At 64.8% G+C, this 230,131-nt stretch carries 213 protein-coding genes, 1 pseudogene and 2 riboswitches (1 of these 216 cut by a window edge); of the genes and pseudogenes, 146 read left to right on the top strand and 68 right to left on the bottom strand.

From position 1 onward, the window contains the following. Positions 1-757: the 5' portion of a GMC family oxidoreductase gene (locus SB764_RS25005; RefSeq protein ID WP_065064951.1), read on the bottom strand. The gene continues 1,019 nt to the left of window position 1, outside the view; 757 of the gene's 1,776 nt are visible here — the first part of the coding sequence; it begins with the start codon at positions 755-757; its stop codon lies beyond the left edge, outside the window. Then, a complete protein-coding gene (locus SB764_RS25000) occupies positions 757-1,497 on the bottom strand; it encodes a gluconate 2-dehydrogenase subunit 3 family protein (RefSeq protein WP_065064952.1) in 741 nt (246 codons plus the stop codon). Before SB764_RS25000 ends, SB764_RS25005 begins: the two co-directional genes overlap by 1 nt. Positions 1,498-2,117: 620 nt before the next feature. Here SB764_RS25000 and SB764_RS24995 point away from each other — a divergent pair. The 10 genes from SB764_RS24995 (at position 2,118) to SB764_RS24950 (ending at position 13,304) form a co-directional block, all read left to right on the top strand. Beyond that, entirely contained in the window at positions 2,118-3,065 is a 948-nt protein-coding gene (locus tag SB764_RS24995) for a dihydrodipicolinate synthase family protein (RefSeq protein WP_065064953.1), read from the top strand. Positions 3,066-3,138: 73 nt separating this feature from the next. Beyond that, positions 3,139-4,719, top strand: coding sequence for an aldehyde dehydrogenase (NADP(+)) (locus SB764_RS24990; protein ID WP_321858135.1), 1,581 nt, complete (start codon positions 3,139-3,141; stop codon positions 4,717-4,719). Between the two features lie 93 nt (positions 4,720-4,812). Then, positions 4,813-5,010: a hypothetical protein gene (locus SB764_RS24985; RefSeq protein ID WP_410865328.1), complete on the top strand. Its 198-nt coding sequence runs from the start codon at positions 4,813-4,815 to the stop codon at positions 5,008-5,010. A 75-nt stretch (positions 5,011-5,085) separates the two neighbouring features. Next, a complete protein-coding gene (locus tag SB764_RS24980) occupies positions 5,086-6,186 on the top strand; it encodes an extracellular solute-binding protein (RefSeq protein ID WP_234775070.1) in 1,101 nt (366 codons plus the stop codon). A 67-nt stretch (positions 6,187-6,253) separates the two neighbouring features. Next, positions 6,254-7,333, top strand: coding sequence for an ABC transporter ATP-binding protein (locus tag SB764_RS24975; protein WP_065064956.1), 1,080 nt, complete (start codon positions 6,254-6,256; stop codon positions 7,331-7,333). Beyond that, on the top strand, positions 7,330-8,211 hold the full coding sequence (locus tag SB764_RS24970) for an ABC transporter permease (RefSeq protein ID WP_065064957.1): 882 nt from the start codon (positions 7,330-7,332) through the stop codon (positions 8,209-8,211). Before SB764_RS24975 ends, SB764_RS24970 begins: the two co-directional genes overlap by 4 nt. Beyond that, positions 8,211-9,137: an ABC transporter permease gene (locus SB764_RS24965; RefSeq protein ID WP_156773898.1), complete on the top strand. Its 927-nt coding sequence runs from the start codon at positions 8,211-8,213 to the stop codon at positions 9,135-9,137. The genes SB764_RS24970 and SB764_RS24965 overlap by 1 nt, the downstream gene beginning before the upstream one ends. A gap of 64 nt (positions 9,138-9,201) precedes the next feature. Then, positions 9,202-10,962 (top strand): L-arabinonate dehydratase, encoded by a 1,761-nt coding sequence (araD, locus tag SB764_RS24960; protein ID WP_074986024.1) that lies wholly within the window; start codon positions 9,202-9,204, stop codon positions 10,960-10,962. 145 nt (positions 10,963-11,107) lie between these two features. Continuing rightward, the gene (locus SB764_RS24955; protein WP_074985872.1) at positions 11,108-12,307 is read left to right on the top strand and encodes a porin; all 1,200 of its coding nucleotides are present in this window, start codon (positions 11,108-11,110) and stop codon (positions 12,305-12,307) included. Between the two features lie 202 nt (positions 12,308-12,509). After that, a complete protein-coding gene (locus tag SB764_RS24950; protein ID WP_110328579.1) occupies positions 12,510-13,304 on the top strand; it encodes a sulfite exporter TauE/SafE family protein in 795 nt (264 codons plus the stop codon). 90 nt (positions 13,305-13,394) lie between these two features. Here the strand turns inward: SB764_RS24950 and SB764_RS24945 are convergent, their stop codons facing one another. Both SB764_RS24945 and SB764_RS24940 read right to left on the bottom strand, forming a co-directional pair. Continuing rightward, the gene (locus SB764_RS24945; protein ID WP_410865324.1) at positions 13,395-14,219 is read right to left on the bottom strand and encodes an NAD-dependent epimerase/dehydratase family protein; all 825 of its coding nucleotides are present in this window, start codon (positions 14,217-14,219) and stop codon (positions 13,395-13,397) included. Positions 14,220-14,287: 68 nt separating this feature from the next. Next, a complete protein-coding gene (locus SB764_RS24940) occupies positions 14,288-15,595 on the bottom strand; it encodes an MFS transporter (RefSeq protein ID WP_373681683.1) in 1,308 nt (435 codons plus the stop codon). A gap of 504 nt (positions 15,596-16,099) precedes the next feature. Between SB764_RS24940 and SB764_RS24935 the strand changes: the two genes are divergently transcribed. From SB764_RS24935 to SB764_RS24925, 3 genes are all read left to right on the top strand, one after another. After that, positions 16,100-16,846: a ribonuclease activity regulator RraA gene (locus SB764_RS24935; RefSeq protein ID WP_410865322.1), complete on the top strand. Its 747-nt coding sequence runs from the start codon at positions 16,100-16,102 to the stop codon at positions 16,844-16,846. A gap of 80 nt (positions 16,847-16,926) precedes the next feature. Continuing rightward, on the top strand, positions 16,927-17,844 hold the full coding sequence (locus SB764_RS24930; protein ID WP_410865320.1) for an aldose epimerase: 918 nt from the start codon (positions 16,927-16,929) through the stop codon (positions 17,842-17,844). A 120-nt stretch (positions 17,845-17,964) separates the two neighbouring features. Then, a complete protein-coding gene (locus tag SB764_RS24925) occupies positions 17,965-18,654 on the top strand; it encodes a FadR/GntR family transcriptional regulator (protein WP_065064965.1) in 690 nt (229 codons plus the stop codon). Positions 18,655-18,795: 141 nt separating this feature from the next. Here SB764_RS24925 and phaP read toward each other — a convergent pair whose 3' ends face one another. Then, the gene (phaP, locus tag SB764_RS24920; RefSeq protein ID WP_065064966.1) at positions 18,796-19,356 is read right to left on the bottom strand and encodes a TIGR01841 family phasin; all 561 of its coding nucleotides are present in this window, start codon (positions 19,354-19,356) and stop codon (positions 18,796-18,798) included. Positions 19,357-19,865: 509 nt separating this feature from the next. Between phaP and SB764_RS24915 the strand changes: the two genes are divergently transcribed. From SB764_RS24915 to SB764_RS24880, 8 genes are all read left to right on the top strand, one after another. Then, positions 19,866-21,350, top strand: a complete 1,485-nt coding sequence (locus SB764_RS24915; RefSeq protein WP_065064967.1) for a catalase — start codon at positions 19,866-19,868, stop codon at positions 21,348-21,350. A 328-nt stretch (positions 21,351-21,678) separates the two neighbouring features. Further along, positions 21,679-22,293 carry a cytochrome b gene (locus SB764_RS24910; RefSeq protein WP_065064968.1) on the top strand — a complete coding sequence of 205 codons (615 nt, stop codon included), beginning with the start codon at positions 21,679-21,681 and terminating at the stop codon, positions 22,291-22,293. A 67-nt stretch (positions 22,294-22,360) separates the two neighbouring features. Then, positions 22,361-23,836, top strand: a complete 1,476-nt coding sequence (locus SB764_RS24905) for a glycosyltransferase family 2 protein (protein ID WP_110328584.1) — start codon at positions 22,361-22,363, stop codon at positions 23,834-23,836. Between the two features lie 354 nt (positions 23,837-24,190). Beyond that, the gene (locus SB764_RS24900; protein WP_065064984.1) at positions 24,191-25,597 is read left to right on the top strand and encodes a circularly permuted type 2 ATP-grasp protein; all 1,407 of its coding nucleotides are present in this window, start codon (positions 24,191-24,193) and stop codon (positions 25,595-25,597) included. A gap of 91 nt (positions 25,598-25,688) precedes the next feature. After that, positions 25,689-26,642, top strand: a complete 954-nt coding sequence (locus SB764_RS24895; RefSeq protein WP_065064970.1) for an alpha-E domain-containing protein — start codon at positions 25,689-25,691, stop codon at positions 26,640-26,642. 74 nt (positions 26,643-26,716) lie between these two features. Continuing rightward, positions 26,717-27,526 carry a transglutaminase domain-containing protein gene (locus tag SB764_RS24890; RefSeq protein WP_074985879.1) on the top strand — a complete coding sequence of 270 codons (810 nt, stop codon included), beginning with the start codon at positions 26,717-26,719 and terminating at the stop codon, positions 27,524-27,526. A 91-nt stretch (positions 27,527-27,617) separates the two neighbouring features. Further along, on the top strand, positions 27,618-28,484 hold the full coding sequence (locus SB764_RS24885; protein ID WP_065064972.1) for a proteasome-type protease: 867 nt from the start codon (positions 27,618-27,620) through the stop codon (positions 28,482-28,484). A gap of 245 nt (positions 28,485-28,729) precedes the next feature. Continuing rightward, positions 28,730-30,439 (top strand): acid phosphatase, encoded by a 1,710-nt coding sequence (locus tag SB764_RS24880; protein ID WP_410865382.1) that lies wholly within the window; start codon positions 28,730-28,732, stop codon positions 30,437-30,439. Positions 30,440-30,943: 504 nt separating this feature from the next. Here the strand turns inward: SB764_RS24880 and SB764_RS24875 are convergent. Then, the gene (locus SB764_RS24875) at positions 30,944-31,234 is read right to left on the bottom strand and encodes a hypothetical protein (protein WP_065065965.1); all 291 of its coding nucleotides are present in this window, start codon (positions 31,232-31,234) and stop codon (positions 30,944-30,946) included. Positions 31,235-31,950: 716 nt separating this feature from the next. On the opposite strand from SB764_RS24875, the gene SB764_RS24870 reads away from it, so the two are divergent. Continuing rightward, positions 31,951-33,318, top strand: coding sequence for an MFS transporter (locus tag SB764_RS24870; protein WP_205995636.1), 1,368 nt, complete (start codon positions 31,951-31,953; stop codon positions 33,316-33,318). 106 nt (positions 33,319-33,424) lie between these two features. On the opposite strand, the gene SB764_RS24865 is transcribed toward SB764_RS24870, so the two are convergent. Then, positions 33,425-34,939 carry an MFS transporter gene (locus SB764_RS24865; protein WP_321905094.1) on the bottom strand — a complete coding sequence of 505 codons (1,515 nt, stop codon included), beginning with the start codon at positions 34,937-34,939 and terminating at the stop codon, positions 33,425-33,427. A gap of 198 nt (positions 34,940-35,137) precedes the next feature. Continuing rightward, entirely contained in the window at positions 35,138-35,617 is a 480-nt protein-coding gene (locus SB764_RS24860) for a hypothetical protein (RefSeq protein WP_065065961.1), read from the bottom strand. A gap of 807 nt (positions 35,618-36,424) precedes the next feature. Here SB764_RS24860 and SB764_RS24855 point away from each other — a divergent pair. The 5 genes from SB764_RS24855 to cyoD all read left to right on the top strand — a co-directional run bounded on the left by SB764_RS24855 (position 36,425) and on the right by cyoD (position 42,222). Further along, positions 36,425-37,996 (top strand): NADH-quinone oxidoreductase subunit M, encoded by a 1,572-nt coding sequence (locus tag SB764_RS24855; RefSeq protein ID WP_110328588.1) that lies wholly within the window; start codon positions 36,425-36,427, stop codon positions 37,994-37,996. A gap of 356 nt (positions 37,997-38,352) precedes the next feature. Beyond that, entirely contained in the window at positions 38,353-39,240 is an 888-nt protein-coding gene (cyoA, locus tag SB764_RS24850) for a ubiquinol oxidase subunit II (RefSeq protein WP_065065976.1), read from the top strand. A gap of 7 nt (positions 39,241-39,247) precedes the next feature. Further along, positions 39,248-41,281, top strand: a complete 2,034-nt coding sequence (cyoB, locus tag SB764_RS24845; protein WP_065065959.1) for a cytochrome o ubiquinol oxidase subunit I — start codon at positions 39,248-39,250, stop codon at positions 41,279-41,281. Continuing rightward, the gene (gene cyoC / locus SB764_RS24840) at positions 41,281-41,892 is read left to right on the top strand and encodes a cytochrome o ubiquinol oxidase subunit III (RefSeq protein WP_074985895.1); all 612 of its coding nucleotides are present in this window, start codon (positions 41,281-41,283) and stop codon (positions 41,890-41,892) included. The genes cyoB and cyoC overlap by 1 nt, the downstream gene beginning before the upstream one ends. Further along, positions 41,893-42,222 (top strand): cytochrome o ubiquinol oxidase subunit IV, encoded by a 330-nt coding sequence (gene cyoD / locus SB764_RS24835; protein WP_065065957.1) that lies wholly within the window; start codon positions 41,893-41,895, stop codon positions 42,220-42,222. A gap of 130 nt (positions 42,223-42,352) precedes the next feature. On the opposite strand, the gene SB764_RS24830 is transcribed toward cyoD, so the two are convergent. Beyond that, complete coding sequence (locus SB764_RS24830) at positions 42,353-43,003, bottom strand: SGNH/GDSL hydrolase family protein (RefSeq protein WP_176081172.1); 651 nt, start codon at positions 43,001-43,003, stop codon at positions 42,353-42,355. Between the two features lie 171 nt (positions 43,004-43,174). Here SB764_RS24830 and SB764_RS24825 point away from each other — a divergent pair, with 171 nt between their 5' ends. The 4 genes from SB764_RS24825 to SB764_RS24810 all read left to right on the top strand — a co-directional run bounded on the left by SB764_RS24825 (position 43,175) and on the right by SB764_RS24810 (position 46,416). Further along, complete coding sequence (locus SB764_RS24825; protein ID WP_065065955.1) at positions 43,175-43,777, top strand: TetR/AcrR family transcriptional regulator; 603 nt, start codon at positions 43,175-43,177, stop codon at positions 43,775-43,777. Positions 43,778-43,995: 218 nt separating this feature from the next. Further along, positions 43,996-44,679: a type 1 glutamine amidotransferase domain-containing protein gene (locus SB764_RS24820; protein ID WP_110328590.1), complete on the top strand. Its 684-nt coding sequence runs from the start codon at positions 43,996-43,998 to the stop codon at positions 44,677-44,679. A gap of 280 nt (positions 44,680-44,959) precedes the next feature. Next, the gene (locus tag SB764_RS24815; RefSeq protein ID WP_065065953.1) at positions 44,960-46,054 is read left to right on the top strand and encodes an NADH:flavin oxidoreductase/NADH oxidase; all 1,095 of its coding nucleotides are present in this window, start codon (positions 44,960-44,962) and stop codon (positions 46,052-46,054) included. 62 nt (positions 46,055-46,116) lie between these two features. Then, entirely contained in the window at positions 46,117-46,416 is a 300-nt protein-coding gene (locus tag SB764_RS24810; RefSeq protein ID WP_065065952.1) for a putative quinol monooxygenase, read from the top strand. Between the two features lie 110 nt (positions 46,417-46,526). Here the strand turns inward: SB764_RS24810 and adhP are convergent, their stop codons facing one another. Further along, positions 46,527-47,555: an alcohol dehydrogenase AdhP gene (gene adhP / locus SB764_RS24805; protein WP_176081175.1), complete on the bottom strand. Its 1,029-nt coding sequence runs from the start codon at positions 47,553-47,555 to the stop codon at positions 46,527-46,529. 339 nt (positions 47,556-47,894) lie between these two features. On the opposite strand from adhP, the gene SB764_RS24800 reads away from it, so the two are divergent. The 5 genes from SB764_RS24800 to SB764_RS24780 all read left to right on the top strand — a co-directional run bounded on the left by SB764_RS24800 (position 47,895) and on the right by SB764_RS24780 (position 57,959). After that, complete coding sequence (locus SB764_RS24800) at positions 47,895-50,282, top strand: tetratricopeptide repeat protein (RefSeq protein ID WP_410865313.1); 2,388 nt, start codon at positions 47,895-47,897, stop codon at positions 50,280-50,282. A 231-nt stretch (positions 50,283-50,513) separates the two neighbouring features. After that, a complete protein-coding gene (gene uvrA / locus SB764_RS24795) occupies positions 50,514-56,513 on the top strand; it encodes an excinuclease ABC subunit UvrA (RefSeq protein WP_410865311.1) in 6,000 nt (1,999 codons plus the stop codon). A 300-nt stretch (positions 56,514-56,813) separates the two neighbouring features. After that, complete coding sequence (locus SB764_RS24790; protein ID WP_065065950.1) at positions 56,814-57,044, top strand: H-NS histone family protein; 231 nt, start codon at positions 56,814-56,816, stop codon at positions 57,042-57,044. 51 nt (positions 57,045-57,095) lie between these two features. Next, positions 57,096-57,338, top strand: a complete 243-nt coding sequence (locus SB764_RS24785) for a hypothetical protein (RefSeq protein WP_410865309.1) — start codon at positions 57,096-57,098, stop codon at positions 57,336-57,338. Between the two features lie 42 nt (positions 57,339-57,380). Continuing rightward, entirely contained in the window at positions 57,381-57,959 is a 579-nt protein-coding gene (locus SB764_RS24780; protein ID WP_110328592.1) for an NnrU family protein, read from the top strand. Positions 57,960-58,169: 210 nt separating this feature from the next. Here SB764_RS24780 and pcaG read toward each other — a convergent pair whose 3' ends face one another. Both pcaG and pcaH read right to left on the bottom strand, forming a co-directional pair. After that, positions 58,170-58,760 carry a protocatechuate 3,4-dioxygenase subunit alpha gene (gene pcaG, locus SB764_RS24775; protein ID WP_110328628.1) on the bottom strand — a complete coding sequence of 197 codons (591 nt, stop codon included), beginning with the start codon at positions 58,758-58,760 and terminating at the stop codon, positions 58,170-58,172. Next, positions 58,760-59,464 carry a protocatechuate 3,4-dioxygenase subunit beta gene (gene pcaH, locus SB764_RS24770; protein WP_065065947.1) on the bottom strand — a complete coding sequence of 235 codons (705 nt, stop codon included), beginning with the start codon at positions 59,462-59,464 and terminating at the stop codon, positions 58,760-58,762. Before pcaH ends, pcaG begins: the two co-directional genes overlap by 1 nt. 141 nt (positions 59,465-59,605) lie before the next feature. Between pcaH and pcaQ the strand changes: the two genes are divergently transcribed. After that, positions 59,606-60,694 carry a pca operon transcription factor PcaQ gene (gene pcaQ / locus SB764_RS24765; protein ID WP_321869635.1) on the top strand — a complete coding sequence of 363 codons (1,089 nt, stop codon included), beginning with the start codon at positions 59,606-59,608 and terminating at the stop codon, positions 60,692-60,694. A gap of 16 nt (positions 60,695-60,710) precedes the next feature. Here pcaQ and SB764_RS24760 read toward each other — a convergent pair whose 3' ends face one another. Continuing rightward, positions 60,711-61,385, bottom strand: a complete 675-nt coding sequence (locus tag SB764_RS24760; RefSeq protein WP_110328594.1) for a helix-turn-helix domain-containing protein — start codon at positions 61,383-61,385, stop codon at positions 60,711-60,713. A gap of 328 nt (positions 61,386-61,713) precedes the next feature. Between SB764_RS24760 and SB764_RS24755 the strand changes: the two genes are divergently transcribed. The 4 genes from SB764_RS24755 (at position 61,714) to SB764_RS24740 (ending at position 64,678) form a co-directional block, all read left to right on the top strand. Beyond that, positions 61,714-61,917, top strand: a complete 204-nt coding sequence (locus SB764_RS24755) for a DUF6900 domain-containing protein (protein WP_065065945.1) — start codon at positions 61,714-61,716, stop codon at positions 61,915-61,917. 238 nt (positions 61,918-62,155) lie between these two features. Further along, a complete protein-coding gene (locus SB764_RS24750) occupies positions 62,156-62,287 on the top strand; it encodes a hypothetical protein (RefSeq protein WP_258365530.1) in 132 nt (43 codons plus the stop codon). A gap of 88 nt (positions 62,288-62,375) precedes the next feature. Beyond that, positions 62,376-62,888: a hypothetical protein gene (locus SB764_RS24745; protein WP_146230051.1), complete on the top strand. Its 513-nt coding sequence runs from the start codon at positions 62,376-62,378 to the stop codon at positions 62,886-62,888. Positions 62,889-63,178: 290 nt separating this feature from the next. Next, complete coding sequence (locus tag SB764_RS24740; RefSeq protein WP_410865306.1) at positions 63,179-64,678, top strand: aldehyde dehydrogenase family protein; 1,500 nt, start codon at positions 63,179-63,181, stop codon at positions 64,676-64,678. Positions 64,679-64,768: 90 nt separating this feature from the next. On the opposite strand, the gene SB764_RS24735 is transcribed toward SB764_RS24740, so the two are convergent. The 3 genes from SB764_RS24735 to SB764_RS24725 all read right to left on the bottom strand — a co-directional run bounded on the left by SB764_RS24735 (position 64,769) and on the right by SB764_RS24725 (position 67,201). Next, entirely contained in the window at positions 64,769-65,275 is a 507-nt protein-coding gene (locus SB764_RS24735) for a metal-dependent hydrolase (RefSeq protein WP_074985913.1), read from the bottom strand. A gap of 112 nt (positions 65,276-65,387) precedes the next feature. Further along, positions 65,388-65,741, bottom strand: coding sequence for a sugar ABC transporter ATPase (locus SB764_RS24730; RefSeq protein ID WP_065065941.1), 354 nt, complete (start codon positions 65,739-65,741; stop codon positions 65,388-65,390). A 293-nt stretch (positions 65,742-66,034) separates the two neighbouring features. Next, positions 66,035-67,201 (bottom strand): porin, encoded by a 1,167-nt coding sequence (locus SB764_RS24725; protein WP_074985915.1) that lies wholly within the window; start codon positions 67,199-67,201, stop codon positions 66,035-66,037. Between the two features lie 716 nt (positions 67,202-67,917). Here SB764_RS24725 and SB764_RS24720 point away from each other — a divergent pair. After that, positions 67,918-68,439, top strand: coding sequence for a hypothetical protein (locus SB764_RS24720; protein ID WP_065065975.1), 522 nt, complete (start codon positions 67,918-67,920; stop codon positions 68,437-68,439). Positions 68,440-68,552: 113 nt separating this feature from the next. On the opposite strand, the gene SB764_RS24715 is transcribed toward SB764_RS24720, so the two are convergent. From SB764_RS24715 to SB764_RS24625, 19 genes are all read right to left on the bottom strand, one after another. Further along, positions 68,553-68,933, bottom strand: coding sequence for a hypothetical protein (locus SB764_RS24715; RefSeq protein WP_410865304.1), 381 nt, complete (start codon positions 68,931-68,933; stop codon positions 68,553-68,555). A gap of 319 nt (positions 68,934-69,252) precedes the next feature. After that, complete coding sequence (locus SB764_RS24710) at positions 69,253-69,507, bottom strand: helix-turn-helix transcriptional regulator (RefSeq protein ID WP_410865302.1); 255 nt, start codon at positions 69,505-69,507, stop codon at positions 69,253-69,255. Between the two features lie 69 nt (positions 69,508-69,576). Continuing rightward, positions 69,577-69,777, bottom strand: coding sequence for a hypothetical protein (locus tag SB764_RS24705; protein ID WP_410865300.1), 201 nt, complete (start codon positions 69,775-69,777; stop codon positions 69,577-69,579). Further along, entirely contained in the window at positions 69,774-69,950 is a 177-nt protein-coding gene (locus SB764_RS24700) for a hypothetical protein (protein ID WP_410865298.1), read from the bottom strand. The genes SB764_RS24705 and SB764_RS24700 overlap by 4 nt, the downstream gene beginning before the upstream one ends. Beyond that, on the bottom strand, positions 69,940-70,287 hold the full coding sequence (locus tag SB764_RS24695) for a hypothetical protein (RefSeq protein ID WP_410865296.1): 348 nt from the start codon (positions 70,285-70,287) through the stop codon (positions 69,940-69,942). Before SB764_RS24695 ends, SB764_RS24700 begins: the two co-directional genes overlap by 11 nt. Then, the gene (locus SB764_RS24690; RefSeq protein WP_410865294.1) at positions 70,284-71,051 is read right to left on the bottom strand and encodes a hypothetical protein; all 768 of its coding nucleotides are present in this window, start codon (positions 71,049-71,051) and stop codon (positions 70,284-70,286) included. Before SB764_RS24690 ends, SB764_RS24695 begins: the two co-directional genes overlap by 4 nt. A 15-nt stretch (positions 71,052-71,066) precedes the next feature. Further along, a complete protein-coding gene (locus SB764_RS24685) occupies positions 71,067-71,576 on the bottom strand; it encodes an SAM-dependent methyltransferase (protein WP_410865292.1) in 510 nt (169 codons plus the stop codon). Beyond that, the gene (locus SB764_RS24680; RefSeq protein ID WP_410865290.1) at positions 71,569-71,967 is read right to left on the bottom strand and encodes a Lar family restriction alleviation protein; all 399 of its coding nucleotides are present in this window, start codon (positions 71,965-71,967) and stop codon (positions 71,569-71,571) included. The genes SB764_RS24685 and SB764_RS24680 overlap by 8 nt, the downstream gene beginning before the upstream one ends. A 20-nt stretch (positions 71,968-71,987) precedes the next feature. Continuing rightward, positions 71,988-72,980, bottom strand: a complete 993-nt coding sequence (locus SB764_RS24675) for a DNA cytosine methyltransferase (RefSeq protein WP_410865288.1) — start codon at positions 72,978-72,980, stop codon at positions 71,988-71,990. A gap of 30 nt (positions 72,981-73,010) precedes the next feature. After that, positions 73,011-73,433, bottom strand: a complete 423-nt coding sequence (locus SB764_RS24670) for a hypothetical protein (protein ID WP_410865286.1) — start codon at positions 73,431-73,433, stop codon at positions 73,011-73,013. Positions 73,434-73,440: 7 nt separating this feature from the next. Further along, on the bottom strand, positions 73,441-74,268 hold the full coding sequence (locus tag SB764_RS24665; RefSeq protein WP_410865284.1) for a DHHA1 domain-containing protein: 828 nt from the start codon (positions 74,266-74,268) through the stop codon (positions 73,441-73,443). 50 nt (positions 74,269-74,318) lie between these two features. Continuing rightward, positions 74,319-74,705: a hypothetical protein gene (locus tag SB764_RS24660; RefSeq protein ID WP_410865282.1), complete on the bottom strand. Its 387-nt coding sequence runs from the start codon at positions 74,703-74,705 to the stop codon at positions 74,319-74,321. Positions 74,706-74,822: 117 nt separating this feature from the next. Beyond that, on the bottom strand, positions 74,823-75,656 hold the full coding sequence (locus SB764_RS24655; RefSeq protein ID WP_410865280.1) for a YfdQ family protein: 834 nt from the start codon (positions 75,654-75,656) through the stop codon (positions 74,823-74,825). A 42-nt stretch (positions 75,657-75,698) separates the two neighbouring features. Next, positions 75,699-76,025, bottom strand: coding sequence for a hypothetical protein (locus tag SB764_RS24650; RefSeq protein WP_110328034.1), 327 nt, complete (start codon positions 76,023-76,025; stop codon positions 75,699-75,701). Between the two features lie 25 nt (positions 76,026-76,050). Continuing rightward, the gene (locus tag SB764_RS24645; RefSeq protein WP_410865278.1) at positions 76,051-76,305 is read right to left on the bottom strand and encodes a hypothetical protein; all 255 of its coding nucleotides are present in this window, start codon (positions 76,303-76,305) and stop codon (positions 76,051-76,053) included. A gap of 36 nt (positions 76,306-76,341) precedes the next feature. Then, positions 76,342-76,473 (bottom strand): hypothetical protein, encoded by a 132-nt coding sequence (locus tag SB764_RS24640; RefSeq protein WP_410865276.1) that lies wholly within the window; start codon positions 76,471-76,473, stop codon positions 76,342-76,344. A gap of 106 nt (positions 76,474-76,579) precedes the next feature. After that, complete coding sequence (locus SB764_RS24635; RefSeq protein ID WP_410865274.1) at positions 76,580-76,852, bottom strand: hypothetical protein; 273 nt, start codon at positions 76,850-76,852, stop codon at positions 76,580-76,582. Positions 76,853-76,974: 122 nt separating this feature from the next. Next, on the bottom strand, positions 76,975-77,286 hold the full coding sequence (locus tag SB764_RS24630; RefSeq protein WP_410865272.1) for a hypothetical protein: 312 nt from the start codon (positions 77,284-77,286) through the stop codon (positions 76,975-76,977). 3 nt (positions 77,287-77,289) lie between these two features. Then, the gene (locus SB764_RS24625) at positions 77,290-77,958 is read right to left on the bottom strand and encodes a helix-turn-helix transcriptional regulator (RefSeq protein WP_410865270.1); all 669 of its coding nucleotides are present in this window, start codon (positions 77,956-77,958) and stop codon (positions 77,290-77,292) included. 93 nt (positions 77,959-78,051) lie between these two features. On the opposite strand from SB764_RS24625, the gene SB764_RS24620 reads away from it, so the two are divergent. From SB764_RS24620 to SB764_RS24445, 36 genes are all read left to right on the top strand, one after another. Next, a complete protein-coding gene (locus SB764_RS24620) occupies positions 78,052-78,258 on the top strand; it encodes a Cro/CI family transcriptional regulator (protein WP_410865268.1) in 207 nt (68 codons plus the stop codon). A 64-nt stretch (positions 78,259-78,322) separates the two neighbouring features. Continuing rightward, on the top strand, positions 78,323-78,838 hold the full coding sequence (locus SB764_RS24615; protein ID WP_410865266.1) for a YmfL family putative regulatory protein: 516 nt from the start codon (positions 78,323-78,325) through the stop codon (positions 78,836-78,838). A 182-nt stretch (positions 78,839-79,020) separates the two neighbouring features. Then, positions 79,021-79,323: a DUF4406 domain-containing protein gene (locus tag SB764_RS24610; RefSeq protein WP_410865264.1), complete on the top strand. Its 303-nt coding sequence runs from the start codon at positions 79,021-79,023 to the stop codon at positions 79,321-79,323. Then, positions 79,320-79,643, top strand: coding sequence for a hypothetical protein (locus SB764_RS24605; RefSeq protein WP_410865262.1), 324 nt, complete (start codon positions 79,320-79,322; stop codon positions 79,641-79,643). The genes SB764_RS24610 and SB764_RS24605 overlap by 4 nt, the downstream gene beginning before the upstream one ends. Next, on the top strand, positions 79,640-80,725 hold the full coding sequence (locus SB764_RS24600; RefSeq protein ID WP_410865260.1) for a helix-turn-helix domain-containing protein: 1,086 nt from the start codon (positions 79,640-79,642) through the stop codon (positions 80,723-80,725). Before SB764_RS24605 ends, SB764_RS24600 begins: the two co-directional genes overlap by 4 nt. A 2-nt stretch (positions 80,726-80,727) precedes the next feature. Further along, entirely contained in the window at positions 80,728-81,402 is a 675-nt protein-coding gene (locus SB764_RS24595; protein ID WP_410865258.1) for an SANT/Myb-like DNA-binding domain-containing protein, read from the top strand. 20 nt (positions 81,403-81,422) lie between these two features. Next, positions 81,423-81,845 (top strand): nuclease domain-containing protein, encoded by a 423-nt coding sequence (locus SB764_RS24590; RefSeq protein WP_410865380.1) that lies wholly within the window; start codon positions 81,423-81,425, stop codon positions 81,843-81,845. After that, entirely contained in the window at positions 81,833-82,180 is a 348-nt protein-coding gene (locus SB764_RS24585) for a hypothetical protein (protein ID WP_410865256.1), read from the top strand. Before SB764_RS24590 ends, SB764_RS24585 begins: the two co-directional genes overlap by 13 nt. Before the next feature lie 41 nt (positions 82,181-82,221). Next, complete coding sequence (locus SB764_RS24580; protein WP_410865254.1) at positions 82,222-82,452, top strand: hypothetical protein; 231 nt, start codon at positions 82,222-82,224, stop codon at positions 82,450-82,452. A 213-nt stretch (positions 82,453-82,665) separates the two neighbouring features. Next, complete coding sequence (locus SB764_RS24575; protein WP_410865252.1) at positions 82,666-83,727, top strand: hypothetical protein; 1,062 nt, start codon at positions 82,666-82,668, stop codon at positions 83,725-83,727. 22 nt (positions 83,728-83,749) lie between these two features. Continuing rightward, positions 83,750-84,145: a hypothetical protein gene (locus SB764_RS24570; protein WP_410865250.1), complete on the top strand. Its 396-nt coding sequence runs from the start codon at positions 83,750-83,752 to the stop codon at positions 84,143-84,145. 18 nt (positions 84,146-84,163) lie between these two features. Then, positions 84,164-84,892 carry a terminase small subunit gene (locus SB764_RS24565; RefSeq protein ID WP_410865248.1) on the top strand — a complete coding sequence of 243 codons (729 nt, stop codon included), beginning with the start codon at positions 84,164-84,166 and terminating at the stop codon, positions 84,890-84,892. Continuing rightward, complete coding sequence (locus SB764_RS24560) at positions 84,889-86,310, top strand: TerL (protein WP_410865246.1); 1,422 nt, start codon at positions 84,889-84,891, stop codon at positions 86,308-86,310. Before SB764_RS24565 ends, SB764_RS24560 begins: the two co-directional genes overlap by 4 nt. A 78-nt stretch (positions 86,311-86,388) precedes the next feature. Beyond that, entirely contained in the window at positions 86,389-86,589 is a 201-nt protein-coding gene (locus SB764_RS24555; protein ID WP_410865244.1) for a hypothetical protein, read from the top strand. After that, complete coding sequence (locus SB764_RS24550; RefSeq protein WP_410865242.1) at positions 86,589-88,223, top strand: portal protein; 1,635 nt, start codon at positions 86,589-86,591, stop codon at positions 88,221-88,223. Before SB764_RS24555 ends, SB764_RS24550 begins: the two co-directional genes overlap by 1 nt. After that, positions 88,220-88,519: a hypothetical protein gene (locus SB764_RS24545; protein ID WP_410865240.1), complete on the top strand. Its 300-nt coding sequence runs from the start codon at positions 88,220-88,222 to the stop codon at positions 88,517-88,519. The genes SB764_RS24550 and SB764_RS24545 overlap by 4 nt, the downstream gene beginning before the upstream one ends. Next, positions 88,512-88,808, top strand: coding sequence for a hypothetical protein (locus tag SB764_RS24540; protein ID WP_410865238.1), 297 nt, complete (start codon positions 88,512-88,514; stop codon positions 88,806-88,808). Before SB764_RS24545 ends, SB764_RS24540 begins: the two co-directional genes overlap by 8 nt. Positions 88,809-88,815: 7 nt before the next feature. Beyond that, positions 88,816-89,541, top strand: coding sequence for a hypothetical protein (locus SB764_RS24535; RefSeq protein WP_410865236.1), 726 nt, complete (start codon positions 88,816-88,818; stop codon positions 89,539-89,541). A 12-nt stretch (positions 89,542-89,553) separates the two neighbouring features. Beyond that, complete coding sequence (locus SB764_RS24530; protein WP_410865234.1) at positions 89,554-90,558, top strand: major capsid protein; 1,005 nt, start codon at positions 89,554-89,556, stop codon at positions 90,556-90,558. Positions 90,559-90,629: 71 nt separating this feature from the next. Continuing rightward, complete coding sequence (locus SB764_RS24525; RefSeq protein WP_410865232.1) at positions 90,630-91,046, top strand: Bbp16 family capsid cement protein; 417 nt, start codon at positions 90,630-90,632, stop codon at positions 91,044-91,046. Between the two features lie 3 nt (positions 91,047-91,049). After that, positions 91,050-91,307 (top strand): hypothetical protein, encoded by a 258-nt coding sequence (locus tag SB764_RS24520; RefSeq protein ID WP_410865230.1) that lies wholly within the window; start codon positions 91,050-91,052, stop codon positions 91,305-91,307. A gap of 11 nt (positions 91,308-91,318) precedes the next feature. Beyond that, positions 91,319-91,936: a hypothetical protein gene (locus tag SB764_RS24515; RefSeq protein ID WP_410865228.1), complete on the top strand. Its 618-nt coding sequence runs from the start codon at positions 91,319-91,321 to the stop codon at positions 91,934-91,936. After that, entirely contained in the window at positions 91,936-94,224 is a 2,289-nt protein-coding gene (locus SB764_RS24510) for a hypothetical protein (protein WP_410865226.1), read from the top strand. Before SB764_RS24515 ends, SB764_RS24510 begins: the two co-directional genes overlap by 1 nt. Then, entirely contained in the window at positions 94,221-94,655 is a 435-nt protein-coding gene (locus SB764_RS24505) for a GNAT family N-acetyltransferase (protein ID WP_410865224.1), read from the top strand. Before SB764_RS24510 ends, SB764_RS24505 begins: the two co-directional genes overlap by 4 nt. A 1-nt stretch (position 94,656) precedes the next feature. Then, positions 94,657-95,400 (top strand): hypothetical protein, encoded by a 744-nt coding sequence (locus SB764_RS24500; protein WP_410865222.1) that lies wholly within the window; start codon positions 94,657-94,659, stop codon positions 95,398-95,400. Position 95,401: 1 nt separating this feature from the next. Then, positions 95,402-97,543 (top strand): hypothetical protein, encoded by a 2,142-nt coding sequence (locus SB764_RS24495; RefSeq protein ID WP_410865220.1) that lies wholly within the window; start codon positions 95,402-95,404, stop codon positions 97,541-97,543. Between the two features lie 7 nt (positions 97,544-97,550). Then, positions 97,551-100,118, top strand: coding sequence for a transglycosylase SLT domain-containing protein (locus SB764_RS24490; protein ID WP_410865218.1), 2,568 nt, complete (start codon positions 97,551-97,553; stop codon positions 100,116-100,118). Between the two features lie 3 nt (positions 100,119-100,121). After that, positions 100,122-102,710, top strand: coding sequence for a hypothetical protein (locus tag SB764_RS24485; protein ID WP_410865216.1), 2,589 nt, complete (start codon positions 100,122-100,124; stop codon positions 102,708-102,710). A 56-nt stretch (positions 102,711-102,766) separates the two neighbouring features. Then, complete coding sequence (locus tag SB764_RS24480; RefSeq protein ID WP_410865214.1) at positions 102,767-105,223, top strand: hypothetical protein; 2,457 nt, start codon at positions 102,767-102,769, stop codon at positions 105,221-105,223. A gap of 42 nt (positions 105,224-105,265) precedes the next feature. Beyond that, a complete protein-coding gene (locus SB764_RS24475; protein ID WP_410865212.1) occupies positions 105,266-105,643 on the top strand; it encodes a hypothetical protein in 378 nt (125 codons plus the stop codon). A gap of 13 nt (positions 105,644-105,656) precedes the next feature. Continuing rightward, on the top strand, positions 105,657-105,944 hold the full coding sequence (locus tag SB764_RS24470) for a hypothetical protein (RefSeq protein ID WP_410865210.1): 288 nt from the start codon (positions 105,657-105,659) through the stop codon (positions 105,942-105,944). Then, positions 105,941-106,447 (top strand): glycoside hydrolase family 104 protein, encoded by a 507-nt coding sequence (locus SB764_RS24465; RefSeq protein ID WP_410865208.1) that lies wholly within the window; start codon positions 105,941-105,943, stop codon positions 106,445-106,447. The genes SB764_RS24470 and SB764_RS24465 overlap by 4 nt, the downstream gene beginning before the upstream one ends. Then, a complete protein-coding gene (locus SB764_RS24460; RefSeq protein ID WP_410865206.1) occupies positions 106,444-106,773 on the top strand; it encodes a hypothetical protein in 330 nt (109 codons plus the stop codon). Before SB764_RS24465 ends, SB764_RS24460 begins: the two co-directional genes overlap by 4 nt. A gap of 20 nt (positions 106,774-106,793) precedes the next feature. Further along, positions 106,794-107,363, top strand: coding sequence for a hypothetical protein (locus SB764_RS24455; protein ID WP_410865204.1), 570 nt, complete (start codon positions 106,794-106,796; stop codon positions 107,361-107,363). Between the two features lie 58 nt (positions 107,364-107,421). Next, entirely contained in the window at positions 107,422-108,411 is a 990-nt protein-coding gene (locus tag SB764_RS24450; RefSeq protein ID WP_410865202.1) for a hypothetical protein, read from the top strand. Positions 108,412-108,449: 38 nt separating this feature from the next. After that, the gene (locus SB764_RS24445) at positions 108,450-110,096 is read left to right on the top strand and encodes a hypothetical protein (RefSeq protein WP_410865200.1); all 1,647 of its coding nucleotides are present in this window, start codon (positions 108,450-108,452) and stop codon (positions 110,094-110,096) included. A gap of 8 nt (positions 110,097-110,104) precedes the next feature. On the opposite strand, the gene SB764_RS24440 is transcribed toward SB764_RS24445, so the two are convergent. The 3 genes from SB764_RS24440 to SB764_RS24430 form a co-directional block, all read right to left on the bottom strand. Beyond that, entirely contained in the window at positions 110,105-110,263 is a 159-nt protein-coding gene (locus SB764_RS24440; RefSeq protein WP_410865198.1) for a hypothetical protein, read from the bottom strand. 117 nt (positions 110,264-110,380) lie between these two features. Next, a complete protein-coding gene (locus tag SB764_RS24435; protein ID WP_410865196.1) occupies positions 110,381-110,767 on the bottom strand; it encodes a hypothetical protein in 387 nt (128 codons plus the stop codon). Beyond that, on the bottom strand, positions 110,764-112,032 hold the full coding sequence (locus SB764_RS24430; RefSeq protein ID WP_410865194.1) for a tyrosine-type recombinase/integrase: 1,269 nt from the start codon (positions 112,030-112,032) through the stop codon (positions 110,764-110,766). Before SB764_RS24430 ends, SB764_RS24435 begins: the two co-directional genes overlap by 4 nt. A 199-nt stretch (positions 112,033-112,231) precedes the next feature. On the opposite strand from SB764_RS24430, the gene SB764_RS24425 reads away from it, so the two are divergent. From SB764_RS24425 to SB764_RS24395, 7 genes are all read left to right on the top strand, one after another. Beyond that, entirely contained in the window at positions 112,232-112,930 is a 699-nt protein-coding gene (locus SB764_RS24425; RefSeq protein WP_065065938.1) for a CDP-alcohol phosphatidyltransferase family protein, read from the top strand. After that, positions 112,927-113,769, top strand: a complete 843-nt coding sequence (locus SB764_RS24420) for a 2OG-Fe(II) oxygenase (RefSeq protein ID WP_074985920.1) — start codon at positions 112,927-112,929, stop codon at positions 113,767-113,769. The genes SB764_RS24425 and SB764_RS24420 overlap by 4 nt, the downstream gene beginning before the upstream one ends. Then, complete coding sequence (locus SB764_RS24415) at positions 113,766-114,776, top strand: flippase-like domain-containing protein (RefSeq protein WP_065065937.1); 1,011 nt, start codon at positions 113,766-113,768, stop codon at positions 114,774-114,776. The genes SB764_RS24420 and SB764_RS24415 overlap by 4 nt, the downstream gene beginning before the upstream one ends. 21 nt (positions 114,777-114,797) lie before the next feature. After that, positions 114,798-115,577, top strand: a complete 780-nt coding sequence (locus SB764_RS24410) for an NTP transferase domain-containing protein (protein ID WP_065065936.1) — start codon at positions 114,798-114,800, stop codon at positions 115,575-115,577. A gap of 207 nt (positions 115,578-115,784) precedes the next feature. Then, entirely contained in the window at positions 115,785-117,188 is a 1,404-nt protein-coding gene (locus SB764_RS24405; RefSeq protein ID WP_065065935.1) for an MFS transporter, read from the top strand. 154 nt (positions 117,189-117,342) lie between these two features. Next, positions 117,343-119,073, top strand: coding sequence for a gamma-glutamyltransferase (gene ggt, locus SB764_RS24400; protein ID WP_074985923.1), 1,731 nt, complete (start codon positions 117,343-117,345; stop codon positions 119,071-119,073). A 421-nt stretch (positions 119,074-119,494) separates the two neighbouring features. Further along, entirely contained in the window at positions 119,495-120,028 is a 534-nt protein-coding gene (locus SB764_RS24395; RefSeq protein ID WP_074985925.1) for a helix-turn-helix transcriptional regulator, read from the top strand. Between the two features lie 65 nt (positions 120,029-120,093). Here SB764_RS24395 and SB764_RS24390 read toward each other — a convergent pair whose 3' ends face one another. The 3 genes from SB764_RS24390 to SB764_RS24380 all read right to left on the bottom strand — a co-directional run bounded on the left by SB764_RS24390 (position 120,094) and on the right by SB764_RS24380 (position 123,126). Beyond that, positions 120,094-120,321, bottom strand: a complete 228-nt coding sequence (locus tag SB764_RS24390; RefSeq protein ID WP_408583137.1) for a hypothetical protein — start codon at positions 120,319-120,321, stop codon at positions 120,094-120,096. Positions 120,322-120,341: 20 nt separating this feature from the next. Further along, positions 120,342-122,075: an FAD-dependent oxidoreductase gene (locus SB764_RS24385; RefSeq protein WP_065065932.1), complete on the bottom strand. Its 1,734-nt coding sequence runs from the start codon at positions 122,073-122,075 to the stop codon at positions 120,342-120,344. Between the two features lie 232 nt (positions 122,076-122,307). After that, a complete protein-coding gene (locus SB764_RS24380; protein ID WP_065065931.1) occupies positions 122,308-123,126 on the bottom strand; it encodes a helix-turn-helix transcriptional regulator in 819 nt (272 codons plus the stop codon). 332 nt (positions 123,127-123,458) lie between these two features. On the opposite strand from SB764_RS24380, the gene SB764_RS24375 reads away from it, so the two are divergent. After that, complete coding sequence (locus tag SB764_RS24375; RefSeq protein WP_065065930.1) at positions 123,459-124,481, top strand: VTT domain-containing protein; 1,023 nt, start codon at positions 123,459-123,461, stop codon at positions 124,479-124,481. Positions 124,482-124,569: 88 nt separating this feature from the next. Here SB764_RS24375 and SB764_RS24370 read toward each other — a convergent pair whose 3' ends face one another. Next, positions 124,570-126,009: a DHA2 family efflux MFS transporter permease subunit gene (locus SB764_RS24370; RefSeq protein WP_074985929.1), complete on the bottom strand. Its 1,440-nt coding sequence runs from the start codon at positions 126,007-126,009 to the stop codon at positions 124,570-124,572. A gap of 232 nt (positions 126,010-126,241) precedes the next feature. On the opposite strand from SB764_RS24370, the gene SB764_RS24365 reads away from it, so the two are divergent. After that, a complete protein-coding gene (locus tag SB764_RS24365) occupies positions 126,242-127,273 on the top strand; it encodes an aldo/keto reductase (protein ID WP_065065928.1) in 1,032 nt (343 codons plus the stop codon). Between the two features lie 70 nt (positions 127,274-127,343). On the opposite strand, the gene SB764_RS24360 is transcribed toward SB764_RS24365, so the two are convergent. The 3 genes from SB764_RS24360 to SB764_RS24350 form a co-directional block, all read right to left on the bottom strand. Then, positions 127,344-127,520: a hypothetical protein gene (locus SB764_RS24360; RefSeq protein ID WP_156773948.1), complete on the bottom strand. Its 177-nt coding sequence runs from the start codon at positions 127,518-127,520 to the stop codon at positions 127,344-127,346. 616 nt (positions 127,521-128,136) lie between these two features. Further along, positions 128,137-128,838: a carbonic anhydrase gene (locus SB764_RS24355; protein ID WP_065065926.1), complete on the bottom strand. Its 702-nt coding sequence runs from the start codon at positions 128,836-128,838 to the stop codon at positions 128,137-128,139. Positions 128,839-129,479: 641 nt separating this feature from the next. Next, a complete protein-coding gene (locus SB764_RS24350; RefSeq protein ID WP_110328601.1) occupies positions 129,480-130,724 on the bottom strand; it encodes an MFS transporter in 1,245 nt (414 codons plus the stop codon). Between the two features lie 124 nt (positions 130,725-130,848). On the opposite strand from SB764_RS24350, the gene SB764_RS24345 reads away from it, so the two are divergent. After that, complete coding sequence (locus tag SB764_RS24345; RefSeq protein WP_065065924.1) at positions 130,849-131,730, top strand: LysR substrate-binding domain-containing protein; 882 nt, start codon at positions 130,849-130,851, stop codon at positions 131,728-131,730. Between the two features lie 651 nt (positions 131,731-132,381). Continuing rightward, positions 132,382-132,765, top strand: a complete 384-nt coding sequence (locus SB764_RS24340; protein WP_065065923.1) for a BON domain-containing protein — start codon at positions 132,382-132,384, stop codon at positions 132,763-132,765. A 133-nt stretch (positions 132,766-132,898) separates the two neighbouring features. Here SB764_RS24340 and SB764_RS24335 read toward each other — a convergent pair whose 3' ends face one another. Beyond that, entirely contained in the window at positions 132,899-133,852 is a 954-nt protein-coding gene (locus SB764_RS24335; RefSeq protein ID WP_065065922.1) for a LysR family transcriptional regulator, read from the bottom strand. Positions 133,853-133,957: 105 nt separating this feature from the next. Here SB764_RS24335 and SB764_RS24330 point away from each other — a divergent pair, with 105 nt between their 5' ends. The 3 genes from SB764_RS24330 to mmsB all read left to right on the top strand — a co-directional run bounded on the left by SB764_RS24330 (position 133,958) and on the right by mmsB (position 137,815). Beyond that, positions 133,958-135,280, top strand: a complete 1,323-nt coding sequence (locus tag SB764_RS24330; protein WP_343666542.1) for an MFS transporter — start codon at positions 133,958-133,960, stop codon at positions 135,278-135,280. A gap of 81 nt (positions 135,281-135,361) precedes the next feature. Further along, a complete protein-coding gene (locus tag SB764_RS24325; protein WP_183039267.1) occupies positions 135,362-136,888 on the top strand; it encodes a CoA-acylating methylmalonate-semialdehyde dehydrogenase in 1,527 nt (508 codons plus the stop codon). A 27-nt stretch (positions 136,889-136,915) separates the two neighbouring features. Next, entirely contained in the window at positions 136,916-137,815 is a 900-nt protein-coding gene (gene mmsB, locus SB764_RS24320; RefSeq protein ID WP_124261240.1) for a 3-hydroxyisobutyrate dehydrogenase, read from the top strand. 69 nt (positions 137,816-137,884) lie between these two features. Here the strand turns inward: mmsB and SB764_RS24315 are convergent, their stop codons facing one another. After that, positions 137,885-138,970: a phytoene/squalene synthase family protein gene (locus SB764_RS24315; RefSeq protein WP_124261241.1), complete on the bottom strand. Its 1,086-nt coding sequence runs from the start codon at positions 138,968-138,970 to the stop codon at positions 137,885-137,887. Positions 138,971-139,511: 541 nt separating this feature from the next. Here SB764_RS24315 and SB764_RS24310 point away from each other — a divergent pair. Both SB764_RS24310 and bamA read left to right on the top strand, forming a co-directional pair. Continuing rightward, positions 139,512-139,910: a hypothetical protein gene (locus SB764_RS24310; RefSeq protein WP_065065970.1), complete on the top strand. Its 399-nt coding sequence runs from the start codon at positions 139,512-139,514 to the stop codon at positions 139,908-139,910. Between the two features lie 179 nt (positions 139,911-140,089). Beyond that, positions 140,090-142,336, top strand: coding sequence for an outer membrane protein assembly factor BamA (gene bamA / locus SB764_RS24305; RefSeq protein WP_231957823.1), 2,247 nt, complete (start codon positions 140,090-140,092; stop codon positions 142,334-142,336). 7 nt (positions 142,337-142,343) lie between these two features. Here bamA and SB764_RS24300 read toward each other — a convergent pair whose 3' ends face one another. Next, entirely contained in the window at positions 142,344-143,294 is a 951-nt protein-coding gene (locus SB764_RS24300; RefSeq protein WP_410865188.1) for a LysR substrate-binding domain-containing protein, read from the bottom strand. Positions 143,295-143,419: 125 nt separating this feature from the next. On the opposite strand from SB764_RS24300, the gene SB764_RS24295 reads away from it, so the two are divergent. The 6 genes from SB764_RS24295 (at position 143,420) to SB764_RS24270 (ending at position 153,001) form a co-directional block, all read left to right on the top strand. Beyond that, a complete protein-coding gene (locus SB764_RS24295) occupies positions 143,420-144,595 on the top strand; it encodes a M20 aminoacylase family protein (protein ID WP_321869648.1) in 1,176 nt (391 codons plus the stop codon). Positions 144,596-144,677: 82 nt separating this feature from the next. After that, positions 144,678-146,003, top strand: a complete 1,326-nt coding sequence (locus SB764_RS24290) for an MFS transporter (protein ID WP_410865186.1) — start codon at positions 144,678-144,680, stop codon at positions 146,001-146,003. Positions 146,004-146,146: 143 nt separating this feature from the next. Further along, positions 146,147-146,488 carry a hypothetical protein gene (locus tag SB764_RS24285; RefSeq protein WP_146230052.1) on the top strand — a complete coding sequence of 114 codons (342 nt, stop codon included), beginning with the start codon at positions 146,147-146,149 and terminating at the stop codon, positions 146,486-146,488. Positions 146,489-146,760: 272 nt separating this feature from the next. Further along, positions 146,761-148,371 carry an efflux RND transporter periplasmic adaptor subunit gene (locus tag SB764_RS24280; RefSeq protein ID WP_176081192.1) on the top strand — a complete coding sequence of 537 codons (1,611 nt, stop codon included), beginning with the start codon at positions 146,761-146,763 and terminating at the stop codon, positions 148,369-148,371. A 3-nt stretch (positions 148,372-148,374) separates the two neighbouring features. Beyond that, positions 148,375-151,536: a multidrug efflux RND transporter permease subunit gene (locus SB764_RS24275; protein WP_321869652.1), complete on the top strand. Its 3,162-nt coding sequence runs from the start codon at positions 148,375-148,377 to the stop codon at positions 151,534-151,536. A 4-nt stretch (positions 151,537-151,540) separates the two neighbouring features. Then, positions 151,541-153,001: an efflux transporter outer membrane subunit gene (locus SB764_RS24270; RefSeq protein ID WP_410865183.1), complete on the top strand. Its 1,461-nt coding sequence runs from the start codon at positions 151,541-151,543 to the stop codon at positions 152,999-153,001. A 46-nt stretch (positions 153,002-153,047) separates the two neighbouring features. Here SB764_RS24270 and SB764_RS24265 read toward each other — a convergent pair whose 3' ends face one another. From SB764_RS24265 to SB764_RS24245, 5 genes are all read right to left on the bottom strand, one after another. Next, a complete protein-coding gene (locus SB764_RS24265; protein WP_110328604.1) occupies positions 153,048-153,374 on the bottom strand; it encodes a hypothetical protein in 327 nt (108 codons plus the stop codon). 44 nt (positions 153,375-153,418) lie between these two features. Continuing rightward, a complete protein-coding gene (locus SB764_RS24260; RefSeq protein WP_065065911.1) occupies positions 153,419-153,784 on the bottom strand; it encodes a hypothetical protein in 366 nt (121 codons plus the stop codon). Positions 153,785-154,108: 324 nt separating this feature from the next. Next, on the bottom strand, positions 154,109-154,639 hold the full coding sequence (locus tag SB764_RS24255; protein ID WP_410865181.1) for an ankyrin repeat domain-containing protein: 531 nt from the start codon (positions 154,637-154,639) through the stop codon (positions 154,109-154,111). Between the two features lie 257 nt (positions 154,640-154,896). Further along, positions 154,897-156,288 (bottom strand): TIGR00366 family protein, encoded by a 1,392-nt coding sequence (locus SB764_RS24250; protein WP_410865179.1) that lies wholly within the window; start codon positions 156,286-156,288, stop codon positions 154,897-154,899. 383 nt (positions 156,289-156,671) lie between these two features. Then, positions 156,672-157,283 (bottom strand): alpha/beta fold hydrolase, encoded by a 612-nt coding sequence (locus SB764_RS24245; RefSeq protein WP_065065908.1) that lies wholly within the window; start codon positions 157,281-157,283, stop codon positions 156,672-156,674. Between the two features lie 229 nt (positions 157,284-157,512). On the opposite strand from SB764_RS24245, the gene hutC reads away from it, so the two are divergent. From hutC to hutG, 6 genes are all read left to right on the top strand, one after another. Then, entirely contained in the window at positions 157,513-158,256 is a 744-nt protein-coding gene (gene hutC, locus SB764_RS24240; RefSeq protein WP_321857566.1) for a histidine utilization repressor, read from the top strand. Between the two features lie 337 nt (positions 158,257-158,593). Continuing rightward, a complete protein-coding gene (gene hutU, locus SB764_RS24235) occupies positions 158,594-160,282 on the top strand; it encodes a urocanate hydratase (RefSeq protein ID WP_074985949.1) in 1,689 nt (562 codons plus the stop codon). After that, positions 160,279-160,947 carry a HutD family protein gene (locus tag SB764_RS24230; RefSeq protein ID WP_410865176.1) on the top strand — a complete coding sequence of 223 codons (669 nt, stop codon included), beginning with the start codon at positions 160,279-160,281 and terminating at the stop codon, positions 160,945-160,947. The genes hutU and SB764_RS24230 overlap by 4 nt, the downstream gene beginning before the upstream one ends. Continuing rightward, positions 160,944-162,167, top strand: a complete 1,224-nt coding sequence (hutI, locus tag SB764_RS24225; protein ID WP_065064988.1) for an imidazolonepropionase — start codon at positions 160,944-160,946, stop codon at positions 162,165-162,167. Before SB764_RS24230 ends, hutI begins: the two co-directional genes overlap by 4 nt. Continuing rightward, on the top strand, positions 162,164-163,579 hold the full coding sequence (locus SB764_RS24220) for a formimidoylglutamate deiminase (protein ID WP_410865174.1): 1,416 nt from the start codon (positions 162,164-162,166) through the stop codon (positions 163,577-163,579). The genes hutI and SB764_RS24220 overlap by 4 nt, the downstream gene beginning before the upstream one ends. Positions 163,580-163,606: 27 nt before the next feature. Next, positions 163,607-164,419 (top strand): N-formylglutamate deformylase, encoded by an 813-nt coding sequence (gene hutG, locus SB764_RS24215; protein ID WP_321866544.1) that lies wholly within the window; start codon positions 163,607-163,609, stop codon positions 164,417-164,419. A gap of 11 nt (positions 164,420-164,430) precedes the next feature. Here the strand turns inward: hutG and SB764_RS24210 are convergent, their stop codons facing one another. The 3 genes from SB764_RS24210 to SB764_RS24200 form a co-directional block, all read right to left on the bottom strand. Continuing rightward, positions 164,431-166,044: a phospholipase D family protein gene (locus SB764_RS24210; RefSeq protein ID WP_082992244.1), complete on the bottom strand. Its 1,614-nt coding sequence runs from the start codon at positions 166,042-166,044 to the stop codon at positions 164,431-164,433. Positions 166,045-166,223: 179 nt separating this feature from the next. Next, on the bottom strand, positions 166,224-166,568 hold the full coding sequence (locus SB764_RS24205) for a hypothetical protein (RefSeq protein WP_176081198.1): 345 nt from the start codon (positions 166,566-166,568) through the stop codon (positions 166,224-166,226). A 257-nt stretch (positions 166,569-166,825) separates the two neighbouring features. Further along, on the bottom strand, positions 166,826-167,686 hold the full coding sequence (locus tag SB764_RS24200; protein ID WP_110328610.1) for a LysR substrate-binding domain-containing protein: 861 nt from the start codon (positions 167,684-167,686) through the stop codon (positions 166,826-166,828). 142 nt (positions 167,687-167,828) lie between these two features. Between SB764_RS24200 and SB764_RS24195 the strand changes: the two genes are divergently transcribed. From SB764_RS24195 to SB764_RS24185, 3 genes are all read left to right on the top strand, one after another. Next, entirely contained in the window at positions 167,829-169,466 is a 1,638-nt protein-coding gene (locus tag SB764_RS24195; RefSeq protein WP_110328611.1) for a gamma-glutamyltransferase family protein, read from the top strand. Positions 169,467-169,600: 134 nt separating this feature from the next. After that, positions 169,601-170,962 (top strand): MFS transporter, encoded by a 1,362-nt coding sequence (locus SB764_RS24190; RefSeq protein ID WP_410865378.1) that lies wholly within the window; start codon positions 169,601-169,603, stop codon positions 170,960-170,962. A 135-nt stretch (positions 170,963-171,097) separates the two neighbouring features. Further along, the gene (locus tag SB764_RS24185) at positions 171,098-171,343 is read left to right on the top strand and encodes a hypothetical protein (RefSeq protein WP_074985964.1); all 246 of its coding nucleotides are present in this window, start codon (positions 171,098-171,100) and stop codon (positions 171,341-171,343) included. A gap of 74 nt (positions 171,344-171,417) precedes the next feature. On the opposite strand, the gene SB764_RS24180 is transcribed toward SB764_RS24185, so the two are convergent. Then, positions 171,418-172,401, bottom strand: coding sequence for a D-2-hydroxyacid dehydrogenase (locus SB764_RS24180; protein WP_124261254.1), 984 nt, complete (start codon positions 172,399-172,401; stop codon positions 171,418-171,420). Between the two features lie 303 nt (positions 172,402-172,704). Between SB764_RS24180 and SB764_RS24175 the strand changes: the two genes are divergently transcribed. The 4 genes from SB764_RS24175 to SB764_RS24160 all read left to right on the top strand — a co-directional run bounded on the left by SB764_RS24175 (position 172,705) and on the right by SB764_RS24160 (position 176,469). Then, positions 172,705-173,895, top strand: a complete 1,191-nt coding sequence (locus tag SB764_RS24175; protein WP_074985967.1) for a CaiB/BaiF CoA transferase family protein — start codon at positions 172,705-172,707, stop codon at positions 173,893-173,895. 15 nt (positions 173,896-173,910) lie between these two features. Beyond that, complete coding sequence (locus SB764_RS24170) at positions 173,911-174,840, top strand: hydroxymethylglutaryl-CoA lyase (RefSeq protein ID WP_410865171.1); 930 nt, start codon at positions 173,911-173,913, stop codon at positions 174,838-174,840. Between the two features lie 31 nt (positions 174,841-174,871). After that, complete coding sequence (locus SB764_RS24165) at positions 174,872-175,255, top strand: VOC family protein (protein WP_074985971.1); 384 nt, start codon at positions 174,872-174,874, stop codon at positions 175,253-175,255. Between the two features lie 305 nt (positions 175,256-175,560). Beyond that, positions 175,561-176,469 carry a LysR substrate-binding domain-containing protein gene (locus SB764_RS24160; protein ID WP_065064999.1) on the top strand — a complete coding sequence of 303 codons (909 nt, stop codon included), beginning with the start codon at positions 175,561-175,563 and terminating at the stop codon, positions 176,467-176,469. Between the two features lie 102 nt (positions 176,470-176,571). Here the strand turns inward: SB764_RS24160 and SB764_RS24155 are convergent, their stop codons facing one another. Next, the gene (locus tag SB764_RS24155) at positions 176,572-178,023 is read right to left on the bottom strand and encodes an MFS transporter (RefSeq protein WP_321869670.1); all 1,452 of its coding nucleotides are present in this window, start codon (positions 178,021-178,023) and stop codon (positions 176,572-176,574) included. A 400-nt stretch (positions 178,024-178,423) separates the two neighbouring features. Between SB764_RS24155 and SB764_RS24150 the strand changes: the two genes are divergently transcribed. Further along, entirely contained in the window at positions 178,424-178,942 is a 519-nt protein-coding gene (locus tag SB764_RS24150) for a DJ-1/PfpI family protein (protein ID WP_183039256.1), read from the top strand. A gap of 16 nt (positions 178,943-178,958) precedes the next feature. Here SB764_RS24150 and SB764_RS24145 read toward each other — a convergent pair whose 3' ends face one another. Next, positions 178,959-180,977: a trypsin-like peptidase domain-containing protein gene (locus SB764_RS24145; RefSeq protein WP_410865168.1), complete on the bottom strand. Its 2,019-nt coding sequence runs from the start codon at positions 180,975-180,977 to the stop codon at positions 178,959-178,961. Between the two features lie 280 nt (positions 180,978-181,257). Between SB764_RS24145 and SB764_RS24140 the strand changes: the two genes are divergently transcribed. From SB764_RS24140 to SB764_RS24070, 15 genes and pseudogenes are all read left to right on the top strand, one after another. After that, positions 181,258-181,449, top strand: coding sequence for a hypothetical protein (locus SB764_RS24140; protein WP_074985976.1), 192 nt, complete (start codon positions 181,258-181,260; stop codon positions 181,447-181,449). A 397-nt stretch (positions 181,450-181,846) separates the two neighbouring features. After that, entirely contained in the window at positions 181,847-182,782 is a 936-nt protein-coding gene (locus SB764_RS24135) for an AraC family transcriptional regulator (RefSeq protein WP_244144405.1), read from the top strand. Between the two features lie 129 nt (positions 182,783-182,911). Then, the gene (locus tag SB764_RS24130; RefSeq protein WP_065065003.1) at positions 182,912-183,970 is read left to right on the top strand and encodes a sugar ABC transporter substrate-binding protein; all 1,059 of its coding nucleotides are present in this window, start codon (positions 182,912-182,914) and stop codon (positions 183,968-183,970) included. 91 nt (positions 183,971-184,061) lie between these two features. Then, positions 184,062-184,883: an ATP-binding cassette domain-containing protein gene (locus SB764_RS24125; protein ID WP_065065004.1), complete on the top strand. Its 822-nt coding sequence runs from the start codon at positions 184,062-184,064 to the stop codon at positions 184,881-184,883. Between the two features lie 11 nt (positions 184,884-184,894). Beyond that, positions 184,895-186,151 (top strand): sugar ABC transporter permease, encoded by a 1,257-nt coding sequence (locus SB764_RS24120; RefSeq protein ID WP_410865165.1) that lies wholly within the window; start codon positions 184,895-184,897, stop codon positions 186,149-186,151. Between the two features lie 20 nt (positions 186,152-186,171). Then, positions 186,172-186,900, top strand: a complete 729-nt coding sequence (locus SB764_RS24115) for an SDR family oxidoreductase (protein ID WP_183717586.1) — start codon at positions 186,172-186,174, stop codon at positions 186,898-186,900. Positions 186,901-186,954: 54 nt separating this feature from the next. Continuing rightward, entirely contained in the window at positions 186,955-188,577 is a 1,623-nt protein-coding gene (locus SB764_RS24110; protein ID WP_410865163.1) for an FGGY-family carbohydrate kinase, read from the top strand. 204 nt (positions 188,578-188,781) lie between these two features. Beyond that, positions 188,782-189,825 (top strand): deoxyribose-phosphate aldolase, encoded by a 1,044-nt coding sequence (deoC, locus tag SB764_RS24105; RefSeq protein WP_065065007.1) that lies wholly within the window; start codon positions 188,782-188,784, stop codon positions 189,823-189,825. 62 nt (positions 189,826-189,887) lie between these two features. Further along, complete coding sequence (locus SB764_RS24100) at positions 189,888-192,269, top strand: aldehyde dehydrogenase family protein (protein ID WP_410865161.1); 2,382 nt, start codon at positions 189,888-189,890, stop codon at positions 192,267-192,269. 94 nt (positions 192,270-192,363) lie between these two features. After that, positions 192,364-192,852 (top strand): RbsD/FucU family protein, encoded by a 489-nt coding sequence (locus tag SB764_RS24095; RefSeq protein ID WP_065065009.1) that lies wholly within the window; start codon positions 192,364-192,366, stop codon positions 192,850-192,852. After that, positions 192,849-193,786: pseudogene (locus SB764_RS24090) on the top strand (ribokinase). Before SB764_RS24095 ends, SB764_RS24090 begins: the two are co-directional and overlap by 4 nt. 62 nt (positions 193,787-193,848) lie before the next feature. Beyond that, complete coding sequence (locus SB764_RS24085) at positions 193,849-194,880, top strand: ABC transporter permease (RefSeq protein ID WP_321905221.1); 1,032 nt, start codon at positions 193,849-193,851, stop codon at positions 194,878-194,880. A 100-nt stretch (positions 194,881-194,980) separates the two neighbouring features. Next, the gene (locus SB764_RS24080; RefSeq protein ID WP_065065011.1) at positions 194,981-195,985 is read left to right on the top strand and encodes an autoinducer 2 ABC transporter substrate-binding protein; all 1,005 of its coding nucleotides are present in this window, start codon (positions 194,981-194,983) and stop codon (positions 195,983-195,985) included. A 94-nt stretch (positions 195,986-196,079) separates the two neighbouring features. Continuing rightward, positions 196,080-197,612, top strand: coding sequence for a sugar ABC transporter ATP-binding protein (locus SB764_RS24075; protein WP_065065012.1), 1,533 nt, complete (start codon positions 196,080-196,082; stop codon positions 197,610-197,612). A 106-nt stretch (positions 197,613-197,718) separates the two neighbouring features. After that, positions 197,719-198,741 (top strand): ABC transporter permease, encoded by a 1,023-nt coding sequence (locus SB764_RS24070; protein ID WP_373681727.1) that lies wholly within the window; start codon positions 197,719-197,721, stop codon positions 198,739-198,741. Positions 198,742-198,810: 69 nt separating this feature from the next. On the opposite strand, the gene SB764_RS24065 is transcribed toward SB764_RS24070, so the two are convergent. The 5 genes from SB764_RS24065 to SB764_RS24045 form a co-directional block, all read right to left on the bottom strand. Next, on the bottom strand, positions 198,811-199,542 hold the full coding sequence (locus tag SB764_RS24065; RefSeq protein ID WP_065065014.1) for a DeoR/GlpR family DNA-binding transcription regulator: 732 nt from the start codon (positions 199,540-199,542) through the stop codon (positions 198,811-198,813). 155 nt (positions 199,543-199,697) lie between these two features. Then, on the bottom strand, positions 199,698-201,920 hold the full coding sequence (locus tag SB764_RS24060) for a GAF domain-containing protein (protein ID WP_176081209.1): 2,223 nt from the start codon (positions 201,918-201,920) through the stop codon (positions 199,698-199,700). Between the two features lie 226 nt (positions 201,921-202,146). Continuing rightward, positions 202,147-203,484, bottom strand: a complete 1,338-nt coding sequence (locus tag SB764_RS24055; RefSeq protein WP_124261264.1) for a chloride channel protein — start codon at positions 203,482-203,484, stop codon at positions 202,147-202,149. Positions 203,485-203,607: 123 nt separating this feature from the next. Beyond that, the gene (locus tag SB764_RS24050) at positions 203,608-204,621 is read right to left on the bottom strand and encodes a GNAT family N-acetyltransferase (protein ID WP_410865157.1); all 1,014 of its coding nucleotides are present in this window, start codon (positions 204,619-204,621) and stop codon (positions 203,608-203,610) included. Positions 204,622-204,743: 122 nt separating this feature from the next. Further along, on the bottom strand, positions 204,744-205,010 hold the full coding sequence (locus SB764_RS24045; protein ID WP_065065017.1) for a hypothetical protein: 267 nt from the start codon (positions 205,008-205,010) through the stop codon (positions 204,744-204,746). Positions 205,011-205,214: 204 nt separating this feature from the next. On the opposite strand from SB764_RS24045, the gene SB764_RS24040 reads away from it, so the two are divergent. The 5 genes from SB764_RS24040 to SB764_RS24020 all read left to right on the top strand — a co-directional run bounded on the left by SB764_RS24040 (position 205,215) and on the right by SB764_RS24020 (position 208,715). After that, positions 205,215-205,469 carry a DUF2934 domain-containing protein gene (locus SB764_RS24040; RefSeq protein ID WP_410865155.1) on the top strand — a complete coding sequence of 85 codons (255 nt, stop codon included), beginning with the start codon at positions 205,215-205,217 and terminating at the stop codon, positions 205,467-205,469. A gap of 105 nt (positions 205,470-205,574) precedes the next feature. After that, a riboswitch (Fluoride riboswitch) is annotated at positions 205,575-205,667 on the top strand. An 88-nt stretch (positions 205,668-205,755) separates the two neighbouring features. Continuing rightward, positions 205,756-206,133 (top strand): DUF190 domain-containing protein, encoded by a 378-nt coding sequence (locus SB764_RS24035; RefSeq protein ID WP_065065019.1) that lies wholly within the window; start codon positions 205,756-205,758, stop codon positions 206,131-206,133. 110 nt (positions 206,134-206,243) lie between these two features. Further along, positions 206,244-206,612 carry a DUF190 domain-containing protein gene (locus SB764_RS24030; RefSeq protein WP_065065020.1) on the top strand — a complete coding sequence of 123 codons (369 nt, stop codon included), beginning with the start codon at positions 206,244-206,246 and terminating at the stop codon, positions 206,610-206,612. 77 nt (positions 206,613-206,689) lie between these two features. Continuing rightward, a riboswitch (Fluoride riboswitch) is annotated at positions 206,690-206,761 on the top strand. A 79-nt stretch (positions 206,762-206,840) separates the two neighbouring features. Beyond that, on the top strand, positions 206,841-208,154 hold the full coding sequence (locus tag SB764_RS24025) for a voltage-gated chloride channel family protein (RefSeq protein ID WP_410865153.1): 1,314 nt from the start codon (positions 206,841-206,843) through the stop codon (positions 208,152-208,154). Between the two features lie 90 nt (positions 208,155-208,244). Continuing rightward, the gene (locus tag SB764_RS24020; protein ID WP_410865151.1) at positions 208,245-208,715 is read left to right on the top strand and encodes a pyridoxamine 5'-phosphate oxidase family protein; all 471 of its coding nucleotides are present in this window, start codon (positions 208,245-208,247) and stop codon (positions 208,713-208,715) included. 16 nt (positions 208,716-208,731) lie between these two features. Here the strand turns inward: SB764_RS24020 and SB764_RS24015 are convergent, their stop codons facing one another. Beyond that, positions 208,732-210,030 carry a gallate dioxygenase gene (locus SB764_RS24015; RefSeq protein WP_410865149.1) on the bottom strand — a complete coding sequence of 433 codons (1,299 nt, stop codon included), beginning with the start codon at positions 210,028-210,030 and terminating at the stop codon, positions 208,732-208,734. Positions 210,031-210,135: 105 nt separating this feature from the next. Between SB764_RS24015 and SB764_RS24010 the strand changes: the two genes are divergently transcribed. Next, positions 210,136-211,137 carry a LysR substrate-binding domain-containing protein gene (locus SB764_RS24010; protein ID WP_410865147.1) on the top strand — a complete coding sequence of 334 codons (1,002 nt, stop codon included), beginning with the start codon at positions 210,136-210,138 and terminating at the stop codon, positions 211,135-211,137. 95 nt (positions 211,138-211,232) lie between these two features. After that, positions 211,233-211,520 (top strand): DUF4148 domain-containing protein, encoded by a 288-nt coding sequence (locus SB764_RS24005; RefSeq protein ID WP_183039247.1) that lies wholly within the window; start codon positions 211,233-211,235, stop codon positions 211,518-211,520. 52 nt (positions 211,521-211,572) lie between these two features. On the opposite strand, the gene SB764_RS24000 is transcribed toward SB764_RS24005, so the two are convergent. Further along, positions 211,573-212,754, bottom strand: a complete 1,182-nt coding sequence (locus SB764_RS24000) for a porin (RefSeq protein WP_065065025.1) — start codon at positions 212,752-212,754, stop codon at positions 211,573-211,575. 180 nt (positions 212,755-212,934) lie between these two features. Beyond that, complete coding sequence (locus SB764_RS23995; protein ID WP_410865144.1) at positions 212,935-215,367, bottom strand: membrane-bound PQQ-dependent dehydrogenase, glucose/quinate/shikimate family; 2,433 nt, start codon at positions 215,365-215,367, stop codon at positions 212,935-212,937. A gap of 509 nt (positions 215,368-215,876) precedes the next feature. On the opposite strand from SB764_RS23995, the gene SB764_RS23990 reads away from it, so the two are divergent. From SB764_RS23990 to SB764_RS23955, 8 genes are all read left to right on the top strand, one after another. Further along, on the top strand, positions 215,877-216,665 hold the full coding sequence (locus SB764_RS23990) for a metallophosphoesterase (RefSeq protein WP_110330078.1): 789 nt from the start codon (positions 215,877-215,879) through the stop codon (positions 216,663-216,665). A 200-nt stretch (positions 216,666-216,865) separates the two neighbouring features. Beyond that, the gene (locus SB764_RS23985) at positions 216,866-217,387 is read left to right on the top strand and encodes a sigma-70 family RNA polymerase sigma factor (protein ID WP_065065027.1); all 522 of its coding nucleotides are present in this window, start codon (positions 216,866-216,868) and stop codon (positions 217,385-217,387) included. Positions 217,388-217,466: 79 nt separating this feature from the next. Beyond that, positions 217,467-218,516, top strand: coding sequence for a FecR family protein (locus tag SB764_RS23980; RefSeq protein ID WP_322004827.1), 1,050 nt, complete (start codon positions 217,467-217,469; stop codon positions 218,514-218,516). Between the two features lie 172 nt (positions 218,517-218,688). Then, the gene (locus SB764_RS23975; RefSeq protein ID WP_410865142.1) at positions 218,689-219,915 is read left to right on the top strand and encodes an efflux RND transporter periplasmic adaptor subunit; all 1,227 of its coding nucleotides are present in this window, start codon (positions 218,689-218,691) and stop codon (positions 219,913-219,915) included. A gap of 17 nt (positions 219,916-219,932) precedes the next feature. Beyond that, positions 219,933-223,211, top strand: coding sequence for an efflux RND transporter permease subunit (locus SB764_RS23970; protein ID WP_110330079.1), 3,279 nt, complete (start codon positions 219,933-219,935; stop codon positions 223,209-223,211). Then, entirely contained in the window at positions 223,208-224,725 is a 1,518-nt protein-coding gene (locus tag SB764_RS23965; RefSeq protein WP_410865140.1) for an efflux transporter outer membrane subunit, read from the top strand. The genes SB764_RS23970 and SB764_RS23965 overlap by 4 nt, the downstream gene beginning before the upstream one ends. A 79-nt stretch (positions 224,726-224,804) precedes the next feature. Further along, positions 224,805-226,265, top strand: coding sequence for an ATP-binding protein (locus SB764_RS23960; protein ID WP_065065031.1), 1,461 nt, complete (start codon positions 224,805-224,807; stop codon positions 226,263-226,265). Beyond that, positions 226,258-226,938 carry a response regulator gene (locus SB764_RS23955; RefSeq protein WP_410865376.1) on the top strand — a complete coding sequence of 227 codons (681 nt, stop codon included), beginning with the start codon at positions 226,258-226,260 and terminating at the stop codon, positions 226,936-226,938. The genes SB764_RS23960 and SB764_RS23955 overlap by 8 nt, the downstream gene beginning before the upstream one ends. Before the next feature lie 38 nt (positions 226,939-226,976). On the opposite strand, the gene SB764_RS23950 is transcribed toward SB764_RS23955, so the two are convergent. Next, positions 226,977-227,660 carry a TetR/AcrR family transcriptional regulator gene (locus SB764_RS23950; protein WP_176081218.1) on the bottom strand — a complete coding sequence of 228 codons (684 nt, stop codon included), beginning with the start codon at positions 227,658-227,660 and terminating at the stop codon, positions 226,977-226,979. A gap of 374 nt (positions 227,661-228,034) precedes the next feature. On the opposite strand from SB764_RS23950, the gene SB764_RS23945 reads away from it, so the two are divergent. Together SB764_RS23945 and SB764_RS23940 are read left to right on the top strand one after the other, a co-directional pair. Then, complete coding sequence (locus SB764_RS23945) at positions 228,035-229,588, top strand: DHA2 family efflux MFS transporter permease subunit (RefSeq protein ID WP_234774895.1); 1,554 nt, start codon at positions 228,035-228,037, stop codon at positions 229,586-229,588. Between the two features lie 145 nt (positions 229,589-229,733). After that, on the top strand, positions 229,734-230,131 hold a 398-nt coding region (locus tag SB764_RS23940), incomplete at its 3' end, for a TolC family protein (RefSeq protein ID WP_410865374.1).

The raw sequence follows: 230,131 nt of genomic DNA, 5'->3' as shown, positions 1-230,131 counted from the left end.
CCTTCGAGTACATGTAGCACGCGTAGCCGCTGCAGTAGCCGCAGAAGTTGCACGGGCCCATCTGCACGCCGTACGGGTTCGTGTACGGACCCGAGGTGTTGGCCGAGGGCAGCCGGTACGGATGCAGGCCGACCGACTTCGCGGCGTCCGAGAAGCGTTGCGCCGAGTACGTATTCAGTTGCGCGGGCAACGGAAAATTGTCGCTGCGGCGCGCTTCGAACACATTGCCGTCGCCGACCACCTTGTCGCCGACCTTGTAGGCCTGGCCCGAGGTGCCGAACACTTTTTCGGCGAAGTCGAAATGCGGCTCCAGCTCGTCGTAGCTCACGCCGTAATCCTGGATCGTCATGCCTTCCGGGATGAACTTCTTGCCGTAGCGTTCTTCGTAATGGCTCTTCAGGCGCAGCTCTTCCGGCGTGATGCGAAAGTGCACGCCCGACCAGTGCAGGCCCGCGCCGCCCACGCCCTCGCCGGGCAGAAACGCGGCGAGCTGGCGGTAGGGCAGCGCCGTTTCGGCCGCGTTATGGCGGATCGAAACGGTGGTCTTCGAAAGGTCGAGAAAGAGCTTCTTGCGGATGTTGTACGTGAGCTCGTCGATGGTGTTCGGGTACGCGCCATCCGGATAGGTGTCGCGATACTCGCCGCGTTCGAGCGCGACCACGTTCAGGCCCGCTTCCGTGAGCTCTTTCGAGAGGATCGCGCCGGTCCAGCCGAAGCCGACCACGACCGCGTCCACATGAGGTTTCTTGATCGCCATTACGTGCGCTCCCCGTTGATCGATACCGGACCGTACGGGTAAGGCTGACCGTTCTGGTTCACGAAATCCATGAAGTCGGCGCGCGCGCCGGGAAAGCCGATCATCTTCCACGCGGCCATGTCCTTGTTGCCGCCGTGGATCGGATCGCAGAAGTAGCCTTCGCGCGTGTTCTGCAGCAACTGGCCGAAGAACACCTTCGCGGGCACCGAATCGAGTTCGACCTTGCCCGCTTCGAGATTCGCGAGCAGCGCGTCGCGCGTGTTCGCGTCGAGTGCGTCGAAATCCTTGCCGTATGCCTTGTTCGCGTACGCGTTCACCGCCGCGATGCCGAGGCGGTAAATGTCGCGCGGCACCAGCTTCATCTGATAGCCGAGTTCGGGCGCGCCTTGCTGGAACGGCCCCTGCATGTACCAGAGCGCGCCGTGCGCGTAAGGCGTGTCCATCTGACGGTCGATGAATTCGGGCACGCCCGCGTCGAGCGCGCCCGGACCTTCGGCGTCGGCGGGAATCAGGCGGTCGACCGCCGCTTGCACGAAGGCCCATTCACGGGCGTCGAAGTAGCGGGGCTTGTAAGGCGCGGCCTGGGCCTGGGTTTGTCCCGGCTGGCTGCCGCCTGATTGTTGCGCGTTGCCGGCGGACGACTGCGCGCCGCCTTCGCAGCCGGCGAGCGCCCCTGCGGGAACGAGCACTACCGCCGTGCGTAGGAATCCACGGCGAGACGTGAGAGGGGATTCGGACATTGTTCGATTCTGTATGAATTCGGCGCGATCTGATCTGACCGTGACCATCTGGGGAAGCCGGTTTCTGCTCGGCCGCCGCGGTAACCAATGGTAATTGGAACCGGTTCCATGATTGGCGGGGCATTTTACAATAATCCGTTGCGCTGGCTGTATCGGCCGTGGCAGGTCAAGTGGCGGGGTGTCGCAAGGCGGCGCGGCATGGCGTCCCGGATGGTTCGCGAAAGTCGTGCGGATTCAAGGGCTTGAGTTCGCCGCGCGGATTTCGGACGGGCGGCGTCCGAGCGCAATCGGCGACTTTCAAGACGGGCGCACGGCCGCGAAGGCTGTTGCTTTTTGGGGAATGTGCCGGGCGTTGGGTTGTCACTCGCGGACGGATTCGCTAACGCACGGGATCGCGCGGGATTGTGTACAACATGTAAAGGCGCGTGCCTGATCGTCCGATCAATCCCCGAAACAGCAGTGCGAACAACCGCCGCAAATCCCCGCCCAGCCGCGCCCACGCTGGTGTGGCCGACCGTCTCCGAACAAACCCTAACAAGTCCATCAAGTTGTTTGACAACTAGTCGGGGCGAGTGCTACTGTGCGGATATCGACAACCCACCATTTCTGCACGAGGCCTCATGAACGTGTCCCCGATCGTCGAAAGCGAATTCGCTTCGACCGTGATGGCGGTGCCCCCTCTGGCACGCCGCGCCGATTTTTCCCTCGACGTTGAAGCAAACGGCAAGCTCATCCGCCATATGGAAGCGGGCGGCATCCGCACGCTGCTGTACGGCGGCAATGCCAACCTGTACCACGTCGCCGTGAGCGAATTCCGCGAGTTGCTTGACATGCTCGCCGAACAGACCGCGCCCGAGACGCGCGTGATCCCGGCCATCGGCCCGGACTACGGCAAGATGCTCGATCAGGCGCGCATCCTCGCGCAGACGCAGTACAAGACCGCCATGGTGCTGCCGCTGTCGGGCTTCACCACGCCGGCCGGCGTCGAAGCGGGCCTCACGCGCGTAGCCGACGCCGCGGGCATTCCGCTGACGCTCTATATCAAGAGCGAGGATTATGTCGATGTGGACACGCTCGTGCGCCTGATCGACCGCGGCACGCTCATCGCCGTGAAGTACGCCATCGTGCGTCAGGATCCGGCCAACGATCCGTATCTGCGCCGCCTGCTGCAAAGCGTGCCGGCTTCGAAGGTCGTCTCGGGCATGGGCGAGCGTCCGGCCCTCGTGCACGTGCGCGATTTCGGCCTTGCCGCCTGGACCACGGGCTCGGGCTGTATCGCCGCGAACGCCGTGATGGCGCTGCTCAAGGCCGCGAAGGAAGGCCGCGCCGACGAAGCGCAACGCCTTTACGACGCGTTCATGCCGCTCGAAACGCTGCGCGACGACATCTCGCTGATCCGCGTGCTGCACGACGCCGTCACGCTGTCGGGCATCGCCGACATGGGCCCGATCCTGCCGCTGCTTTCGCAGTCGCCGGCCGAAGCGCTGCCCGCCATCGGCGAAGCGGCGAAGACGCTGCTCGCGTTCGAGCGCACGCTGGCCGGTTCGGCGCAGGCGGCGCACGCCTGAGCGGCGCGTGCAGGCGCTTGCGCGGAGGCTCGTGCAGGCGCCTGTGTCACTGAATGAACTGAACGGAGCGACCATGTCGTCTATCACGGGAGCCATGCTGATCGGCGCGCAGTCGGTGCGCGGTCAGGCCGGCGAAATGCGTGCCTTCGCGCCCGCGCTCGGCCAGGACATCGAGCCGGCCTTCGGTCTCGGCAACAAGGCCGACGTCGCACGCGCCTGCGAACTCGCGGCGCAGGCGTTCGACGCCTTCCGCGCCGCGCCGCACGAAACGCGCGCCAAACTGCTGGAAGCGATCGCCGAGCGCATTCTCGCCATCGGCGACGAACTGATCGAACGCGCGCATCTGGAATCGGCGCTGCCCAAGGCGCGCCTGGAAGGCGAGCGCGGCCGCACGGTCGGCCAGTTGCGCTTGTTCGCCTCGCTGGTGCGCGACGGCCGCTGGTGCGGCGCGGTGCTCGATTCGGCGCTGCCGGAGCGCAAGCCGCTGCCGCGCTCGGACCTGCGCGCGCAACGCATCGGTCTCGGCCCGGTGGCCGTGTTCGGCGCGAGCAACTTCCCGCTGGCGTTTTCGGTGGCGGGCGGCGACACGGCGTCGGCGCTGGCCGCCGGCTGCCCGGTGGTCGTGAAGGCGCACCTCGCGCATCCGGGCACCTCGGAACTCGTCGGTCGCGCGATCCAGCAGGCGGTCGCCGACGTCGGCCTGCCCGAAGGCGTGTTCTCGCTGATCTTCGGCGGCGGCAACGAAACGGGCGAAGCGCTGGTCGCGCATCCGGCCATCAAGGCGGTGGGCTTCACGGGTTCGCGCCGCGGCGGTCTCGCGCTCGTGCAGATCGCGGCGCAGCGCGCGGAACCGATCCCCGTCTACGCGGAAATGAGCAGCATCAATCCGATGCTCGTGCTGCCGGCGGCGCTGGCGGCACGCGGCGAGGCGCTCGCGCAGGGTTTCGTCGATTCGCTCACGATGGGCGTCGGCCAGTTCTGCACGAATCCGGGCCTCGTGCTCGCGATCGATTCGCCGGAGCTCGACCGTTTCGTGACGGCCGCGAGCGCGGCGCTCACGCACAAGCCCGCGCAGACCATGCTGACGGCGGGCATCGCGTCGGCGTATGACGAAGCCGTGGCGCAGCGCAAGACGCAGGGCGTCGAGCAACTCGCCGAAGGCACGGCCAGCGATGCGCAGTGCGCCGCGCTGCCGCTGCTGTTCAAGGCGAGCGCCGAGCAGTTCCTCGCGCAGCACGCGTTGTCGGACGAGATTTTCGGGCCGACCTCGATCGTCGTGGCGTGCCGCGACGAAGCGGAACTGCTGCGCGTGACCGAGCATCTCGAAGGCCAGCTCACGGCCACGCTGCAAATCGACCGCGACGACTACGCGATGGCCGCGCGTCTGCTGCCGGTGCTCGAACGCAAGGCGGGCCGCATTCTGGCGAACGGCTTCCCGACGGGCGTCGAGGTGTCGTACGCGATGGTCCACGGCGGCCCGTTCCCGGCCACCTCGGACGCGCGCACGACCTCGGTGGGCGCGATGGCGATCGAACGCTTCCTGCGTCCGGTCTGCTATCAGGATCTGCCGGCGGAACTGCTGCCGGCCGCGCTCCAGGACGAGAATCCGCTGGCGCTGTGGCGTCTGCGCGACGGCGAACTGGTGCGCAAGTAAGTACCGCACGACGTCGGGCGAAGGCGCTTGCCGCGGCTCCCGAGCCTGCTGCAAGCGCCTTCTCACGGGGCGGCCCGACAATCGACTCACAGGATGCTCACAAAAGCCCTGACGTTGCTTGACAACTTGATGTGTGGTTCGGCATCCTTTGACCGCGGCGAAAGTTGGCGCGAAGTTGGCAGCAAGCTGGCAATAAGTTGGCAACAGGCTGGCGCCAAACAGGCGTCCAGCCGGAAATACAGGCATCAGAACGACAACAGCCGTGTATTCAAAACCCATAATCAGATGTGAGGAGATGCGATGTTCGATGGACGCTTGAAGGCCAGCGTGCTGGCCGTATGTGTGGCGGCCGCGGCGGCGCTCGGCATGAGCGCGGCGAAGGCGGATCCCGTTTCCCTGAACATAGTCGACGTGGCCGGCAACCTGCAACTCACGCAGAAAGCCTTCGAGGCGTTCAAGGCGAAGTACCCGAATCTCGTCTCCAACATCACGTACACCAATGCTCCCGCGCCGCAGTTGCCTGGCAAGATCAAGGCGATGCAGGCGGCCGGCCGCGCCGATATCGATCTCGTGCTCACGGGCACGGACGCGCTGGCGGCGGGCATCGAACAGAATCTGTGGATGAAGCTGCTGCCCGATCAGACGGCGGCGCTGCCGGGCGTGCTCGACAAGTACGCGCCGGGTCCGCGCAAGATGCAGGATCTCGCGCAGGGTTACGGCCTCGAAGTGTCGTACATGCCGGCCGGTCCGCTCGTCGAATACAACCCGGCCAAGGTCGCGAAGCCGCCGCACACGCCGGCCGAACTGCTCGCGTACTGCAAGGCCAATCCGGGCAAGCTCATTTACGCGCGTCCGGCCAATTCGGGTCCGGGCCGCACGTTCCTGATGGGGCTGCCGTACCTGCTCGGCGACAAGAATCCGCAAGACCCGATCAATGGCTGGGACAAGACCTGGGCCTTCCTCAAGGAGCTGAATTCGTGCGTGCCGTATTACCCGGGCGGCACCTCGGCGGTGATGAAGGAACTCGGCGAAGGCACGCGCGACATGACCGTGACCGTCACGGGCTGGGATATCAACCCGCGCGCGCTCGGCATCGTGCCGGCTGAATTCAAGGTGCAGGCGTTCGACAACATGACGTGGGTGAACGACGCCCACTACATGGTGGTGCCGAAGGGCGTGTCGAAGGAGAAGCTCGCGGTCCTGCTCAAGCTGATGAACTTCATGCTGGAGCCGCAGCAACAGGCCATGACCTACGACGACGGCTACTTCTATCCGGGCCCGGCGGTGAACGGCGTGACGCTCTCGATGGCGCCGAAGCCGAGCCAGGACGTGATCGCGAAATACGGCCGTCCCGAATACGCGAAGTGGCTGACGCAGTATCCGCACGTCCAGCCGCTCTCGGCGCAGGCGATGGTCGCGGCGTTCCAGAAATGGGACCGCGAAGTCGGCTCGCAGAAGTCGCAGTAAAGGGCGCGGCGCCGGGCTGCTCGCAGTCTGGCGCCGGAGAAAGGGATCTCGTGGTCAGGAAGGTGTCATGAAGCATTCTTTCGATCGTCTGCGTCTGGACGCGGTGTGCCGCAGCTTCACGAGCGCGGAGGGCGCGCAACTGGCGGCGCTGCGCGGTCTCGATCTGGAGATTCGCCGCGGCGAATTCATCGCGCTGCTCGGGCCGTCGGGCTGCGGCAAATCGACGGCGCTCAACTGCATTGCGGGCCTGCAGCCGCTCACGAGCGGCAGCATCTGGCTCGACGAACAACGCATCGACGTGCTGCCGCCTGAGAAGCGCGGCTTCGGCATGGTGTTCCAGAATTACGCGCTGTTCCCGCATATGTCGGTACTCGACAACGTGGGCTTCGGCCTCAAGATGCAGGGCATCGCGCGCGACGAGGTCAAACGACGCGCGCGCGAAGCGCTGCAACTCGTGCAACTGGTCGGGCACGAAAGCAAGCTGCCGGGTCAGCTCTCGGGCGGCCAGCAGCAGCGCGTCGCGATCGCGCGCGCGATCGTGATCGAGCCGCCGCTCGTGCTGATGGACGAGCCGCTGTCGAATCTCGACACGCGTCTGCGTATCGAAATGCGTGCCGAAATCCGCCGCATTCACGGCCAGCTCGAACGCGCCACGATTTACGTCACGCACGATCAGGACGAGGCGCTCTCGATGGCCGACCGCATCGTCGTGATGAAAGAGGGCGTCGTGCAGCAGGTCGCCACGCCGAAGCAGATCTATAGCCGTCCGGCGAATTTGCACGTCGCGCGTTTCATGGGCTATCGCAACGTGCTGCCGTTCGCTGTGAGCGGCGAGCGTGGCGAGCATATCGCGCTGTCGTCGTCGGGCATCACGCTGACGGGCGTGCCGATGGACGAACTGAAGGGCGGCGAGATTTCGGTGGCGATGCGCCCCGAAGATTTCGAGCGCGCCAGCGCGGGCGATGCAAACGCGTTCGATGTCGAAGTCGAAATGGTCGAATACGGCGGCCGCGATTCGCTGCTGCTCGCGAACGCGCCGTTCGGCAAGCTGTGGGCGCGCGTGGAAGGCGAATTCGAAGCGGGCGAGCGCGCCACGCTGCGCGTCGCGCCGTCGCGCGTGCTCGCTTATGCGGAGCGTGCATCATGAGCGCGCTGGCCCCGTCGCTCACCAAGGCGCCGCGCGACGCGCGCGGCTGGCTCGTCGCGCCCGCGCTCGGTTTCATCATCGCGCTGTTTCTCTATCCGTTCGCCTACGGTCTCGTGCTGTCGTTCAAGCCGATGAACGGCGGCGGCGTGTTCGCGAACTATCTGCAGTTCATTCACGATCTGTCGCTGTGGCCGACGGTGTTCGTCACGCTGAAACTCGCCGTGCCCGCGACCGTCATCAACGTCGGGCTGTCGCTGCCGGTGGCGTTCGCGCTGCGCCGCAAGTCGCCGTATCAGAAGCTCGTGACGACGCTGCTGGTGATTCCCGTCACGCTGGGCACCGTGCTGATCGCCGACGGCATGCTGAGCTACTTCGGGCCGAACGGCTGGTTCCCGCAGGCGCTGCACGCGCTGCATCTGTACACGAACGAAGAGATCCGCCTCACGCACAACTACTGGGGCGTGCTGATCTCGCTGATCGTCTCGGGCTTTCCGTTCGCGTTCCTGCTCACGCTCTCGTACGTCACGGGCATCGACCCGACGCTCGCGCGCGCGGCGGCCACGCTCGGCGCGGGTCCGTGGCAGCAGTTCCGGCAGATCTATCTGCCGCTGCTCGCGCCCGGTCTCACGATGGCCGCGTGCCTGTCGTTCGTGCAGGCGTACTCGGTGTTTCCGTCGGCCGTGCTGCTCGGCGCGCCCGCCGGTCCCACGCGGGTGATTTCCATCGCGGCGTCGGAGGCGGCGTTCGAGAGCTACGATTACTCGCTCGCTTCGACCATCGCCATCGTGATGGGCTTCGTGCAGCTCGTGGTGGTCGCGGCGATGCTCAGCGCGAAACGCTTCTTCTACTCGGGCCCGGTGAGCGGAGGGAAAGGCTGATGAGCGTCCATCAACGTAACGCCGCCGGTCTGCCCGCGGGCGCGCCGATGCGCGACGAACGTCCCGCGCCCGCCGCCAACGCGCCGCAGACGAAGCCCGGCGCGAACGTGCCCGAGATCGTCTGGAAAGTGCTGGTGTGGGGCGGCGTGGTGTTCTTCCTGCTCAACGTGCTGCTGCTGATCGCCACGGTGGGCGTGAACTCCATCGCCACGCGCTGGTTCGGCACGCCGCTGCCGCAAGGCTTCACGCTGCACTGGTATGCGCAGGCGTGGCGCGACTTCCAGCTGGGCAGCGTGCTGTGGGTCACGTTCGAAGTGGTGGGCGCGGTGGTCGTGCTGTCGATCGCGCTCGGCGTGCCGGCCGCGTATGCGCTCGCGCGCGCGCAGTTTCCGGGCAAGCGCATCGCCATGCTCGTGTTCCTGCTGCCGCTGATGGTGCCGCCCGTGACCTACGGCATTCCGATGGCCACCGCGATGTATCAATTCGGTCTCGCGGGCACGCTGCCCGGCGTGATCCTCGCGAACCTCGTGCCCGCGCTGCCTTTCGTGATTCTCGTGATGACGCCGTTCATCGAGCAGATCGATCCGAATCTGGAATCGGCGGCGCGCATTTTCGGCGCGAACACGCTGCGTTATTTCCGTTATGTATTGCTGCCGCTCCTCGTGCCGGGGATGCTGGCGGCGGGGCTGCTCGTGCTGGTGCGCACGATCGGCATGTTCGAACTGACTTTTTTTACCGCCGGACCCGACACGCAAACGCTCGTCGTCGCGCTGTATTACGCAGTGTTCTCGACGGGCGTGCGCGCGCCGCAGTCCATCGACGCCATGGCGATGATCTACATGGCCATCACGCTCGCCTGGGTGCTGGTCGCGCTGCAGTTCGTCAGCCCGACACAACTCGTGTCGCGCGTGAAGGAATCGCGTTAGCGCGATGTCGGCCCGCGCCGGCGGCTTTATTGACACATCCGCGGAAACACTGGAGCAAGGCAAGATGAGCAACAAGCGAAAGACCCCCGAAGAACTGCGCAGCCACCGCTGGTATGGCGTGAACGACCTGCGGTCGTTCGGCCATCGTTCGCGCTCGGCGCAGATGGGCTACAGCCGCGAGGAGTATGCGGGCAAGCCGGTGATCGCCATCCTCAATACGTGGAGCGAAATCAACCCTTGCCATACGCACTTCAAGCAGCGCGTGGAAGAGGTCAAGCGCGGCATCTGGCAGGCCGGCGGTTTCCCGATCGAGCTGCCGGTGCAGACGCTCTCCGAGCCGTTCCAGAAGCCCACCACGATGCTCTATCGCAACTTCCTCGCGATGGAAACCGAGGAAACGCTACGCTCGTATCCCGCCGACGGCGTGGTGCTGATGGGTGGCTGCGACAAGACCACGCCCGCGCTGCTGCTCGGCGCGATCTCGATGGATCTGCCGACGATCTTCCTGCCCGCGGGCCCGATGCTCAACGGCAACTGGAACGGCGTGACGCTCGGTTCGGGTTCGGACACCTGGAAGTACTGGGCCGACCTGCGCGCGGGCAAGATCACCGAAGCGGACTGGCAGGGCGTGGAGGGCGGCATCGCGCGCTCGCCGGGCCACTGCATGACGATGGGCACGGCCTCGACGATGACGAGCGCGGCGGAAGCGCTCGGCTTCACGCTGCCGGGCTTCGCCTCGATTCCGGCGCCGGATTCGCGTCACGCGCAGATGTCGGCGAAGACGGGCATGCGTATCGTCGAGATGGTGTGGGAAGACCTGAAGCCGTCGGACATCATCACGCGCAAGTCGGTCGACAACGCGGTGACCACGTGTCTCGCGCTGTCGGGTTCGACCAATGCGATCGTGCACATGATCGCCGTCGCGCGCCGCGCGGGCGTCGACCTGACGCTCGGCCACTACGACGACATCGCGCGCCGCACGCCGGTGCTCGCGAACGTGCGCCCGACCGGCAAGTACCTGATGGAAGACTTCTATTACGCGGGCGGTCTGCGCGCGATGCTCAAGGAGCTCGGCGATCTGATCGACGGCACGCAGATGACCGTGAACGGCAAGACGCTCGGCGAGAACATCGCCGACGCCGAGATCTATAGCGACGAAGTGATCTATCGCCGCGCGACGCCGCTGATGCCGGACACGGGCCTCGCCGTGCTGCGCGGCAATCTCGCGCCGGATGGCGCGGTGATCAAGCCGGGTGCGGCTGAAAAGCGTCTGCACGTGCATACGGGCAAGGCCGTCGTGTTCAAGGACTACAACGACATGGCCGCGCGCATCGACAGCGAAGACCTCGATTGCGACGAGAACAGCGTGATCGTGCTTCAGCACGCCGGTCCTGTCGGCGCGCCGGGCATGCCCGAGTGGGGCCAGTTGCCGATTCCGCAAAAGATTCTGCAGAAGGGCGTGCGCGACATGCTGCGCATCTCCGACGCGCGCATGAGCGGCACGAGCTATGGCGCGTGCGTGCTGCACGTCGCGCCGGAATCGTTCATCGGCGGTCCGCTCGCGCTGGTCAAGGACGGCGACCTGATTGAAATGAACGTGCCGGAACGCCGCCTGAACGTGCTGATTTCCGACGAGGAAATGGCACGTCGCAAGGCCGAGTGGGTCGCGCCGGAACCGCGCTTCACGCGCGGCTATGGCGCGATGTATCAGATGCACGTCATGCAGGCCAACAACGGCTGCGAATTCGACTTCATGCAGCGTGACGGCGCCGGCGGTTCGTGCGGCGGCGGCGTCAAGAACGGCGGCGAACCCGAGATTCACTAAGCGGCACGGATTCGGCGCGGTTTATCGCGGCGCGCGCGGCGGGGCTTGGCCGCCTCGCGCGCCGCGATGCTGGAGGAGCACAGGCAAGACGATTCACGCGTAGTTAAAAAATCAATACATCACAACGATTAGATCAGGAGTACAGATGAAGAAGACCATTCTCGCGTCCACGCTTGGACTTGCCGCACTGGGCGCGCACGCCCAGAGCAGCGTCACGCTCTACGGTATCGTCGATACCGGCATCGGTTATCAAAGCAGCGCCACGTCGCTCGGCAAGACTTCGGGCGGCCATTCGCTCGTCAAGATGGCGCAAGGCATCTGGGCGGGTTCGCGTTTCGGCTTCAAGGGTAGCGAAGATCTGGGCGGCGGCACGCGCGCGATCTTCCAGCTCGAAGAAGGCTACAACTCGGCCACCGGCGCTGAATCGACCTCGGGCCTGATGTTCAGCCGCGCGGCCTTCGTCGGTCTCGCGAACCAGCAATACGGTACGCTGACCGCAGGCCGCCAGTACGCGCCGTACTACACGCTGCTCTCGGCCTACAGCCCGACCAACTGGCTCACGGGCGCGTACGGCGCACACCCGGGCGACCTCGACTCGATGGATACGATCTACCGCATCAACAATGCGCTGGTCTACACGTCGCCGAACTTCTCGGGCTTCACGTTCAGCGGCATGTACGCCTTCGGCGGCGTGGCGGGCAGCACGAACGCCGGCTCGTCGTGGAGCGTCGCGGCGAACTATATTCACGGTCCGGTCGGCATTGCCGTGGGCTTCGAGCGTCTGAACAACGCGACGAGCGGCGGCGGCACGTGGAGCTCCAGCTCGACTGCGTACAGCGGCGGCGAGCCGGGCGTCTCGGGCATCACCAACGGCTTCCAGACCGCGCAGGCGCAGCAGCGTCTCGCCGTGACGGGCGGCTATGCCTTCAATTCGCAATGGGATATTTCGGCATCCTATTCGAATGTGCAGTACATCGCGGGCGCGGGTTCGAAGTTCTTCGACACGCAGATCTGGAACACGGGCGGCGTGGTGCTGCACTACAAGCCGTTCACGGTGCTCGATCTGGCGGCGGGCTACAGCTACACGCGCGCGACCAAAGCGAACGGCATCACCAGCGCGGCGTCGTACCAGCAGTTCAACCTCTCGCAGTACTACAGCCTGTCGAAGCGCACGGGCCTGTACTTCGTCGAGGCGTATCAGCGCGCGGGCGGCCAGACGCTCGGCACGAACGGCGCGGGCGACATCATCAACGCGACGGCCGATATCGGCGACGGTCAGAACAGCGCGCCGGCTTCGTCGCGCAGCCAGTTCGCGGGCGCGATCGGCATCATCCATCGTTTCTGATTTCACGCTCCGAGGGAGTCTCTTGCGGCGGTGCCTGGCGGCACCGCCGTTTTTTTCGCTTGTGCAGTTGAGTGTGACGCCGAGCGTGAATACGCGGGAAGCGGGGCGGCGCCTGTGACGTTCGAGCGCCTGCGCTATCATGCAGCCCCCGGCATCGCGAAAGCACCCGCGCCGCCGCTCATTCACGCACCCAACGTCGACGATGCTCGAATCCTTTCTTTCCGGAGGCGTCCTGCTGCCTCACATGCAGGCGCTCGATACGTGGCAACTCGCCGGACTCGCCGTCGCGCTGGTGCTCGGCGGCATGGTGAAGGGCGTGAGCGGCATCGGCGTGCCGCTTGTCGCCATGCCGATCCTCACGCAATTTCTGCCCGTCAAACAGGCCGTGCTGCTGCTGTCGATGCCGATCATTCTCGGCAATATTCCGCAGGCGCTCGAAGGCGGCGAGCTGTGGAAGACGATCAAGCACATCGCCGCGCCGCTGATCGGCACGGTGATCGGCAACGTGGTGGGCGTCTCGGTGCTGATCCGGCTCGACCCGCATCACGCGCAGGCGGCGTCGGGCGTCGCGCTGGCGCTGGCGGCCGGTTTGCTGCTCGCGTCGCCCAAACTCACGCTCTCGCCCGGGCTCGTGCGGCCCGTGGGCTTCGCGCTCGGCTTTGGCGCGGCGCTGATGGAAAGCATCGCCTCGGTGCCCGGGCCGCTGCTCGCGATGTACCTGATCGCCACGGGCGCGACGGGCCGCGCGTTCACCAAGCAGATCGCGATCATCCTCGTGGTTTCGGTGCTCACGCTCATCACGACGTTCAGCGGCGGCGCGCACGCCAACAGTGCGGATCTCGCGATCTCGGCGCTGGCGAGCCTGCCCGCGATCGTCGGCATGTTGCTGATCCGGCCGCTGCGCGACAAGCTGCATCCGCTCGCGTTTCGCGTCGTGGTGCTGGTGTGCGTGGTGGCGGCGGCGGTGCAGATGATCGTGAAATCGGGCGTGCTGTGAGTGCGTGACGCGCGCGATGCGCGTGCCTCGCCATGAAAAAAAGCGCCTGTGCAGGCGCTTTTTTGTTTTCCGGCGAACGGCTTGTGGGGATCAGCCGCGCTTGCCGCGCTGTTCGATCGGCGTGAAATCGAAGCTCGCGAAACTGCCGCCCTGATAGCGCTGCGCGGTCGCGTTGAGCGGATTCTGCTGCGCGAGAATCTCCGCGGCGTAGTCTTCCGAATTCTGCGTCGGCGCGTAACCGAGACGCTTCGCGTCGTCGTGTTCGCCTTCCTGCACCCAGTAGCTGCGCGTGTTGTTCGACACGCCCCACACCACGGCGAAGCCGATCGATTCCACGTTGATCACGCGATCGACGAGATGGAACAGATCTTCGTGGCCGAACCACGTGCTCAGATGGCGGAACTCGGTCGGCTTCGGCAGGCAACTGCCGATGCGCACGTTCACGGTCTCGATGCCGTGCTTGTCCCAGTAGAGACGCGCGAGCGATTCGCCCCACGCCTTCGAGAGACCGTAGAAACCGTCCGGACGAAACGCGCAATCGAGGTCGAGTTTGTCGTCGACGGAATACATGCCGATCGCGTGATTCGAGCTCGCGAACAGAAGGCGTTTGACGCCGTGGCGGCGCGCGCCTTCGTAGACTTCCACGAGCCCGCGCAGATTGTTCTCGATGATCTCGGGCAGCGGACGCTCGACGCTCGTGCCGGCCATGTGGATCAGCACGTCGACGCCGTCGAGCAGGCGGTCGACCACTGCGGGATCGCGCAGGTCGCCGTGCATGACGTCTTCGCCCGCGACGAGCGGTTCGAGCGGCTTCGTGCCGGCGGCGGATCGCAGGTTCACGCCGCGCTCGAGCAGGCCCTTGCGCAATACGGTGCCGAGCTGGCCGGCGGCGCCGGACAATGCAACTTTCTTCACAGTGGATTACCTCACATAAAAACGCCAAAAGCCGGCGCCCTCGCGGACGCCGGCCGATGATGAGCCGATCAGGCCTTCACGTTGTGCGCGGGCTGGAGCGCGGCGCTGACCGCGTCGTCGCGCTGCTGGTTCGAGATCAGACGCCAGGCCACGCAGGCGCCGATCAGGTCGAACAACATCAGGCAGACGAACAAGGGGTTATAGCCGATCGTGCTGGCCAGTGCGCCGACGATGAGCGAGAACACCGTCGCGCCGAGATAGCCGAACATGCCCGAGAGACCCGTCGCCGTGGCCACTTCATGCTGGCCGAAGACGTCCGAGGCGAGCGTGAACAGGGCGCCCGAAATCGTCTGGTGCGCGAAGGTGCCGACGCAGAAGAGGGCGATCGCGGCATACGGGCTCGCGACGAGACCCACGCAGGCCGGTCCGATCATCAGCACCGCGCCGGTCGTGATGACGAGCTTGCGCGAGGTGATCAGCGAGCAGCCGAACCAGCGGATGAACAGCGGCGCGAGGTAGCCACCGATCAGGCAGCCGAGGTCGGCGGCGAGGAACGGCATCCACGCGAACAGCGCGATTTCCTTCAGGTTCATGTGGCGCACGGTGACCATGTACAGCGGAATCCACGCGCCGAAGGTCTGCCATGCCGGCTCGGCGAGCATGCGCGGAATGCCGATGCCCCAGAAGCGGCGCGTCTTGAGCACTTCCTTGAACGAGGCGCGTTGCTTGCCCGATGCCTTCTGCGCGGGCGTTTGACCGGCGCGGATGTAGTCGGCTTCTTCCTGCGAGAGCTTCGGGTGCTCGGCGGGTGTCTTGAAGAACACGAGCCACAGGCCGACCCAGATCAGCGCCACGCCGCCGGTCAGGACGAACGCGAATTGCCAGTTGTACTTGAGAATGCACCAGACCACGAGCGGCGGAGCGATCATCGCGCCGATCGACGTGCCGGTGTTGAGCCAGCCGGTGGCGACCGAACGCTCTTTCGCCGGGAACCACTGGCTGATCGCCTTCATGCCCGCCGGGAAGATCGCGGCTTCGCTCATGCCGAGCAGGCCGCGGAAGAACGCGAGCGAGGGCCAGCTGGTGGCGAGGCCGTGCAGCATGTTGGAGATGGCCCAGCCGAACGCGAAGATGGCGAAGCCGATCTTGACGCCGACCGAGTCGAGCACGAAGCCGGCGATCGGCTGAGCGAGTGCATAGCAGGCCTGGAACGCCGTGACCACGTACGAATACTGCTGCGTGGTCATGTGCATCGTCTGCGTGAGCGTGGGCGCCGCCACGGAAAGCGAACTGCGCGCGAGATAGTTGAAGATCGTGCCGATCATGATGAGGCCGATGATCCACCACCGAAGCCCCTTGATAGTCTTGCGTTGCACTGCTCGTCTCCTGCTGTTGTCGGGAGCGGGCGCGGGGGAGGCCGCGCCGGACGATGCGCCCGGATGGAAGTTGTATGCGTGTGCCAGGTGTGTCTTGCGGCTGGCCAGTGTGCCTGGACGCCGCGTTTTTTCAGCCGTGTTGTTCGAATCGCTGTTGGGCCGTGACGCGGTGCCGATCGGTTCGATCTGCCCGGTCATGTAAGACATCATTCTATTTGCGGCAAAGTTGTAAAGCAAATCCTCAGTGAATGGGGATTTCCCTAATGCCGGGGCGACTCGCGGCGGGGCCGGAACGCCGTCGCTCTCGATCGACGATCGCGCATGCATGTCGGATATTTCGCGCAAATCGGCGTGGGACGGATTCGGCGGGTTGTCGGATGACTGCGGGGAAAGCACGCCGCGACGGGCTGGTTGACAATTTTCGTGTTGTATTACAACAATGCGGACATTGCGCCGGATCTGCGGTCCTCGCGCATCACACATCACAAAATCGGACGAGACACGATGAATTCACCCGCCATCCCCGTCAGCGAACGCGCGCTCGAACAACTGCGCCACGTCTCCAACGCGACGCTCACCACCCAGCTTTTCAAGCGCGGCCTGCGCAACGTGTTCCTGCAAGGCGTGCATCCGCTTGCCGCGCCGGCGGCGGGCGCGCCGAATCTCGTCGGTCCGGCCTTCACGATGCGCAACATCCCGGCGCGCGAGGATCTCGATCAGTTGAGCGCGTTCCAGAATCCCGAGCATCCGCAGCGCAAGGGCGTGGAAACCGTGCCCGCGGGCGCCGTGCTCGTGCAGGATTGCCGTGGCGTGACCGACGCGGCGTCGATGGGCTCGATCCTCGCCACGCGCATGAAGGTGCGCGGCGTGGCGGGGATGGTCTCGGACGGTCCGGTGCGCGACAGCGCGACCATCGCGGCGCTCGGCATTCCGGTGTTCTGCGCGGGCGCGTCGGCGCCGCTGAATCTGTGCAAGCACCACACGGTCGATCTGAACGTGCCGATCGGCTGCGGCGGCGTGGCCGTCTATCCGGGCGACATCATCGTCGCCGACGCCGACGGCGTGGTCGTGATTCCGCGCCATCTTGCCGAGGAAGTCGCGCAGGCGGCCTTCGAGCAGGAAGAACTCGAATGCTTCATCACCGAGCGCATCGAGGCGGGCGCGGCGCTGCCCGGCACCTATCCGCCGAACGAGGCGACACTGGCCGCCTTCGCGCAATGGAAGCAGGCGCGCGCCGAAGCGGCGTCGTAACGCGCCGGAAGTTTTCTCGTTTTCCGATACGAAACCCCGCCCGCACAAGCGCACAAGCGCGACTATCAGCGAAACACGCCATGCCGAAGTTTCAGGATCAGAACGTCATTGAAATCGGGCGCGGCGGTTCGCTGCTGCGCGTCGCGCCGCAAGCGGGCGGACGGCTGTTGTCGTGGCATCGGCACGGCGAGTCGATCATCCATTGGCCCGATAGCGCCGACTGGAGCCAGCCCGCGCTGGTGCGCGGCGGCAATCCGCTGCTGTTTCCGTTCATCGCGCGGCATCGTGTGGATGGCGTGATCGGGCGCTGGCGCGACGCGCAGGGCGTGGTGCGCGAGGTGCCCTTGCACGGCTTCGCGCGCGATCTGCCGTTCGAGGCGCAAGTCGATGCCGCCGGCGACGCCGTGCACATGACGCTCACCGACAGCGACGCGACGCGCACGGGCTATCCGTTCAGCTTTCGCTTCGAGGCGGCGTACCGGCTGATCGACGAAAACACGCTCGACGTCGAACTGACGACGACGAACACGGCGCTTGAGGGCGCTTCACTGTTGCCCTATTACGCGGGCCACCATTTCTACTTCGCGCTGCCGCACGCGCAGCGCGGCGCGGCCAGCTTGACGCTGCCGCGCAACGTCTACCGTCATCAGCTCGCCGATGGCACGACGACCGCGCCCACGCCCGGCGCGACGCACTATCGCTTCGACGATCCGCAGATCGTCGACCGCTTTCATTGTCTCGACGGCGAGCCCGAGCGCACGGTGCGCATCGAGATGCCGACACTGAAGCGCGTGATCGACATCGACCTGCGCCGTCCGGGCTCGGCGCCGTGGTACGCCGTGACGTCATGGACGCTGGCCGCCGATTCGGACTTCTACTGCGTCGAGCCCTGGCTCGGCTTGCCCGACGCGATCCACAGCGGCCTCGGGCTGCGCTGGCTCGCGCCGGGACAGCGCGAAACCGCGACCTTGCGGATAGTTGTCAGCGATTTGGCGTAAGCGCGAGAAATCGCCGCAGCGCGCGCCATACGGGGCGTAGAAAGCCGAAGATTCGCCGAAGCGCCGCGTCAATGACTTACAATCCACGACATACCTGACAACCTACGCGTAGCACTGACCATGGCTGAGCAGAAAGCGCCGAATATGCCGGCGCGGATTTACAGCGACATCCTGAACCGGATCATCGAAGGCGAATACAAGGAAGGGGAGCGCCTGCCGACCGAGCACATGCTCGCGGAGCGCTTCGCGACCTCGCGTCCGACCGTGCGCGAAGCGCTCGCGCAACTGCGCGCGGACGGCATCATCGCCACGCGCCACGGTTCGGGCACCACGGTCATGCGCCGTCCCGATCCGGACGTGCGCCGCTTCGCGCCGCTCGAAACGTTGTCGGACATCCGTCGCTGCTACGAATATCGCGTGGTGGTGGAGTCGGGTGCAGCCTCGCTCGCCGCGCAGAAGGCCGACGACGCCGACATCGCCGCGATCCGCCACGAGTGGGACAACCTGCAAACGATCATCGAGACCTCGGGCATCGGCGCGAAGGACGACTTCGCCTTCCACATGGCCGTGGCTCGCGCGTCGAAGAACCAGTTTTTCATCACCGCGCTCTCGGGCATCCAGGAGCAGATGGTGTTCAGCATGAACCTGTCGCGCAACCTGTCGCTCGTGAAGTCGATCGAGCGTCAGCGCATCGTGCAGCAGGAGCACCTCGAAGTGCTCGAAGCCATTCAGGCACGCAACGCCGAGCGCGCCGCGCAGGCCATGCGCGATCACCTCGAACAGGCCGTCAGCCGGATGTTCGGCTCCTGAGCCCGCGCCCCGCGCGCGAATCTATCTCGCGCGGCAAAGAAAAAGCGGGTTTCGTTTGCACGAAACCCGCTTTTTTTACCTCTGTCGCCCTCGCCGATATCCGGCCTGACGGCCGGCGAGGGCGCCTGAATCGCCAGACGCTTACGCTGCCTGCTTGGCGGCGCGCGTGGCCTGAGCGGCGGCCTTCGAGGCGGCCTTGGTCACGGCGTCGAAATTCGTTTCCGCCATTTCAGCGGCTTGCTTCGCGGCCTTGTTCACCGAGTCGTAAGCGCCTTGCGCAGCCGTGATGGCCGACTTGAAGGCGGCGACGGCGGTTTCCGAACCGGCCGGGGCGTTCTTCGCTGCGTTGTCGACGAAGGTCTGCACGGCGTGTTGCTGCTGCTCGATCTGGCTTTGCGCGGCCTGGGTGAATTCCGACTGCGCGGCCGAGACGATGGCGTACACGTTGCGGCCATAAGCCAGCGCCTTTTCGGCGGCCGGCTGGGCGAAGCCTGCCTGCAGCGCGAAGAAGCCTTGCGGGTCCTTCGACGACAGCGAGCGCTGCGCGTGTTCCTGGCCTTCGGCGATTGCCGCGCGGGCCGTTTCGATGTTCAGTTCAGCGAGCTTGACCGCGCCTTCGAACGCCTTGGTCGTGAGACCGAAAAGCGCTTCGAGACCCGCTTTCTGGGTGGCGGCGAATTGTTCGGGAGTGGGCAGAGACATGTCGTCGTTCCTGATGGTGGGGACCGCTACGCGTCGGTTCCGTTTGCGAATAAAAGAGGTCTTTCAATCGAATCGATCACCGGTTCGCGCATTGATGCGATGCAGCAATCGAGGTTCATAATATCTCAAAAGAACCCTGTGTCAAGCACTTTATTGTGCGTCGCAACATTTCAGTAAACGCTTGATTCGCTTTGGGAATTTTTGACAGGGTGCAAGCGTGGTGGAAGGCGAAAATTGCCGATGCGCAGCGCATGATTCCGATACGAAAACCGCGTCGTCGGCACGACATTCCGATCGGAAACACGTGGCCGCCGCAGCAATGGCGAACCGGCGTCAAGGTGCGGCACGCGTTAAGCGCAGCGCTTTGCGCATGCGTGCACAATGTTCCCTCTCTCGCGCGGCAGCCCGCGCGCAGACCCGTCCCCCAATCCAGCCGCGACGCTCCCATTGACGAGGAGCGCGGATGCAATCCGCGCAGCGCGGCCTGGCGATTTCACAGGAGATGTGACATGGCTGAATCGAGCGGCAAGCCTCTTGGCAAATCCACGACGAGCGCGGGCGCACCGGCCGTCAGCGACCGTAACTCGCTGACGGTGGGACCGGACGGTCCGATCCTGCTGCACGACGTGCATTTCCTCGAGCAGATGGCGCACTTCAATCGCGAGAAGGTGCCCGAGCGTCAACCGCATGCGAAAGGCTCCGGTGCGTTCGGCGAGTTCAAGACCACCGAGGACGTTTCGCAATATACGAAGGCGGCGCTGTTCCAGAAGGGCGCGGCCACCGAAATGCTCGCGCGCTTTTCGACCGTCGCGGGCGAAATGGGCAGCCCCGACACCTGGCGCGACGTGCGCGGTTTCTCGCTGAAGTTCTACACGACCGAAGGCAATTACGATCTGGTCGGCAACAACACGCCGGTGTTTTTCGTGCGCGATCCGATGAAGTTCCCGCACTTCATCCGCAGCCAGAAACGTCTGCCCGATTCGGGTCTGCGCGACAGCGAAATGCAGTGGGACTTCTGGACCAACAATCCGGAATCGGCGCATCAGGTCACGTATCTGATGGGCGAGCGTGGCTTGCCCAAGACGTGGCGCAACATGAACGGCTACGGTTCGCACACGTATATGTGGGTGAACGCGAAGGGCGAGAAGTTCTGGGTCAAGTATCACTTCCACACCCAGCAAGGCATGGCCAATTTCACGAATGCCGAAGCCGAGGCGACGGCGGGCCGCGACGCCGACTTCCATCGCCGCGATCTGTTCGAGGCCATCAAGCGCGGCGAATTCCCGTCGTGGACGCTGTTCGTGCAGGTCATGCCGTACGCGGAGGCGAAGCACTATCGCTTCAATCCGTTCGATCTGACCAAGACCTGGTCGCACAAGGACTATCCGCTGATCAAGGTCGGCACGATGACGCTGAACCGCAATCCGGAAAACTTCTTCGCGCAGATCGAGCAGGCCGCGTTCTCGCCGGGCAACACCGTGCCGGGCATCGGCCTGTCGCCGGACAAGATGCTGCTGGGCCGCGCGTTCGCCTATAACGATGCGCATCGCGCGCGCATCGGCACGAACTTCAACCAGTTGCCGGTGAACCGTCCGAAGGTGCCGGTGCAGACCTATCAGTTCGACGGTCACATGGCTTACGAGCACACCGGCAACGCGCCGGTCTACGTGCCGAACAGCTTCGGCCGTCCGTGGGCGGACGAAACCGGTCCCGCCGAAGACGGCTGGGAAACCGACGGCGACATGGTGCGCAGCGCCTACACGCTGCACGCGGAAGACGACGACTTCGGCCAGCCCGGCGATCTCGTGCGCAAGGTGTTCAACGACAAGCAGCGCGAACTGCTGGTCGAGCAGGTGGTGGCGAGCCTGAACGGCGTGGGCAGCCCGGTGCGCGAGAACGTCTTCACGTACTGGAAGAATATCGACGCCGACGTGGGCCGTCGCATCGAGGAAAAGGCCGGCGCCGCGCAGAAGGTGGCCGAGCCCGCGAAGTAAGCCCGCGCGTCTTCGAACACGCTTCATCTGCTTCATCCCGAACCGGATCGGTCCCTGCGGGCCGCTCCGGTTTTTTCATTTTCATTACCGTTGCATGACGGCTGCCGGACGCCAAACTGACACGCGCGCCATCGGGCGGCTTCTGCAGTGTCAGGGACGACGGGCCATAATGGGCGCATTGCCGGGCGGCGGCATCGCGCGCAATCGTATGAGTGCTCGCTATGAACGCTCGTTTGAACGCCTGAGAACCCGGCCGCCTGCCGCGCGTGGCGGGAATAATTTCGACGCGCGGCGCGTTAACCCAACTGACCCGTTACGGCACGTTCACGTGAAAACTTCTCTCTCCGCCGATTCCCGTCTCGACAGTGCAGGCGCTTCGTCCAAATACACGCGCGTCGCGGTGCTGCTGCACTGGTCGATCGCGTTGCTGATCCTCGGCAACGTCGCGCTCGGCCTGAGCGCCGCGCTGCTGCCCGACGGCACGCTCTCCGACAACGCGATCCGCTTCGTGATCGACACGCACAAGTCCATCGGCATCACGGTGCTCGGTCTCGCGATCCTGCGCGTGCTGTGGCGCCTCACGCATCGTCCGCCGCCGCTGCCCGCCGAATTTCCCACCTGGGAAAAAGTCGCGGCCCATGCCGCGCACATCGCGCTGTACGTGCTGATCTTCGCGATGCCGCTCTCGGGCTGGCTGCACGATTCCGCGTGGGTGGCCGCCGCCTCGCATCCCATGTATCTGTTCGGCCTGTTCGAGTGGCCGCGCATCGGCTTCATCATGAATCTCGATCCGGCGACCAAGAACCAGTTGCACGAGCAGTTCGGCGCCTTGCATACGGCGTGCAGCTATGCGCTTTACGGCGTGCTCGCGCTGCATATCGCGGGCGCGCTCAAGCATCAATGGATCGATCGTCATTCGGTGCTGCGCCGGATGATGCCGTGAAGGCCGCCACGCAACGACGGATCGCGCTGACGACATGCCTCGACGCAACGAACACAAAAGGAATGCCTTGAACGACTCGCTCGACCAGGCGCTTGCGCGCACTTCGCCGCGCCTGACGCCGCCGCCCACACCGCTGATCAGCGTCGTGATTCACTTGAGCGTCATGGTGCTCTGGTGCGTGCTGTTCGCGCGCGCGTTCTTCCTGCAGGGCGTGGTGGCGTGGTCGACCGGCATCGCCTATGTGATTTACGACACCGTGCTGCTGCTGTTCGTGGCGTGGCAGGCGCGCGTGCTGTTGCGTCCCGCGCCGGCCAGCGACGAATCGGCGGCGCCGCCGCACGCGCTGCCCACGCTCGGCGTGATTGTCGCCGCGCACAACGAGGCCGCCGTGTTGCCGATCACGCTCGACGCGCTGTTCGCGCAGACGCGCGCGCCGCAGCAGATCGTGATCGCCGACGACGGTTCGAGCGACGGCACGGCCGCGCTGCTCGCGCAACGCTACGGGCTCGCCGATCCGGGCGAAGGGCGCCTGAGCGCGCCGTCCGCGCGCTATCCGACGCTGCGCTGGCTGAAGCTCGCGCACGGCGGCAAGGCGCGCGCGCTCAACGCGGCGCTCAGCGCGATGGACACCGAGACCGTGATGACCGTCGACGCCGATACGCTGCTCGAACCCGACGCCTGCGCCGCCATGGCCACGGCATTCGGCCGCGAGCCGCAACTGGTCGCGGCGGCGGGGCTGCTCACGCCGGTCTGCGGCAACTCGGCGAGCGGGCGCTTCTTCCAGTGGTTCCAGACCTACGAGTACATCCGCAATTTCATTTCGCGCTTTGCGTGGATGCGTGCCGACAGCCTGCTGCTCGTTTCGGGCGCTTTCGCGGCGTTCCGGCGCGAGGCGGTGATGACGGTGGGCGGCTTCGATCCGCATTGTCTCGTCGAGGACTACGAACTGATCCATCGCCTGCGCCGCCATTCGGCGCGCGAAGGTCTGGGCTGGGACGTGCGCGTGATCGGCACGGCGCGCGCCACCACCGACGCGCCCGGTACGCTCGCGAGCTTCCTGCGCCAGCGTCGCCGCTGGTTCGCGGGCTTTCTGCAAACGCAGTACTGGTATCGCGACATGACCGGCAATCGCCGTTACGGCAAGCTCGGTCTCATGATGCTGCCGGTCAAGGCGTTCGATACGGTGCAGCCCATCTACGGGCTCACGGCGTTCGCGCTGCTGCTCGGTTTTCTTTTCGACGGGCGCTTTACGATCGTGCTGCCCGTGCTCGCGGTGATCGTCGGCAAGATTGCGATCGATCTCGCGTTCCATCTGTTCTCGGTGCACCTGTACCGGCGCTGGAGCGGCGACCGCACGCATTCCAGCTTCGGCATGGCGTTGCTGGCGGCGATTTTCGAGCCGTTCTCGTTTCAGCTCATGCGTCACACGGGTGCCACACTCGGCTGGTTCCATTTCCTGCTTGGGCGGCGTAAATGGGGCGTGCAGCAGCGCACCGGGCTCAGCGCCCACGGGCAGCGCGAAAGCGCGGCCTCTTCTCGCTGAGCGCTGAGTACTGAGCGGGTTTCCGGCCTCGATCTTCCGATGGCCGGCTCCGGCGTCATCAAGACGTTTTTCGTCTTGATGACGCTGCGCTTTCCTCTGATCTAATGTCGCCTGCCCGGTCCGCACCGCCTCTGCACCACGATGAGGCGCGCGGACGGTTGGCGTCGCCAGCCGCTCGCGCATTGCGCGGCGGCTTTCGTTTACGCGCGCCGATTTGCACCATGAAGGCGCGCGAAACGGGGCGCGCGGATGGCATGTCCCTTGCTTTTCCAGAGTACGCAGCGCGCCACGCATGACGCCACGACGATCATGCGTGCGAGACGCGCCACTGCATCCACGCGCGAGAACGAGCCGATGCAAGTCCATGACGAAATGCGCGATGAGGGCGCCGTGCGCCCGCACTACGAGCGGTTCCAGCACTGGCTGGAGCGGCAGACTGGCGAAACGATGGCGCGCAAGCGCGCCGAGGCGGACCTGCTGTTCAGGCGTGTGGGGATCACGTTCGCGGTCAACGGCGACCTGTCCGGAACCGAACGTCTGATTCCGTTCGACCTGATTCCCCGCATCATTCCCGCCGACGAATGGGCGCTGCTCGAACGCGGTTTGCGTCAGCGCGTGCAGGCGCTCAATCTGTTTCTGCACGACGTCTATCACGATCGCGACATCGTGCGCGCCGGGCGCATTCCGGCCGAGCAGGTCTATACCAACGCGCAGTATCGGCCCGAAATGCAGGGCATCGATCTGCCGCTCGGCGTCTACGCGCATATCGCGGGTATCGACATCGTGCGCGACGGCCGCGACGGCGCGTTCTACGTGCTCGAAGACAATCTGCGCGTGCCGTCCGGCGTCTCGTACATGCTCGAAAACCGCAAGATGATGATGCGGCTTTTCCCCGAACTCTTCGTGCAGCACAAGGTGGCGCCGGTCGCGCATTATCCCGATCTGCTGCTCGAAACGCTGCGCGCCTGCGCGCCCGCGGGCGTGGACGATCCCACCGTCGTGCTGCTCACGCCGGGCATGTACAACTCGGCGTATTTCGAGCACACGTTTCTTGCGCAGCAGATGGGCGTCGAACTGGTCGAAGGCAGCGATCTGTTCGTCGAAGACAACTACGTGTTCATGCGCACGACGCAAGGCCCGCGCCGCGTCGACGTGATCTATCGCCGCGTGGACGACGACTTTCTCGATCCGCTCGCATTTCGCGCCGATTCGGCGCTCGGCGTGGCGGGGCTGCTCACGGCATATCGCGCGGGCCGCGTGGTGCTCGCGAACGCGATGGGCACCGGCGTGGCCGACGACAAGTCGATCTATCCGTATGTGCCGGACATGATCGAGTTCTATCTCGGCGAAAAACCGATTCTCAACAATGTGCCGACGTGGCAATGCCGCCGCCCCGAAGATCTCGCCTACACGCTCGACCGGCTGCCCGAACTGGTGGTGAAGGAAGTGCACGGCGCGGGCGGTTACGGCATGCTCGTCGGCCCCGCTTCGACGCGCGCGGAAATCGAGGCGTTTCGCGCGCGGCTGATCGCGCGGCCCGGCAATTACATCGCGCAGCCCACGCTGTCGCTGTCGGCGTGCCCGACTTTCGTGGAAGCGGGCATCGCGCCGCGCCACATCGACCTGCGTCCGTTCGTGCTGTCCGGCAAGACCGTGCAGATGGCGGCGGGCGGCCTCACGCGCGTGGCGCTCAAGGAAGGCTCGCTGGTCGTGAATTCGTCGCAAGGCGGCGGAACGAAGGATACGTGGGTGCTGGAATAAATCCGCGAATGAACCGCGAATAACCCGCGAATAAAGCTCGAATCAACCCGCTCGACAGAATCGCTGCAACTGGAACCGAAGAGGAACGACCATGCTGAGCCGTACCGCCGATCATCTGTTCTGGATGGCCCGTTATATGGAGCGGGCCGAGAACACCGCGCGCATGCTGGACATCAATCTCAAGGCGCTGCTGCTGCCGGGCAATGCCGACGACGAGGCGCGCACGCATCGCGCGATGCTGCGCATCTCCGAGCTCGACGCGGCTTTCGACGCGCGTCACGAGAAGGTCACGCGCGCGAACGTGCTCGAATTTCTGGTCGCGGACCCGACCAATCCGTCGAGTATCTATTCGTGTCTGCAGGCCGCGCGTGAAAACGCGCGCGCCGTGCGCGGCACGCTTACGACGGAGTGGTGGGAAACGGTCAACGACACCTGGCTGCAGTTTCACGAGCTGCTGCGAACCGACGAATTGAGCACGCATCCGGAAACGCTGTTCGAATGGGTGAAATTCCGCTCGCATTTGTCGCGCGGCGTGCGTGTGGGGACAGCGTTGCAGGACGACGCGCTGTTCTTCACGCAGCTCGGCACCTTTCTCGAACGCGCCGACAACACCGCGCGCATTCTCGACGTGCGTTTCGTGGAAGTCGATAACGCCGATTCGCGTTCCGCCGCGCGTCAGCTCGAAGACTTCTATTACTGGACTTCGATTCTGAGTTCGGTGTCGGCGCTCGAAATCTATCGCAAGGTCTATCGCGACGTGGTCACGCCGGCGCGCGTGGTCGAACTGTTGATCCTCAATCAGCAGATGCCGCGTTCGCTGCTCGCGTCGATGGACGGCGTGTGCGCGAATCTCGCGATGCTGCGCACGGACACGTCGAAAGAGGTCGAGCGCACGGCGGGCAAGCTGCGCGCCGAACTGCTCTATGCGGATCTGCGGCAGATTTTTTCGGTGGGCGTGCATACGTTTCTCACGCAGTTCCTCGCGCGCGTCTACGAACTCGGCAACCAGGTGGCGCGTACCTATCTGATGCTGCCGGTGGGTTAGACGGGCGCGCGTGGATCGATATCTTTTTCGTCTTGATGTGGTTCTTGTTGCCGTTTTGTTGAAGGACTTTCGCCATGCAACTCGCGATTCGCCACGACACCGTTTATCGCTACGATGCGCCCGTGCATTATTCGATCCAGCAGTTGCGCCTCGCGCCGCTCACCACGTCGAGCCAGATCGTCACGCAATGGCATGTCGATGCTCCGGGCAAGCTCGACGCGAGCCGTGACGCCTACGGCAACACGCTGATGACGCTGGTGCTCTCGAAGCCGCACAACGAGATCCGGCTACGCGTGCGCGGCGAAGTGGAGACGGTGCCGCTCGCCGACGGTCGGTTGCCCGAAGGCGAGGGCCCGATTCCCGCCGAGCATTTCACGTCGCCCACGCGCCTGACCGAAGCCGACGACGCGCTCGCCGCGTTCGCGCACAGCCTCGCGCCGCTCGACAGCGCGGCCGCGCTGCTCGAGGCGGCGGCGCGCGTGACCGAGCGCGTGTGCTACGAAGCGGGCGTGACAGACGTCACGCACACGGCCGCGGATGCGCTCGCGATCGGGCGCGGCGTGTGTCAGGACCACGCGCACGTGATGTTGGCGCTGTGCCGCGCGCGCGGCGTGCCGGCGCGCTACGTGAGCGGCTATGTCGATCCCGGCGACGTGCCGGAGATGGCGAGCCACGCGTGGGTCGATGTCTGGCTCGACGGCGGCTGGGTCACGGTGGACGTCACGCATGCGTGTTTCGCGAGCGAGAAGTACTGCCGCATTGCCGTGGGCCGCGACTACGAAGCGGCGGCGCCGGTGCGCGGACGCCGCATCGGCGGACTGAACGAGACGATGGACGTGAACGTGCGCGTCAGCGCGCAGAGTGCACTGAGTGCGCAGCAATAGTTTTCTCGATATCGGAAAGGAAACTCAAGGAGACGACGCGTGTTTCGCATCGGCAACATCCGGTGCGTAGAGCGCGCGTCGAGGGAACAGCATGACCTACTGTGTAGCCATGGCCGTCGACGACGGCCTCGTTTTTCTCGCGGATACGCGTACCAACGCGGGCGTCGATCACATCAGCACGTCGCGCAAGATGGCCGTGTTCGAGGAGCCGGGCGAACGCGTGCTGGTGCTGCTCGTGGCCGGCAATCTGGCGATCACGCAGGCGACGCTACAGGTGCTCACCGAGCATCAGGACCCGGCGCGGCCCACGCTCTGGAACGTGCCGGGCATGGTCGAGGCGGCGCGGCTTGTCGGCGAGGCGGTGCGCGAGGTGCATCGGCGCGACGCCGAGGCGCTCAAGGCCTTCAACGTCGATTTCAATTGCAGCTTCATCCTCGGCGGGCAGTTGCGCGGTCAGCCGATGCGGCTGTTCCAGATCTACGCGGCGGGCAATTTCATCGAGACGTCGAGCGTCAATCCGTATTTCCAGATCGGCGAATCGAAGTACGGCAAGCCGATCATCGATCGCGTGCTGACGCCGCGCACGCCGCTCGACGAGGCTGCGAAATGCGCGCTCATTTCGATGGATTCCACCTTGCGCTCGAATCTTTCGGTGGGTTTGCCGCTCGATTTGCTCGTCTACGAGCGCGATGCGTTGCGCGTGACTCGCTATGCATCGCTCGATGAATCGAACGCCTATTTCGACATGCTGCATTCGACGTGGGGCGAGCGGCTGCGTCAGGTGTTCAGCGAGATTCCCGATCCGCTCTGGACCGATGGCGGCAGCGCGCCGCGTCACGAGCGCGTGGATCTGCCGATCGTCGCGCGGCCCGCGCACGACGGCGGCGGCACCGAGCCGCGTCTTGCGCAGACGCTCGCGCAAGGGCCGCAGCCCGGGCTGCCGCCGCGTAACACCTGACGCCTGATCCTTCGGCAGCTTCGGGCACGTCAGGCGCATCGGGGCACGTCGGGGCATGTCGGGGCATGTAAGGCCGCCGAACCGTCATGCGTGCGTCGCTTGCGCCGACGCACGCGGTATCCTCCCGTGAGACGTGTAGCCCGCGCGCGGCGCGCAGCCCGTGCGACTTTCGACCGGACACAGGAGACAGGTTCATGAAGCACGACGACCCGAAGCCCGAGGACCCGCACGAAGCAGGCGGCCCGATGAGCGATCAGGGCAACGCACACGGCCCGAGCGGCCCCGACGATCCCACGCGTCGCCGCGTGCTGGGCGGCCTCGCGGCGGTGGGCGTGGGCCTCGCGATCGGCGGCTGCGAGACGACCGGGCCGGGCGCGACCGGCACGATGGGCTCGACGGGCACGACGGGCGGACCCGGTGCGCCGCGCAGCGCGGCCGACGCGCGCGTGGATGCGGCGTTGCGCGACCAGGTGCGCCACATCGTCGTGATCTACGCCGAGAACCGCAGCTTCGTGAACCTGTACGGCGATTTTCCGGGCGTGCAGACGCCGCTTGCCGGTGTCGGCGCAGCGCGCTATACGCAGCTCGACCGCGACGGCAAAACCGCGCTCGCGCAGTTGCCGAAGATCTGGGGCGGGCTCGTTCCGCAGGCGCAGGAAGTCGGCGGCCGGCGCTACATGATCGACGAGCAGGCCATCACGGGGCTGTCGAACGGGCCGTTCCGCATCGCCGACGCGCAGGGCCGGCCGCTGCCGAACGGCGTCATCACGCGCGACCTCGTGCATCGCTTCTATCAGAACCAGATGCAGATCAACGGCGGCCGCAACGACCAGTTCGCCGCGTGGGGCGACTCGGGCGGGCTCGTGATGGGCTATTACGAGAATTCGGCGGACTCGCTGAGGCTGTGGAAACTCGCCCAGCAATACACGCTTTGCGACAACTTCTTCATGGCTGCGTTCGGCGGTTCGTGGCTCAACCACATCTTCCTGATCTCTGCGCAGGCGCCGTTCTATCCCAACATCCAGGCGAGCCCGGCGAAGCATCTGGTTTCCGTGCTCGATGGCGACGATCCGCTCGGCACGCGTCTGAAAACGGCGGCGGCGAGTCCGGCGTCGGCGCTCGGCGGCCCGCCGAAGTTCGTGAACGACGGCCTGTTCACGCCCGACGGCTACGCGGTCAACACGATGGCGCCGCCGTATCAGCCGAGTAGTGTGCGTCCGGCCGAGGACGGCAATGCGGCGTGGGCCGATGCCGCCGATCCGCGCGTGTTGCCGCCGCAAACCTACGCGACGATCGGCGACCGGCTGTCGGCGAAGGGTGTCGACTGGGCGTGGTACAGCGGCGCCTGGCAGTACGCGCTCGACCATCGCGATACCGGCGCGGTGCCGGATTTTCAGTATCACCATCAGCCCTTCAACTACTTCGCGAGCTTTGCGCCGGGGACGGCGGAGCGCGCGCGGCACCTGCGCGACGCGGGCGTGGGCGACGATCCGGCCACCAACCGCCTGCTCGCCGACATCGACGCGGGCCGTCTGCCGACGGTGACCTTCTACAAGCCGCAGGGCAATCTGAACATGCACGCGGGCTATGCGGATGTGGAGTCGGGCGACCGGCACGTGGCCGCCGTCATCGAGCATCTGCAGCGCAGCCCGCAATGGGCCAACACGGTGATCGTCATGACGCACGACGAGAACGGCGGCTGGTGGGATCCGGTCGCGCCGCCCACGGGCGACCGCTGGGGACCGGGCTCGCGCATTCCGGCGCTCGTGATCGCGCCGTTCGCGAAGCAGGGTTACGTCGATCACACGTTCTACGACACGGCGTCGATCCTGCGCTTCATCAGCCGCGTGCACGGCCTCGCGCCGCTCGACGGCGTGGCGTCGCGCGACCGGGCGTTTGCCGAGCGCGGACAGACGCCGCCTGGCGATCTGACGGCGGCGCTCGATCTGGCCTGAGGTGAGCGAAGAGAGGTAATCGAACGCGAAGCGGGGAGGCGAGCGCCTCGCCCGCGCGAGCGGTGCTCATCGCAGACGCAGTTGCCGCTTTCGTGACTGGAGCGACTAACTGTCCGTCCGATCAATGGGTTGGCGTAATCTCCAGGAGGTTATCCCCAAAGTTTTCAACAAAAACTGTGGACAACTTTTTTGCGCAAAAAACGTGCATTTCTGCTGCTCCCGGTGCGCTTCTCTTTTTCTGTCAATGACTTAGGTGAAATGTCCCAAGGTTGCCCACAAGGCTGTGAACAAAATCTGTGGACAAGCCGCGCGGGGACGTGGCGCCTGGCGCCCGATCTGCTCTGATTGGAAACGTCGTGAACAAAACGATATGCATCAGGCACTTGGCGCACTCGTCCCAGGGTTACGCACAGGGCTGCCAACAAAATCTGTGGAGAACTTTGTCGCGTGGTGCGGGAGCGGGCGAAGGCGGGCTTCGTGTGTAGGGCGAGGGGAGCGGCGCTGTCAGGCATCAGCCGCCTGCCAGACCAGCGCCACCGTTTGAAGAACGATGAGCGCGCGGGAAGTGGGCGTCCAGAGCGACGTTTTCACATTGGGCGCGCAACGCCAGGCGCAGACCATCCATAGAAACAGTCCGGCCGCATAAAGCATGACGACGACCAGCAATGCGAGCGTCGACGCCTCGGCCTGCACGCACGCGCGCAGGATGAAACCGGCAACGAGGCCGTAGGGGAGTCCGAGGAGCCACCAAACCTTCCAGCACCGTTCCTGACCGCGCCATGCGTTGATAAGCATCTTTGCCTCCTGTGCAAGTGGTCTTTGATCGTAAACCGATCTCAAAACTATGGATTGCCAGGTAGTACGCAGCCTGAAAGGTGATAGAGGTCAATATCGCGATAGCCCGTGACACTAAGCTTCCCGTTTCCTGCTCAAAAGCGAGGTTCACGATGCGCCTGACTCCCGGTGTGGTGTTTCTGGTTTGTTGCGGTGTACTGATTGTCTGTGCCGCCCTGTCGCTTACTTCGACAGACATCGTTCCCATCTTCGCGGTAACGGTGACGGCAGGGACCATCGGTGTGGGCTGCCTCTTCTGGATGCAGTATGTCCGCGAGCGTCGCTGGTTCTAGCCGCTTTCCGTGTGCCGACCCGGCGGCGGTTTTTTGCACCTGCCGTCGGGGCACGCCGTGTGTGATGGCATCACGGATGCCGCTGCGATCAACCAGGGTGCGGTCACTTTCGCAATCCAGCCCAAACGCTTCTCCGCGCAGCAAGCGCCCATATTCATTCCGGGGCCCTCATCGACTGCCACAAGCGATTTGTAAAAGCGGCCGCCGGCGCATTTCGCCCTGCAAATATTGCAACACGCCTGACTCACCTCAGCCCACCCAGATGCTGATATCGGTAACACCACGGTTGCAAGCATCCACCGTTCCACCCGATAATCGCAGTCGATACGCCTGACGACGCACCCCAAGCGTCGCGGCCTTCCCCTCGCCACTACCCGTCGCGCCGTGCTCAAAAACTCGCGCTTTGTCGGTCTTCTGCATATCCCCGGTTTCCTGCCGCTTGCCGGCGCCACCCTGATGCTCGGCGTGGCGATGTCGTTCACCGCGCCCTATCTCTCGCTATTCGGCGTCGAGCGCGCGGGCATGACGCCGCTGCGACTCGGCCTGTTCATGACGACGATCGCCATGAGCGGCGTGATCGCCAGCACGGCGGCGGGCCGCTGGAGCGACGCCACCGGCAAGCATCGGCCGCTGTTGCTCGCCTCGCTATGCGCGGCCACGCTCGGCTATATCTCCCTGTGCATCGTGCGCGACTACCGGCTGCTGCTCGTGGTCGGCATCGCGTTCATCGGCGCGGGCGGCTGCGCGTTGTCGCTGGTGTTCTCGTTCAGCCGCGCGGCGCTGCCCTGCGCGGACGATGCCGAACGCACTTTCGCCAGCGCGACGCTGCGCACGATTCTCTCGGCGGCGTGGGTGTTCGGCCCGGCGGTCGGCGCGCTGGTGCTGGCGGCCACGAGCTTCTACGGCCTCTTTCTGTTCGCGGCGGCGAGCTTCGCGGCGTGCGGCTTCATCGTCTGGCGCATGCGCGAGCCGCGCGCCGACGAGCACGCCACCCAACATCTGATGACGCGTCCCACGGCGCAGGAAGTCGCCCAGGAAATCGCCGAGGAGGCGATCGCGCCGTACGAAGGGCAGCCGCTCACGCAGGCGGAAGTGCAGCCCGCCGTGAAGCAGCGCGTGCGCGCAGACGCGCCCGAAGCCACGCAAAAAGACATCATGCGCGCCGTCGTGGCGCTCACGCTCATCGGCCTCGCGGCCAACGCGACGATGATCGTGCTGCCGCTCTACATCGTGCATGGGCTGGACGGCACGCGCATCGACGTTTCGATCATGCTCGGTCTCGGCGCGTTCATGGAAATCCCGATGATGCTCGCGCTCGGCGCGAAGGCCTCGAAGCTCAACAAGCCGAACTGGCTCGCGGCGTGTGCGGTCGTGCACGCGGTGTACTTCGCGTCGATGGCGGCGGCGCCCGGTGTGCATTCGCTCATCCCGATGCAGATTCTCAACGCATTCGTGGTGGCCGTGACGTCGTGCCTCGGCATGACCTACGTGCAGGATCTGATGCCCGAATCGCCGGGGCGCGCGACGGCGCTGTTCTTCAATGCGTCGCGGCTCGGTTCGATTCTTTCCGGCGTGCTGTCGGGCTTGCTCGTGCAGGCCTTCGGTTATCGCGGCACGTTCCTGTTCTGCGGTGTGCTGGCGCTGTGCGCGCTCGTGCTGTTCGCGGTGCCGGGCGAGCAATATCCGAAGATGGCGCGCGCGCTGCGCCGGTTCGTGCGGGAGCGCGTGGCGTCGCGTACGCGTCGCGACTGAGCGGCGTCGCGGTTATCCGGCTGATTGATCAGGCATCCGAATCAATTGTTCACCAAGGCAAAGCGGCGCGATCGACGCGCCGCTGCCTGAATCTTCCCGCGTGGCGTTACTGTGCGGTTTCCGTCAGGCGAATTGCGTTCGTGCTGCCGGTTTCATCGGCGAAATCTTCGGCGTCGACATCGTAGCCCGACGGTTCCCAGCGCACCGCGAGCAGCGCCGCGAGACCGGCGAGCGGCGCGATGGCGATGATCCAGAACACGCGCGTGCTGAGCGCGGCGGCGAGCACGGGGAACAGGAACAGCGACACCGTCGAGCTTGCGCGCATCAGCGTCTGGTTCAGGCCGACGCCCACGCCGCGCAGCGACGTCGGGTAGCCGAGCGAGGCGAACGTCATGCTGTGCGAGCCAGGCCCGATGCCCTGGCCGAACAGGAAGGCGGCGAGCATCGCGACGGCGCTCACGACTTCCGGCGTCGTCGACGGCTTGCCGACGATCGCGAGGCCCACGAGCGCGCAGAACTGGATCGTGTAGCCCCAGACCGTCATCTTCCACGCGCCGAAGCGCGGCACCGTGCGCACGGCGATCAGGCCACCGACGAACGCAAAACCCAGGTTGAGCGCGAGCGAGGCGAGGATGGTGGTGAGCATCGACTGCGCGAGGAAGCTCGAGATGATCACGGGCAGGCCGAACGCGACCGCGTTGTACGCGAACGAGGAGGCCACGCCGATCACGGTCGCGAGCGTCGTGCGTCGCGCGTAGACGCCGCGCATCAGCGCGCCGTAGTTCTTCCACGACGCCACGCGTGCGGGTTTCGCGGCGGCCGCCTGACGTGCTTCCGGCGCGACTTCGGCGTCGATGCCGTAGGAGCGTTTGAGGATGCGCGCGGCATCGGCGAGATCGCCCTGGTTCGCGGCCCACACCGGCGACTCGCTGATATAGCGGCTGCGAATCGCGATGATGACGAGCGCGGGCACCGCGCCGAAACCGAGCGTCAGGCGCCACAGCAGGTGCGAGTGCGAGGCGGGCAGCGTCGAGTACAGCGCGAGCACGAGCAGATACGAGACGCTGATCGCCGCATACCAGACGGGGCACCACATCGCCACGCGCGCGGCTTTGTTGCCGCGTCCGGCGAGGCGCGAGAACTCGGCGAGGAAGGCCATCGCCACCGGCAGGTCGATGCCGACGCCGAGGCCCATCACGAAGCGCGCGCCGCCCAGCACCCATGCGTTGGGCGCGAGCGCGCAGGCGATCGCCGCGACCACGAAGAAGAACATGTCGGCCATGAACACGCGGTAGCGGCCGATGCGGTCGGTCAGGAAGCCGCCGAGGAACGCGCCGACGATTGCGCCGAAGGTGATCGCCGAGGCCACGAAGCCGGTGCCGGCGGGCGTCAGTGAGAATTCGCGCGCGACGTCCTTGAGGCCGAAGGCGAGGGCGCCCAGGTCGTAGGCGTCGAGGAACACGCCGCCCAGCGCGATCGCGACGACGATGCGTGCGTTGCTGCCGGGCGCGCCGCCCGCGTTGACGAGCCGCGAGACGTCGGCGGCGCTGCGGATGAGCGGACGGCCGGCGTGGGACGAAGAGGAAGCCGAAGCAGGGGCGGAAGCGGACGAAACGGACATGCGAGGCGGGGCGGCAACGAGGAGCAACGAAAACTGCGGGCGGCGCAATGCCGGTCGAAGGCGCAGATGCTACCGGCGACGGCGCGCGCGCCCAAATCGTTTTTGGTTATGAGCTCATGCCTTGCGAGGCCGGTGTCCGGGCCGGACGCGTCGCGGGCATGACGACTGGCGTTGCAGGGAGCCAGTCAGCGCACAGAATCAGTGCATATAGGTCACGCGGCGCGCGCGGTCGCTCAGTTGCACGCCGGCGTCGAGCAGCGCGATGGCGAACCAGCGCGCGGTCTTGAGCATGCCGCTCACGCTCGGCGTCGGCAGCCAGTCGTTGAGCAGCTGCACGGCGGCTTCGCTGCGCGTCGATTGCAGCAGCGCGATCACCTGCAGGAGCGAGCCTTCGTCCTTGGCCAGCTCCGAGGCGCAGCGGCAGCGCGTGTCGAGCGGGCGGCACGACGCGCGGCACAGCGTACCCATCAGCAGATCGAAGTGGCCGATGCCGTCGACGGCGATACCGGCGTCGGCCAGCACGCCACGCCAGTTTTCGTCCTTGGCGTAGGCGTCGCAATGCGGACGCAGCCAGGTGCGCACGGCGCGCAGCACGGTTTGCTCGGCGCTGTCGGGATGATGGACGAAGGTGTCGTCGATCAGGGTGTCGTTTCTCGTAAACGGGGCGGTGTAGTTCATGGAGCCTCCGGCGAACGGTCAAGCGTGGCGCGGACGCTCCGCGCTCACATGATTCGGAGCCGGTCTCGCCGGCATGGGCTCCATGATGCGGCAATTTTTTATCAAATGCAAATGATTCTCATTTGATATTTAATGCGCATGGCGGGAGGAAGATGAACCGGACCGCGGCGTTCGTCGGAGCGGGGCGCCGTTTCGGCTGGGCGGAAAGGACTCTTCCAGGCGGCCCGCTTAATTCGGGGTCCGCAACCCGCTACAGTGCGCCCATGCGTGTTCCAGCGTCGCTGGCGCATCGTGAGAGTTTGGCCCCTGCCCGCATACGGCAGGGGCTTTTTTTTGCGCTGCGCAAACGGTCGCAAGGTGGGGCTGGAACGTCTTTTCGACGCTCGCGGCGGACCGCTCTCTCTGCCTAAGTAATTGAAACGAAAGATACAAGTAATGTATTATTCAGCCCGCGCTGCGCGACAGCATGCCGCGCCAGGTGGGGCTTGCGAGGTCGAAACAGGTGATTTCGGAGTAAAAAGCGGGCTTCAGAGGCCGTTTTGTCGTTTTTCTTCGTAGTATAATTGCTAATAAAAACAATGACTTGCATCAATCTTCGATCCGGCTCGCATTGTTGCGCTGCAAAAGTTCCGTATTCCGATTACCCTCGTTAACCCTTGAACGTGTGTTGCATTTCGCCGCTCAGCTGACAAAGACATTACAGCCAGCCCGGTTCGATTTTCACCCCGCGTCAATCTTTCAAATTGCTTGCGCCCGGGCGGCGCGCTGTCGAAGCTATTTGCTCCGCATTTTTAAGGTCCTGTTGAAATGCAATCCGTTCCATTTCTGAGTCTGGCGATCTGGATTCCCATCCTGTTCGGCGTGGCTGTGCTGCGTCTGGGGTCGGACCGTCATCCGCAGCGCGCGCGCTGGCTTTCGCTGATCGGCTCCCTCGTCGGTCTGCTGCTGACGCTGCCGCTCATCAGCGGCTTCGACAACCACGAAGCCGGCATGCAGTTCGTCGAATTCCGCAACTGGCTGCCCGAGTTCGGCGTGGCGTGGCGTCTGGGGATCGATGGCATTTCGATGTGGCTCGTCGTGCTTACCGCGTTCACGACGCTGGTGATCGTGATCGCCTCGTGGGAGTCGATCACCGTGCGCGTCGCCCAGTACTTCGGCGCGTTCCTGATCCTCTCGGGCCTGATGGTCGGTACCTTTGCGGCCACGGACGGCATGCTGTTCTTCGTGTTCTTCGAAGCCACGCTGATCCCGCTGTACCTGCTGATCGGCACGTGGGGCCACGCCCGCCGCACGTACGCCGCGGTCAAGTTCTTCTTCTTCTCGTTCGGCGGCTCGCTGCTGATGCTGCTGTCGATGCTGTATCTCTACAGCCAGTCGCACACCTTCGACATGTCGGCGTGGCATAACCTCACGCTCGGCTTCGTCCCGCAGGTGCTGGTGTTCATCGGCTTCTTCGCGGCCTTCGCGGTCAAGGTGCCGATGTGGCCGTTCCACACCTGGCTGCCCGACGTCCACCTCGAAGCGCCCACCGGCGCGACCGTGCTGATGGCCATGCTCAAGCTCGGCGGCTACGGCTTCCTGCGCTTCACGCTGCCGATCACGCCGGACGCCGCGCACTTCTTCGCGCCCGTGATCATCACGCTGTCGCTGGTGGCGGTGGTGTACTCGAGCCTGCTCGCGCTCGCGCAGACCGACATGACCAAACTGCTCGCGTACTCGACGGTCGCCCACATGGGTCTCGTCACGCTGGGCCTGTTCCTCTTCAACCAGATCGGCACCGAAGGCGCGATCGTTCAGATGATTTCGTACGGCTTCGTCTCGGGCGCGCTGCTGCTGTCGGTTGGCGTGCTGTTCGACCGTACCAAGACGCGCACGATCGCGGCTTACGGCGGCGTGGTCAACGTGATGCCGCGCTACGCGACGTTCATGATGCTGTTCTGCATGGCCAACGTCGGCCTGCCGGGCACCTCGGGCTTCGTGGGCGAGTTCATGGTCATCATGGGCGCGATCCGCGTGAACTTCTGGATCGGTGCGATCGCCACGACCACGGTCGTGCTCAGCGCCGCGTACACGCTGTGGATGTACAAGCGCGTGATCTTCGGCGCGGTGGCGAACAAGAGCGTCGCGAAGCTGGCTGACATCGGCCGCCGCGAAACGCTGATCTTCGCGTCGCTCGCCGCACTGGTGCTGGCGGTGGGCATCTATCCGAAGCCCATGACCGACGCGATCGAGCTCTCGGCCGCGAACCTCGTCGCTCAGGCCGGCCGCACCAAGCAGCCGACCGACGAAGCCGCGAACGCCAACACGGATGCCGTGCGCGCCGGTTCGGCCGGTGCGGACGTGCGTGCGGTTTCGCTGACCGAGCGTTCGCCGACGTAAGCAGCACGTTCACTGTAGTTAAAGAATGACGACGCACGCGCGCGCCGTCCCGCGAGTGTTCGCGGCACGGCGCGCGTGTACGTTCAAGAGTTTCCGAATTGCAAGATTCGGGAAAAAAGCCGCGGCGAGTCTGCGTTGGAATAAGGGCAGGGCATGACGTGCGTGTGTTGATGAGGCGCGACGAACCTCGCGAACACATGTGACAAAGTGTCTCACTTTTGTTTTGACAAAGATCATTTTCAACATTCATTGATTGTTATTGATCAAAGCGGCTGTATGATGCGGTCGCGCTTCCTTTGCGTGATGTCAGGGGTAGTGCCCGGAACTATTCAATGAATGAAATTCAGGCAAACGTGATGAAAAGAACAACCTTTCAAAGGTTATTGCTTCCCGTCAGCGCCGGATTGGCCATGTGTCTTTCCGGCTGCAACATGGAAGTCCTCGACCCCAAAGGGAGCGTGGGCATGGCGGAAAAGTCGCTGATCGCGACCTCCACCTGGGCCATGCTGATCGTGGTGATCCCCGTGATCATCCTGACGCTGTGGTTCGCGTACCGCTACCGCGCTTCCAACCGCAACGCCACCTACGCACCGAAATGGTCGCACTCGACGGCGATTGAAATCGTCGTCTGGACGGTCCCCACACTGATCATCCTGTTTCTCGGCGTGCTCACGTGGAAGACCACCCACGAGCTCGACCCGTACAAGCCGCTCGAATCGAACGTCAAGCCGATCAACGTCGAAGTTGTGGCGCTCGACTGGAAGTGGCTGTTCATCTATCCGGATCTGGGCATCGCGACGGTGAACCAGCTGGCCGTGCCCGTCGGCACGCCGGTGAACTTCAGCATCACGTCGGATTCGGTGATGAACTCGTTCTTCATCCCGCAGCTTGGCACCCAGGTCTACGCGATGGCAGGCATGCAGACCCGTCTGCACCTGATCGCCGATCACGCTGGCGATTACGCCGGTCTGTCGGCGAACTTCAGCGGCAAGGGCTTCTCGGACATGAAGTTCCGCACGCTCGCCACGAGCCAGCAAGACTTCGACGCGTGGGTTCAGAAGGTCAAGGCGTCCTCGACGCAGCTTTCGATGGACCAGTACGCGACGGTCGCGCAGCCGAGCGAAAAGGCGCCTGTTGAGTACTTCTCGACGGTGGATCCGAAGCTCTTCAACAACATCATCGCGAAGTACAACAACGGCCACGTCACGAATTTCAGTGACCCGTCCTGCGTGACCAAGGGGTAATCCAAGCATGTTCGGAAAACTTACACTGGACGCCATTCCGTATCACGAGCCGATTATTCTCGGCACGATGATCGGGATGGCAATCATCGGCGCATTCGTGCTCGGTGGCGTCACTTACCTCGGTAAGTGGAAATATCTGTGGACCGAGTGGCTGACGAGCGTCGACCACAAGCGTCTGGGCGTGATGTACATCGTGCTCGCCCTGATCATGCTGCTGCGCGGCTTCGCCGACGCCATCATGATGCGTACCCAGCTCGCGCTGGCGTACAACGCGCCGGGCTACCTCCCGCCGCACCACTACGACCAGATCTTCACGGCTCACGGCGTGATCATGATCTTCTTCATGGCCATGGCTTTCATGGTTGGCCTGATGAACATCGTGGTGCCGCTGCAGATCGGTGCGCGCGACGTCGCGTTCCCGTTCCTGAACTCGCTGTCGTTCTGGATGACCGCCGTTGGCGCGATCCTGCTGATGATCTCGCTGGTCGTCGGTGAGTTCGCCATGACGGGCTGGCTCGCGTATCCGCCGCTTTCGGAGCTGGCATACAGTCCAGGCGTCGGGGTCGACTACTACCTGTGGGCGCTGCAGATCTCGGGTGTCGGCACGCTGCTGACCGGCGTGAACTTCTTCGTCACCATCATCAAGATGCGTGCCCCCGGCATGACGCTGATGAAGATGCCGGTGTTCACGTGGACGGCGCTGTGCACGAACGTGCTGATCATGGCCGCGTTCCCGATCCTGACCGTCACGCTCGCGCTGCTCGGCCTGGACCGTTACGTCGGCACGCACTTCTTCACGAATGACGGCGGCGGCAACGCCATGCTGTACCTGAACCTGATCTGGGCTTGGGGTCACCCCGAGGTGTACATCCTGATCCTGCCGGCGTTCGGTATTTTCTCGGAAGTCGTTGCGACCTACGCGAAGAAGCCGCTGTTCGGTTACACCACCATGGTCTACGCGACCTGCTCGATCATGGTGCTCTCGTTCCTCGTGTGGCTGCATCACTTCTTCACGATGGGTTCGGGCGCCGACGTCAATGCGTTCTTCGGCATCATGACGATGATCATCGCGATCCCGACGGGCGTGAAGATCTTCAACTGGCTGTTCACGATCTACCGCGGTCGCCTCGAGTTCACCTCGCCGGTGCTGTGGACGCTCGGCTTCATGGTCACCTTCACCATCGGCGGCATGACCGGCGTGATGATGGCGATCCCGGGCGCGGACTTCGTGCTGCACAACTCGCTGTTCCTGATTGCTCACTTCCACAACGTGATCATCGGCGGCGTGCTGTTCGGCTACCTGGCCGGCTTCAACTACTGGTTCCCGAAGGCGTTCGGCTTCAAGCTGAACGAAAAGCTGGGCAAGCGCGCGTTCTGGTTCTGGCTCGTGGGCTTCTACGTTGCATTTACGCCGCTGTACGTGCTGGGCTTCATGGGCGCAACCCGCCGTCTGAACCACTACGACAATCCGGCATGGCATCCGTGGATGGTCATCGCCTGGGTTGGCGCCGTGCTCGTGGCAATCGGTATCGCTCACCAGCTGATGCAGCTGTACGTGTCGATCCGCGACCGCAACCTGCCGGAAAACCGCGACCTGACGGGCGATCCGTGGGGTGGCCGTACGCTGGAGTGGTCGATGTCGTCGCCGCCGCCGGTCTACAACTTCCCGGTTATCCCGAACGTGTCGGAACTCGATGAATTCCATCACCTGAAGGAAATGGGCCGCGAAACGCCGGACGTCGCGAACACGCATTACACCGATATCCACATGCCCTCGAACACGAGCGCAGGTCTGTTCATCGGTTTCTTCAGCCTGGTGCTCGGCTTTGCTGGCATCTGGCACATCTGGTGGCTCATGATCGTCGGCTTCGTCGGTATTCTCGGCACGGCTATCGCTTACAGCTTCCAGAAGAACGAAGGCTATTACATCCCGGCCGCCAAGGTCCGGGCGGACGAAGAAGCGCGTAGTCGCGCACTGGTCAAGGCGTTTGCTGACAAGCAGCGCGGTGGCAAGGTTGAAGAAGCACTGGAGGCCAACTGATGTTGACGAAAACTGGTGCGGCCGCACTTGCGGAGCACGATCACCACGATCACCCGCCGTCACACTCGGTGTTCGGTTTCTGGCTGTACCTGATGACCGACTGTATTCTGTTCGGCTCGCTGTTCGCAGTGTTCGCCGTGATGCAGAATCAGTTCGCAGGCGGCCCGACGGGTAAGGATCTGTTCGACATCCAGGGCGTGGCGATGGAAACGGCAGTGCTGCTGCTGTCGTCCATCACCTACGGTTTCGCCATGATCGGCGCGCACAAGCAGCGCAAGGGTCAAGTGCTGGTCTGGCTGGCGATCACCTTCCTGCTGGGCGCGACGTTCCTGTACTTCGAACTGCATGAGTTCGCGCACATGATCGCCGAGGGCAACGGCCCGCAGCGCAGCGCCTTCCTGTCGTCGTTCTTCACGCTGGTCGCCACCCACGGTATCCACGTGACGATGGGCATGATCTGGATGATCGTCCTCATGGTTCAAGCCGTGAAGGCGCCGGTGCTGGGCGAGCGCGAAATCCGCCGCCTCGCGTGCCTGAGCCTCTTCTGGCACTTCTTGGACATCGTCTGGATTTGCGTGTTCTCCTTTGTTTATCTTGCGAGCGTGATCTAAATGAGTGCTCATTCCATCCATGAAGAAGAAAGCCATGGCAGCGTAGCTAGCTACGTGGCAGGTTTCGTCCTGGCGGTGGTGCTCACGGCCGCTTCGTTCTGGCTCGTGCTGCACGGCGGCTTCCCGCGTGAAACCGCGCTGCTCGGCCTCGCCGTGCTGGCTGTGGTGCAGATCGTGGTCCATCTCGTGTTCTTCCTGCACATGAACACGTCGTCGGGCCAGCGCTGGAACGTGACGGCATTTGGCTTCACGGTGTTGACGGTCCTGATCGTGGTCGTCGGTACGCTGTGGGTCATGCACAACGTCAGCATGAACATGATGTCGCGTTGATTTTTCAATCAGCGATATCGGCTTGATCCGCATCCGGCGTTCGCGCCGGATCGCAAACAAGCAAAACGCCGCCTGGGCTTGCGCCCGGCGGCGTTTTTCTTTTGCGGCATGCCGACGTGCTTTCGCGTGTTCAGGCGCCGAAGCGCTGGCGCACGATCGCGGCGACGGCGCGGCCGAGCTTGTGATGCTGATCGGCCTCGTAGTGGATGCCGTCGGTCGCGCTGACGGTGGCGACTTCGCCGGCGTCGAGAAACGCCGAGCCGTGCTTGACCGCCACGCGCTCGTAGAGCGGCGCGAGCAGCCGCGATTTCGCCGCGCCGCCCGTGAAGATCGCGCCGAGAAAGCCGACCTCGTCGATTGGCACGGGCGCCATCAGCAGGACGTGCGGCGTCGCGCCGCCCGGGCCCGCGCGGCAGGCGACCAGGGTTTCGAGCAGGACGTCGACGGAATGGGCGATGTCGGCGGGCGTGACCGAAAAGCGCGTCTTGAGGTCGTTGGTGCCGAGCATGAGCACGACTACGTCGACGGGCAACTGGCTTTCGAGGCACGGCCGCAGATACGCGAGGCCGTTCTTGTGGCGGCCCTCGATCGGGTCGTCGTGGACGGTGGTGCGCGCGGGCAGGCCTTCCTCGACGATCTTCCAGCCGCTGCCCAGCGTCTCGGCCAGCACGCCGGGCCAGCGGTCGGCGGGGGCGAATCGTTCGAGCACACCGGGAAGATTGAGCGGCTTGGTGCCGTGCGTGTTGGAATCGCCGTAGCAGAGCAGGGTGCGTGGGGTCATGAGGCTACGCTCCAGAATGAGTGCGGGTGAAAGTTTCCGATACGAAACAGCTGGGCGGCGGGCTGCACAACAGGACGGCGAGACGTGTGCTGAAAGCTTGCGCCAAAAACCCCATTGACGATCGGGAGAAGCCTAGACGACTGGTCTAATCGGGCTGTAACATGCCCTCCCATGAATGCAGCGCCAGCCGTGGAAGTGCGGCAACACATCCTCGATACCGCCATGCCCATTTTGCTGGGCAAGGGCTTTTCGGCCGTCGGTCTCAATGAGATCCTGGCGGCGGCCGGCGTGCCCAAAGGGTCGTTCTATCATTATTTCGGTTCGAAAGAGGCGTTCGGCGAAGCTTTGCTGACCTTCTATTTCACCGAATATGCGGAACGCCTGGAGGCGCAACTCGTGCGCGCGCCCGGCACGGCGCGCGAGCGTCTGATGCGTTATTTCGAGGAATGGCGCGCGATGCAGTGCGCGGACGGCCCCGACGGCAAGTGCCTCGCCGTGAAGCTGGGCGCCGAAGTCAGCGACCTGTCGGAGCCAATGCGCGTGGTCCTGCGTCGCGGCACCGACGAGATCATCGGGCGCATCGCGGCGTGTATCGAAGAAGGACTCGCGGACGGTTCGCTCGAAGGCGTGCGCAACGCCTCGGGCACGGCGGGCACGCTGTACGAACTCTGGCTGGGCGCGACGCTGATGGAAAAAATCCGCCGCGACCGCAGCCCGCTCGATTCGGCCATGGCGACCACGCGCGCCTTGTTGAACCTGCCGCCCGCAACGTGATCGAACGCGCAGCGGCGTCATCGTAGCGCCCGCGTCGCAATCCCCATCCATAGAGACAGAGACAGCGCCGCTTGCCGGGCGCAGCAAAGAGGGCCGCTTCATGCGGCGAAGGTCTAGACGACCGGTCTAATAACGCGCGCTTGCGGAGCAATATGCACACATGGACCGGTTCCGAACGGACGCGCAAGCGCCCGGACATCACCGAACAAGGAACGCCGATGAAGGTACTGATCGTTTTGACTTCGCACGAAGACCTCGGCAACACGGGCAAGAAGACGGGCTTCTGGCTCGAGGAATTCGCCGCGCCGTACTACGCGCTGCGCGATGCCGGCGCGCAGCTCACGCTCGCGTCGCCCAAGGGCGGCCAGCCGCCGCTCGATCCGAAGAGCAGCGATCCGTCCGCACAGACCGACGCCACGCGCCGCTTCGACACGGACGCCGCCGCGAAGGCCGAGCTGGCCAATACGCAGCGTCTCGCCGATATCGACGCGAGCGACTTCGACGCGGTGTTCTATCCGGGCGGCCACGGCCCGCTGTGGGATCTCGCCGAAGATCCGGTCTCGATCGCGCTGATCGAAAAGACGCTCGCGGCGGGCAGGCCGGTCGCGGCCGTGTGCCACGCGCCGGGCGTGTTGTGTCACGTGAAAGGCGCCGACGGCAAGCCGCTCGTGGCGGGCAAGTCGGTCGCCGGTTTCTCGAACAGCGAGGAAGCGGCCGTGGGGCTGACCGATGTGGTGCCGTTCCTCGTCGAGGACATGCTCAAGCGCAACGGCGGCCGCTACACCAAGGGCCCCGACTGGGCGCCGCACGTCGCCGTCGACGAGCTGCTCATCACGGGTCAGAACCCGGCTTCGTCGGAGCCGGTCGCCGAAGCCTTGCTCGCCGCGCTCAAGCGCTCATGAGCGGTTGACGCAGGCGGCGCCGGCATTCTGCGCGCCGCCTGCGTTTTCACACACCTTTTCCTTTCGGCAACGCCTTGTGCCGCGCGCGACGCGGCGGGGCGCGTGCGTGCCACCTGCGTGCCGCCGAAAGCACCATTTCGCGTTTTCGCGTTTCCGTTTCATCGCGGGTGAGCGCCGCGCCCATCGCATCCGTTGCGATCCGCGTTCGGCTGAACCCATTTTTCATGTGACCGGACCCCGGCGCGTGTGCGCCGCTCCGATCGACACAGGAGAGCTGTTGATGTCTGCATTGTTCGAACCGTTCAAGCTCAAGGACGTATCGCTGCGCAACCGTATCGCCGTGCCGCCGATGTGCCAGTACATGGCCAACGACGGCGTGATCAACGACTGGCACCACGTTCACTACGCGCAGATTGCGCGCGGCGGCGCGGGCGTCGTGATCGTCGAAGCCACGGCGGTGTCGCCGGAAGGCCGCATCACGCCGGGCTGCACGGGTATCTGGAATGACGAGCAGGCCCAGGCGTTTGTGCCGACCGTGAAGGCGATCAAGGCGGCCGGCTCGGTGCCGGGCATCCAGATCGCGCACGCGGGCCGCAAGGCGAGCGCGAACCGTCCGTGGGAAGGCGACGATCATCTGCCCGAAGGCGATCCGCGCGGCTGGCAAACCATCGCGCCGTCGGCGATTCCGTTCGGCGCGAATCTGCCGAAGGTCCCGAAGGCGATGACGCTCGACGATATCGCGCGTGTGCGCGAGGACTTCGTCGCCGCCGCGAAGCGCGCGCTCGACGCGGGCTTCGAATGGCTCGAACTGCATTTCGCGCACGGCTATCTGGGTCAGAGTTTCTTTTCGGAACATTCGAACCAGCGCGACGACGCCTATGGCGGCAGCCTCGAAAACCGCAGTCGTTTCCTGCTGGAAACGCTCGCGGCCGTGCGCAAGGTCTGGCCGGAACATCTGCCGCTGACGGCGCGTTTCGGCGTGATCGAGTACGATGGCCGCGACGAGCAGACGCTCGCCGAGTCGATCGAACTCGCGAAGAACTTCAAGCGCGAAGGCCTCGACATGCTGAGCGTGAGCGTCGGTTTCTCGACGCCGACGGCGCAGATTCCGTGGGCGCCCGCGTTCCTCGCACCGATCGCGCAGAAGGTGCGCCGAGCGACCGGTCTGCCGGTGTCGTCGGCATGGGGCATCGGCACGCCGGAACTGGCCGAGCGTTCGGTCGCCTCGGAGCAGCTCGATCTCGTGATGGTGGGCCGCGCGCATCTCGCGAACCCGCATTGGCCGTACTTCGCCGCGCAGCAGCTCAACGTCGAGCGCGCCGCGTGGACGCTGCCCGCACCGTACGCGCACTGGCTCGAACGCTACAAGGCCTGAGCGCGCCTCGCACCGGTCGGCAGGTTGCCGATCGGAAACTTCGTTGACGACAGGAAACAACGATGAGCATCTACATCTTTGCAAGCATTACGCCGAAGGCCGAACACGTTGCCGACCTCGAAGCGGTACTGCGCAATATGGTGGTCCATTCGCGCCGTGAGCCGGGCAATCTGCGTTACGACCTGCTGCGTCGCGCGGACGGCACGCCGGGCTTTCACGTCTACGAAACCTATGCGGATGAAGCGGCCATTCAGGCACATCGCGACAGCCCGCATTACGTGGCGTTTCGCGCGCAAATCGGCGAGTGGCTGGCCGAGCCCGTGGACGTCAAGGTGCTGACGGGCGTGGATATCGCGGCCTGATGGGCGCCTGATTTTGCTGCCTGATTTGGCGTCTGCGTAGTATAAAAAAACGCCGGGCTTTCGAGCCCGGCGTTTTTTATTGGCGAACGCTTCGATGAAGCGAGTGCGGATTAGCTCGCGAAGTCGAGCACCACGCGGCCTTCGATGGCGCCGCGTTCCATGCGCGCGAAGATGTCGTTGATGTTATCGAGCTTGTCGGTGCTTACGGTGGCCTTGACCTTGCCTTCCTGCGCGAACATCAGCGACTCTTCGAGGTCGAGGCGCGTACCGACGATCGAGCCCCGCACGGTGACGCCGCTCAGCACCATGTCGAAGATGGGCAGCGGGAAGTCGCCGGGCGGCAGGCCGTTCAGCGACACCGTGCCGCCGCGCCTGACCATGCCGAGTGCCTGTGAGAACGCGATGGGCGACACCGCCGTGACGAGCACGCCGTGCGCGCCGCCGATTTCCTTCTTCAGATACGCCGCCGGGTCGGTGGTTTTCGCGTTGACGGTGACGGTGGCGCCGAGACGCCTGGCGAGTTCGAGCTTTGCGTCGTCGACGTCGACCGCCGCCACGTTGAGCCCCATCGCGCGGGCGTATTGCACCGCCATGTGGCCGAGGCCGCCGATGCCTGAGATGACGACCCAGTTGCCGGGCCGCGTGTCGGTGACCTTGAGGCCCTTGTAGACCGTGACGCCCGCGCAGAGCACCGGCGCGACGTCGATGAAATCGACGCCCTTGGGCAGCAGGCCCACGTAATTGGCGTCGGCTTTCGCGTATTGCGCGAAGCCGCCGTTGACGGAATAGCCGGTGTTTTTCTGCGTTTCGCAGAGCGTTTCCCAGCCGCCGAGGCAATGCTCGCAATGACCGCAGGCCGAGTAGAGCCACGGAATGCCCACGCGGTCGCCTTCCTTCACGTGCTTGACGCCGCTGCCGACGCCCACGACGTAGCCCACGCCTTCGTGCCCCGGAATGAAGGGCGGTTCCGGCTTCACGGGCCAGTCGCCGTGCGCGGCGTGCAGGTCGGTATGGCAGACACCGCAGGCTTCGATCTTCACGAGGAGTTCGCCGGGGCCGGGTTCGGGTATGGCCACTTCTTCGATGACGAGTGGTTTTCCGAACGCGCGAACTACCGCGGCTTGCATTGTCTTGCTCATCGTCGGGCTCCTGTTGCTGGTGAAGATGGGAAATGAAGATGGGACGTAAAGCGCGAAAGTGGTGCATGCGTGTTGCATGCACCACTTTCAACACGCGTTTCAGTGTGCCGAAAAGCGCGGTGCGATGCGTTGAGCTTGCGCATGCGTTATCGAATAAAAATCACTGAAATGGGCATGCGATGTTTATTAACGAAGGGAATGGACGAGGAAATGAAATGGGAAATTAAATCGGATGACGAATTAAATGGCGGGTTCTGAAAAGGCGAATTCCGGCGTATTCAGGAACCGGTTCGGCGTCCGATTACAATCGGGGGATCGCACCTCGACTGGCTTACCCGGATGCAGACCGAAGAACTTTTTCAGCGCGCGCATGAACAGCATATTGCGGGCCATCTCGCGCAGGCGCGGGACCTCTACCTGCAGATCGTCGCGCTCGATCCGGCGCATGGCGCCGCGCAATTCCGGCTCGCGGTCATCGGCATTCAGGAAAATCGCTTTCAGGACGCTATCGAACGGCTGACGAAAGCGCTCGAAGTCGAGCCGGGCAACCGGCGGTATCGCGAGGCGCTCGGGCAGGCGCTGGCGTTCGCGCAGCGCCATGCCGAGGCTGCATCGATCTATCGCGGCCTGATCGACGAAGACGCCGCCGATGCCGATCACTGGTTCGGCCTCGCCAGCGCGTTGCAGGCGCAGGGCGCAGTGTCCGACGCGGCGCTCGCCTGGGAAGGCGTCGCGCAGCGCGATCCGCAGCGCGCCGACGCGCTGAATAACCTCGGCAACTGCCGCCGTCTGCTCGGCGAACCCGCGCTCGCGCAGGCCGCATACGCGCGCGCGCTCGCGGCGCAGCCGGGCAATGCCGATGCGCTCACCAATCTCGGCACCTTGCTGCAAGCGCAAGGCCAGCACGCGCAGGCGCTGCCCTTGCTGCGCGAGGCCGTGGCGGTCGCGCCCGATTCGGCGGCCGCGCTTGTCAATCTCGGCGCGCTGCTGATGGACGACGCGCACGCGCAGGAAGCCGCGGACGTGCTCGCCCGCGCGGTGGCGCTCGCGCCGGATTTCGCGCCGGCGGCCTACAACTACGGCAACGCGCTGCACGCGCTGGGGCAGCGGCGCGAGGCGCAGGCGCAGTATCGGCGCGCGTTGGCGATCGATCCCGCGCATGCGGAGGCCGCGAACAATCTCGGCAACGTGTGCCGCGAACTCGGCGAGCACAAGGCCGCGATGGACGCATTCGACACGGCGTTGAAGGCGCGGCCCGATTTCGTCGATGCCTGTAACAACGCGGCCAATCTGCACCGCGCGCTCGGGCACCAGGACGCCGCGCGCGCGCTGTTGAGCCAGGCGCTCGCGCTCGCGCCTCACCATTCGCCGACGCTCAACAATCTCGGCAACGTGTTCAAGGATTGCGGCGAACTCGACGACGGCGTGGCCTGCTTCCGGCAAGCCGTGGCGAGCGATCCGCGCAATCTCACCGCGCACAGCAATCTGCTTTATGCGCTGTCGTTCCAGTCCTTCGATGGCGAGGAGATCGCGGCCGAAGCGCGCCGCCTCGCCGCGCAACACGAAGCGCCGCTGCGTGCCGAACGTATCGCGCACGCGCCGCGCAGCGCGCAGGGGCGGCGTCTGCGCATCGCGTATGTGTCGTCGGATTTTCGTGAGCATTGCCAGGCATTGTTCATGACGCCGCTGCTTTCGCATCACGATCGAAGCCGCTTCGAGATTCACGCGTATTCGAGCGTCGTGCGCCCGGACGCCACCACGGCGCAACTCGCGGCACACGTGGACCACTGGCACGACGTGCGTCTGCTCGACGACGCCGCGCTCGCGGCGCGCATTCAGGCGGACGGCATCGATATTCTCGTCGATCTCGCGATGCATATGGCCGATGGCCGTCCGTTGCTGTTCGCGCGCCAGCCGGCGCCGGTGCAGGTCGCGTGGCTCGCGTATCCCGGCACCACGGGGCTCGATGCGATCGGTTATCGGCTCAGTGACCCGCATCTTGATCCCCATCTTGATCCGCAGGCTGAACCTGCGATGCACGACTGCCACTACACCGAACGCACGCTGCGTCTGCCTGACACGTTCTGGTGCTACGACCCGCTTGCGCAAGAACCCGCCGTGAACGCGCTGCCCGCCGCGCAAACGGGGCAGGTCACGCTGGGCAGCCTGAACAATCCGTGCAAGCTCACGGAGGCAACGCTCGCGCTGTGGTCCGGCGTGTTCGCGGCCTTGCCGCAGGCGCGTCTGCTGCTGATGGCCGCGCAGGGCGAGGCGCGCGAACGTCTGCTGACGCGTCTCGCGCGTCACGGCATCGACGCCGCGCGCGTGCGTTTCGTGCCGTTCCAGCCGCGCGACGCCTATTTGCGCACCTGGCACGAGATCGATCTGGCGCTCGATACGCTGCCGTACAACGGCCACACCACGAGCCTCGACGCGATGTGGATGGGCGTGCCGGTGGTCACGCGCGTTGGCACGACCTGCGCCGGACGGGCGGGGCTGTCGCAACTGGCGAATCTGGGTCTCGATGAGCTGGCCGCTTTTTCCGACGAGGCGTTCGTGGAGACCGTGGCCGCGCTCGTCAACGATCTGCCGCGTCTGGCCGCGCTGCGGGCGAGCTTGCGGGCGCGGATGGAGGCGTCGCCGCTGATGGATGGCGCGCGATTTGCGCGCGGCATGGAGTCTGCTTACGAGACGATGTGGCGCGAATGGACGCGAGCGCGCGGCTGAATTGGCTACGGTCCGGCGCGGCGCGTTGAGCCGTCCCGGCCCGCGCCGATGCAAACGGCGTAGGCCGTTCGGCCGGCTTGACGAGCCACAAACCGGGCTTGGCGGCGGCCAGTCGCGCCCCCAGCGTGCTGTATAAATATACAGTAGAATCTTAAACACTCAGTCCGCACCGTCGGGCTGCAAGCTGCCGGGCCGCGTCGCCGCCCGGCTCCCGCGAGTGATCCAGCCGGAATGCCAGCGCAAGTGAGCGATAACCGATCCATCCGTATCCGCGGTGCCCGCCAGCACAATCTCAAGAACCTCGATCTCGATCTGCACACCGGCGAAATGACGGTGGTCACCGGGCCGTCCGGCTCGGGTAAATCGAGTCTCGTGTTCGACACCCTTTACGCGGAAGGCCAGCGCCGTTACGTCGAAACCTTCAGCGCCTACGCGCGTCAGTTCCTCGACCGCATGGACCGCCCGCAGGTCGATCGCGTGGACGGCGTGCCGCCCGCGATCGCCATCGACCAGACCAATCCGGTGCGCAGTTCGCGCTCGACGGTCGGCACGATGACCGAGCTGAACGACCATCTGAAGCTGCTCTACGCGCGCGCCGCGAATCTGTTCGACTGCGTGACCGCGCAGCCGGTGCGCCACGACACGCCCGAAACGATCTACGCCGAACTGCTCGCGCGCACGGCGGTGGGCGATCCGCGCCTCGTCGTGACGTTTCCCGTCGAACTGCCCGACACCACTAGCGAGGAAGAAGTCGCGCAGTGGCTGTCGGCGAGCGGCTATACGCGCGTGCAGGCGCAGCGCGAGGTGAAAACCGCCGAGGGCACGCGCAAGGTGCTCGACGTGGTCGCCGACCGTTTCCGTTTGCAGAACGCCGAAAAGAGCCGCGTGATCGAGGCCATCGAAGCCTCGCTCAGGCGCGGCGCGGGGCGCGTGAACATTTATGTCGTATCGGAAACGGACGCTCAAGCCGAGGTTTCCGATGCGAAACCCGAACCGGTGATCTGGCGTTTCTCGACCGGCCTGCATTGCCCGGACAGCGATCTGCGCTACGCCGATCCGCAACCGGCGCTGTTCTCGTTCAACTCCGCCTACGGCGCCTGCGATGCGTGCCGTGGATTTGGCCGCGTGATCGGCGTCGACTGGGGGCTCGTGATTCCGGACGCGCGCAAGAGCCTGCGCGGCGGCGCGATCAAACCGCTGCAAACGCCCGCGTGGAAGGAGTGCCAGGACGACCTGATGCGCTACGCCGCGAAGGCCGGCATTCCGCGCGACACGGCGTGGTCGGAACTGACGCAGGCGCAACGCGACTGGGTGATCGACGGCGCGCCGGACTGGAAGGGCAGTTGGCAGACGCAGTGGTACGGTGTCAAACGCTTCTTCCAGTATCTGGAGTCGAAGGCGTACAAAATGCACATCCGCGTGCTGCTGTCGAAATACCGCAGCTATACGCCGTGCGAAACCTGCGGCGGCGCGCGCCTCAAGACCGAAGCGCTGCAATGGCGTCTGGGCAGTCAGGAGAACGCCGACGAGGTGCTCGCGCCCGCCGCGCGTTTCATGCCGCACGGCGTGGACTGGTCGCGCGCGCAACTCGAAGCGCTGCCGGGCCTGACGCTGCACGACGTCATGCTGCTGCCGATCGAGCGCATTCGCCGCTTCTTCGACAATCTGTCGCTGTCCTCCGCATTGCTCGACGATGCGTTGAAGCTCCTGCTCGCCGAAGTGCGCACGCGCCTCAAGTATCTGTGCGACGTGGGCCTCGGTTACCTCACGCTCGATCGCCAGAGCCGCACGCTCTCGGGCGGCGAAGTGCAGCGTATCAACCTGACCACGGCGCTCGGCACCTCGCTCACGAAGACGCTGTTCGTGCTCGACGAACCGAGCATCGGCCTGCATCCGCGCGACCTGAACCGTATCGTCGAAGCGATGCAGCGGCTGCGCGACGCGGGCAACACGCTCGTGGTCGTCGAACACGATCCGTCCGTGATGCTGGCGGCCGACCGTCTGATCGACATGGGGCCGGGCCCGGGCGAGCGCGGCGGCTCGATCGTCTATGACGGCACGCCCGCCGACATCCGTTCGTCCGGCACCTTGACGGGCGAATATCTGGGCGGCCACCGCGCTGTCGCGGACGCGTCGAACTGGGAACGCCGTCCCGTCGATGCCAAAACGCCCACGCTGCTGCTCGAAGGCGCGAGCGAACACAATTTGCGCGATGTGACGGTGGCGTTTCCGCTGCAACGTCTCGTCTGCGTGACGGGCGTGTCGGGTTCGGGCAAATCGACGCTCGTGCAGGACGTGCTGTATCCGGCGCTCGCGCGGCATCTGGGCAAGGCCACCGAATCGCCGGGCGTGTTCCGCAACCTGAGCGGCGCCGAGCAGATCAGCGACGCCGTGTTCGTCGATCAGTCGCCCATCGGCAAGACCGCGCGTTCGAATCCGGCCAGCTATGTGGGCGCGTTCGACGAGATCCGCAAGCTGTTCGCCAAGGCGCCGCTCGCGAAGCAGCGCGGCTATACGGCGGGGATGTTCAGCTTCAACTCGGGCGAAGGCCGTTGCCCGACGTGCGGCGGCTCGGGTTTCGAGCACATCGAAATGCAGTTCCTGAGCGACGTCTATCTGCGTTGCCCGGATTGCGACGGCAGCCGTTATCGTCCCGAAGTGCTCGAAGTGAAGATCGAGCGCGGCGGCCGCGCGTTGTCGGTGGCCGACGTGCTCGACCTGACCGTCAGCGAAGCGGCGCAATGTTTCAGTCAGGATGCCGAAGTATTGCGCGTGATCCAGCCGATCGTCGACGTGGGCCTCGAATACGTGAAGCTTGGCCAGCCCGTGCCGACGCTCTCGGGCGGCGAAGCGCAGCGTCTGAAACTCGCGGGCTTTCTCGCGGAAACGGCGCAGTCGCGCGGCAAGGAAAAGACCGCGGGCGGCCGGTTGTTCATGTTCGACGAACCGACCACGGGTCTGCATTTCGACGACATCGCCAAGCTGATGCGCGCGTTCGGCAAGCTGCTCGCGGGCGGTCATTCGCTGCTCGTGATCGAACATAATCTCGACGTGATTCGCGCGGCCGACTGGCTCATCGATCTCGGTCCGGAAGGCGGCGATGCGGGCGGCGAAGTCGTTTGCGTCGGCACGCCCGAAGAGGTGGTCGCGTGCCCGCGCTCGCACACGGGTGCGGCGCTCGAACGCTACGAAGCCGCGCTCGGCGCCGCGAACGGTGTGCTAGTCGCCGAAGAAGAGGGCGTCGCGTTGCAGACGGCCCTGCGTGCCGCGCAGGCGCGCCGCGAGATTCAGGGCGAGGACGTGGTGCGCATCGTGAATGCGCGCGAGCACAATCTCAAGGCGCTCGACGTCGATATTCCGCACGGCCGTTTCAACGTCATTACCGGCGTGTCCGGTTCGGGCAAGTCCACGCTCGCGTTCGACATTCTTTTCCACGAAGGTCAGCGCCGTTACCTCGAATCGCTGAACGCCTACGCGCGTTCGATCGTGCAGCCCGCGGGCCGTCCCGAAGTGGATGCGGTCTACGGCATTCCGCCGACCGTTGCGATCGAGCAGCGTCTGTCGCGCGGCGGCCGCAAGAGTACGGTCGCGACCACCTCGGAAGTCTGGCACTTCCTGCGTTTGCTCTATGTGAAACTCGGCGTGCAGCATTGCGTGCATGACGGCACGCCGGTCACCTCGCAGAGCGTCGATGCCATCGTCGCGCAACTGCTGCGCGAGCATCGCGGCCAGCATGTCGGTCTGCTCGCGCCGCTCGTCGTGAATCGCAAGGGCGTCTATACGGATCTCGCGAAGTGGGCGAAGGGGCGCGGCAACACGCATCTGCGCGTGGACGGCGAATTCGTGCCGGTCGCGCCGTGGCCGAAGCTCGACCGTTTCCGCGAGCACACGATCGAACTGCCGGTCGGCGATCTCCTGATCGAGCCTGAAAACGAGGCGCAATTGCGCACGCTGCTCGACGCGACGCTCGAAGCGGGCAAGGGCGTCGTGCATCTGCTCGCGCCGCTCGACGGTCTCGACGGCGCACTCGAAAACGGCGGTTCGACGCTCGGCATCGGCGAAGTCAAGGTGCTGTCGACGCGGCGCGCGTGTCCGGTTTGCGGCACCAGTTATCCTGAACTCGATCCGCGCATGTTCTCGTACAACAGCAAGCATGGCTGGTGCACGACCTGCGTGGGCACGGGCCTCGCGCTCACGCGCGAACAGCGCGCTGTCTACGACGACACGGTGATGTCCGCCGACGATCGCGGCCGCGAACAGACCTTGCCGTCGGAAGAGCAGGAGCCGGACGGCATGGTCGACGAACCGTGTCCGGACTGCCACGGCACGCGCCTGAATCCGGTCGCGCGCGCGGTGACGTTCGATGAACAGCCGATCGTCGATGTCGCGCAATGGACGGTGGGAGAAACGCGTCGCTGGATCGAATCGCTCGAACTCAACGGCCGCGACGCGCAGATCGCGCGCGACGTGATCAGCGAAATTCGCAGCCGTCTGCAATTCCTCGAAGAAGTCGGGCTCGGTTATTTGAGTCTCGATCGCGCCGCGCCGAGTCTGTCGGGCGGCGAGGCGCAGCGTATCCGTCTCGCGGCGCAGCTCGGCAGCAATCTGCAAGGCGTGTGCTACGTGCTCGACGAACCGACCATCGGCCTGCATCCGCGCGACAACCAGATCCTGCTCGACGCGCTGCGCAGTCTCAACGACAAGGGCAATACGCTCGTGGTCGTGGAGCACGACGAGGACACGATTCGCCGCGCCGATCACATCATCGATATCGGGCCGAGCGCGGGCAAGCGCGGCGGGCGCGTGGTCGCGCAAGGCAAGGTCGCCGATCTCGCCGCGCAGCCGGACTCGCTCACGGGCCGCTATCTCGCGCATCCGATCGTGCATCCGCTGCAACCGCGCCGCGAAGTGAAGGCCGCGCGTGCGGGCCGCGAGGCGGTGCCCGAGCAATGGCTCACGGTGCATGGCGGCAAGCTGCACAATCTGCGCAACGTGACCGCGCATATTCCGCTCGGTCGTCTGGTGGCGATCACGGGCGTTAGCGGCTCGGGCAAGTCGACGCTCGCGCGCGACGTGCTGCTGTCGAATCTGCTCGACGCGGTGGGCCGTTCGGTGCTGTCGTCGCCGGCGGTGCGGCGCGCGCGCAAGGCGGCGAAGGACACCGCGCCGAGCGCGGCGGAGCGCCGTTCGAGCGTGCTCGCGCGCACGAGCGCGAAGCCGAAGCTTGAGGTCGCGCATACGTGGCAAGGCTGCGAATCGATCACCGGATGGGAAAGCATCGACCGCGTGCTCGAAGTCGATCAGACGCCGATCGGCAAGACGCCGCGTTCGTGTCCCGCGACCTATATCGGCGTATGGGACGCGATTCGCCGCCTGTTCGCCGACACGCTCGAAGCGCGCGCACGCGGCTATAGCGCCTCGCGTTTCTCGTTCAATACCGGCGACGGACGTTGCCCGGCCTGCGAAGGTCAGGGCGTGCGCACGATCGGCATGAGCTTCCTGCCGGACGTGAAGGTGCCGTGCGATGTCTGTCACGGACAGCGCTTCAATCCGGAAACGCTCGCGGTGACGTGGCGCGGCCGCAATATCGGCGAAGTGCTGACGATGGAGATCGACGAGGCGGTGGAATTTTTCGCCTCGATCACGAGCATTTCCCATCCGCTGCAACTGATGAAGGACGTCGGGCTCGGCTATCTCACGCTCGGTCAGCCGTCGCCCACATTGTCGGGCGGCGAGGCGCAGCGCATCAAGCTGGTGACGGAGCTGTCCAAGGTGCGCGACGACATCACGCGTCGCGGACAGAAGGCGCCGCACACGCTCTACGTGCTCGACGAACCGACCGTCGGCCTGCATATGGCGGACGTGGCGCGGCTGATTCGCGTGTTGCATCGTCTCGCGGACGGCGGCCATAGCGTCGTGGTGATCGAGCACGATCTCGACGTGATCGCGGAAGCCGACTGGATCATCGACCTCGGGCCGGAAGGCGGCGTGGGCGGCGGCACGATCGTCGGCGCGGCGGACCCGGAAGGGCTCGTCAAGGTGGCCGCGAGCCACACGGGCGCGGCGCTCAAACCGGTGCTCGCACGCGTGGCGAGCGCGGAGCGCGTTGGGGACGAAAGCGCGGTGGCGCCCGTTGCCGAGGCGGCCGCCGATGCCGATGGCGTGAGCGAGTCGGCGGGCGATGCCAGGGCCCGAAAAGGGGCGGGGAAGCGTCGCGCATCGGCGTCGTGATGGACGGCCAGCGCGGCCCCGCAACGGGCCGCGCTGGCCGGAAAGCGCTTGATCAGTGCGGCGCGTGCAAGGTATGATCAGTTCCGCTTGCAGCAAACAGCCGCGCACCCATAGCGGCGGATTCTGGCGAGCGGAGTAGCGGACCGCAATCCCCTCCGAACCGGTCACGGGTTCCACAGCCCAGGCCACCTCATCAGTGCAGCAAGGCTTCGCGGTACGAGCGAAGCCTTTGTCTTTTCAGGGCAGACGATTCGATAGCGATCGGCGCCTTGCCCTTGGCGATGCGAGAGGAATTAACCGATGTTCGACCTCGACGGTGAGGCGCGCGAACGGCTCATCCTGTGGATTCAACACCGCATGGAAGAGTACGGCATTACGCTCGAAGATCTTGAGTCATCAATTGCCGAAAGCGAACGGCAACCGAAGTACCGGGATGCCTTTGGCAATACCTGGAACGGGGAAGGCGAAATGCCGAGCTGGCTTTTGCGTTATAAGCACGCAGGCCAGGATATCGAGCATTTCCGCTGCTGATTGGCCTGTACGGCACGGCGCACGGGCGTTTGCCCGGGGTGGCGTTCGTAATTGCTTTTTGTCGATTTTGCCGGATGGCAATTCGGCTTATTGGCCATTTCCGGTATATTTTTCAGCGATGTTTTAATAATACTATTCGGTTCATTATGGCCGCTTAATGGGCATGGTGGATTCGCCGGTTCGCGTCCCGCTGTATTCCTGTTCGCTGTTCGCGTGATTAACGCGGATGCGCTGCGCCGATCTCTCGCATTGGCGTGGCGTATCGGTTGCGCGACACTGCACGCCGTCTTGTGATAAACAGCAATGCGCGCTTGAACGCGCAGACAGGAGACGGCAATGGCGTTACTGGTGTTGGGTCTTGCGATCTTCATCGGCGTGCACTCGATCCGCGTGCTGGCCGGGCCGTGGCGCGCGGCGCAAATCGAACGCTTCGGCATCCGTGCATGGCGCGGCGTGTTCGCGTTGCTGTCGATACTCGGCGTCGTGCTCACCGTCGCCGGCTACGGGCTCGCGCGGCGTTATCCCGTCCCCGTCTGGTTGCCTCCGCCGGGCATGGCGCATCTCGTCGCGCTGCTCACCGCCATCGCCTTCGTGATGATCGTGGCGGCCTACGTGCCCAACAATCACATCAAACGCGTGCTCGGCCAGCCCTTCGTCAGCGGCGTGGCGCTCTGGGCGTTCGCGCATCTGCTCGCCAACGGCACGCTGCATGCCATCGTGCTGTTCGGCGTGTTCTTCATCTGGGCGCTCGTGGAAGTGCGGGCCGGCCGCCGTCGCGATCGCGAGGCCGGCGTGGTCTATCCGCCCGGCAGCGCAAGCGGCGACGCGCTGGCCGTCGTGATCGGTCTCGTCGCGTGGGCCGTGTTCGCGTTCTGGCTGCATGGCGTGCTGATCGGCGTGCGTCCGCTCGGCTGATTCGCAATTCGAGCGTGCGCGTTCACGTCGACGACAATGCGCGAAAGCAAAAAAAGAAGCCTCCTCGTGGCAGGCTTCATCAAGGTACAGCTCGGAGTTCCGCGATCAGATCGCAGTGCGGGCGATCTTAGGGTACGTTCATGAAAGGCGCGTGAAAGTCATGCGTCTTTGATGCCGAGCGGCGCGCTCCGGCTGCGTGGCATGCAGCGATCAGAGATCGAAGAACACGGTTTCGCGTTCGCCCTGCATGACGATGTCGAAGTGATAGACGATCTTGCCCGCCTGTTCGCTGCGTCGCGCGATCAGCGTGTCGCGACGCGCCGCCGGTACCGACGACAGCACCGGATCGGCCGCGTTGGCCGCCGTTTCGTCGTCGAAATACACGCGCGTGAAGGTATGCGTGAGCATGCCGCGCATCATCACGATCACGTTCAGATGCGGCGCCTCGCCGGCGTTCTCGACGCCCGGCTTCACGGTGCGCACGATGAAGCGCTGTTCCGGATCCGTGCCGGTGCCCACGCGCGCGAAGCCGCGGAAACCCGTTTCGGCGATCTGCTCGCGCGAGGCCGGATAACGGCCGCTGGCGTCGACTTGCGAGAACTCCAGCATCGCGTCGAAGACCGGCTTGCCGTCGCCGTCGATCACGCGGCCGATCAGCGAAATGTGCTCGCCGGGCGTCTGCGTGCCGACGATGTCGGCGGTGAACAGGCTCTTGAAATCGAAGTTGTATTGCTGCGGGCAGAGGCCGTAGGCGAAGTACGGGCCAACGGTCTGCGAGGGCGTTTCCTTGAGTGCCATGATCAACGCTCCATCGGGGTTTCGTTGGGGCCGCGCAGCACGATGTCGAATTCGTAGCCGAGTGCGTAGCTGTCTTCGGTGGTGTCGAGCGAGAAGCGCGAAATCATGCGCTCGCGCGCCTGCTCGGGCGTGCCTTGATAGATCGGGTCGAACGCGAGCAGCGGGTCGCCGGGGAAGTACATCTGCGTCACGAGGCGCGAGCCGAAGTAGTCGCCGAACAGCGAGAAGTGAATGTGCTGCGGGCGCCAGGCGTTCGGATGATTGCCCCAGGGATACGCGCCCGGCTTGATCGTCAGGAAGCGATAGCGGCCTTCGTTGTCGGTCACGCAGCGGCCCGCGCCGAGGAAGTTCGGGTCGAGCGGCGCATCGTGCTGATCCTGCTTGTGGACGTAGCGGCCGGCGGCGTTCGCCTGCCAGATTTCGACCAGCGTGTTGCGCACGGGCTTGCCGCCGTCGTCGAGCACGCGGCCCGTGACGATGATGCGTTCGCCGAGCGGTTCGCCATTGCGTGCCGCGTTGCGCGTGAGGTCGCTGTCGAGCGCGCCGAGATCTTCCGCGCCGTAGACGGGTGCGTGCAGATTGCGCAGTTTTTCCTTCAGCGGAATCAGGGGCAGCGTGGGACCGCGTTTCACCGACGAGCGATACGGCGGATAAACGAAAGCCGGGTGCGAGTCGAAGTCGCGCGGCGACAGGATGGACTCGTCCATGGGGTTGTCTCCTGGCAGATTTTGGGGAAGTGGATTTATGCCGCGCGGCGGACGGTCGCGTTGCGCGGATGACATCCACTTTATCCAATGCGAAAAGTTATGCAAAATGATGTTTTATCGCATCTCGTATAACGGATCGTTATGGAAAACCGGCTTGCGGATTCGCGCGTCAAATTCCGGCATTTGCAGTGTTTTCTGGCGGTGGCGCAGTTCGGCAGCGTGCAGCAGGCGGCGGAAAGTCTGTCCGTGACGCAGCCTGCCGTGTCGAAGACCATCGCCGAGCTGGAGTCGGCGCTGGGCGTGAAGCTGTTCGAGCGCGGCCGCCACGGTGCAGTGACCACGCGCGAGGGCCAGCTGTTCATGCCGCATGCGAGCGCGTGCGTGAGCGCGCTGCGCCAGGGCGTGGCCTTGCTCGCGCGCGACGAGGGCGCGGTGGCGGCGACGCTCGACATCGGCGTGTTGCCGACGGTGGCGACGGCCTTGCTGCCTGACGCGATGCGCCGCTTCGCCGGCGAGTGGCCGCGCGTGAGCGTGCGGCTGCTGACGGCGGCCAATACGGAACTGCTCGAACGCCTCAAGGCGGGCGCGATCAGCTTCGCGGTGGGCCGTCTCGCCGATCCCGAGCGCATGGTCGGCCTGAGCTTCGAGCAGCTCTACAACGAGCCGATGACCGTTGTCGTGCGCGCGGGGCATCCGCTGTTGCAGGGCGCGGGCGCGGCGCGGCCGCTCGCGCAGTTCCCCACGCAGTTTCCGCTCGTGCTGCCGCCGTTCGGCACGCTGATCCGCCAGGCCGCGGACAGCCTGCTGGCGGCGTGGGGCGCGCCGCCGCTGACGTCATCGGTCGAATTGCTCTCGGTTTCGGTCGGACGCGCGATGGCGCTGGAAAACGACGCGGTGTGGTTCGTGCCGTCGGGCGCGGTCGAGTACGACTTGCGGCACGGGTCGCTCGTGCGTCTGCCGTTGCCGGTGGCGGGCGGCGAGGAGCCCGTCGGCCTGATCCAGCGTACCGACACGCAGCCCTCGCCGGCTGGGCGCGCGTTGATCGATGCGGTGCGGATCGCGGCGCGCGAACGCGATGCGGTGGCGCACGCCAGCGCGCCGGGACGCCGGTCGCGCAAGCGTCAGCCGGAAGCGTCGGCGGCGGACAAGCAGGCGGTGGAAAGGCCGGCGGCGGATCAGCAGACAGCCGGGTCGACTCGAGCGCGCCGCCCGGGTCGCGCAAACCGCTAAAACGGCGGGCGTTTCCTCAAGCCGACGAAAGTTTCCTTTTGGAACGCGTCGGCTTCGCGGCGGGCGCGGCTTGCGCCTCCGGTTCGGGCGAGCCCGGCACGGCGGCGCCGGTGGACATCCAGATCACCATGGCGTCCTCCTTGCTGGTCGACACCGCGTAATGCCCGGTGCGGCTGTCGAAATAGAGGCTGTCGCCGGCTTCCAGTTGCGTGGGCGTGTAGAGCTCGGTGTAGAGGCACACGCTGCCGCTGATCACGTAGATGAATTCCTCGCCCTCGTGGCGGCCCCAGTCGTCGAAGGCCTCGGTCGAATGCGCGGTGATGCGCACGAGAAAGGGCAGCATGGCCTTGTGCGCGAGTTCGGTGGCGAGCAGTTCCATTTCGTAGCCGCGATACGCGTGCGGCTTGCCGGCGCCGCGCCGCGTGAGCGCGCGACGGCCGCCGAAATCGAGCTTCGGTGCCGAGCCGAACAGATCGACGAGGTCGATATTCAAACCCGCGACGATTTTTTGCAGCACGTCGAACGTGGGCGACATCAGACCGTTTTCGATCTTCGAGAGCGTCGAGCGCGACACGCCGCAGACGCGGCTGGCGTAGTCGATCGTCAGATCCTGGGCGAGACGCGCGGCGCGGACGCGGCGTCCGAGGTCGGCGGTCGAGGAACTCGACGGTTGCGCGAGCGAGTTGTCCATAAGCGAAGGCAAAGAGGAATTCTGTTCTGGCACGTTTCCGATAATAACAAAGCGTAGCGCTTAGGAAACTCGGCCAGATGGCCAATGTCGTCGATCGGATGGGCGCGGGGCCGCTGCTGCGATCTGTCGCTTTTGGCGCGTGAAATTGCTTAGGGATTCGAATTGACAATCCTTAAAGATCGCGGCGGATCTTATGCGGTTAGGAGTTGTCTTTCAATACAGTAAGGTTTTGAGTAGAGCCTCGATATGCGGCGCGGCGCCACGTGAAGTGCGCCATGACCGACCTTATATTTAGATCAGGTGAGAAAGATCAAATGGAGTAAAGATAATGCATGACGAACGCCTCGAATTACTGTTAGCCATCTCGCGTAGAACGCTCGGCATCGAGCGCTTCGAGTTGACCGGCAAGCAAACCGCCGACTTTCACCTCGTGAGCGCGGAAGACGTCGGTCGCGCGCTCGAAACCGCCTACGACGCCGGTTTGATCATCGGTCATCGCATGGGGCGCCCGGAATGCACGCAAGAATCGTGAGCACGAAGCGCGGCCGCGCGCCTCGCCGCGTCCGCCTTCCTGCTGACAACCGATAAAGCGCACTTTTTCGTTTCACCTGATCGTTTCCCTCCCGCCGCTTTTTTCCGCGTTTTCCGTTGCTTCGGCGATTGGCGATGCCATGGGCGTTTCGATTGTCAGGCCGCGTTTTGCATTGCTCGCGCCGCGCAAAGCCCGTTGCTACGATTCGAGCCCCGCATTCAACCGATCGGAGCAATCCATGAAGCCAATCCTCCTCGCACTGGCCGCGCTGGGCATTCTCGCCGCTGGCGTTTCGTCGGCGCAGGCCGGCGTGCACCACGAGTGCCACAAGGTCCGCGTGCATAAGCACTGGGAAAAGCACTGCCGCTAAGGTGTCCGTGCGATCCGACGAGCCCCGCGATGTTTGCGGGGCTTTTTGTTGATGGCGAATTTTTCGCATAGCGATTCGAGGAACAGCGATGTTGAAACTGTGGCTGGCGGCAGGAGCCGCTGCGGCGTTGGCGGGCTGTGTGGTCGGTCCCGGTTACGGACCGGGATATGGGACGGCCTACGGTTATGACGATCAGGGCGGCGGTCAGGTTGTTCAGGCGGCGCCCGCATATGGCTATGGTTATGCGCCGGCATATGGCGCGGTGGGGACCGTTGATATCGCGGTCGGCGGTCGTCGCGATGACGGGGATCGCCGGGGCGGCGTTTATCGTCGTGGTCAGATGCCGCCCGACGAGCATCGCGGACGCGGGCCCGGTCAGGCGCAGCCGGGTTACGGTCAGCGCGGTCCGGGTGCGCCCGCCGCTAGTTCCGGCCATGCTGGTCGCGACGGCAGCGGCCATGCACCGTTTGGAAACGGCACTGGACAGGATCGTCAGGGCGGTCAGGGCGGTCAGAGCGGTCAGAGCGGTCAGGGCAGTTCTGCTCGCTGGCGCGGCGCGCAAGACTCGCAGGCCGGTGGCGGCAACGGTTACGCGCGCTGAGGTTGCGCTTCCATTGCTTCGCAGCGTCGGCAGCGCCGACGCGCCGCGCCCGATTTTTCTCGGTTTCCGATAGGAAACTCAGTCGTAGAGGCGAAAAGTTTCTGATCGGAAACTCCTGCTGAGCGTCCGTTTTTTCTGCCGGAACCCCGTGCAAGCTGCCGTTAGCGCTTGTCGCACGGGCATCTGACCGTGCCGCTGCATCCGTTTTTGTCCGTCTTGATGCGCTATCGGGCGCCGTGTATAGTCGGCGCACGAGAGTTTGTTTCTTATCGGAAATATAAGGATCGGTCATGGACGCAGCGCGCATTCTCGCCGACCTCGGCATTTCAGAAGAAGCCAGGTCGGGTGACATCGTAGTGAAATCGCCGATATCCGGCGAAACCATCGGGCAGGTGGCGAGCCAGTCGCCCGCCGACGTGGACGCCGCGCTTGCGCGCGCGCAGGCCGCGTTTCTGCACTGGCGCAACGTCCCCGCGCCGCGACGCGGCGAACTGGTGCGCTTGCTGGGCGAGCGCCTGCGCGCCCGCAAGGAGGCGCTCGGCAGTCTCGTTTCGCTGGAGGCCGGCAAGATCCTGCAAGAGGGACTCGGCGAAGTGCAGGAGATGATCGACATCTGCGATTTCGCGGTCGGTCTTTCGCGTCAGCTTTATGGTCTGACCATCGCCTCCGAGCGTCCCGGTCATCGCATGGCGGAAAGCTGGCATCCGATGGGCGTTTGCGCCGTGATTTCCGCGTTCAATTTTCCCGTCGCGGTCTGGTCCTGGAACGCGGCGCTCGCGCTCGTCTGCGGCAATCCCGTGATCTGGAAGCCTTCGGAGAAAACGCCGCTCACCGCGCTCGCCGTGCAGAAGATCATGGACGACACGCTGCACGCGTTCGGCGATGCACCGGAAGGCCTCGTCTCGCTGGTCATCGGCGGACGCGAGGTGGGCGAGAAACTCGTCGCCGATCCGCGCGCGGCCATCGTCAGCGCGACCGGCAGCACGGAAATGGGCCGCGCGGTGGGCGTGGCCGTGGCGCAGCGTTTCGGGCGCTCGATCCTCGAACTGGGCGGCAATAACGCGGGCATCGTCACGCCGAGCGCCGACCGCGAACTCGTGTTGCGCGGCATCCTGTTTTCCGCGGTCGGCACGGCGGGTCAGCGCTGCACGACGCTGCGCCGGCTGTTCGTGCACGAGAGCGTCTACGAGGCCACTGTCGAACGTTTGAAGCAGTTGTATGCGAAGGTGCCGATTGGCAATCCGCTTACGGCGGGCACCTTGATGGGACCGCTGATCGACGCGCGTGCGTTCGAGCAGATGCAGGCGGCGCTGCAGCAAGCGCGTGCGGAAGGCGGCAAGGTGACGGGCGGCGAGCGGGTCGATGTCGAAGGCTTGCCGAACGGTTATTACGTGCGGCCCGCGCTGGTGGAAATGCCGACGCAAAGCGCGATCGTGCTGAAAGAAACCTTCGCGCCGATTCTCTACGTCGTGAAGTATCGCGAGTTCGACGAGGCCGTTGCGGCGAACAATGCGGCGGCGCATGGGTTGTCGTCGTGCGTGTTCACGACCGATCTGCGCGAGGCGGAGCGATTCCTGTCGGCGTCGGGCAGCGATTGCGGCATTGCGAACGTGAACATCGGACCGAGCGGCGCGGAGATTGGCGGCGCATTCGGCGGCGAAAAGGAAACCGGCGGCGGCCGCGAATCGGGCTCGGATGCCTGGAAGGGCTACATGCGGCGCGCGACGAACACGGTGAATTATTCGTCGGCGCTGCCGCTGGCGCAGGGCATCGACTTCAAGCTGGATTGAAGCACGGAGACGGGCGACCACGGTCGCCCGTTTTATGCGCGCATCGCATCACTGATTTATTTCGGAATCCAGATGAATAAAGCGAATTAATCAGACGAGTCGGCGCAGCGGTTCCAGCGACCAGCCGTGCGGCACGCCATGCACGGCGAAGAACCACGCGGCCACCCACGACGCCGCGACCACGATCAGATCGCAATGGCCGCTGCGCCACCAGTTCAGCGAATGCCGGCGCATGATCCAGGGCACGCCGAGCGGGTTCGGCCAGTCCGCGAGCAGATGAATCAGGCCGCCGCACGCGAAGCCGAAGGCCGGCGCGGCCCACAGCTGATGGCCCAGTTCGCGATACGAGCCCACCAGCAGCACGATCCAGCCAATGCCCCAATGCGTGATCGTGCGATGCGTACACCACAGTCGGCGCTTTTGGCTCCACCACGCGACTTCGAGCCAGTCCGGCGCGGTGCCGCCCGCGACGCCCGCGACGAAGGCGAGCGCGGCGAAGAGATGCCAGGGACCGTCGGCGCCCATGCGCGTGACGAGGGCGGCGGCGATGACGCCGGCTGCCCATCCGGTAGCGTGATGTGCGGTCCCTGATGCCATGAAGCGGTGTCGTGCAAAGTCGAAAGGGCGCACATCATCGCAGATGTGACCGCTTCGTGACAGGGGGTTGGCGCAGTAAATAATTCATGCGCCGACCGTGACGTTCGACGCATCAGGTCGTGCAGCGCGCGACGTCGAAACGCAGCTTTTCTTCAGGCGGATTGTCGGAGGTCGAGGCGCCGTGCGTGACGCGAATCACCGAGCCATAGTTGTTCGGCGTGAGCGTGACGAAATACGAGGCGTTCGAGCGCGAGCCCACCGCGAGTTCGGTGATGTTGCCCGAGCGCGATTCGTGCACGTCCGAGAGACGGTCTTCGAGACAGTTGGCGATCGATGACGGCGAGCGCGCCGACGAAGCGTAGATCATCGTTTCGCCGTTGGAGGCGGTGCTCGAAGGCGACGAGCCGCAGGCTGCGAGCAGGGCGAAAGGCAGGACGGCGGCGAGGCGTTGCGTGAGCGTATTCATGGCGGCGGTACGAATGCAGGTCGGGGTGCAGATCGGAGCGGAGTACAGAGAAGCGCAGTGCGAGACTGCGGAAGCTGCACAAGAGTATACGCACGCGGGATGCGGCGCAGGTCCGCATATCGTAAAAAGATGCAACAGCGAGATGTCACAGCGCCGCGCTCGCGAATCCGTCGCCGAATAAAAAACGCACAAACGGTTGTGCCGTTTGTGCGTTGGGAGAGAGGCGGGCGACGGGTGACGGGCGGATTGCGCCGGTCGTCCGCGGGTTCGCGCAGGCGCGCGAGCCGACGTGCCTAGAAGCGGTGACGCAGGCCGATCGTCGCGGCGATCTGGTTGTTCGTCGACGACGGCGACAGCGTATTGATCGCCGCCACGTTCTGCAGAGCCTGGCCCGAACCGTTCACGCCGAGCGAACCCGAAGCGTGCTGGTACACGCCCGCGAGGTAGACGTCGGTGCGCTTGCTGAGCGAGTAGTCGGTGCCGACCATGACGGTGTGCCACTTCGGACTCTGGTCGCCGCCGCCGGTGCCCGTGACGGTGCCGTCGGTGAACGTGTACGAACCGACGAGCGCGAGCGCCGGCGTGAGGTGATACGCGCCGTTGAGTTCGTAGTTGTCCATGTGCAGGTTCAGGCCGCTCAGGCCGGCGAGCGTCGTGCCGCCGCTGCCGAGGCTTTGCAGACCGTCGATCTGCGAGTGCGACCACACGAAGCCGACTTGCGCCGGACCGTAGGTGTAGTTCGCGCCGACGCCGAAGCTGCGTTGCTGGCGGGCCGAGATGTTCGTGTCGGCCGAGGCGGCGCCGCTCGTGTTGCCGCCCACCGTTCCGGAGTTGTTCAGTTGCAGATAACCGGCCGCGACGTTCAGCGGACCGTTGCTGTACGACGCGCCCGCGCTCCATGCGCGGCTGTTCGCGAAGCCGTCGGCTTCATTCGAGAAGCCGTACATGCCGCCGAACTGGAAGCCCGCGTAGTTCGCGCTCGAGTACTTGACCGCGTTCTTGATCGAGAACGTCTGGGCGAAGTTGTCGTTGTCGAACGGGTGGCCCGCGAGGTTGTTGCCGAAGCCCGCGCCCGCTTCGGAGAGCGGTGCGAGGTACTGGTTCATCGAGTCGTACTGGCGGCCGAGCGTCAGGGCGCCGTACTGGTCGCTCTGCAGACCGACATAGGCCTGACGGTTGAAGATCGTATTCGATTCGCTGAACGAGCCGTTGCCGATGTTGAAGCCGCTCTCCAACGTGAAGATGGCCTTCAGACCGCCGCCGAGGTCTTCAGAGCCCTTCAGGCCGAAGTAGTTGTGGGACAGCGCGCCGCTGCCCTGGGCCCACAGGCTGTGGCCGCCGGCGTTGTTCGCGTAGACGATGCCGGCATCGAGAGAACCGTAAAGCGTGACGCTGCTTTGCGCATGCGCGCTCATGGCAAAGGCACCGAGAACGCCAGCGAGGATGAGGGTTTTTTTCATGCTTTTTAACTCCGGACAGTACTTGGGAATCTCACGAATACCGCGTTGCTGCGCTGGCCTTCGTGGTCTGACGATTCGAGGCCCAGTGTATTCTCGTAAATCAGAACATTCTTATCGTTCGAGGCAATAATTCATTCTGAAAATTGTAGAATTCGCACTAATTCACGTAAGTCACTGGGTTATAAGCATTTTTTCAATCCGGAAATAGATGCGACAAAATGTGACGACATTAAAATCTGTTGCATTATGGCGACGGGTCGGCAATGTCCGTCCGGCGGGCGTTACAGAAGATGACGAAATATTTGCTGTCGTATTCTGCCGCTTTGTGGAAGGTATTGTTCCAGATTATGTGATCCACGGAGCCACTGTGCGGCGGTACAATTCATTTGCCCCTTGACCAAGGGTGGTCTTTTTTCATCTGTTTTACGCGGCCCTCGGGCCGCGTTTTTTTTGCCCGCTTTCGGGGCATTTTACTTTCTTCTAAATTCTGGAAGAGTCTGTTGCAGAAATAGAAAACGGGAACTTTCCCGGTTATTAATGATTTGATTTTGTCGCGAGTCATTAATCGAGTCTGTTTCGCGCGTCGATTTTATTGTGTCCCCTTCACGAAATGCGTCGGCTGGATTCGGCGCTTCGCGGCCGCATTGGCACTTGCGGGTAAAATCCTGCCCCCAGCCCGATAAAACGGGCCGCCCGCAGAACCGATGGAACCCGCCATGACCGACGCATCAACCGAACTCCCCGACGACGCCTTTGACGACACGACCGCCGACGCGGTTGACGAGATCAAGGAAGCGCGCCTGTGGCACAAGGACGGCTGGATGGCGCGCGTCATCAAGAACGAGGACGACGACGGCTGGGCCGTCGAGATGATCAAGGACGGCGAGCCGGAGCCCGCGCTGGTCGGCCCGTGGACGATGGGGCGCGACAAGAAGAATCCGAAGCCGCTCGACACCTCGGCATTCAATACGCTCGTAAAGACGGCCTCGGAGGTGCTCCGGCGCCACGAGCAGCAGCTGCGCGCGCAGATGCACAAGCGCATCGGCATACGCACCGACGATGGCGATGTCGACGTCACGCTCGACATCGTGCCGGACGAGTACGAGCCCTATGCGACGCTCACGGCCTTCGATGCGTTCGGCGAGCAGATCGCGCAGGTGCGCGTCGCGCCGAACTTCAAGCTCACCAAGGCGCGCGCCGAGTCGTGGGCCGAGGGCGGATTCGGCCGTATCGAGTAAGGCGCGGCGTGTCAGAGGCGGGGGCGGTCATTTGCCGCCGCTTTCCCCCTCGTTCGCAACTAACAGCCAAAACCCCGCGCCTGCCGCATTCAAGAGTCGGGAGGTGCGGCCGCTTAATCCTGCTGGCAGAAAATCGCCGTCAGGAGCGGGCCGGCATGATGGACGATCGCGTGATTGTCGGCCGCGTCGAGCGCTGCCTGCACCTTGGCCTGCGTGGCGACCACGACCGCGCCATAGGCCGAACGGCCGATGGGCTTGCCGTCGCCGGTCTTGAACAGCGGGTCGTCCTGCTGGAAGCCCACGATTGCGAACACGCTGAAGCCATAGGCGGTCAGGTGCTGGCCGTGAGCGGGCCAGAACGCGTTGATCGAGTTGCTTTCCACGCGCATCGGCTTTGCATCGATCAGTTTCTGGTCGATCAGGCCCGAGACGAAATCGTGCGCGGATTCCTGGCAGGTGAGCGCGTCGTCGAGGGCCGCGGCGCGGGCCGCCATGGGTGCGAAAGCAAGCGCACTAACGAGAAAGGCGGCAGCGGAGGCCGCAAAAGTCAGACGTTTCATTGGAATTCTGGCAATTAAGCTGCGCCTGCGCGGGCAGGCGCCACCCGATATCCGGTACCGGGCCGGTGCGAGGTCTGAACTCTACGCGGGATCGTTTAATTTTGCTCGCGAGGTCGCCCGGGCTGTGTGCGATGTGCCGCTAAAGGCGCCTCAAGCGGGCGCATTCAGCCAGCTTGCGGGCGCGCTTCCCGCGCCCTTCGACTGTCGGAAAACCTGCAAGTTTTCTGGAAGCCGTATATATTTCCCGGTTATATCAGAACCTCACTCGTTTCCCTTTTAAATCAACGTCTTGCGTAGCTATCTTGGTGGGCTGATCGTCGCTAGCTACCAGCGTAGCTACCGTTCCACCCGCCACCATGGCGCGCAGGCTGTCCTCGGTGATTGCCGAGGAATTCGCCCCGAGCTGGACCAGAGTCAGTTTGCCCTGGTTCACGAAACGGTAGATGGTGGCGCGCGAGACGCCGAGGGCGGCGGCGGCGGCGTTGATGCGGTGCAGTTTGGGGAGCATGGGCTCGACTCCTATGGGGTACGGTCAAATCGGTCGTGGTGCGGTCGCTGGCGGTCTGGTGTGGCGCGGCTATCCGTCGTCGGTCGCTGGCGCGCTGGCGGTCCGGCTGTCGCTCGCGCGAATCACAATCTGAGCGGGGCTCTCGTGATCGATCGAGACCGTGGTGAAAACGGCGGCGTTCCAGGCGATCTGCCACGTGAACCAGTCCACGTTGACGCCGCGCGTTCGCTGTGCGTTGAATTCCTGTCGCATGAGATCGGGCTGGCTCATTCGGCGCGCTCCACATAACCGCAGTTGAAGCAGCGTTTTATTTCGTCTGGCGTCATGCCTGGCACGCTGTACATTTCGCGCGGCAGGATTTTGTAGCCGCATTTTGGACAAGGCTCGTCGAGGCTTTTGCCGTTGACTGTGAATCCGCCAGAAATCTTGACCCTAATTGCCATTTGCGTTGCCCTCCGCATGGCCATAGATGTAATGGGCGCGCGGAGGGAGATACAGGCCTAGCCAGATTTCCTTTACGACGCCCGCTTCGAACATCTCCCAATGGCTGATGCCCGGGTGCGCGTTTGGCGGAGCGTGATTGCATATTTCCTCCGATACCGCACCGTCCTCCGCGAACGTGAGGTGCACATAGGCCAGCGCGCACTTGAACCATTTCTTTCGGAGTTCTCGCTCGATGGCGTTCGCAAATGTCTGGCACCACTTCTCCGAGCCCTCGCGTCCTGCATCGTCTGCCTCGCGCGCACACGCGCTGATAACGTCATTCCCGAGATCGCTCACGCTTCACCTCCCGCGCTCCCGCTGCGCTCGATCTCGGCTTTGCGGGCGGCGCGGTCGATGCGCTCGATCTCGGCGAGGATCAGGGCTGCTGCCTTCACGAGTGCGCGTCGCGGATTAGTTGGCTTCCACCACTTCTCGGACCACGGCCAAATGTCGGGCGAACGCGTATAGAAAGCCGCGCCACTGTTGATAATGTGGTTCGTGTGGTCGGCAACTGCGATGGCATATGCAGCCCCAGCTTGCGCAAGCTGGCCGTCCGCGTAGCTGTCATCACGCGTCGGCGTGAATCCTTCCTCGCTCACCTGGCGCGCGCGCTCGGCGAGCACATCGCGCGCTGCGTCGCTCATGCGCTCGGTGGGAGCGGTGGCGAGAAGGGCGCGAGCAAATGCTTCGGCCAAACGCGTGTCCATCTCGATTCCGGAAGTCTCAGGCTGGCACCAGCAGCACGCCGCTATCTCGCGAGCTTTTTCGAGGGTCAGCGCTGCTTGCGGTGCTGCCGCGCGGCCTGCTTTCCAAGCGTTCCACGCATCGGCGACGCCCTGTGCGGCGGCATAGTCTTGGCCGTATCCATCAAGCAGTTTCTTGGCGAAATCGTGATGTTCTTCAGGTACATCGCTCATCCACCACGCCTCGAACGCCGCGCGCTCGTCGGGCTGCGACTCTCGATACTTCCGAGCCAGAAATTCCGAGTGCGTTTCCTCGCTCGGCGCTGCCGCATCTGCGGCGACGGTAGGCGTAGGGGCGGCGTTAGGTTCTTTGTTCATTTCGATGACCTCGTGTTAGGCGGTGGCCGCGCGTTTCATGAAGCAGATCCAGTGCGTGTCGGCGCGCTTGCCCGATTTGTGACCGAACAGCGGCTTCTGGTCGGTGAGCGCGAGTATTTCCGCGACCTTGATCTGCGTTTCGTTCCATTTGAAGATCAGCACGCCCTCGTCGGCGAGCACGCGGAAGCACTCGGCGAAGCCCCGGCGCAGATCGTCGCGCCAGTCGCTCGACAGCTTCCCGTATTTGGCGGCGAGCCAGCTTCGCGGGCCTGCGCGCACGAGGTGCGGCGGATCGAACACGACGAGCTTGAACGCGCCATCGGCGAAGTCCATCGCGCGAAAATCCATCGTCAGGTCAGGTGACACGCTGAGCACGCGCTCGCCGTCCGCCCTGCCGTGTGATCGGTCAGTGACGGAAACCGTCTCGTCACGCACGTCGCCGAACAGCACGGCCGGGTTTTGCGGATCGAACCAGAACATGCGAGTGCCGCAGCACGGGTCGAGGATCGCCTTCGTGTCACTCATCCGACACCTCGCGCGTGGTCGGCGCTACCGCAGCAGGGGCGACGGAAGCGGCGCGGCTTTCTTCGATTGCGCGGCGCAGCGCGCGGCCGAAGCCGATGCCGAGGCGACGCGTGATGACGCCGCGATACGTCTCGCCGGGGCGGTCGACAAACGAGCGAATGACGGCCACCGTCTCGTCATCCAGCGGCGTCGGCTCGACGTTAGGCACGCCTGGCGCATCGGAAGGGAGAGCGGCGAGACGGTTCCACGACGCGATTGCTTCGTCGTCAGTTTCCTCGGTCGGTCCAGCGGCTTCGCAGCCGTTGCAGAGCACTTGCTGCTTGCCGAGCGCGGAGTCGGTGTAGGTGTCATCGCTCCCGCAGAACGGGCACGGCTTCAGTTGGTTGTCCATCGTTATCCTCGTGTCTCGTGTTAGGCGGTCATTGCTTCGTCGGCTGCTGCGATGAACGCTGCCGCCGCTTCGCGGTTGATGGCGTTGCCGTAGGCGCGCAGTCGTCCCACTCGGGCGGGAGCCCCATGAGCCAGCGGGAATGTGCCGGGTTCAACTGGCCGCCACTTTCCATCCCGGCAGAGGAGCCAATCAGCAGCTCGCCAGAAGCCGTTAGTCGGGCCGGCTGCATTGACCTCGCTACTCCCTGATTCGAAAGGCGCACCTTGTCCTTCTGGCCTTGGTCGTACTGGTAGTCCCCGCGGCGGCTGTCGATCGAGGTCGGCGTCTGCCACCCGGCCAACCACGCCACGCGCCCGAGCAATGCATTCAGCGGCACGTTCGCGCACTCGCTGCCGTCCTTGTGATCCCGCGTCGTCGGCGTCGGCCATCCCGCGAGCTGCGCCGTTTGCTTCAGCGATAAGCCGCCCTGCAATCCGGGCTGGATCTGCGCGCCGGTTCCGTCGTTCGCGCGCGGCGTAGGCCACGAAGAACGATCGGTCTCGGATGTGCGGCGCGCCGACGCCCGCAGACGGGAAAGGGTTCGCGGCGCAGGCGTATTCCATGGCTTCCAGGTCATCGAAAACAAGGTCGATCCAAGGGTCGACGTCCTTGCTCGCAACCTGCTCGCCAAGGATGACTGGAGGGCGGCACTCGCTGATGAGGTGGTGCCATGCCGGCCAGAGGTGCCGCTCGTCAGCAAACCCAAGTCCTTTGCCTGCCGCGCTGAAAGGTTGGCACGGACAGGAACCAGTCCAAACAGGTCGGTCGTCAGGCCATCCAGCGAGTCGAAGGGCAGACGACCAGACGCCGATTCCGGCGAAGAAATGGCACTGCGTGTAGCCTCGCAGGTCATCAGGTCGGACATCTTCAATGCTCCTTTCGTCAACGTCGCCGGGGGCGATGTGCCCGGCGGCAATCAGGTTGCGCAGCCACTGCGCGGCGTAGGGTTCGATCTCGTTGTAGTACGCGGCCATGCTCGGTCGATGCCGGTTACGGGTGGGGAGTCAGGCGAACAGGTCGCCGATCGCTTTGCGCGCGTGGCGCGTGGCCCGCGCAGTGGCAGCGTGGTGCTCGGCGTCATACGCCAGATGGCAGCGCTGGCACAGCGCCTTAAGGTTGTCGTCGCCGCAGTGCTCCGGCACGTGATCGAGATGTGCGATCGTGAGCACGACACGAGTCCAGCGGTTGCCGCAGTATTCGGATGCCTTACAGAGCCCGAGCAGACGGCCATCATCAGCGGCATAGACTTCGCCATCTCCTTCAAAGCGCTGGAACGTGCCGGCGTCTTTGTCGATGCCTCGCACGATCAAGTCGCCGTTTGCGACGCGGCATTGCTCACAGCAGTTACCCGCGCGATCGAGGATGCGTGCCCGGATTTCCTTCCAGTTGTCCGGATAGCGGCTGCGGTTTTCAGGCTTGATAGGCATGACGGTTTCAGGCGCGCGCCAGTTCGTGATCGCGAGGCACCTTGAAGCCGGATGCCTTGGCGTGGCCGCCACCGCCGAACTGCTTTGCGATCTCCGACACATCGAGCCCGTCATCGGAAGAACGAAGGCTGAAGATGCGACCGTCGACGGTGTCCCAATAGCAAGCCGCGAATGCTTCGCCCTGGGCCATCACGTGGCCGGCGTCGCTCGACATCGTGTAGGGCAGGCTGGCAACCGGAACGTCGTGGCCGCCGATCGTCATGCGGCGCGCGCAGACTCTGAGAAGCTCGGCGATGTCCTTGTGATGCTTGCGCTCAATCGCCGCGCCCGCCGCGGTCATTTGAATGAGTTCCGCCTGATCGGCGCTCATGAGGCGGTCCCACATTTCGAACGTGTATTCGTGCGAGAACACGAATGCCTGAATCTCGCGCGTCCCGGCGAGCTTGAATCGCCAGAGATCGCGGTCCTCGATGTGGCCGAGCAGGAGCGGGCGCGGCTCGTCGCCGAACAGGAAATCCCATGCGAGCGTCGCGCCGCTGCGGTTGAGGTCGGTGTACATGAACAGGCCCGGCAGGCCTTCCAGATCCTCGATGGCGGTCTTGTGGTGGTCGATGAGCGTCACGCGCAGCGCACTCGCGACCATTTCCTTGACGACTTCGCGCTTATAGCTGAAGTCGACCAGATAGACGGTGCGGTGCGTGACGTCGGGCGGATCCTTCTGATAGACGCCCGGCAGAAAATCCACTTCGCCGCCAAACTTTTTCCAGAAGCACCACGCGCCGCTGAAGCCGTCAGCGCAGTTGCTGTGATAGATAACCAGAGGGCGATTTTTCATGCTCGTCTCATTCAGTAGTGTGGGAGGGCGCTCGCTGCGCCACGTGCCGATTACTGCGGCTTGCGCGACGCTTCCAGAATCGGCAGTCCGGCTTCGGTGGGGACGTAGATGACCTGGCCTTTACCTTCGGCCTTGTCGAGCTTGTCGATCCAGAGATAGCGGAGGTAGGCTTCGTTGCCTTTCAGGCTGTCGCCGATGATCTGGTTTGCCTGTGCGACGCCCTTGGCACGCGTGACTTCGGCCTCTGCCTCGTATTTGGCAGACTCGTTCTTGGCGATGGCCTCTTGCACGGCCACCTGCTTCGAATAATTGGCCTTGGCGAGTTCGGCCTCGCCTTCCATACGCTGCGAATAGACCTTGTACGGAGGGTAAAGATCGCAACCCGAAAGAGCGGCGCTTGCGAAAATTGCTGCGATGGCGATAGCGGTTTTCTTCATGACTTAGTCTCGAAAAAGGACCGGCCCGTACGGGCGCCGGCCAACACACGCTGCGGACCAGGAGCCTCCCTGACCTGCGCAACTCGGCCGCACGGGCGGCCGGTGAGGGGTGCGGCGTTACTCGGGCGAGCCGAGCAGGATCTTGAGGCCGGTCTGATCTTCGATCTGCGACCAGATTTCGCGGAAGGCGAGTTCGAGCACTTTGTGCGGGCGCACCAGCTCGTACCAGATCTTCAGCGTGCCGTCCTTAACGCGGTACTTGATGCGCGCCTCGATCGGATAGGCCGAGCCGTTTTCGAACACCGGAATCTTGAGTGTGATCTGCGAGGGCATCGCGATCTTGTTGCCGGTCGCGTTGATGTCTTCCTTCCAGACGAAGGTGGTGCTGCCGTCCTGAAGGCGCGACGCAGACACGAAATTGCCTTCCTTGCTGGCCTCGAAGTTGAGCGCGATGCTCAGCATCGTCGAGCCGTCGGGCGTCACGATGTCGGGCAGGTTGTCTTCGACGAGTTCGGCGAACGTGAGCTGGTCGAGCGCCTGACGATCTTTCGCGGTCCACGTCTTCCACTCGCGCGACGCGGGCACTGCGAATTCGATGCGGTAGGCGCGCCAGTTCGCGCCGTCGTGATCGATGGAGATCTGATCGTATGCACGGTGATCGTCGATGACGCCGAGGATCTTGGCGGGATCGAGCGATGCGTAGATGAGGCTTTCGGCGCGCTTCTGGCGATTGAAGTACGCCACGAAGCTGTTTGCGTCGCGCAGTTTGACGACGCCGCTGGCGCGCGCCGGAAATTCGTCACGTTCGGTGAGGTGCTCGACCTTGTAGCCTTCGGGCACCACGACGAACGGAACGCCGTCGGCGAGCGGGCTTTTCTTCGGCTCGGCGAGCGCGGTGCCAGCTTCGAGGATCGCAGCTGCGTTGTGAATCTTTTCGTTATCGAAAGACATGAGTTATCCGTGTGAAGTGAAGGGGTTGTGAAGCAGTGCGAATTAGCCGTGTGCCGCGCGCGATTCCGCGAGCGAGATACCCGGCAGTTCGGTTTGCCGCTCGCTGTGACGCGAGAGGTTGTTTTCGACGGTCGGGAAGAAGACCTCGGCCGATTCCTTTTCGCGCGGCAGCGTGGCGACGACCTTGCCCGTCACTTCGAGCGCGTCCTGCACCTTGGCGAACGGCTTGACCTCGACGGTGATCGTGATCTTTCCGGCTTTGCCGGTATCGCGGACCATCGCCACGAGCGTATTGAGTTCGTTCGTGGCTTCCTCGACGACCGCGCCGCCGCGCAGCTCCATCAGGGTTTGCGTGAATGCTTTTTTCATTTCTTCTCCAGAGTGAAGTGGTGCGTCATTCGTACCAGCGGGGATAGGGCTCGCTGTCGTCTTGCTGGGCCGGCTCGTCGACGGGGCGCGTGCCGCGCGCGGACCAACTGAGCAGCTTCCCGAGCAGGATCCCCGCAGCAACATCGATGAGGATTGCTAACAAGAAACATCCGAAGATTTGTTGCACGGTGAGCCTTTTCGGGAGCTGGTTAGCGCTGACGGGCAGCGCGGATGAGTGCGCGAAGTGCGCGGTATGCGGCGCGTGAAGAGAGCGACCCATTGGCGACGTCCTGGACGATCTGCCAGAGGGTGCGCGTCAATTCGTGCTCCAGAAGCCGCCGGCGCGGGCCATGTTGCTGCCGCCGTACTGCTCGACCGCGCCGATGACGAAGGCGAGCAGGGCGCAGATGGTGACGGCGCGCGCCCACTGAAACAGGAGGTCTTTCATTTGACGATGCCCATGAGCATTTCGATAGGAGGCGCGATGCCTGCGGCGGCGAGGTAGAGCGCGCCGAGGATCGCGAACGGGAACCAGTCGGGGAGCTTGCGCATGGTCAGTGCTGCGCCGGCGCAGCGCCGCCGAAGGTGAATTTCTTGTCGGGGTCGATGCCGCGGCGCATGAGTTCGCGCAGCATGTGCGTCGAGCCGTCGTTCAGTTCGGCGGTGATCAGTTGCGCGTTGCGCTCGGTGAAGCCGCGGCGCACGAGTTCGCGGATCGCGTCGACGGATGCGTTCGAGCTGATGAACGACGTCAGCAGCTCGTCGTCGCCCAGCTCGGAGAACGACCGCCCGAAATCGCGCGGATCGGTCAGGGTGAAGATATCCACTGTGTTTCCTCGCTGCGTCGTGATGTGACGCGTTGAGGCAAAGTGTAGAACGCTAAACTTTAATAGTCAAGAACACTAAACCGCGTGGTGAAAAAAACCCCCGCCGGAGCGAGGCTGGTGCTTTAGTGATCTTGTCGACTTAAGGTACGCCGTAGTTCTGGATATCCGAGGTATCGATACGCCACCGCGTTGATGAGGACAAAAAGTCCACAGGCGACATAGGCAGCTGCCGGAAATCCGCTTGGCCCTGAAATGGTGACAGCAGTAATTGGCGCGCCGAATATGCATGCGGCCCACGCCAAAAGGAAGGCGATTTTCATCGCGCGCGCGAACCACGGCAGTTTGATGGCGGCGTACACGGCCATGAGAACCAGCGAGATTCCGATGAGCGTGTCGACGACCGCATTCCCGACGTTGAGCGCGAATTGGTCCACGCTTTACCCGAACAACCAGAGAGCAGGTTTCACGATGGCGGCCACGTAGTGCAGGCGTTCTATCTGGTCCGTATCGATCGCGATTGGCATGTGCGCGGCGTTCACGGACATCAGATGCGTGCGGCCCTGCGCGGCGTACAGGTAGATCTTCACCATTACGCGGCCATCCTTGGCCTTCACGAGCACCTCGTCGCCGTGCTCAACCTTGCGATTGGGCTCGACGATGACGAATTCGCCGTCCTTGATGCGCGGCGTCATCGAGTCGCCCTTGCAACGGATGCCGTAAGCATCGCGGTCTTTCGACGGGAAGTCTAGATACCCGTCGCCGTGCCCGACCGGATAGTCGAGATCGGCCCAATGTCCGTCGTCTCCCAACTGCGCCGTGCCCTCCACAGGGATGCGGCGGCCTGGCGGGACCGGGATCGGGTTGAACGGATCTTCGTGGTGAATCTCCGCTGCTTTTTTCTTGCCCCTTCCCATCACCAGCCAGACCGCGCTGTAGCCGTACTTCTCCTGGATTCCTACCGCGTACTCAAGCTTGATCGATTTGATTTTGCCGTCGAGCCATTGGTTGACTGTCGCCTTCGAGACGCCTGCGGCTTCAGCGAGAGCGATCTGCTCGGCTCCCGTTTCGTCGAGGATGGTCCGGATGCGTTCTTCAAGTGTGCTCATGGGGCAGAAATCTAAACCAAACGCGGTTTAGATCGCTTTCCTTTTACAGTTTAGGGTTCTATACTGGCGACTAAATCCATTAGGAGCGGTCGCATGAATCTCACCAAACAACAGGCGACGGCCATCTTCGGCAGCGGGGATGCGCTCGCGCGCGCCCTCGGCGTCACGAAGAGCGCTGTTTCCCAATGGCCCGACGAACTCGACAAGAAGCGCACGGCGATGGTGATCGGCGCGGCGGTTCAAGCGGGCAAATCTGTGCCGCCCGGTTTTGTCCCGCCAGCCGAGCAGGCCGTCGCTTGATCCGTTGAGTGGATCGTAATTGCTCAGATGAATCACAGAAACCACTGATAAGGGGTCACGTTCTATGGCTTTGAGTTTGCGTGGGGCCTATCAGGCCATGTGCAGGCAGTTCAACGGCGGCGCGGATGCGATGGCGTACGCGCTCGGCATGTCGGCGGCTTCGCTCCAGAACCGCATCTACGAGGTGAAGGGGCAGGCGGTCAGCACCGAGCACGCGCTCGCGATGCAGGCGCTTTCAGGCACGACGCTTTTCGCCGAGACGGTTGCGGCGCTGTCCGGCGGTTCGTTCTTCGCGCACCCGGCAATCGACGAGGTCGATAACGACGAGCTTTTCACGAAGTTCCAGCAGCTGCTCGAAGATTTCGGCCACCTGGGCCGCGTGCATCGCGAGGCCACGGCAGACGGCGTTGTCGACGAGCACGAACGCGCGAACCTCGAACGCATCGCGAACGATATGCACCGCCGGATTCAGGAGCTGCTCGCGCTCACGTGGCGCATCTACTGCCGCGACGAGCGCGCGGGCGCGAAAGCAATGCGCAGCGTCGCTGATGTGGCTGGCGGTCGCGCCGCGCAGGGCTGATCCATTTTATGCACCGAGTTGAGGACTACAAATGGACAGACCCGAAAATATCGATGCAGTGGAGCACGTGCTGGCGGCTGATGCCGAAAGCACTGCGCAACTGCCCCAGGAGCCGCTCATCTGTTTGTCGTGCGGCGCCCAGAAACTCCCAGGCGTAAGCCTGCCCTGCGGTCATTGAGCCCATGCGAATCTACGTTGCCGGCCCGATGACCGGACTCCCCGACCTGAACTTTCCCCGCTTTCACGCCGAAGCCGCGCGCCTGCGCGCGCTCGGCCACGAAGTGATCAACCCGGCTGAGATCAATCCCGACGTCGGCATGAAGTGGGCCGACGCGATGCGTGCGGACATTCGCGAGCTGGTGACGTGCGACGGCATCTGCCTGCTGCCCGGCTTCGAGGGCTCGCGCGGCGCGCGGCTGGAGCGCCACATCGCGCTCGAACTAGGTCTGGAAATCATGTATGCCGCTGTCGCGGAGGCCGCATGACGGATTTCGCGACCGTTGCCGCCCGATGCGGTTATGTCACCTACTACCCGCATGCAGCGCGGCATGTCGGCGTTAAGGCTGCCGTGCTGGCGGCCTGCATCATCGAGTGGCAGCAACACGCCGGTGATCTCGGTGCGGAGCTGAGCGTCGAAAAGATCGAGTCCATTACCGCCTTGACGTATGAGGAACAGCGCGCCGCGCGTCGCGTCCTGCGGGCAGCCAACGTTCTCGTTGAGACTGCTCGGCGCCTTGAGCACAAAACCTTCTATCGAATCGATATCAAAGCGTTCGCACTGCTGGCGCAAGGGTCCGTCACATGAAGCCATGGACGTGGCGCCACGCCATCATCAAATCTGGGCTGCCGCCGACGACGCGGCACGTCCTGCTGACGTTGTCGTGCCATCTGAACGACCTCGGTGAGGACTGCTTCCCGTCGACCGCCATGCTCGCGGACGAAACCGGGTTGTCGGAGCGCGCGGTTTGCACGCACCTAGCCGTCGCGGCAGAGAAGGGATGGTTCGTTGTGCGCAAGCACGGCTACGGCAAGAAGAAGTGGGCGCGCAATGAATATTTCCCGCGTATTCCGGAAGGCTTCGAAATTCCCGATCGCGCTGCCGAAGGCACTGAACGTGGTTCAGTGCCTTCAAAAAAGGGCCAACGCACCAAGGCACTGAAGGACGTTCAGCGCCTTGTGGATAACTCTGGCGAAGGCACTGAAGGAGGTTCAGTGCCTTCTGGTGCCGAAATGCATGAAGGCACTGAACCTAACGACGTTAAGGCACTGAACGACGTTCAGTCTAATACTGCAGTTAACCCTTCAAATAAAAGCAGCAGCAACGCGTGCGAGGAAAATCCCGCTGCTGCTGCTGCTGCTCAAAAAATAAGCAACGACGAAAACGCGGACGAGATCGCGGAACCTGATGCCGAGGCAACGTTGCTCGCTGTGCTTGAGCAGTGCGCCGCTGTCGTCGTCGATCCGAAGGCTGACCGCGTGCTGGTGCTGACGTGGGTAGGCAAGGGCGTGACCGCCGAGCAGCTGCGCGAGGCGGTGCGCCGCGCCGCGAAGCGTCGCGAGCAGGCGAGCGACAGCCGCCCGGTCTACGCCGCGTTCCTCGATCGCTTCGTGACCGAAGTGCTGGCCGGCGGCGCGCGCGCTGATGCGCAGCCCGCCAGCGCCGACTGGTGGCTGAGCGATTCCGGCATCGGCGAGCAGGCCAAGCGCGTGCGCGTCGAGCGCCGCGTGAACGAATCGACTCCCGATTTTCTGGTGCGCGTGGCGAAAGCCTCGGGTCGTGGCCCGTGGATCGACCACGTGCTGACGCGCGAGCGCGGTGCCGCGCGCTTTCCCGAGGTCTGCGAGTTTCTCGCCGACGTGCTGCCCGCCGACTTCTACCCGAGCTGACCATGACTCGAATTCTGTGGACTCCTGCCGAAGACGCGCTGCTGCGCGAGCTTCACCCGTCTGGCCTGTCGTACGACGAGATCGCCGCGCGCATCGCGCCGCGCTCGCGCAATGCCGTCGAGCAGCGCTGCGTGAAGTTGCGCCTTGGGCCGCTGCCGCATGGTCGCCTTCGCTGGAAGCCGTCTGAAGACGCGCTGCTGCGCGAGATCTGGGAACAGAAGGGCTCGTTGAAGATGCTCAGCGCGAAGTATCTGCCGCGCCGTTCGGCGGCGGCCATGTCGGATCGCGGCCGTGAGCTGGGACTGGCGCCGCGCCCGCAGACGCTGCGCAACTCGACGTATTCATGGGTCACCGAGGAAGTGCGCCGCGCGCTTCTTGAGACGCCGGATCTGACCGTCTCGCAGTTGGCGGAGCGCTGTGCTGGATCACATCGCCGAATCACGATGGTTTTGGCCGAAGGGCACGGCAAAGGGTTCTGGCGCTCTGGCTGGGCGCCCGCTCGCGGTAAGAGCACAGGCCGCCGTGCGCCGCGCTGGTCGGTCGGCTTCGAGGATGACGTCCCGCCGCCTTCGCCGATCGGCAATACGCTGCGCATGCGGCTTGTGCGTGCCCGGGCCCGGCAGCCCGCGCCGGTGTTTGATCCGTTCGCTACGCTCGTGCAACAGGTGGCCGCATGACGCTCGCCCGCAAAACGCCGATGAAGCGCACCGGCTTCAAACGCAAGCCGGATTGCCCGTTCAACAGCCTCACTTCGCGCGCGGGCATCGCGCGTTCGACGCCGATCAAGCGGCGCGCGCGCAAGCCGACCGTCGCCGAAGGCTCGCGGTATCTCGCGGCGTGCCGCGGCGAGCAGTGCTATCTGCGCGTGCCCGGCGTGTGCGCGTTCTCGTCCGAATCGGTCGTGCCGTGTCATTCGAATCAGGCGCGCCACGGCAAAGGTATGGGGATCAAGGCGGCGCACGAATTCACGGTGCCTGGCTGTGCAGCGTGCCACGCGTGGATCGATCAGGGCGCGGCCGCGCGCGAAGCGAAATTCGCCGTATGGGATTCAGGCTTCGCGCACTGGTTGCCGGTGCGCGCCGCGAAGATGGCCGCGCAGGAGGTTACGTGCCCGCGCTGATGCTCACGTGCGAAGTGCCGAGCATCGTTGCCGTCGATCGTGGCCGCTATGGGCGCGTGTCGTACGTGCCTGGGGACGTGGAATACGAGGCGCGTCCGCGCGTCGTTCGGCGCATTCGGCGCGCGGATGGTTCGTTCGATCCGGACCGCGTCGAGGTAGAGGTTTTTGTGCCGCGTGCGCGGCGCGGTGGCGTCGAGGTGAAGCGCGACGCGTGGCTCGATGCCGACGAGTTGGGCGCGTGGCTGCGCTGCAAAGCGCTCGTGTCGAAGAACCGGAAGACCATCCGGCCTTTTATTGAATCTGACGAGTTCGAGCTGCGCACTGACGCTGACTGACTTTCGCCAAAAACCGTTGTGCTTACATTAGGAGAAATGCAATGTCCGTCCGAGCAAAACTGCAACTTCAGGAAATCACCGCACAGCACTGGTCTCCGACCAGCAAGAAGCTTGTGTTCAGGGCTGCGTATGACACGAGCATCCCTGAGGACCAAAGGTTTCAGTCGGCGACGCCGTGGGCAGAGTTCACGACGCTTATCGACAATCCCGCGGCGCTCGCGAAATTCGAAATTGGCAAGCATTACTACGTCGATTTCACGTCGGCGGAATAACCCAGGGAGCGGCGATCTGGGGCTGCGGAAGTCGCGCGTAAGACCCCGGGCGGCTCGAAATTTTATGGTGTCGCGATGAATTGTGTGTCGTTTGGCTTCTGGTTTGAGATCGGGCGCGTCCTCGCTGGTCTCGCGGTTTTAGGTGGTGTGTGTGTCTGCCTCGCACTCTTTGCGGTAGCCATCTTGATTTTGCGGCGCAACGACAAATGATCGATGTTTTTCAACGGAGCAACTGAAATGCGAATCTCGAAACTTCTGAAATCCCTGTTGTTCATGGCGGCGCTGCCGATGTTCGCGACCGACGACGATGCGGCGGGCGCGGCCAGCGCCTCGGATTCCGTGCAAGCCGCGTCTGGCGAGGCTTCCGCCGTGGGCGCGGACGGTGCGGGAAACGATGCTGGTGGTGCATCTGCCGGCGAGCAGTCGACGGGCGAGACCTCTGCGCTCGATGCGTCGGGTTCGAGCGAGGGTGCTGAATCGGGGGAGACCGCTGCGGCAGTTGCGGAGGCCGCACCCAGCGATACTTCCGCTACGACTTCTGCCGTCGATGCCGCGTCGGACGTGACTCAGGACGCAGGTGAGCAGGGAAACGATTCGTTGTCGGCGCTCGATCAGGCGGGGTCAGCCGATGGGGGCGATGCCCAGAGTGCCAGCGGCTCGGCGAGCCTGGCCGGCTCTGCGGATATTGCACAGGCATCTGGCCTGACGAGTGACGCGGGAAACGTGAGCGGCGCGGCGGCCGATGCCGAGAGTGCGACGGATGGCTCGACGACTGCGCCGAATTCGGATGCGGTGTCATCGATCCCGACGACCCCGGAATCGAGCCTTGGTTCGTCTACTGACGCGCCGGCGGTCGCGGACGAATTGGGGGAAGGCGTTGCATCGCTTGCGGCGTCCGGATCCGCAAGCGACACCTCGTCGTCTGTTTTGACTGCATCGCAAGACGGCGACACCGAGGCAGCTATCCAGACCGGTTCCGATACGGGTGAATTGTCGTCGTTCACGCAGTCGTTTGACGCGACGGATTGGGCCGCCGCGTTTCTGCACATCGTCTTCGACGACGGCGTTGCGGTGACTGAAGACCTGATGGTTTCGTGGTTCGCGAACGCGCTGATGCGCGGCTACCATCAGAAGGCGGCGGAGGTCAGCGCGGCGGCAGCTGAGCAGCCGGTGCATTCGCTTTTCGGCGAGATCGAGGCAGAACTGTCGCGCCCGACCGGCGTGCTGCCCGCGAAGATCCGCGCCATCATCGCGCGCGGCCGCGCACTGCTGTAGGAGCGTGCCTATGACCCAGCGCGTGATCGACTGGACCGAGGTGTTTGAGGATTTCCGTCGCGCCGGTTTGCGCGACGCGGCCATCGTTCGCGCGCTGGGTGTGAGCCCGACTGCGGTTCGGAATTATCGCAACGGCATCGACGAGCCGAGCTTTCGGCGCGGCGAGGCCATTCTCGCGCTGTGGTGCCGTGTCACGACCAAGGCGATCGACGCGGCGCCGCGCACGGATTATGTGGCGAGTGCGGCATCCGTCGCGCGCCCGCGCACGACGCGCGCATGCGTTGCCGACGGATTTTCCGCGCTCGACGCGGTGTTCCGCCCTGGCATCGCGCAGGTAATCGAAAAGGTGTCGCGTACGAGCGACCGTCGCGAGCCGGACGTGCCGGTCTCGCTTACTCTTCCGGGGTTTGAGATATGAAATCGGGGTGCGGTGCGTATGAGCGAGCGTGAACTGACGCCGCGCGAGCAGCGATTCTGCGAGGAATATCTCGTCGATCTGTCGAAGGCGAACGCTGCCCATCGTGCGGGCTATAGCAAAAACGGAGCGCGGCAGACGGGCTACAACCTGATGCAGCGCCCGGCTGTTTGCGCGGAGATCAATCGCTTGATGGACGAGCGCGCCGCGCGCATCAAGGTGACTGCCGACGAGGTGCTCGATGAGATCGTCGCGGTGATGCGCGCGGACGCCAGCGACATCGCCGAGGTTTGGCGGTGTTGCTGCCGCTATTGCTGGGGCGCCGGCCATGCCTTCCAGTTCAAGACTCAGCGCGAGCTGGAAGAAGCGCGGCGCAAGCATGCGGTCGATCTGAAGCGCGCGCGCGCAGCGAAGATTCCGAAAGCGGCGCAGCCTGTGTTCGATGAATCGGGCGGCACTGGTTTCAATGCGAACCGCGAGCCGAATCCTGAATGCCCTGAGTGCTCGGGTGACGGCATCGAGCGTGTGCGCCTGCGCGACACGCGCACCCTGGTCGGTGACGCGAAACGCCTGTTCGATGGCGTGAAGCAGACGAAAGAGGGTGTCGAGACGAAGGTGCGCGATCGCACGAAGCATGCCGAGCTGGCCGGGCGGCATCTTGGCCTGTTCAACGACAAGCTGGAACTGTCGCGTCCCAAGGTGCGCGTCAAGGATCTGACTGGCCGCCGCAAGCAGGGCACTGGCGAATGAGCGAAGAGATCGAGTTCCGCTATCTGCCGCAGGGCGACACGCTGGAGAAATACATTCTGTCGCGCAAGCGCCGCGTGATGATCCGTGGTCCGCTCGGCAGTGGCAAGACGAACGCCAGCTGCTGGAAGGGTTTCCGCGTCGCGTGCGAGCAGGAGCCGGATGCGTATGGTGTGCGCCGGTCGCGCGGCATCGCGGTGCGTAACACGTATTCCGATCTGTCGTCGACGACCATCAAGGACTGGCTCGACATGTTCGAGGATCTCGGCCGCTATGTTGCTGGTGGGCGCGAGCCGCCGACGCACTATCTGTCGTTCGATCTCGAAGACGGAACGAGCGTTGAGGCGGAGGTGATGTTCATCGCGTTCGACCGGCCCGAGCACGTGAAGAAGGCGCGCGGGCTGCAGGCGACGTGGGTGTGGCTCAACGAAGTGAAGGAGCTTTCGAAGGCCGTAGTCGACATGCTCGACCTGCGTGTCGGCCGCTATCCCAAGGACGTGCACCCGACGTGGTACGGCATCTTCGGTGACACGAACGCGCCGGACAACGACCACTGGTATTACGAGCTGGCCGAAGAGACGAAGCCAGATGGCTGGGAATTCCTGACGCAGCCGGGCGGCGTCATTCGCGACGGCGATGATTGGGTGGTCAATCCGAACGCGGAGAACATCCACAACCTGCCGGTCGGCTATTACCTCGACGGCATGCAGGGCAAGAAGCAGGATTGGATCAAGGTCAACCTGGGCAACGAATATGGCTTCGTGATCGACGGCCGCCCGATTCATCCGGACTACGTCGATTCGCTGCACTGTCGCCCGTTCGAGATCGTGCGCGGCGCGCCGGTGTACATCGGCATGGACTTTGGCCTGACGCCCGCCGCGGTGTTCGCGCAGCGCAAGCCGATGGGCGGCTGGCGCGTTCGCAGCGAGCTTGTGGCTACGAGCATGGGCGCCAAGAAGATGGCCGCCGAGATTCACCGCCATATCGAAGAGAACTACGCGGGCATGACAATCTTGCCGATTTCCGGCGACCCGGCGGGCGACCAGCGTTCGCAGGCGGATGACGAGGACACGCCGTTCAAGATCCTGCGCGCGGCGGGCCTCGAAGCGAAGCCTGCGCCGACCAACGACACGGTGCTGCGGTATGGCGCTGTCGATGAGTCGCTCACGCGCCTGATTGACGGCGAGCCCGGCATTCTCGTGCATCCGGACTGCCGGACGCTGCGCAAGGCGCTGGCCGGCGGGTACTGCTTCCGGCGGCTGCAGGTGTCGGGCGAGCGGTTCGCCGACAAGGCGGACAAGAACATGTACTCCCACGTCGCCGAAGCGCTTCAGTATTTGCTCGTTGGCGCGGGCGAGCACAAGGTGCTGGTGAAGCCGAAGCGCTCCGGCGCGTTGCCGAAGCGCGCCATCATGGACTGATCGTCCGCCGTTGCTGCGCAGGATAGTGCGTAGCCGATCCGAGAGCATGCGTTCTCATACGCATATTCTGGACCGGCAATGACGACCCTGTTCCACTCGCCCAGCATCCCGCAGACGAAGGCGACCAACGTCCCGGCGATCACCGACACGACGCAGGCGCAGCAGGACGCGGCGGATCGTCTGTCGCGGCGTCGCGGCGCATCGGCGACGATCTCGGCTGGTGACTCGGCGACGATCTCGCCGGGCAGCGTCGCAACCAAAACGTTGCTGGGCGCGTAATGGCCGCCGACGAAAAAGCCCTCGTCGATTCGGTCCACCGCGATCTGGCGGACATGAAGCAGCACCGCTCGGAGTTCGAGCAGGTTTGGAACGACATCGTCGACTTCATGATGCCGCGCCACAGCGGCTTCAACCGCACGCGCAAGCCGGGCGAGAACCGGACCGGCAAGATCTTCGACACGACCGCGCCGCTGGCGCTGCGCAATTTTCAGGCGGCCATCGACTCGATGATCACGCCCCACACGCAAGTGTGGCACCGCCTCGCGACGGATCAGGAAAGCCTCAACGACAACGACAACGTTCGCGCGTATCTGGATCAGGTCGTCAAGACGCTGTTTTCGGTCCGCTATCGCTGGCGCGGCGGCTTCACCACGCAGATCAGTCAGGCGTATCAGGGCCTCGGCCTGTTCGGCAATGGGCCGCTCATGATCGAGCACGACGTCGGCACTGGCATCCGCTATCGGCACGTGCCGCTGAACCGCTATTACTTCGTCGAAAACGCGGCGGGCCTCGTCGACAAATCGTGCGCGTGCTGGCGCATGACCGCGCGGCAGGCCGCGCAGAAGTGGACGAAGGAGAAGCTGCCGCCGCGCATCCAGTCCGCGCTGGAGAACAACCCCGAAACCCATTTCGATTTCGTCCATCGCGTGCAGCCGCGCGCGGATCGCATCGTCACGCGGCTCGACTCGCTGAACATGGCGTTCGAATCGGTGTGGGTTTGCGAGGCCGACCTGATCGAGCAGTCGGGCTTTCGCGTCTATCCCTACGCTGTGGGCCGCTTCTACGTCGATTCCGACACGCAGTACGGCGGCTCGCCCGCCGAAGATTCGCTGCCGGATATCAAGATGGTCAACGCGATGGAGAAGACCATCATCCGCGGTGCGGAGAAGGCCGTCGATCCACCGCTACTGTTGACCGAAGACGGCGTGCTCGAAGGGTTCGACCTGCGTTCGGGCGCGCTGAATCACGGCGGTCTCGACACGCAGGGCAATCAGCTCGTGCAGCCGCTCAAGACCGGCGAGAACATCCAGTTCGGCACGCAGTACGCCGACAGCAAGCGCCAGACGATCAACGCGCAGTTCTACGTCACGCTGTTCCAGATCCTGACCGAAGCGCCGCAGATGACGGCCACAGAGGTGCTGGAGCGCGCGCAGGAAAAGGGCATTCTGCTCGCGCCGACGATGGGCCGCGTGCAGACCGAAATGCTCGGCCAGATGATCGAGCGCGAACTCGACATCTGCGGCCACGTGCCGGGACTGCTTCCGCCGATGCCGCCCGAACTGATCCAGGCGGGCGCGAGCGTCGACATCGTCTACGACAGCCCGCTCAACAAGGCTATGCGCGCGAGCGAAGGCGCGGCCGTTCTCCAGTGGGTTCAGCAGGTGGGCGTCGTCGCACAGCTCGACCAGCAGGCGATCAAGGTCGTCGACGGTCAGGCGATCGCGCGCGGCCTCGCTGACATCAACGGCGTGCCGGTCAAATACACCGTGCCTGCTGACGTCATTGCGCAGCAGCAGGCGCAGGAACAGCAGACCGCGCAGCTCACGAACATCCTGAATGCAGCGCCGCAGGCCGCATCGGCCGCCAAGGACCTCGCGTCCGCTGCACAGATGACAGGGACGCCAGGCGTATGAGCGCGATCACCGATCGAATCCTCGCGCGCCTGCGCCGCCGCAAAGCCTACGCGCAGTGTTTTCTCGACGACGACGGCAACCTCACACCCGCCGCGCGCGCGGTGATGACCGATCTCGCGCACTTCTGCCGCGTTTATCGCTCGACCGCAATTGTCTCGCCGGTCTCGCGCAGCGTGGATACACACGCCTCGATGCTGGCCGAGGGGCGCCGCGAGGTGTGGAACCGCGTGTTCTCGATCCTGCGTATCACCGACGACCAGATCCTTGGCGAGCGTCAGGAGTCCACCGATGAATGACCGCCCGATGTCGCCGTTCGGCGCGCGTCTGCTCACGTCATCGAACGCGAGCAACGCGCGCGATCTCATGAGCGCGATGTCGGCCGACGCCGCGCCCGCGAGCGATGCGCGCGGCGGCATTCTGCTTGGCACCGCGATCGCTGATCTGACGGCCGCGCCGACTGCCGACGACTTCAACAACCTGCTGGCCGTGCTGCGCGCCGCCGGCGTGATCGATTCAACCAGCTCCACTGCATCGACCGATACGTCGGGCACGAGCGCAACGACGAACGAGGGAACGAATGTTTAAGCGACTGATGATGCGCTACGTCCTGATGAACGAAGCCGGTGCCGGTGATGGCGGCGGCGCGGCGACCACGACTGCGGCGACCGGCGCAGACGCTGCGACTGCAACCACGGGCGATGCCGCAGCCGCCGCAGCGGCGGCAACCGCCGCGCAGGAAAGTGCGCCGTCGTTCCTCGAAACTCTCGGTGACGCTGATCTGAAGGCGTATGCCGAGAGCAAGGGCTACAAGAGCGCGGCCGAAGCGATCAAGGCGTTCCGCGATGCTGAAACCGCGAACGCCGCGCCCGCCAAAGCCGAGGACTACAAACTCCCGGTCCCCGAAGGTCAAAGCGATGAGCTGGCGAAAGCCGCTTCGACGTGGTTCCACGAAGCAGGCATTTCGCAGGCGGCCGCCGAGGCACTCGTTACTAAATTCAATGCGCACGTCGCTGGCCTGAACGAGGCAGCGGAGCTGGCGCAAAAGCAGCAAGGCGAGCAGCAGATGGCCGCGCTGAAAACGGAATGGGGCACGCAGTACGACAAGAACGTCGAACTCGGGCGCCAGGCGCTTCACCAGTTCGGCATTCCTGCCGAGACGGTGAGCAAGCTGGAGAAGCAAGTCGGAGCCGCGCAAATCCTGAAGACGTTCTCGCAGATCGGCGCGGCGCTGGGCGAGGGAACGCTGAACCCGGGCGGCAACGGTGCCAGCAAGACGGCAACGCCTGCTGACTGGTTTCCGAACTCGAATCACAACTAAGGGTATTTGATCATGACCATCCTGACCACGAATAACCCGACGCTCGCCGACGTTGCAAAGCGCACCGCGCCCGACGGCAGCATCGATTCCCAGATCGTCGAACTGTTGAACCAGACGAACGAGGTTCTGCTCGACGCCGCATTCATCGAGGGAAATCTGGCGACCGGCCACAAGAGCACGGTCCGCACGGGTCTGCCGCAGCCTACGTGGCGTCGACTCTATGGTGGCGTGCAGCCGACGAAGAGCACCACCGTGCAGGTGACGGACAACTGCGGCATGCTCGAAGATTATGCGGAAGTCGATAAGGCTCTCGCCGATCTCAACGGCAACACCGCGGCCTTCCGGCTGTCCGAAAACGTCGCTCACATCGAAGCGATCAATCAGGAAGTCGCTTCGACGCTGATCTACGGCAACGAAGGTTCGGCGCCCGCGGAATTCACCGGCGTGGCCGCGCGCTACAACGACCTCGGGGCAGACAACGCCGACAACATCATCGACGCTGGTGGTACGGGCTCCGACAATACGTCGATCTGGCTGATGGTCTGGGGTCCGCAGACGGCCCACATGATCTACCCGAAGGCTGGGAAAGCCATGCTGCAGTCAAACGACAAGGGTCAGGTGACCGTCGAAAATTCCGATGGCCAGGGCGGCCGTATGGAAGCGTATCGCACCCACTACAAGTGGGACGTCGGTTTCACGCTTCGCGATTGGCGCTACGTCGCTCGCATCGCGAATATCGACGTGAGCGATCTCGCCACGGTGGCGAACACCTCGAACCTGATCAACTGGATGATCGCGGCGTCGGAACGCATTCCGGCATTCGGCATGGGCCGCGCAGCGTGGTACGTGAATCGCACGGTTCGCGAAAAACTGCGCCTCGGCATCCTGAACAAGATCTCGAACAACCTCACGTGGGAAACCGTCGCTGGCCAGCGGGTGATGATGTTCGACGGTCTGCCGGTTCGCCGCACGGACGCGCTGCTCAACACCGAAGCGCGCGTCGTCGACCAGTCGTAATTCTGCGCGGGTGCGCCGCCTGCGCGGTGCACTCTCGCGGTCCTCTCCTGTCACGGAACAAGGAACGCACCATGTACAAGGACAACCTCCTCACGTTCGCGAACGGCCAGGCGCTCACCGCGAGCGGCGCGCTCACGAACATCATCGACCTCGGCTCCGATCGCAAGATCGGCCCGGGCACGCCGCTGTGGATCGTCATCAACATCCTCGTGGCGCTCGCCGGCACCACGCCGACCCTGAAGCTCGCGCTTCAGACGTCCGACGATTCGGCGTTCGGCACGTTCGACGAAATCGCCGCAGTCTCGCCGACGGCGGCCGACGTCGATGCGGGTGCGATGTTCGTGCTCGGCATGCCGTGGACGAACAAGCGCTACCTGCGCATGTACGCGACGCTCGGCGGCACCACGCCCACGGTCACGCTGTCGGCCGATCTCACGAGCGAAATGCCGTACGACCATACGGCATACCCGTCGCCGTCGCAGGCCTAACGCATGGCCGGCGCAAAGATCAAGGTCCGGGCCCTCAAGCCCGGCTTCCACGGGGTCAAGCGGCGCTACGCGGGCGAGGTGTTCGTGATGGAAGACGTCACGATCAAATCGGGCGCCGTGATCGGCAAAAACGGGAAGCCCATTTCGTGGGTGGTGCCGACCGACGAGGAACTCGCGGAAAAAAAAGCCCGTGGCGGCCGCGAGACGAATTCGACCACGAACGATACACCCGGCGGGCAGGACGATCCAGGCGCGCCGTAACGGAGTGACCTGTGACTTCCAAGCTCGACATCGGCAACCGCGCACTCACGAAACTCGGCGAGGCTCGCATCACGAGCTTCGACGAGGATTCGAAATCTGCTGAGACGCTCACGTCGATGTGGGACGTCGTCTTGAAGGCCGAATTGAGGGCGAATATCTGGAACTTCGCCAAGGCGCGCGCGCTGCTTGCCGCTTCGTCTACGGCTCCGGCTTTTGGCTTCGCGCGCGCTTTCCCGCTTCCAACCGATTGGGTCCGCAACCTGCAGGTCGGCCCGTTCCTCGTCTATCCCAAAGTCGATCAGCGCGGGCTGTTTTCCGTTGAGGGAAAGTTGATCCTCACCGATCTGCCCGCGCCGCTTCAACTCCGGTACATCGCATTGCCGTCGGACACCACGTCATTCGATGCGCTGTTCGTCGAGGTGCTTGCGTGCCGCCTGGCGGCTGAATGCGCGGAGCCGATCTGCCAGAGCACGACGAAGGCCCAGGCGAAGTGGCAGGAATACACCGCCGCGATGGGCGTCGCGAAGCGCGCGAACGCGATCGAGCGTCCGTCTCAGCCGCTTGCCGATGACACGTGGATGGAGGCGCGCGGTTACAGCGGCCACCATAACCTGCACGGAGGGTTCTGATGGACGCATCCCCGATCATGACGACGTTCGACGCGGGCGAGCTTTCGCCGTTCATGGGCGGCCGCGTCGACTTCGCGAAATATCCGAACGGGTGCAAGACGCTGGAGAACTTCATCCCCGTCGTGCAGGGCCCGCTCGTGCGCCGCGGCGGCACGTACTTCATTGGCGAGGTGAACAACAGCCTGCAGCGCGGCTGGCTCAAGAGCTTCCCGGTTTCCGACGGCACGAATTACATGCTCGAATTCGCCGACTACGTGATTCGCGTCTACGCCAATCGCGGGCAGCTGGTGAGCGGCACGGCTCAGGTGACCATCGCGACGCCGTACGCGGTCGCGGACCTGACGAGCAGCGAGGGCACGTTCGCCCTGCGGTTCGCTCAGAGCGCGGACACGATGTACATCTTCCACGAGTCCTATCCCATCCAGAAGCTCGTGCGCACGTCCGCCACAGCGTTCAGGATGAGCGCGGTGCAGCTTGTCGCGGGGCCGTTTCAGGACCAGAACACGGACGAGAGCGTGACGATTACCGCGAGCGGCCAGACTGGCACGGTCACGCTCACGGCCAGCTCGTCGGTTTTCACGGCGGCCGACGTCGGCACGATCATCTATCTGCAGCAGAAAGATTTTTCCGACGTCAAGCCGTGGGCGACGTACAAGCGCGTCGACATTGGCGACTTCCGCCGCGTCGACGAGCGCATCTATCTGTGCACGGCGAACGGCGGCGGCACGACTCCTGTGACGGGCGTCGAGACGCCGGTGCATACGTCGGGCAGCGCGTGGGACGGCGACGGGATCGACGTCGACGACGACGGCTACGGCACCATCGGCGTGGAGTGGCAGTACCAGCATAGCGGGTACGGCTACGTGAAGATCACCGGCTACACGAGCGGCACGCAGGTAACGGGCACCGTGACGAGCGGCGCGTCGAGCGATGACGTGATGATCCCGAACCAGATCGTGACGGATGGCACGTACAAGTGGCGCCGTGCGCTGTTCAACTCGGCGGACGGTTATCCGTCGCAGGGAACGTTCTGGCGCAATCGTCTCGTGCTCGCGCGTGGCCGGTGGATCGTCTTTTCGGTGTCGGCCGACTACGAGAACTTCCAGTTCATCGAAGCCGACGCGACAACCGACGACGATGGCATGACGAACCAGCTCAACGCGCGCCAGCTCAACGAAATCGTGTGGCTCGTCGAGCAGGACAACCTGCTGGTCGGGATGAACGGCGAAGAGTGGGTCGTCGGCCCGACGTCGACGGCTTCGGCTGTGAGCCCGACGAACATTCAGGCGACGCGGAACTCAAGCTATGGATCGCGCGCGCTCGTGCCGCTTGATGTCGGCGGCCTGGCTATTTTCGTGCAGCGCGCCGGCCGCAAGGTACGCGACTTCGACTACGACTATTCGACCAACAAATACGTTTCGACGGACACGACGAAGCTGGCCGACCACGTCACGAACGGAACGGACGGCACGTACACCGGCGTCGTCTCGATCGCGTATCAGCAGGATCCGTATTCCGTGGTTTGGGCCGCGCGCGCGGACGGCACGCTCATCGGGATGACGTACGACCGCGAGGCCGGGCGCTCTGACGTCTACGGCTGGCATCGCCATCCGATTACGAACGGCTACGTCGAGTGCGTCGAGACGCTGCCTTCGCCGGACGGCTCGTATGACGACGTGTGGATGATCGTGCGCCGCGAGATCAAGGGCGTCACGCGCCGCTACGTCGAGTACATGACTCGCCCGCTGCAGGACGATCAGGACATCGAGGATTCGTTCTATGTCGATAGCGGCCTGTCTTATAGCGGCACGAAGAAAACTAGTTTCGACGGACTAGATCATCTCGAAGGGCAAACCGTGCAGGTGCTCGCCGATGGTGCAACTGTTCCCGATCAGGTCGTCACGAGCGGCTTGATCACGATTCCGTTGGAAGCGTCGACGGTGAGCGTTGGGCTCCGCGCACCGGCGCGTTTCGAAACGATGCAGCTGAGCATACAGTCGGCGGCGGGAACGACGCAGGGTAAGAAGAAGCGCATCACCGATGTGACCGTGCGGTTCTATCGTTCGTTGGGTGGCAAGCTTGGCCCGTCGTTCGCTGCGATGGAAGAAATCAATTTCCGGCGTGTGCCAGATCTTCAGGACACCGCGTTGCCGCTTTTCACTGGCGACAAGGAAAAGGTCAAGTGGCGCGGTGGTTATGAGGAAGCGCCGACGATGTGCTTCACGAACGATCAGCCGTTGCCCTGTGTGGTGCTCGCGCTGATGCCGAACGTGGGTATTTACGCATGATCGCGCTGGAAAAACTCGACGTCTGGCACGTGCTGGAGGTGGGCGCGAAGCTGCAAACGATGCAGCTGACGACTGTGCACGAGATCGACGAAGCCTACGCGCGCACGTTGATCGCGAACACCGGCGTCGCGTGGGCCGTCGTCGAAGACGGCGCCGCCATCGCGTGCGGCGGTATTGCAGAGGCGTGGGCGGATCGCGCGATTGCCTGGTCGATGATCACACCGCGCGCGTTCCAGCATTTTCGTCATCTGCATCGCGTGGTGAAGCGCGTTTTCGATGAGTCGCCATGGGCCCGCATCGAGATCGACGTGCGCGCCGATCACGCTGCTGGGCGGCGATGGGCTGAGCATCTGGGTTTCACGATCGAAGGCATACGCCGCAAATACACGCCCGACGGGGCGGACATGATTCTCTACGCAAGGGTGAAGTGATATGGCCATTTTGGGGGCAGCCACAGCGGGCACCGGTGCAGCGGCTGGTGCGAGCGCTGCGTCTTCGGCAGCAGCGGCCGGCGCTGCATCTGCGTCCGCCGCGGCGGCCGGTTCTGCTGCGGCCGGAACGGCTGCCGCCGCGAGCGCGGGCGCGGCGGCAGCTGGTGCCGCAGGCGCCGCAGGAGCGGCGGGTGCAGCTGGCGCTGCCGCGGGCTCGGCAACCGCGCTTTCGGCGACGCAACTGGCGGCGCTCGGCCTCTCGGCTGTCAGCAGCCTCGTATCTGGCATCGAGCAGTCGAAGCAGCAGAGCGCGCAGTCGGATCTCGCGACGCGCAATGCGGCCGTCGCGCGCGAGAACGCGCAGTCTGCATTCAACGTCGGCATTGCGCGCGAGGAACAGGTGCGGCGCAACTCCGCGCAGCAGCTCGGCGCGCAGACGGCCGCCGCGGGCGAATCGGGATTCGTCTCAAACAGCGGCTCCATGCTGAACGAGCAGGTGCAGAGCGCCGGCGCGGCGGATCTCGATGCGCTTCAGACGCGCTATCAGGGACTGTTGCAGGGGCAGGCGTATCAGGACCAGGCGACGAACGACGACTACGAGGCTGCGGTGCTCAAGAGTAATTCGTCGAACTCTCTGACCAGCGGGATCATCGGCGCTGGCACTGCGGCGCTGATGGGCTATTCGCAGTTCGCGCGCCTCGGCGCGGCATCTGGTCTGCAAAGCACGACGCTGGGGGCGAAATAAGATGCCGGTCCGCATTCCGAGTTATCAGCAGCAGACGTCGATTCAGGACGGCACGCCGATTCCGAGCGTGCCGCTTGACGTTCCCCGTTCGACGCTCGGCCAGTCGATCGGCCAGGCCGCGCAGGCCGTCACCGATTACGCGCAGGCGCAGCAGCTCATCCAGAAGGATGCGGCGGCCACCGAAACTGCGCGCGTGACGTCGCAGGTCGGGCTCCAGCTGAATCAGGCCAAGAACGATGCGATCGCGAACGCGCCGACGGGCGGCTATGGTCTGACGCAGGGATTTCAGCAAACGTTCGACAAGCTTCGCACGGACACGCTCGCCGACGTGTCGAATCCGTACGCGGTGAAGGCGCTCAATCTGTATTTCGATCACCAGCAGCTGACGTATGGCGCGTCGATGCAGGACGCCGAGAACGGCATGCGCACGAAGTACATCGCGCAAAATCTCGGCGATACGGCGGACAACGTGACGCGCACGATCGCGCAGGATCCGTCGCAATACACCGCATCGCTCGCGCCGCTGATCGGCACGATCAACGGGCTCGACGGTATCGACGGCAACACGAAGGCCGCGCTGGTGAGCAAGTTCACCCAGCAGGCCGCGTTCGCCGCCGGCGCGCGCGTGGCGCAGGACAACCCGAACGGCTTCATCAACGCGTTCCAGACGCCAGCGGACAAACCGATGCCGGCCGGGTTCGAGTGGATGCGTAGCATCGACGGGGAGAAGCTCAATCTGCTGCAGAACCACGCGCAGGGCCTCGCCGCACAGCAGCAGAACGCGGCCGACGCGGCAGCGACCCAGCGCGAAAACAATGCAGTCGACGAGTTCAACAAGGGACTCGTCTTTGTGAATCAAGGCAAGCAGATGAGCCTGCAGTACCAGACGTCCCTGCTAGCTGCCACGCAAGGGACGTCAGTCGCAGCGCAGACGCAAGAACTGATTCAACAGGCTGCACGAAACATGGGGTTTTCCAGCATGCCGCTGCCGCAGCAGCACGCGTCGATCCAGTCGGATCAGGCGGCCGCCGCGACGCCGGGCGTCGGCACCGATCCGGCAACGGCAGCAGCCGTCGCGGCGCGCCAGAAGATGTACACGGCCAGCGTCGAGGCGTACAAAACCGACCCGTGGAATGCGGCGCTCGATCGCGGCGTGATTCAGCAGATCCCACAGGTGGATACCTCGTCGGTCGGGTCAATGATGAATTCGCTGTCCGCGCGCGTGGCCGCGGTGGGCGCCGTTGAAAACGCGGCGGGCCGCCGCGTGTCGCTGCTGACGCCAGACGAGTCGTCGCAGGTTTTCCAGCAGGTGCAGGCGCTGCCGATCGACCAGAAAGCGCAGGTGCTCAATCAGCTCGGCGGCGTGTTCGGACAGGCCGCGCGCATCAACGATCTCGCGACGCAGTGGCACGAGAAGGATCCGGCCGTCGCGCTCGCGCTGAAGGCCGGCGCGGGCGGCGGCAACGGCAATCCGCTCATGACCGTCAGCGGCGCGCCGGTCAGCGCCTTCATCCTCGCGGGCGAGCAGGCCCTGAAAGACAAGACCGTGAAGATCGACGAAGGTGCAGGCACCGGCATGAAGGCGCAGATTGCAAACGCCATCGACGGCGCGCTGCCGCCGCAGCAGGCCGAGGACGCGAAGGAAATGGCCTGGTATATCGCGGCGGGAAGCGCGGCGCGCGCGGGCCGCTCGGGCGGCGTACCGAACGCGGCTGACGTGCAGAACGGCATCAACGCCGCGACTGGCGGCATTTCGAAGACCGGCGGCCTGCGGCCGAACGGCGACTCGAACACCGTGGCCATGCCGTACGGCTGGCGCGAGGACGATTTCCAGAGCGCTGTGAAGACGGCCAGCGCTGGCAACATCGAGAACACGATAGGCGGCAAGCCCGTCGACACGGTGTACGCGAACGGCACCGCGATTCCGGTCAGCGACTTCATGGCGAAGTTCCCGAGCTACCAGCTCGTGCGTGTTGGCGTGCGCGGCACGTATGCAGTGTCGAGCGGCTCGAAGTTCGTGACAGATGCGAGCGGCGCCCCCATAAACGTGCACCTCACGCTCGCGCAGCATGGCGCGCCGCAGACAGTGACGCCAGCCGCGAACACCGCGCAGGACGTGGCAGTTACCCCCAATCCATTCTGAGGCGGCCATGCCGATCGATGATCTTTACGCCGACTCCACGTCGGCGTTTCTCACTGGCTCGAATCAGGTCAACGTGCCGATTCCCACGACTGCTCCGTCGACCGGCATTACGTCGATCGCGCGCGCGGTCGGCCGCGGCGTCGGGCAGGGCGCAGCGTCTCTGTTCGGGGCGGCAGCAGATACTGCGGCCGGGCTTTCGCAGCTCTACGTCGATCCCGAGATGCTGGCGGGCAATCCCGACCTCGCGCAACAGGCCGACGCGCGTGTGAATGACGCGCTCGCGAAGGCGCGCGCGGGGCACCTCTTCGAATCGAGCCTTGGCACGGCCGCGTACGACCTGGCGGACACGCTGAAAGCCGACCCGACGAAGACCACGACGATTGACCAGATCGTGCAGGGTGCCGTGAGCGGCCTCACGCAGATCGTTCCGGCGGCGGTGCTTGGCGGCCCGCTGGCGGGCGCGGCAATCGGCGGCCTTTCGATGGGCCAGCAGCGCGCCGAGGATCTGAAACGGCAGGGTGTCGATGTCGGCACGCGCACTGCGGTGGGTGCCGTCGAAGGCGCGATCGGCGGCGCTGGCGCGGTGTTGCCCGTGGGCGGCCCGTCGCTGCTCACGACTGCCGGCCTCGTCGGTATTGGCGGCCCCGGTCTCGCGGTGTTGCAGGGCACCGCCGAGCGTTCGATTCTGCGCAACGCGAATTACGACGGGCTGGCGGACCAGATCGACCCGCTCGACCCGGTGAACCTCGCCGCATCGACGATCATGGCCGGCGTCTTCGGCGGCGCGCATGCAATCGGCGCCGCGCGCGCGGCGCGCGCCGACGCGACGGGCGCCGCCACACCGGGCATGCCGGGCGGCCCGAGCACGCAACTGACGGACATGAGCGTCGCCGCGCGCAAGGCGCTGCCGTATAACGCGCCTGCACTCGACGACTACGCCACGCAAGTCGCGCAGCGCGAAGGCGTGCCGCCCGCGCTGCTGCTGTTCATCAAGAACGGCGGCGAGCGTTCGAACAGCAATCAGGTGAGCCCGGCCGGCGCGAAGGGCGTGATGCAATTCACTGATCCGACGTGGGCGCAGTACGGTCACGGCGATCCCACCGACCCCGTTAACTCGATCGACGCGGCAGGCCGCTACGCAAAGGATCTGATGGCGCGCTACGGTGGCGACCAGCGTGCGGCCGTGACTGAATACAACGGCGGCATCGAGCAGGCGCGCGCCGTGCAGGCTGGCGGCGCGCCGACCGCGCCTGAGACGATCGCCTATCTCCAGCGTTACGACAATTTCGCGGCGAATCACGCGCTCGACACCGGCACCTTCGCTCCGAATTCCGATCAGGTCGACGCGGCGCTCACGGCGCGCGGCCAGCGCTTCGTCGACGATGCGTACGTTTTCGGCGCGCCCGGCGACCTCGAATCGTCAAGCGCGCACCAGGCTGCGTTTGAGGCCGCCGCGCAGCAGATGTCCGCTGGCCGCTTTCCGGACGTGTCGTCGTTCGTCAGCACCGACGACGCCGCGCGCGCCACCGCGCTCGATTCGATGATCAGCGATGCGGAGGCGTCACGCGCGGATCTGGCGCAGCAGGCGTCGCAACTGGCCGAGCCGGGTGGCATCGCGCAGGCGCGCACCGAACTCGCGAACCTTCAGGCGTCTCCTCCGGACACGTCTGACGCGGCGATCAAGACGCTCACGCGCCAGATCCAGTCGACCGGCGTGAAGTTCAAGGCCGCGGCGAAGCGCGCGGAGCAGCAGATCGCGGCGCAGGGTCAGGAGCACACGGAGCGCATTCAGCGCCTTGAGCAGATCGTCCAGCGCAATGCGGAGGCGCAGCGCGCCGGGGATTCGATGGCGGCCCTCGACCAGCAGCTCGGCCAGCTGCGCGCCGCGCGCGCGCAGATCGACACGCCGATGACGGCTCGACGCCCTCTGGCGGATTTCGTGCAGCGTCTGGCCGCGTCGGAACGTGAGCGGGCGCCCGCTATTCCAGATGAGGAATCGATGGCGCTCGACGCCACGACGCCGTCTGCTGCGCCAGAAAATCCGCCGCGTGAAAATCTGCCTGAGCAGATCACGCGCGAGTCGCTCGCTGAGAATGGCGCGGTGAATGTCCGAAAGGCAACGACGGCGATCGAGCAGCGCGTGCGCGCGGCGCTGCTTGAGGGGCGCGACGTGACGCTGCACAGCGACGGCGTGCAGCATCGAATCGTGGGCTTCGAAAACGGAATGCTCGATTCGGCCGGGAAGCGCTGGACGGCGATGGATCTGCTCAAGCCGCCGGGCGAAGGCGAGGGGCCGCGCGTCGAACTTGGCGCACCGCCGAGCGCGCCCACGGCCGCCGGCGCTCTAGTCGAGTCGAACCTGCGCCAGTCCGCCGCCGAGAACCCGGACCGGCGAGTGACGCTTGACGCGCCGCAGGCGGGCAGCGACTTTTCTTCCGCGAACCCGCGCACGGCGGCGTTCGACGGCTCTTTGCAGGACGCGCTCGATCTCATCGACCGCGAGCACGCCAAAACGGTTTCTGGCGCGAAGCTGTTCCGCGTGGCCGCTCAGTGCTTCCTTTCGCTTGGGGGTTGATTCATGCACGACAAATGCGCGCAGGCTGTTTCGCAGGCTGCAAACCGGAAGCTGACAAAGGCCGAACTGGACGGCATCGAAAACCGCGTGCGCGCGGGCATGCGCGTGGTGCGCAATCGCGATGTCGATGCCTGGGGAGCGATGACGCTCGGCGAGCGCATCAACGCGGGCGCCGAGTGGGCACAGCAGCAACTGCAGCACGAGGCCGACCTCGCGCGTCAGCGCAAGATCCTGCAACTCTCCAAGCAGGTCGAAACCGATGACCGCATCGACCGCGCGGTATTCGCTGATCCGAGCAAGGCATTCGAGAAGGGCGCGCGCGAGCGCGCGGTAAAAAAGGACATCGAGCAGACGTACGTGCTCGTGAACGCGACGAAAGCCGATTACATGCGCCGCACGATGGGTGCGATCGAGGGCATGAAGCACGGGCAGAGCTGGCTCGCGCGCGCGTTCGACGTCGACAATCCCGCGATGGAGCGCGACATTGTGCGCGAGATCTACGATCCGGGCTCGACGGGTAATGAAGTCGCGAAGGGCGCGGCCGAGGAAATCACGAAAACGAATGAGGCGCTGCGCGTGCGCTTTAACTCGGCGGGCGGCAATGTCGGGCGTGTCGGCTACGGCTACGCGCCGATCAAGCACAGCCAGATCAAGGTGCTGGGCGACGGCTCGGACGCGCAACGCGCGCGATGGGCGCAGTTCGTTTTTCCGCTGCTCGACCGCTCGCAGTTCCTGAATGATCACGGCGACCAGATGAGCGACGCCGAGGTGATGCGCATGCTTACTGGCGAGGAACGCGGACCGTGGCAACAGGCGCGCGCGGCCGCGCCGGCTGGCAAGGGCGTCGAAGGGCGGCAGCCAGGCATCTGGGACGAGATTGCGGGCACCGTGCCGAGCGATCTCAACGCGTCGCGCAACGTCGTCGGCGCGCGCGCGAACGCGAATTCTCAGCATCGCGTGCTGCACTTTCTCGACGCCGACTCGCACATGGCGTACAACGCGGCGTACGGCGACGGCACGATGCTCGACGCGCTGTACGGGCACGTGAATGTGATGTCGAAAAACGTGGTGCTCACCGAGCGCTACGGCCCGAATGCGACGCGCACGATCCTCGGCCAGATCGAGCGCACGACCGAGCACGACGGCACGCCGATCCGCAAGCTGGAAAAGGGGCCGATGTCGATCGGCGCGTATTGGGACTATGTGAACGGCGTGACGAACTCGCCTGTCGACCCGACTCTCGCGCGCCAGTTCGCGACGCTGCGCACTGCGGTCACTGCGTTCAAGCTGCAGGGAACCGTGCTCGCCGCGCTCGGCGACGTCGGGTCGATGTTCGTCACGGCGCACTACAACAAGGTGCCTTTCTTCCGGACGCTCGGCACAGCCGCCAAACTGCTCGGCCCCGGCTCGCACGATCTGCGCGACTGGCTGTCGTCGCAGGGCATCATTGCCGAAGAGCTTGAGCACGGCATGACGCGCTGGGGCATGGACAATCTCGGGCAGGATTGGGCGCGCAACCTCGCCGCATCAACGATGAAATTCGGCGGCGTCAGCGCGTGGACGGACGCGATGCGCACCGGCTTTCAGGCCAACATGATGCGCGGCCTCGCTGACATGGCGCCCAAGCAGTGGGCGGATCTGACCGAGTGGGATCGTCGCGCGCTCTCGCGCGCCGGGATCTCCGAATCAGATTGGGCGGTCGTCAACGGTGCGCAACTGTCGGAATTTGGCGGCAACAGGTATCTCACGCCGGATTCGATCTATGCATCTGGCCATCCCGCCGCGGCCAATGTGGTGCCCAAAATCCTCGGCATGATTCGCGAAGAAGGTGAGTTCGCCGTGCTGAATCCGGACCTGACAGCGAAGGTTATCAACGCCGGTTCGACCGGCACGTGGCACGGTGAGTTGCAGCGCACCTTCATGCAGTTCAAGACCTTCCCGATTGCGATGGTCACGCGCCATTGGGGGCGGCTTGCGGAAATGCGGCGCAGCGGCGACTATCGCGTCGACGGCGCGCCGGCGCTCGCGAACCCGCTCGCATATGGTGCAGCACTCGTCGTGAGCACTACGATCATGGGCGCTGTCGCGACGCAGATTAAGGACTTGCTGGCGGGCAAGGATCCCGAGCCGATGTGGGGCGACGCCGGGAAAGCTGCGTCGTTCTGGGGACGCGCGTTTTCCGTCGGCGGCGGCGCGGGCTTTATCGGCGACCTCGTGAGCAATCTGTTTTCCAGCGACCAGTATGGCGAGTTTGCCGCGAACCTCGTGGGCGGCCCGGTGGTTTCGACCGCCATTCAGCCGTTGCTCGCGATCAAGCGGAACATCGGCGATTACTACAGCGGCAAGGACACGCACTTCGGCGCGGATCTCATGAAAACGGTGCAGAGCAATCTGCCGCTGGTCAACCTCTGGTACTGGAAGACTGTGTGGAACCGACTCATCTGGGACAACATCGCAGAGAGTCTTTCGCCGGGCGTGACGCAGCGAAACATTCGTCGTTCTAACCAACAGTACGGAAACGATTACTGGTGGACGCCGGGCGCGGCGACGCCACAGCGCGCGCCAAATCTTGCAAGCGCTGGCGGAGGCTAGCAGGATAGTGCGGCGCTAAAACGAAATTATTAGGGCATCCATAGACAGGTGCCCTAATGACCGTTGAATCCTCCGTTCAGGATGTGACGTACGACATGGATGGCGTCACGCTCACGTTCGCCATCCCTTTCTATTTCCTCGAAAACGACCACATCTACGCTGACTTCATTGACTCAGCAGAAAGCATCGAGTCGTTGGTCAACGGCACGCAGTTCTCACTCAGCGGAGCGGGCGACGAAGATGGCGGCTCGCTGACGCTCGCGAACACGAAGGCCTCAGGCAACAAGCTGCATATCTATCGCGTCGTTCCTGTTACGCAGGAATCCGCCTATCAGCAGAACAGCGCGTTTCCGGCGGCGACGACTGAGACGGCGCTCGACAAGCTGACGATGATCGCGCAGCAACAGGCCGCCGCGATCGAAAATTCGATTCGGTATCCGCTGCAGGAATACGGCACCGACGGCACGCTGCCGATCGCGAACGATCGCGCTAACAAGGTGCTCGGTTTCGCGGACAACGGCGCGCAGACGCTCTTGCCGATGCCGGCTAGTGTCGGCGCGGGCGACCTGAAAAACGAATACTGGAAGGCAGGCACCGACTTCACCGCAGGCACGACCTCGCGCGTTCAACTGTCGCGGGCCTACCTTTCAAAAGCCAACATCGGCACGCTGGTGATCGACGGGCTCGGTCAAGCTCCTGACACCTATGACGTGACGGCCGACGGTTACGTCGTGTTCCTCGACGACAGCGGCAACGAAACGCCGATTCCGGCCAACACGCAGAAGATCTATTGCGTGGGCGGGACGACGCTTTCTCTGAATACGCCCGCGACGGGCAGCGTGACCGATGCTTCGATCGCGAACGGCACGGCGCTGTACGAGCGCATCTTCGGCATGGTCAGCGTGATGGATCCGAAGTATGGCGCGAAAGGCGACTGCGTGCGCGATGCTTCCGGAAACTATCTTTCCGGCACCGATGACACGTCCGCAATCCAGAAGTGTCTGAACGAGAACACGTATGTTCGCTTCCCGGCCGGGTTTGCGTTCTATAGCGCCAGCGGCTTCACGGTCCCGGACACGTGCAAACAGATCGAGGCAACGGCCGCGTGGCTCGTGGGTCCGGGCTACACGTCGGGCGTGAATGGCTTCACGTTCTCCGGCTTTTACCAGGGCGCGGGCGACATTCAGCAGCGGTCCGAGAAGTACGTGCTGCCGAGCATGCAGGGCTTTCAGCATTGCGCGCACCTCTACAACTCGGCGTTCCTGCGCATCGATTGCGACACGATGCGCAATTGCGTGTGGGGTTACTTCCAGACGTGCGACTCCGCAGAAAACTATTGCATGGAGAACTGGCTGACCGCGCGGCACATCTGGCACGCGCGCAACAGCGCGAACACCGATGGCGGCGCGTTCGGCGTGCAGATGACCGGCACGGCCACGAGTTCGTTCCAGGGCAATCGTTGCCGCGTGTTTTACGCGGATGATTGCTGGGCCGCGGTCAAGCAGGATTTTTCGTCGAGTGGTACGGGTGGCAACATCAACAACCTGTACGAGATCCTCGAGTGCGATCAGTCGACGTACGCCGTCTACAACACGAAAAAGCTTTCGTCTGGCAACACGTTTTATTTCCCTATGGGGATCACGTCGCCGGGCAGCGCGAATATGTTCCCCAACTTCGACACGCAGGACAACGTCGAAATATTGGGTTGCAAGACGAATAACCCGGCGTTCGCCGCAGCCGTGAATTTCCAGTGGATCGGGGTCTCGAATCGCGCATTCATTAGCGTTCAATCGGGCGGCGTGCCGGTTCTGTACGTTTCCACTGACGGTAGCGATACGACAGGCAATGGGCACGACACTGCGCCGTTCGCAACGATTCAGAAGGCAGTGGACACGTTCTCTGAACTCGACCTCAACGGCGGCACTGTCTACGTTGCATTGCGTGACGGTAGTTACGCCGCGGGCGCCACTCTGAGCAAGTCCGTCAACGGGAAGATCGCGATCATCGGCGACACCACGACTCCAACCAACGTCGTGGTGAACGGCAGCTTTACTGCCGATGGCGCCGGCACGTACCTGTCAGTGAGCGCGATGATGCTGCGCGGCGGTGTCGTTGCTCAGAATGGTGGCCGTGTCGATATCGATTCGAGTTTGGATTTCGACGCGTTCGCTGGTGGGCGCCACATCTACTCCTACAACCACGGCACGGTGAACATCAACAGCAACTACTCCGTGACTGGTCAGGCTTCGTATCACATGCTCGCGCAGCTCAACGGCACGATCAAGAACAACGGCGCCAGCGCGGTCACGTGCACCGGCACGTTCTCGTTCAGCGCGTTTGCACAGGCTCAGCAGGGCGCCCAGATCGAAGTCTCTGGCATCACCTACAGCGGCTCGGGTGTGGGTGGCTCGAAGTACTACGCGACGAAGGGCGGCGGCATCAACACTGGCGGCAGTTCGGGATTCCCGGGGTCCGTCGCCGGGACGACCGACACAAACGGTTGGTATGCCTAAAGAACCAGAAGACAACTCTGCGGGGGAAGGATGGGTGAGCGGATGCGGTATTCCGAAGAAGCGCCGCATACCGAGGGTGAAGGCTGGCGCGCGGTGGTTGCCGCGGTTGACAGTCTTCGCGACGAAATCGGAGAGCGGCACGTCGAGAACACCAGCAACCTTGAGGTGATGCAGAGGGAGCTGAAAGTGGCTATCGATCGGATCGACGATCTGGCGAAGGGATTCCCGGACGGCGATCCGGATGGCCACCGTCGTGCGCACGAGGCGCTCATTCGCAAGGCAGAGGCGCGTGCGCGCCTCTACGAAAAATTGCTCGAAGAACTGGCGAGCAAGGGTCTCTGGGCATTCATCGTCGCGCTCGGCGGGATCGTGTGGTTCTTCGTGGCTTCGAAGCTACACCTGTCGGTAGTCGGCAAGTAAAGGGGCATCGTGAGTGGACAAACTGAAACTGGAATTGGTCGCGGAGTGGCGCGGCTTTTTGAAATGGTCATCGGTGCGCTGGCAGATCTTTGTGGCCGCGCTCGTGATGGTGATCGGCCATCTCCCGGACCTGTTGCAGCATCTGCCGGATCTGCTGATGTGGGTGCAGACGAACTGGCCCGACCTGCTGCCGATCCTTCAGCACTTCTTCCCGTCGGCGACGCAGGCGGACTGGATCGCGGTGTCGAACATCGTGGCGATGCTGCTGCGCGTAACGAAGCGCAAGGCCCCGGCGCAATGAACGCGAACCGAGCGGCGTTCCTCGCGATGATTCGCCAGAGCGAGGGCACGGCGACGTCGTCGGCCACGCAATGCGGCGGATACGACGTGATCGTCACGGGAGCGGACGGTAATCCGGAAGTGTTCACGGACTTCAGCACCCATCCGTTCGCGCGCGGGCGCGCGGCGAAGCTGATCAGGCCCAAGACCGCGGCTAAGCCAGCGCTTTATTCGACGGCGGCGGGCGCGTATCAACTGCTGCTGCGCTACTGGAAATCGTACTCGCAGCTGCTGCGCCTCGCTGATTTCAGCGCGGCGTCGCAGGACGCGATCGCGATTCAACAGATCAGTGAGTTTGGCGCGCTGCCCATGATCGACGCCGGCGACGTGGTCGGCGCGCTCAAGCGCATCGCACCTCTGTGGGCCAGCATCGAGGGCGCGGGCTACGGGCAGGGCGAACACTCGCTCGAAACACTCGTCGCCTGGTATCGAGCAGCTGGCGGCACGACTGGAGCAAGCGCATGACGTGGCTCACCTATTTCGGCTACTTCAACGCGGCGTGGACCGCGATCAAAACCGTCCTCGGCTGGTTCGGCGTCAAGTTCGGCGACGACGCAAAGAAGCCGGACGAAAACACGCAGGCCGTTGAGGTCGCGAACAAGGCTGGCGCGCTGTCGGCCGCCGAAGCGCGCGACGTGCGCGCGCAAACCGAGAAGGAGCTTTCCGCCAATGCTGCGCAAACCGATGCTGATGCTTCCGCTGTGCGTGACGCTGGCAGCCTGTCCGACGGCGCCGACGAAATCAATCGCGCCATCGCTCGCTCCCGTTCACACGCTGGTGGCGACCGTTGACTGCGGGGAGGACAAACCTGATGCGCAGCTTCCTGACTACCCTGGCGCGCCAGCTGTCGAAACCGTGGACACGCTGCGCGCCTATTCCAGATCCCAGCAGCTCTGGGCCGTCCACGCCGTCGGCGTCGTCGAGGACGAACACACCCTACGCCGGTCAACCCGAAATTGCCTCGACGGTCTCAGGGCCCGAGGCCTTATCAACTGAAAAGGCAAATCCAATGCTCACCCTCACCGAAATCGCAGCAGCAATCACCAAGGCTGAAACGGTCATCGAAACCGCAGTCGCCGCCGTCGGCGCAGCTGTTACCGCAGTCGGCAACATCGTGACGGCTGTGAAGACGCTCGTCGCTTACGTACCGACCCTGATGACCACGTTCGAAAACGCATACGCCGCAGTAGGGCAGGCGGACAACGGCGCCGGCAAGCTGGCGGGCGTGCTGGCAGCGCTCGAAGCTGTCGCCGCGAAGATCGCTGTCGACTGGAACGACACCATCAAGGCCGTGATCACGAACATCATCGCGCAGGCGAAGGCCGCTTACAACGCGGTCGCCTCGATCGCTTCGAGCAGCACGGCGGCAGCCACCGCCTGATCGCGCTGCGCGTCTTGCCGGGCGCGTTCGCCCGGCGTTTCCATTCATCGAGGGATCCATGAAACGAATTCTCGTCGCGGCGCTGGCCGCATGCTTGACCGCGGTGGCGTTCGGCGCGACCACGCTGCCGCCGTCGATGATCAATCCGACGGGGTCGACGGCCGGGCAGGCGATCCTGTCGACAGGGTCGACGGGGCAGCCGGTGTGGGGTGCGGTGCCGCTGAGCGGCATTACCGGAACCCTGGCTATCACGAACGGAGGCACGGGGGCGACGACCCAGGCGGCGGCGCTCGCGAATCTGCTTGGCTCGTCGACGGTGCCGATCGCAAACGGCGGCACGGCCGCGAGCACTGCCGCGACCGCGCGCACGAATCTCGGGCTCGGCACGGCGGCCACGGCCAACACCGGCACGAGCGGCGCGACGGTGCCGCTGCTGAGCACGGCGAACACATGGACGCTGGCGCAGGCCTTCACCGTGCGCCCGACGTTCAACGGTGCAACGCCGTGGGACAGCTCAAATCTGGCGAGTCCGGCGTCGACCGCATCGCCGACGTTCACCGGCACCGTGACGACTGCCGCGCTCACGGCGACCGGATTGATCACGCCCAGCACCACGAGCGGGATTAAGGGAACGACGGCGGCAGACAGCGCCAATGCGGGGAGCGTCGGCGAGTACATCTCGTCGGCAGTCGGCACCAACACGGCCATCACAGCGTCGGGGAGCGCCCAGAACTGCACGAGCATTTCATTGACGGCAGGTGACTGGGACGTGGGCGGAGGCGCATTCTTCGCGGCGGCGGCTGGGTCCGGGACGTGGACCGGTCTCTATGCCGGGATCAGTGCGACCTCGGTGACGCTTCCCAGCTCCGCATACTTGCTGTGGCAGGTCAGCTATCCGACTGCCATCACGGCGAATGAGGCTGGCACCGTCCCGACGCAGCGCGTCAATGTGTCTGCGACGACGACCATTTACCTGATCGTGCAGGCGACCTATTCGAGCGGCACGATGAATTTTCAGTGCAACCTCTGGGCACGTCGGCGTCGGTAATACGGTGTGATATCTTTGCGCCTTCTTTAGAGGGTGCAATGCATAAAACATTTGACAAGGCACTTGCGATATGCCTCGGTTGTATCGGGGCATATTTCATTTTTACGACAATCCGGGGAATCCACCATCTGTACTCGCCGCTGCCGTTCTCGGACCAGTGGGGAGGCTACGTCGGATTCATGCACAAGCTGGCTGATGGTCACTACCGCGCGTGGTGGGATCAGCATATGGAGCACCGTATTGTCTTGGTGCGCGCGCTGCAGTGGATCGACGCGAAGGTATTCGGTGGGCGCAATGTGTTCTTGTTGACGTTCGGCGCACTCCTGCAATTCGCGACCGTGGTGCTGTTTGTCTGGCAGGCTAAGCGTCACCGCTCGCCTGTGCACCCTCTAGCGGTTGCAGGCATCGCACTGGTGTTCCTCTTTTCGTGGATCCAGCAGGAAAACTTTGCCTGGGGTTTCCAGAGCCAATTTTTCGCGATCTACCTTTTTGCGCTGCTAGCCTTCGCTTTTCATCCGCCGGAATTCTCCTGGTTGCTGTCGATCGCCTGCGGCATCGCCGCGACGCTGTCGATGGGCAACGGCGTCTTCGTTTTCCTCGTGCTCGCGATCCAATCGTTCCTGCTGCGTCAGGGCTTACGTCAAATCGTTCTGCCAATCGCGGTTGGGGCGGTCGTTGCAGCGATCTACTTCTACGGCTTCCACAAGCCTGAGGTCGTGTTCCCTGAAGTGGCGCCCGGCGAGGCCCTGAAGCGAATTCCCGAATTTGTGATGCTGTTCATGGGCAATGCGCTCGCAGCGCGCGGGTTGCCCATTGTCGCGGGAATGGTCGTTGGACTTTGCTCAATCGTTTTGGTCACCGTGATCACGTGGCGCCTCTATGTGAAAGAGGGCATCACGCGCTATCGTGCTTTCCTGATCGGCGGCTATATCATGATTCTTGGCTCGGCGTGCGGCGCCGCAGCTGGGCGTTATAAGCTCGGAGTGGGGCAGGCAATCGTCAGCCGTTACGATACGCCTGCATTCATAGCGTGGACGTGCGTCGCTTTGCTGCTTCTCGATATCGCGCAGCATGCTCCGACGCGTCGTGTCCTGCAGACGGTGTATATCGCAATCGCGCTGTGGCTGCTGCCGTTCCAGTTCAACACCAAGGCCGATACGCAGATGCAGTTCGACCGGGATCTCGACACGCTTTCATTGAAAATCGGTGTTGACGATCCTGAATACTCTGGCCTGATTTACCCGATCGCCGCGCGCCCGGCGTTGCGCGCGGACGTGAAATGGGCGGTGAATACCGAGTTCGGCCCGTTTGCATCCGGCTGGCTGCACGATGTCGGGCTGGTGCGTTTCTCGCCTGACCAGGTCGACAACGATGTCTGCACCGGCTACCTCGATGAGATCAAGACGAATGCGTCGAACGTTTCTGCGACCGGGTGGGTGGTGACGAAACGGGAACGGGACGAGCCGGTGCTGATTCTGATGGTGGACGCCGCCGGGAATACGGTCGGCTATGGGGTGTCAGGCTCGATTCGCTACGATGTGCGTAACGCAATGCATGCAAACCTGCATTCCGGTTGGGCTGGGTTGGCACCGGCAGGCGTTCATCCCGTCAAGGCATATGCATACGAGCTGCATAAGTTCTGCGAGTTGACGAACGGTCCTGCGGTGCGCGCGATGCTGCAGTGATCGACGGCTTAGTGGCGGTGGCGAAGCTTTTTCAAAGCAGCGTCGCCTGCCCATACCACCGCCCACAAAACGGCAACGGCGCCGAAGACGAGCACCGTCGGCCCGGCGAAGTAATCCCACATTCCCTGCCAGTTCACTTCGTTGAAATAGGTGACGATTCCGTTCATGGTTCTCTCCGGTAGGGCGCCAGTTTATCGCATAGGAAAATCGCTCGCGCGCCGTGTTGCCTACAGCCGACGGCCTGTAAATGCCGGATACAGCCTATAGGTTGTATTTTGAAAATATCAGCGTGACGAATTAAATCGTTCGGCGCGCTTATATAGCCACTGCGCAATACGATCGTGCCGCGCCATGGCGGCTTCATATCCGTTCGTGTGAACGATGTTCTGTTGAACTCCCGGGCCTTCGACGATGTGAAAAAACGTAGGCGGCCCGGGCATCGTCACGTCATCAATAAGACCGCCCCATTTCGTCGTCACCTGCGCGTGCGCATCGATGACGGTCTTTTCCAGCGGATCATTCGCGCCGCGCCAGCGGCACCATTCGTCGAGCGAAACCTCGACGGGTTCGTGTTGCGCGTCGAGGATGAAATAGCGCGCATGAGAAGGCATATCCACCCCGGGTACTGTATAAAAAAACAGTATGTTCGGGCTGGCGGCCGGTGAGGTCAAGCGGCGCGCCGCGGCCGCAGCTGCACAACGTTGGACGGCGTGCCGCGATCCTCGCGCGGGCCGGTGTCGCCAGAGCACTCGGCGATGAACTGCGCCCACGCTTCCATCGCCCGGCGCCGCTCCGGGATTTCCTCGCGGACATCGTAGATCCCCTCGACGCCTGGCAGCTTGTGATTGAGAGCGATTTCGCTGATATCACGTGAGAAGCCGAGGTTGCGCAAATGACCCTTGGCCGTGCTGCGGGTGTCGTGCGGCGTGAAGCGTCTGACCTTCAATCCCTTTTTCTCAAACGCCTCGGTGATAGCGTCGCGCAGGATATGGCCGTTCACGTGACCGTCTTTCCCGCTCCAGCGCGCCGGGCACAACCAGGTCGAATCGCCGGCCATTGCGATCAGTTCTTCCATCCAGCCGACGACGAGCGGCGCGAGCGGGACGAGGAAACCGGCGCGCGTCTTGACGGTCGAGCCGCGCACGCGCCACGCGCCGCGCTCCAGATCGACCAGCGCCTTTTCGGCCTTGATCAGTTCGGCGCTCCGCACGCACGTGGCGAGCAGCACCCTGAACATCAGACCGTTGCGGCGGCCCAACAGGTCATCGATCCCGGGCAGCAGGGCGCGCAGCTCGTCTTCGCTCAGCATGACGCGCTTGCGGCGCTCGGGCGCGGCGCCGAGCACGGCGGACAGTTCGACGCCCGTGGCCGGGTTCGCGTCGATCATCCGGCGTCCGGCGGCGTGCTTGAAGATGCGCCGCAGCAGACCGAGCAGCGTTCTGCAGACCGACCACGGATGCCCGCACGTCTCGATCATGTAGACGATGTCCGACGGCTTGACGGCCGGAACTTCCAGCGCCCCGAGCTTGGGGCGTACTGTCGCGTCGAGGAGCCACGTATACATTTTGACGCTGTTCGCGGCGAGATCCGGAAATCGCTTCGCGACGTAATCGTCGCAGAGCTTGTTGACGGTCATGGACTCACGCTGGCGGGCCTTTGCGACGCGCTTGTCCGCTGCCGGGTCCTCGCCGCCGTCGATCTTCACGCGAAATGCGCGCGCCTTCTTGCGGGCTTCGGAAAGCGAGAGGTCGGGGTAATTTCCGAGCGTCAGTTCGGGGCGCCGGGAGCCGCGGCTATAGCGCAGCACCCACGTGGCGATGCCGAATTCCGAGAGCGTGAAGGTCAGGCCGTCGCCGTCACTGCGCGCGATCGGTTCGCCCTGTGCCATCCATCGGCGCAGCTGGAGGTCATCGAGAGCATGATGGAGGCGTGCCATGTGGTGATGTATTCGGGTTGCTGTGAGGCGGATTATTGAGGCCTTCGTAGCTACCAGTCTAGCTACCATCAAACCCGATGATGCGGTGCTACACGGTGTTACACGACGCAGCAGTCAATCGCTTGTGAATCAATGGCTTGCGCTCAGAATTGTGACGCGCCGAAGCACTCTGAAACACGTTCGACTATACTTCCCGGTTATGACTGGAAAAGACCAACCTGCAAAAACGGCACCCCGCGCGGTGCCGTTGCCGCGTACCTGGGACGCGCGCGTCGCGCGCTGGCTCGTCACGCCGCTCGTCCCCACCCGCGTTACTCCGAATCACCTGACCACGCTGCGCCTGCTGATCGGCGTCGCCGGCGCCTTTTATCTGGCGCGCGGTGACTTCCTGCACGTCAATATTGGCGCATTTCTGATCGTTTTGTCGAATTTTGTTGATCACACTGACGGTGAACTCGCGCGCATCAGTGGTAAAACCAGCCGGATCGGCCATTTCTACGATCTCGCTGCCGACGCGCTCACGACCATTCTGCTGTTCTTCGGCATGGGTTACGGCCTCGGCGTGCAGGCGGCATCCGGTGCGAACTGGCATGTGCCGCCGGCCATCCTTGGCGGCGTCGCCGGTATCGCGGTCGCAGTGATCTTTTTCCTGCGCATGCGTATCGAGGAAATGGCCGGCAAGGCCGGCACCCAACAGGCGTTCGTCGGCGGGTTCGAAACGGAAGACGTACTCTATCTGTTGCCGCTCGTCACGCTCACCGGTATCGTGGCGCCGTTCGTCGTGGCCGCGTCCATCGGGGCGCCGTTGTTCGCCATTTACGTGGTGCTCGACTATGTGCGCGTAACGCGTCGCACGCGGCCAGGCAAGGAAACCCGTCAGGTTTGGATCAGCAGATGAGTGTGCAAGCAGAAGAGCAGGTGGTCGCGCCGGGTGTGCGCGACAGTAGCGTGGCGTCGGGCGCGCCGGTGCAGGCAGGCGACGCGGACGCCGCGGTCGGCCGCGCATTGGGCGATCTGAATACGAATCAGTTGCGTAACGAGTACGTCGATCAAGGCTCGTTCCTTTATCTCTCCGACTTCCTGCCCGCGGACGCCACGCAGCGGCTCATCGACGCCGCCAATGCGCTGATGCCCGAGGTCAACCGCAATTTCATCCCCGGCCACAAGGCGGGTGGGAGTGTGAGCCGCCACACCATCGACCGCCTGCAGCCGTGGATCGCCGAGCTGTATCGCTCGCCCAAGCTCATCGCGTGGCTCGAGAAGATCACGGGCGACAAGCTCCAGCTGTCGCCGCAGGACGATCCGCACGCGTACGCGCTGTATTACTACACGCGCGCGGGCGATCACATCGGCTGGCATTACGACACGTCTTATTACGACGGCCGCCGCTATACGGTGCTGCTGGGCGTGATCGACGACTCGTCGTGCATTCTCGACTACGAGCTGCACACGCGCGACGAAAACAAGCCCGACGAGCCCGGCGCGGTGCAGTATCCGCCGGGTGCGCTCATTCTGTTCGACGGCGACAAGCTGCGGCATCGCGTCACGCCCAGCCGCGAAGGCGAGGTGCGTGTTTCGCTCACGCTTGAATACGTGACGAACCCGAACATGCGCCCGTGGCGCCGTTTCATCTCGAACATGAAGGACGCGATCGCGTACTTCGGTTTCCGTCAGGTGTTCCGCAAGGCGCTGCAATCGGCGACCGGCGGCGCGCGCAAGACCGGGGGATCGGTGTGAGCCGGGCTGCCATCCTGCTGCTGTCGATCGGCACGGCGCTCTTTATCGCGCTGCTCGCATGGCAGGGCCTTGGCTCGGTCACGGGCGCGCTCGCGGCTGCCGGCTGGGGCCTCGCACTCGTCGCAGCGTTTCACGTGGTGCCGCTCGCGCTCGACGCGGGCGCCATCGCCGTGCTGTTCAAGAAGGACGAGCGCGTCGACCAGCGTCACGCGCTGCTCGCACGCTGGAGCGGCGAGGCCGTGAACAGCCTGCTGCCGGCCGGCCAGATCGGCGGTCCGGTTGCGATGACGCGCCAGCTCGCGCAGCGCGGCATGCAGATGCGCGACGCGGCGGCGGCCATCACCGTCAGCACCACGCTGCAAGCGGTCGCGCAGATCGTCTTCGCGGTGTTCGGCATCGTGCTCTTTTCCGCTTACGCCACGAACGGCGCGCCGCGCGATCTCGGGATCGCCGCGCTGATCGCCACCTTCGTGCTCGGCGGTCTCATCGCCCTGTTTTATGTCGCGCAGCGGCGCGGTCTGTTCGGCCGTTTGCTGCGCATCGCCTCGAAGCTGTTTGGCAAGCGCGACTGGTCGTCGCTGGCCACGCGCGCCGACGCGATCGACGCCGCCGTGAAGGCGCTCTACGCCGAACGCGGCCGCGCCGCGGCCAGCTTCGCGCTGAGCCTCGCGGGCTGGCTCGTCGGCACCGCGGAAGTGTGGCTCGCGCTGCATTTCCTCGGCCATCCGGTGAGCTGGGTCGACGCGCTGCTGCTCGAAAGCATCGGCCAGGCCATTCGTGGCGCGGCCTTCGCCATCCCGGGCTCGCTCGGTGTGCAGGAGGGCGGCTATCTGCTGCTCGCGCCGCTCGTCGGCCTGCCGCCGGAAGCGGCTCTCGCGCTCTCGCTCGCCAAGCGCGCGCGCGAAATCCTGCTCGGTCTTCCGGGCCTGCTGTATCTGCATTTCAGCGAACGAAGCTGGCAACGCCGGCGCGCCCTGCGCGTGCCCGCTGTCGAAATCGCCGATTGATTTTTTTCTCCCAAGGAACGCATGCGCGCCATCATTCTTGCGGCAGGCCTCGGCCTGCGCCTTCAGCAACGCGCTGGAGAACAGTTTCCGAAATGTCTGCTGCAGTTCGAGGGCGTGTCGCTGCTCGAACGCCATCTGCAGATGCTCGAAGCGGCGGGTGTCACCGAAGTCGTGCTCGCGCTCGGCTTCCAGCCTGAACTGGTCGAAGCGGAACTCAAGCGCATCAACTGGCCGCACAAGGTCGAAGTGGTGATGAACCCGCGCTTCGATCTGGGCAGCGTGCTCACCGTGCATCGCACGGCCGAAGCCATCACGCGCGGCGGCGACGTGCTGCTCATGGACGCCGACGTGCTCTACGACGAACGCGTGTTCGCGCCGCTCGTCGCGGGCGAGGCGCCCACCAACCGTCTGCTGATCGACCGTGACTTCGAAGCCGGCGACGAGCCCGTGAAGCTGTGCCTGCGCGACGGCGTGCCGGTCGAACTGCGCAAACAGCTCGCCGTGGGCCTGCAATACGACACGATCGGCGAATCGGTGGGCTTCTTCCGCCTGAACGAGCCGACCGCGCGCCGCTTTGCGCAGATCGTCGAAGGCTACGTCGATACGGGCCGCGCGAACCTGCCGCACGAAGAAGCGCTGCGTGATCTGCTGCTCGAGCGCGGAGCCGAATTCGACACGGCGGACGTGACCGGCGCGCCGTGGATCGAGATCGATTTCCCGAACGACGTGACGCGCGCAGCGGAAGAAGTGCTGCCGCAACTCGCGCCGATCGTGAGCCGCATGAAGCAGACGGCGGAGTGATCGCGCGCGCGGGCCGCGTGCATGCGGCTCGCTGCGTCTCGGCGTCTAGATGGCCGTAAAAACGCCATAAAAAAGGCCGTGAAGTTCGCTTCACGGCCTTTTGTGTTTTTCGTGCGGCTTCATCTGTTGCCGACCCACCGCGTTTCGCAACACGGTGCCATAATGGTGCCTTTACGCCATCAGCCGCGCTGATCGTCGTTCCTGCCCATGCCCCTTGCCCTCGGCACTTTCATCGTTCCGCTTATCGTCGCGTGCTCGATGTTCATGGAGAACGTGGACGCGACAGTCATCGTCACCTCGCTGCCCGCGCTGGCCCGCGATCTCGGGCAAGATCCCATCACGCTGAAACTGGCCGTCACGAGCTATGTGATCGGCCTCGGCGTATTCATTCCGATTTGCGGATGGGTGGCCGACCGCTTCGGTTCGCGCAATGTGTTTCGCACGGCCATCGGCATTTTCATGACCGGTTCGCTGCTGTGCGCGGCGTCGCGCTCGCTCGAAATGTTCGTAGCCGCGCGCTTCGTGCAGGGCATCGGCGGCGCGATGATGGTGCCGGTCGGGCGCATCATCATCTTCCGTTCGCTGCCGAAGTCGGACTTCATTCGCGCGGTCAACTATCTCACCGTGCCCGCGTTGCTCGGGCCGGTCGTCGGGCCGCCGCTCGGCGGGTTCATCACCACCTATCTGCACTGGCGGCTGATTTTCTTCGTCAACATTCCGATTGGCGTGTTCGGCATCTGGCTCGCGAACCGGCATATCGCGAACATGCACGAGGAGCATCCGGGGCCGCTCGACTGGCTCGGTTTTCTGCTTTCGGCGGGTGGCGCGTCGCTGTTCATGCTGGGCCTGTCGCTCGTCGGCGGCGAACTTGTTTCGAATACCAAAGCGGTCACGATGTGCGTGGTCGGCGCGATCCTGCTCGCGCTCTACTGGTTCTATGCGCAACGCGCCGAACGTCCCGTGCTCGATCTGAAGTTCCTGCGCATTCCGAGTTTCAACGCGAGCGTGGCGGGCGGTTCGCTGTTTCGCATCGGCCTCGGCGCCGTGCCGTTCCTGTTGCCGCTGACGCTGCAGGAAGGGCTCGGCATGACGGCGTTCGCGTCGGGGGCGATTACCTGCGCGTCGGCGTTCGGCTCGATCTTCATGAAGTCGATCGTCTCGCGCGTGCTCGGGCGCTTCGGTTTCCGTCGCACGCTGATCGTCAACGCGGCGATCGCGGGCGCGGCCATCGCGGTCTGCGGCCTGTTCTCGCCGACGACGCCCGTGTGGCTCATCTGGCTCGTCGTGCTGGCGGGCGGCCTGTTTCCGTCGCTGCAATTCACCGGCCTCAATTCGCTCGCGTACGCGGACATCGAGACCAAAGACATCGGCCGCGCGACCAGCGTGGCGAGCGTGATCCAGCAGGTGTCGCTGGGTCTTGGCGTGACGATCGCCGGCATCGTGTTGCAGATTTCGCATCGCGTGCAAGGCCATCCGACCATCGTCTGGTCTGATTTCTGGCCGGCGTTTTTCGTGGTCGGCCTGTTCTCGGTGGCTTCGATTCCCGTGACGATGCGCCTGCCCGCCAACGCCGGCGACGAGATCGCGCGCGGCAGTCGCGGCAAGGCCTGACGCGGCGTCTTCCATGAATCGGCGCATCAGGGTTATCGGCGGATCGCCGGATCGCAAACGATTTCTGCGCATGCTATAAGCGCTGTAACCGGGTCAAAAGCCCGGTGAAAGGTGGTTGACGTTACGCGATGAACCGAATCATGGAGGTCACTCAATGAAGCTGGTCGATAGAACGAAAATTTCCGCAGCCGCTCTCGCACTCATTTCGCTTTCCGCTTTATCGGCGGGCTTTCTCGAAGCCACGCCCGCATTTGCGAAAGACACGCAGCAACATCCCGCGGTCCTGAACGCGTCGGCGGTGGCCGTCGCCGACAAATACGCGGCCGACGCCGCCGAGCAGATCTTCAAGGCGGGCGGCAACGCGGTCGATGCCGCGGTCGCGATCGCCTTCACGCTCGCAGTCACGTATCCCGAAGCCGGCAATATCGGCGGCGGCGGTTTCATGACGCTGTACGTGAACGGCAAGCCGTATTTCCTCGATTATCGCGAGCGCGCGCCGCTGGCCGCCACGCGGACGATGTATCAGGACGACAAGGGCAACGTGATTCCGGGCAAGAGCCTCTATGGCTACGACGCCGTGGGCGTGCCGGGCACGGTCGAGGGCATGTGGGAAGCGCAGAAGCGCTTCGGCAAGCTGCCCTGGAAGCAGGTGCTGCAACCGGCGATTCAGTACGCGCGCGATGGTTTCGTCGTCGACGAACTGCTGGCGAAGCGTCGCGAGGAGGCGTCGAAGGAATTCGGCGGCAAGACCAATTTCGATCAGTACTTCGGCGACATGAAGGAGGGCGCGACGTTCAAGCAGCCCGATCTCGCCAACGTGCTCACGCGCATCGCCAATCAAGGCGCGAAGGACTTCTACGACGGCAAGACGGCTGACCTGATCGCCGCCTCGATGAAGGGCCACGGTCTCATCACGAAGCGCGATCTGCAGGACTACAAGGCCGTGTGGCGTCAGCCCGTGGAGGCGAAGTGGAACGGCTATGAAGTGATCACCGCGCCGCCGCCGAGTTCGGGTGGCGTGGGCCTCGTCCAGCTGCTCAAGATGAAGGCGATGCTCGCGCCGCAATTCAAGGACGTGACGCTCAACTCGCCGCAATACATTCATCTGATTGCGGAGATCGAGAAGCGGGTGTTCGCGGATCGCGCGCAATATCTCGGCGACCCCGACTTCTACAAGGTGCCGGTCGCGCAACTGACCGACGACGCCTATCTCGCGAAACGCGTGGCCGAAGTGGATCCCGTCAAGCCTTCCGACACGAAGAGCGTGCAGCCGGGGCTCGGCACCTCGATGCCGGAAAAGGCGGAGACGACGCACTTCTCGGTGGTCGACAAGTGGGGCAACGCGGTCTCGAACACCTACACGATCAACGGCTATTTCGGCTCGGGCGTGGTGGTGCCGGGCGCGGGCATCGTGCTCAACGACGAGATGGACGACTTCTCCGCGAAGCCCGGTGTGCCGAACATGTTCGGCGTGGTGGGCAGCGACGCGAACGCGATCGCACCGAAGAAGCGTCCGCTTTCCTCGATGACGCCGACCATCCTCACGAAGGACGGCAAGGTCGCGCTGGTGATCGGCACGCCGGGCGGCTCGCGCATCTTTACGTCGATCTTCCAGGTCATCAACAATCTCTACGACTTCAAGATGCCGTTGAAGGACGCCGTGGGCGCGATGCGTTTCCACCATCAACTGCTGCCGCCGAATACGATTTTCTGGGAGCCGTACCAGCCGATCGACGGCGATCTCGCCAAGCAGGTCGAAGCGAAGGGTTATACGCTGAAGGGCCAGGATTTCAACGGCGATATTCAGGCGATCCGCATCGACGGCGAAACGCCCGAAGCCGCCGCCGATCCGCGCGGCCGTGGCGTGACGCGCGTGATTCCCTGATTTTCCGATTCCTTCATTGTCATCGAATCAATTGGGGATAATTTACCGGATCTATGCGCCGTGAATGGCTGATGAGCAATATTTGCGTGGCATTTTTTCGCATGCAACATCGGCGTCACGGCGCGATTCGGCAAAGCTCGCATGCGATGCACATTTGTCCTCTTTAATGAGGATTCACACCCAATGAGCATCGCGTAGGATGCAATTTCCGGCGGCCTGATGGCTGTCGGCGTGTGTTTTCTTGGGGCGGCTTTGCCGCCCATTTTCTTTTCCGCTCCGGAAGTTTTCTTGAATTCACCGAACACGCTCGATAAGCTGGAGCGCGTACGTGGGCGCCGATCGTTGCGCATGCAACGGCGGCGGCCCGCGGGGCAATCATGAACGTGCACTTTGATCCAACGCTGTCTTCATCCTGTTGCGCATGCATCTGACTCGCCGCGAACTGGTGCTGCTCGCCGACCTCTTCAGGGTGCTGGCGGCGCCTGCGCTCACTGAAGAGGCCCTGCGTGTGGACGTCGCGCCACGCATGCTCGATCTGCTGGATGCGGACGATTTCGCCGAAGCCGCGTGGGAAGGCGAGGCGAGCGACGGCAACATGTGGATCGTGCGTGGCGGAGCGCGCGAGAGCGCGTCCGGGCGCGACCGCGCGATGTTCGATCTGATCCGGCCTGCGTTCGTGGCCGCGCTGGCGCGGGTCGGCAGCGACACGCAAATCGACGCGACGCCTGCCGGCGACGACCCGTTGCAGGCCGACGGCGATCCGATCGCGCGCCTCACGCGCCGCGAACGCGAAGTCGTCGAGCTGGCGGCGGATGGTTTGCTCGACAAGGAAATCGCGCAGCGGCTCGGCATTTCCTATACGACCGTGCGCACGCATCTCGACCGTTCTTTTCACAAACTCGGTATCAGCAACCGCTCGAAGCTCGCGCGGCTGCTGCAAACGTCGCGTCGGTGAGTGGCTTTAAAGCGCGTTTAAAGCGCGATTAATGGCGTAATTCACGGTGCGATTCAAGGCGCGATTCACAACGCGGCCGATCCGTCGATGTCTTCGCGTGCGGCGTCGATCAGCTTGAGCGCGGCGTTCGCGTCGCCGATGCGCTCGACGGCAAGCAGCGCGAAGCGCGCGAGAAACAGCGGCGTCGCGGCCTCGCCCAACGCTGTCATCGTTTTGCACAGACGCGTATAGACCGCGTCGAGTTCGCTATCCGTCATGGCCGTCATGGCGCGCTCCAGTTGTTGTTCCATCATCGTGTCTCCGGATTTCGGCATCAGCCGTGCAGTGCGCGATCGATTGCCGCGAGCGCATGTTGCGCGAGTTTGGCGGTTTCGTCGCGGCGCTCGTCGCGCACGCCTTGCCAGCGTCCGAGCACATGGCCGTCGGGGCGCACGAGATAGAGCGCGGTTCGCTCGACGCCGTACATCGGAAAGAGCCGTCCCGTGTGATCCCATGCGCCGCGTCGTGCGGAATCGGCGGGCGCCTCGCGCGTGATCGGGATCAGCGTGAAGGGGATGTCGCGTGCGGCGAACCCGGCTTCGAGTGCGGCGATGTCGGCGGGGATCGCGCTTTCGCTTTCGTTGCTGAACCAGAGCGCCGTGAAGCGCGGCCCGACAAGATCGGTGAGATGCGCGGTGAAATGCGCGCCGTCGCGATCGACAATCGTTAGCGGACATTCGGGCAGCACCGCGCCGGGCGCGGGGCCGCACGCGAACGCATCGGACGCGGCATTGAGCGGCGAATCGGTATAGGCGATCGCCGACGTCTGGCGCGGATTGATCAGCGAGCGCACGCCCGGATGCTTGAGCGCGAGACTCAGCACGGCCTTGCGCATCAGCTCGAACGCGAACGAGGGCGGCGCCATGAATTCCGTGCTTTTGGTGCCGTAGCTCAGATTTTCGTGCGCGGCGAACACGCGTTCGTCGGAGTAGCTGTCGAGCAGGCTCGCGTGCGCGCGGCCCTGCGTGACGTAGGCGAGTTTCCACGCGAGATTGTCGGCGTCGTCGATACCCGAATTCGCTCCGCGCACGCCGAAGATCGGCACCAGATGCGCGGCGTCGCCCGCGAACAGCACGCGGCCGTGCCGGTAGCGTTCGAGCGTCAGCGCGTTGGCCTTGTAGATCGTGATCCAGACCGGCGACCACGGCGCGGTTTCGCCCATCATGTCGAGCAGGCTTTGCACGCGCGGCATCACGTTGCCGGGTTTGACGGCTTCGTCGGCGTCCTCGTCGTCGCGCAACTGATAGTCGATGCGCCAGACGTTGTCGGGCTGCTTGTGCACCAGCACCGTCGAGCCCGGATTCGACGCCGGATCGAAGTAGGCGAGCCGCTCGGTCGGGCGCGCGCTGTCGAGCAGAATGTCGACGATCACGTAACGGCCTTCGTAGCTCGTGCCCTGGAGCTTCAGGCCCAGCGCATCGCGCACCGTGCTGCGTCCGCCGTCGGCGGCCACGAGCCAGTCGGTCTGCGCTGCGTAGTCGCCTGCGGGCGTGGAGAGCGCGAGCGTCGCGCCGTGTTCGTCGTGGCGGATCGCCGTGACCCGGGTGCGCCAGCGGATGTCGATCAGGTCGGCGTGCCGCTCGGCCGCGTCGAGCAGAAATTGCTCGATGTGATACTGCGCGAGATTGACCATCGGCGGCAGCTTCTGGTTGTCGTCCTGCGGCATCGTGAAGTGCAGCACTTCGTCGTGGCGATAGAAGCTGCGGCCGCCGGTCCAAGGCAGTCCTTTCGCGAGGAAGCCGTCGAGCGCGCCGAGGCGTTCGATGATTTCGAGGCTGCGGCGCGAAATGCAGATCGCGCGGCTGCCGTAGCAGACCGAGTCGTCGGCTTCGATCAGCACCGAGCGCACGCCGTGTTGCGCGAGGCCCAGCGCGATGGCGAGGCCGACCGGGCCGCCGCCGACGATCGTGACCGCATGGCGTTGCGTTTCGCGGCCGTCGACGCAGTCGGGCAGACGCGCGTCGTAGCGTTTCGCTTCGAACGGATAGGGCTGGAAGGCGGCGTTCATCGCGCGCGCTCCTGCGCGGAAGTGCCGAAAGCGGCGCACGAAAAACAGGCGTGGTGGGGCATGGTGAACTGTCTCCAATCTGGTTTTATTCGCGGATCGCGCCGTTCTGGCAAACGCCGGGGCGAAAGGCCGATCTCGCGTCGATGAAGCCAGTATGGAGCGCGCGCGCCGCGGCGCTGTCCTCATTTTGGGTACAGCACGCAGACATTGCCCGCACGGCGCGAGGCGCGTGTCAGCCGTTGCCGTTGGCGAGACAGAGCGCGAAAAGCTGGCGCTGGCTGGAGACGCCGAGCCGCCGATACGCGCGCTTCTGGTACGTCACGACGCTGCTCGGCTTGACGCCCATGTGGTCGGCGATTTCGGCGGCGCTGTGGCCTTCGAGCACGCCGCGCAGCGCGTCGAGTTCGCGCTTCGAGAGGTCCGGGCAGAGACCGCGCAAGCGCGCGAGCATCAGCGGCGCAATGCCGGGCTGACGCTGGCCGCGCAGTGCGTAGTGATGCTTCGTGGCCTCGCCGATCAGCGGCGCGAGCGACTCCACGAGTTGCACCTCGCCGGGCTGGAAATTGCCGGCGTCGCGCTCGCGATAGAGATTCACGGAGAGCCAGATGTCGGCGGCGGGCTGCAGCAGCAGCGAGAGCCGGTCCGACACGTTGGGCGTGGCGTAGCAGGCCGTGCGATAGCCGTCGTGCTCGATATCGGCGCTGGTCTGCCAGTGCAGCACGAGCGCGTTGCCCGGCGCGCCCGCGTCGTGGTCCGCGACGATGCGCTGGTTGCCGTCGAGCGCGTAGAAGAGGCGCGCGTAGGTGTCGGCGACGTCGCGCAGAAAGCGCCCGCCGCGATGGTCGGCGACCGAGACCGTGCGCGGGCGATTGCCGAATTCGTACGCGAATACCGTGCATTGCGACACCGCAGTGGCCGGTCCGAGCAGATTGAGCACTTCGGCGGCGAGCGCGTTGTCGTCGGCGCCGCCGATCGCGGACACGAGACGGGTGACGCGGGACAGGTCGAACTGACCCGTCTGGCTGGGACGGTCGAGACGCCAGTAGCGCATGTTTCGTAAAGGAAATCGGGAAAAAAATCGACGCGGAATCCGGCTGCGCGCGTGTGCCGGATTTTCGAGCGTAGCACCGAATCGTTCGCCGGCGCATCGGGTGACGCCCTGTACAGGCGAGTCGCCGACTGCTTCCGATCGTCGCCGATCGCCTCAGATCGCTTCGGTGACGAAAAGGGCCGGATCTGCCGTCGCTCAAGCGCCACATTCAGACATCCTGCGCGCGCCTGACCGCGAGCAAGAAAACGCAAGGATGCGGTAATCTCCCACCTTGTGCTGCAAATGCACATGTTTCCTTTCTTCCCCAACGTTCCCGCGCAGGACACCTCGACATGTGGACCCTCCCCACCGCCATCCCGCCCGATTTCGGCACCGGGGCGGTTTTTCTCAGCGTGCTCGTGACGCAGCTCGGCGTGCCGGTTCCGGCCGCGCCCGTGCTCATTCTCGCGGGCACGATGGCGGCGGGCGGTGAGGCGTCGTATCCGAATCTGCTGGTGGCGGCCGTGTTCGCGACCTTGCTGGCCGACTCGCTGTGGTTCATGGCGGGCCGTCTGCGCGGTCGCAAGCTGCTCAACGCGCTGGTCCGTTTTTCGCTGTCGCTCGACACGACGATCCGCGTCGCGCGCAATGTCTTCGAGCGTCACGGCGCGCCCATTCTCACGGTGGCGAAGTTCGTGCCGGGTCTCGGTCTGATGTCCGCGCCGCTGCTCGGCACCACGTCGATGGAGATGCGCATCTTCCTGCTCTGGGACGCGCTGGGCGCGACCTTGTGGGCGGGCGTCTATCTGCTGGGCGGCGCGGCGCTGCACGCCGAAATCGCGCGCTTCGCGGTGTTCGTGCGCGCGAATGGCGGGACGATTTTCGACGTGCTCGCCGTCGCGGGTCTGCTGTTTCTCGCGTGGCGCTGGGTGCGCCGTCTGCAATTCCGGCGCTGGCTCGCCACGCACCGCATTTCGCCCGATCAGCTCGACGAGATGATGAAGTCCGCCGCGCCGCCGATCGTGTTCGACGCGCGGCCGCACAGCGTGCGCGAGAAGGAGGCGTACCGTATTCCGGGCGCGCGTCCGCTCGACCTGGATTCGCACGACGAGATCGCGCCCGAGCTGGTCGCGCGGCCCATCGTGGTCTATTGCGTGTGCCCGAACGAGGCGACTGCGAAGCGCATCGTCAACCAGTTGCGCAGCAAGCACATTCATCACGCGCATGCGCTCAGGGGCGGACTCGATGCATGGGAGCGCCGCGGTTATCCCGTGGAGCCGCTCTCGGCGGAATTCCACCCCGCGTACATGCGCGACGACGACTTCGAACCGGACGGCGAGCAGGAATTCACGGTGCGCGCGAGTCTGTCGAAGTGATCGGGACGCGACGGCTGTCGTCGCGGCTTGGAATCATCAACGCATCATCAACGCCTCGCCGTTGACGCGCGCCTGAAGCCGCACGACTTCACGCGCGCTGCCGACGCGAGCCGCCGCCCATGTTGCGGCCCGCGTCGCGCGCCATCTGTGCATATCCCCACACCGACATCAGCGTGAGCACGCCCGCGCCCAGAAACGCGAGGCGGAAGTCGTCGAGCGAGAACGCGTGGCCGCTCGCCTCGCCGTGGTAGCTCGCCGCCACGCGCAGCGCGAGCGCGCCGAACGCAATGCCCAGTCCGTTGGTCATCTGCGCCGCCGCGCTCCAGAGCGTGCTGGCGGCGCTCATCTGCGGTTGCGCGACGTCGGCATAGGCGAGGGTGGCGAGCGTCGAGAACTGCATCGAGCGCGTCACGCCGTACACGAACACCACGATCAGCACGATGGCGAGCGGCACGCCGGGCGTGAGCAGCCCGCACGCGATCATCGACAGGCCCGCGATCGTCACGTCGACGATCGACACGAGACGGAAGCCCCAGCGTTCGAGAATGCGCGTTGTGAGCGCCTTCATGCCGAGGTTGCCGAGCGCGCTGGCGAGCAGCAGCAAGCCCGACTTGAACGCCGACAAACCGAAGCCGATCTGGAACAGCAGCGGCATCAGATACGGCGCCGCGCCGATGCCGATGCGCGTGACCGAACCGGTCACGACCGTCACCGAAAAGGTCGGGATTTTCAGCGTCGATACGTCGATTAGCGGATGCGCATGGCGCTTCGCGTGAAAGAACGCAATCGCGCCGATCAGCACGCCGGCCACCACCAGCGCCGCCGCGCGCCACGGATTTTCGCCGGGCTGGCTCGCGAGTTCGGCGCCGTAAAGAATGGCCGTGAGCGACGCGCCGCTCAGCACGAGGCCGACGACGTCGAGCGGTTTGCGCTGCTCGCCGCGCAGGTTCGGCACCATCGCCGTGATCGCGACGAGCACCGCGATGCCGAACGGCACATTGAGCAGAAAGATCCAGCGCCACGAGGCATACGTGGTGATGAAGCCGCCGACCGGCGGTCCGATCACGGGCGCGGCGATCGCGGGCCACGTGATGGTGGAGATCGCCTGCATCAGTCGGCTCTTGTCGGTGCTGCGCACGACGATCATGCGTCCGACCGGCACCATCATCGCGCCGCCGATGCCTTGCAGTACGCGCGCCGCGACGAACTCCGGCAGGTTCTGCGCGATCCCGCACAGCACCGAGGCGATCGTGAACGTGAGCACGGCGCCGAAGAACACCGTGCGCGAGCCGCAGCGGTCCGCCACCCAGCCGCTCGCCGGAATGAAGATGGCGAGCGCCAGCATGTACGCGGTCACGCCGAGACTCAGACTGTTCGGGCCGATGCCGAACGAGCGCGCCATCTGCGGCAGCGCCGTGGCGATCACGGTGGTGTCGAGATACTCCATGAAAAACGTGGCGGCGACGATATAGGGCAGCCAGCCGATGAGCGACGAGCGCGTCCGGGGCGTGGGCGTCGTGTTCGTCATCGGCGGATCCCGGCGGGGAAAGTGTGGAAAGCGCTGCGCATGAACGGAAAGGCGAGAGAGTTGCCGATCGGAAACGCACGTTCTCGCTCGATTCGCGCGCGGTTTCCGAAAGGAAAGAAAGCGCAACTGTACAGCGCCGCGGCCGATTCCGCTGGCGCGGCAAATAAGCGATGACGCGCGTACACTCGTTGACCGGTTGTTTCGTCAGTCACTCACTCGTGGAGGATCGGAAATGGAAACCCGTTTTCTGGGCGCATCAGGATTCAAGGTGCCGGTGCTGAGTTTCGGCACGGGCACGTTCGGCGGCAAAGGCGAATTCTTCGAAGCGTGGGGCGCGACCGACGTGGCCGAAGCGCGCCGCCTCATCGACATCTGTCTCGAAGCGGGCGTGAACATGTTCGACAGCGCCGACATCTACTCGAACGGCGCGTCGGAGTCGGTGCTCGGCGAGGCGCTCAAGGGTCGGCGCGACAAGGTCATCATCTCGACCAAGGCGACCTTCCGTTTCGACGACGGCGCCAATAGCGTCGGCTCCTCGCGCATTCATTTGCGGCGTGCCGTCGACGCCGCGCTCAAGCGTCTGCAAACCGATTACATTGACCTGTTCCAGTTGCACGGCTTCGACGCGAAAACGCCCGCCGAAGAGGTGCTCTCGACGCTCGACGAGCTGGTGCGCGCGGGCAAGATTCTCTACACGGGCGTGTCGAACTTCTCGGGCTGGCACCTGATGAAGTCGCTCGCGGTGGCCGACCGCTACGGCTATCCGCGCTATGTCGCCAATCAGACCTATTACTCGCTGATCGGCCGCGACTATGAATGGGAACTGATGCCGCTCGGGCTCGATCAGGGCGTGGGCGCGGTCGTGTGGAGTCCGCTCGGCTGGGGACGTCTGACCGGCAAGATTCGCCGCGGCCAGCCGCTGCCGCAGACGAGCCGTCTGCACAAGACCGCCGATCAGGGGCCGCCGGTGCCCGACGAGACCCTGTTTCGCGTGCTCGACGCCATCGACGAGATCGCCCAGGAAACCGGCAAGACCGTGCCGCAGATCGCGCTGAACTGGCTATTGCAGCGTCCGACCGTGGCGACCGTGCTGATCGGCGCGCGCGACGAGGCGCAGTTGCGTCAGAACCTCGGTGCGGTCGGCTGGAACCTCACGGCCGAACAGGTCGCGAAGCTCGACGCCGCGAGCAAGGTGCGGCCGGTTTATCCCTACTGGCATCAGGAAGGGTTCGCGGAGCGCAACCCGGCGCCGGTCGAGTGGTGAGCCGCTAGCGCCGATGTCGCCGATGTCGCCGATGTTGGGGCGAGCGATGCGCGGCGCTGGCCGCGCAGACTCAGTTCGCGACGGAGGCGCGCAGGATTTCGGCCGCGCCGAGATGGATCGCCAGCGCGAAGAAGTCGCGCTCGGCGATGTTCGCCGAGCGGGCGATGGCGAGCGCGCGGTCGTGGTCCTGCGGATGCAGCAGCAGTTTGACTTCGATCTTCGCGGGCGGCTTGAGGCTGGACTCCATGGCATTGCTCCTTCGGTAACCGGGCGCTTCGCCCGTGTGGGTGCTTGAGCCCATGACCGGCCGCCAGTGCGCGAACGCGCGCGGGCCGTCGTCCGGGGCGAAAGCCTCGGCGGTCGAACGGCGCTTGACGTGGAGTGGGCCTGGAACGCCGCGCGCATCGGATGGACGCGGCGGCGCGATGCGCGTGCCGGTGCTAGCGTGGCGCGCGCAGTCGCCGGGGTACGGCGACGAAATCGACAACGGGGGAGACGCTGAAACGGACTGCGGAACGGCCATCGACACTGCCAACGCAGCTGCGGATGGAACCGGTGTCAGACAAAGACGAGTACGGCAAGGAAGCGAACTGCATAGCTGGCAACCTCCGGAATTATTTTTCTCGTGCGACAGGGCGCCGCATCTGGTACGGGGCAGAGTATAGCCATCTCTTGACCTGGGGTAAACACCTAGGTGTTACACCCTAGTCAAAAAATTGTTTCAGGATTTGAGGTAATCAAACATTGTGGTGTCCAGACGCCAACGCCGGACGGCGCACTGAGGCGCGGTCCGGCGTTGGCGGGAACAGCGGGGAGACGGGCGGCGCCGGCTCCGAGAGCCGGGCCGCGTCAGACAGGCGGATTTAGCCCGTGGTGTCTTTGCGCAGACGCGAACGCGCCTCGCCGAGCGACTCGAAGCGGCCGTGGGTGTCGTCGAACACCGAAATCGTGCCGTGGCCGATGTCGTAGACCCAGCCTTGCAGTTCGAGCTGGCCTTGCGCCACGCGGGCCGCGACGGCCGGGTGCGTGCGCAGATGGGTGAGTTGCAGTCGCACGTTTTCCTCGACCAGCGCCTGCACGACCTGGTTTTCGTCGAGACCGCGCGTCTGCACGACGCTGCGCGCCGCTTCGGCGTTGCGCAGCCAGGCCTGCACGGTCGGCATGCCGGCGGTGGCTTCGGCGCCCTGGGCGAGGCCCTTCATCGCGCCGCAGTCGGTATGGCCGCACAGCACGATCTGGCGCACGTTCAGCGCGAGCACGGCGAATTCCACCACGGCGGACACGCCACCGAGCATTTCGCCGTAGGCCGGAACGATGTTGCCGATGTTGCGGCAGACGAACAGCTCGCCGGGACGCACCTGCGTGATCATTTCCGGCGACACGCGCGAGTCGGCGCAGGTGATGAAGAGCGTGTGCGGCGCCTGGCTGTGCGCGAGGCTGCGGAACAGCTCCTTGTTGCCGGGGAACACGTTATGACTGAACTCGTCCACGCCGTCGAGCAGGTGCAGCAGATCGCAGCCGCACGATTCGGAGTGGTCGTCGTGCGAGTGAGTGTTGTCTGGCATGGGAGTTTCTCTCTTTATCATGAATCGACACAATCGAATGGCAACAGCGGGAGTTTACGCCGAGGCTACGCGTTTCGGATCGGAAACCTGCCGTCCGACCGTGCGTTTTCCCCCGTTTTCTCCATTTCCTGCGTTTCGTTTTCCGTTTCCGATCGGCAACCGGCTGAGCCGGCTACCGCCTGGCGCGGCCTTGTGGGGGCGAACGCGCTTCGGACTGGCGCTGGAGATTCGACGCGCATTTTCTCACGCCCCGCGCGCCTGCGTGGCGCTGCGAGCGATCGGTCTTGCGGGTCGGCCCGGCGGCCCGTGTTGCCACTCGACCGGTCAGCGGGTCGGTGAACGCCGGCGCGGTGGCTGTTCGACTAGCCGTCCGACGCTGGCGGGGCAGCATTGTACGCGACCCGGCTGCTTACGAGGATGTAGGTTTGCGAAAGGAGAGTGAAGGGCGGCGGTGCGAGCGCGAGGTGGCGGGGAACTGGGCGCGCCGCAAGTGCGTATCTCGCTCGGCGTGGCCACGCGGATTTGCCAGCCGTTGAGTCGAGCGGTTCGCGGTGATCGCGTTCGCCCGTTCGCCCGTTCGCTCGCGCAAGCGAAGGCCGGCATCGTCCGCCGATCCGAACGGCGCGAACCTCAACCTCCGCTCAGGATTCCAGCGCGGCGCGCGTGGCGCGGGGGCGGCGGCTCGGCATGAAGTACCAGACGGCAGCCAGAGCCTGAATGGCGATGAGCGCGCTCCAGACGGCCTGATGAGCGGCGACCGGATAGTGGCCGTCCACGGCGGTCCAGTGTCCGAGCGCGGCGCCGATCGCGATCTGCGTCACGAAGATGCCGACGAAAATCACGAGCGTGAACGTGGTGTTGACGCGCCCGATCATCCGCGAAGGGAAGTATTCGGCGAGCACCGCGTAGGTGAGGATGCCGGTGCCGCCGAGCGCGCCGTAGGCCGCCCAGAGCACGGGCGCGGGCAGCGGCACGCGCGCCGCGAGCAGCGCCTGCACGACCACGAAGAGCAGCATCGTCGCGCCGGAAAAGTGCGCGACGCTCACGCCGCGCCGTTCGAAGCTGCGCGCCAGCGCGCCGAAGCCGATATTGCCGACGATAAACGCCGCGCCCAGCACGGAGATCAGCGACGCGGCGCGGCTCGCCACGTCGGCGGTCCCGGCCGGCACGACGTCGCGCAGGAAGGCGCCGACCCAGAGCGACTGCATCGCGTAGAACACCGTCTGCGTGAGCGCCGAAAACGACGCTGTCTTCCAGAACGCGTGGCTGCGCAGGATGTGCGCGGTGCCTTTGAACTGTTCGAGCACGCTCGCCTGATGGTGAGTGTCGCGCGTGCGCGGGCCGCCGATCCAGATGATGGCGGCGATGACGGCCGTGAACACCGCGAGCCCGACGCTCACCGCGCGCCACGGCGCGAACGCGAGCAGCCAGGAGAGCGGCGCGCCCACCGCGACGCCGCCCAGTCCGCCCACCGCCATCACGAGACCGTTGACGAGCGTCAGTTGCGCCACGGGGAAATGTTGCGCGGTCGCCTTGAACGCGCCGCCGAGGCAGACCGAAACGCCCACGCCCACGAGCAGCCGCCCGAACATCATCGCGCCCATGCTGTGCGAAAGGCCGAAGACGAGCGCGCCCGTCGCCGCGATCAGCATGACGCAAGCGGTCACGCGGCGCGGGCCGAAGTGGTCGAGCAGCACGCCTGCGGGAATCTGCGCGCCCGCGAAGCCGAGAAAGTACAGGCTCGTGAGCGTGCCGAGATCGGTCGCGGTGAAGCCCATTTCGTGCGTCAGGAACGGTGCGAAGCCCAGGTTGACGCCGCGAAACAGATAGGAAACGAAGTAGCCGAGCGCGAAAACGGCGAAAACGCGCAATCTGAGAGCGGTCATGAGACGGACGGGCGCGTAGACGGGGCGAACGCGGATTGAATGGCTGGGTCACGATTATTGGCGAAAAGCCGGGCGCGAGGCCAGCGAGAGATTTCAGACGCGATTGTGAGTAGAATTTGACGTCATGTCCCGATCGCTCCCTCCCTTGCAGGCCCTGCGCGCGCTAGAAGCGGCGGCGCGGCGGCGCAGTTTCAGCCGCGCCGCGGAAGAGTTGCATTTGACGCACAGCGCCGTGAGTCACCATCTGCGCGGGCTCGAAGCCGAACTCGGCGTCGAGCTGTTCCGGCGCGCCGGCGGCCAGATGATCCCGACCGCCGCAGGCGCGCAACTGGCCGACCGCGTGCGCCGCAGTCTCGACGACTTGCGCGACGCGCTCGACGCCACACGTCCCGGCGTGAGCGGCGTCACGCGCCTCGAACTGAGCGTGATGGCCGATTTCGCATCGGTCTGGCTGATTCCGCGTCTGGGCGACTTCTACGATCGCCATCCCGACGTCGATCTGTCGATGCGCATGCACGCCGACGTCACGCCGCCCGATCCCTATCCGTTCGATATCGGCATCTGGCATCGCCGCGTCGACGAGCCGGGTTTCCAGATCCGCAAACTGCTCGACGACCAGGTCGTGGCCGTGTGCAGCCCTTCGCTGCTCGCGCGCTACCCCGATTTCCGCATCGAGGATCTGCCGGGCATGCCGCTGCTGCGCTTTGCGCGCCGGTCGTGGCGCGACTTCTTCGAGGCGGCCGGCGTGACGGGCTCGGAACCCGAGCGCGGCCCCGTCTTCGACGACGCGGGTTTGCTGCTGCAAGCCACGGTGGCGGGGCAGGGCGCGGCCACCGCCCGGTTGCAACTCGCGCGCGATTTCATCGAGCGCGGCGAACTGGTGCAACTCGGGCAGGTGCGCATTCCCGCTTCGCTCGACTATTACTTCACCTGGCGCGAAGGCCACCCACGCGACGCCGCGATCCAGCAGTTCTATCGCTGGATCAAGTCGCAGCTCGCGCGCTGAATACGCGGGTTTTCGTCTGCGAATCAATGCGGGTAAAACCTGTGTCGATCGCGTCAACGCCAGGCGAATCCCATACGTTGTTTGCGATTATGGCCGTCAATAGCGTGGCAATAGCGTGGCAATCGGCTGGCACTCGTGTGGAAATGACGAAGCAATGCACGCACCAAAAGCGCACCATGGCGCGCGCCAATGCAGCATCGAATAGTGAGCAATAGCGGGCAATAAAGGTCGAAAAGAAACATGCGTGTGCACGATTCAATGCGCATGCACATTTCAGGCGCATTGTGCGCAATGCTGGTCATGCATGTTTCGCGGGCCGTATTGCCGCGGCATTGAAAACGCGTGAATACGATTGAATGGCATTCCTTTGAATGCGCATTGTCCTGGCGTTGTCCTGGCATTCGGGACCGCCTGCCAGAGCGGATTGCAAGGGCATGTCGATTCGTCTGTGGAAATGAAGTCACAGATTAGCCACAGACGGGCCGCGCGCCGACGGTTTCGCATCAAAGTTGAAATAAATGGAGTATCGTTACTTCCCGATGCGATTGCCGCAGTCACACCTGCCGCAATGACTGCGTCTGATTCGAAGTGAAAGCGTAGTGCACGGCCCTCGCGGGCTATCAAAAAACTGTGACAACAGGAGAAAATTGCATGAAGGCTATTCAGGCGTTCAAACTGGCGGCAGGCACGATGCTCGTCGCCGCTTCGCTCCACGTGTACGCGCAGGACGCCGCCAGCGCGCCCGCCGCTGCACCGACCGACGCAGCCAAGGCTCAGCTGAAGGATTCGAAGGCGCAGTACAAGACGGCCAAGGCCGCGAACCGTGCGCTGTCGCGCAAGGTGCGCTCGGCACTCGCGAAGGCCAAGGACATCAGCGTGGCCAACATCACCGTGCGCGCTCGCGACGGCGCCGTGATCCTGCAAGGCACCGTGCCGGAGCAACCGCAGATCGACCGCGCCACGGAAGTGGCCAAGGGCGTGGCCGGCGTGACGTCGGTGAAGAACGCGCTGACGATCCGTCCGGTCGGGACCTGATCCGCTGCACGTGAACGGAATGCATCGCGCGCGTGGGGCGCGGGATGCAGTCCGCTTCAGCTTCGAAACCGCACATGCTATTCGTGAACCGAATTGCATGTGCGGTTTTTCTATGGGCGTGCGCCTGGTGATTTCAGGCTTCGACGTAATGCATGTCGGGCGATTGCCCCATCAGCAAAGGCTGATTCGCATCGGCGGCGGCGCGCAGATAATCCCAGAGCGACGTGATGCGCCGCAGCTTGCGCAACTCCTCGCGGCTGCATAGCCAGAAACGCCGCGTCACCACGATTTCGTCGGGCAGGATTGAGACCAGACGCGGATCGGGCTCCGCCATGAAGCACGGCAGGATCGCCAGCGCGCTGCCTTGCACGGCGGCGTGATATTGCGCGATCACGCTGGTGCTGCACAGATTCGCCTTGACGTTCGGCGCCGTGCGTTCGAGATAGAGCAACTCGTGGCTGAAGGCGAGATCGGCGACATAGCTGATGAACGCATGATGGCGCAGGTCGGCGGCACTGCGAATTGGCGCGTGCCGCGCGAGATAGTCAGGTGTCCCATATAAACGCAGGCAGTAGTCGCTGAGCTTCGTGTACACATACTGGCCGCGTTCCGGGCGCTCCAGCATGATGGCGAGATCGGCCTCGCGTTTGGACAGACTCACGAAATGCGGCACCGGCAGCAAATCGATCGACATGTCGGGATGCTGACCCGTGAAGCGCGCGAGTTGCGGCGCGAGAAAAAAGCAGCCGAAGCCTTCGGTCGATCCCACCCGAACGTGCCCTGAAAGCGATTGCGCGCCCAGCGCGAATTGCTCGCTCGCCGATTGCACCGTGGTTTCCACCGCGTCCGCGTAGGCGAGCAGGCGCTGGCCCTCGGCGGTCAGCACGAAACCGCCCGCGCGCGACTTGTCGAACAACACCGTGCCGAGCGCGGCTTCCAGCTCGCGCACGCGCCGCGCCACGGTGGTGTGATCGACGCCCAGGCGCTTCGCCGCGCCGCTCGCGCGCTGCGTGCGCGCCACTTCGAGGAAGTAGCGCAAATCGTCCCAGTTCAATGTCTCCATCTGTCCCGTTGTGTTTTTTTGCATATCGGATGGGCTTTTTCATCTCTATGCCGTGGATATTCGAATAACTATACTCGTTTGCAGGTCGCTGAAAAGACGGCCGCACACAATATGGATGGAGACAAAACGATGCACATGCAGTCCACCCCGGATGGGGCGGCAGTGGCCGTTCCCGTTCCAGAACAAAAACGCAGGGCGCGCGATTATCTGATCGCCGGCTGGGCCAGCATGGCCGGCACCACCATCGAGTGGTACGACTTCTTCCTCTACGGCACCGCCGCCGCACTCGTCTTCAATAAGGTTTTCTTTCCCACGCTCGATCCGATCCTCGGCACGCTCGCGGCCTTCGCGACGTATGGCGTGGGTTTCATCGGCCGGCCGATGGGCGGCATCGTGTTCGGCCATTTCGGCGACCGTATCGGCCGCAAGTCGATGCTGCTCGCCACGCTGCTGCTGATGGGCATTCCCAGCATGGCGATCGGCCTGATTCCCTCGTATCAGAGCATCGGTTACTGGGCTGCCGTGCTGCTCGTCGCCATGCGATTCCTGCAGGGGATGGCGGTGGGCGGCGAATGGGGCGGCGCGGTCCTGATGGCCGTCGAACACGCGCCGCCGGGACGCAAGGGCTTCTTCGGTTCGCTGCCGCAAACGGGCGTGGGGTTCGGCCTGATTCTTTCGTCGATTGCGATGGCGGCCGTCACCGCGCTGCCCGAAGCCGATCTGCTCGCGTGGGGCTGGCGCATTCCGTTTCTGGCGAGCATTGCGCTGGTGCTGATCGGCTGGGTGATCCGCGTGCGCGTGCCCGAATCGCCCGATTTCGAACGCGTGAAAAAAGAGCGCGCGCCCGTGAATGCACCTGTGCTCGAAGTGATGCGACGCCAGCCGCGCGAACTGCTCCTGATCATCGGCGCGCGCACGGCGGAGAACACGTGGTTCTATCTGGTGGTGGCGTTTGCGCTTGCCTATGCCGCGAATCAGCTCAAGATTCCCAAGGCGCAGATCCTGCACGCGATCACGGCGGGTGCCGTGCTCTCGCTGGCGACGATGCCGTTCTGCGGCTGGCTCAGCGATCGCATTGGCCAGAAGCGTCTCTTTCTTGCGGGCCTCGTCGTGATGGCGGCGTTCGCCGCGCCGTTCTTCGCGATGCTCGAAACGCTGCATCCGCTGACCGTGTGGTGGGCGATGGTGCTCGGCGTCGGCGTGGTGTTTCCGATTCTCTATGCGCCCGAATCGCAATTGTTTGCCGCGCAGTTTCCGGCGGAAATCCGCTATAGCGGCATCTCGGTGTCGGTGCAGGTGGCCGGGGTGCTCGGCGGCGGCGTCGCGCCGATGATCGCGACCGCGCTGCTCGCCTGGGGCGGCGGCAATCCGCACTACGTGGTGGCGTATATGGTGGCGCTGGGCGTGATTGCGTTTCTGTGCACGCTGGCCATGCGCTCGCATCACGATTGATCGATATTTCGTATTCCTGTTCATCTGGTTAATCAGGTAGTCACGACCGGATCCGTTTATTCTTTTCGCAGAGAGTGCATCATGAACGCAGTCACCCAGGATTCCAACGCGCAGGTCTCGACCGTCAAGCTGCTGATCGACGGCGAGTTCGTCGAATCGACCAGCCAGGAATGGCGCGACATCGTCAATCCGGCCACGCAGGAGGTGCTGGCGCGCGTGCCGTTCGCGACCGTCGCGGAAGTCGATGCCGCAGTCAGGAGCGCGCAGGCTGCATTCGCCGAATGGAAGAACACGTCGATCGGCGCGCGTCTGCGCATCATGCTCAAATTGCAGGCGCTGATTCGCGAGAACATGTCGCGCATTGCGAAGACACTCACGGCCGAGCAGGGTAAGACGCTGCCCGATGCCGAAGGCGATATCTTCCGCGGCCTCGAAGTGGTCGAGCACGCCTGTTCGATCGGCACGCTGCAGCAAGGCGGTTTTGCCGAGAACGTGGCGGGCGGCGTGGACACCTACACGCTGCAGCAGCCGATTGGCGTGTGCGCGGGCATCACGCCGTTCAATTTCCCCGCCATGATTCCGCTGTGGATGTTCCCGATGGCGATCGTGTGCGGCAACACCTTCGTGCTCAAGCCGTCCGAGCAGGACCCGCTCTCGACCATGCAGCTCGTCGAACTCGCGCTCGAAGCGGGCATTCCGAAGGGCGTGCTCAACGTCGTGCACGGCGGCAAGGAAGTGGTCGACGCGATCTGCTCGCATCCGCTCGTGAAGGCGATTTCGTTCGTCGGCTCCACGGCGGTGGGCACGCATGTATATCGCCTCGGCAGCGAGCACGGCAAGCGCGTGCAATCGATGATGGGCGCGAAGAATCACGCCGTCGTGCTGCCCGATGCGAATCGCGAACAGACGCTCAACGCGCTGGCGGGCGCGGCGTTCGGCGCGGCGGGCCAGCGCTGCATGGCGACGTCCGTCGTGGTGCTGGTGGGCGCGGCGCAGCAGTGGGTGCCCGAGCTCGTCGAGAAGGCCAAAACGCTCAAGGTGAACGCGGGCCACGAGCCGAAGACCGACGTCGGCCCGGTGGTCTCGCGTGCCGCGAAACAGCGCATTCTCGGTCTGATCGAAGCGGGCGTGAAGCAGGGCGCGACGCTCGCGCTCGACGGCCGCGACGTGAAGGTGTCCGGCTACGAAAACGGCAACTTCGTCGGCCCGACGATCTTCACGGACGTAAAGACCGACATGGACATCTACACCCAGGAAATTTTCGGGCCGGTGCTGGTCGTGCTCACGGCGAATACGCTCGACGAGGCGATCGCGCTCGTCAACGCGAATCCGTTCGGCAACGGCGTGGGCCTGTTCACGCAGAGCGGCGCGGCGGCGCGTAAATTCCAGAGCGAAATCGACATCGGCCAGGTCGGCATCAACATTCCGATTCCGGTGCCGGTGCCGTATTTCAGCTTCACGGGTTCGCGCGGTTCGAAGCTCGGCGATCTCGGTCCGTACGGCAAGCAGGTCGTGCAGTTCTACACGCAGACGAAAACCGTCACCGCGCGCTGGTTCGACGACGCGACCGTCAACGACGGCGTGAACACCACGATCAGCCTGCGCTAAACGCGAACGACCAAGGGGGAGATGCTCATGAAAATCGGTTTCATCGGGCTGGGCCATATGGGCGCGCCGATGGCGCTCAATCTGATCAAGGCGGGCCACGCGTTGAGCGTGTTCGACCTCAGCGCCGACGCCATGCGCACGCTCGCCGACGCGGGCGCGACGCTGGCGGGCTCGCCGAAAGCGGCCGCCGCGGGCGCGGAGTGGGTCATCACCATGCTGCCGGCCGCCGCGCACGTGCGAGCGGTGCTGAGCGGCAAGGACGGCGTGCTGGCGGGCGTTTCGAAGGGCGTGACGATCATCGATTCGAGCACGATCGATCCGGCCAGCGCGAAGGCCTTCGCGGCGCTCGCGCAATCGAACGGCAACCGCTTCGCCGATGCGCCGGTGTCGGGCGGCACGGGCGGCGCGGTGGCGGGCACGCTGACCTTCATGGTGGGCGGCACGGCCGAGCTGTATGAAAGCGTGAAGCCGGTGCTCTCCGGCATGGGCAAGAACATCGTCCATTGCGGCGAGACCGGCACGGGGCAGGTCGCGAAGCTCTGCAACAACCTCGTGCTCGGCGTGACGATGGCGGGCGTGGCGGAAGCGATGGCGCTCGGCGAGGCGCTTGGCATCGACGCGAAAGTGCTGGGCGGCATCATGAACACGTCGACGGGACGCTGCTGGAGTTCCGACACGTACAACCCGTTCCCGGGCGTGATCGAGACCGCGCCTTCGTCACGCGGCTATACGGGCGGCTTCGGCACCGATCTGATGCTCAAGGATCTGGGTCTCGCCACCGATGCCGCGAAGCAGGCGCGTCAGCCCGCGTACATGGGCGCGCTCGCGCAGCAGCTTTATCAGGCGATGAGCAGTCATGGCGACGGCAAGCTCGACTTCTCGGCGATCATCAAGCTGTATCGTCACGAAGGCGGCGAGAAGGGCTGATCGCTTCAGCCCGGACTGAAAACGGCGCGTGCCTCGATGGGCTCGCGCCGTTTTTGCGTCGGCAGCGTGTTAATGCGCTTCGATCGCTTTCATGCGCGACTCGATGCGCTTGAGCAGGCGCTTGAACCACGCATCGAGCAGCGCATTCGACGGCGCGGCGAGCGTCGAGCACGCCAGAATGCGATAGACGTCGTTGCGCGTGAGCTTGGACGGACGCGCAGGATCGAGCCAGTCCTCGTTATCGACGAGACGTTCGAGCGTTTCGAGGCCGATCAGGATCGGCCACAGGCACGCGAGGCGCAGACGCAGCGACAGGCGCGGCAGCGCGAACGTGTAGTCGATGGCCGCGCGGAAATGATCGAGCGCGATGCGCACGAGGCCGAACATCAGCGGACGCGCGCGGGCCGAGGTGCCCGGCTGCATCAGGTCGGCGGGCGAGAGCGCCGCTTGCGCGAGCATCGTGGCGGGCAGATAGCAGCGGCCGATACGCAGATCCTTGCCGCAATCGCGCAGCACGTTCACCATCTGCAGCGCCTTGCCGAAGCGCACGCCGCGCCGGTACATGGTGTCGCGCAGTGCCGGATCGAGCGCGCCGGGCAGGTGCATATAGGTCATCTTCGTCCAGAACTCGCCCACGCAGCCCGCCACCAGATACGTATAGCGGTCGAGTTCGTCCCACGTGCCGAGCGCGGCGACCTGGCCCGAGCGCTCGTCGGGGAAGGTGCGCAGATCGAATTCCATGCCTTCCGTGAGCGTCGTGACGATCTCGCGCACGGCCGCGCGGTCCGCCTTGTCGAGCTGGCCGAGCACGTCGAGCGCGCCGTCGAGCGATTCGAGCAGCAGCTTTTCGTCCGATTGCGTCTGCTGACCGGCGACTTCGCCGGCGATGCGCTTGAGCGCGTCGTCGGACTGATCGCCGGCCACGCCGCCGGCGTTGCCGTTGACGCGCTCGCGGAAGGCCAGCAGCAGCGCGAGGCGCTGGGCCGGCGGGATCAGCGAGGTGTCGGCGATGGTGTCGGCGGCGCGCGCGAGCAGGTACGCTTCGCCCACCGGATCGCGCATGCCCACGGGCAACACGCGCAGCGTGAGGTAGAACGAGCGGGAAACGCCTTTGAGCAACGGCCCGAGCAGGTAGGCCCGGTTAGAATTCTGCATGTCGGTTGGGGCTGGTGAGACTGGACGAGGCTGAATAACGGCAGCCGCATTGTAGCGTGGACGGGGACGGACCGACCCGGCGCCGCCCGTCCGCGCAATCCGGCTCGCCGCGACGAGCGCTTGCGCGCGCGCTCCGGGGTCAATTCATCGCGCGATACGGCCGCATCCGCAAACACGCGGCAGCGGCGCTGCTCGACATCCACCCTTCCCGTTGCGTGTTTTGTATGCGCCGAATCGCGTGCCTCGTTGATCTCCTGTTCAGCTTCTTGTCGGCTTATCGACAGTCGCGGTAATCGTTTTGGTTACGGCGTATTTTCCGCCTCTCTCGCCCCATTTCGCGCGACGTAATTTGAAAGGACTACGTTTTGCGCCGTCAAATACGGGCTCGGCGTGCAATGCGGCCCGCATGGTCGAGACGTAAATCGCCCATCTCTTACGCGGCAATATTGATGAAAGTAATACGCGTAACGCTAAGGGTAATGGCATCGCGGCGCCATCTCTCTACACTCCGCCGATGGTTTTCGTCACGGAGGCGCCGTCTATGTCCACGTCCACGTCACTTGCCATCGACTCGCTGCGCGGTTTCGAACTGACCGCGGATGGCCAGTATCTGATGGTGAACAGTAATCAGCCGGACAGCGTTGCCGTGCACTGTTCGGTCATGCATGAATTGCTGGCCGCGCTTTCCAACGCGATCGGCCGTTCTGAGCGCATTCGCCACAAGAGTGCGAGCGTCAAATTCACCATGCCCTGCGAGGCATGGGAGATCGGCCGCGAGTCGGGCGCCGTGCAGCATCTGGTGGTGAGTTTCCGCCTGCCCGGCGGCGCGGAGCTGTCGTTTCGCCTGCATCCGTCGCAAGCCGCGCACATGACTGAAGTGCTGTCGCTCGCGACCGGTCTCGCCAAGCCGCTGCGGCCCGCTTCGATGCGCGTGCAATAGCGCATGGCGGCCGTGCGCCGGCCGCTTCGTCACGTGGCCGCGGCTCCCGCCGCAGCCGTCCTTCTTGCCGCGCGCGCAACGCGGCGTTCCCGTTGGCCTTACTCTCGACCTCCCGCATGACGGTTTCATCTACCACGCGCTACACCCGCGCGCTGACCTTCGCTGGCCTCGGCCTGAGCATGGCGGCCACCGCACACGCCGCGGATCCTTTCGTGGTCCAGGACATTCGCATCGACGGCCTGCAGCGTATCGAACCGGGCACCGTGTTCGCCTATCTGCCGATCAAGCAGGGCGACACTTTCTCCGACGACAAGGCCTCCGACGCGATCCGCGCACTCTACGCAACGGGCTTTTTCAGCGACGTGCGCATTTCCACCGAAGGGCGCACGGTCGTCGTGCAGGTGCAGGAACGCGCGGCGATCGGCACGATCGACTTCGCGGGCATTCACGAATTCGACAAGGACAATCTGACCAAGGCGCTCAGCGCCGTGGGACTCTCGCCGGGCCGCAGCTACGACAAGGCGCTCGTCGATCGCGCGGAGCAGGAGCTCAAGCGCCAGTACCTCACGCGCGGCTATTACGCCGCCGAGGTGACGACGACCGTGACGCCGATCGACCGCAATCGCGTCGCGCTGCTGTTCTCGGTGATCGAAGGCCCGAGCGCGAAGATCCGCCAGGTGAACTTCATCGGCAACAATGCGTTCAGCGAAAGCACCTTGCGCGACGAGATGCAGCTGTCCACGCCGAACTGGTTTTCCTGGTACACGAAGAACGATCTGTACTCGAAGGACAAGCTCACGGGCGACCTGGAAAACGTGCGCTCGTACTATCTGGACCGCGGCTATCTGGAGTTCAATATCGACTCCACGCAGGTCTCGCTGTCGCCCGACAAGAAGGACATGTATCTGACGATCTCGATACATGAGGGCGAGCCGTACACGATTTCGAGCGTGAAGCTCGCGGGTAATCTGCTCAATCGCGAAGCCGAACTCACCAAGCTCATCGGCGTGAAGAAGGGCCAGCGTTTTTCGGCGCAGAAGCTCAAGGACACGACCAAGGCGCTCGTCGATCATCTCGGCGAATACGGTTACGCGTTCGCGACCGTCAATGCCGAACCGCAGATCGATCAGCAGCATCACACCGTCGCGCTGACGCTGCAGGTCGATCCGAGCCGCCGCGTGTATGTGCGTCACGTGAACATCACGGGCAATACGCGTACGCGCGACGAAGTGATTCGCCGCGAAATGCGCCAGCTCGAAAGCGCGTGGTTCGATTCGAATCGCCTCGCGCTTTCGAAGGACCGCGTGAATCGTCTGGGTTACTTCACCAACGTCGACGTGACGACCGTCCCCGTGGAAGGCACGCAGGATCAGGTCGACGTGGACGTGAACGTGACCGAGAAGCCTACCGGCACGCTTTCGCTGGGCGTGGGTTACGGCTCGGGCGAAGGCCCGATCATTTCGGCGGGCGTTTCGCAGGACAACGTGTTCGGTTCGGGCAATACGCTTTCGCTGAACGTGAATACGGCGAGCACGTACCGCACGCTGTCGGTCACGCAGATCGATCCGTATTTCACGGTCGACGGCATCAAGCGTATTACCGACGTCTATTACCGCACGACCGAACCGCTTTATTATTCGAGCACCAACGACACGAGTTTCCGTATCGTTTCGTATGGCGCGGACATGAAATTCGGCATTCCGTTTTCCGAAACCGACATGGTGTATTTCGGTCTCGGCATCGAACAGGATCGTCTGGATATCGACTCGGAAACGCCGCAGACGTATAAGGATTACGTCGCCGATTTCGGCCGCGTGTCGAACATCATTCCATTGACGGTGGGCTGGTCGCGCGACAATCGTGACAGCGCGCTGGTGCCGAGCCGCGGTTACTTCGCGCAGGCCAATGCCGAATACGGCACGCCTGCCGGCCTGCAGTACTACAAGGCCGACGCGCAGATGCAGTATTACTACTCGTTCGCACGCGGCTTCGTGCTGGGCCTGAACTTCCAGGGCGGCTACGGCAACGGCATTGGCGGCGCGTACCCGATCTTCAAGAACTACTACGCGGGCGGTATCGGTTCGGTGCGTGGCTACGAGTCGGGCTCGCTCGGCCCGCGCGACTCCAGCACGGGCGATCCGATCGGCGGCTCGAAGATGGTGGTCGGCAATATCGAACTCACGTTCCCGCTGCCGGGCACGGGCTACGACCGCACGCTGCGCGTCTTCACGTTCCTCGACGGCGGTAACGTCTGGGGTTCGGAAGGCAACAGCACCGGCGCGAACGGCCTGCGTTACAGCTATGGTGCGGGTCTGGAATGGATCTCGCCGATCGGGCCGCTCAAGCTCGACATCGGCTTCCCGATCGTCAAGCATGCGGGCGATCAGTATCAGAAGTTCCAGTTCCAGATCGGTACGTCGTTCTAAGCGGCGCTCAGATCAGCAACTCGATCGAGTGATACAGGCGGCGCCGCTCCGGGTCCTGCGAGGCTTCCCCGGAGCGGATCGCCGTCTTGAGGCAATCGAGAAAGCATTCCGCGGCGGCCGAGAGCGGCACGCCGCGACGCGCGACCACGCTCACCACGGTGCGGTCCACTTCTTCCTGTAGCGACAGCGCGCGCAGATTCTCGCGCGCGATGCGCGTCTCCACCAGCGGCCACGGAAAAATGCTGGCCATGTCGGTGTGCATGATCAGCCCCATCGCGACGATGAACGAATGCGCGAGGTGCACCGTGCGCGGCAGCGGCAGACCGTGGCGGCGAAACACGTCGTCGGCGATCATTTCCTTGCTGGCCGGGTCCCAGTTGAGCAACCATTCGCAATCCTGAAGATCGCGCAATGAATGCGTTTCTTCCAGCGGATGACCCTTGCGCACGACCACGGCCGATTCGGTGGCGAAGATCGGCGTCTGCGTGAATTCCGTATGCAGCGAAGCCGGCCCGGGCTTGCCGAGCGAGAAGTCGAGTGAGCCGTCGCGCAGACGCGGCATCACGATATTGAGCAGCCCCTCGTAGAACTCCAGGTGCATGTCGGGCATGCGCGCGCGAAACAGCGTGACTGCGTCGGGCAGAAACGAGAGCGCGAGCCACGGCGTCACGCCAATCGCGAGCTTGCCGCCGCCGCGGCCGCGCCGCGCGTCGAGTTCGTCCTGGGCGCGCGACATCTGGTGCACGATCGCGCGGGCGTGCACGAGCAGCGCCTGGCCCGCCTCGGTGAAGGCGATGCCGCTCGCGTTGCGCGTCACCAGCGCGATCTGCTGCTCGGCTTCGAGTTCGCGCACGGCCTTGGTGGCCGCGGCGGGCGAAATGCCGAGCGCGCGCGCGGCCGCGCGGATGCTGCCGGTATCGGCCATGGCGACGAGCGCCCGGAACTGATGGAACTTCATGAGGGAAAACCCGAGTGCATACCTCTGGTTGGCGGGCCAACCATTGTAGGGCTGTCGGCGAAAAAGCGGCGTCATTATCCTGAGTCTCGAACCGTACCGAACCGTATCGATGCAGGAGACTCCGGATGAACACGATGGCGATCCCGCCCGAAATTGCCGCGATCGAAGCTGAAATGATCGCGCTGCGCCACGCCATTCACGCGCACCCCGAACTCGGCTACGAGGAGTTCGTGACGGGCGACCTGGTCGCGCAGCGGCTCGCCGAGTGGGGCTATGAGGTCCATCGCGGGCTGGGCGGCACGGGCGTGGTGGGCACGCTCAAGGCGGGCGACGGCACGCGCCGTCTGGGCCTGCGCGCCGACATGGACGCGCTGCCGATACACGAAGCCACGGGGCTCGATTACGCGAGCCGCATTCCGGGCAAGATGCACGCGTGCGGTCACGACGGCCACACCGCGATGCTGCTTGCGGCGGCCAGACATCTCGCGCAGTCGCGCAGTTTCAATGGCACGCTTCATCTGATCTTTCAACCGGCCGAGGAAGGCCTCGGTGGCGCGAAGCGCATGCTCGACGAAGGACTCTTCGAGCGCTTTCCGTGCGACGCCGTGTTCGCGATGCACAACATGCCGGGCTTTCCGACTGGCAAGCTGGGCTTTCGCGCGGGGCCGTTCATGGCGTCTTCGGATACCGTCGTGATCGACATCGACGGGCGCGGCGGCCACGGCGCGGTGCCGCATAAGGCCATCGATCCGGTGGTGGTGTGCGCGAACGTCGTGCTTGCGCTGCAGACCATCGTGTCGCGCAACGTGCCGCCGCTCGAGATGGCGATCGTCACGGTCGGCGCGATACATGCGGGCGACGCGCCCAACGTGATTCCGCAGACCGCGCAGATGAAACTCTCGGTGCGCGCGCTGCGTCCCGACGTGCGCGATCTGCTGGAGGAGCGCATTACGGCGCTCGTGCATGCGCAGGCGAGCGTGTATGGCGCGACGGCGCGCATCGATTATCAGCGTCGCTATCCGGTGCTCGTGAACGAGCCGGCCATGACTGCATTCGCGCAGGACGTGGCGCGCGACTGGCTCGGCGAAGGCGGTCTGATTCACGACATGGACCCGCTCACGGGTAGCGAGGACTTTGCGTTTCTGCTCGGACACTGCGCTGGCAGCTACCTGATCATTGGTAACGGCGACGGGGAGGGCGGCTGCATGGTTCACAACCCCGGCTACGATTTCAACGACGACTGCCTCGCGACGGGTGCGGCGTATTGGGTGAAATTGACCGAACGTTTCTTGCAGCCGTGATTACGAATAATTGATTCGGATAGCGAACGATTCAGCATTCGAGTGTGCCGCGCGCTCGGGTCGAGACAGAAGGAGACACACGATGAACGCCACTTCGCTGCACAGCGACTCCGGTGCGCCGCCGCATGCGCATTCTCGCGCCACGCGTGCGAAGGCTATTGCCGCGATCACGCTTGGCAACGGCCTCGAGTTTTTCGACTTCACGGTGTACAGCTTTTTCGCCTCGACCATCGGCGCTCTGTATTTTCCGGTGCACGGCGCGTTGAATCAATTGATGCTGGCCGTCGGCAGTTTCGGCGTGGGTTTCATCGTGCGTCCGCTGGGTGGCGTCTTCATCGGTGCGTTTGCCGATCGCGCGGGCCGTAAAGCAGCGATGACGCTTACGCTCTGGCTGATGGCGCTTGGCTCGGCGCTCATCGCCTTCGCGCCCACGTATGCGCAGATCGGGCTGCTCGCGCCCGCGCTTATCTTGCTCGCGCGTCTGATTCAGGGCTTTGCGGTGGGCGGCGAAGTGGGCGCGTCCACCTCGCTCCTGCTCGAATACGCCGACGACCGCACACGTGGATTCTACGGCAGCTGGCAGTTCGTGAGTCAGGGGCTCAACGCCGTATGCGGCGCGCTGATCGGCGTCGCGCTTTCGACAGCACTCACGCCTTCGGCACTCGAAAGCTGGGGCTGGCGCGTGCCGTTCGTGCTTGGCATGCTGGTCGCGCCGGTGGGCGTGTATATTCGCCGCCATCTCGACGAAACCCTCGTTCACGCGCAACCCGCGGAAGGCACCGCCGCCGAGGACGTCGCGCGTCCGTTGCGCGAGATTTTCACGCGTCATCGCGTGGCGCTCGTCGCGGGCGTGGTCACGACGATAGGCGGTACGGCGGCCAACTACATCGTGTTGTTCTACATGTCGACGTACGCGATCCGGATTCTCGGCCTGCCGGTTTCAGTCGGCATGAGCGCCGCGCTCGTGGCCGCGCTCGTGACGGCGGTCTGCTCGCCGTTCGCGGGCTGGCTCTCCGACCGGGTGGGGCGCAAGTGGGTCTTCGGCGTCTCGCGCGTGCTGCTGATCGCCGCGATCTATCCCGCGTTCATGCTGATCCACGCGATGCCGACCGTCGGCATGGTGCTGGCCGTTGTGGCCGTGCTGGGCGCACTCGTCGCGTTCACGGCGGTGCCGAATATCGTCATGCTGCCCGAGTTGTTTCCGCAATCGATTCGCGTGACGGGCATGTCGATCGTGTACTGCGTGGGTGTGTCGATATTTGGTGGCTTTGCGCAATTCTTCGCAACGTGGCTCATCAAGCTGCTCGGCAATCCGCTTGCGCCCGCGTGGTATCTGATTGGCTGCGGGGCGGTTTCGTTGCTGGCATTGCCGTTGATTCGCGAACCGGCGGGCCGTCCGCTCGATTGACATGTGCCCGTATTGCCGTGCGCTATACGCTTTTGGCGCACGTTGCCCCTTTTTTGACGCGATTTTTGCGCGCGTCTTTCTAGAATCGAGCCATGTTCAACAACACGCGCGCCGCGCAATCCGGCGGCGCGCGACCGCACGACATGGCATCGCTCCTTCCGCATCGTCTCGCTTTAACTTCGTCACATAAACCGAAGGCGCGCGGCGCGCGCTTTGATGCCTCGTACGCGACGCAGCGCGCCGCGCGCGTGCAGATGATCGTACGCGTCGCACCACCCGATGCGCAACTCGCGCGCCGGCTGCTGCACGGCATGCTCGGCGATGCACTGGGCGTGCATACCATCGACATCGACCGGCGCAGCGAACTCGCCTGTCTGCATGTCGCGCTCGAACGCAGCCGCGTGCCGGATGCCATGGCTCTGCTGATCCGTATGTTGCCAGGCGCGGAATTCGGCGCAATCAGGCAATTGGAACGCGATCGTTGAAACGCACTGCAACGCATTGAAGCGTTTGCTGAGTCGTTACTTGAATCGCACATGTTTGCAATCCCCCGATTTCATTTCTACCGATGCAATGCAGTTGGCGATTATTTCGCCATGCGTATCAAACTCACGAGAATGGCAAACATCAACGTGCCCCTACGGGAAACGCAGTAATATCTGCTCCGAGCTTCAAGGCGGCGCAGCACGTCCGGCATAACCGGACTCGCCTCGGGTTCGTCGGTCCAGCGTAGATCGTCGACAACGGAGAGAACAGCATGTTATGCGGAATCCGGCTTGCCCGTTTGTGCCTGTCGTTGGGATTGCTGCTTGGAGTTGCTGCGTGCCATGAGAAGACGCCCGTTGCGTCGGCGCCGCCGCCTGCCAATGTCGATGTAATCGACGTCGCGTTGCGCGATGTGCCCGTGGTATTCGATTACGTCGCGCAGACGGAAAGCTCGCAGCAGGTCGAAATTCGCGCGCGCGTGAATGGCTTTCTGGAAAAGCGCGTGTATCAGGAAGGTGCGCTGGTTCATCAGGGCGACGTGATGTTCGTGATGGACCGCAAGCCGTTCGAGGCTGCGCTCGACGCGGCGCGCGCCGAATATGCGCAGCAGAAGGCGCGGCTCGATACGGCGCAGGCCAACCTGAATCGCGTGCGTCCGCTCGTTGCCAAGAACGCCTTGAGCCAGAAAGACCTCGACGACTCAGTCGGTCAGCAGCAAGCCGCGGCCGCTGCGCTCGAACAGGCGCGTGCCAATGTCACGAGCGCGAGCCTCAATCTCGGCTATACGACCATCACCGCGCCGGTGACCGGCTTGTCGAGTTTCGCCAAGAAGCAGGACGGCTCGTATATCGACGCCACCAATAGCCTGCTCACTTATGTCGCCAAACTCGATCCCATGTGGATCAACTTCTCGTTGTCCGAGAACGAGATGCTGGATCTGCGCACGCAGATCAACAGCGGCGCGCTCAAGTTTCCGCAGCTTGGCAAACTCGAAGCGGTCATCGTGCTTGCGGACGGCAGTGTGTATCCGTATCGCGGCCGCATTGCCTTTACCGATGCGTCGCTGAGCACGGAAACCGGCACGTATCTGATTCGTGCCGAAGTGCCGAATCCGACTGGCGCGTTGCGTCCGGGCCAATTCGTGCGAATCAAGTTGCTCGGCGCGGATCGCGCGAGCGCGGTGGCGGTGCCGCAGGACGCGGTAATGCAGGGGCCGCGCGGCGCCTATGTCTGGACTGTCGACAAGGATGGCAAGGCGCAGCAGCGCTCGGTGGAAACGGGCGAGTGGAATGGCAACGACTGGGTCATTCGTTCCGGGCTGCACGCGGGGGACCGCGTTGTGGTCGACAATACTTTGCGGCTGATGCCGGGCGCTGTCGTAAAAGCAAACGTGGTCGCAACACCGCCGGCCAGCGTGAAAATCCCCGGCGCGGATACCGCCAATGCGCAAGTCGCGAATCCTGACGAATCAGCGAAGCAGGCTGCTCCGCAAAACGGCGCGAGCGCTTCCAGTGCGAAAAGCGCAGCCCCGGCGACGTCGACCGAAGCGAATGCCGCTGCACTGACCCGGCTTTATTTCGAAGTCGGGAGCGCCAGCCTCGACGCTCAATCGGCCAGTGCGCTGGCCGCTGTCGCGCAGCGTCTCGTGAGTGCGCCGGACACGCACGTGGTGATCTCCGGCTACACCGATTCAAGCGGCTCGTATGCCGCGAACGAACGTCTGGCCGCCTCGCGTGCGGCGACCGTGCGGGCGGCGCTGATCGTGGCGGGCGTGCAGAATGCGCGCATCGACATGCGCAAACCCGCGCGTATCGTCGCCACCGATCCTCCCGACAAGTCGCGCCGCGTGGATGTCACGCTCTCGCCCACCGCAGGGGGGTGAGCGATGAAGTTATCCCACTTCTTTATCGACCGGCCCATTTTCGCGTCGGTGCTCTCGATTATTCTCGTGGTGGCGGGCCTGGTGTCGATGTTCAATCTGCCGATTGCGCAGTTTCCCGACATCGCGCCGCCCACGATCACCGTGAGCGCCACGTATCCGGGCGCGAGTGCCGACATCGTCGCGCAGAATGTGGCCGCGCCCATCGAGCAGCAGGTGAATGGCGCCGACAACATGATGTATATGAGTTCGTCGAGTTCGTCGACGGGCAATATGACGCTCACGGTGTATTTCAATATCGGCACCGATCCGTCGCTCGCGCAGGTGGACGTGCAGAACCGCGTGAATCTCGCGCTGCCCACGCTGCCCGATGCGGTGACGGCGCAAGGCGTCTCGGTGCAAAAGCGCTCGTCGGCGTTCATGATGGTGATCGCGATCTATTCACCCGACAACGCTTATGACCAGGCGTATGTGGCGAATTACGCGAACGTGTATGTGCTCGACGCGCTCAAGCGTATTCCGGGCGCGAATCAGGCGTCGATTTTCGGTTCCGCCGACTACGCGATGCGCATCTGGCTCAAACCTGATCGCATGGCGAAACTGGGCATCACAGTCGCCGACGTGCAGAACGCCGTCAGCGCGCAGAATCAGCAGTTTTCCGCGGGACGATTAGGCCAGTCGCCCACCGACGCGCCCGTGCAGCAGACGTTTCCGGTGGCGACCAAAGGGCGTCTGACCGAGCCGGTCGATTTCGACAACATCATTTTGCGCGCGGGGTCTGGCGACGCCGCCATCGTGCGCATCAAGGATATCGGTCACGCGGAACTCGGTGCGAAGGATTATTCATTGCGCGGCCGTTATAACGGCAAAACGGCGACGCTGATCGCGGTCTATCAGCAGCCGGGCGCGAACGCGCTGCAAGTGGCCAAGCAGGTGCGTGCGACGCTGGAGCAATTAAAGAAGAATTTCCCGCCCGGCCTGAAATACGAAGTGGCGCTCGACACCACCGAATTCGTGCGCGAGTCGATCGGCGAAGTGGTGCACACCCTGCGCGACGCCGTGATACTCGTGATTCTGGTGGTCTACATCTTCCTGCAGAGTTTTCGCGCGACACTCGTGCCAATTCTCGCGGTGCCGGTGTCGATTATCGGGGCGTTCATCGGCATGGAGGCATTCGGCTTTTCGATCAATATGCTCACCTTGTTCGGCATGGTGCTGGCCATCGGCATTGTGGTGGACGACGCGATCGTCGTGATTGAAAACGTCGAGCGCAATATGAGCGAATTCAAATTGCCGCCGAAAGAGGCGGCCAAACGCGCGATGGACGAAGTGAGCGGGCCGGTGGTGGCCATCGTGCTCGTGCTGCTTGCGGTGTTTATTCCTGTGGCGTTTCTTTCCGGTATCACGGGCCAGCTTTATAAACAGTTCGCGGTGACGATTGCGGTGTCGGTGGTGTTGTCGGGCGTGGTCGCGCTGACGCTGTCGCCCGCACTGGCCGCCATTCTGCTCAAGCCGGGCGAGCAGAAGAAGAACCGCTTTTTCCGCTGGTTCAACGACAGATTCGACCGGCTCACCAACGGCTATGGCAGTTGGGTGCAGACTGCGATTCGCCGCGTGCTGCTGTCGATCGGATTGATCGTCGTGATGCTGATCGCCACGGGTGGTCTCTTCAAAACCATTCCGTCGTCGTTTTTGCCGGTGGAGGACCAAGGCTATCTGCTCGGCGCCGTCGTGTTGCCCGACGCCGCCAGTCTCGACCGCACCGGAGAATTGTCGAAGAAGGCGGAAGACTGGTTCGCAAAGCAACCCGCCGTGAGTTCGGTGGCGGCGCCTATCGGCTATAGCTTGATCGACTCGCAATATAAATCGAATGCGGGCACGCTGTTCATCACGCTCAAGGGCTTCAAGGAGCGCGGCGCAAACGGCACGGCGCAGGATCTGATTCGCGCGGCGACGAAAGTGTTTTCGGGCTTCAAGGACGGTGCGGTGGTGCCGCTCAATCCACCTTCGATTCCGGGCCTCGGCACCACGGGCGGATTCGAATTCTGGCTGCAGAGCACAGGCGACGGCAGTTATCAGCAACTCGAGGAAAAGGTGCGCCAGTTCATTGCCAAGGCGCGCCAGAATCCCGCGTTACGCAGCGTGAATTCGACCATCAATACCAATTCGCGGCAATTGCTGGTGGAAGTCGACCGCGAGCGCGCGGAAACACTCGGCGTGCCGATTCAGGATGTGTATTCCGCGTTGCAGACGATGTTCGGGTCGTCGTATGTGAGCCAGTTTCCAAAGGGTAGCCGTCTGTTTCAGGTGATCGTGCAGGCGGAGCCGCAATACCGCACGCGTCCGGAAGATATTCAGCAGCTTTACGTGCGCAATACGAGCGGGCAGATGGTGCCGATCAAGGCGCTGGCCACGGTCCGTTTCGTGCCGGGAGCGGATATCGTGAATCGTTTCAATAATTTCCCGGCGGCCAAGCTGACCGGCGATGCCGCGCCCGGTCACAGTTCCGGCGAAGCGATTGCGGCAATGGAAGAGATCGCGCGCGAAACGCTCGGCGACGGCTACAACTACGAATGGAGCGGCCAGGCCTACGAAGAAAAGCAGGCGGGCTCGACGGCGGCGCTCGTGTTTGCCTTCGCGTTGCTGATGGTGTTCCTGATTCTCGCGGCGCAATACGAAAAATGGTCGCTGCCGATCGGCGTGCTGCTCGCCGTGCCCTTTGCGTTGTTTGGCGCGCTGGTGGGCATTTTCATACGCGGTATGGAAAACGACGTGTATTTCCAGATTGGTTTGACGGTGCTGATTGCGCTGGCCGCGAAGAACGCAATTCTTATTTTCGAATTCGCGGTGGAAATGCGCGAGAAAGAAGGGCTGTCGCCGTATGACGCCGCGTTGCGCGCCGCGAAATTGCGGCTGCGTCCGATCATTATGACGTCGCTCGCGTTCATTCTCGGTTGCGTGCCGCTTGCGATCGCCAGCGGCGCGTCGGCGGCGAGCCGGCGCTCGCTGGGCACCGGCGTGATTTTCGGCATGCTCGGCGCGACGGTGATCGCACTGTTCTTCATCCCGATGTTCTTCTGGGGCCTCGAAACGCTGTCGTCGCGCAAGACGCCGAAGCCCGAGCCGAACCTGCCGCCGCCGTCGGCGCCGCCCGCGCAGGAGGGTTGAAGCCATGACGCCGATACTCCAGCGCGCCATGTTACGCACCGCACCGTTCGCGCTTGCGGCCTGTTTTGCGGCCTGTCTCGCGGCCTGCGCCGTGGGGCCCGACTATCATCGGCCGACGGTGGAATCGCCGTCGTCCTATCGTTTTGCCGCGCCCGGCGCGGAAGTGGTCGATCCGTCGCTCGACTGGTGGACGCAATTCAACGATCCGGTACTCGACGATCTGATTGCGAAAGCGCTCGCGCAAAACAAGGATTTGCGCATCGCCGCCGCGCGTATCGAAGAATATTACGGTCGCTACGTGGTGACGCGCGCGGGCCTGTTTCCGCAAATCGGCGCGAATTTCGGCGCGTCGCGCAGCCGTGGCGTGCCCGCGCCCGGCTATCCACCCGTAGTGGGCAATCAGGTGCAGCTCGAAGGCGTGGCGTCGTGGGAACTCGATCTGTTCGGGCGTCTGCGGCGTTTAACCGAAGCCGCGCGCGCCGATTATCTCGGCACGCAATCGGCGCAACAGGCCACGCGGATTGCGCTGATTGCCAATGTGGCGTCGAGTTATCTGCAATTGCGCGATTACGACAATCAACTGACGATTGCGCAAGAGACGCTCAAGAGCCGCCAGGGCGCGCTCGATCTGTTTAACGAGCGTTTTGCGGGCGGCGTGGTGTCGAAATTGCAATTGAGTCAGGCGCGTTCGGAATATGAATCCGCGCAGGCGTCGGTGTATTCAATCGAGCAGCAGATCGCGCAACAGGAAACGGCAATTTCGCTGTTACTCGGTCAGAATCCGGGGCCGATTCCGCGCGGCAAATCGATTACCGAATTGACCGCGCCGGCCATTCCCGAGGGTCTGCCTTCGTCGTTGATCGAGCGCCGCCCCGATATTCTCCAGGCCGAGCAGGCGCTCGTTTCCGCCAACGCATCGATCGGCGCGGCGCGCGCGCAATATTTTCCGCAGATTTCGCTCACGGGTTTATTCGGTGCGGCCAGCACGGCGCTCTCGGGCTTATGGACGGGACCGGCGCGCATCTGGTCGTTCGCGGGGTCGGTGACGCAGCCGATTTTCGAGGGCGGCGCGATTGCGGGCTCGGTGCATCAGGCAGAAGCGGTGCAACAGGAAGCGTTGCTGAGTTACGAGCAGACGATCCAGCAGGCATTCGCCGACGTGGAGAATGCGCTCGTCGGCGTGGCGCGCACGCGCGATCAGCTCGACGCCACGACGCGTCAGGTGGAAGCGCTCACGCAATATGCGGCGCTGTCGCGCGATCTTTACGAAGGCGGTTATACGAGTTATCTGGAAGTGCTCGATGCGGAACGCAGTTTATTCAGCGCGCAATTACAGCAATCGTCTCTACAGGATCAGCAGCTCGCGCAGATCGTGAGCCTCTATAAAGCGCTTGGTTATGGCTGGACGCCGTCGGCGGGCGAGAAAGGGGTGGACGGTACGACGAAAGCCGCTCCGCAGTCGTGAATGGCGGAGCGGTCGCTGAAAAAATGAGTGTGAATGCGCGCTACATTCAAGGCGATTCCGCTAGCAGATAGCGCAGCGACTGAGGTTCGGCGCGCGTCGCTTTCGCCACGTGCAGCGATTTGCGGTCGGTCTTCGGCGCGATTTTCTGCACCTGTTTGCCGCTATTCATGCCGGTCATTGGCGCGTTGCGCTGCGCAAATGCCGCGGTGCTCGCCGCCGACGCGCACGCGCACAGAACCATGGCCACGACGGTGCCGGCAACTGGAGAAGGGATCATCGGAACGCTCCCGCAGCGGCGCGAGGCCGCGAATGCGCGGACGGGGCCCGCGCTGCGTTCCTGAGTATGGTCGGGCGTCGCGCGCGCCGCCTCCATCGTCTGATGGAGAAAGATGCGGGGCGCGTGATGAAGCGAAGCGGCTAGTCAGCGGCGCGGCGGTCGGAGAGCGCGAGCTCGCAGTCCTTGAGCACCTGCAGAACCAGCTTCGCCTGGTAATTGAGGTCGTCGGTGTCGAGTATTTCCTCGACGGCGTCGCGCGCCCAGGTCGCGTCGACGAACCATGCGTGCTGCTTGGCGATTTCCTGTGCGATGGCGGTGAGCCGCGCGATGGCGAGCCAGTCGGCTTCGCGCGCGTGGCGATCGAGCCACTTGTGGGCCGCCTGCACGTGAAAAGCCGCGTTCGGCCAGGATTCGTTGAGGTAGTAGGCCCCGAGGCTCCCGCACGTGAGCCAGCAGAGCAATTCCACGCGGTCGCGCGGGCTTAGATGGTGGCGTACATCACTCATGGCGACGCTCGCGAAGGTGACGAAGTTCGATTGACGGGCACATGCACGTTACGACTCCAGTGCCAAAACAATATCACGTAAACGCGCTGGAGCAACACACGTGCCGCTTTACGCGGGCTACAGGCGTAGCGTCGCCTGGAGGACCTCGTATGCAAACCAGGAGTGACACCAGGGCTGTGTGCGCCAGCGCGCCAATCGGCATGGGGTGCAGCGGTCCCGAGCATGCGTGGCGCATTCGTGCCGGACGGTCGGATCGCGCCAGATTCGATCTGTCGATGAAGTTGCGATTCGAGCCCTTAAATCGCGGCGTAAAACGACGTCGCGTTAAACGGTTCTGCCGCTCGCGCGTGCGAGCCAGGCGGCGGCGTCGGATGCGCCCATGCCGTTCGCGACGTCGAATGCGGTATTGCCCGCGCCGTCCTGCGCGGACGGATTGGCGCCGCGCGCGATCAGCATTTCGACGATGTCCACGCGGTTGAACATGGCCGCGATCATCAGCGCGGTGCGGCCGTCGGGCGACGCGCCTTCCACGTCGGCGCCATTGTCGAGCAGCGCGGCGATCACGTCGGTGTAGCCCTTGAATGCGGCGCCCGCGAGCGGCGTCTGGCCGTTGTCGTTGCGCAGGTCGGGATCGGCGCCGCGTTGCACCAGCGCGCGCACGGCGTTGGCGTGGCCGTGGTAGCTCGCGAGCATCACGAGGCTGTCGCCTTTATCGTTGCGCAGATTGGGCGGCAGGCCCTGATCGATGAGCGAGGCGAGCGTGGCGGCTTCGCCACGGCGCGCGGTGTCGAAGACTTCACGCGCGAAATCGAGCAGACGTGGATCGAGATCGTCGGCGGAGGGGTTGGCGGTCACGGCGGGCTCCTTCGGTTCGGTCGGTGGCGAAGCCCGCGCGCTGCCGGGCGAGCCTCATTGTCGCCGATTCGCGCGCGGGGTGCGCAAACTACGAAAGTGCACAATGCCGCACGAAAAAACGGCGCCGCGCCGGGCCGCGCGAGAAACACACGCGGCAGGCGCGGCGCCGTTGCGCCGCCGAAGCGGGGAATGCTGTGTCGCCGGTGAAAGCGCGACGATCGACAATCAGGCGATTACGGCACCCATCAGGGCACCAATCACGGCACCAGCCAGAGCGCGACCGCGTAGATCACGAGCGAGACCGCGAACGTCACGGCGGTGTAGCCCATCACGCGCTGGATGCGGATGCCCGCGATGGCCACGATCGGCACGGCCCAGAACGGCTGGAGCATGTTCGAGACGTTTTCGGCCATCGCCACGCCCATCGCGGTGCGCGGCACCGACGCATGCAGGCTCAGCGCGGCGGGCAGCACGAACGGCCCTTGCACGGCCCAGTGTCCGCCCGCGCTCGGCACCAGCAGCGTGATGATGAGCGAGCTCAGGTAGCTCCAGATCGGCAGCGAAACCGGCGTGGCGATCGTCACGAACGCCTTGGCGATCATCGACGCGAGACCGGTGCCTTTCATGATGCCCATGATGCCGCCGTAGATCGGGTATTGCAGCAGCATCGAGCCGGTCTGGCGCGCGGCGCGGCGGATTGCGTTCGCGTAGGCGATCGGCGTGCGCTGCAGCGCGAGGCCGATCAGCAGGAAGATCAGGATGGTCGTGTTGATGTCGAGATCGAAGCCTTTTTCGCTCCATTCCATCGCCAGAAAGCCCACGCCCAGCACGAGCAGCAGCAGCATGCCGAGCATCGACTGTTCGAGGCGCGTGGCGAACGACGGCGTGTCGCTGATGCGCGCGTGCGGGTCGTCGCTCGGGGCGCTGTCTTCGTCCTGCGCGGCCTGATTGAAGGCCACCACGTCTTCCGCTTTCGGGTGCATGCGGATAAAGATCGCGGTCATCACGACGACCACCAGCACGGTCGGCACGAACACGAACGGCGCGAACACGGTCTCGGCGAGCGGCACGACGTGGCCCGTGGCCTTTTCGACCAGATTGAGCGCGTTGCCGTGCGAAGCCTGCGAGAGCGCGATCGAACTCGACAGGCCGCTATTGCAGATCGACCACGCCGAATAGCTGCCGGCCACGAGCCACGCGAAATCGACCTTCACGCGCCGCGCGATTTCGCGCGAGAGCAGCGCGCCGACGATGAGGCCGAGGCCCCAGTTCAGCCACGCGGCGACGGCGACGACCGGAAACACCAGCAGCGCGGCGCGCGCGGGCGTCTGCGCTTTCGCCGCGAGCGCGCGCAGGCCGCGCTGGACGATCGGCGCTTCGGCGATCGCATAGCCGGTCGCGAGAATCAGGATCATCTGCAGCGCGAAGCCGAGGATGCCGAAGGTGCCCGTGTACCAGGCGTCGAGCAGCGTCGGAATATGGCCTTGCGGCGCAATCGCGAGCGCGAGCACGGCGACGAACGCCGTGAGACAGATCGAGAGAACGAAGGGGTCGGGCATGACCCGCTCGAACACATAGACGAGGGCGGCGACGACGCCGCGGCCTTTGGCGGATTGCGGTTGAGCGATGGGAGGGTTGTCTCTTTTCATGCTGTTATGAGTCGCGCAGTGTGTGGCTGCAAGCTGATGTGCGCCACGCGCGGCGTGTCACGAGGTGTCACGGCGACGTGCGGCGGCCTGCTCGTTGTTGTTATCGTGCGTTCGCAATGCGAACTACGTTTCGTTTATCGAACCGGCCAATAGTCGCTTTATGCCTGCTGAATGTCAAGCCGCAATCGCGTCAGTTCGCGGCTTTTTCAAGGCAGATCGCCGTCGATTGAATGGTTAATGAAAGATGTGGAAAGCAAAAAGGAAAGCGCGGGACGTGCGGGCGCGCGGCCGGAACGTCGAGCGTGCGGCAGACGTAAAAGCGTAAAAGCGGGGAGATCGGAAGAGACAGCGCGCGCGGCAGGACGCCGCGCGCGTGAAGGACGTCAGGCTTGCTGCAGGAATTCGTCGACGAGCGGGGCGAGCACACGCGCATGCGCGTTGGCCAGATCGTGGCCGCCGCCGTTCACGAGATCGAGCTCGGAATTCGGCAGCAATTCGAGCAGCTTTTCGCCCACGGAGAGCGGGCTGATGGGATCTTCGTCGCCCCACAGCAGCATGACCGGCTGCTGGATATAAGGCAGTTCGCCCGTGAGATCTTCGCGCAGCGTCAGGAACCAGTCCGGCAGATGCGGGTTTTCCTTGCCGAAGCTCTCGCGCCAGTCGCTCGCGCCCAGCGCCTGCATGTCGAGGCCGCCCGAGGTGACGGCCAGCACCAGATGCGTGACGAGCGCGGGCTTCGCGAGCGCCGCGCGCAAGGCCAGCACGCCGCCCATCGACTGGGCGATCAGCGCGGTCGGACGGTCGATCCGTTGCACGAGGCGGCGCACGAGGTCCTCGAAATTTTCGACGTCCGGATCGGCGGGTTCGGCGCCGAAGCCCGGATAGGCGAGGAACTGATGCTCGGCTTCGTAGGTGAGCGCGTTCGCCATCGGTTGCCAGAACGCGGGGTCGCCCGAGGCGCCCGGCAGGAAAATGAGTTGGGTCGGTGCGTTCAAGGTCGTTTCGCTCGGAGCGCGCGTGAAAGTGGCGTGAAGTGGAGCAGCGTCGCGAACGCGCGCCGCAAGCGGGCCGGACGTGGCCTGGACCGGTCAGGTCCGGGGGCAGTCTGGGTTCAGAAGCCGCCGATCTTAGCACGCAAGCGCGTGGCCCTCGCGCGCGGGGCGAGCGAGCCCGGCCTGGCCGCCGACAACGCCGCGCGCGGCGGCCCCGAGCGCGAACGGTACAATGTGGCCGGTTCATTTTCCGCTCGACACCATGCAAAAAAAGCCGGCTCACGGTGCGCCACTGCCCGCCTACGAACAGATCAAGCGTCACGTCCTCGCGCAGATCGAAAGCGGTGCGCTCAAGCCGGGCGACGTCGTGCCTTCCGAAACCGAAATGGTCAAGGAATTCGGCGTCGCGCGCATGACCGTGTCGCGCGCGCTGCGCGAGCTGATGGCCGATGGCGTGCTCAACCGCGTGCGTGGCTCGGGCACCTACGTCGCGCCGCGTCAATACGAGTCGACGGCGCTGCAGATCCGCAATATCGCCGACGAAATTGCCGCGCGCGGCCATCGCCATAGCGCGAACGTGCTCGCGCTCGAAGCCAGCGACGACGAGAACGCCATCGCCGCGCTCGAACTCGAACGCGGGCCGGTGTTCCATTCGCGCATCGTGCACAGCGAAGAGGGCGAGCCGATCCAGTACGAGGATCGCTATGTGAATCCCGAGGTGTTTCCCGATTATCTCCAGCAGGATTTCACGGTCGAAACGCCCAATCACTATATGGTGCGGCTCGCGCCGATCCAGCGCGCGGAATTTCGCATCTACGCGCAGAAGCCCGATGCGCGCGTGCGCCAGTATCTGGCGATGGAGATCGGCGAGCCTTGTTTGCTGCTGCTGCGCCGCACGTGGGTCGGCCGGCACGTGGCGACGTCGGTGCGGCTCTGGCATCCGGCTTCGCGCTTTCATCTGGCCGGCACGGTCTGACGCTTTCTTCCCGTTCTTCTCGCGTTTCCGCTTTCTCCGCTTTCTCCACTGCGCGCCGTTCCGGGCGCGCACGTCGCAGCATCTTGTCTAGCCAATGAGCGCCGATTCAAGGCGCTCGACTCCCCGCTAACACGCTAAAAAATCCCGGAAAATCTCCAGGGTAATTCCCTACGCTCGTTTTATTGAAACGAGTTGTATATACAACTTGGCGGGGTTAGACTTGCTCTCACGTTGCCGCCACGCCTCACCTTGAATTCCCGGGATTCCCCTGCAACAGAAAGGCCGCGCGGCTTGCGCCAGAACTTTTCTTTCGAGACTTCCGAGACGAACGAACGCCATGAACCACCCGAACTTCACCGATCCCCGCCTCGATCCTTCCCGCACGATCCGCGCGCCGCGCGGCAGCGAGAAAGTCTGCAAGACCTGGCTGGCGGAAGCTGCCTATCGCATGATCCAGAATAATCTGGACCCGGAAGTGGCCGAGCATCCGCATGCGCTGGTCGTGTATGGCGGCATCGGGCGCGCCGCGCGCAACTGGGAATGTTTCGATCAGATTCTCGCGTCGCTGAAGGATCTCGGCGAAGACGAAACGCTGCTGATCCAGTCGGGCAAGCCGGTGGGCGTGTTCCGCACGCATGCCGACGCGCCGCGCGTGCTGCTCGCGAATTCGAATCTCGTGCCGCACTGGGCCACGTGGGAGCATTTCCACGAACTCGACCGCAAGGGCCTCATGATGTACGGCCAGATGACCGCGGGCAGCTGGATCTACATCGGCTCGCAGGGCATCGTGCAAGGCACCTACGAAACGTTCTACTCGGTCGCGAACCAGCATTTCAACGGCAATCCGAAGGGCCGCTGGATTCTCACGGGCGGTCTCGGCGGCATGGGCGGCGCGCAGCCGCTCGCGGCCACGATGGCGGGCTTTTCGATGATCGCGGTCGAATGCGACGAGACGCGCATCGACTTCCGTCTGAAGACGCGCTATGTCGACCGCAAGGCGAAGACGCTCGACGAGGCGCTCGCCATCGTCGAAGAAGCGAAGCAGACGGGCAAGCCGGTCTCGGTGGGCCTGCTCGGCAATGCGGCGGACGTGTTCGCCGAATGCGTGGCGCGCGGCATCACGCCCGACTGCGTGACCGACCAGACCAGCGCGCACGATCCGATCAACGGCTATCTGCCGCAAGGCTGGAGCGTCGAGCAATGGCGCGAGGCGCAGAAGGTCGCGCCGGAGAGCATCATCAAGGTCGCGAAGCAGTCGATGGCGCATCAGGTGCAGGCGATGCTCACGCTGCAGGAACGCGGCGCGGCCACGCTCGATTACGGCAACAACATTCGCCAGATGGCGCTGGAAATGGGCGTCGACAACGCCTTCGATTTTCCGGGCTTCGTGCCCGCGTATATCCGTCCGCTGTTCTGCGAAGGCAAGGGTCCGTTCCGCTGGGTCGCGCTTTCGGGCGATCCCGAGGACATCTACAAGACCGACGCGAAGGTCAAGGAACTGATTCCCGACGATCCGCATCTGCACAACTGGCTCGACATGGCGCGCGAACGCATCGCGTTCCAGGGCCTGCCCGCGCGCATTTGCTGGGTGGGCGTAAAGGATCGTTATCGTCTGGGTCAGGCGTTCAACGAGATGGTCAAGAACGGCGAGCTGAAGGCGCCGATCGTGATCGGCCGCGATCACCTCGACACGGGTTCGGTCGCGAGCCCGAATCGCGAAACCGAATCGATGAAGGACGGTTCGGACGCCGTGAGCGACTGGCCGCTGCTCAACGCGCTGCTGAACACGGCGGGCGGTGCGTCGTGGGTGTCGCTGCATCACGGCGGCGGCGTGGGCATGGGCTTCTCGCAGCACGCAGGCGTGGTGATCGTCGCGGACGGCACGCAGGCGGCGCACGAGCGTCTGGGCCGCGTGCTGCACAACGATCCGGCCACGGGCGTGATGCGCCACGCCGACGCCGGCTACGAACTCGCGCAGCAGACCGCGCGTGAAGCCGGTCTCAAGCTGCCGATGCTGGGCCGATGAGCGAAGCTCGCACGACGCACGCGCCGCGGCTGACGCTGCTGCGCGGCGCGGATCGGGTGGCGTCGCCGTGGAAGAACGGCGGCGGCGTCACGCGCGAGATCGCGGCGGAATTCGCGCCTGCGTCGGCCGATGAGGTTGCGCACGACGTCGCGTTCGCGTGGCGTGTGAGCGTGGCCGACGTCGCGCAAGCCGGTCCGTTTTCGCGCTTCGCGGGCGTGGATCGCACGCTCGTCTTGCTCGAAGGCGCGGGCATGTTGCTCGACGAGCATGATGCTGGCGGCGCGAATGTCTTGTCGACGCATGCGCTGACGCGCGTGCTCGATATCGCGCGCTTCGACGGCGCTGCGTCGATCGACGCGCGTCTTGTCGATGGCGCCACGCGCGATTTCAACCTGATGGTGCGCCGCGACGTGGCGCACGGCTCGCTCGAGGTCTGGCGCGAGGCGGGTTCGCATCGCATTCCCGCGCAAACGGATACGGTGCTGCTGTATGGCGCGCAAGGCGTCACGCGCGCGCGCGTCGAAGATGGCGAATGGATCGCGCTCGAAACCGGTGACACGCTGCGTATCGACTCCGCTCAGGCCGCCGAAATCGAAACGCAAGGCGAGGGCGCGCTGCTCGCCATTACGTTGAACGTGCCACGACATTCGAAGAAAGCGCCATGAATCAAGCCGTCTGGCACCACCTCAAACTCTGCGCGCAGGGCGACCCGCGCGACACGCTCGACGACGCGGCCATCGCCGTCGACAACGGCACGATTGCGTGGCTCGGCGCGGCGGCCGATCTGCCCGCGACGTTCGCGCAATGGCCGCGCGAAGACCTCGGCGGCGCGTGGGTGACGCCGGGTCTCGTCGACTGCCATACGCATCTGGTCTACGGCGGCCAGCGCGCCGATGAATTCGCGCAACGCCTCGCGGGCGTGAGCTACGAGGAAATCGCGCGCCAGGGCGGCGGCATCGTCTCGACCGTGCGCGCTACGCGCGCGGCGAGCGAAGCCGAACTCTTCGCGCAATCGGCTGCGCGTCTCGAACCGCTGCTCGCGGAAGGCGTGACGGCCGTCGAAATCAAATCGGGCTACGGCCTCGAACTCGACGCCGAGCGCAAGATGCTGCGCGTCGCGCGGCAATTGGGCGAGCGCTATCCGGTCACGGTGCGCACGACGTTTCTCGGCGCACATGCCTTGCCGCCCGAATACGCAGGACGCGCCGACGCCTATATCGACGAAGTGTGCGAGCGCATGCTGCCCGCGCTCGCCGACGAAGGCCTCGTCGATGCCGTCGATGTGTTCTGCGAGCGCATCGGCTTTTCGATCGCACAAAGCGAGCGCGTGTTCGAAGCGGCGGCGCGTCGCAATTTGCCCGTGAAAATGCACGCGGAGCAATTGTCGAACAGCGGCGGCGCGGCGCTGGCAGCGCGTTATGGCGCGTTGTCGTCGGATCATCTGGAGTTTCTCGACGAAGCGGGCGTGGCCGCGATGAAAGAAGCGGGCAGCGTGGCCGTGCTGCTGCCCGGCGCGTATTATTTCATTCGCGAAACGCAGTTGCCGCCGCTCGATCTGCTGCGCCGCTACGAGGTGCCGATTGCCATTTCCACCGACAGCAATCCGGGTACGTCGCCCGCGACTTCGCTGCTGCTCATGATGAATATGGCGACCACGCTGTTCCGCATGACCGTGCCCGAAGTGCTGCAAGGCGTGACGCGGCACGCGGCCCAGGCGTTCGGCGACACCGCGCGCCACGGCACGCTCGGTGTGGGACGTCCCGCCGATTTCGCGGTCTGGCAGGTGCGGTCGCTCGCCGAACTCGCCTACTGGATCGGCCGTCCGCTGTGCGCGCGCGTCGTGCGCGGCGGCCAAACCGTTTTCGAACGCGATCAACGCGCATGAATACCTTGAATTCCGATTTCCCTCAGCGCGCGCTGTTCGCCGCGCATGCGTGGCTGCCGGATGGCTGGCGCCGCAACGTGTTGCTCGAATGGGACGCGCACGGCACGCTGCTGCGCGTGCTGCCCGATCTCGCCGGCGCGCCCGCGGGCGTGGCGACGGCATCGGGTCCGGTAATACCTGGGACGCCTAATCTTCATTCGCATGCGTTTCAGCGCGCGATGGCGGGCCTCACCGAGTATCGCGCGAATCCTACCGACAGTTTCTGGAGCTGGCGCGATCTGATGTATCGCTTCGCCGCTCGCATCACGCCCGACGATCTCGGCGCGATCGCGCGCTGGCTCTATGTGGAAATGCTCAAAGCGGGCTATACGTCCGTCTGCGAATTCCATTACGTGCATCACGCGCAGGACGGCCGGCGTTATGCGAGTCCCGCCGAACTCGCACAGCGCGTGGTGGGCGCGGCGCGCGAGACGGGCATCGGCATGACGATGCTGCCGGTGCTTTACCAGTACAGCGGCTTTGGCGCGCGTGCGCCGCGCGACGATCAGCGGCGCTTCATCAACACGCCCGCGCAATTGCTCGAGATGATCGAAGCGCTGCGCGAAACGTATCCGGAGCAGGGCGCGTTGCGCTATGGTGTCGCGCCGCATTCGTTACGCGCGGTCTCGCAGGATTCGTTGCGCGACATGCTCAACGGTCTCGACGCGATGTTGCCCGGCGCGCCCGTGCATATTCACATCGCAGAACAAACCGCCGAGGTCGAGGCGTGCATCGAAACCGAAGGCGCGCGTCCGGTGCAATGGCTGCTCGATCGTTTCGACGTGAATGCGCGCTGGTGCCTCGTGCACGCGACGCACGTCGATGCGCAGGAGACGCTCGCGCTCGCGCGCAGCGGCGCGGTGGCGGGCTTGTGCCTGACCACCGAGGCGAATCTCGGCGACGGCATTTTTCCCGCGAACGATTATCTCGACGCGCAAGGCGCATTTGGCGTGGGCTCGGACAGCCATATCGGCGTGGATTGGCGCGCGGAATTGCGCCTGCTCGAATATGGCCAGCGTCTCGTGCGCCGCGAGCGCAACGTGCTCGCTTCGCCGCAAACGGCGTATGTGGCCGACCGGTTGTATGCCGGTGCGCTGGCGGGCGGTGCGCGGGCGACGGGGCGTCAGGTGGGCGCGCTCGAAGCGGGCGCGCGTGCCGACTGGATCGTGCTCGATCCGCAGCATCCGAATCTGGCCGGGCAGACGCCGCGCACGTGGCTCTCGTCGGTGGTGTTTTGCGAACAGGGCGAGACGCCGGTGCTCGATGTCTATACGGGCGGCGAGCGAGTGATCGCGCAGCGCCGCCATCGCGACGAAACGCGTCTTTACGCCGACTATCGCCAGACGCTCGCCCGCCTGCTCGCCGATGCGTAAGCACACAGCCATTCAACGGACCGGATCATGACCGAACTCTTTACGCTCGAACGCGGCACGGCGCCCCTGCTCATTTCGATTCCGCATCTGGGCACCGCGATTCCCGCCGATTTGCGCGAGCGCTACAGCGATATTGCGCTGAGCGTCGCCGATACGGATTGGCATCTCGATCGCCTTTATGCTTTCGCGAAAGAACTCGGTGCGACGATTCTGGGCGCGCGTATTTCGCGTTATGTAATCGACCTGAATCGTCCGCCGAACGACGAAAGCCTGTATCCGGGGCAAACGACCACGTCGCTGTGTCCCACGGAAACGTTTCGCGGCGAGCCGCTTTATCGCGAAGGCCGGGCGCCCGATGCAGCGGAACGTCAGCGCCGCGTGCAGACTTACTGGCAGCCGTATCACGACACGTTGCGCGCGGAGTTGCAACGCTTGCGCGCCGAACATGCGAACGTGCTGCTCTGGGAAGCGCATTCGATTGCGAGCGTGCTGCCGCGACTGTTTGAGAATAAATTGCCGGATTTGAATATCGGCACGCAGGATGGGCGCACGACGCATGCATCGGTGCAGGCGGCCGTCGAGCGCGGCGCGGCCGCGAGCGAGTTTACGTCGATTGCAAATGGTCGTTTCAAGGGCGGCTATATCACGCGCCATTTCGGCGCGCCGCAAGACGGCGTGCATGCCGTGCAGCTCGAAATGTGCCAGTCCACCTATATGAACGAAGACGCGCCGTTCGACTATCGGCCCGATCTCGCGCAAAAAGTGCAGCCGGTCTTGCGCGCCATGGTGGGCGGCGCGCTGGAAGCGGTGCAGGCGCTGAATCGCCGAATTGTTGATTGACGCGGCTGCCGTTACAGTAGCCACTCGATCGGCAGAATCGAAAAGAACCACACGGCGAGGCGCGTGCTCCAGCGCGAATTCGGCTCGACGTCATAGCGAATCGTGCTGTCGCCATCGCGGCGTATCCAGTAGATCGAGCCGTCCGGCGCGAGTCGCGTTTCGTAGGCAAGCTGCGGAATCTGCGCGACGAACGCGTGCTCGATCTGGCTGGCCAGTTTCGGGCTTTCGATCACGAGGCCAAGTTCGGTATTGAGATTCGCCGAACGCGGGTCGAAGTTCAGCGAACCGACGAACACGCGCTTCGCATCCACGGCGAAGGTCTTCGCATGCAGGCTCGAACCGGAGCTGCCGAACATGCCGGGCGCCTGCTCCTTCGCGCCGCTCGTGCCTGCCGCGCGGCGCAATTCCCACAGTTCGACACCGCTTTCGAGCAGCGCCTTGCGCCGTCGCGCATAGCCGCCATGCACCGGCATGACGTCGGTGGCTTCGAGCGAGTTCGTGAGCACGCGCACGGTCACGCCACGTCGCGCAAGCTCGGTGAAATAGCGCGTGCCGGCTTCGGCGGGGACGAAATACGGCGAGACGAGATCGAGTTCGCGTTGCGGCTCGCCGAGAATATCTTTGAGCTGACTGAGAATGAGCGAGTCTTGCGGCGCTTTGCCAAGCGCTTTCGCGGGATCGTCGCTGACGAGCCGCGCCGGCGCCCATTCAAATTCGAGCGTGCCGTCGAGCAAATGGCGCACGTCGGTTTTCGCTTCGAGCGACGCGATAAACGCGCTGGCCGCGGGGTTGGTCTGCACTGCAAGCGCGGCGCGGTCGAGCACCGCGAGCTGGTCCGCGGACACGGCGGGCAGGATTTCCTGCACAGGCCACGCCGAAGCACTCGACCAGTATCGGTCGAAATCGTGCGCGACGTCCGTTGCGGCGGGACCGATTGCGAGCACGTCGAGATCGGCGAATACCACGCCGTCCGTTGCGCCAAAATATTCATCGCCGATATTGCGCCCGCCGAGTATTGTCGCCACGCCATCGGCCGTTAGCGACTTATTGTGCATGCGCCGGTTCAGGCGCGAAAAGTCGGTGATAAAGCCGATGAATTTGGGCTTGCGAATCACGAAGGGATTAAACAGGCGCACTTCGATATTCGGATGCGCGTCGAGCGCGGCGAGCGTGCTGTCGAGCGAAGAGGGGATGCCGTTGTCATCGAGCAGCAGGCGCACGCGCACGCCACGGTCGGCGGCTTTGCGCAACTCTTCGAGCAGCAGCGTGCCGGTGAGATCGTCGCGCCAGATGTAGTACTGCACGTCGATCGTGCGTTGCGCCGTGCGGACAAGATCGACGCGCGAGGCGAAGGCTTGCAGCGGCGCGGTGAGCGGATCGATGCCGGTCAAACCGGGGTGATCGCCTCGCTCCTTGTCGATCGCCTGGCCGAGCTGTGTGCTGCTCGCCTCCTCAGCGGTGAGCGCCACCGATTGCGTGCGCGGGCCGGGTGCGGGTAATTGCTGGCATGCCGTGAGTGTCGTTGCGCCGAGCGCGGCGCACAGGCAGGCCGCGAGCCAGACCGCGGCCGAGCCGATACGTCTGCGAATAGCGATCACCACCGTGGAAGAGGGCAAGCTGGGCATGGACGATCCGCGCGTGAATTGACGCTAGCTTACGCGAATGCCCGGCCACGCTCCACGCGGGCGTCCGGGGGTCGGTCGTCTATCAGCCGTGAACGCACCAAAGCGCACCAAAGCGCACGAAGGCCGCGCCCGCGCGATGGCGGTAGCGGCTTACGGTGGTAGTGCTTTCGACGGGGGCGTTACTGGGTGTTCGGTGCGATGTTGGGCGCGCCGCTATTCGGAGCATTGAGCGCATTTTGCGCGCGTGCGCGGGATTCCTGAGCGGATTGATTGCGTTCGCTGCGAGCCTGCTTGGCTTCGTTCCTGTACACCTTCTTCGCTTCGGATTTTTTCGCGCGCTGTTCGCGATTCGCTTCACGAATTTCCATGCGCTTCTGGACGATCGGGTCGTTGTGCGTGGCGGCGGCCGGCGGTGCGGGTTGTGCCGGATTGGCCGGTGCGGGCTGCTGGGCGAGCACCGAGCCGGCGATCATGGCGCCGACCACGGCCAGCACGACGGCTGTCGTTGCGATTCTGGATTTCATTCTCGACTCTCCGATGGATGATACGGATGGCTAACTATCGGCAACGGACCGGTAAATCCAGCCGAATTAATAACGGCGAAACGAATCGGTAAATACGTTCGCGTGTTTTGCTGCGTCGGGTTTCATTTTACTTACAGCGCGACGCAGGTCAAGCCGATTGACGCGATATTGCCAGGCGTCTGCTTCTATTTATCGAAGCGAAAACGCCTTAAAACAGGGCGAAATAGACATAATGTCGCGATTCGATTCACGATGAATTAACGCAGCATCGTCGCGAGTGTTTTGAACAGCAGCGTGCGCTTATTCGATTTCCGGTGAATCATGCCGACGGTGCGCATAAACGGCGGATTGCAGAGCGGAATCAGCCGCAGATTCGGGTCGTCGTGCCAGTTGCCGTTGTGAAGCACGGGCAGCACGCTCACGCCCACATCGTTACGCACAAGCGAAACAATCGTTTCGATGGAATTGAGTTCGAGATATTCGAGCGGCTTGATGCCGAGCGTGCGCAACGCGTCGTCGATGACCGCGCCCGTCGGCACGCGTCGGTCGAAACGCAGAAAGCCGCGTTCGCGCAAAATACGCCGGGCGTCGGTGCCCTTCGTCGTGCGGCTCGTGACGAGCATAAGCGGCTCGTCGTAGAGCGGCGTCCAGGCGAGCGATTCGTGCAGCGTGCCGTCGATATTGCCGACCACGACGGCCAGATCGACTTCGCCAGCTTCCACCATATCCGCGAGTTCGGTGGAGCGCGCGGAGGTCAGGCGCACTTCGAGTTCGGGATGCTCGGTCTTCAGATGCGCGACGGCCAGCGAGAGCGCGCCGATCACCGAGACCACCGCGCCCACGATCACCGAGCCGCGTATGGCGTCGTCGGCGCTGGCCGGCAGTTCGTCGATCAGTTCGAGAATGCGCTCGACCTTCGCGCAGATCTCGCGGCCTTCGCGTGTGAGCGCGACCTGGCGCGCGCGGCGGTCGAAGATCTGGCGGCCGAGCGCTTCCTCGAGTCCGCGCATCTGCAGGCTGACGGCGGCCTGGGTGAGCGCGGTCTTTTCGGCGGCGGTGGCGAACGAGCCGCTGCGCGCGACGGCCTGCAAGGTACGCAACATCCGGAGCGTGAGCATGTGAGAAAAATTTAAGTGTCGACAACAAAATATTAATATTTTTTTGGTCAAGCCTTCAAGATAATCGAAGGATCGGTCTGTGCCGGACTGTCCGGCACGGTCGCGCTTCCATTCATCCGCATTCACCCGAATCGATACCCTCATGACGCGCTTCAACTGGCACAACCCGTATCCGACACCGCGCCTGCCGGTGTTCGCCCGCAATATCGTCTCGACCTCGCACCCGTTGGCCGCGCAGGCGGGGCTGCGCATGCTCTGGAAAGGCGGCAACGCCGTGGATGCCGCGATCGCCGCGGCGGCGGCCATCACGGTAGTCGAGCCGGTGTCGTGCGGCCTGGGCGGCGACGCGTTCGCGCTCGTCTGGGACGGCTCGCAACTGCACGGCCTGAATGCGTCGGGCACGGCGCCGGCCGGCTGGAGCGTGGACTATTTCCGCCGCAAGCACGGCGAGGAGCAGGGGCTCGCGAAGCAGCCCAAGCGCGGCTGGGACACCGTGACGGTGCCGGGCGTGATCGCGGGCTGGGAGGCGCTGCATGCGAAGTTCGGCTCGCTGCCGTTCGCCGATCTGATGGCGCCCGCCATCGAGATCGCCGAACGCGGCTATGCCGTGGCGTCGATCGTCGCGCGCAAGTGGCAGGCGGCGATTCCCGAATTGCGCGATCAGCCCGGTTTTGCCGAGACGTTCATGCCGCGCGGGCGCGCGCCCGAAGTGGGCGAACACGTGCGCCTGCCGGGTCACGCTTCCACGTTGCGACGCCTCGCGGAGCAGGGGCCGCGTGCGTACTACGAAGGCGAACTCGCCGAGCGCATCGCGGCGTTCGCCCGTGAAGGCGGCGCGGCGCTCACGCTCGATGATCTTCGCAACTATCGCGCGCAATGGGTCGAGCCGATTTCGAAAACCTATCGCGGCTACAAGGTGCACGAGATTCCGCCGAACGGGCAGGGGATCGCCGCGCTCATCGCGCTGGGCATTCTGGAGCAGTTCGACGTGGCGTCGCTGCCGCGCGACGGCATCGAGTCACAACATCTGCAGATCGAAGCGATGAAGCTCGCGTTCGCGGACGTGTACCGCTATGTGTCCGATCCGCGTTCGATGGACGTCACGCCCGAGCAGATGCTCGACGACGCCTATCTGAAATCGCGCGCAAAGCTGATCGATCCCGCACGCGCCACGCACTTCGACTTCGGCATGCCGCGTTCCGGCGGCACGATCTATCTGTCCGCTGCGGACGAGCGCGGCATGATGGTGAGCTTCATTCAATCGAATTACATGGGCTTTGGCTCCGGCGTGGTGGTGCCCGGCACCGGCATCGCCATGCAGAATCGCGGCTGCGGTTTCTCGATGGATCCGGTCTCGCCGAATGTGGTCGAAGGCGGCAAGCGGCCGTTCCACACCATCATTCCCGCGTTCCTCACGCAGGAGGTGGCGGGCCGCGACGAGGCGGTCATGAGCTTCGGCGTGATGGGCGGCGACATGCAGCCGCAAGGGCATCTGCAGACGGTCGTGCGGATGCTCGATTACGGCCAGCAGCCGCAGGCCGCATGCGATGCGCCGCGCTGGAAGGTCAATCGCGACTTCACGCTCGACATCGAATCGACCTTCGATCCGCATACGGCGCAGGCACTGGAGGCACGCGGTCACCGCATTCAGGGTATCGACGATCCGTATATGGATTTCGGCTCGGGCCAGTTCATCTGGAAGCTCGACCGCGAGAATCCGGATCACGGTTACGTCGCGGCCAGCGATACACGTCGCGACGGCCTGGCAGCGGGATTCTGAGCGGAGCAAGGCCGTGTCGCGTGCGCGGCCTTGCTTGTCAATACGCGGATCGATTGCCACACAATAAAATTAGCATTACGAATTAAAATGAATGAGGAGACACGATGGACACCGGATCGCCCGCAGCGTCGAACATGAGCGAAGCGCAGCGCTATCACGCGGACCCTGCGCCGCTCACGCGCGGCATGGTGCGCCGCATCGTCTTCTCGTCGTCAATCGGCAATGCGCTCGAATGGTTCGATTTTCTCGTCTACGGTTATTTCGCGCCGATCATCGCCAAACAGTTCTTTCCCGTGCACGACGAATGGCTTTCCACGTTGCTTGCCGTGGGGACGTTCGGCATTTCATTTCTCATGCGTCCACTCGGCGCGATCGTGCTCGGCATCTATGGCGATCGAAAAGGGCGTAAGGCGGCGCTCACGCTCTCGATCGCGCTGATGATGGCGGGCACCCTCGCGATGGCGGTCATGCCGCCGTACGCGTCGATTGGACTGGCCGCGCCGTTGCTGATTCTGCTTGCGCGTCTCGTGCAGGGTTTTGCGGTGGGCGGCGAGTTCGGCAGCGCCACGGCTTTCATGGTCGAGCACAGTCCCGCCCGACGCGGCTATTACGCGAGCTGGCAATTCGCGAGTCAAGGCGCGGCGGCGATTCTCGCGGCGGCTTTCGGTGGGCTGCTCGCATTGTGGCTGCCGCCTGACCAGCTTGCCGCGTGGGGCTGGCGCATTCCGTTTTTCTTCGGGCTCGTGTTGGGGCCGGTGGGCTATTACATTCGCTCGCATCTGGACGAAACGCCGGAGTTCATTGCGAATCGAGAATCGAAGCGCGCGCATGAAACGGTGCAGGCGAATCAGGCCGAAAATACCGAAGCCGGAACGCAACGGCTTAATTTGCTGCTGGCGGTGGGCATCGTCGCGCAATCGACGGTGGGCGTGTATATCTTGCAGCTTTATATGCCGATGTACGCCGTCAAGCAATTGCATATGGCAGCAGCCACGTCGTTCGGCGTCGTGGTGCTGAATGGCGGATTGCAATTCGCACTTTCGCCTGTCATGGGCGCATTATCCGATCGCATCGGACGCGTGCGCATCATGCTGACTACGTCGATTCTGCTCGCCGCGTTCACCTATCCGATGTTCGCGCTGTTGCAGCGTCATCCGACGCTCGGCTGGCTGCTGGTATTGCAAGGCGCGGCAGGTATTTTCAAGGCGGCGTATTCCGGACCGATGCCTGCGCTCATGTCCGAGATTTTTCCGGTGCGCGTGCGTTCTGCCGGATTGTCGATTGCCTATAGTCTGGGCGTGACCTTGTTCGGCGGTTTTGCGCCGACGATTGCCGAGTTGCTGATCCATTGGACGGGCGACACACTCGCGCCCGCTTATTACGTTTCGCTGGCGGCCGTGATTTCGGGCGTATCGCTGGCTGTCGTGGGCTGGCGTATGCGAACTATGAAGCGGCGTGCATCAGCGTTTCAATCTCAAGTGTGCAGTGAACTTTAAATCGCCGTATTTTTTCGCTCCAGATCGTGATTCGATCGGTGTTTGCACTGAAGAGCCTACGCAGCAATGCTATATTCGGGCAACCGCTGCGGGGCAGCGATTCATGCTTACGTTTTGTCAGGTGCCGGAGAGAAAATGTCGATCGAATACCGTGGCTTTCAAATCGTTGTCGATACGAAAGCAGACGCGACGGACACGCAATGGCTGTGTCGCGCGGAAATAACTGGCGTTGAAGGTCAGGCACGCGACGTCGTGCTGCCTCCCGTCGAACTGGCGCTGCCCAAGCTGAAGATCGACGTGCTGATGGGTGTGAGCATGGTCGAGCACAAGGCGCGTCAAACGGTCGACGAATGGCACATCGCGCATCCCGCTCCGGTTTAAGTACGAATGCAAACGTCCAGGGTTATTGACCAGACGGATGAAACGAAAAGGCCCGCAAGGGCCTTTTCGTTCTTTCATGGCACGGCAGTGACGATATTGCGCGGCGTCCCCGCATGAAACGCGGCGATATTCTCGATCAACTGGTCGGCGAGCGATTGCATGGCTTCGTCGCTTGCCCACGCCACGTGCGGCGTGAGGATGAAGTGCGGATGCCCGAGTAGGGCCTGGAACGGATGCGCGGCGGGCAGCGGCTCGGTCGAGACGACGTCGAATCCCGCGCCCGAAATCGCTCCGCTTTGCAGCGCCTCCACGAGCGCGGCTTCATCGACAAGTCCGCCACGCGCCGTGTTGATCAGCAGCGGACGCCGAGCCATGCGCGCGAACGCGCTCGCATCGATCAGATGATGCGTGGCGGGCGTGAGCGGGCAGTGCAGCGAAACGATGTCGCTGTGCGCGAGCAGGTCGTCGAAGGGCACATGATCGTTCGACGCCGACGCTCGCTCGCCGTGCGCGGCGAATAGCACGCGCAATCCGAGCGCCCGTCCCATGGCCGCCACCGCCCGGCCAAGCGCGCCCGCGCCGACGATGCCAAGCGTCGAACCCGCGAGGTTTCGGATCGGAAAGTCGAAGAAGCAGAACTGTCCCGAGTCGAGCCAGCGCCCGGCGCGCACGGCGTCGCGATACGCGACGAGACTGCGCCGCAGCGCGAAGATCAGTGCGAACGTATGTTCCGGCACCGTGTGAACCGCGTAGTCGCGGATATTGCTGACCACGATGCCGCGTGCCGCGCATGCGCGTAGATCGACGTTGTCGGTGCCCGTGGCGGCGACGGCGATCATGCGTAGCGAGGGCGCGTCGGCGAGCGCGGCAGCGCTGATCGGCGTCTTGTTGGCGATTACGATGTCGGCGTCGCGCAGGCGCGTGGCCACGTCCGCGGCTGCGGTGTGATCGAAGCACTGCAAGGTATGAGCGAACGGCAAGCTGCGCAGGACGGTCTGCGGCGACAGCGTCGCGCGGTCGAGAAAGACGATGCGGGTGGGCGGAGTCGGGCTGGACATGAGCGGTTGCGAAATTTTCTTTCGGATCGGAAACACGCGGATACCACGCGGCGTGCATGTATTTCATAAAGGAAACGCACCGCATTGTCAGTCCGCGCCGCCCGCCGCGGTTTGCCGTTTGCGCCGCCTTCCTTTCCCGTATGGAAAACGGCTTGCCGATCCGCACACGCACCATGACGTGCAACCGACCTCGCGCCGTCGCAGACTTTCCATTTCGTCAAGTGGCGTTGAGCAACCGTCGATTATCAAAATCGCCCGGTGCGCTCATCATGACGTCCAGAAACGACACCCTCTGGAGACGTCATGTCACGACCCCTCACCGGTATTCGCGTGCTCGAACTCGGGCAACTGATCGCGGGTCCGTTCGCCGGCAAGATGCTCGCCGAATTCGGCGCGAGCGTGATCAAGGTGGAGCCGCCCGGCACCGGCGATCCGCTGCGCAAATGGCGTCTGCTGCACGAGGGCACGTCGGTCTGGTGGGCGGCGCAGTCGCGCAACAAGCAGTCGCTCACGCTCGATCTGCGCGCGCCCGAAGGTCAGGACGTGATCCGGCGTCTCGTCGCGCAGACCGATGTGCTGATCGAGAATTTCCGTCCCGGCACGCTCGAAGGCTGGGGGCTCGGCTGGGAGGCGCTCAGCGCGATCAATCCGGGCCTGATCATGCTGCGCGTGTCGGGCTACGGTCAGACCGGGCCGTATCGCGACCGGCCGGGTTTCGGCGTGGTGGCGGAAGCGATGGGCGGTCTGCGCCATCTGAGCGGCGAGCCGGGGCGCACGCCCGTGCGCGTCGGCATTTCGATCGGCGATTCGCTGTCCGCGCTGCATGGCGTGATCGGCGTGCTGATGGCGCTGCGTCATCGCGAGCAGCAGGGCGGCAAGGGCCAGGTCGTGGACGTCGCGCTCTACGAGTCGGTGTTCAACATGATGGAGAGTCTGCTGCCCGAGTATTCGGTGTTCGGCGCGGTGCGCCAGCCGGCCGGCAGCAGTCTGCCGGGCATCGCGCCAAGCAATGCTTACCGTTGCAGCGACGGCAAGTACGCGCTGATCGCGGGCAACGGCGACAGCATTTTCCGCCGCCTGATGGAGCTGATCGATCGCGCCGATCTGGGCAACGATCCCACGCTCGCGCAGAACGACGGACGGGTCGCGCAGGTCGAGCGCATCGACGCCGCGATCGCGGCCTGGTGCGAGCGCCGTCCGCTCGACGACGTGCTCGCGGCGCTCAACGCGGCGCGCATTCCGGCGGGGCGCATTTACGACGTGGCCGATATCGACGCCGATCCGCACTATCGCGCTCGCGAGATGATCGTCGACGATCGTCTGCCCGATGGCACGCCCGTGCGCGTGCCGGGCGTGGTGCCGAAACTGAACGCCACGCCGGGCACGATCGAACACAGCGCGCCGGAACTCGGCGCCCATACCGACGCGGTGCTCGCGTCCATCGGCGTGGACGCGGCGACGCGCGACGCCTGGCGCGCACGCGGCGTGATCTGAATGGAGACGCACACCATGACCCAGCAATCCCGACGCCTCTATCTGAACGAAGTCGCCACGCGCGACGGCTTCCAGAACGAAGCGGTTTTCATCGACACCGACGACAAGATCGCGCTGATCGACCAGTTGAGCGCGTGTGGTTACGCGAAGATCGAAGTGACGTCGTTCACGTCGCCGAAAGCGATTCCCGCGCTGCGCGACGCCGAGGCCGTGATGCACGGCATCGCGCGCGCGCCCGGTGTCGTGTATACCGTGCTCGTGCCCAATGTGCGCGGCGCGGAACGCGCGTTGTCGTGCAAGGTCGACGAGGTGAATCTCGTGATGTCGGTGAGCGAGAGCCATAATCGCGCGAATCTGCGCATGTCGCGCGAAGAATCGTTCGGACAGCTACGTGATGTGATCGGCGCGGTGCGCGGATCGGGCGTGGCGATCAACGTGTCCCTGTCGACGGCGATGGGTTGTCCGATGGAAGGCGACGTGCCGGTGGAAACCGTGCTCGGCTGGATCGACCGTTTTGCCGGTCTGGACGTGAACGGCGTGACGCTCTGCGATACGACGGGCATGGCACATCCCGCGCAGGTGCACGACCTGTGCGCGCGTGCGAGCGCGGCCTTCGCGCCGCTCGAAATCACGCTGCACTTTCACAATACGCGCGGCATGGCGCTCGCCAATACGCTCGCGGCACTCGACGCGGGTATCGTGCGTTTCGACGCCTCGCTCGGCGGCCTGGGCGGCTGTCCCTACGCGCCGGGCGCGACCGGCAATGTGTGCACCGAGGAACTCGTGCACATGCTCGAACTGGACGGCTACGATACGGGCGTGAATCTCGCGGCGGTGCTCGATGCCGCGGCGCGCCTGCCCGCGCTCATCGGCCATGACGTGCCGAGCCAGATTCTCAAGGCGGGACGTCGGCTGGATCTGCATCCGATGCCCGCCTGCGCATGACGGTTAATCGAACGATTCGAAGGAGTGAACCATGGCTTTGATCGATCACCTCGACCATCTGGTCCTGACCTGCGTGGACCCCGAGGCGACCCGACACTTCTATACCGAAGTGCTGCAGATGCAACTCGAAACCTTCGGCGCGGGGCGTCTGGCGTTTCGCTTCGGCAACCAGAAAATCAATCTGCACGTGCGCGGCGCGGAGTTCGAGCCGAAGGCGCATGTGCCGGTGCCGGGCGCGCTCGATTTGTGTTTCATTGCCGCCGTGCCGCTCGACGAGGTGATCGCGCATCTGCGCAAGGTCGAATGGCCGATCGTGGAAGGGCCGGTCGAACGCACGGGCGCGACGCAGAAAATCCGCTCGGTGTACGTGCGTGACCCCGATCTGAACCTGATCGAGATCTCCGAACTGATCTAAGCCGGGCGTTTCCGATCGGAAAATCGCCTGGTTTCCGATCGGAGAAAAAGTTTTCTCGATTTTCATGATTTTTCGTTTTCGCTGCGGCGTCGGGGGGCGCCGACGTCGCGGCGATTTGCGCGGGCCTCCGGCTCGCGAGCGGGCGCGCCAGAACGGCGCGTCCGCGCCTTCCTGCTTGCCTGTCCGGGGTGCTTGCCCGCGTTGGCGGGCCACGTCCGCGTCGCGTCCACATCGCCCGCCACTTTCCCCGCCGCCGCCAATGCAGCACAATCGCTTCTGCATCGGCATTCTTTCAGCCTTTCCCTATGGTCAATCCGCTTCATTTCGATCTGCAGTCGCTGCGGGTCTTTCTGCTCGTGGCCGAGCACGGCAGTCTCACCAAGGCCGCGGAAAACGGGCAGCTTACGCTCTCCGCGGTGAGCAAGCGCATCGCGGAACTCGAAAGCGTCACCGACTGCGCGCTGTTCATCCGGCGCGCGCGCGGCGTCGAACTCACGCCGGCTGGCGTCGCCTTGCTCGATCATGCGAACCGCGTCGTCGATCAGGTCAACCGCATGGCGAGCGAGATGGGCGACTACGCGGCGGGCGTGCGCGGCCACGTGCGGATGTGGGCCAACACGTCGGCGATCGTGCAATTCCTGCCGGTCGATCTCGCGGGTTTCCTGAACGCGCATCCGCGTATCAAGGTGTCGCTCGAGGAGCGTCTGAGTCACGAGATCGTCGCCGCGCTGGGCGCGGGCAAGGCCGATCTGGGCGTGTTCGCGGACAACGTGCCTGCGCCCGGCATCGAGCGACGTCTGTATCGCCGCGACGAACTCGTACTGCTGGTGCCGCAAGGACATCCGTTCGCGCAGCGCGACGTCATCCGCTTCGCGGAAACGCTCGACGAGGATTACGTGGGACTCAGCGACGGCAGTTCGCTGCTGGCGCGCATGACCGACGCCGCGTTCGCCGCCGAGCGCACGCTCAAGCTGCGGATTCAGGCGTCGAATTTCGACGGCGTATGTCGGATGATCGAGGCCGGGCTCGGCATCGGCATTCTGCCGCGCGATTCGGTGAGCGACGCGCGCGGCAAGATCGGCGTGTCGAAGGTGAAACTCGCGGATGCCTGGGCCACGCGCACGTTGTGGGTTGGCGTGAAGGCGGGCGAGGCGCCGAGTTCCGATATCGCGAGCCTGTTCGATTACATGTCGGCGCGCAACGGCGAAGGTTGAACGCAGCCGCCAAAAAGAAGCGGCCGCGTGCGCGCAAAGCGCGGCACGCGGCCTGTTGAGCATCGCACGCGCGATTCAATCCGCGCCTCCAATCTCAGGCGTTCAAACAGGATTGATCTCGTCCTGGCTGCGTCGCGTGGTGAGCGGACCGAGCGTGCGCAGCGTAATCGCGACAATCGCGAGCGCCAGCGAAATCACGCCGAACATCGCCAGCGGACCATGCTGGTTAAGCACGGGCAGCAGGATGAACGGCAGCGCGCTGCTGACGATACGCGACAGCGAATAGGTGCTGCCGATCGCCGTCGAGCGCACGCTGGCCGGAAAAATTTCCGCCTGATAAACGTGATACGCGTTGCTGAATACGTTGGACGCGCAAGTCGTCAGGAATCCAAAGCAGACGATCAGCGCGATGCTGTTGGAGTAGGCGAAGCCGAGGCCGAACAGCGCAACCGAAATGAGCGAGGCGATTACCAGCGTGCGCCGCTCGATCCAGTTCAGCAGCGGCACGGAAAGCAGCGAGCCAATCGGATAACCGAGAAACGAGAGCGCGACGAACAAGGTGCTGCCGGTGACGTCGAAACCGCGGCTTTTCACCACCACGCCCGCCAGCGTGCCGAAGCCGTAATAGCCGAACGCCTGGAACAGATGAAACACGGTCAGCATGAAATAGCGCTTGCCATACGGTGCGCGGCGCAGCAAGCCAATGCGTTCGCCGAGCGTGAGCGCATGCTTGCGCTCGCCGGTTTGCTCGAAGGCGGCGGGCAGCGCGACGCCCGCGCTATCGGCGAAACGGCCCAGCGTGGCGCGCGCTTCGTCGGCGCGGCCTTGCGCGAGCAGCCAGCGCGGGCTTTCGGGCAGGCGATGCTTGATGGCCAGCACGAACACCGCGCCGAGGCTGCCGATCGCCAGAATCACGCGCCATCCGGCCACGCCGCCGAGATGCAGCGGATTGAGCCACACGGCGAGAAAACCGACCAGCGGCACAGCGATATACGAGGTGGTGTACGCCCAGGCGGCGAGGCGTCCGCGCCGGTCTTTCGGCAGGATCTCCGAGAGATAGCTGTCCGCCACCGGATAGATCGCGCCGACGCCTACGCCCGTGAGAAAGCGGCAGATCACGAGCATGCCCGCGTTGACCGAGAACGCGGCGAGCAGCGAAAACGCGCTGTACCAGACCAGCGTGAGCAGAAAGGCGCGGCGTCGGCCGATACGGTCCGCGAGACTGCCCAGACACAGCGAGCCGAAGAACATGCCGATGAATGCCGAGGCCAGCAGCAATTTGAAGCCCGTGCTGTGCCCGTCGAGCCCGTATTCGTTTTGCAGCGCCGAGCCGATCGAGCTGACGAGAAAAATCTCGTACATGTCGAAAAACAGGCCGATGCCGACGACCCACACCACGAAGCGATGCAGCGCGCCCACAGGCATCTCGTCCATGAAGCCGCCGAGCGTGACGCCCTGCGCGGCGCGTGCGGACCCGTCTCGCGCGGCGGCGGGCAGGCCGGGGTCGGCTTCGCGCGCCGCGCGGCCGCCCAGTTCCATCGGTTGGCTGTTCATCGTGTCTCCTGATATAGGTATGCCGCGCGGTCCGCGCGTTGATGCCTAGTTTCGGAGAATTCGGCCAGCGCGAAAATTGCGCATGCCTCAAGCAGGCTTTCCCGCCGAGAAAGGCTGGCGCCGAGAGCGGGCGTTTCTGATCGGAAACCTTTGACGCCGGGTGACGCCAACAGGAAACCGCCAGGCGCCCCCCAGGGTTGTCGTCACGTCCACGATGGTCCGCGCCGTTACGTAACGCGCAATGCGTGGTGCATATCTTCACGCGAAAATCGTCGGATCGGCGTGCCGCAAGGCCATTTCCACGCGGATGCGAGCGTTGGCACACGCTTTGGCATTGATGTTGCGAAGACACACGCATCATCAACGGCGGACTCGATTGGGGAGAGCAATCGTGCAAGGCATGTCACAGCAAGCGGTTCGAACGGACTTCGTGGCCGATCCGTGCGTCGGCACGCAAGCGGCGAAGGCGAAGCGCATCGGTTTCGTGCTGTTCAAGGGCTTTGCGCTGCCGGATGTGGCGGCCATCATCGAGATCTACGATGCAGCCAACGCCCTCGCGCAGCTTCAGTCCGACGACGACGCGGCGGCCTTCGAAATGGTGTCGCTCTCGGCGGCGGGCGGGCCGGTGGAGAGCGCGTCGTCGGTGGTGATCCTGACCGAGTGCGTCGAGCAGGCGCGCGACGCGGGCGCGTTTCACACGCTGTTCGTCGCGGGCGGCGCGGGCACGCCCGACGCCGTGCGTGACGCGCGCCTCGTCCAGTGGCTCGCGCGCGAGGGGCGGCGCAGCGAGGCGGTAGTGGCGCTGGCGGAAGGGCGGTTGCTGCTCGCGGCCGCTGGCCTGCCGCTGCTCGACGTGCGTGGCGGCATGGGCGGCGGGCTCAGCGGTCTTAATGCGATCGGCGGCGCGCTCGCGTCCTGAGCGCGCGTGCCGGACATCAGCGCAGCTTCACCGAGACGAAGCTCCGCGCGTTGTCGCGCTGAATCAGCACGGCGACGCTCTTGCTCGCCACCGCTTCGAGCGTGGCGGCCTGCTGCTGGGTCTCGACGAGCGTGTCGTCGAGCGAGAGTACGACGTCGCCCGCCTGGATGCCTGCGTGCGCGGCGGGGCCGCTCGCGGCGTCGACCATCAGACCGAGCGGCAGTCCGGTGGAGCGCCGTTCGGCCTCGCTCAACGCGTGCGTGGTCAGGCCGAGGCGGTCGGCGACGGCGCGTCCGCTGCCGCCTGCATTCGCGCCTGCGCGCGCAGCATTGCCGCCCGCGCTCCGCGCCGCGACGGCCGTGTCGGCGATCGGGGCGGCGCGCGCGACCGGCATCGCGACGGGCACGATGTTGGCGCCCGGTCCCGCGCCCGCGCCGTTGTCCGCGCCGGGTCTCGTGACCGGATTCGCGGCCACGCTGTCGGTGAGCGTCGCGCCGCCCGCGAGCTTCGCGCCGGTGCTGGACGCGCCATTGCCGCCGCTGTTAGTGCTCGCGTTGCTGTTCAGGTCCGCGGCGGCATCGGTGTCCGTGTCGGCCGTGTCGCTGTTGGCGTCGGCGGCCGCATTCGCGAAGCTCGCCGTCATCACGCGGCGGCCGCGGATCAAGCGCAGCGACGTCGGCGTGGCGGGCGGCAGTGCGGCCAGTTGCGCGGCCAGCGCTCCGGACTCCACGACCGCCGTGTTGCCGACCTTCACGATCACATCGCCCGCCCTGAGTCCCGATGACGCCGCCGCCGAGCCCGGCGTGACGCTGTCGACGAGCGCGCCGCTCGCGTGCGTCAGACCGAGCGCCGCCGCGATGCCAGGACTCACGTCCTCGACATGCATGCCGAACGTCGACGTCGTGCGCGCCTTCGCGGGCGCCGCGCCGCCCGCGCCGTCGCCGTCGCTGGCCTCGGCGTTCGCACTGGCGTTCGGGTTCGCTTTCGCCGTGGTCCCGCGCCCGGCCTGCGCCAGTTGCGCGCGGAACGCGCTGGCCGCGTCGATCGGAATCGCGAACGTCAGGCTCGCGTAGCGCTCGCCGTCGGCATACACCTGCACGGCGATGCCGATCACCTCGCCCGCGCGATTGAACAGCGGGCCGCCCGAGTTGTCGGGATTCACGGCCACGTCGGTCTGGAAGAACGGGAACGCGCGGCCATCCGCGAGCGTGCGCGAGGTCGCGCTGACGATGCCCGCCGTCACCGTGTTCTGGAAGCTGTCGGGCGAGCCGATCGTCAGCACGGGTTCGCCGACGCGCACTTTCGACGAATCGCCGAGCTTCACGAACGGCAGGTCGTGCGCGTCGATCTGCAGCACGGCGACGTCGCTCTGCGTATCGACGGCCACGACTTCGGCCTTGAATTCGCGGCGGTCGGTGAGCCGCACGGTCACGTCCCCGGCGTTGTCGACGACGTGCGCGGTCGTGAGGACGAGACCGTCCGGGCTCACGATGAAGCCGGAGCCCGCGCCCGTCATCACGCGCGGCGCGCCGGCCTGGATGGGTGCGCCTGTCTGGGCGTTCGGCAGTCCGTTCGGGAACGTGTTCGGCCGCGCGTTCGGTGACACATGCTGCGCGCGGCGGAAGAACGCGGAGAACGGGTCGTCGGCGTCGATGGCTTCCTGCTCGGGCGGCGCGGTCTGATCGTCGGCGGCGCGCGCGCTCACGTGCACGACGGCCGGACCGTAACGATCGACGAAGGTGGAGAAGTCGGACGCCGTGTCCGCAGCGGGCGTTGGTGCGGGGGCGGACGCCGTTGCAGGCACCGTCGTGGGCGCGAGCGCTTGGCGTTGCGCGGCGTTGGCCTTCGCGACGGCCTTGGCGGATTTTTTCGACGCGGCGGAAGCCGACGTGGCCGATGCGGGCTGCATCGTCGCGGCCGATGTCGACGATGTTGCCGCCTGGGCGGCGACACCCGCGACGCTGCAGAGGCCGGCGCACGCCAGCGCGGCCGCGGCGGCAGGGCGCGCGGCGTTCAGAGGAAAGAGACGTAGCACAAGACACCTCCCCGATGGTCATCATGCTGACGAGTGGACGGCGCGGTATCGGCGGGCGACGTCCGAGCGGGTCCACGAAAACAGTGTAGACGCGCCGCGCGCTCAGTGGGGACGCATTTGTTTTCCAGCGCACGCACGATGCCGTCGATGCGACCCGCGCCATCGACGCCATCGTTGTGATCGATACGATCGACGCCCGCATCCTGTGGCCGCGACTGCGCGCTCGCGCGCTTTGTGGCACCATCCGGGCCCCATCCACAAACCGGAGATCGAAGTCCCCATGCTCAAGCGTGTCATGCTCGCCGCCGCCCTGGTCGCCACGTCGGCGATCGCCATTCCTCAAGCTGCCAGCGCACATCCGCGCATGGAATGCCACCGCGTGTGGATTCATGGCCACCCTGAGCGCCGTTGCCATCCGGTGCGCTGGCATCATCAACGTCCGCGTCATCATCAACCGCGTTACGGCTATTGATCGTCCCGCGATAGCGGCGCGTGCTTGGCGCGCCGCATGCCGGACCGGCGCTTGCTCGCATCTGCGGGCAGGCGTTTTTTTTCGTCCCGCGATTCCTTTCTCGATGACGTCGCGGCTTCTGTGACCCCGTTTTCCACCGCCGATGCGCAAGGCATCGGCAACGCTGTTGCCCTGCACAAAAGTTGACTTTTCCGACGATACGGACTTACCCGAATGCAAAAAAGTATCAGTTGGCGGTCTTATTTTCAGTGGTGAAGCGCCGCTGATGCGGTTACTTTTTCAACCATGGCGGCCGCCCTCGCGCGGGCCGCGAGCCGCAAAGAAAAAACCAGCAAAAGGCGCAGGAGGAGCGATGCAAGCGGAGAGGCCAGCAAGTCACCCGGGTACGGCGCAAGCCATGGCGCACAAGGACGGCCGTCCCGCGCGCATGGACCAGCCGGACCTCGAACTGGTGGCCGTGCCGCGCGACGAGTCGTTCAAGGTCTGGTCGCACGGCTATCCGTACCGGACGGTGCGCTGGCATTTTCATCCCGAGTATGAAATTCACCTGATCACCTCGACGACGGGCAAGTACTTCGTTGGCGATTACATCGGCAATTTCGAGCCCGGCAATCTCGTGATGATGGGGGCGAACCTGCCGCATAACTGGGTGAGCAGCGTGGCGGGCGGCGAGCGCGTCGACGAACGTTGCCTCGTCCTGCAATTCGACGCGGACTTCATCGCGCGCACGATCGACGCCTTTCCCGAGTTCCGGCGCGTCGCGCCGCTGCTCGACGCGTCGCGCTGGGGTTTGCTGTTCACGCCCGAAACGGGCGCGGCCGCCGAGCCGATCATGCGCGAGATGCTCGGTGCGCAAGGGCTGCGGCGCATCGTGCTGTTCATCGAACTGTTCGAATTGCTCGCGCAAGGCGTGGAACCCGCGAAGCTCGCGAGCGCCGCCTATCGCGCGGATCCGACGCGCTATGCGGGCACGCGCATCAATCACGTGCTGGCGTTCATCGGCAAGAACCTGTCGCAGGAATTGCGCGAGACGGAGCTGGCGGAACTGTCGGGGCAGAGCGTGAGTGCGTTCTCGCGTTACTTCCGGCGGCACACGGGCTTGCCGTTCGTGCAGTACGTGAACCGCTTGCGCATCGATCTCGCGTGCCAGTTGCTGTTGTCCGGGCAGCTCACGATTACGGATATCTGTTATCGCGTCGGTTTCAATAATCTCTCGAACTTCAATCGCCAGTTTCTGTTGCTCAAGGATATGCCGCCGTCGCGCTGGCGCGCGTGGCATCGCGTGAATGCGGCGAGCGCGAGTGAATCGGCGCAGGGCGCGGCGATCGTCTAGCGCGTCGAGCGCTCGACGGCACGCATCCTTTCACGTCTGTTTGCAGGTGTTTTAGCGGCGGATTCGTTTCCGTCACCCGGTCGCACCTAAAAATCATCCAACAATTTTTCAAAACAACGGAGACACCCGATGAACACGCTTTCGAACTTCGCGATCGGCGCAGCCCTGCTGGGCGCCGCGCTCACGGTCGGTCAGGCGGCGCACGCCGCGCCCGGCGGCACGGTCGCGTTCCTGATGCCCGATCATGCATCCACGCGTTACGAGCAGCACGACTTTCCGGGCTTCAAGGCCGAGATGGCCAAGCTCTGTCCGGACTGCAAGGTGCTTTACCAGAACGCCAACGCCGACGCTTCGCAACAGCAGCAACAGTTCAATTCGGTGATCTCGCAGGGGGCGAAAGTGATCGTGCTCGATCCGGTCGATTCGACGGCGGCCGCCTCGCTCGTGCACATGGCGCAGAGCCAGGGCATCAAGGTCATCGCTTACGACCGTCCGGTGCCGTCGACGCCCGCCGACTACTACGTGTCGTTCGATAACGAGGAGATCGGCAAGTCGATCGCGCAGTCGCTCGTGCAGCATCTCAAGGAAAGCGGCGTGGCGGCCGCGAAGGGCGGCGTGCTCGAAGTCAACGGTTCGCCGACCGATGCCGCGGCAGGGCTCATCAAGAAGGGCATTCACGAAGGGCTCGAAGGCAGCGGCTTCAAGACGCTCGCCGAATACGACACGCCCGAGTGGGCGCCGCCCAAGGCGCAGCAGTGGGTGAGCGGCCAGATCACGCGCTTCAGCACGCAGATCGTGGGCGTGGTGGCGGCCAACGACGGCACGGCGGGCGGCACCATCGCCGCGTTCAAGGCCGCCGGCGTGAATCCCGTGCCGCCCGTGACCGGCAACGACGCGACGCTCGCGGGCCTGCAACTGATCATCGCGGGCGACCAGTACAACACGATTCTCAAGCCCAGCGAGATCGTGGCGGGCGCGGCGGCGAAGGTGGCCGTGAGCTTCCTCTCGGGCCAGACGCCGAAGGGCGAAACGACGCTCTACAAGACGCCCACGCAACTCTTCAAGCCGGCCGTCATCACGGCGAAGAACCTCAAGGCGGAAGTCGTCGACAAGGGTTTCGCGAGCGGCAAGGATCTGTGCACGGGCCGTTACGCGGATGGTTGCAAGAAACTCGGTATTGCTAACTAATTGACTTGAACAGCAGGTCGTAGAGCCATCGTATCGACGGCGGGGCGCGGCACGCGCCGGTCCCGCCGGCAGCACTCAGGAGTCTCCTTTCATGACTGAACCCTCCACGCCCCACGCGCCGCCGGGCGAAATCGTGTTGAGCCTGCGCGGCGTCTCGAAGCACTTCGGGGCGGTGTCCGCGCTGACCGATATCGAGCTCGACGTGCGCGCGGGCGAAGTGGTCGCCCTCGTCGGCGACAACGGCGCGGGCAAATCCACGCTGGTGAAAATTCTCGCGGGCGTGCATCAGCCGAGCGCCGGCACCATCACGTTTCGCGGCCAGGATGTCGTGCTCTCCGATCCGGCGACGGCGCTCGATCTCGGCATCGCCACCGTGTTTCAGGACCTCGCGCTGTGCGAGAACCTCGATGTGGTCGCCAACATCTTTCTCGGCCGCGAGCTGAGCCCGCTGCGTCTCGACGAAGTGCAGATGGAAGTGCGCGCGTGGACGTTGCTCAACGAGTTGTCGGCGCGCATTCCGAGCGTGCGCGACGTGGTGGCGTCGCTCTCGGGCGGCCAGCGCCAGACAGTGGCGATCGCGCGTTCGCTGCTGCTCGATCCCAAACTCATCATGCTCGACGAACCCACGGCCGCGCTCGGCGTCGCGCAGACCGCCGAAGTGCTGAACCTGATCGAGCGCGTGCGCGACCGGGGTCACGCGGTCATCATGATCAGTCACAACATGGAAGACGTGCGCGCCGTCGCGGACCGCATCGTGGTGCTGCGCCTCGGCCGCAACAACGGCGTGTTCTATCCCGATTCCTCCAACGCGGAACTGGTGGCCGCCATCACGGGCGCGACCGAAAACGCCGTCTCGCGCCGCGCGGGACGCCGCCAGGCGGCCACGCCGCAATCGCAACAGGACGTACAGTGAAAGGCACCATCATGAGCAAGGACACCCATAGCGCGCCGCCTTCGCCGCTGCTCGACCGCAGCGACGTGCGCGTGAAGCACGCAGCCGGTCTCGGCGACACCGTTTCCGCTTTCGTCGACCGGATCCGCTCGGGCGATCTCGGCTCGCTGCCCGTGATCGTGGGCCTCGTCATCATCTGGACCGTGTTCACGAGCCTGAATCCGGTCTTTCTTTCCGCCGACAATCTCGTCAATCTGCTGTTCGACTGCTCGACGGTCGGCGTGATTTCGCTCGGCATCGTCTGCGTGCTGCTGGTGGGCGAGATCGATCTCTCGGTCGGCTCGATGAGCGGCTTCGCCTCGGCGCTCGTGGGCACGCTCTGGGTCAATCAGGGCTGGCCCGTGCTGCTCGCCATCGCGGCCGCCGTGGTGGTGGGCGGCATCGTCGGCGCGCTCTACGCGCTGCTGCTGAACCGGCTCGGCATGCCGAGTTTCGTCTCGACGCTCGCGGGCCTGCTGGCGATTCTCGGCCTGCAACTCTACGTGCTGGGCACCGACGGCTCGATCAATCTGCCGTACGGTTCGACGATGGTGAACTTCGGCCAGCTGATGATCATTCCGGCGATGGTCTCGCATGTGATCGCCTTGCTGCCAGGCGTGGCCATCGTGCTGACCGCACTGCGCACGCGCGAGCGTCGGCGCGCGGCGCGGCTCTCGGCGCCGTCGATCGGCAGCCTCGTGGCGCGCGGCGCGATCCTCACCGTGTTCCTCGAAGTCGTTGTCAGCTATCTCGATCGCGGACGCGGCGTGCCGCTGATGTTCGCCGTCTTCCTCGGCCTCGCCGTCGCCATGGATTACGCGCTCAAGCGCACGCGCTGGGGCCGTTCGATGAACGCCGTCGGCGGCAACCGCGAAGCGGCGCGCCGCGCGGGCATCAAGGTGAGCGCCATCTATACGAGCGCGTTCGTGCTGTGCGCGAGCTTCGCCGCGCTCGGCGGCGTGCTCACGGCGGCGCGGCTCGCTTCGGCGAGTCAGCAGGCCGGCACCGGCGACGTCAACCTCAATGCCATCGCGGCGGCGGTCATCGGCGGCACGAGCCTGTTCGGCGGACGCGGCAGCGCGTGGTCGGCGGTGCTCGGCATCATCGTGATCCAGTCGATCGCAAGCGGCCTCACGCTGCTCAATCTCTCGTCGTCGCTGCGCTTCATGATTACCGGCGCGGTGCTGGCGATCGCGGTGATCGTCGACTCGCTCGCGCGCCGCTCGCGTGTCTCGCACGGCCGCGCGTAAAACCATAATCCGGAGACTCCATGTCTGAATCGATGAAAGGGAAGGTGGCCGCCATCACGGGCGCGGCGTCGGGTATCGGCTTCGAATGCGCGCGCGCGCTGATCGCGCAGGGCGCGAAAGTCGTGCTGATCGACCGCGCGCAGGATCGGCTCGCGTCGTGCTGCGCCGAACTCGGTCCGAACGCCTTGCCCTTGCAGGTGGATCTGCTGCAACCCGCGGAAGTCTCGGCGATGCTGCCGAAGATCCTGCAACTCGCGGGCGGTCTCGACATCTTTCACGCGAACGCGGGCACTTATGTGGGCGGCGACGTGACGAGCGGCGATCCCGACGAATGGGACCGCATGCTCAATCTCAACGTCAACGCCGCGTTTCGCTCGGTGCATGCGGTGCTGCCGCATCTGGTCGCGCAGAAGTCGGGCGACATTCTCTTCACGAGTTCGGTCGCGGGCGTGGTGCCGGTGGTGTGGGAGCCGATCTACACGGCGTCAAAGTTCGCCGTGCAGGCCTTCGTGCATACGACGCGCCGCCAGGTCGCGAAGCACGGCGTGCGCGTGGGCGCGGTGCTGCCGGGGCCGGTCGTGACCGCGCTGCTCGACGACTGGCCGAAGGCGAAGATGGAAGAGGCGCTGGCCGCGGGCAGCCTGATGCAGCCGGTCGAGGTCGCGGAAGCGGTGGTGTTCATGCTCACGCGCGGGCGCAACGTGACGATTCGCGACCTCGTGATTTTGCCGAGCAGTGTCGATCTCTGATCATCAGGGATGCAAGGTAATTTGCCGCGATCTATTTTTCCTGTTGAATGAGCCATGACCTCTGACACCTTGAACGCCGCCACGCGTTACGCGATCGGCGTGGACGTCGGCACGGGCAGCGCCCGCGCCGGTATTTTCGATCCGGACGGCCGCATGGTGGCCTCTGCGAAGCACGACATCACGGTCTTTCACGAAAGCGGCGCCATCGTCGAACAGTCGAGCGGCGAAATCTGGAACGCCGTGTGCCGGTCGGTGAAGGACGCGCTGGCGCAGGCGAACGTGGAGCCGACGCAGATTGCCGGGATGGGTTTCGACGCGACCTGTTCGCTCGTCGTGCTGGGCGAAGGCGGCCAGTCCTTGCCCGTGGGGCCGTCCGATGAGGCGCAGCGCGACATTATCGTGTGGATGGATCATCGCGCCGTCGAGCAGGCCGAGCGTATCAACGCGACGAACCACGCGGTGCTCAAGTTCGTCGGCGGCAAAATTTCTCCGGAGATGGAAACGCCCAAGCTGCTGTGGCTGCGCGAACATCGGCCCGCCGTGTTCGACGCCGCCTGGCAGTTCTTCGATCTCACCGATTTCCTCACGTGGCGCGCGAGCGGCGACCTCGCGCGTTCGACCTGCACCGTGACCTGCAAGTGGACCTATCTCGCGCACGAACAGCGCTGGGACGAGAGCTATTTCCGCGCGGTGGGATTGGACGTGCTCGCCGACGAAGGCTTCGTGCGCATCGGCGAGCGCGTGGTCGAACCGGGCACGCCGCTCGGACAGGGACTGACCGCGCAGGCCGCCGCCGAACTCGGCTTGCGCGCGGGCACGCCGGTGGCGGCGGGCGTGATCGACGCGCACGCGGGCGGTATCGGCACCGTGGGCGCGGACGGCGCGCCCGAATCGTGTCTCGCCTACGTGTTCGGCACCTCGTCGTGCACGATGACGACCACGCGCGAACCGGTGTTCGTGCCGGGCGTCTGGGGTCCGTATTACTCGGCGATGGTGCCGCACACGTGGTTGAACGAAGGCGGCCAGTCGGTGGCGGGCGCGGCCATCGAGCGCCTGCTCGCGATGCATCCGCTCGCGCCCGAGATGCAGCGCCGCGCGGCGAGCGAAGGGCAGTCGCTGCCGGTCATGCTGGCCTCGCTCGCGGCGCAACAGGGCGGCGATCTCTCCGGCGCGATCGCGCTGGCCGACGGGCTGCACGTGGTGCCCGAATTCCTTGGCAACCGCGCGCCGTTCGCCGATCCGCACGCACGCGCGGTGATCGCGGGCCTCGGCATGGAGACGGATCGCGAGAGCCTCGTCGCGCTCTATATCGCGGGCATCGCGAGTATCGGCTACGGGCTGCGGCAGATTATCGAGGTGCAGGCGGCGGCGGGCGCGGCGGTCGATCGCGTGGTGATCAGCGGCGGGGCCGGGCGGCTCGATCTGGTGCGCCAGTTGCTCGCCGATTCGACCGGCAAACCCGTGCTCGTGACGCAAGCCGACGAACCCGTGCTGCTCGGCGCGGCGATGCTCGGCGGCGTGGCGGGCGGGATGTATGGCGACGTGCGCACGGCGATGTCCGCGATGTCGCGGATCGGCGCGACGCATGCGCCCGCCGCCGGTGCAATCGCCGCGCTGCACGACGCGCGCTACGACGCGTTTCGCCAGCTGCAAGGTGTGGCGCGCGCGATCCGCTGACGAGGTTTCGACGCAGGCCCCGCGACAGATTGCTCACGCCGGCTTGCTTAACGTCAGCTTGCTAACGTTAGCGATACGATTGTAACGAGTATTGTCACGATCGTTTCATCGGTATAGGATGAGTGCAAATAAACCATCACGGTTTGATGTGCATTGCACAAATTCGCTCGCCAGACCGCGCCAGCCTAATCCAGCTCAAAGCGTATGCCTACAGCGTCTGAAGCCTCCCAGCAATCCGTCGTCGCGTTGCGCCACGCCGCGCCCGCCGCGTCTGTCGTGTCCGGCACGCAGGCCGCGCATATCGAGCGCAATCCCGGCACGGCGTTCGACACGGCGTGGATCGACGCGCTGCGCGTCAATCAATCCGCCGTCGAACGCCGCACGGCCACGCTCGGCACACGCCGCGCCGTCAAGAAAGACGCGCAGGCCGCGTGGCTGCTGAAAGCCATCACCTGCATCGACCTCACCACGCTCAGCGGCGACGACACCGAAGGCCGCGTGCGCCGTCTCTGCGCGAAGGCGCGGCATCCGGTGCGCGCCGACCTGCTTGCGGCGCTCGGCATGGCGCCGGAGTCGATCCAGACCGGCGCGGTGTGTGTCTATCACCGCTTCGTGGCGGCCGCCGTCGACGCGCTCGATGGCAGCGGCATTCCGGTCGCGGCGGTCTCCACGGGCTTTCCGGCGGGGCTCAATCCGCACGCGCTCAAGCTCAAGGAAATCGAAGCCTCGGTGGCCGACGGCGCGCGCGAAATCGACATCGTCGTCACGCGCGAATATGTGCTCACGGGCAACTGGCGCGCGCTTTACGACGAAGTGCGCGAGTTTCGCGCGGCCTGCGGCGAGGCGCATCTGAAAGCGATTCTCGCGACCGGCGACATCCGCGTGCTGTCGAACATTGCGAAGGCCTCGATGGTCTGCATGATGGCGGGCGCGGACTTCATCAAGACGTCGACGGGCAAGGAAGGCGTGAACGCCACGCTCGACGTCTCGCTCGTGATGGTGCGCATGATCCGCGAGTATCGCGAACACACCGGCGCGCTGGTGGGTTTCAAACCTGCGGGCGGCGTTTCCACGGCGAAATCGGCGCTCGCGTACCAGATCCTGATGAAGGAAGAGTTGGGGCGGCCTTGGCTCGAACCGGAGCTGTTCCGCTTCGGCGCGTCGAGTCTGCTCGCCGATATCGAGCGCCAGCTCGAACATTACGTGAGCGGGCGCTATTCCGCGTTCCATCGCCACCCCGTCGCCTGATCGCGGCGAGCCGCGCGCAGTGATACGCAGTCACACGCAGTCATCTTGACCAGACCACACCGATGAGCGTAGCCGAGTACTTTCGAACGATGGATTACGGTCCCGCCCCCGAGGACGATCAGCCCGTGCGCGCGTGGCTCGCGCAGCACGAAGGCGTGTTTGGCCACTTCATCGACGGCGCGTGGCGTGTGCCCGCAGGCGGCGAGCGCTTCGAGGTGCGCGCGCCCGCCACGGGCGAGCCGCTCGCGCAAGTCGCGCAAGGCAACGCCGACGATGTCGCCGCAGCCGTCGCGGCGGCGCGCGCGGCGCAGCCCGCCTGGCAGGCGCTCGGCGGCGCGGCGCGCGCGCGTCATCTGTACGCGCTCTCGCGCATGGTGCAGCGGCACAGCCGTCTGTTCGCCGTGCTCGAAGCGCTCGACAACGGCAAGCCGATTCGCGAAACGCGCGACATCGACGTGCCGCTGGTCGCGCGTCATTTCCTGCATCACGCGGGCTGGGCGCAACTTCAGGATACCGAACTATCAGGCTGGTCGCCGCTCGGTGTGATCGGCCAGATCGTGCCGTGGAATTTTCCGCTGCTGATGCTGGCGTGGAAGGTCGCGCCCGCCATCGCGCTCGGTAACTGCGTGGTGCTCAAGCCCGCCGAATACACGCCGCTCACGGCGCTGCTGTTCGCCGAACTCGCGCATCGCGCGGGCTTGCCGAAGGGCGTGCTCAACGTGGTGACGGGCGACGGCGGCACGGGCGCGGCGCTCGTCGAGCAACCGGGCGTCGACAAGATCGCCTTCACGGGTTCGACCGAAGTGGGCCGCCACATTCGCACCGCCACGGCAGGCTCGGGCAAGTCGCTCACGCTCGAACTGGGCGGCAAGTCGCCGTTCATCGTGTTCGACGATGCCGATCTCGACGGCGCGGTCGAAGGCGTGGTCGACGCGATCTGGTTCAACCAGGGCCAGGTGTGCTGCGCCGGTTCGCGCCTGCTCGTGCAGGAAGGCGTGGAAGCGCGCTTCATCGACAAACTCAAGCGCCGCATGAACACGCTGCGCGTGGGCAATTCGCTCGACAAGGGCATCGATATCGGCGCGATCGTCGATCCGGTGCAGCTCGAACGCATCCGTTCGCTCGTGGAAACGGGCAAGCGCGAGGGCTGCACGGTCTTTCAACCGGCGGACGTCGCGTTGCCCGCGGGCGGCTGTTTCTATCCGCCGACGCTCGTGACCGGCGTCGCGCCCGCGTCGACGCTCGCGCAGGAAGAAATCTTCGGCCCGGTGCTCGCGGCCATGAGTTTTCGCACGCCCGAGGAAGCCGTGGCGCTCGCCAACAATTCGCGCTACGGACTCGCGGCCAGCGTGTGGAGCGAGACCATCGGGCGCGCGCTCGATATCGCACCGCGTCTGCAATGCGGCGTCGTGTGGATCAACGCGACGAATCTGTTCGATGCGAGCGTGGGCTTCGGCGGCTATCGCGAATCGGGCTTCGGGCGCGAGGGCGGACGCGAAGGCGTCTACGAATATCTGAAGCCTGCCGACTGGAGCAAGCTGCCGATGCGCGCGACGCGCGCGCAGAACGCCCAGCGTCAGGAAGCGGGCGTGTCGGGAAATGCGCTCGACCGAACGGCGAAGCTCTTTATCGGCGGCAAGCAGGTGCGTCCGGACAGCGGCTATTCGCATCCGGTCTACGCGCCGAATGGCGAGTGGGTCGGCGAAGTCGGCGCGGGCAGCCGCAAGGACGTGCGCGACGCCGTGGCCGCCGCGCGCGGCGCGCAGAAGTGGACGCAGGCGAGCACGCACAATCGCGCCCAGGTGCTGTACTACCTCGCGGAAAATCTCAGCGCGCGCGCCGAAGAATTCGCGCGCCAGCTCGTGCGCCGCGCCGGTTACGACGCACGCGCGGCCACGCGCGAAGTGGACGCCGCCATCGACCGTCTCTTCAGCTACGCCGCGTGGGCCGACAAGTTCGACGGCGCGGTGCATACGCCGCCGCTGCGCGGCGTGGCGCTCGCGATGCACGAAGCGCTCGGCGTGATCGGCATCGCATGTCCGGACGAAGCGCCGCTGCTCGCGTTCGTGTCGCTCGTCGCGCCCGCGCTGGCGATGGGCAATCGCGTGGTGGTGCTCGCGAGCGAAACGAACCCGCTCGCGGCCACGGATTTTTATCAGGTCGTGGAGACCTCGGACGTGCCCGCGGGCGTGCTCAATATTCTGACCGGCGAGCGCGCGGCCTTGCTGCCCGCGCTCGCGAAACACGACGACGTGGACGCGCTCTGGTGCTTCGGCACGGCGGCCGATTCGGCGCTCGCGGAGCGCGAATCGGTGGGCAATCTCAAGCGCACCTTCGTCGATTACGGCAAGCAGTTCGACTGGTTCGATCGCACGAATGCGGGACTGCCGTTGCTGCGTCACGCGGTGCAGGTGAAGAACATCTGGATTCCTTATGGTGATTGAGGGTGACTGAGGCTGATCGACAGTGATTGATTAAGCGGCACGCGAGCGCATAAATACAAACGCGCGCGCCGCACACTCTACGGAGGAGACATTCATGCTGAAGAATCTGGACCCGCTGCTGAACGCCGACGTCTTGCAGGCGCTGCGTGCGATGGGTCATGGCGACGAACTGATCGTCTGCGATGCGAATTTCCCGGCCGACTCCGTCGCACGCGCGACAGTGCTCGGCAAGCTGCTGCGCATGGACGGCGCCGACGCGCCGCGTGCCGTGCGCGCCATTCTCTCGGTGCTGCCGCTCGACACCTTCGTGGAAACGCCCGCGATGCGCATGGAAGTAGTCGGCGAACCGGACACGATTCCCACCGTGCAGCGCGAAGCGCAAGCCGAGGTCGACGCCGCCGAAGGCCGCGCAGTGCCGTTCGCGGGAATCGAGCGCCACGCGTTCTACGCCCGCGCGCGCAAGGCCTATTGCGTGATCGCCACGGGCGAGGCGCGCGGCTACGGCTGCTTCGTCTTCACCAAAGGCGTGATTCTCGCGCCCGATGCGCCGGGCGCAAAGACCGCGCAGGAGCCGGGACGATGAGCGAGCGCGTCGTCATCCTCGGAATCTATGTGACCGATCTCGCGTTTCGCGCGAGCCGCATGCCGGTGATCGGCGAGACCATCGCGGGCTCGGCCTTCGCGATGGGGCCGGGCGGCAAGGGCTCGAATCAGGCGGTGGCGGCGGCGCGCGCGGGCGCGGACGTGGTGTTCTGCACGCGTCTGGGCAACGACGCGTTCGGCGAGATCGCACGCGCGACGTGGGCCGCCGAAGGCATCACCGCGCGCGCGCCGGCCATCGACGGCATGGCACGGGCGCGGCGCATATCTTCGTCGACGAAACCACGGGCATGAACGCGATCATCGTGGCGCCGGGCGCGGCCGGCACGATGGCCGCCGCCGACGCCGAAGCGATCGAAGCCGATATCGCGGCGTCGCGCGTGTTCGTCACGCAGCTCGAACAGCCGCTCGACGCGGCGCGGCGCGGCCTCGAAATCGCGCGCCGGCATGGCGTGACGACGGTGTTCAATCCGGCGCCCGCGATGGCGCTGCCCGACGACATTTACGCGCTCTGCGATTACGTCACGCCGAACGAAACCGAAGCCGCCGCGCTCACCGGCATCGCCGTGCGCAATGCCGACGACGCGCGCCGCGCCGCCGACGTGTTGCTCGCGAAAGGCGCGGGCGCGGTCATCGTCACGCTTGGCGAGGCGGGCGCGCTGCTGCACACGCGCGAGGCCTCGGTGCTGCTGCCCGCGTATCAATGCGGGCCGGTCGTGGAAACGGCGGGCGCGGGCGACGGCTTCACGGGCGGTTTCGCGGCGGCGCTCGCGCGCGGCGACGACGCGCTCGCGGCCACGCGCTTCGGCTGCGCGCTGGCAGGCATTTCGGTGACGCGGCCGGGCACCGCGCCGTCCATGCCCACGCGCGCGGAGGTGGACGCGATGCTCGCCCGCACGCCCGCCGCGGCGCATTGAAGCGCAAATGAAGCGCAAATAAGGCGCGGCGCGCGCTGACGCACACGCAAAGGATGATGTCCATGAAGGCTTCGTTTTTGGCTCGATGTTTCGGCGACCGGCAACTGAATTTTCTGCTGGCCGTGAATCTGCTCGTCGTGCTGGTCGCCATCGCGATCTCGCACGGCCAGTTCGTCGGCATCGACAATCTGCAGTCGATGGGTTCGCAGTTGCCCGAAGTCGCGCTGCTCGCGCTCGGCATCATGCTGTCGATGCTGTCGGGTAACGGCGGCATCGATTTGTCCGGCGTGGGGCTCGCGAATCTCTCCGGCATGATCGCGGCGCTGATCGTGCCGCATGTTGTGAGCGGCGACGACTCGCCCGTGCTCTACACGGCGCTGTTCTGCGTGATCGTGGTGGGCATGGGTTTGATCGGCGGGCTGCTCAACGGCATCGTGATCGCGCGGCTCGGCCTCACGCCGATTCTCTGCACGCTCGGCACGCAACTGCTGTTCACGGGCATTGCGGTGGCGCTGAGCAACGGCGCGTCCGTGCACGTCGACTATGTCGAACCGCTCGCGGATATCAGCAACGGCAGCTTCTTTCAGGTGCCGATCTCGTTTCTGCTGTTCGTCGCGGTGGTGATCGTGCTCGGCTGGCTGCTGCGGCGAACGCCCTTCGGTCTGCGGCTCTATCTGATGGGCACGAATCAGCGCGCCGCGTTCTATGCGGGCATTCCGCGCGCGCGCATGCTGATTACCACCTACGCGATGTGCGGCGTGCTCGCGTCGCTCGCGGGCCTCGTGAGCGTCTCGCACACGCTCAGCGCGAAATGGGATTACGGCAATTCGTATCTGCTGATCGCGATCCTGATTGCGGTGATGGGCGGCGTGAATCCGTCGGGCGGCTATGGACGCATCATCTGCGTGTTTTTTGCCGCGACGGTGCTGCAATTCCTGTCGAGCCTGTTCAACCTGATGGGCGTGTCGCAATTCTTCGGCGATTGCGCGTGGGGCCTTTTGCTGCTGCTCTCGCTGGCCTTCGCGGGCGCGGAACGCGTGCGCTCGATCTTCGGACTCGGCGCGGCGCAGGGCGCGCGCAAGCGGCCCGGTTGAAGCGAAGCAGCGCAGGCAAAGCAATACAGCGCGCGGACATCGGGCCTCGGGCGTCCGCCGCCAGACATTTCGGGGCGACAGCGAACAACAAGGAGACAACATGAAGCTCAAACGACTCAGCATGGCGCTCGCGGCGGGCGCACTCGCGGCGGGCACGTTCGCCGCGGCGCAGGCGCAGGACAAGCAGACCATCGTCACGGTGGTGAAGGTGACGGGCATTAGCTGGTTCAACCGCATGGAAGAGGGCGTGAAGGAGTTCGGCAAGGACAATCCGAACATCACCGTCTATCAGACTGGTCCGGGCCGCGCCGACGCCGCGCAGCAACTGAAGATCATCGACGACCTGATCGCGAAGAAAGTGAGCGCGATCGCGGTGGTGCCCTACGATCCGCCCACGCTCGAACCGGCGCTCAAGAAGGCGATGGATCGCGGCATCAAGGTCGTCACGCACGAAGCCGACAACGAGAAGAACACGATGGTCGATGTCGAGGCCTTCGACAACAGCGCCTATGGCGCGGCGCTCAACGACCGTCTCGCGACCTGCATGCACAGCGAAGGCAAGTGGGCAACGCTGGTCGGCTCGCTCGGCAGCCGCTCGCAGGTGCAATGGGCGAACGGCGGCATCGACAACGCGAAGAAGAAGTATCCGAAGATGCAGCTCGTGGAGACCAACCTCGAAACCAATAACGACGGCGAGCGCGCCTATGAAGTTGCGAAGGAAACGCTGCGCAAGCATCCGGACCTGAAGGGCTTCCAGGGTTCGTCGTCGCTCGACGTGATCGGCATCGGCCGCGCGGTCGAGGAAGCGGGCCTGCAAGGCAAGATCTGCGTGTACGGCACGGGTCTGCCGACCGAGGCGGGCAAGTACCTCGAAAGCGGTGCGATCAACGGCATCGCGTTCTGGGACCCGAAGCTCGCGGGCATGGCGATGAACAAGATCGCGAAGCTGCTGCTCGACGGCAAGACCGTGGAGAACGGCGCGAATCTCGGCTTGCCGGGCTACGAGAAGGTGACGGTGTCGAAGGGTCCGGGCAAGGGCATCATCGTGCGCGGCCAGGGCTGGGTGAGCGTCGACAAGTCGAACTACAAGCAATACAACTTCTGATCGCGCGAACTTGAAGTTCGCGTTGAACGCGGCGCGCATTTTTGCTGAGAGGCGAAGCGCGCGCCGCGCGATCTAAGCGAGTGACCGGATCGGGATGAGTGAGGATATGGCTTCGGAACCGTTATTGCAGGTGCTCGGCGTGCACAAGCGCTTCACGGGCGTGCACGCGCTGCGCGGCGTTACGCTCACGTTCGAGCGCGGGCAGATCTATCACCTGCTCGGCGAGAACGGCTGCGGCAAGAGCACGCTCATCAAGATCATCTCGGGCGCGCAGCCGCCCGACGAAGGCGAGATCGTGATCGACGGCGCGCATCATGCGAGTCTGTCGCCGCTCGAATCGCTCGCGGCGGGCATCGAGACTGTCTATCAGGACCTTTCGCTGCTGCCGAACATGAACGTGGCCGAGAACGTCGGCCTCACGGCGGAACTCGCGGAACACGGCGGGCGCCTCTCGCGCACCTTCGACCGGCGCGAACTCGCGCGCACGGCGGCGCGCGCGCTCAACGCGGTGGGCCTGCCCGGCGACGCCGATTTTCAGGCCACGCTGATCGAACAATTGCCGCTCGCGACGCGCCAACTCGTGGCGATTGCGCGCGCCATCGCGAGCGAGGCGAAGTTCGTCATCATGGACGAACCCACGACCTCGCTCACGCAAAAGGAAGTGACGAACCTGATCGCCGTGCTCGCGCAGTTGCGCGCGAGCGGCGTGACCGTGCTGTTCGTGAGCCACAAGCTCGACGAATGCTATGCGATCGGCGGCGAAGTGATCGTGCTGCGCGACGGCCAGAAAGTCACGCAAGGGCCGATCACGAATTACACCAAGGCGCAGTTGAGCGAATTGATGACGGGCCGTTCGCTGTCGACCGAGCGTTATCGCGCCGCGTCGGCGGATGCGAACGTCTTGCTCGACGTGCGCGGTCTCGCGCGCGCGGGCGCGTTTCGCGACGTGTCGTTCACGCTGCATCGCGGCGAGATTCTCGGCATCACGGGGCTGCTCGATTCGGGCCGCAACGAACTCGCGCGCGCGCTCGCGGGCGTCGCGCCCGCGCAAAGCGGCAGCATCACGCTCGAAGGGCAAGCCATCTCGCTGGCCACGCCCGCCGACGCCAAACGCGCGCGCATCGGCTACGTGCCGGAAGACCGCCTGAACGAAGGGCTCTTTCTCGACAAGCCGATTCGCGACAACGTGATCACCGCGATGATTTCGAGCCTGCGCGACCGCTTCGGCCAGATCGACCGCGTGCGCGCCCGCGCGCTCGCCGAAGACACCGTGAAGGAATTGCAGATCGCCACGCCGAACGTGGAGAAGGCCGTGCAGTCGCTCTCGGGCGGCAACCAGCAACGCGTGCTGATCGGCCGCTGGCTCGCGATCGATCCGCGCGTGCTGATTCTGCATGGCCCGACCGTGGGCGTGGACGTGGGATCGAAGGACATCATCTATCGCATCATGCAGCGGCTTTCGGAGCGCGGCATCGGCATTCTGCTCGTGAGCGACGACTTGCCGGAACTGCTGCAAAACAGCGATCGCGTGTTGATGATGCGTAAAGGCCGTATCGCCGAGGAGCATCGCGCCGAAGGCTTGACCGAAGCCGAGCTGTATCGCGCGCTGCTCGCGGAGGCCGCGTGATGCACGCCGCGCATTCATTGCCGTTTCGTCCGATGTCGTTTCGCCCAATGTCGCTTCGCCCGATGAATCACACGCAGCAGGCAACCGCATGAGCATGAATCAGACCATGAGCACGTCCAACACCGTCGAAGTCGCGCGTCAGTCGCCGCCGCTGAACTGGCGCGCCAAACTCGCGCGCAATCCGGAGTGGTTCACCGGCACGCTGATCGTCATTACCTGCGTGGTGGTGGCGTCGATCAATCCGCGCTTCTTTCAGTGGGCCACGCTGTTCGACCTGCTGCATTCGGCGACCACGACCTCGCTGTTCGCGCTCGGCACGCTCGTGGTGCTGGCGTCGGGCGGCATCGACGTGTCGTTCACGGCCATCGGCGCGCTCACGATGTACGCGATCACCAAGGCCGTGTTCGCCTGGTGGCCCGATGCGCCGTTCGCGCTGATTCTCGTCGCGGGCGCGGTGGGCGGCGTGTTGCTGGGCATGATCAACGGGCTGCTCGTGCATCGTTTGCAGGCGCCTTCGCTGATCGTGACGATCGGTACGCAGTATCTGTATCGCGGGGTGCTGCTGACTTTCGTCGGCACGGTGTTCTTCATGAATATCCCGCACAGCATGGATCATTTCGGGCGCATTCCGCTGATCGCCTACAAGACCGCCGACGGGCTCAACGCGGTGCTGCCCGCGTCCGCGATCGCGCTCGTGCTGGCCGCGCTGCTCACGTGGTGGCTGCTCAATCGCACGATGATGGGACGTGGCGTCTACGCGATGGGCGGCAGCACGGCGATCGCGGAACGCCTCGGCTTCAATCTGCGCGCGATCCGTCTGTTCGTGTTCGGCTATACGGGTTTTCTGGCGGGCGTGGCGGGCATTCTGCACGTCTCGAACACGCGGCTCGCCAATCCGTTCGATCTGGTGGGTTCGGAACTCGACGTGATCGCCGCCGTGATTCTGGGCGGCGCGCGCATCACGGGCGGCAGCGGGACGGTGGTCGGCACGCTGCTGGGCGTGGCGCTCGTCACGCTCATCAATAACGTGCTGATTCTGATCGGCGTGCCGAGCACCTGGCAGAAGGTGGTGATCGGCGCGTTCATTCTGGTTGCGGGGACGTTGTTCGCGCTGCGCCGGCGCGGCTGAGTTTTATCGACGTCGTCAACAAACCAGCAAACGGGCGGCCGTGTAGTGCACGGGCCGCCCGTCGCGCATTCAGGCCTTGCTGCGTTTGCGCGGCGCGGCGCCTTTTTCGGTGATGACCGACGCGAAGTCGCCCATCTGCGCGAATCGCCACGCTTTGACGACGCCGATTTTGCTTGCGTCCGCAACGAGATGGCTTTCGACGGCGCTCGCCATCGCGGCCTGCTTGAGCGCCACTTCGTGGAAATTCCAGCACGTCACGCCGCGCGCTTCGTCGATGCCGCCCGCTGAAATAAAGGCTTTGTTGATGCCCATTCGGCGCAGCATCTCCAGACTTTCGTCGCCCGCGAACGAGTCCGACGACGGCACGTACACGCCGCCCAGCAAGATCATGCGCACGTTGGGCATGCGCCGCAGCACTTCGGCCACGTTCAGCGAATAGCACACGGCCGTGATCTGCAGATGCGCGGGAATCAGGCGCGCGAACGCGGCAAGCGTGGTGCCGCAATCGATGAAAATGGTGTCGTTTTCGGCGATCAGACGCGCCGCATGCGCCGACGCCTGCGCCTTGGCTGCCGCGAAGTGATCCTTCTCGTGTTCGAGCGAATAGCCGGCGGCGTTGGGCACGTGCTCGGCGCTGACGATATAGCCGCCGAGATAGGTGAAGCGCTCGGGATTCGCGCCGATGTCGCGCCGCACGGTCATTTCGGACACGCCGAGCAGCGCGGCCGCGTCCTTCAGATGCATGACGTTGTGTTGGGCGAGCGCGTCGGCGAGCGCCTGCAGCCGGTCGGGTTTGGCCATGTGATCGTCCGCCTTGCGCGCCGGGGAGGGGCGCAAAATCCGTTAGATTTGTATCGATAACTTGATCGGATTATAACAAGGCGGGATGCCCGTGTGACCGCCAATGCAGGTTTGCACGCGTTTTTAAGCGTGTTTTATGCGTGTTAAGGGATGCGTTACGACGTGCGCTCGGGCAGTGCGGAAGCTGCGGGCAACACGATGCGGATGCACGCTTCGTCGTCGCTGAACGCGCCCGTGAGCGTGCCGTCGTGACCCTTGACGATCGCGTGCGCGATATACAGGCCGAGGCCGAGTCCGCCGCGGTTGGACGGATTGTCGAGTGAGCCGCTCTTGAACGGATCGAGCAGCCGTTCGAACGGCGCGGCCGGACGTTCGAGCAGGCGATTGCGGATCTCGATGCGCGGTCCTTCGCTCGTGAGCGTGGCGGCGAGCGTGACGCCTTCGCGCGCGTCGCCGTGCTTGCGCGCGTTGCCGAGCAGGTTGGTGAGCGCCTGCGCAAGCCGGTCCGGGTCGATATAGGCGTTGCCGAGGTCGCCGTCGATGTGCACGTCGAGCATCATGCCCGGATGCGCGAGGCGCGTCTGTTCGGCGACCGATTCGAGCAGCTCGCGCAGCGGCGCGTCCTCGCGCTTGAGGCCGAGCCCCATGCCCGAGCGGATGCGGCTCACGTCGAGGATATAGCCGATCAGCGACTGCATGCGCCGCGTCGAGCCTTCCACGCGCTTGACCGTGTCGTTGCCGGAGGCGAGGCCGCGCCCCATCAGCAGCATCGCCATGTTGATGGTCTGGATCGGATCGCGCAGATCGTGGCCGAGCGTGGCGAGCAGCGTGGTTCTCGCGCGCTCCGATTCGCGCATCTGCACGAGCGCGATTTCCTGCAGGATCGAGCGCAGTTCGCGCGCGGCCAGTTGATCGAATTCGCTCCAGTCGCGGCAACGGCCCGTGACGGTCTGCTTCCAGACTTCGAACGAGCCGCGCGGCGTGAGGCGCGGGCCGTTCGGGCCTTGCGCCACGACCTTGTCGGGCGGCCCGGCCCAATGAATCGTTTCGACCAGTTCGTCGCGCAGCCACACGATCGTGATGCGGCTGTCGCCCTGCATCTGGATCGCGAGGCAGCCCGCCGCGCGGCTCGCGGCGAGTCCTTGCGCGAGCGTTTCGGGCAGCGCGTCGGCGGCGCTCGAACAGGCCAGATGATCGACGCGCGTGCGCGCCATGTGTTGTGCGAGTTCGAGCAGCGTTTCGCGGCATACGGCGTCGGCGTGCTTGCCGCGCAGCACCACTTCGTGATCGACGACGAGCGCGACCGCTTCGCAGTCGACGAGCGCGGCAATGTCGGGCGCGGCGCGCGCGAGTCCGGCGAGCGGCGCGTCGGCTTGCGCGAGTTCGCCGGCGATGCGCGCGCGCAGGTCGTGGATACGGCGGTCGGCGTCGGCGCGCTGGGTCGCCTCGATCTGGCCGACGAGAATCGACACGATCTGCGTGAGCACCGTCGACGAAAGCCGCACCGCATGCGATGCGCGATAGGGCGTCATGTGATGGCAGGCGAAGAGGCCCCAGAGCTTGCCGTCGCGGATGATCGACACGCTCATCGACGCCGCCACGCCCATGTTGCGCAGATACTCGATATGGATCGGCGAGACGCTGCGCAGCACCGAATGGCTCAGGTCGAACGGCATGCCCGTTTGCGGATGCAGCGGCGGCTCGATCGGCACCGGCTCGGCGTTCACGTCGGCGATCAGGCGGATCGGATTGAGCACGTAGAGGCGGCGCGCCTGCTGCGGAATATCGCTCGCGGGATAGCGCTGCTGCAGGTAGGCGGGCAGGTCGTCGCGCCGGGTTTCGGCGATGACTTCGCCGCTGCCGTCGGCCATGAAACGATAGCCCATCACGCGGTCGAAGCCGGTCATCGCGCGGATCGCTTCGGCAGCGGCTTGCAGCAACTGCCCCACGTTCTCGTGGCGCGCGGCCTGCAAACGCTGGATCGCGCGCTGCGCGAACAGCGCGAACTGCGTGGCGGCCGGCGACTTCAGGCTGATCTGTTCGAACTCGACGACGAGCGTGTCGTCGGTCCAATGCATGATGAGATCGAAGCGCTCGCCCGACGCGCCCTTGCATTCCACGCTCTCGCTCGTCATCTCGCGGTCGGCGAGCGCGGCGCGGATCGTCTGGCGCGAGAGCGGGCTCAAATGAAGGTCGGTGATCGGCTCGCCCAGTTCGGGCACGGCGCCGAGCCACTCGCGCGCGTTGGCGCTGCGCGCGATCAGGCGGCCTTGCGTGTCGAAGCACAGCAGCGCGCCATGCGGCTGGACGCGGCCCAGCAGATGAATCGGCTCGCGGTCGCAGTTCGCGACGATTTCAGCGATTTCGGGCTTGTTCAAGGTCGAGTGGCTTCGGCTCTGACGGACGCGCGCAGAGGGCCTGCGGCTTTTGCGTAACTTTCGCATTGTCCGCGAAGCATGCGCGCGCTGCCAAGGAGAATCGTGGCGCGGGGCGCGATCCGATGCGCCGCGATTACGTGAGCCGATGCGGCGATGCGAACGGGCGAGGCGCGATCGTTGCGCGATGCGCTGCGGGTGCGAACTGTGGCGCGGCCCGCTGTGTCGCTCAGGCGCCCGTGCGCTCCGACTGCCGCGTGACGAGCGCTTCCGCCTTGCGCGCGGGCGTTTGCGCGGACATCTTCGCGAGCAGGGCGGGCAGCGTGCGGAAGGTCAGCACCGAACCGGCCACGGCGAGCAGCAGCGGGAACAGCAGGTCGTGGCTCGCGTGCGTAAACTCGACGATCAGCACGATCGCGGTGAGCGGCATCTGCATCGACGCGGCGAGGAACGCGCCCGCGCCGATCAGCGCGCACGCGCCCGGCGCCATGCCGGGCAGGAAATGATTCCAGACGCCGCCGAGCACGACCGCGAGCAGCGCGCCGTTCGTGAGGCCCGGCGTGAGCAGGCCGCCTTCGGCGCCCGCGCGCAGCGTCGACGCCTCGATCGCCACCTTGAGCACGAGCAGCGCCGCCGCGAGCCCGATGCCCAGTTCGCCGCCGAACGAGAGCGACGCCGCGCCCTTGCCGTTGCCCGCGAGTTGCGGAAAGACCATCGTGAGCGCGCCGATCGCCGCGAAATTCAGCACCGACAGCACGACGAGATTCACGCCGCGCGGCGCATGGGCGCGCGCGCTCGACGTCAGTTGCACGAAGCCATAGGCGGCGAGGCCGAACAGCGGCCCGCAGACGGCGGCCCAGATCAGCAGCGGCGCGCTCGCCACGAAGGCGGGCACGACGTATTGCTGCTCGTTGCCGAGGCCGCTCCAGGCGACGACGGCGGCGACGGTCGAGGTCACGAGCGCGGCGATCATCGCGCGCGGCGCGAAGGTGCCGAGCAGCACTTCGAGCACGAATACGGCGCCGCCGAGCGGCACGTTATAGACCGCGGCGAGGCCCGCGCCCGCGCCGCAAGCCACGATCAGGCGGCAGTCGTCGCTGGAGAGACCGGCGCGATGCGCGAGGCGTCCGGCGAACAGCGAGCCGATTTCGCGCGGCGCGACTTCGCGGCCGAGCGGCGAACCGAGCGCCACGGTCACGATCTGCAGCAGCGCATGCACGACGGTGCTCACGAACGGCATGCGCGGATCGGCCGAGGCGACCGCCTTGCGGATGCTCACGAGCGGCTTGCCGTAGCGATACAGCGCGGCCCAGCCGAGACCCGCGACGAGCCCGCATGCGCTCAGCACGATCAGACGCCGCAGCGGTGCGGCGGCGCTCACGCCATCGAGAAAACTTTCGTGCCCGACGAGCTGCCCGAGGCTGTAGCCGTAAGAGATGTGCTGGACGAAGTGCAGCAGCAGCGCGAGCGCCATGCCGCCCAGTCCCGCGCCGACGCCCGTCAACACGGTGACGAGCGCGAAGGCGAGCGGTTTGCTGGGTGCGGCGGTGGCGGGACGAGCGTTCATGGCAGCCTGCTTGAGGGCATCGGGTTATTAATTACGGGATAACCCGCATGCTACCGGCTCGCGCGTATGTTTGTGGTGACTTATTTAGATAGATTGATGAGTTTGATACATGGACGCCGCCGCTCAAGCGCCGTGCCGGCTCCGGGTAAAGCGTTGTTCGGTGACTTTCGTGCCCCACTGATCGCCTTCGGCTTCGCTGACGAGTCCGAATCCGAACGATTCGTAAAGATGGCGCGCCGCGTGCAGGCCCTTGAAGGTCCACAAATACGTTTCCTTGAAGCCCGCGTCGTCGACGTATTGCATCGCTTGCGTCATCAGTTGCCGCCCGACGCCCGCGCCGCGCAGGCTGTCGTCGACGATGAACCAGCGCAGGTGCGCGATGCCGGTCGCCAGGTCGCCGTCGATGGCCAGCGAGGCCAGCGCGCGGCCGTTCTCCATGTAGAGCCAGAGCGCCTTGCCGGTGGCGGGCAAGGCGCCCGCGAACGCGGCCAGTTCGGTCGCCACGCGCTGCTCGAAGAACGCGCCGAAGCCCCAGTGCGCCGAATAAAACCGCGCGTGCAGGCTCGCGATATCGCCGATACAGCCTGGCCGGTAGCCGTCGGCGATGGCGCCGTCGCGCGGGGAGTCAGCGGGTTTCGGGTCTGGTTTCGGATCCGACGCCGGGTCGGACTTCTGGTTGGGGTTGTCCTGCGAGAGCGCGTCGGCGTAGAGGGCGAGCGAGCGCACGAGCGCGTGCTGCTCGGACGGCACCATGCGCCGCAGTGCGTGTGAGACCTGATCGGTGGCGAAGCGGTCGATGCGCTGGCGCAGCGTTTCGCCCGCGGGCGTCAGATGCAGCAGCGACGAGCGGGCGTCTTCGGTGGAGGCGGTGCGCTGCACGAAACCGGCCGCTTCGAGTCGCGCGACCTGGCGGCTGGTGTTCGATTTGTCGAGACGCAGGATCTGGCCGAGATCCTTTGCGCTGATGCCGGGCGTCGCGCCGATCTCGATGACGGCGTGCACGGCCGAAGGCGCGAGGTCGCTATCGGCGAGTGTTGTGCGCATAAAGCCCAGTTCGCGCACTAATTTCCGCGAAAAATCGCGTATTTCGAGAATCGTGCTATCTCGGGGTGTGACGGGAACATCGACGAAATCCATGGCGCGACTCGCATTGACCAGTGTGAACCGTCAATATAGTTGCGAGTCGCAACCAATTCAAGCGGCAAATTGGCGGCGGGCGTCGAGTGGCGTCGAGCAGCGTGGATGAGCGTCCGCGCGCCTTAGCTTTGCCCCGAATGGCGCAGCCGTTTGAGCACGAGCACGCAGAGCGCGGGCAGATGCACGACGCCCATGCCCGTGGCGATGACGGCCCACGGCGGCGCGGCGGGTCCGGCCAGCATCGCCGACATCACGCCGAACGCGAGCCCGACGAGCAGCAGCACCGCGTGGGCGATCACGCGTTTGCGCAATCCGGCCGTGTAGCGCGGCAGGGTCACGTGGACCCAGGCGACGATCAGCAGGGCAACGGTGGTCACGGCGGCAAACATGCGATTTTTCTACCTTCTTTGCGTTCGATAAACGGGATTGGCGGCGTTCGTTGCGTTCGTAGCGTCCTTCAGGAAGCTTCACGCCGCGTCTCAAACCCAACGTATAGCGTGTTCCACGCGATGCCGCAACGCGCGCAGGCGGGCATCGCGATTGCGCTGAACGGGCAGTGAGAGGTCGCGAGCTTTCAACGGAGGTCAGCCATCATGAACGACGAACGCGAAGAACGCATCCGCCGCCGCGCGTATCAGCTTTGGGAAGACGACGGTTCGCCCGAAGGCAAGGCCGACGAATATTGGGGCCGCGCCGAAAAGCAGGTCGCCGCCGAATACGATGCCGAGGGCGAAGTGTCGGACATCGCCACCGATCAGGCGTCCAAGCGCCGTCACGCCGGCGCGCCGCTTCAGGAGGCGGATGTGATGCCGCCCGCCGAACTCGCGCGCGACAAACGGCGCGGCTGACCGGCTTCCTCGTCTTCTGACTGCGCGACGCGGTCCGCACGACCGCCGTACACGCTTGCCCGCCGAGCCGTTCGCGCGAACGGATGCCAAGCACGGGTGCTAAACTCGTGCGCAGGAGATGGCATTCCTCCTGCATTTTCCCCAACCGCCGGACCGGCAGCGCTGCTTCCTGCTCCGGCTGATGATGCCTGCGAGTCCTGGGTCGGGACGCCGCGGGCTTGCGCCTGGCGTGTCACCGCCCAGCGTGTTCAGCGCATCGACCATCGCGCACGCGTCGGAGAGAACCATGCAAGGCAGCCAGCTGACCATTTACGTAGCGAACCAGACCCATCGCGTTCATCACCTTCCCATCGTCGAATGGATACTCGACGAAGCACGGCAAGCCGATATTCCCGGCGCCACGGTCGTCCCGGTGGCCGAGGGCATCGACACGCAGGGGCGCTATCATGCGGCGCGTTTCTTCGAGCTCGCGGAGCAATCGGTGGCGATCGCCTTGATTGCCGACGATGCGCGTATCGACGCGTTGCTCGGCAAGCTTGCGGGCGCCGGCGTGCGTCTGTTCTATACGCGCGCGCCGATCGAATATGACTCGCTGGGCGAGAACGCAAGCGACGACCGAAGCGCCGACCAAGGCGAAAACGCAAACAAGCGCGGTTCGGCGTGATCATCGCGTAGAGCGGATTGGCGAACCCGGCGCGAACGTCCGCGCAGCGGCCGGTGAACTAGAATGGAAACGTATCCCGCAGGCATTCCGCCACGCGGGCGAGGCGCGTCATGCACGGCTATCAGCTCACGTTCTACACCGAACAGAATTGCCACCACGGTCATCGGACCGTGTGCGAATGGCTGCTGCACGAGGCGAAGCAACTCGGCATTCAGGGCGCGACCGTGATCCATTGCGCGCAAGGCACCGGCCACGCGGGCGAGCATCACGCGGCGCACCTGCTCAAGCTCGCCGACCAGCCCGTGCAGATCATGCTCGCCGTCACCGAGGACGAAGCCGAGCGTCTGCTCGACGCCGTCAAGGCCGCGCAGGTGAAGGTGTTCTACACGCGTTCGCCGGTCGAGTTCGGTCTGATCGGCGAGCACGCGCCGCCCGCCGCGACGAAGCGCTTCGCGCTGTTCGGGCGCAAGCCGCACTGAGTCCGCGAACCGGCTTCACGGCTTCATCCGCCGCAATTTGATCAGTTGCGGCGCGCAGGCTTGTCGCATAAAATCGCGGCACTTTCGGAGATGGCATTCCTCCCGTAACCGCACCGCTTCCCGGCGGCGCTGATGATGCCTACGAGTTCCTGGGTGCAGGAGGTCGTGGGCCGTCCATGCGACGCCTCCTGTCGCCCGGGTTTGACGTCGACTCAAACCTGGATTGCAATGAAATACCTGAAGTCTCTCGAATCGTTCGCGATGGTCGTGTACCTCGCGCGCTGGCTGCTGCTTTCCTGCGTGCTCGGCGCGCTCGCGGGCACGGCCTCGGCGGTGTTCCTCTTCGCACTCGATCTCGCGACCGGCACGCGCGTCGCGCATCCCTGGCTGCTGTGGCTCTTGCCGTTCGCGGGTCTCGCGACGGGCTGGGTGTACCTGCGCTTCGGCCAGTCGGTCGAGGGCGGCAATAATCTGCTCATCGACGAAATCCACGATCCGCAGAAAATCGTGCCCAAGCGCATGGGGCCGCTGGTGCTGGCGGCGACTGTCGTCACGCATCTGTTCGGCGGCTCGGCGGGGCGCGAGGGCACGGCGGTGCAGATGGGCGGCGCGCTCGCCGACCGCATCACGCACCTGTTCGGGCTCGGCCGCGAAGATCGCCGCATTCTGCTGATGGGCGGCATCGCGGCGGGTTTCGCGTCGGTGTTCGGCACGCCGCTCGCGGGCGCGATTTTCGGGCTCGAAGTGCTCGCCATCGGCCGCTTGCGCTACGACGCGCTGCTGGTTTGCGTGGCGTCGGCGCTGGCCGCCGATCAGGTGTGCCGCCTCTGGGGCATCGAGCACACCGTTTATACGATTCTGTTCGTGCCGCACGCGTCGGCGGCCGGACTGGCGTCGGCGATCGTCGCGGGCATCGCGTTCGGTCTCGTCGGCATGCTGTTCGCAGATTCGACGCACGCGTTGTCCGCGTTCGTGAAGCGCAAGATCGCCTGGGCGCCCGCGCGGCCCTTCGTGGGCGGCGTCGTCGTCGCGGTGGCGGCGACGGCGCTCGGCGTGCCGCAGTTTCTCGGGCTGGGCATTCCGACCATCGTGCAGGCGTTCCAGCAGCCGCTGCCGGTCTACGACTTCGCGGGCAAGTTCGCCTTCACGGTTGTCACGCTCGCGTCCGGCTTCAAGGGCGGCGAGGTCACGCCGCTGTTCTATATCGGCGCGACGCTCGGCAACGCGCTCGGCCACGTGCTCGCGCTGCCGATGCCGGTGCTGGCGGGGCTCGGTTTCGTCGCCGTGTTCGCGGGCGCGGCCAATACGCCGATCGCCTCGACGGTCATGGCGATCGAGCTGTTCGGCGCGGATATCGGCGTGTACGCGGCGCTGGCCTGCGTGGTCGCGTATCTGTTTTCCGGGCACACGGGCATTTATCGCGCGCAACGCGTGGGGCAGGCGAAGCATCCGCTGCTGCCGGCGGGCGTGCGGCTTTCGGAAATTCCGGCGCTGCGCCGCGCGCGTCGCGACGAGGCGCGTGCCGCGAGCGAAGTGAACTGACGTGAACGACGTGCCGGGCGTTTGACGGCGCGGCGCGCATCGCGTCAAAAGACGAGAAAATGGCGAGAGACTGTGAGCAAGGAGAAGTCGATGGACAAGCCGGAAGCGATCAACAGATTGCCCGACGCGGTGTGCGCGCGTTTCGACGGCACGCATCTCGATGCGGCGACGGGCGAGGCGATCCGCCTCTCGACGGTTGCCGCCGACGGCTGGCCGCACGGCGCGCAACTGAGTGTCGGCGAGATCCTCGCGCTGAGCGCGAGCGAATTGCTGATCGCGATCTGGCCGCAGTCGAACACCACGCGCAATCTGCGGCGCGACGGCCGTCTGACGCTCTCGCTGGTCCACGACGGCGCGATGCTCGAAATTCGCGGCGAGGCGAGCGAACTCGCCCAGTCGCTGCTCGATCTCGCGGTGTTCCGCGTGCGCATCGTCTCGGTCGACGGACATCGCGCGACATACGCCGAGGTGCTCAACGGCGTGACGTATCGCCTTCACGAACCGAAGAGCGTGCTCGCGCGCTGGCGCGAGCAGATCGCGAAGCTGCGCGCGATTATCTGAGCGCAGCGCGGCAGGTTTAGTCCTGCTTGTCCGCTTCGGACCACGAATCGGCTTCCTTCGTGTCGCCCGTCACCGAATACAGCACCTGCGTATTGCGCGTCTTGAGGAAATCTTCGAGCGCTTCGCCGCGCATGGCCGCGTAAATGTGCAGATTCGAGGTGCCGACCACCGCGCCGAGTTTCTCCAGCATGAAGAAAATCACGCCGTAGTGGATCAGCCCGCGCCAGTCGCGGCGGCGCACCAGATCGCGTTCTTCTTCGCTCAGGCCTGCGGCTTCGAAGGTGCTTTCCGGATCCTCCAGGAAGGCGCGGCGATGCGATGCGTCGATCAGCTCGTGCAGATATTTATTGAGCCGATACGCCTTCACGCTCGTCGCCACATCGAACGGATAGGTGCCCGTAAGCGTCTGCGCGCCGTCGAGCTGACGCGCCATGTGCGCGCGATGGCGCGCCTGCGCCTCGCCCGGCAGCGCCGCCGCCGTGTTTTCGAGCACGAGCGTACCGATGCCCGTCATCGACGGCAGGTAGTAGCCGCTGTGCACCTTCTTCACGCTGGACGCGAGTGCGCCGCGCATGATCAGCCACATGATGACTTCCGCGCCTTCGAGGCCGCCCAGTTCGGCGTACTCGGCGTGCGTGAGTTCCGCGAGCGCTTCGGGGTCGTTCGCGATGGCGTCCATGAACTGATGGTCCCACGGCACGTTGTTGAAACCCGCGCGCTCGCCGTGAACCTGGTGCGAGAGGCCGCCGGTCGCCATCACGACGACGCGCAGATCCTCGGGATAGCTTTCGACCGCGCGGCGCAGCGCCTGGCCGAGCCGGAAGCAGCGGCGCGCGCTCGGAATCGGGAATTGCAGCACGCCGACCTGAAGCGGCACGACGCGCACGGGCCAGCCTTGCGCGTTGTGGTCGAGCAGCGCCGACATCGGCGAGAAGAAGCCGTGATCGAGCGGCTTGTCCTGGAAGAACGCCATGTCGAATTCGTCGGCCACGAGGCTGCGGGCGATGTGCTGCGCGAGCTGCGTATCGCCGCCGATGGCGGGCAGGGCGCGCGCGCCGCCGCCTTCGTCCGCGACTTCATAGCGCTCGCCGATGCCGAGCGCGAACGCCGAGTAATGATCGAAGAAGAACGAGGTGACGTGGTCGTTGTAGACGTAGACGATGACGTCCGGCTTCTGCTCGCGCAGCCAGCGCTTGACCGGTTCGAAGGTCGCGAAGATGGGCGCCCAGGCCGGGTCGTCCTGTTTGTGCGCGTCGAGCGCGAAACCAATGGTGGGCGTATGCGAAACGGCGATGCCGCCGACGATCGTGGCCATGAGTCTCCTCCTGCTGGCGGTTTATTTGGGCGAATGCGCCGACTCTAAACTTGCGTGCAGGTTATGTAAATTGACTTTGAGCGTGACTTTCCATAACCTCAGGTGATGAATTTCGACGACTCATTCGACCCTGATCACGCCCCTGGAACACCCGCCGCCACGCGCGCGCTGATCGCCGCGCGGCTGCGTCTGCGGCATCTGAACTGCATCGTGGCGATCGCCCAGGAGCGCACGCTCGCGCGCGCCGCCGCGCGGCTGAATCTGAGCCAGCCCGCCGTGTCCAAGACGCTCGCGGAGCTGGAGCAGTGGGCGGGCGCGCGGCTCGTCGAGCGCGGCCGCAACGGCGCGGCGCTCACGGCGGCGGGCGAGCATTTTCTGCGTTACGCGCTCGATGTGCGGCGCGCCGTGGAGGCGTCGGCGTCAGCGCTGACGCGCGAGGATCTGGCGCGCGTGCAGTCGGTGCGGATCGGCGCGCTGCCCACGGTCGAGGCGGCCGTGCTGCCGCCCGCGATTCTGCGCGTGCAGGCCGTCATGCCGCAACTGGGCGTGAAGATCCACTCCGATTCGAACAGCGAATTGCTGCGTGCGCTGAAGGCGGGCGAGGTCGACCTGATGATCGGACGCATGGCCGAACCGGCGTCGATGCAGGGCGTTTCGTTCGAATATCTCTATACGGAGTCGCTGGCGATGGCGGCGCGCGCCGGGCATCCGCTCGCGCGCGCGGGCGCAGCGCCCACGCTGGAGGACGCGCTCGCGTACCCGCTCGTGATCGCGGGCGAGCAGACCGCGCCGCGCCATCACACCGAGGCGTTTTTCGAGTCGCGCGGGCTCGCCTTGCCGCCCGGTTGCGTCGAGACGCAGTCGGCGGCGGTGGCGCGCGCGGTGGTGCAGGCGTCGGATGCCGTGTGGATCGTGCCGCTGCGGGTGGTCGAGCAGGAACTGGCGGCGGGCGCGCTGGCGCGCATCGAGGTGCCCGCGCCGCACGGCGTCGAGCCGGTCGGCATGCTGCGGCGCACGACCGTGCCGCTGTCGGACGCGGCGCAGGCGTTCATGGAGGCGCTGCGCGAGGCGCAAGAAGGCGAGGGGAAGGGCGGCGGGAAAGACTAAAAGAAATTACATCTGGCGGATAGCGTTCGAAGGAGTCGCATCGCTTAATCTGCGTGCATTCCATCACGGGTCCGCGCCCACACGCGGATAGCGCCATGCGACGTCTCTCCCGAATCCTGGTCGCGCTGCTTGCGACGTTCTGCAGTCTGTCCGCGTTTGCCGCGCCGCGTCTCACGCCGCAACAGTGTGCGGATTACCCGTTCAAGCCGGTGGCCGCGGGCAAGGTCACGCACCAACAGTTGATGCGCGAACTCGGCGAACTGGAGGCCCGGGGTTACGACCCGGGCTCCGACGACGGTGTGTATCCGAGCGATCTGCAAGCCGCCGAAAAGCAGTTGCACGTCGATTACCGCACGCAATGCCGTCCGGTCAGCGGGACCTGACGGCAGCTTCGTTACGCGATGCGCGCATTGCACGCATCGCACATGACGTCGCTTAAAACGCGATGGCCACGCCGAACATCGCGACGAACTGGTTCGCGGTCGACGACGGCGATGTGTTCTGCGAGTCGCCGACCACCGGCTGGGCGTCGATGATGTCGCCCGCGCCGTTCGCGCCGAGCGTCTTGCCCGAAGCGTGCTGGTACGCCTGGATCGTGTAGAGCGTGGTGCGCTTCGAGAGGTGATACAGCTCGCGCAGCGAAATCTGCTGATAGCGCGCGGCGTCGTGAATGCCGTTCGCCGCCGACGCGCGCGTGTAGCTGTAGCCGCCCGACACTTCGAACGGCGTGCTCACGCGGTAGCTGACGAGCGCGCCGTAGGTGTTGAACACGGCGGTGTCGGTGAACATCGAGTGCGAACCCGGGCGATAGAGCACGTTCGAGTAGTTCACGCCGAACAGCAGGTTGCCGACCGTGTACGTCGCCAGCGCCGCGAAGTGCTGCACCGCGCGCGCCGACAGATAGCCCTGGTTGAGGACCGAATGCGGGAACGTCGCGCTGGCGGACGTATCGAAACCGCCCGTGTAGGTGCTCGTGTTTTCCATCCGCAGATAGCCGGCCGCGACCGAAAGCGGGCCGCCGTCGTAGCGCAGCGCCGCGCTGATCAGATTGCCGCTTTGCATGCTGCCGGGCTGGCCGCCGAAGCCGTATTGCACGCTGCCGCGCACGCCCGCGATGGTCGGCGAGGTGTAGGTCACCGAGCTGTTCGAGCGGATATCCGTGTCGAAACCGTCGATGTCGCCGGGGTGCGCGCCCGTCGCGCCGGTCAGGTACGTGACCGGGCCGAGCGTGCCCGCGAGCAGATAGTAGGGCGTGTACTGGCGGCCCATCGTGAGCGTGCCGAGGTGGCTGTCCTGCAGGCCGACGAACGCGTAGCGATTGAACGCGAGGCCCGCCGACTGCTGCGCGCCGGTGCCCGGATCGAAACCTTCCTGCAGATCGAAAATCGCATTGAGCGTCGAGCTCAGCGCCTCCGAGCCCTTGAAGCCGAACTTCGAGGCGTAGAGGTTGCCGTTGCGCATGTAGACGTTCGAATGACCGCCCTGGTTATTCGCGTAGGAGATCGCTTCGTCGACGTTGCCGTACAGCGTCAGGCTGCTTTGCGCATGCGCCGTTTGCGACAGCATCGCCGCGCACATCAGGAGCGAGCCGCTCCAGAAAAGGTGTTCTGTTTTCATGATTGTTGCCGCGAAGTTTGCGTGGCCGCTGTCTTCGTCGTGTTTTAGGTGTCTTCACGTACGCGCCCCCGCCGGTCGGATCGACGGCGGGGGCGCGTTTTCAAATTTGAACCGAGTGGTTAAAAGCGGGGCGGCAAGTCGCGTTGACGTCCCGCTTTTTGTCTGCCTCTGCGGCCGGGTTTAGTGGCTGTCCGGCAGTGCGTAGGCGATCACATAGTCGCCGCGATCCGGCGACTGGCGTGCGCCGCCCGCCGAGATCACGATGTACTGCTTGCCGTCGATCGTGTAGCTCATCGGCGTGCCCTGGCTGCCCACCGGCAGACGCGCCTTCCAGACTTCCTTGCCGGTCGAGCTGTCGAACGCGCGCAGGTAATAGTCCTGCGTCGCCGCGAAGAACACCAGACCGCCGCCCGTCGTCAGCGAACCGCCGATGGTCGGCATGCCGATCGGCGTGGGCATGTGCATCTGCACGCCGTACAGACGCGTGTCCTTGACCGTGCCGAGCGGCACTTGCCACGCGACGCTGCGCGTCTTCAGGTCGACCGCCGTGAGGCTGCCGAACGGCGGCTTCTGGCACGGAATGCCCAGCGGCGAGAAGAAGCGGTCCTTGGTGACCGAGTACGGCGTGCCGCCGAGCGGCACCGCGCCCATGCCGGCGTTGACGGCTTCGTTGCCGTCCGACGGGCCGCCGCGCTGCTTTTCCTTCACGAGATGCACCCAGAGGCCGAGGCGCATGTCGTTCACGTAGATCATGCCGGCGTTCGGGTCATACGACAGACCGCCCCAGTTCATGCCGCCGAGCGAGCCCGGGAAGCTGAGCGCGTAGTCGGTGTCCGGCGCGGTGAACAGGCCGTCGTAGCGCATGCCGCGGAAGGTGATGCGGCACATCAGCTGGTCGATCGGCGTGACGCCCCACATGTCGGCGTCCTTGAGCACTTCGGCGCCGATCTGCGGCATGCCCACGGAGAGCGGCTGCGTCTTCGCGTACGGCTCGTTCGGAATCGTCGCGGGCTTGACCGGATGCTCGACGACCTTCGTGAGCGGCTTGCCGGTCGCGCGGTCGAGCACGAACAGCTGGCCCATCTTGGTACCGACGATCAGCGCCGGAACCTTCTTGCCGTCTTCCATCGGGAAGTCGATCAGAGTCGGCTGCATCGGCACGTCGTAGTCCCACAGATCGTGGTGCACGGTCTGGAAGTGCCACTTTTCAGCGCCGGTGGTGGCGTCGAGCGCGAGGATCGAGCCGCCGTACTTTTCGTCGAGCGCGGTGCGCTTGACGCCCCACAGGTCGATCGCCGCGTTGCCGACCGGCATGTAGACGGTGTTCGAGGTCGCGTCGTAGGTCATCGGCGCCCACACGTTCGGCGTCGAACGCGTGAAGGTCTTGCCGGTGGCCGGTGCGGCGTGGTCTTCCGGCTGGCCCGGATCGAACGCCCACTTCATCTTGCCCGACATCACGTCGAAGCCGCGGATCACGCCGCCCGGCATGTCGAGCGAGACGTTGTCGGCCACGCGGCCGCCCACGACCACGGTCGTGCCCGCGACGGTCGGCGCCGAGGTGAGCTGGTACAGCGGGCTCTTGGCCTTGCCCAGACCCGCCTTCAGGTCGACGATGCCGTGATCGCCGAAGTCGTCGCACAGCTTGCCGGTGTCGGCGTCGAGCGCGACGAGCTTGGCGTCGATCGTGTTCATGTAGATGCGGCGGCGGCATACGGCCGGATCGCCCGAAGCGGCGATCGGCGTGACCGGCGTCGAACCGGCGACCGTCGGCTGCACCAGCGGCAGGCTCGCGTCGAAATACGCGAGACCGCGGCAGCGCACCCAGACCGTGGTCTTGGTCGGGAATGCATGGCGCCACTTCTCGACGCCGGTGGCGGCGTTCACCGCGATCACCGTGTTATGCGGCGAGCACAGGAACAGCGTCTTGCCGACCTGCAGCGGCGTTTCCTGGTCTTCCGAGCCGCCGCCGTCCGGGCTGAGCGGCACGTCGCCGGTGTGGAACGTCCATGCGACCTGGAGATTCTTGACGTTGTCGCGCGTGATCTGCGTGTAGCCCGCGAAACGGTCGCCGCCGTCCGAATGGCCGTACGCGGTCCAGTCGCCCTTGCCCGCGGTGCCCGCGACCGGCGCGGTCTCGACGCCGAACTTGCCGTGCGGCACGAACATGCCCCACACGAAGCCGGCGTTCACGACCAGCAGCAGGGCCGCGATGCCCCACGCCGCGCCGCGCGCCGGCGACTTGCCTTCGCCCTTGCGCAGCACCGGCCAGAGCGGCGCGAGCAGCATGCCGATCATCGAGAACATGAAGACGCGCGTGTTGAGCGGCCAGAAGTCGAAGCCGACTTCCCACAGCGCCCACAGCGCGGTGGCGATCAGCATGACGAGGTAGATCGGGAACGCGCTGGCGCGGCGGCGCGCGAGCTGGACGCCCGTTGCGCAGAGCGCGAGGCCGGCGAGCAGGTAGTACCAGCTGCCGCCGCGCGCGATCAGCATGCCGCCGCCGATCGTGAAATACAGGCCCAGCACGAGCCCGACGAGGCCCGCGAGGGTCAAGCCCACGCGCGCCGCTTTGCACATCTGTTGTTTATCTGATTCTGAAGGTTGCTTCGACATCGCTCTTTCTCGTTGTGACGCTCAAGTCCATCCGGTCCAGGCTCCGCAAGTCATTGAGGGACAAAGCGTCGCACCGGCTTCTAGATTAACTACTTGGTACATTTTATTGCTAAAATCGAAATCTTGCCGGGAAACGCGCAAGGGTGTCGGGGGAATGGCACAACGCGCACGCGCGTGCTTGCCGCGCGGTCGGATTGGGGGAGCCGTTTTCGTCGTGGTCGCGAGAATCGCTTGTCGACCGAATCTGTACGGCTGACTTAGTCAGTCATCCTGATCGTGAGCTTCGTGCGCCCGTCGATCCATCCTGGTTCGATATATGCCGACATGCGCCGACATCGCCGCTCGTCGCCGAACGCGAAAATCCGTAAAACCGCCGCTAAAAAACCGCATGCTGCGCGTAAGGTTCGGCAACTTCCCCGTTCTTACCACTCGTTACACATATAACAAAGTCGGTCGTATTTTCTCCGTCGGCCTGAAATAAGATGTGCCGTTGTCGACGAGAGACGAGCATGGGTCCGAACAGCCAACCGCAACCGCTATTCAAGAAACGCCTGGGTTTTCTTGGCATCCACGGCCTGCGCCACGGCGCCGAGCCGGGCGGCGCGCCGTTTGCCGAATCCTCCGATCCGGAGGTCGTGCGGCACGATTCGAATCTGCTCGGCCGCGACTTCGTGGTCGGCGATCTGCACGGCTGCGTGAGCGCGCTCGAACAGCTGCTCGGCGAGGTCGAATTCGACGCCGGGCGCGACCGTCTGTTTTCCGTGGGCGACCTGATCGACCGCGGAGAGCAGAGCGAACGCGCGCTGGCCTTGCTTGAGCACGACTGGTTTCACGCGGTGCAAGGCAATCACGAAGAGGCGCTGTGCGCGGTCGTCGACGGCCGACTGCCGCGCGAACGCTGGTACGAGGTGGGCGGCGACTGGGCGCGCTCGCTCTCGGACGGCGAACTGGCGGTGCACGCCGCGCGGCTGCGTGTGCTGCCGCTCGTGCGCATCGTCGGGGAAGGGGACGCGCGCTTCAATATCCTGCACGCCGAGTTCCGCGGCAACGACGACCAGCTCGCCGCCGGCCATTTCGAAGCGGCCGTGCGCCGGCGCCTGCTCTGGGGCCGCGATCTGGCGTTCAGCGTGTCGCCCTCTCAGCAAGCCTTGTCCACGACTTATTGCGGTCACACGACCATGCGCGACGTTCGCCGCATCGGCGCGCATATGTTTATCGATACCGGCGCGTGCAGCCCCGGCGGCAAGCTCACGCTCGTCGAAGCGGGCACGAGCCGCGTCTGGTCGAGCCTCGCCTAAGCGCGCGGCCGCCTGACTTTTTCACCGCGTTGCACTTCAGCGTCGCGCGGCCGCCACGCCGCGCTATTCACGCTGCATCATTTGTCTTGCCAGCCCTCAGTCACTGAATGATAATAATTATCATTCAGAACTAATCGTCGCCCGCTTGCGTCGCTTGCCGCCGCCGGACCGATTGGACAGGCTCAATACATACCGATTCAGTGGTCGAACGCTATTACCGCGAACTGTTGCGTTTTCTTTCCCGGCTGGTGAAAGACGGTGACACCGCTTCGGATATCGCCCAGGAAAGCTACGTTCGCGTGCTCACGCTGCGCGACTCCGGCGCAACCATCAGCGACCCGCGCGGCTTGCTCTATCGCACTGCGCGCAATCTCGTCATCGATACGCATCGCCGTGCTACAGTCCGCGCTCAATCGGTCGTCGACGAACTGGACGAGATCGACGAGCCCGCCGCCCACGTGTCGAGCCAGCCCGAGCAGGTATGGGAATCGTCGCGCCGCACCGAGGCGCTGGTCGCCGCGATCGACGCGCTGCCGCCGCGTTGCCGCGAGGCGTTCGTCCTGCACAAGTTCGACGGGCTGAGCCACAGCGAAGTGGCCGCGCGCATGGGTATTTCGCGCAATATGGTCGAAAAACACATCATTCGCGGCGTGCTCGCCTGCAAGCAGCGCATGACGGCCTTCGAGGGCGCGGACAGTCAAGCGACCGTCGCCGCCGAATAAAAAACGATGCAAGGTTCTTCGATGTCAGGTTTTGGCTTCGTCGCGCGTCTTCATAGAGGTACGCGCTGACGATATGACGATGGAACGACCCCAACTCCCCGAGACGACCGACGCCGGTCTCGACGCCGATGCCGAACTCGACGCGCAGGCCGCGAACTGGCTCGTGCGGCGTCAGCGCGGGCTGAGCGCGCGCGACGAAGCCGACTGGCAGGCCTGGCTCGCGCGCGACCCGGCGCATCGTCGCGCTTACGGGCAGGTCGCCGAGATCTGGCAGGCGCTCGACCACATCCCCCAGCAGGATCTCGCGCGCTATCGCGCTGAAATCGCGGCGAGCCGTGCGCGCGGCGCACCGGCGTCGCCGGGCCGTCGCGCGTTCATGCCGCGCTTCGCGCTCGCGGGGACCGCTTTCGCGGCAGTGGGCGCGGGCGTGGTCGGCTGGCAATACTGGCAGAGCACGCCGACCTTCAGCGCGGTCTTCACCACCCGGCGCGGCGAACTGCAGACCGTGTCGCTGCCCGACGGCAGCAAGATCGAACTCGATACCGACACGCACGTCGAGGCGCGGCTGTTCCGGCATCGCCGCGAAGTGCGGCTGGTGCGCGGGCAGGCGATGTTCGCGGTGCAATCCAATCCGGCTTGCCCGTTCAACGTGCTCGCGCAGTCGGTCACGGTGACGGTGGTCGGCACGCGCTTTTCGGTGCGATGCACGGAAACCGGCCTCGAACACGGCACGGTGCGCGTGGAGGTGGAGGAAGGGCGCGTGCGCGTCGCTGCCGCGCCGCAACCGGACGCCGCGCCGCACAGCGTCCTACTTGCGGCGGGCGAGGCCGTGACCACGGGCGCGAACGGTCTGCCCGGCCAGATCGAGCCGATTGCGCCCACGGCGGTCGCGGTCTGGCGTCAGGGCCGCGTGGCGTTCAACAACACGACCTTGCTGCGCGCGCTGCAGGAATTCGCGCGTTACGGCGCGACCAATGTGGTGGTCGACGATCCGGTGGTCGCGCAGATGCGGCTGACGGGCAGCTTCGACGTGCATCAGCTCGACCGCTTCGCGCATGCCTTGCCGCGCGTGCTGCCGGTGCGTCTGCGCCAGCGCGGCAATCTCGTCGAAGTCGTGCGCGCGGCCTGACGCGGCCGGATCTATCTACGTTCTTCCACGCTCGCCTGGTCCGACCCGGCGAGCGCCTCATTGTCCGCGCACGCGTTCCGGCCCCGCCCGGCGTTCCTAATTTCTTGCGAATTTGATTTGCATAATCCCTCGATCGGGCGTGGACCGCGCTCTCGGCATTGAGGCCAACACTATGCAAATCGGGCTTTTCGCGCATCGGCGCACGGGCGTTCTGACGGGCGCCCTGTTTCTCTCCTGTGCGCTGGCGGCGTGTTCGCACGACCAGAAAAGCGTGCAGAAAAAGGTGCAAACGGTGACCGTGGAAACGGTCAAGACCGTGCCGTACGCGCAATCGTCCTCGATGCCGGGGCGCGCAACCTCGTTCCTGACCTCGCCGGTCACGCCGCAAGTCACGGGCGTGATCCAGAAGCGGCTGTTCACCGAAGGCAGCGTGGTGCACGAAGGCCAGGTGCTTTATCAGATCGATCCCGCGCCGTATCAGGCGACGTACGACGCCGACAAGGCCGAGCTCGAAAAAGCCCAGGCGGCGCTGCTTTCCGCGAAACCGATTGCCGAGCGCGACCGCTCGCTCGCGGCCATCGACGCGATCAGCAAGGAAACGCTCGAAGAAGCCGAGGCGACGCTCAAGCAGGACGAGGCGACCATCGACGCCGACAAGGCCGCGCTCGAAAGCGCGCGCATCAATCTGGGCTATACGCGCGTGACCGCGCCGGTCACGGGCACGATCAGCGCTTCCGCCTACACGCCCGGCGCGCTCGTGACGGCCGATCAGACCACGGCGCTCGCGACCATCTACGCCTACGACCCGATGTATCTCGACGTGACCGAGTCGAGCACGGACGTGCTCGCGCTGCGCAAGAAGTTCGCGAGCGGCGAATATAAAACCGACGCGAACGGCAACGCCAAGGTCAAGATCACGCTCGAAGACGGCACGACCTACGCGCACGAAGGCACGCTGCAATTCGCGGGCGTGGGCGTCGATCAGACCACGGGCACCATCACCTTGCGCGTGATCGTGCCGAATCCCGAGAAGCTGTTGCTGCCGGGCGAATATCTGCATGCGGTCGTCGATCAGGGCGTGAACCAGAGCGCGATTCTGGTGCCGCAGCAGGCGGTCGTGCACGATCAGCGCGGCAACGCGACGGCGCTGGTCGTCGATGCGCAGAACAAGATCGAGTCGCGCACGCTGATGCTCGCGGGCACCGCGAACAACAACGAGTGGGTCGTGACGGGCGGACTCGCGACGGGCGATCGCATCGTCGTGGCGGGCTCGCAGTTCGTGAGCGTCGGCGACACGGTGAAGGCCACTGACGCCACTGCGGCCACTGCGGCCACCGACGCGACCGACGCCACCGAAGCGGCGGCCGCGTCGCCGTCGTCGTCGCCTTCGGCGAACTGAGGGGCGAGTGCATGCGTATCGCTCATTTCTTTATCGACCGTCCGGTCTTCGCGTGGGTGCTCGCGATTCTGGTCTCGCTGACCGGCGCGTTCGCGATCACCCAGTTGCCGCTCGACCAGTATCCCGACATCGCGCCGCCGACCATCCAGATCACGGCGACCTATAACGGCGCGTCCGCGCAGACCAATCAGGACGCGGTTGTGCAGGTGATCGAGCAGCAGATGGTCGGTCTCGACAATCTGATGTACATGTCGTCCTCGGCGAACTCCGAGGGCAATATCTCGATCAAGCTGACCTTCTCGGCGGGCACGAATCCCGACACCGCCCAGGTGCAGGTGCAGGATCAGCTGCAATCGGCCAACGCATTGCTGCCCGAAGAAGTGCAGGAAAGCGGCGTGACCGTGCGCAAGGCGTCGCCGGACACCTTCCTCGTCTTCAACCTCGTTTCAGAGGACGGCAAGATGAGCAAGGCGGCCATCGCCGATTATCTGTACAGCAATCTCGAAGAACAGATCGAGCGTCTGCCCGGCGTGGGCCAAGCGCAGCAGTTCGGCTACGAGTACGCGATGCGGATCTGGCTCGATCCGAACAAGCTGCAAAAATACGCGCTGATGCCGTCGGACGTGGTCACGGCCATCGACGCCCAGAACAACGACGTGGCGGCCGGCGAAGTCGGCAACACGCCCGCCGTGAAGGGCCAGGAACTCGATGCGACCATCACGGCGCGCAGCCGCCTGACCACCGCGCAGCAGTTCCGCGACATCGTGCTCAAGACCGAGACGAACGGCTCGCAGGTGCTGCTCGGCGACGTCGCGCGCGTCGACCTCGGCCCGCAGGCGTATACGGTCGAAACCAACTTCAACAACAAGCCCGCTTCGGGTCTCGGCCTGCAACTCGCGCCGGGTGCGAACGAAGTGCAGGTCGACAAGGAAGTGCACGACTTCCTGAACAAGCGTGCGGCGAGCTTCCCGGCCGGGTTGAAGGTCGAATATCCGTACGAGATGGTGCCGTTCATCAAGACCTCCATCACGGAAGTGGTCAAGACGCTCGTGGAAGCGATCGTGCTGGTCGTCGCGATCATGTTCCTGTTCCTGCAAAACCTGCGCACCACGCTGATTCCGGCGATTGCGGTGCCGGTCGTGCTGCTCGGCACGTTCGGCATCCTCGACGTGTTCGGCTATTCGATCAACATGCTGACCATGTTCGGCGTGGTGCTCGCGATCGGCCTGCTGGTGGACGATGCGATCGTGGTGGTCGAGAACGTCGAGCGGCTGATGACCGAGGAGCATTTATCGCCGCGCGACGCCACCAAAAAGTCGATGACGGAAATCAGCAGCGCGCTGGTGGCGATCGCGATGGTGCTCTCCGCCGTGCTGTTGCCGATGGCGTTTTTCGGCGGCTCGACCGGCATCATCTACCGCCAGTTCTCGGTGTCGGTGGTTTCGGCGATGGCGCTCTCGGTGGTGGTGGCGCTGACCTTCACGCCCGCGCTGTGCGCGACGCTTCTCAAGGACGGCCACGAGAAGCCGAAGGGCCGTTTCTTCAGCGGCTTCAATCGCGGCTTCGACGCGTCGACGAGCAAATATCGCCGCGTCGTCGACCGGATGCTGCATCATCGCAAGCCCGCGATCATCGTCTATGTGCTGCTCGTGCTGGGCGCGGGGCTGCTGTTCGTGCGCCTGCCCACATCGTTTCTGCCGACCGAAGATCAGGGCGTGCTGATGGTGACGGTGACCGCGCCGGTGGGCGCGACGCGCGAGCGCACCGAGGCGACGATGGCCAAGGTCGAGGACTATCTGCTCAAGCAGCCGGCGGTTTCCGAGGTGTTCAACGTCGCCGGTTATGCAGTCGGCAGTAACGGCCAGAACGTCGGCATGATGTGGGTGAAGCTCAAGGACTGGGACCAGCGCACGGCCGTCAACGACACGGCGCAGGGCTTCGTCGCGAAGGCGTCGCGCGATCTCTCGCAGCAGATTCGCGACGCCAAGGTGTTCGTGCTGCAACCGCCGACGGTGCGCGGTCTCGGCATCAGCTCGGGCTTCGACATGGAGCTTGTCGACGAAGGCGGGCTCGGCCACGCGGCGCTGGCGGCCGCGCGCGATCAGCTGATCAAGATGGCGAACCAGAGCGGCGTCGTGCGTCAGGTGCGTTTCAACGGTCTCGCCGATACGCCGCAACTCTCGCTCGATATCGACGACCGCAAGGCGAGCGCGATGGGTCTCGCGCCCGCCGACATCAACTCGACGGTCGAAGACGCGCTCGGCGGCGAATACGTGGACGAGTTCCTCGACAACCAGCGCATCAAGAAAGTCTATGTGCAGGGCGACGCGCCGTTCCGCATGACGCCCGAATCGCTGGAGCAATGGTATGTGCGCAACACGTCGGGGACGATGGTGCCGTTCTCCGCGTTCGCGACGTCGCACTGGACTTACGGGCCGCCGGAACTGGACCGCTATAACGCGGAGTCGTCGTTCGAGATCGTCGGCGATCCGGCGCCCGGCGTGAGTTCGGGCCAGGCGATGCAGACCATGGAGCAACTGGTCGCGAAGCTGCCCAAGGGCATCACCTACGCGTGGACCGGGCTGTCGTATCAGGAACAGCTTTCGGGCGGCCAGGCGCCGTATCTCTACGCGGTCTCGGTGCTGTTCGTGTTCCTCTGTCTCGCGGCGCTCTATGAAAGCTGGTCGGTGCCGCTGGCGGTGCTGCTGATCGTGCCGCTCGGCGTGTTCGGCGCGGCGCTCGGCACGACGCTGCGCGGGCTGTCGAACGACGTGTATTTCCAGGTGGGTCTGCTGGTCACGGTCGGGCTCTCGTCGAAGAACGCGATTCTGATCGTCGAGTTCGCGACCATGCTGGAGAAGCAGGGCGCCAGTACGCTCAAGGCCATCGAGCAGGCGGTCGCGTTGCGGATTCGTCCGATCGTGATGACGTCGCTGGCGTTTCTGCTGGGCGTCGCGCCGCTGGTGATCGCGAGCGGCGCAGGCGCGGCGGCGCGTCAGTCGATCGGCACGGGCGTATTCGGCGGCACGCTCGTCGGGACGGTGTTGGCGATCTTCTTCACGCCGCTGTCGTATTTCCTCGTGCGCAAGTTCAGCGGCAAGGGCGCGTCGCCGAGCGATCCGGGCGGTCGCGGCGGCGCGGGTTCGCCCGCCGACGATTCCGGTTCGACCGGCGCGCAGGCGGAGCAGAGCGTGTCGGAGCACGCGGAGCAGGAAGCGGGCGAGGACGCGTATGCGTTGCCGGATAGCGCGATGAATGCATCGACGCACGAGTCGAAGAACGGAGGTGCGGCATGAAGCGCGTAGTCCACTGGATGCTGGCCGGCGCGGCCGTCACGGCGCTGAGCGCGTGTATCGACCTGTCGCCTTCGTATCAGCGGCCCGCCGCGCCGGTGGCGGCGTCGTGGCCCGATGCGGCTTCGGGCGCGTCTTCAGGCGCGTCTTCAGGCGCGGCCGCGAATGCGCCAACGTCGGCCGCGCTCGCCGCCGATATCGGCTGGCGCAGTTTCTTCGTCGATCCGCGTTTGCAGCGCACGATCGCGCTCGCGCTGTCGAACAACCGCGATCTGCGTATCGCGATTCTCGATATCGAAAAGGAGCGCGCGGAGTACCGCATCGAACGCGCGTCGCTGTTTCCGGAAATCGATCTGGGCGGCTCCGACGAAGCCGAGCGCACGCCGACGTCGGTGCGCCGCGCGGAGTCCGGCGAGTCGGCCACGACGACCGGCGCGAGCGGCGAGACCACGCACGTCTACAGCGCCAATCTGGGCTTCACGTCGTACGAGATCGATCTGTTCGGGCGCGTGCGCAATCTGAGCAAGGCGGCGCTCGAAACCTATCTGTCGTCGATCGAAACGCGCCGCAGCACGCAGATCAGTCTCGTCTCCGATGTCGCGAGCGACTGGCTCACGCTGGCGTCGGACAAACGCTTGCTGGTGATCGCGCAGGAAACGCAGGCGAGCCAGCAGCGCACCTTCGATCTGGTCGATCGCGAGCACACGCTGGGCGCGGCGAGCGCGCTCGACGTGGAGCAGGCGCAGGCGAGTCTGCAGTCGGCGCGCAACTCGACGGCGCAGGCGCAGACCACGGCCGAGCAGGCGCGCAACGCGCTCGAACTCGTGGTCGGCACGCGCGTGCCCGACGCCGATCTGCCCGATGCGCAGGTCGATCCGGTCGCGAGCATCACGTCGATTCCGGCGGGCATTCCGTCGGCGGTGCTGCAACGCCGCCCCGACGTGCTGGCGGCCGAGCACACCTTGAAGGCCGACAACGCCGATATCGGCGCGGCGCGCGCGAACTTTTTCCCGACCATCAGCCTGACGGCGGCGCTCGGTTTCGAAAGTCCCGCACTCGCGCAGTTGTTCACGGGCGGCAACCGCGCGTGGTCGTTCGAGCCGTCGGCGGTGATTCCGATCTTCGACGCGGGCGAGAACCGCGCGACGCTCGACGCCGCGAAGGTGACGTTCAAGATCGACGTCGCGACCTACGAGAAGACCATCCAGACCGCGTTCGAGGAAGTGGCGAACGCGCTGGCGACGCGCAAGACCATCGACGAACAGCTCGACGCGCAGACGCGCACCGTGAAGGCCGATCAGCACGCCTACGATCTGACCATGCAGCTGTATCAGCAGGGCAGCGACAGTCTCATCGACGCGTTGACCGAGCAGCGTCTGCTGTACACGGCGCAGCAGTCGCTGGTCGCGACGCAGTTGTCGGCGCAGGCCAGTCTGATTACCTTGTATGCGGCGCTGGGCGGCGGGGTCGATGCGGAATCGGCTGCGGCTGCGTCCGGCGCATCGGCCACGCGCTGAGCGGCGAGGCAGGTATCATGACCGGACGTTTTCAGATCAAGGGTTGAGGTAGCAAGGCCATGTGCCCGGAGTCGACACCATGCCGCAAACGCTGACCCGCGTGCTGCGCGAGATTCGCCGCGCGAGCCTGACCGGCAAGCTGTTCGCGGCGATGCTGGTCGTCAACGTGCTGGTGATCGGCGCGATGGCGCTGGGCGCGCGGCTCAGCTTCGAGCGCGGTTTTCTCGGCTATCTGGAGCAGCAGGAAATCAAGCGGCTGGAGTCGAGCGTCGGGCCGCTGGCCATGGCGTATCGCGATCACGGCAGTTGGGATTTCCTGTTGCAGAACCGCAGCCTCTGGCACGAGATCATGCGGCCTTATGCGCCGGCCTCGTATCCGGTCACGAGTCACGCGCCGTTGCCGCGTCTGCCGGTCTCGTCGCTGATCGGCACCAACACGCGTTTTACGCTGCTCGACGCGAAAGGCGCCTACGTGTTCGGCAATCCCGCGTTCGCGGATACCTCGCCGCGCCGTCCGATCGTCGTCGACGGCAAGACGGTCGGCTGGCTGCTGATGGTGCCGTTCGAACGCGCGACCGAAGCCGGCGATCTGCGCTTCCAGAAGACGCAGCGCGAGTCGAGCTGGATCATCACGATCGCGGCCACGCTGCTGGCGATTCTCACCACGCTGTGGATGGCGCGCGCGCTCGCCTCGCCGCTGCGCCGCATCGCGAGCGCGACGCACACGCTCGCGGGCGGCGATCTGAGCGCGCGCGTGCCGACGGTGTCGAGCGGCGACATCGGCCAGCTCGAACACGATTTCAACCATCTCGCGCAGACGCTGGAAAGCACCGAGCGCATGCGTTCCGCGCTGGTCGCCGACATCTCGCACGAACTGCGCACGCCGCTCGCGGTGATGAGCGGCGAGATCGAGGCGATCGAAGTGGGCGTGCGTCCGGTGAGCGTGGAAGCCGTGCGTTCGCTCGGCGGCGAAGTGAAGCGCCTGAGCCGTCTCGTCGACGATCTCTACGATCTCTCGCTCGCCGACGTCGGCGCGCTGCGCTATCACCACGAACAACTCGACGTCTGCGAGACGCTGCGTTCGGCGTTGCGCCGCAGCGCGCGGCGGCTCGGCGACGCGGGCCTCACGCTGCGCGTCGATCTGCCCGACACGCCGCTGTGGGTGCGCGGCGACGAACGCCGCCTGCAACAGGTCTTCACCAATATTCTCGAAAACGCGCTGCGTTATGTCGATGCGGGCGAGATCGTCTGCGTGACGGCGCGCGAGGACGCGCGCACCGTGTATATCGATTTCGACGACAGCGGCGCGGGCGTGCCCGAGGCGATGCTGCCTTCGCTGTTCGAGCGCTTCTATCGCGTGGAGGCGTCGCGCAGCCGCGCGACCGGCGGCGCGGGTCTCGGCCTGCCGATCTGCCGCGGCATCGTCGAGGCGCACGATGGCGAGATCGCCGCCGCGCGCGCGCCGCTGGGCGGCTTGCGCATCGCGATCGCGCTGCCGCGCAGCACGGAAACCTTCAGGAACCGACGTGACCATGAGTAACGAAACGCCCATCGACATTCTGATCGTCGAGGACGAGCCCAAGCTGGCGAGCGTGATGGCGGATTTCCTGCAAGCCGCGGGCTACACCACGCGCTGCGTGGACGACGGCCGCGAGGTGGCGAACGAAGTGGCGCGGCGCATGCCGGGCCTGATCGTGCTCGACCTGATGCTGCCGGGCCGCGATGGCCGCGATATTTGCCGCGATCTGCGCACGTACAGCGATGTGCCGATCATCATGGTGACGGCGCAGGTGGAGGAGGTCGATCGCCTGATCGGCCTCGAACTCGGCGCCGACGACTACATCTGCAAGCCGTTCAGTCTGCTCGAACTGGTTGCGCGCGTGAAGGCGATTCTGCGCCGCTCGCGCTTCGAGCGTTTTCCCGAAAGCGTGCCGCTGCAACTCGACGAAGAGCGGTTCGTGGCGACGTTTCGCGGCGTGGAGATCGAACTCACGCCGATCGAATTCCGCTTGCTGAGGACGCTGGCGGCGCGGCCGGGCCGGGTCTTTTCGCGCGATGTGTTGATGGACCGGCTGTATCCCGATGGCCGCATCGTCGAGGATCGGACGATCGATAGCCACGTGAAGAAAATCCGCCGCAAATTCGAAGCCGTTGCGCCCGATGACGACGTCATTCAATCCGTGTACGGTGCGGGATTCCGGCTGGCTTTATAAGGTATTGCCGAGTCTTGCGGGTTCGCTCAGGCGCGCGTTCAGCCGCCTTCTGGCCGCTTGACGAACGCCTGCACGAAAGTCTGCACGGCCGCTTCCACCCAGCGGTCGATCTGCGCTTCCGAGGGCCGCGCGTTGGGATGCGTGAGGCATTCCAGTTGCGCCTCGCCGCGCACGATGCTGATGAACAGCATCGCGGCCGTGGTGTAGCCCACGGCCTGCACGTCGATCTGTCCGCGCGCCGCCGCGCGTTCGAGAAATTGCCCGACGATGCTCGCCACTACTTCCGGCCCCGCCGCATAGAACGCGCGCCCCAGCTCGGGAAAGCGCGGCGCTTCTGAAACGATCACGCGATACAGCGCGAGTCCCATCGGCGACACCACCAGATCGAGATACGCGCGCGCGAGCCGCGTGAGCGAGCGCGTGATGTCGTCGGTTTCGAAATCCATCTCGCGCAGCGAATTCGCGAATTGCCCGCATTCGCGCTGAATGACGGCGGCGAACAGTGCTTCTTTCGTCGGCCACGCGGCGTAGACCGTCGATTTCGAGACGTGCGCCTCGCGCTGGATCATGTCCGTCGTGGCGGCGCTGAAGCCGTGCGCCAGAAAGATGTCGCGCGCGGCGTTCAGGATCGTGTCCGCCTTGCTCGGGGCGGGCGCGGGGTCAGGCTTGCGGGGAGTGGGGGGCAGGCGCGCCGGTGCGCCGGTTTCCTTGTGCGTCGCCATTTGTGTTGAATCGGTAGCGATAACGGTGTCGCGGGATCGTAACACAGCGCCGGGACGCGCTTCCCGGCCACTGACATTGTCGCAGCGCAGAGTACCGATCGGTTCGATTTTTATTGACACGGCAATCATGTGCTCTTATCATCCAGTACCGTTCGGTACTATCCCGCCTGGATGATCCTCCCCTTATTGACGGTTTTCGCTGCGTGACGGCCCCGCCCGTGCAAGCAGCGCGGGGCCGTTTTGCGCGCGTTTTTGCTCGCGATCTGGCGAGCGGATCCAGGGCGGCGAGCCGCATCGGCCGCACGGACACATCAACTTGATCAGGATTGCAAACGGATGATGGAATCGCGAAACCCTTCCACGCGGAGCGCGCAGTGAACGCGCCCGCCGCATCCCCGCCGCCGCTGAGCGGCGGCAAACTCGCGCTCGGCACGCTCGCCGTCGCGCTCGCGACCTTCATGAACGTGCTCGATTCGTCGATCGCGAACGTCGCCATTCCCACCTTGTCGGGCAGCCTGGGCGTGTCCGTGGACGAAGGCACGTGGGTCATCACGGTGTTCGCGGCGGCCAACGCGGTCGCGATCCCGCTGACCGGCTGGCTGACGCAGCGCCTCGGCCAGATTCGCCTGTTCGTGGGCGCGATCGTGCTGTTCACGATCGCCTCCTGGCTGTGCGGCATGGCGCCCAATCTGCCGGTGCTGCTGGCCGCGCGCGTGTTCCAGGGTCTCACGGCGGGACCGCTGATTCCGATGTCGCAAGCGATTCTGCTCAGCTCCTGGCCGAAGCAGAAGTCCGCGACCGCGCTCGCGCTCTGGGCCATGACGGCCACCGTGGGGCCGATCGCGGGACCGTCGTTGGGCGGCTGGATCACCGACAGCTACAGCTGGACGTGGATCTTCTACATCAACATCCCGGTCGGCATTTTCGCGGCCACGGTCACGTGGATGATCTATCGCTCGCGCGAAACGCCCACGCGCAAGCCGCCGATCGATCTGGTCGGCCTCGGGCTGCTCGTCGCGTGGGTCGGCACCTTGCAGGTCATGCTCGACAAGGGCAAGGATCTCGACTGGTTCCATTCGCCCGTGATCATCGGCCTGACGATTGCGGCGGCGGTCAGTTTTGTGGCCTTCGTGATCTGGGAACTGACTGAGGAGCATCCGATCGTCGATCTGCGCCTGTTCGGCCAGCGCAATTTTCTGGGCGGCACGATCGCCATTTCGATCGCGTATGGCGTGTTCTTCGGCAACCTCGTGCTGCTGCCGCAATGGATGCAGGAATACCTCGGCTATCGCGCGGTGGATGCGGGCCTCGTGATCGCGCCGATCGGCATCTTCACGGTGCTGCTCTCGCCGGTGATCGCCAAGGTGCTGCCGCGCTCGGACGCGCGCGTGATCGCCACGCTTGCGTTCATCGGCTTCGCGGCGGTGTTCTGGATGCGCTCGAATTACATCGTCGATATCGATACGTATCACCTCGTGCTGCCCACGTTGCTGCAAGGCATTCCGATGGCGATGTTCTTCGTGCCGCTCACCGCGATCATTCTTGCGGGCCAGCCGCCGCAGCGCATTCCGGCCGCCGCGGGTCTGTCGAATTTCGTGCGCGTGTTTTGCGGCGCGGTCGGCACGTCGCTGGGCGCGAACGAGTGGTACGACCGCACGGTCGTGCATCACGTGCGGCTCACCGAGCAGGCGACGCCGGAAAATCCGGCGTTCTCGCAGTTCGTCGACTTCGTCACGAAATCGATGCACATCGATACGGCGACGGCGCACGCGATGTTCGGGCAGCTCGTGGAGTCGCAGGCGGCGATGCTCGGCCTCAACGACGTGTTCTGGATTTCGGCGGTGATCTTCATCGCCATCATTCCGCTCATCTGGATTACGCGCGCGGGCCGGGCTGGCGCGGGCGGCGCGGATTCGGCGGCGCATTGAACCGCGCATTGACTCTGTGTCGACTACATAAAACGGCGCTGCCTTTTTCGATCATCAGGAAAACATGACTCACGTTTCAATTACGCGTCCGCCGCTGCGGCCGCGCGCGCTGTCGATAGTCGTTGCATGTGCAACGGTTGCGATCATGAGCGGTTGCGCGAACTACATCGGCATCAAGAGCGACAAGACGCTCGCGCAGCCGCAGCAGTTCGAGTCGTCGCAAAGCATTCCGGCGCAGGGCGGGCAGTGGCCCACGTTCGACTGGGCGAAGCAGTTCGGCGACCCGCAATTGCAGAAGCTGATCGACGAGGCCATCGACGGCAATCCGACGATCGCGCAGGCGCAGGCGCGTCTGGCGAAGGCGTCGTCGTATATCGAGACCTCGAAGTCGGCGCTGGCGCCGAAAGTGACCGCGGGCTATTCGTGGACGCGTGAGCTTTACTCGTCCAATGCGCTTTATCCGACTCCCTACGGCGGCAGCTGGTACAGCGAAAACAACGTGCTGGCCAGCGCCTCGTGGGATCTGGACCTCTGGGGCAAGAA

Origin of the sequence: Paraburkholderia sp. SIMBA_027, assembly GCF_046535315.1 — a bacterium.
Taxonomy (GTDB): domain Bacteria; phylum Pseudomonadota; class Gammaproteobacteria; order Burkholderiales; family Burkholderiaceae; genus Paraburkholderia; species Paraburkholderia tropica.
This window is presented reverse-complemented; position numbering and strand designations above follow the sequence as displayed.

Bases quoted from the DNA above. Each gene is read 5' to 3' on its own strand.
- SB764_RS25000 (WP_065064952.1), bottom strand. From the start codon at position 1,497: ATGTCCGAATCCCCTCTCACGTCTCGCCGTGGATTCCTACGCACGGCG.
- SB764_RS24995 (WP_065064953.1), top strand. From the start codon at position 2,118: ATGAACGTGTCCCCGATCGTCGAAAGCGAATTCGCTTCGACCGTGATG.
- SB764_RS24990 (WP_321858135.1), top strand. From the start codon at position 3,139: ATGTCGTCTATCACGGGAGCCATGCTGATCGGCGCGCAGTCGGTGCGC.
- SB764_RS24985 (WP_410865328.1), top strand. From the start codon at position 4,813: ATGCTCACAAAAGCCCTGACGTTGCTTGACAACTTGATGTGTGGTTCG.
- SB764_RS24980 (WP_234775070.1), top strand. From the start codon at position 5,086: ATGAGCGCGGCGAAGGCGGATCCCGTTTCCCTGAACATAGTCGACGTG.
- SB764_RS24975 (WP_065064956.1), top strand. From the start codon at position 6,254: ATGAAGCATTCTTTCGATCGTCTGCGTCTGGACGCGGTGTGCCGCAGC.
- SB764_RS24970 (WP_065064957.1), top strand. From the start codon at position 7,330: ATGAGCGCGCTGGCCCCGTCGCTCACCAAGGCGCCGCGCGACGCGCGC.
- SB764_RS24965 (WP_156773898.1), top strand. From the start codon at position 8,211: ATGAGCGTCCATCAACGTAACGCCGCCGGTCTGCCCGCGGGCGCGCCG.
- araD (WP_074986024.1), top strand. From the start codon at position 9,202: ATGAGCAACAAGCGAAAGACCCCCGAAGAACTGCGCAGCCACCGCTGG.
- SB764_RS24955 (WP_074985872.1), top strand. From the start codon at position 11,108: ATGAAGAAGACCATTCTCGCGTCCACGCTTGGACTTGCCGCACTGGGC.
- SB764_RS24950 (WP_110328579.1), top strand. From the start codon at position 12,510: ATGCTCGAATCCTTTCTTTCCGGAGGCGTCCTGCTGCCTCACATGCAG.
- SB764_RS24935 (WP_410865322.1), top strand. From the start codon at position 16,100: ATGAATTCACCCGCCATCCCCGTCAGCGAACGCGCGCTCGAACAACTG.
- SB764_RS24930 (WP_410865320.1), top strand. From the start codon at position 16,927: ATGCCGAAGTTTCAGGATCAGAACGTCATTGAAATCGGGCGCGGCGGT.
- SB764_RS24925 (WP_065064965.1), top strand. From the start codon at position 17,965: ATGGCTGAGCAGAAAGCGCCGAATATGCCGGCGCGGATTTACAGCGAC.
- phaP (WP_065064966.1), bottom strand. From the start codon at position 19,356: ATGTCTCTGCCCACTCCCGAACAATTCGCCGCCACCCAGAAAGCGGGT.
- SB764_RS24915 (WP_065064967.1), top strand. From the start codon at position 19,866: ATGGCTGAATCGAGCGGCAAGCCTCTTGGCAAATCCACGACGAGCGCG.
- SB764_RS24900 (WP_065064984.1), top strand. From the start codon at position 24,191: ATGCAAGTCCATGACGAAATGCGCGATGAGGGCGCCGTGCGCCCGCAC.
- SB764_RS24895 (WP_065064970.1), top strand. From the start codon at position 25,689: ATGCTGAGCCGTACCGCCGATCATCTGTTCTGGATGGCCCGTTATATG.
- SB764_RS24890 (WP_074985879.1), top strand. From the start codon at position 26,717: ATGCAACTCGCGATTCGCCACGACACCGTTTATCGCTACGATGCGCCC.
- SB764_RS24885 (WP_065064972.1), top strand. From the start codon at position 27,618: ATGACCTACTGTGTAGCCATGGCCGTCGACGACGGCCTCGTTTTTCTC.
- SB764_RS24880 (WP_410865382.1), top strand. From the start codon at position 28,730: ATGAGCGATCAGGGCAACGCACACGGCCCGAGCGGCCCCGACGATCCC.
- SB764_RS24875 (WP_065065965.1), bottom strand. From the start codon at position 31,234: ATGCTTATCAACGCATGGCGCGGTCAGGAACGGTGCTGGAAGGTTTGG.
- SB764_RS24865 (WP_321905094.1), bottom strand. From the start codon at position 34,939: ATGTCCGTTTCGTCCGCTTCCGCCCCTGCTTCGGCTTCCTCTTCGTCC.
- SB764_RS24860 (WP_065065961.1), bottom strand. From the start codon at position 35,617: ATGAACTACACCGCCCCGTTTACGAGAAACGACACCCTGATCGACGAC.
- SB764_RS24855 (WP_110328588.1), top strand. From the start codon at position 36,425: ATGCAATCCGTTCCATTTCTGAGTCTGGCGATCTGGATTCCCATCCTG.
- cyoA (WP_065065976.1), top strand. From the start codon at position 38,353: ATGAAAAGAACAACCTTTCAAAGGTTATTGCTTCCCGTCAGCGCCGGA.
- cyoB (WP_065065959.1), top strand. From the start codon at position 39,248: ATGTTCGGAAAACTTACACTGGACGCCATTCCGTATCACGAGCCGATT.
- cyoC (WP_074985895.1), top strand. From the start codon at position 41,281: ATGTTGACGAAAACTGGTGCGGCCGCACTTGCGGAGCACGATCACCAC.
- cyoD (WP_065065957.1), top strand. From the start codon at position 41,893: ATGAGTGCTCATTCCATCCATGAAGAAGAAAGCCATGGCAGCGTAGCT.
- SB764_RS24830 (WP_176081172.1), bottom strand. From the start codon at position 43,003: ATGACCCCACGCACCCTGCTCTGCTACGGCGATTCCAACACGCACGGC.
- SB764_RS24825 (WP_065065955.1), top strand. From the start codon at position 43,175: ATGAATGCAGCGCCAGCCGTGGAAGTGCGGCAACACATCCTCGATACC.
- SB764_RS24820 (WP_110328590.1), top strand. From the start codon at position 43,996: ATGAAGGTACTGATCGTTTTGACTTCGCACGAAGACCTCGGCAACACG.
- SB764_RS24815 (WP_065065953.1), top strand. From the start codon at position 44,960: ATGTCTGCATTGTTCGAACCGTTCAAGCTCAAGGACGTATCGCTGCGC.
- SB764_RS24810 (WP_065065952.1), top strand. From the start codon at position 46,117: ATGAGCATCTACATCTTTGCAAGCATTACGCCGAAGGCCGAACACGTT.
- adhP (WP_176081175.1), bottom strand. From the start codon at position 47,555: ATGAGCAAGACAATGCAAGCCGCGGTAGTTCGCGCGTTCGGAAAACCA.
- SB764_RS24800 (WP_410865313.1), top strand. From the start codon at position 47,895: ATGCAGACCGAAGAACTTTTTCAGCGCGCGCATGAACAGCATATTGCG.
- uvrA (WP_410865311.1), top strand. From the start codon at position 50,514: ATGCCAGCGCAAGTGAGCGATAACCGATCCATCCGTATCCGCGGTGCC.
- SB764_RS24790 (WP_065065950.1), top strand. From the start codon at position 56,814: ATGTTCGACCTCGACGGTGAGGCGCGCGAACGGCTCATCCTGTGGATT.
- SB764_RS24780 (WP_110328592.1), top strand. From the start codon at position 57,381: ATGGCGTTACTGGTGTTGGGTCTTGCGATCTTCATCGGCGTGCACTCG.
- pcaH (WP_065065947.1), bottom strand. From the start codon at position 59,464: ATGGACGAGTCCATCCTGTCGCCGCGCGACTTCGACTCGCACCCGGCT.
- pcaQ (WP_321869635.1), top strand. From the start codon at position 59,606: ATGGAAAACCGGCTTGCGGATTCGCGCGTCAAATTCCGGCATTTGCAG.
- SB764_RS24760 (WP_110328594.1), bottom strand. From the start codon at position 61,385: ATGGACAACTCGCTCGCGCAACCGTCGAGTTCCTCGACCGCCGACCTC.
- SB764_RS24755 (WP_065065945.1), top strand. From the start codon at position 61,714: ATGCATGACGAACGCCTCGAATTACTGTTAGCCATCTCGCGTAGAACG.
- SB764_RS24750 (WP_258365530.1), top strand. From the start codon at position 62,156: ATGAAGCCAATCCTCCTCGCACTGGCCGCGCTGGGCATTCTCGCCGCT.
- SB764_RS24745 (WP_146230051.1), top strand. From the start codon at position 62,376: ATGTTGAAACTGTGGCTGGCGGCAGGAGCCGCTGCGGCGTTGGCGGGC.
- SB764_RS24740 (WP_410865306.1), top strand. From the start codon at position 63,179: ATGGACGCAGCGCGCATTCTCGCCGACCTCGGCATTTCAGAAGAAGCC.
- SB764_RS24735 (WP_074985913.1), bottom strand. From the start codon at position 65,275: ATGGCATCAGGGACCGCACATCACGCTACCGGATGGGCAGCCGGCGTC.
- SB764_RS24730 (WP_065065941.1), bottom strand. From the start codon at position 65,741: ATGAATACGCTCACGCAACGCCTCGCCGCCGTCCTGCCTTTCGCCCTG.
- SB764_RS24725 (WP_074985915.1), bottom strand. From the start codon at position 67,201: ATGAAAAAAACCCTCATCCTCGCTGGCGTTCTCGGTGCCTTTGCCATG.
- SB764_RS24720 (WP_065065975.1), top strand. From the start codon at position 67,918: ATGACCGACGCATCAACCGAACTCCCCGACGACGCCTTTGACGACACG.
- SB764_RS24715 (WP_410865304.1), bottom strand. From the start codon at position 68,933: ATGGCGGCCCGCGCCGCGGCCCTCGACGACGCGCTCACCTGCCAGGAA.
- SB764_RS24710 (WP_410865302.1), bottom strand. From the start codon at position 69,507: ATGCTCCCCAAACTGCACCGCATCAACGCCGCCGCCGCCGCCCTCGGC.
- SB764_RS24705 (WP_410865300.1), bottom strand. From the start codon at position 69,777: ATGAGCCAGCCCGATCTCATGCGACAGGAATTCAACGCACAGCGAACG.
- SB764_RS24700 (WP_410865298.1), bottom strand. From the start codon at position 69,950: ATGGCAATTAGGGTCAAGATTTCTGGCGGATTCACAGTCAACGGCAAA.
- SB764_RS24690 (WP_410865294.1), bottom strand. From the start codon at position 71,051: ATGAACAAAGAACCTAACGCCGCCCCTACGCCTACCGTCGCCGCAGAT.
- SB764_RS24685 (WP_410865292.1), bottom strand. From the start codon at position 71,576: ATGAGTGACACGAAGGCGATCCTCGACCCGTGCTGCGGCACTCGCATG.
- SB764_RS24680 (WP_410865290.1), bottom strand. From the start codon at position 71,967: ATGGACAACCAACTGAAGCCGTGCCCGTTCTGCGGGAGCGATGACACC.
- SB764_RS24675 (WP_410865288.1), bottom strand. From the start codon at position 72,980: ATGGCCGCGTACTACAACGAGATCGAACCCTACGCCGCGCAGTGGCTG.
- SB764_RS24670 (WP_410865286.1), bottom strand. From the start codon at position 73,433: ATGCCTATCAAGCCTGAAAACCGCAGCCGCTATCCGGACAACTGGAAG.
- SB764_RS24665 (WP_410865284.1), bottom strand. From the start codon at position 74,268: ATGAAAAATCGCCCTCTGGTTATCTATCACAGCAACTGCGCTGACGGC.
- SB764_RS24660 (WP_410865282.1), bottom strand. From the start codon at position 74,705: ATGAAGAAAACCGCTATCGCCATCGCAGCAATTTTCGCAAGCGCCGCT.
- SB764_RS24655 (WP_410865280.1), bottom strand. From the start codon at position 75,656: ATGTCTTTCGATAACGAAAAGATTCACAACGCAGCTGCGATCCTCGAA.
- SB764_RS24650 (WP_110328034.1), bottom strand. From the start codon at position 76,025: ATGAAAAAAGCATTCACGCAAACCCTGATGGAGCTGCGCGGCGGCGCG.
- SB764_RS24645 (WP_410865278.1), bottom strand. From the start codon at position 76,305: ATGGGTCGCTCTCTTCACGCGCCGCATACCGCGCACTTCGCGCACTCA.
- SB764_RS24640 (WP_410865276.1), bottom strand. From the start codon at position 76,473: ATGAAAGACCTCCTGTTTCAGTGGGCGCGCGCCGTCACCATCTGCGCC.
- SB764_RS24625 (WP_410865270.1), bottom strand. From the start codon at position 77,958: ATGAGCACACTTGAAGAACGCATCCGGACCATCCTCGACGAAACGGGA.
- SB764_RS24620 (WP_410865268.1), top strand. From the start codon at position 78,052: ATGAATCTCACCAAACAACAGGCGACGGCCATCTTCGGCAGCGGGGAT.
- SB764_RS24615 (WP_410865266.1), top strand. From the start codon at position 78,323: ATGGCTTTGAGTTTGCGTGGGGCCTATCAGGCCATGTGCAGGCAGTTC.
- SB764_RS24610 (WP_410865264.1), top strand. From the start codon at position 79,021: ATGCGAATCTACGTTGCCGGCCCGATGACCGGACTCCCCGACCTGAAC.
- SB764_RS24605 (WP_410865262.1), top strand. From the start codon at position 79,320: ATGACGGATTTCGCGACCGTTGCCGCCCGATGCGGTTATGTCACCTAC.
- SB764_RS24600 (WP_410865260.1), top strand. From the start codon at position 79,640: ATGAAGCCATGGACGTGGCGCCACGCCATCATCAAATCTGGGCTGCCG.
- SB764_RS24595 (WP_410865258.1), top strand. From the start codon at position 80,728: ATGACTCGAATTCTGTGGACTCCTGCCGAAGACGCGCTGCTGCGCGAG.
- SB764_RS24590 (WP_410865380.1), top strand. From the start codon at position 81,423: ATGAAGCGCACCGGCTTCAAACGCAAGCCGGATTGCCCGTTCAACAGC.
- SB764_RS24580 (WP_410865254.1), top strand. From the start codon at position 82,222: ATGTCCGTCCGAGCAAAACTGCAACTTCAGGAAATCACCGCACAGCAC.
- SB764_RS24575 (WP_410865252.1), top strand. From the start codon at position 82,666: ATGTTTTTCAACGGAGCAACTGAAATGCGAATCTCGAAACTTCTGAAA.
- SB764_RS24565 (WP_410865248.1), top strand. From the start codon at position 84,164: ATGAGCGAGCGTGAACTGACGCCGCGCGAGCAGCGATTCTGCGAGGAA.
- SB764_RS24560 (WP_410865246.1), top strand. From the start codon at position 84,889: ATGAGCGAAGAGATCGAGTTCCGCTATCTGCCGCAGGGCGACACGCTG.
- SB764_RS24555 (WP_410865244.1), top strand. From the start codon at position 86,389: ATGACGACCCTGTTCCACTCGCCCAGCATCCCGCAGACGAAGGCGACC.
- SB764_RS24550 (WP_410865242.1), top strand. From the start codon at position 86,589: ATGGCCGCCGACGAAAAAGCCCTCGTCGATTCGGTCCACCGCGATCTG.
- SB764_RS24545 (WP_410865240.1), top strand. From the start codon at position 88,220: ATGAGCGCGATCACCGATCGAATCCTCGCGCGCCTGCGCCGCCGCAAA.
- SB764_RS24540 (WP_410865238.1), top strand. From the start codon at position 88,512: ATGAATGACCGCCCGATGTCGCCGTTCGGCGCGCGTCTGCTCACGTCA.
- SB764_RS24535 (WP_410865236.1), top strand. From the start codon at position 88,816: ATGATGCGCTACGTCCTGATGAACGAAGCCGGTGCCGGTGATGGCGGC.
- SB764_RS24530 (WP_410865234.1), top strand. From the start codon at position 89,554: ATGACCATCCTGACCACGAATAACCCGACGCTCGCCGACGTTGCAAAG.
- SB764_RS24525 (WP_410865232.1), top strand. From the start codon at position 90,630: ATGTACAAGGACAACCTCCTCACGTTCGCGAACGGCCAGGCGCTCACC.
- SB764_RS24520 (WP_410865230.1), top strand. From the start codon at position 91,050: ATGGCCGGCGCAAAGATCAAGGTCCGGGCCCTCAAGCCCGGCTTCCAC.
- SB764_RS24510 (WP_410865226.1), top strand. From the start codon at position 91,936: ATGGACGCATCCCCGATCATGACGACGTTCGACGCGGGCGAGCTTTCG.
- SB764_RS24505 (WP_410865224.1), top strand. From the start codon at position 94,221: ATGATCGCGCTGGAAAAACTCGACGTCTGGCACGTGCTGGAGGTGGGC.
- SB764_RS24500 (WP_410865222.1), top strand. From the start codon at position 94,657: ATGGCCATTTTGGGGGCAGCCACAGCGGGCACCGGTGCAGCGGCTGGT.
- SB764_RS24495 (WP_410865220.1), top strand. From the start codon at position 95,402: ATGCCGGTCCGCATTCCGAGTTATCAGCAGCAGACGTCGATTCAGGAC.
- SB764_RS24490 (WP_410865218.1), top strand. From the start codon at position 97,551: ATGCCGATCGATGATCTTTACGCCGACTCCACGTCGGCGTTTCTCACT.
- SB764_RS24485 (WP_410865216.1), top strand. From the start codon at position 100,122: ATGCACGACAAATGCGCGCAGGCTGTTTCGCAGGCTGCAAACCGGAAG.
- SB764_RS24480 (WP_410865214.1), top strand. From the start codon at position 102,767: ATGACCGTTGAATCCTCCGTTCAGGATGTGACGTACGACATGGATGGC.
- SB764_RS24475 (WP_410865212.1), top strand. From the start codon at position 105,266: ATGCGGTATTCCGAAGAAGCGCCGCATACCGAGGGTGAAGGCTGGCGC.
- SB764_RS24465 (WP_410865208.1), top strand. From the start codon at position 105,941: ATGAACGCGAACCGAGCGGCGTTCCTCGCGATGATTCGCCAGAGCGAG.
- SB764_RS24460 (WP_410865206.1), top strand. From the start codon at position 106,444: ATGACGTGGCTCACCTATTTCGGCTACTTCAACGCGGCGTGGACCGCG.
- SB764_RS24455 (WP_410865204.1), top strand. From the start codon at position 106,794: ATGCGCAGCTTCCTGACTACCCTGGCGCGCCAGCTGTCGAAACCGTGG.
- SB764_RS24450 (WP_410865202.1), top strand. From the start codon at position 107,422: ATGAAACGAATTCTCGTCGCGGCGCTGGCCGCATGCTTGACCGCGGTG.
- SB764_RS24445 (WP_410865200.1), top strand. From the start codon at position 108,450: ATGCATAAAACATTTGACAAGGCACTTGCGATATGCCTCGGTTGTATC.
- SB764_RS24440 (WP_410865198.1), bottom strand. From the start codon at position 110,263: ATGAACGGAATCGTCACCTATTTCAACGAAGTGAACTGGCAGGGAATG.
- SB764_RS24430 (WP_410865194.1), bottom strand. From the start codon at position 112,032: ATGGCACGCCTCCATCATGCTCTCGATGACCTCCAGCTGCGCCGATGG.
- SB764_RS24425 (WP_065065938.1), top strand. From the start codon at position 112,232: ATGACTGGAAAAGACCAACCTGCAAAAACGGCACCCCGCGCGGTGCCG.
- SB764_RS24420 (WP_074985920.1), top strand. From the start codon at position 112,927: ATGAGTGTGCAAGCAGAAGAGCAGGTGGTCGCGCCGGGTGTGCGCGAC.
- SB764_RS24410 (WP_065065936.1), top strand. From the start codon at position 114,798: ATGCGCGCCATCATTCTTGCGGCAGGCCTCGGCCTGCGCCTTCAGCAA.
- SB764_RS24405 (WP_065065935.1), top strand. From the start codon at position 115,785: ATGCCCCTTGCCCTCGGCACTTTCATCGTTCCGCTTATCGTCGCGTGC.
- ggt (WP_074985923.1), top strand. From the start codon at position 117,343: ATGAAGCTGGTCGATAGAACGAAAATTTCCGCAGCCGCTCTCGCACTC.
- SB764_RS24395 (WP_074985925.1), top strand. From the start codon at position 119,495: ATGCATCTGACTCGCCGCGAACTGGTGCTGCTCGCCGACCTCTTCAGG.
- SB764_RS24390 (WP_408583137.1), bottom strand. From the start codon at position 120,321: ATGATGGAACAACAACTGGAGCGCGCCATGACGGCCATGACGGATAGC.
- SB764_RS24385 (WP_065065932.1), bottom strand. From the start codon at position 122,075: ATGAACGCCGCCTTCCAGCCCTATCCGTTCGAAGCGAAACGCTACGAC.
- SB764_RS24380 (WP_065065931.1), bottom strand. From the start codon at position 123,126: ATGCGCTACTGGCGTCTCGACCGTCCCAGCCAGACGGGTCAGTTCGAC.
- SB764_RS24375 (WP_065065930.1), top strand. From the start codon at position 123,459: ATGTGGACCCTCCCCACCGCCATCCCGCCCGATTTCGGCACCGGGGCG.
- SB764_RS24370 (WP_074985929.1), bottom strand. From the start codon at position 126,009: ATGACGAACACGACGCCCACGCCCCGGACGCGCTCGTCGCTCATCGGC.
- SB764_RS24365 (WP_065065928.1), top strand. From the start codon at position 126,242: ATGGAAACCCGTTTTCTGGGCGCATCAGGATTCAAGGTGCCGGTGCTG.
- SB764_RS24360 (WP_156773948.1), bottom strand. From the start codon at position 127,520: ATGGAGTCCAGCCTCAAGCCGCCCGCGAAGATCGAAGTCAAACTGCTG.
- SB764_RS24355 (WP_065065926.1), bottom strand. From the start codon at position 128,838: ATGCCAGACAACACTCACTCGCACGACGACCACTCCGAATCGTGCGGC.
- SB764_RS24350 (WP_110328601.1), bottom strand. From the start codon at position 130,724: ATGACCGCTCTCAGATTGCGCGTTTTCGCCGTTTTCGCGCTCGGCTAC.
- SB764_RS24345 (WP_065065924.1), top strand. From the start codon at position 130,849: ATGTCCCGATCGCTCCCTCCCTTGCAGGCCCTGCGCGCGCTAGAAGCG.
- SB764_RS24340 (WP_065065923.1), top strand. From the start codon at position 132,382: ATGAAGGCTATTCAGGCGTTCAAACTGGCGGCAGGCACGATGCTCGTC.
- SB764_RS24335 (WP_065065922.1), bottom strand. From the start codon at position 133,852: ATGCAAAAAAACACAACGGGACAGATGGAGACATTGAACTGGGACGAT.
- SB764_RS24330 (WP_343666542.1), top strand. From the start codon at position 133,958: ATGCACATGCAGTCCACCCCGGATGGGGCGGCAGTGGCCGTTCCCGTT.
- SB764_RS24325 (WP_183039267.1), top strand. From the start codon at position 135,362: ATGAACGCAGTCACCCAGGATTCCAACGCGCAGGTCTCGACCGTCAAG.
- mmsB (WP_124261240.1), top strand. From the start codon at position 136,916: ATGAAAATCGGTTTCATCGGGCTGGGCCATATGGGCGCGCCGATGGCG.
- SB764_RS24315 (WP_124261241.1), bottom strand. From the start codon at position 138,970: ATGCAGAATTCTAACCGGGCCTACCTGCTCGGGCCGTTGCTCAAAGGC.
- SB764_RS24310 (WP_065065970.1), top strand. From the start codon at position 139,512: ATGTCCACGTCCACGTCACTTGCCATCGACTCGCTGCGCGGTTTCGAA.
- bamA (WP_231957823.1), top strand. From the start codon at position 140,090: ATGGCGGCCACCGCACACGCCGCGGATCCTTTCGTGGTCCAGGACATT.
- SB764_RS24300 (WP_410865188.1), bottom strand. From the start codon at position 143,294: ATGAAGTTCCATCAGTTCCGGGCGCTCGTCGCCATGGCCGATACCGGC.
- SB764_RS24295 (WP_321869648.1), top strand. From the start codon at position 143,420: ATGAACACGATGGCGATCCCGCCCGAAATTGCCGCGATCGAAGCTGAA.
- SB764_RS24290 (WP_410865186.1), top strand. From the start codon at position 144,678: ATGAACGCCACTTCGCTGCACAGCGACTCCGGTGCGCCGCCGCATGCG.
- SB764_RS24285 (WP_146230052.1), top strand. From the start codon at position 146,147: ATGGCATCGCTCCTTCCGCATCGTCTCGCTTTAACTTCGTCACATAAA.
- SB764_RS24280 (WP_176081192.1), top strand. From the start codon at position 146,761: ATGTTATGCGGAATCCGGCTTGCCCGTTTGTGCCTGTCGTTGGGATTG.
- SB764_RS24275 (WP_321869652.1), top strand. From the start codon at position 148,375: ATGAAGTTATCCCACTTCTTTATCGACCGGCCCATTTTCGCGTCGGTG.
- SB764_RS24270 (WP_410865183.1), top strand. From the start codon at position 151,541: ATGACGCCGATACTCCAGCGCGCCATGTTACGCACCGCACCGTTCGCG.
- SB764_RS24265 (WP_110328604.1), bottom strand. From the start codon at position 153,374: ATGGAGGCGGCGCGCGCGACGCCCGACCATACTCAGGAACGCAGCGCG.
- SB764_RS24260 (WP_065065911.1), bottom strand. From the start codon at position 153,784: ATGAGTGATGTACGCCACCATCTAAGCCCGCGCGACCGCGTGGAATTG.
- SB764_RS24250 (WP_410865179.1), bottom strand. From the start codon at position 156,288: ATGAAAAGAGACAACCCTCCCATCGCTCAACCGCAATCCGCCAAAGGC.
- hutC (WP_321857566.1), top strand. From the start codon at position 157,513: ATGTGGCCGGTTCATTTTCCGCTCGACACCATGCAAAAAAAGCCGGCT.
- hutU (WP_074985949.1), top strand. From the start codon at position 158,594: ATGAACCACCCGAACTTCACCGATCCCCGCCTCGATCCTTCCCGCACG.
- SB764_RS24230 (WP_410865176.1), top strand. From the start codon at position 160,279: ATGAGCGAAGCTCGCACGACGCACGCGCCGCGGCTGACGCTGCTGCGC.
- hutI (WP_065064988.1), top strand. From the start codon at position 160,944: ATGAATCAAGCCGTCTGGCACCACCTCAAACTCTGCGCGCAGGGCGAC.
- SB764_RS24220 (WP_410865174.1), top strand. From the start codon at position 162,164: ATGAATACCTTGAATTCCGATTTCCCTCAGCGCGCGCTGTTCGCCGCG.
- hutG (WP_321866544.1), top strand. From the start codon at position 163,607: ATGACCGAACTCTTTACGCTCGAACGCGGCACGGCGCCCCTGCTCATT.
- SB764_RS24210 (WP_082992244.1), bottom strand. From the start codon at position 166,044: ATGCCCAGCTTGCCCTCTTCCACGGTGGTGATCGCTATTCGCAGACGT.
- SB764_RS24205 (WP_176081198.1), bottom strand. From the start codon at position 166,568: ATGAAATCCAGAATCGCAACGACAGCCGTCGTGCTGGCCGTGGTCGGC.
- SB764_RS24200 (WP_110328610.1), bottom strand. From the start codon at position 167,686: ATGCTCACGCTCCGGATGTTGCGTACCTTGCAGGCCGTCGCGCGCAGC.
- SB764_RS24195 (WP_110328611.1), top strand. From the start codon at position 167,829: ATGACGCGCTTCAACTGGCACAACCCGTATCCGACACCGCGCCTGCCG.
- SB764_RS24190 (WP_410865378.1), top strand. From the start codon at position 169,601: ATGAGCGAAGCGCAGCGCTATCACGCGGACCCTGCGCCGCTCACGCGC.
- SB764_RS24185 (WP_074985964.1), top strand. From the start codon at position 171,098: ATGTCGATCGAATACCGTGGCTTTCAAATCGTTGTCGATACGAAAGCA.
- SB764_RS24180 (WP_124261254.1), bottom strand. From the start codon at position 172,401: ATGTCCAGCCCGACTCCGCCCACCCGCATCGTCTTTCTCGACCGCGCG.
- SB764_RS24175 (WP_074985967.1), top strand. From the start codon at position 172,705: ATGTCACGACCCCTCACCGGTATTCGCGTGCTCGAACTCGGGCAACTG.
- SB764_RS24170 (WP_410865171.1), top strand. From the start codon at position 173,911: ATGACCCAGCAATCCCGACGCCTCTATCTGAACGAAGTCGCCACGCGC.
- SB764_RS24165 (WP_074985971.1), top strand. From the start codon at position 174,872: ATGGCTTTGATCGATCACCTCGACCATCTGGTCCTGACCTGCGTGGAC.
- SB764_RS24160 (WP_065064999.1), top strand. From the start codon at position 175,561: ATGGTCAATCCGCTTCATTTCGATCTGCAGTCGCTGCGGGTCTTTCTG.
- SB764_RS24155 (WP_321869670.1), bottom strand. From the start codon at position 178,023: ATGAACAGCCAACCGATGGAACTGGGCGGCCGCGCGGCGCGCGAAGCC.
- SB764_RS24150 (WP_183039256.1), top strand. From the start codon at position 178,424: ATGTCACAGCAAGCGGTTCGAACGGACTTCGTGGCCGATCCGTGCGTC.
- SB764_RS24140 (WP_074985976.1), top strand. From the start codon at position 181,258: ATGCTCAAGCGTGTCATGCTCGCCGCCGCCCTGGTCGCCACGTCGGCG.
- SB764_RS24135 (WP_244144405.1), top strand. From the start codon at position 181,847: ATGGCGCACAAGGACGGCCGTCCCGCGCGCATGGACCAGCCGGACCTC.
- SB764_RS24130 (WP_065065003.1), top strand. From the start codon at position 182,912: ATGAACACGCTTTCGAACTTCGCGATCGGCGCAGCCCTGCTGGGCGCC.
- SB764_RS24125 (WP_065065004.1), top strand. From the start codon at position 184,062: ATGACTGAACCCTCCACGCCCCACGCGCCGCCGGGCGAAATCGTGTTG.
- SB764_RS24120 (WP_410865165.1), top strand. From the start codon at position 184,895: ATGAGCAAGGACACCCATAGCGCGCCGCCTTCGCCGCTGCTCGACCGC.
- SB764_RS24115 (WP_183717586.1), top strand. From the start codon at position 186,172: ATGTCTGAATCGATGAAAGGGAAGGTGGCCGCCATCACGGGCGCGGCG.
- SB764_RS24110 (WP_410865163.1), top strand. From the start codon at position 186,955: ATGACCTCTGACACCTTGAACGCCGCCACGCGTTACGCGATCGGCGTG.
- deoC (WP_065065007.1), top strand. From the start codon at position 188,782: ATGCCTACAGCGTCTGAAGCCTCCCAGCAATCCGTCGTCGCGTTGCGC.
- SB764_RS24100 (WP_410865161.1), top strand. From the start codon at position 189,888: ATGAGCGTAGCCGAGTACTTTCGAACGATGGATTACGGTCCCGCCCCC.
- SB764_RS24095 (WP_065065009.1), top strand. From the start codon at position 192,364: ATGCTGAAGAATCTGGACCCGCTGCTGAACGCCGACGTCTTGCAGGCG.
- SB764_RS24085 (WP_321905221.1), top strand. From the start codon at position 193,849: ATGAAGGCTTCGTTTTTGGCTCGATGTTTCGGCGACCGGCAACTGAAT.
- SB764_RS24080 (WP_065065011.1), top strand. From the start codon at position 194,981: ATGAAGCTCAAACGACTCAGCATGGCGCTCGCGGCGGGCGCACTCGCG.
- SB764_RS24075 (WP_065065012.1), top strand. From the start codon at position 196,080: ATGAGTGAGGATATGGCTTCGGAACCGTTATTGCAGGTGCTCGGCGTG.
- SB764_RS24070 (WP_373681727.1), top strand. From the start codon at position 197,719: ATGAGCACGTCCAACACCGTCGAAGTCGCGCGTCAGTCGCCGCCGCTG.
- SB764_RS24065 (WP_065065014.1), bottom strand. From the start codon at position 199,542: ATGGCCAAACCCGACCGGCTGCAGGCGCTCGCCGACGCGCTCGCCCAA.
- SB764_RS24055 (WP_124261264.1), bottom strand. From the start codon at position 203,484: ATGAACGCTCGTCCCGCCACCGCCGCACCCAGCAAACCGCTCGCCTTC.
- SB764_RS24050 (WP_410865157.1), bottom strand. From the start codon at position 204,621: ATGGATTTCGTCGATGTTCCCGTCACACCCCGAGATAGCACGATTCTC.
- SB764_RS24045 (WP_065065017.1), bottom strand. From the start codon at position 205,010: ATGTTTGCCGCCGTGACCACCGTTGCCCTGCTGATCGTCGCCTGGGTC.
- SB764_RS24040 (WP_410865155.1), top strand. From the start codon at position 205,215: ATGAACGACGAACGCGAAGAACGCATCCGCCGCCGCGCGTATCAGCTT.
- SB764_RS24035 (WP_065065019.1), top strand. From the start codon at position 205,756: ATGCAAGGCAGCCAGCTGACCATTTACGTAGCGAACCAGACCCATCGC.
- SB764_RS24030 (WP_065065020.1), top strand. From the start codon at position 206,244: ATGCACGGCTATCAGCTCACGTTCTACACCGAACAGAATTGCCACCAC.
- SB764_RS24025 (WP_410865153.1), top strand. From the start codon at position 206,841: ATGAAATACCTGAAGTCTCTCGAATCGTTCGCGATGGTCGTGTACCTC.
- SB764_RS24020 (WP_410865151.1), top strand. From the start codon at position 208,245: ATGGACAAGCCGGAAGCGATCAACAGATTGCCCGACGCGGTGTGCGCG.
- SB764_RS24015 (WP_410865149.1), bottom strand. From the start codon at position 210,030: ATGGCCACGATCGTCGGCGGCATCGCCGTTTCGCATACGCCCACCATT.
- SB764_RS24010 (WP_410865147.1), top strand. From the start codon at position 210,136: ATGAATTTCGACGACTCATTCGACCCTGATCACGCCCCTGGAACACCC.
- SB764_RS24005 (WP_183039247.1), top strand. From the start codon at position 211,233: ATGCGACGTCTCTCCCGAATCCTGGTCGCGCTGCTTGCGACGTTCTGC.
- SB764_RS24000 (WP_065065025.1), bottom strand. From the start codon at position 212,754: ATGAAAACAGAACACCTTTTCTGGAGCGGCTCGCTCCTGATGTGCGCG.
- SB764_RS23995 (WP_410865144.1), bottom strand. From the start codon at position 215,367: ATGTCGAAGCAACCTTCAGAATCAGATAAACAACAGATGTGCAAAGCG.
- SB764_RS23990 (WP_110330078.1), top strand. From the start codon at position 215,877: ATGGGTCCGAACAGCCAACCGCAACCGCTATTCAAGAAACGCCTGGGT.
- SB764_RS23980 (WP_322004827.1), top strand. From the start codon at position 217,467: ATGGAACGACCCCAACTCCCCGAGACGACCGACGCCGGTCTCGACGCC.
- SB764_RS23975 (WP_410865142.1), top strand. From the start codon at position 218,689: ATGCAAATCGGGCTTTTCGCGCATCGGCGCACGGGCGTTCTGACGGGC.
- SB764_RS23965 (WP_410865140.1), top strand. From the start codon at position 223,208: ATGAAGCGCGTAGTCCACTGGATGCTGGCCGGCGCGGCCGTCACGGCG.
- SB764_RS23960 (WP_065065031.1), top strand. From the start codon at position 224,805: ATGCCGCAAACGCTGACCCGCGTGCTGCGCGAGATTCGCCGCGCGAGC.
- SB764_RS23955 (WP_410865376.1), top strand. From the start codon at position 226,258: ATGAGTAACGAAACGCCCATCGACATTCTGATCGTCGAGGACGAGCCC.
- SB764_RS23950 (WP_176081218.1), bottom strand. From the start codon at position 227,660: ATGGCGACGCACAAGGAAACCGGCGCACCGGCGCGCCTGCCCCCCACT.